A 230,686-nucleotide genomic window follows, 5' to 3' on the forward strand; every position below is an offset into this window, starting at 1 on the left:
CCTTCGGCTCGCTGGGCGCGCTCGGCCTCGCGGGCGGCGCGCTCCTGCTCCACCGCTTCGCGACGGGCGCGCTCCTCCTCGGCCTTTTTGCGCTCGGCCTCGGCGCGCTCTTCGGCCAGCTTCCTGGCCTCCTCGTCCTCCAACTGCCCGGCGCGCTGCTTGATCTCGGGCTCCAGGTTCTTGCGGATCTTGTCGACGTAGGCGTCCGCGAGCATGCTCGCATGGCTCTTCGCGGGGATCTTCATCTGCTGCAGCTTGTCGAGCAGCTCTTTGCTCGACATATCGAATTCCTTCGCCAACTCATGTACTCGCATGCTGGCCATATACCACTCCTCTACTTCTGTCTCGCTTCGCGCGCAGCCGAAGCGACGTCGGCGGCGATCCTGTCGTACTCATCGCTGCCGAGCGTCGCCTTGAGCGCCCGGTCGAGCTTTTTCTTCTTGCATGCGGCGGCGAAGCACTCCTCGGAGCAGACGTACGCCCCCCTGCCCGGCGCACGGCCGGTCTTGTCGAACGACACGGCGCCGGACGGGTCGCGCACGATGCGCATGAGCTCGGCCTTGCCGGCCAGCTTCCCGCATGCGATGCAGCTGCGCTGGCGCACCGTCCTCGTCGTCGTCATTCCTGGCCGCCCTCTCTCGCTACCCTTGCCTTATGCTTCGTCGAGGTCGGCGTGCACGCCGCAATAGCGGCTGCCCGGACGGGCATGGTTGCGGCAGCGCACCCCGTCCTCGCCCACGTAGGCGCACAGACCGGCTTCGTCGTCCGCGGCCTCGTCCTCGTCGATCAGCATGTTGTCCATCGGAGCCAGCGACTCGCCCGTGAAGCTGGCGCTCTTGATATCGATATGCCAGCCGGTCAGGCGCGCAGCCAGACGGGCGTTCTGGCCCTCCTTGCCGATGGCCAGCGACAGCTGGTCGTCGGGCACCACGACGGTGGCGTAGTGGTTGTCCTCGTCGATGACGACGCGGGTCACCTTCGCAGGCGACAGCGCGTTGGCCACGTACACCGCCGGATCCTCCGCCCACTGGATCACGTCGACGCGCTCGTTGCGCAGCTCTTCCACCACCATGCGAACGCGGCTGCCCTTCGGGCCGACGCAGGCGCCCACGGGATCGAGGTTCGCCTCGCGCGACGCCACGGCGATCTTGGAGCGGGCGCCGGGCTCGCGGGCGATGGACTTGATCTCCACCATGCCGTCGTAGATCTCCGGCACCTCGATCTCGAACAGGCGGCGGATGAGGTCCGGATGCGTGCGCGACACCACGATGGCCGGGCGCGCCTGCTCGCCGCGCATCTTCGGCGCGTCGGAGTTCGGGTCGCGCACTTCGATGATGAGCACCTTGAGGCGCTGGTTGTGGCGGTAGTGCTCGTTGCTCGGACGCTCGTTGCGCTCGTTGGGGTTGCGCTTCACGTCGTAATGGGGCAGCTCGGCCTCCACGCCGTCGCGAATCTTGATGATGGTGAAGTCCGGCGTGCCCTGCAGCACCGTGCCCGTCACGAGGTCGCCCACGCGGTCCGAGAACTCTTCGTAGATGGACTGACGGCCGGCTTCGCGCACGATGGACGCGATGACGCCCTTGGCGTTCTGCGCGGCGATGCGGCTGACATCGTCGGGGGTGACGTCGCGCTCCTCGAACTCGCTGTACTCGCCGGTCTCCTCGTCGGGCTCGCCCACCGGCACCAGCTCGTACACGTAGATGTGGCCCGTCTGGCGGTCGATGGTCACGCGGGCGTCCCACTCGAGATCGAGGATGTGCTGGTAGCTCTTGGCGAGCGATGCCTCGAGGCGTTCGATGAGGTAGAACTCGTCGATCTTGCGCTCATGCGCCAGCGCCTGCAACGCCTCAATCAGTTCTGAACTTGCCACGTCTTCGCTTCCTTTCCTCAGATGCTCGTCTGCGAGCCGAAATCGATCGTGCCCTTCAGATGGGCGCGTTTGATGGTGTCCATAGGGATGCGCGCCTCGGCGCCGTCCACGTCGAGCACGACCACGTCGCCCTCCACCGATGCGATGGCGCCGGTCCAGCTGCCGCGACCGTCCACGGGCTGCGTCTTGAGCACCGCCGTATCGCCGACGAACCGCGCGAAGTGCTCCGCGGTGCGCAGCGGCCGGTCGATGCCGGGCGACGACACTTCCAGCGTGTACGCCCCGGGGAACGGGTCGAGCTCGTCCATGAGGTCGTTGATCCACGCCTGCGCGGAGGACAGCTCGTCGAAGCTCACGCCGTCGGGCGTGTCTATGTACACGCGAATCGTCGGGGCCTTCTTCGCGCCCGCGACCTCCACCGTGACGATCTCGACGCCCTCCTGCTCCGCCCGGGGAGCTAACGCGTCGAGCAGCTGCTGTTCCTTCTTGCTGAGCACGCGCCTCCTCCTTCCCGTTTGGTTTCGCTTCGCCGCCCCATGCTCTCACGCCGCGGAGCGGCGAGCCCTTACAAACAAAGAAAGCGGGAACAAGCCCACTTTCTCGTGTGTCGAAAGTATGGTGCGCGAAAACGCGCTTGCTTCTTTGTCGTGCCGTGTATTTATACCATATCGGCAACGCTTTGCCTAGGCCGCTCACCAGGCAGCGCGCAAGTTCACCACATTTTCCGCGCCTCGGCGGGCGCCCCTTGCGCGACGGGAGCCGAAACCTTGCGAGCACATGCGCATCATCGGCCGAAAGACACGGAAATCGGCTGGAAAACGTGTTTTTCGGCCGATGATGCGTCGCTCAGCCGTCCAAGCGAATGACGATGCGCACGACGGCGACTCCGCCCTCGACGTCGGCGTAGAGCGCGCCGCCGTGGCGTTCGACGATCTGGCGCATGGCGGGCAGGCCCAGACCGTGGCGGGACGCGTCGGCCTTGGACGTGCGCGAGAACGACGCGCCGGGGACGGCCGCGTTCTCGCATCGCACGGCCAACCGTCCGTCCTGCGCGCGCATGGAAAGCGAGACGAAAGGCCGGCCGGCGCCCTCGGCTCGCACGCGCTCGCACGCCTCGACGGCGTTCGACAACAGGTTCGACAGCAGCACGGACAGCTCGGTGTCGCGCAGGGGAAGCTCCGCGGGCACGCGCGCCTCGCAGCGCACCTCGATCCCCGCCGCCTGGGCCGGAGCCAAATACGCTGCCATGACCGCGTTCGCCACCAAGTTGTCGGCGTAGCGCAGAGGGGCTTCGGCCTCCTGCTGGCCGGACAGCTCGACCAGATACGCTCTACAGCGCTCCTGCTCCCCCGCGTCGATCAGGCGGCTCAGCGCGGCCGCATGATGACGCAGGTCGTGGCGCGCCGCCCTCGTAGCCTCTTCGCCCGACCGCAGATGGCGCAGCCCCGCCTCGGCCGCACGCACCTGCACCTCCAGATCGCGCACCTGCTCGGCGGCGAGGCGCAGGCGGCGCACCCGCTCCACCAGCATCCAGGCGAACACGCCCACGAGCAGCAGCCCCGCGTACTCGCTCTGCCACAGGCCGTACATAGGCTCGTACGCGTTGTTGTCGAGAAGGTTCGCCACGAGCGCGGCGCCCAGCACCGCGCAGCCGCACAGCACGAAGCGCGCCTCGTCGGTGCGATCGCGCAGCCCGACGGCGGCGCATACGGCGAACAGCGCCCAGCAACCGACGCGCACGGCGGTCTGGTACAGGCCGTACGCCTCGATGCCGCCCGGCAGCGCCGGGATGGACAGCGCCCAGGCCAGCGTGACGACCGGCAGCGCCCACAGCGCGCGGGCCGTCCGGCGAACGAGGGGGCGGGCATCGCGCGTCCACGCCAAACCCGCGGCTCGGGCGGCTACCGACACGGCTGAGACGAGCACGCACGTCCAGGCCGCGTCCTCTACGGCATACCACCAGGCTCCTGCTGCGCCCAGATGCCAGACCAGGCCATGCGCGCCCGCCACGGCGAAGGCGGCGCACAGCACGCCGAAGTCGCGCGCAAGCGCATCGCCGTCGCGCTTGCGGCGCACCGCGAACGCGAACAGCGCCGCGGCCAGCGGCCCCAGCACCAGCACGCAGGCGGACAGCGCGTTCGCGAACGAGACGTTCGCCATCTGCTGCGCGGTGCCCAGCACGGGCGGGTAGACCAGCCCGCTGTAGTAGTGCTCGTCGTTGCGCACCTCAAGGCGCAGACGCGTGTCGCGGTCCGCCACGATGCCGACCTGCGCCCCGTCTCCGCCGGCCGCAGCAACGACCCCGTTTACGTACAACGTGAAATCACCGTACACCTCGGGAACCAGCAGCACGAGGGCGCGTTCTCGTTGCGCGCCGACATAGCTAAGCGTCAGCTCGTACACGGCGGAGCCGAAAGCCGACGTGCCGCCGGGAGCATAGGAGAAGTTGGAGTACTGGCCGATGAAGGTTTCGGTCCGCGGCGCCCCGTCCACGGAGAGCATCCAACCGTCCACGAGCGGGACGAGACGGTCGAGATCGTCATCGGACACCTCGATAACGCCGTCGGAGCCGTAGGGCGGCCCGAACAGGTATTTGTTATCATAGTGGTACGCGATCGCGAACACGCATCCCGCCAACAGGAATGCGACCGCGGCGTGAACCGCGAAGCGATGCACAGGGCGATGCGGCATGAACCGCCTTTCAGGACGACGAGGAGCTTGCATGGAGCATGGTAGCAGAAAACGCCTCGTGCGAGCATTGGCGTGCACGACCATGATCGCGCTGGCGCTGTCGCCGGGTCTGCCGGGCGTCGCGGCTCACGCCGACGTCCGCGAAGGCGACGCGCGCATGATGGCGGGCGGCGGCTCCGTAGGCGGGGGCCCGGGCGCCATCGACCACGTCGACAAGCCGTTCGGCCAGATCATCCGCATCATCCCCGATCACGGCATGTCGGCTTTGCTGTACCTGCCAGCCCTGCCGGTGGATCCGTACCACAGCGACGAGGAAACCGGACATCCCGCATTGCAGACGATTCGGGTCGACCGCGCCTATGCGGACGACCCGGACTCCTGGGAAGCCTGGGGCACCTTCGAATGGGACGCGGATTGGCAGGAGTACGCCTGGGGCCTCGACAGCGTCCAACCCGCGTACGACGACAACTACGCCGATCCCAGCATCCTGTACTGCACGGTCAGCTACTCGTCCGAGACCGTCGACTATCGCGACTTCTACCTCCGCGCGACCGCGGTGGTCCTCGAGGATGGCGTGCAAACCACTATCGAGTTCGAGCCGGCGCTGTTCGAATACGCCGAGGAGTGGCTTCCCGAACCCGTCGAGCCGGTCGACCCGGTCGAGCCCGAAAACCCTGCAGAGCCCGAGAAACCCCAAGAACCGCAGAAGGAGCCGCCGACCGTCGTGAACCCGCCCGACGTGAACGGCGGCGACAGCGGAGGGAACCGCGGAGGCGTGGGCCAGGGGGAAAGCGAGCGGAACGAGGCGAGCGAAGAACGGCCGAAGAAAGACGGCTTCCCCGCCGGCGGCAACCCTGTCTCAACGGCCTCGATCCTGCCGCTGCCGCGCAACGAGGAGCCGGCCGCCGGAACGCAGGACGGCGACGGGACGCAAGAAAACGCGCCCGACGAGCAAGCCGGGCGCGCAGGGGAAAGCGATGCTGCAAGCAAGGAATCGATGCCGGGAAAGGCCTTCGCCGATTCTTCGACAAGCCGCGATTCGGCGGCGACCTCCGCGGGCTCGACCTCGTCGGGAACCGCGCACCGTATGCCCGGCTTCGCCCTGGCCATCGGAGGCACGATCGGCGCCATGGCTTTGATCAGCGGCATCGCTGCCTTCGCAAGAGCACGTAGAAAGCGCTAGCGACGGCGGGAGCGCAGCGCTACGACCAACACAACGGCTCCGGCGACGAGGGCGACAGCTACGCAACCCGCCACGAGGGGGAACAAGCCGTCGCCGGTTGTCACCAGCGCTTTATCCGAGCCGGAGGGAGCCCCGGGGCTTACGTTCGTGCCGCTCGGAAGCTTCTCGGGGCTCGGCTTGGCGTTCGATCCGCCGGTCCCTTCACCGGAGTTTTCTCCCGGATTCTGCCCGGAGCCTTCCGAGCCGTCCCCGGGGTTGCCGCCAGACCCGTCGCCCGAACCGTCGTCAGGGCTCCCGCCCGGCGTGCCGCCGGGGTCGCCCGGCTCATCGGGCCCGACCGAAGAGCCGGAAGCGACCTTGACGGACAACGGAGCCGGCAGCTCCATGCCCAGCTGCTTCTCGTCCATCTCCACATGCGAGGAGCTTACGACCTCGAGGCTGCTCACGGACACTTCCGCAACGGAATCGCTCGAAGACGACAACGCGAGGGTTCCCAGATCGAGACGGTCGCCCGAGAACAGGTTCCCGTCCTTGACGGCCACGTAGAGGTTCACGCGCTGGCCACCGTCCACCGGCTTGAAGCGCACCTGCGCCACCGCGGCGCCCTCGACCGCCTTCGAGAAGCCGAACCCGGCCTCCAGCGCCTCGCCGCCCTCGCCCTTCACCGTCAACGACAGCTTGAGCGCCCGAACCTCGTCGCCTCCCTTGGGGACGACCAGGCTCACGTCGACCGAACCGTTCGAGGCACCCTCGTCCAGGACCACGCCAGGCGCCTCCCCCGCCCAGGCGATTCCCGGGGCAAGGGCCAGGCAGAGCGCGCATGCCGCCAACGCGCATGCCGTCATCTTCTTCATCTTCGCAAACATATCTTCAACCGTTCCTCTCGGCTTCAGGCTAATCGGCTGCGACGGTCGCGTTGCCGCCGAGCTCGACGTCGGGCAGATTGTCGGGAACATCGCCCGGAAGCGAGTCGCTCACCAGGCGCTGTCCCTCGTTCGTCAACGCGTTGTCCACGCGGTACAGCTCGGCGCGCACCTGCTTGGGCAGCTTCATGCTCGCAAGGTCGCCGGGCTCGATCCAGTAGACCCAGCTTCCTTCGGACACGTCGCCCAGCATGGCGTCGCCGGGCTCAGGCGCCATGATGATCTGGCTGGCAACCGTGCTGCCGTCGGCGTTCACGCCGCCCACCACGTTGCCGTTCTCGTCGTAGAGCACCACCACGTTGTACGCCGGGTTGCCCTTGTACGAGCCGGTGAACACGAGCGAGCCCTTCGGAATGAACTGCTTGTCCAGGTTCTCGTCGGCCTTCTGGTACACGAAGTCGCTCTTCAGGATGCCTGCCGCGCCGCCGTTCGCGTCGAGGAAGAACACGTCGTCGCCCGAGGGCCCGAACACGTCGAGCTCGGCCACCGACAGCTGCCTGCCCGCCTGGCCGACGGCCGTGATGCGCAGGTAGCGCGCGTCGTAGGTGCAGATCCAGGGATCTTTGCCGTTGTCGAAGTACAGCGATGCCCTGCCGTCCTTGTCAAGCGACAGCGCGCCCTCCTTGATGAGGGTGTAGTTCTCGCCGTCGAGGCTGGTCTCGATGCGGTAGTCCCCGATGGCCGAGCCCTCGGCGCCGGCGCCCAGCGTATAGCGCAGCGAGGTGACCTCGGTGGGCTTGCCCATGTCGAGCGTGATGACGGGGTCTTCGCCGTCCGACGCGCCCGTGTACACCGTGTCGGCCTTGCCGTCGACCATCAGCTCGGACGCGGGCTTCGGCGCGGGGGCGTCGGGATCGCCGTCGTCGGCAGGCGGAACCGAGTCCTGCGCGGAGGACATGTTCGTGGACACGGTCCAGCCGCTCTTGTCCTGCAGGCCGTTGCCCGTGAGCTTGATCGGATCGAGCACGAGCGCCTTCGAGCGATTCAAGAACTTGTCGACGACCGTCACCTCGTAGGACACCACGCGGTTGCCCAGCGAGGAGGCGTTGTCGACGTACGAGGCCGTACCGTCCGCCGCAGCCTGCGCGAAGCCCACGACCTGGCGCTGCTGCGCGCCGTCGACCGTGGTGAGGCGCGCGATCTCGTAGCCCAGCACGGAATCGCCCGCCGACGCGTCGGCGCCGAGGGAGAGCGCCACCTCGCTGCCGTTCGCCTCCGCCGCCGCCTGTGCGACGTCCTTGTCCAGGACCGCGCCCGCTTCCTCGTGGGAGCGGGCGTAGGCCCGGGCATCATCGTTGGCGTAGCACAGCGCGCGGTCCTCGGCCGGGAACTGGCTGACGTAGGCCTTCGTGGCCTCGTCGGCCGTGAAGCCCCAACGCTGGAAGAAGTCGGTCAGGTCGCGCTCGGCCGCGGCGCTGGCCAGGCGGATGATGTTCTGCTTCTCGCCGCCGCCCAGGACAAGCTCGGTCCCCTCAGGCGCGGGCGCCGTCTTCGGAGCGCGGGCGTAGCTGTCCACGCGCGCGAAGAAGCGGTTGTCGAAGGCCTGCTGGTACGTGTCGTACAGCTGGTACGCGCCTCCGGCGTCGTAGGCCAGACGCAGCTGCCAGTACATGGCCAGCTGCGTGAACACGCTGCCGGTGCGGCCCTCGTCGCCCGAGGTCACGCGATCATACACCTCGTCGTAGCTGAACCGGGCCGAAGCGCTCGTGCCGTCGGTCTGCGACAGCTGCGCGAAGTAGTTGTTCGTCACCTCGGAGTAGGCGTACTGGGCCTGGTTGATGTTGTGCCCGATCTCGTGCGCGATGCCCCATCCGAAGTACGACCCGGAAGCCTTCTCGCCGTCGCCGTCCACCGCGACCGGAGAACCCTTGCCGAGCCCCGGGACCGAATCCCACTCGATGCCGATGTGGTTGCCCGCCGCGTACATGAACGCGCCCGCGAACATGCGCGTGTAGCGGATGTTGAGATGCTGCGAGGGCAGCAGGTTGCTCTTGATCACGGCCGCGTCGGTTCCCGCGTCGAAGGAATCGGCCAGGCCCTTGTGCTGGTAGAACAGCTCCATCATCTGGTCCATGGCGTCGAACGAGGCGAGCAGCCGAGCCGCGCGCTCGTCGGCGGTGCCCGAACCCGCCCCGGCCAGCATCTGCTGGGCCGGTACCGAGTACATCATCTGGTCGAGCATGACGTCGGTGGCGTTCAGGACGCAGTTCTTGGGATCGTAGCCGTAGCGCACCGCCGCGTTTCCGCCGGCTCCGTGCAGCTTGCCGTGGCTCTCCTCCAAGGCCGGCACGTAGGCCTCCAGCGCCTGGACGTAGGCCGTGGTGCGCGCGAGGCGCTCGGCCGGGTCGTCCACCTGGTACAGATCCAGCACGGGCACCGCCTGGGCCCCGCTGACGCGCACGCCCCAATCGGCGGCATCGTTATCGCCCGTGTACTCCACGTACAGCTGGCCGCCGTGTTCGACGTCGAGCGACGACAGGCTGGGGATCGTTATCTCGTTGCGGCCCACCTTGAGCGTGGCGATGGTCTTGGACACGTTGCTGGACTCCGGATGCTGCTGCGACACCACGAGGCGCAGCGGCGCCTCCTTGCCGGTGACCGCTCCCTTCGCGCCCGTGTACACCACGATCTGGTCGCCCTCGGCCACCACGGCGCCCAAGGGCTGCCAGGCGTTCAGGCCGCTGATACCCAGGCTGCGGTTGTCGCGCGCCGAGGAGATGCCGTTGTGCACGCGCACCGTTCCCTCGAGGCCCTGGGTTGCCAGCAGCTTGCGGGCGTTGTCAAGCTCCACCTGCAGCTCCACGCGGTACGGGTTGAACTCGCCGCTTGCCGGGTCGGGCGTGTCCAGGCGCTGCTGCAGCTCGTCCACCGCCGCGGAGGTCACGTCGTCTTTCAGCTCGAGGTGCAGGTCGTCGGCGTACAGCGCCATGATGTCGCTCTCCAGGCTGTCGTAGGCATGGAAGCGCATCTCGGCGACCACGACGTTGCCCGAGGACCAGGAATGGCCCATGCCGATCCTCACCTTGGACGAGGTCACGGGCTGAGGCAGCTTCGCCAGCACGTACTTGCGCCCGTTCTCGCCCGTGCGCATCTGCACGTTCGCCTGGACGGTCTGCCAAGCGCCAGCGTCGTCGACGTAAGAGACGCTGACCCTGCCGTAAGGAACGCCGTCCTGAACGTCGGCGAACGAAACCATGCCGAGCGTCTGGGGCTGGTCGAACGTCACCGTGACGCCCTTGCCGAGCGCGGGGTAAAAGCCGCCCTCGTCCCAGTCGGCCACTTTGAGATACGACGCGTAGTCGTCGTCGAACAAGCCGTAGGCGCTTTTTGCCTCGCCCGACGTTTCGTCCAGCGGGCTGTCGATCATGGAGCCGCGCCCGTAGGTTGCCGAGACGATGCGGTTCAGGTAGTCGCCATCCGCGTTCTCGGTGTTAACCAGGCGGTAAGCCGGCAGCTGCGCCGGCTTGACGTTCGCCGTGCGCACGACGGCCATGACCGAAGGCGCGCTCTCGCCGATCTCGTTCGCACCGGTCAGATACACCTGGTACTCGGTATCGTCCTTCAAACCGTCAACGGAGCAGGACGTCTTCGTCAGGTCGGGCACCTTCGTGAAATCGCCGCCCTCGTCGGCCTTCTCACGATAGAACAGGTTGTACGAATCGGTGTCCTCCATGTTCTTCCAGCTGGCCTTGAACCCTCGATAGGCGCCGGACAGCGAGATGCCCTCGGGCGCGTCGGGAACCTTCTCGGCCTTCGGCGTGACCTGGACGCTGCCGGACCAGTCGCTGCGCCAGGCGCCGTTCGTGGAGCGAACCTTGAGGGTGAACACGGTGCCGTTCTTGATCTTCTGCTCGTCGAACTGCGTGACGGAAAGCGAGGTGCCCGTGGCGCGCTTGACCTCTTCCCTGCCGTTCGCGCTGATGGAGAGCTCGTAGCCCGTCACGTTGGTCTCCGCCTTCCATGAAACGGAGAACTGCTTGCTGCCCGCGACGGCGGAAAGCTCGCCGGGAATGTTCAGCTCGGGTTCGGGGATGCGCTCCTCCATGTTGTTGAGGAACTCCACCTTGGACACCTCGGCGAGGTTCGTGCCGCCCTGCGTTTTGGTGATGACGAGCGTGACCTTCTTGACAGCGATCTGGCCGCCGAAGTCCACCACCACCGTGCCGTTCTCGTCGATCACGGCCGTGGGCGCGCTGGAGCGGAAGAAGGCCGCGCGAGCCTCGGCTCGGGAGATGCCGATCTCGCGGACGGTGCCGTCCGTCAGCTCGACCAAGAGGCGGCCCGCCTCGGAGGCATGGTCGCCGCTGGCGGGCACGTTGATCACCATGCCGCCCAGCTTCGGGGCCTGTTCGGAATCTTTCGCCAGGTCGAAGGACACTTCCACCGGATGCTCGTCGGAAATGGCCTCCGAGGCCCTGAGCGAGACGGGCTTCGCGTCGGCGCCTACCACCTCGTCGAGGCTGCCGGACGCCACCTCGGTGCCCTCGCCCGGCGCCGCCTCGACCGCCGCGGGGGGCAGCGAGCGCGCCACGGTGGCCTCCACCGCGACGCGATCGAAGCTGGACACGGCCGTCTCGAGATCCGCGAGCGACACCGTGCCGTCGCCGTTCGCGTCGCAGGCGGGGCTTGCCGCGCCCGCCTCTATGTCGTCGATGATGGCGGAGGCGTCCGCATCGTCGACCGTGCCGTCGCCGTTGACATCGCCGGGCACGAGCACGCCGATGCGCGCCGGAGCCTGCGGGTCGGCGGCCAGGTCGCCCACGTACAGCTCAACGGCGGAGGAATCGCCCTTGACGTCGATCTTCTGGGAGTACGGCGCGATGCCGGGCGCGCGCACGCTCAGCGTGTAGGAACCGTCGGCCAGACCGTCGAATCGCGCGACCGACCAGGAGTCGCCTTCAAGGGAAAGGTTCAGCTGCTGCGCGCCGACCTGCACGCCGTCGGAGTCGGCGAGAGCCACCTCGTAGGCGGTGCCGGCCGTCGCCGCCGGACGGCCCTCGGTCAGCGTCACGCGCAGCTCGCCTGCCGGCGGGGCAACGGCGCTGCGCGAAGCGTTTTCAGCTTGCAGGGGCGAAGCCGTAGGCTCCGTTGCGTTTTCGGTTCGGGTTTGAGATTTGGATCCGGAAGCCTCGGCGGTGCCGGATGCGTCCGGAACCTCGTTTCCAGGCCCGTGATCGGCTTCGGGGCTCTGATTCGGCGCCGTCTCGTCCGCCTGGACCCGTCCGGGAGGGGCGGGTTCCGCATCGCTTTCGACGGCGTATGCCGGGATGGTGCACAACGAAGACGCCAAGACGACGGCAAGCGCCGCCGACAAGGCACGGTGGGTGCGTTTCATGTTCGTTTCCGTTTCTCGCCAGCCATTACGTAGGTTGCGGGAACACGCCCGCAAATATGCGACGAGAATAATAACATACGGTGACGGAGACGGTGGCCGAATTGCCGGCGAAAGCGGGGAGAATATCGAGAACGAGGCGAAAGTGGGACTGGGAGATGGAGCTGACGACTCGTTTGGCCGCAAAGCGAGTCTTCAGCCCCGTCCCCCTGCCTCATTCGGGAGGGCCGCACCGGAATACGCGCCCTCCCCTAAAAAGAACGGCTTGCTACTTGCCTGCTCGCACCAGCTCTTCGGCCATTTCGCGCAGCTTGAACTTCTGCACCTTCATGGACGGGGTCATAGGGAAATCGTCCACGAAGAACACGCGCTTGGGCACCTTGTAGCGAGCGATGCGCGGAATGGCGAAGGCGCGCACATCGTCCTCGGTCATATCCTCGTAACCGGGGCGCACGCGGACGAACGCGCCCACGAGCTCGCCCAGCTTCGGATCAGGAATGCCCACCACCTGGGCGTCCAGCACGCCGGGCATGGTCAAGAGGAAGTTCTCCACCTCCAAGGGGTACACGTTCTCGCCTCCGCGGATGATCATGTCCTTGATGCGCCCGGTAACGCGGTAGTAGCCGTCCTCGTCCACCGTGCCGAGGTCGCCCGAATGCAGGTAGCCGTCCGCGTCGATGGCACGCGCCGTCTCCTCGGGCATCTTGTAGTAGCCCTTCATCACGTTGTAGCCCTTGCAGCACAGCTCGCCAGGCTCACCAGGTCCGCAGATGCGGCCGTCGGCGGGGTCGATCACGCGCACGTCCACCGGAGGATGCTTGCGCCCCACCGTCTCGCACTTGTGCTCGATGTCGTCGTCGGCGCTGGTCTGCGTGAACACGGGGCTCGTCTCGGTGAGGCCGTAGCAGATGGTGATCTCCTTCATGTACATGCGGTCCATGACCTCGCGCATGGTCTCGGGCGGGCAGGGGCTGCCGGCCATGATGCCTGTGCGCAGGCTGGACAGATCGAACGTATCGAAGTCGGGGTGGTTGAGTTCGGCGATGAACATGGTGGGCACGCCGTAGACGCTGGTGGCGCGCTCCTTATGTACGGCCTGCAGCACGAGCCCCGCGTCGAACTCCTCCACGATGATCATGGTGGAGCGGTGCGTAAGGTTCGCCATGACGCCCAGCACGCAACCGAAGCAGTGGAAGAACGGAACGGGCAGCGTCACGCGGTCGTCGGGTCCGAGCTTCTGGCCTTCGCCGATATAGAAGCCGTTGTTCAGGATGTTGCGGTGCGTGAGCATGACGCCCTTCGGAAAGCCCGTGGTGCCGGACGTGTACTGCATCATCACCACGTCGTTGTTGTCGAAATGGGTTTCCGCCTCTGCCAACGCCTCTTCGGGCACATGGCTTCCCAGCAGCACGAGCTCCGGCACGCTATAGCAGCCGCGATGCTTTTCGGGACCCATGTAGATGATGTTCTTGAGGAAGGGGTAGTTCTCGGACTCCAGGTAGCCGCGCTGCTGCGTGAGCGTCTCGGGCACGAGATCTCGGATGATCTTCAGATAGTCCACGTCGCGATAGGCGTCGATGACGCACAGCGCCTTCATGTCCGACTGCTTCAGCACGTAGTCAAGCTCGTGGCTCTTGTACACGGGGTTCACCGTGACCATGACCACGCCGATCTTGGCCGTGGCGTACATGAACGTCAGCCAGTCGGGGATGTTGCGCGCCCACACGCCGAGGTGATCGCCTGGGCGCATGCCGATGGCGAGCAAGCCGCGCGCCAGGTTGTCGGTGCGCTCGTCGAACTCCTTGTACGTCCAACGCAACGCGCGGTCGGGATACACGACGAACTCGTGATCGGGATCTACAGCCACCTGATCGCGGAAGTAGCGGCCGATGGTCTTCTCGGAGTGCAGCGGGTAGTCTGGATCGCCCGGGACGGGGGCGGTGATGGCTTCGGTCGTCATGTTCCCTCCCCTAGATCGGCGTGTACACGACGGCCAGGAACTTCGCCTTCTGGCCGTCATGGGCACGCACCTGATGAGGCACGATGGAGTCGTAGTAGATGCTCTCGCCGGGATGCAGCACGTACAGCTCCTTGCCGTACTCGATCTCGATGCAGCCCTCCATGCCGTAGAGCCACTCCTCTCCTTCGTGCCCCACCAGCTCGTGATCGGCTTCGCCGGAGGGATCCACCGTGATGACGAACGGATCCATGTGACGCGAAGGGCGCCCGGCTGCAAGGCTGAAGTAGCTCAAGTCGCCGCCCGAAGTCGTTTCGAGGCTCTTCGTGCGCTCGACCTCCTCCATCTGATCGCGGTCGATGTACGCGGGGCCCAGATTCTCGTCGTCGTCCATGAGCGTGCCAAGACGCACGCCCAACGCTCGGGTGATCTTGATGAGCGGCGCGAGAGATGCCGGCAGCTCGCCGCGCTCCAAGCCCTCGATGACCGAGACGTCGCATCCGCAACGATCCGCCAGATCCCGGCTCGACAGATGGTGGGCGGTCCGCAGGGTGACGATCTTCTCTCCGAGCCTGTTGTCATCCGCCATAGTGCGCTCCCCTTTTCTCTCGTCGCAACAATGCATCCGGATAATTATCCCCCGTTCGCGTGCCGTCGCAACGAAAAAGCGCCGAACGGCCATCTTTCGCTTGGTCAAACGCTTGCGAGAAGGCTTGGAAACGCCCGGAAAACTCGCGAAGCGTCCCGCATGCGACCGAAGGCCCTTCCATCCTCGCTCTCACAGGATGGAAGGGCCTCTGGACCGACCCGGGGCGATGCCTTTGGGCGGACGGAAGCTAGTTCTTGAAAAGCTCGTGTTTGAGCTCTTCCTCGTCCTTGATGGACAGCGAGGTTTGCAGCACGTCGCCGCCGAACGGTCGGATGGCGTCGATGAACTTGTCGGTGGTCATCTCGTCGACCACCATGAACACGGCGGCGCTGTCGTCGGTGCTCAGCAGGTTGCGCACGCGATCCTGGAAGTCCTTGTCCACGCCGTGCTTGACGATGGCGCCCGTCAGCGCGCCGATGCCCGCGCCCAGCGCCGCGCCGACGATGGGCACGAAGAACAGCAGGCCGAACAGCACGCCCCAGAACAGACCCCACACCGCGGAGGTTCCCACCTTGGAGCCGGGCGTCACCACGTCGTACTTGCCGTCGGCGCGCCGCGCCACGACTGCGACGGACTGCAGGCTGACGATGAGGTTCTTGTCGAGATCGAGGATCTTCTGGTAGGCGGACTTCGCTTCCGCTTCGCTCGGGTAACCGAGCACGATGAGCGTACTCATATGATGGAGCTCCTTTCGATGCGTTCGAATACGGCTCCACTCTAAGCCTCCGCAAGCCCCTACGGCGAGAAGTGTTGCCGTTCGCCATCGGTTCGATACCGTCGCGTAAGCCGGCCGCTGGCCGCATGGGAAGGCATGAGGCCGAGACGCGCTTGCACGGCGGCATGAAAACGGCCCCGACGATCTTTCGATCATCGGGGTCGCGAACATCTTGCAAACGATTCCGTCAGGACGTGCGGTTCCTACCCGAACCGGTACTCCACGCCCATCGTGGGCCGGGGGTTCTCCCACTTCTTGACGATGGTGCCCTCGCAGGCGATGCGGCAGGTGCCGCACTCCAGGCAGCCCGCGTAGTCGAAGGACTTCTTGCCGTCCTCGTCGATCTTGTAGAGCGCCGCCGGGCACACGCGCACGAGCTTCAGGAACTCCTCGATGTCGGGGTCGTCCACGAGCTCGATGTGCGCGCTCTCCTCGTCCACCTCGTACTTGTCGAGCGCCAGGTACTCGTCGACGTTGACCGTGATCTCCTTGACCTCGCTCACAGCGACTTCACCGCCTTCCGAACCTCGCCGGCCAGCTTGAACAGGCCGCGCTGCTTGACTATGGGCATCATGCGCTTCATCAGCGGCTTCTGGGGTTTTCCGTCCACGCTGAACATGGCGTTGAAGACGTCGCGCGCCATGGCCGGGTACTCGGTGAACATGCGGTCCCAGCCCTCCATGACGTGCGGCCACTTGGAGAAGGTGCGCAGGTCCTGGATGACGAAGGAGCCCTCCATCGCCTCCTTGTAGGAGGCGAGCCCCGCCTCGCTCGTGTCGCCCGCGTCGAGCGCGCGCACGGCCGCCTGGCCCGCCATCTGGCCGGAGGCCACGGCGAAGTCCATGCCTCGCACCTGGTAGCCCATGTTCATGCAAAGGCCGGCCGACTCGCCGGCCACCAGGCAGCCGTCGAACACGTACTTCGGGACCATGCCGTAGCCGCCCTCGGGCACCATGTGGCCGGAGTGCTCGACGAGCTTCGCGCCGCGGATGACGGGCGCCACGGCCGGATGGTTCTTGAAATCCTCGAGCATCTGGTACACCGGGTAGGGGTTCGAGGCGTCCATGGCCGTGGAGACGGTTGCCACGAGGCCGAGCGAGATGGAGTCCCTGTTCGTGTACAGGAAGCCTCCGCCGACGTTTCCGTGCGTGCAGTCGCCGACGAACAGCATCGCCGCGCCCTCGCCCTCGGGCACGAGGAAGCGGTCCTCGATCTGGGAGGCCGGCAGCTCGAACACCTGCTTGATCCCGACCGCCATCTGGGAGGGCTTCGGGCGGGGGTTGCCCAGGCTGCGCTCGCAGAGCAGGCTGTTCACGCCCTCGGCGACGATCGTCGCCTCGGCGGTGATCTCGTCCTCGCCGGCGCGCACGCCGACGACCCTGCCGAACCCGTCCTTCAGGAGCTCCTCGACGGCGATGCCGCAGATGTACTCGGCGCCGGCGTCCTCGGCCTTGGAGGCCAGCCACTGGTCGAAGGGCGCGCGCAGGACCGAGTAGGAGTCCTTGCCCTCCTCCGCGAGCTCCGGGCTCGTGAAGTCGACCGCCGTCTGCGAGGCCGGGTCCATGAGCGCGATGCGCTCGTGCGTGATCTTGCGCTCGAGCGGCGCCTCGGATTCGAAGTCGGGGAACACCTTTTTCAGCGAGTGCGAGTAGATGCGCCCGCCGGTCATGTTCTTCGCGCCGGCGAAGTTGCCGCGCTCGACCACGAGGGTCGACTTGCCGGCCTTCGCGAGCTCGTAGGCCGCCACGGCGCCCGCACACCCGGAGCCCACGACGATCGCGTCGAAATCAGCCATGTCCTGTCCTTTCCTATCGTTGCGTTTCCGTTTTCTTGCCGTCCTGCAAACCGTCGCGCCCCGAACGAACACGATCCCGGTTCGGAGCATCCCGCGGTTGCGTTTCCTCAGCCCTGCCGAACGCGACGATTGTCGCGAACCGTTGAGGCCGCCGTCCCGAGCGCGCGAGGTGGGCGCGGAGCGTCGAGGCCGCGACGAGCTGGCGAAGGTCTCGTCGGGAGGCGAAGGGAGGATGCATCCGCCCCGCTTCCACCTGCGGCGCTCGGGACGGCGGCCTGACCGGCTGCCCGGATCCGCGAAAAACGCGGATCCGGGCAGCTTGCCGCCTTCGGCTTACAGTGCCGCCGCCAGCTTCGGCAGGACGTCCTTGATGTCGCCCACGATGCCGTAGTCGCACTGCTTGAACACCGGAGCGTTCTTGTCCTTGTTGATAGCAAACATCGTGCCAGCGCGGTTGCAGCCCACCATGTGCTGCATCTGGCCGGAGATGCCGCAGGCGACGTACGCCTTCGGGGACAGCATGAGGCCGGACACGCCCACGTACAGCTCGGTGGGAAGCCAGTTCACGCCCTCGGTAAGGGGACGCGAGCAGGCAAGGCCTGCGCCCAGCTTGTCGCACAGCTCGCGCGCCAGGTCGAGCTCGGACTCCTCGGCGAAGCCGCGGCCGGCGGCCACGACGACGTCGGCCTTGTTCAAGTCCACGCCGCTCTTCTCGATGGGCTTGGAGGAGACCAGCTTCACGGGCGTCGCCGGAGCGACCCAGGCGACGTCCTCGACGGCGTTCGCACCGGAGGCCTCGGCGCCCTCGAACGCGCCCGCGCCCACCGTGTAGATGGCCACGTCGCCTGCGGCCTTCTGCACGCGCTCGGCCACGCCGCCGAAGTACAGGCTGACGGCGCCGTTCTCGAAGGACATGACGTCGGTGATGACGGAGGCGTTCGCATGGGCGGCCAGCTTGCCGGCGATCGTCTTCATGTGGCGCGTGGGCTCCACGAGCACCACGGCCGGAGCCTCGGCGTCGAACACCGAGATCACGGTGTCGGCGGCGTCGTCGAGGACGGTCCCTTCCGGCACGGAGATGCGGGCGATCTTATCGGCGACGGCCTCGGGGGCCTCGCCGAAGGAGACGAGCACGACTTCGTCGGCCATGGTGCGAGCGCCAGCGCAAAGCTCCCGAGCGGCATCCGTGCGTTCAGCGATAACGAGTACTTTCATGAATATCAACTCTGCCTTTCTATTGCATAAGGGGATGGTCGAGGGAACTTACAGCGCGGCCTTGAGGGCGGCGGCGAACTGCTCGATGGCGCCGTCGGCCGAGGCTTCAAGGATCTCGCGCTTGCGATCAGCCTGCTTGGGGGCGAGGCAGGACGCGACCTCGATGGAGCTCTCGTACGCGCCGTCGGCGCCCGCCACGTTCATCGGCTTCTTGCCGGCGGCGAGGATGTCCTTCATGCCGGGGATGCGGGGCAGCGCGATGTCCGGCGCGACGGACACGACGGCCGGAAGCGGCACCTCGACGACCTCCACCACGTCTTCCAGCGTGCGCTCGACCTCGAGCGCGCCGTCCTTGGCGGTAATCTTCGTGGCGGCGGTGACCACGGGCAGACCCAGCTTGGCAGCCAGCTGCACGTCCACCTGCTGCGCGTAGTTGTCGGCGGAGCCGTCGCCGCAGAGGACGACGTCGAAGTCGCCCACCTTGGAAACGAGTTCGGCGAGCGCGACGGCGGTGGCGCGGGCGTCAAGTCCCTTGCATGCGTCGTCGGCGGTCATGTACAGCTCGTCCACGCCGCGGGCGAGCACGTTCTTCTTCAACTTGGAGTCGTCGATGTCGGCGCCTCCCACGGTAACGGCGACCACGTTCGAGCCCTCGTTGGCGGCGGCCAGCTGAGCGGCGGCCTCGATGGCGTTCAGGTCGTAGGCGGACACGGTGTTCTTCGCCTTGGAGTAGTCGAGCGTTCCGTCTGCCGACACCTGGATATCCTGATCGTCGGGAACCACCTTGAAAGCAGCAACGATGTTCATCCTGTACCTTTCCCTTCTCGTTTGCCTTACTTTTGCATGCAAGTCGTTGGCCGGGCGCGCCTCGGCGCCTTCCTCCGATGCTTCGGAAGGCCCGGGGCCCTTCCCGGCGCGTTGATGACAGTTTGCCGCCCTGTCATCGCCCCGTCATCGCAAAATCGCTGTGAAACCCTCATTACTCAACTTTTGACTATGCCTGCGCGGGCTCTGCGGACGGGGGCGCCGGAGCCGTCCGGCGGCGGCGCGGGCCAGGCGGCGCGGCGAGCCCTTTCCACTTGGTCGCTACCCCGGTTTACTCGGGGCTACTGCTTTTTTTGCGATGCCCCGCTTGCGCAGTATCGTCGAATTACTGCGCTGCTTGCGATGCGGCCGATACCTGACGATCCCTATGATGGAACCAGATTTCAGGCGCGTCGAGCCTCCCGCTGCGCCGTGCTGCACATGCCGCAGCGGGAGGCGAGACCGCTTGGGAAACAGGCGTGAGATCGCAACAATCCAAGGAGGAGCAATGGCAGATTACTATGGCACCGACACCGTCGTATCCGAACTTCGCGAGGACGGCCTGCTGATCATCCGCATCAACCGTCCCGACGTGGCGAACGCCCTCAACGGCGTCACCTCCAAGGCCATGGAGAACATCATGAACAACGCCGAGACCGATCCCGCGGTGCGCGCGATCATCGTCACCGGCACCGGCAAGGTGTTCTGCGCGGGCGAGGATCTCTCCGAGCTCAGCGAAGGCGGAGAGTGCCAGACCGTGACCGAGCACGGCTTCGGCGGCCTGACCGCGCGCCTGTGCTCCAAGCCCGTGATCGCCGCCTGCAACGGCTCCGCGGCCGGCGGCGGCATGGAGATCGCCCTGTCCTGCGACATGGTGGTGGCCTCCGAGCGCGCCAAGTTCGGCTGCACCGAGGTGGGTCTGGGCATCATCGCCTCCACCGGCGGCCTCGTGCGCCTCGCCCGCGACATCAACCGCAAGGACTGCATGGAGCTTCTGCTCACCGGCAAGAAGATCAAGGCCGATGAGGCCAAGGCGCTGGGCCTCATCAACTACGTCGTGCCGGCCGAGGAAGTCATGGACAAGGCCATCGAGCTGGCCGAAGAGTGCCTGAAGAACGCGCCTCTGGCCCTGAAGTGGACGAAGTACATCGTGCACGCCGCCGACCAGATGTCCGAAGAGGACGCCATGCGCTACAGCGACGCCGCCTACCGCTTCCTGGAGAAGACCGCCGACGGCATCGAGGGCCCGGCCGCCTTCGTCGAGAAGCGCACGCCGAACTGGCAGGGCAAGTAGCTCCTTCTTGGCTTTCGTCCTTGAAACCCCCGGACGCGCGTCCGGGGGTTTTCGCTTTTTCCAGCGCGGCAGAGGCGTGCGATCGGCGCGGACGGGTCGCATCCATCGCGAATCGGCGCGGACGGGTCGCGCGAGATGCGCATCCCTCCTCGCGTCAAAAAAGCGAGGCGATGGGACGGGGCCAACGTCTCATTACTCCAACTCCCCCGTCAGACGTTCCTTCCAGGTGAGCTTGCGTGGCGCGAAGGGGCTTGGCAGGGGCACGTCGTGGCCGATGGAGCGCAAGGCGATGTCCCACAGCGTGCGGCGCCCGCCGAAGAACAGGTAGCGCTTCTCGAGCTCGGGAAGGGCCTCCTCGTCCGCCGCGCCGCTTTGGGCGAAGCCGTCGAGGATCGCGTCGCTCTCGCGCTTCGCCTTCGCCCGACGGTACGCCACCACGGCGTTCGCCACGAACACCCCCACGGTATAGGGCAGAACGAAGGCCTTCACGAGCGCCACCAGGTCGTCGGTGCGATAGTCGGCCAGCGCCCGAGCCTTGTCGCCCACAAGGTCGGGGTCGACGACGTGCGCGAGCTGCCCGCTTTCGCCCTGCGCCGCCCAGCGCTGCACGTCCACCAGCCACGCGCCCGCGAACACGATGGCTGCACCGGAGAACGCCACCGCCGCAAGGCCGAGCCCTTTGAACCAGCGCGCAACGCTGCTCATCCAGTAGTACGGTACCGTATAGGCGTACAGCAGCAGGAGCACGGCGGCGAACACCACCGAACCGCCGATGATCACGGCGTCCTGGCGCACGAAGTAGTCCGTCGCCGATCCGAGCACGCGCTGGACGTCGTAGACCCAGGAGAACCCGTCAGCGACGGCCGCCTCGGCAGGCCGGCCGATGGAGCCCGCGAGCGTCGAGATCCATGAGAGCGCCATGCCGAGAACCGCGACGATGACGAAGAACGCCGGCAGGGTGACCGCGATGCTGGCCAGGCCGCGCGCGAGCCCGTTGTCGAAGCGCAGCGCCACGTAGTAGAGCAGCAGAAAGCCTCCCAGCAGCACGGCGGCGAATCCCAGGTACAGCGCGATGGAACCCGACAGCTCCGCACCCGGCAGAAGCGCGAGCGCAGCGCGCGAGACGAGCAACGCCGCCGACAGACCCACGAGCGCGATGCAGCCGAGCACCCAGGCGCGCTGCAGCCGATCGGTCTCGGTGTCGAGGCGCGCCGTGCCGTTCTCGTCGACGAGCCGCACGAAGTCCAGGCGGTGGATGCGCTGCGATACGCGCACCGCCTTCACGGCGAGCGCGAGCGCAGGCGGCAGGAACAGCGCGAGCCCCGCGCCCGCCGGCAGCGCAAGGCAGAGCCCCGCGTAAAGCGCGAGCGGCAGACCCCAGCGGTACCCCGTGTCGAAAGGCCGGCGCGTCCAGGCGCCCAACCGCCGGGCGGCCGAACGAACGGCCTGCTTGCTGTCGGGAAGGCTTCTCATCATGCATCCAGTGTACGATCGCCCCGCCCGCCGGACAAGCAACGGCTGCGCAACCCCGCGCGAGAGGAGCAAGGAAGCCGTTCGATATAACGGGAATTCCACGCGGCTCCAACGCGGATCACCCACGGATCCAACGCCGTTTCCACGTGGATCACCTACGGATCCAACGTCGTTCCAACGCGGATTCCACGTGCCATAACACCTGGTAAACAGCTGGTCTGCACGCTCGTAACACATCGAAGCCCCATGCTACCCTCACGTCATGAACAGATATCTCAGTCATACTTCCGCATTGGAATGGCTTGCATACGCGAAGGCCGATCCGCTCGCGCCGGCCGCAGCCGATCGTCGGGAACGGCTTCCTCGACACGACGGAACCCCGCTTCCGCCTGCCGGTAAGACGACGCGCGCGGACGTCGACGGGCTCGCCAGCTTCGGCCTCGGGTACCTCGCGAAGCCCGTGCACCTTCTCGTGCCGAGCAGCGAGTGCAGGATACGATGCGCCGACGCCCGTTGCCACGTGCGATCAGGCCCGTTCCCCGCCCGTTCGTTCCTGCCGATCGACGAAGGGACGTTCTCGTCCTCCCCGGAGCTCGCCTTCGTTCAGATGGCGGAAGTCCTGGACTGCCCCCGGCTTGTCAAGCTGGGGGACGAGCTGTGCGGCATCTACGGCATAGAAACCGTCGGCATCGTCGACTTCGACCGAACGAGCCCTTTCACCACCGTCAAGCGGCTAGGGCGGTTCCTGCTCAAGGCAGAGTGCATGCCCGGCCTGGTGAAAGCCCGGAAAGCAGTGCGACACATCGCGCCGGGTTCGGCTTCGCCCATGGAAACGGCCATCGTCCTGCTGCTCTGCCTGCCCCCGCGGCTCGGCGGGTACGGCTTGCCGCGCCCCGTAATGAACGGAAGGGCGAGCCTCAAGAAGCAAGCCTGCCGCAAGCCCTCCGACCGACGCTACCGTTGCGACCTCTTGTGGCCGGCCGCCGACATCGCCGTGGAATACGACAGCTTCCTGCATCACGGCAGCCGCGCGAAGATGGCCGACGACGCAAGAAGAAGGAACGACCTGCTGGCGCGAGGCACCACGGTGGTATCGATCACGGGCAGAACAGTGTGGAACCTCATCGAACTCGACGAGATCGCACGGCTTCTTGCAAGGCGCATGGGCAAGCGGCTTTCCACGAACGGAGTCGGCTGGCGAAAAGCCCAGCACGAGCTTCACGGGATGCTGACGGGGTCTTTCTTCGATGAACGATGAGCTTTCCGCTCGTATAATCGGCTTCCCAACATGCGCAGCAGGGCTTCGCGCACGTTTCCGCGTCGCGATGTGCAGCAAAAACGAGGTTTTGGCAGTCCTGACCACAAGGAATGCGAAACGGAGAAGTCGCGACCAGGGGTTTCGCCTGGTTGCGTTCGCTCCGACGGCGTCCAACCGCTTCCGAAACGTCGAAAGACTGCCAAAACCTCGTTTTTGCTGCACATCAATGAGATCGAACGTGCGCGGAGGCCGCGAGGAGCGCGCGCGAAGCGAGGGCGGCACGAGGGTGGCGAGGCGAGGACGGCGCTGGCGGTCGGGCGCATGTGGGGATCGCAAAGAGCAAGCGACGCGGACGGGCGCGAAGGTCGCAAGGCGAGGGCGGCGCGATGATCGCGTGACGAAGGAAGTCGAACGGGCACTGGGACCGCGAGGTGCGGACGCGCACGGAGGTCGCAGGATGCGGGCGACGCGGGCGCACGGGGCGTGCGAGATGCCGTCGCGCGCCCGGGCGGTTGCCGGGCGCGCGAGGTTATGGCACGGCGCCTCCCCTACGCCCCGCGCGGGTGCGCGTCCCCCTCGTCGAGCGAGCTCGTCTCCAGAAGCGACTTGCCCTTCGTCTCGGGCGCCATGAACGCCGACAGCACGAGGCCCAGGATCACGAGGCCCGCCGCGATCAGCATGGTGGGGCCGATGCCGTAGGCGGCCAGGAACAGCGGCGTGCCGTACGTGGCGATGATAGTGCCGATGCGCGAGAACGCGATGGCGATGCCCACCGCCGAGGCGCGCACCTCGGTGGGAAACAGCTCGTTGGGGTACAGCCATTGCAGGATGCCCGGGCCGCCGCTGAAGAACGCGTACAGGCCGAACCCCAGGATGATCACGTAGATGGGGGCGTCCGGGAACACGCCCAGGATGACCAGGCCCACCGCCATGAGGGCGAGCGAGCGGATGAGCAGCGGACGGCGGCCCATCGAGTTCAGCCAGAACATGGCCGGGATGGAACCGATCAGGAAGAACAGGCTGACCACGCTCTCGCCCAGGATGGCCTCGTGGCCCTCCCCCAGCCCGAAGGCCGTCATGATCTCGGGGCCGAACGTGTAGATGGCGTACATCGGCACCACCTGGCACAGCGTCAGGATGCCCAAGAACACGATGCGCTTGGCGTAGCCGCCCGCGAACACCTTGCGCAGGCTGGTCTTCTCGCCCGGATCCTCCAGCTCGAGCTCCACGCCTTCGCCGAACACGCGCCGCATGACGGCGTCGGCCTCCTCGGTGCGGCCTTTCTGAGCCAGCCACATGGGCGACTCGGGGATGTCGTGCCGCCCGACCAGCAGGATGATGCAGGGGATGACGGCCGAGCCGAGCATCCACTGCCATCCGTTGGGCACGCTGTACAGGAAGTACCCCACGAACGCCGCCACCGTGGCGCCGAGGTACCAGGCGGCCGACACCATGCCCATGGAGATGGAGCGGTGCTGCTTGGGCGTGAACTCGGCGATGAGCGAGGTGGCTATCGGGTAGTCGGCGCCTACGAACACGCCGATGAAGAAGCGCGCCGCCACGAGCTGGAGCGGGTCGGCGCAGAACACGCTCAGGATGGAGAAGGTTCCGATGGCCACGATGTCGACGATGAACATCTTCTTGCGCCCGATGCGGTCGGTGAGGTAGCCGCCCGCGATCGTGCCCACGAAGATGCCCAGCAAAACCGACGCCCCGATGGCCGCGCTCCACGCCTCGTCGAGGTTGAACAGCGGTGTGATCTGCGTGAGCGCCACGCCGATGAGCGAGAGCACGTACCCGTCCAAAAACGAGCCGCCGCTCGAGAAGAACGTGATCTTGCGCAAGAAGGGCGTCATGGCCACGTCGTCCATGGTCTTCTTGGCCGACTTCTTCACCTTGTGGACCACGTCCCCGCCGATCTGCTTGGCGCCGTCGGCGACCTCGCCCATGGGAGGGCTCGTTACCTGGGTCATATGCTTTACGTTGCTCATGCTCTCATCTCCTTCTGTGCTATGCGTTCCTCTTGCGATACATCCTGAGCGGAGCGAAAGCTCCTCTTACCGTCACCCCGAGCGAGCGCAAGCGAGTCGAAGGTCCCGGCGGCACCAGCCGTGACGTTTCCCGCTTGCGCCGCACGGGATCCTTCGACTCCGGCCTGCGACCGGCGCTCAGGATGGCAACCTGCGGCTTACTCCCACTCGCAGATGCCGAAGTTCAGGTGCGGCTTGGCGCCGGTCTCGTCGGCGTCGGCATCGACCAGCTGGAAGCGGATCTCGTTGTCGCCCACCTTCCACATGCGGGTCTGCAGCGTGGTGCCCGGCAGCACCGGCGAGGTGATGCGGGTCTTGAACCGCTTCATGCGCTCCGGCTCGCCCGGGAAGAACGAGCTGATGATGTGGCGCATCGTGAAGCCGCCCAAGCTCACGCCGTGGGCGATGGGACGAGCAAGCCCCGTCTGCTCGGTGTAGGCGAAGTCGATGTGCTGCTGGTGCCAGTCGCCCATGAGACGGTAGATCAGCGGCATGTTGAGCGGCATCGTCTCCTCCACCACGGCGTCGGGCGCGCGGTCGGGCATCTCCACGATGTCCTTCGGGGGCTTGGGGCCTCCCCAACCGCCGTCGTAGATGCACACGTCCCAGGTCTCGGTCTCGCACAGAAGCGTGCCGTCGGAGGAGTAGGAGCGTCCGGTCTGCTTCGAGAGGCACCCGCGGCCCTCGCCGCGGTCGTACAGCGCGTCCTGGGTGACGAACGTCTCGATGCGGTCGTTCATCTTGAAGGGCGCGTGCAGCTTGATCTCGAAGCCGTAGTGCAGCGAGCCGTCGTAGTCGTAGCCGTAGTCCAGCGTGCGCGTCATCTCCTCGTGCACGGTCAGCGGCGCGCCGAAGATGGGCAGCACCTTGAGATCGGGGTTCGCGGCGTCCCCCTCGTTCACGTACTCGAGGTCCGTCTTCCCGTCGTAGCCCGCGTTGCAGCCCAGCGCGCAGATCTCCAGGTCCTTGAATGTGTACTCCCTTACGAACGGCCCGAACTCCTTACCCACGATCTCAGTGCTGATAGCCATAGTCCCTCTCCTTATCTCCCAAGTCCCCAAAAAGGGTACTCATTCACCAGGTTCACTCGTACGTGCCACGGTCGAATCCCCCGCTGCGCTTGCCGTAGGGTCGCAAACGAAAAGAGGCGAGGTCGAGGGCATCGGGCGGCACCCACCAAGCGAGTTTCCCCTTCGGGGACTTGCTCCGCTTCGCTCCGCGGCGCCGCAGCGCAGCGAGGACTGTCTGAGCGACTGGGCGCTGCCCGATGCCCTCGACCGTCCCGCAGGTCATTTCAACAATTTCTTCTCGATTTTCATGGAGCACGTGCGGGGGAAGCTGTCGACGATCTCCACGTACGAGGGGACCTTGAACCCCGCCATGTGCTCCTCGCAGTACGCGAGCACCTCCTCCTCGGTGATCCGCGCGCCTGCGGCCGGCAGCACGAAGGCCTTCACGGCCTGGTCGCGGATGGGATCGGGCACGCCGATGACCGCGGCCTCGGCGATGCGCGGGTGGCCTGCCAGCACGTTCTCCAGCTCGGTGGTGGAGATGTTCTCCCCCGCCCGCTTGATCATGTTCACCTTGCGGTCGACGAAGAAGAACCAGCCGTCCTCGTCCACGTACCCCTTGTCGCCGGTCTTCAGCCAGCCGTCCTCGGTGAACGTGCGCGCCGTGGCCTCGGGGTCGTTGAAGTACTCCTTCATGATGGTGCGGCCGCGCACGCCCCTCACCTGGATTTCGCCTACCTCGCCCGGGTCGGCCTGCGTGCCGTCCTCGCGCGTGATGCGCACCTCGTAGCCAAGTCCCGCGCGTCCCACGGAAGGCCACCGGCGCGCGCCGGTGGGCGGGTCGGTGAGCACCCAGCCGATGGACTCGGTGGAGCCGTACGTGTTCATGAGCGACACGCCGAAGCGCTGCTCGAACGCCTCCTTCTCGGCGTCGGACACCGGCAGGAAGTAGAGGATCTCGCGCAGCTCGTGGTTGCGGTCGTCGGGCGAGGCGGGCTGCAGCATGAGCGTGCGCAGCATCATGGCCACGCACTGCGTGACGGTTGCCTTGAACTCGCGGATCTGCGACCAGAAGCGGCTGGCGCTGTACTTCTCCACCACGATGAGCGTGGCGCCCACGGTGAGCACCGGCATGAGCGCGGCCAGCTGGAAGTTGGAATGGCAGGCGGGCATGGTGGTGAGCAGGCGGTCGTTCTTCGTCAGCGCGACCTCCCAGTCGCCATACAAGCCGCTGAACAGGATGTTCGCATGCGTGAGCACCACGCCCTTCGGGCGCGAGGTGGTGCCGGACGTGAAGATGATCTCGGCCGGGTCGTCGGCGCTCAGCGGGCGCACCTCGTCGAGCTCGGCCGCCGCCTCGGCGCGCAGCCGCGAGAAGTCGTGCAGGGACCCGTCGCGCTCGAGGGCGGCGCGCGCTTCTTCGACGCCCTCGACCTTGTCGTCGTGCGTGCGCGCCACCAGCACGCCCTTGGGGCAATACGGGCCGCTGTCGCGCACGGCGCGGTACAGGCCGAGGAACTTCGGCTCAACCACCGCGCACGAGGCCTCGGTACGCTCGAGCACGAACGCGGCTTCCTCCACCAGGTACTGCTCGTTCATGGGCACCATGACGGCGCCGATCTTCGCCAACCCGAACAGGCACATCATGAACTCGGGGCACGTGCACAGCTGCACGGCCACGCGCTCGCCAGCCGCGACCCCCATCGAGAGGAACACGTTGGCCGCCCGGTCGATCTCCTCGTTGAACGCGCGATACGTGTACGTGCTGGTCGAACCCGTGCGATCGCGGAAGAGGAGGAACTCGCGCTCGCCGCACGCGGCCACGAGGCCGTCCCACAGGCTGCGCACCGTTTCGTTTCCCACGATGTCGGTCAATCGTCTCACCTTTTCCATCCGTCGATCCCCTGGTAATCCGCACGATGCCGTCGTCGAGGGCCCTCGCCCGCAAGGGCGGCATCGTGCGGATGCGCGGCGAGTTCTGCCGGCCGCGCATCCGACGTGGCGCCCGGGAAGCGATTCCCGGACGCGAGGTACCGCGTTAGCCGATCTTCACGACGCCGGCCGCGGCCAGCTCGTCGATCTGCTCCTGCGTGTAGCCCAGCTTCGTCATGACGTCGACGGTGTCGCCGCCCTGATGCGGCATCGGACGCCAGATCTGACCCGGGTTGTTCTTGAACTTCGGGAACACGCCGAGGCCGTGGAAGGTCTCGCCGTCGACCGTCTCCCAGTCGACCCACGTGTTGCGCAAGCGCAGGTGCTCTTCTTCCACGAGGTCTTCCATGTCGTTGACCACCTGCACGGCAATGCGGTGCGCGGCGAAGTCCTCTTCGATGTCGTACTTCGAGTTGGCCAGGCAGTACTCTTCGAACGCCTTCTGGATCTCGTCGGCGTGCGGGTTGGACAGCCACAGGCCGCTCGTGTCCTCGGGGATGTCCTCGGTGCCCCAGAGATGCCCCAGGCCGATGGTCTCGAGGAAGTACTTGTTCTGGTCGACGCCGTACAGGCACACGCCCAGGAAGCCGTCCTTGCACTTGAACTCGCCGATGCCGCAGAGGTTCTGGTTGCGGGCGCCCGGACGAGGCCACTTGATGCCCTCGTTAAGGTAGTCGACCAGGTAGTACTGGCCGATGGCCAGAAGCGTCTCGTACATGGCCAAATCGATGCTCTCGCCCTTGCCGGACTTCTCGGCCTTGTACAGGGCCGCCAGCGCCGAGGAGGCGATCATCAGCGTGTTGAAGTAGTCGCCCGCGTAGGGTCCGGGGAGCATGGGCTGCTCCTCCGTGCCGTTCTGCATGATGATGCCGGAGTAGGCCATCACCGTCAGGTCGTAGGCGGCGCGCTTCACCATCTTGGGGTCGCCCTCCTGGCCGAAGCCGGAGACGTGTACGATGACCATCTTGGGGTTGAGCTCCCACAGCACGTCGTCGGTGATGCCCTTGCGAGCCCACGTGCCGCCCTTGGAGGCCTCCATGAAGATGTCGGCGTCCTTCACGAGGTCGAAGAACACCTTCTTGCCCTCTTCGGAGAAGTAGTTCAGGGCCACGGAGCGCTGGTTGCGGCGCTCGGCCTGCTTCACGTACGCGGTGTCGCGGATAGTGTCGCCCGCGCCCGTGTTCTCGAGCCAGACGACGTCGGCACCCCAGTCGGCCATGAGGTCGGCGGCCTTCGGGCAGGCCAGCTCCACTGCCGCGTACACGACCTTGACGCCGTCGAGCGGGCCGTACGAGGGCTTTTCGGTAGGAATTGCCATAGTTGAATCCTCCTTGAATGGTGACGGCTTGCCGTGGCGGCCGGCTAGCGGTTCAGAACCCGAAGTCATTCGGACACGGCCGATAGGCCGCTTACCTCATTGACCTCGGAACCTTCACCGCTATCCGACTCGCCACGACAGCCCTGTCCAATACTGACTAAACGGAGCTCCTGCTTACTTCTGCTTGTACTTGATGGAGGCGCCCTTGGAGGTGGCGAGGATCATCATCTCGTCGGTGCCGCCGGAGACGCGGTCGACGCGCAGGTCGCGCCAGATGCGGTTGATGCGATGCTCAGAAGCCACGGCGATGCCGCCCATGATCTGCATGGCGTCATCGGTCACTTCGAAGGAGGCGTTGGCGCAGTAGTACTTGCACATGGCGGCAGCGGCCGGGTCGAAGTTGCCGTCGTTGTTGTCGGCGTTCCAGGCGGCCTCATACAGCATGTTCTTCATGTTCGTCAGCTTGATGCACATATCGGTGATCTTGATCTGGTTGAGCTGGAAGCGGCTGATGGGCTTCCCGAAGGCGATGCGGCTGTTCGCGTGCGCCATAGCATCCTCGAAGGCGCAGATGGCGGTGCCGTAGTCGCAGGCGCCCACGAGCCAGCGCTCGAAGTTGAAGTCGGACACGCCGCGCATGAAGCCGTTGCCCTCTTTGCCGAAGATGTCCTTCTCCTCAAGCTCCACGTTGTCCATGTAGACCTCGCAGCAGCTGTCCATGCGCAGGCCCAGCTTGGTCAGCGGGGACAGCTTCACGCCCGGCTTGGACATATCGAGGAAGAACTCGGTGAACATGGTCGGGTCGTCGGCGTTCTTCGCCATGATGACGAGGTACTTCACACCGGCCGAGGAGGTGATGAAGGTCTTGGTGCCGTTGAGGTAGATCTTGCCGTTCTCGCGCTTGTAGGTGGTGGCCAGCGCGCCCACGTCGGAACCGGCGCCCGGCTCGGTGCAGGCCGAGTTCCAGATCTGCTCGCCGGAGCCCAGCGTGCTCATGACGGCCTCGATCTGCTCTTCGGTGCCCTCGCGGATGATGGTCTCGAAGCCGGGCAGCTGGTACAGCACGTAGGTGGGGGCGCCGTACTTGCCCAGGATCTCGTACACGGCCATCAGCGTCACGCAGGGCTGCTCCAGGCCCAGGCCGCCGTGGCTCTCGGGGAGCATGATCTGGTCGAAGCCCAGCTCGCAGAGGCCCTTCACCCAGCGCAGCGGGTACTCGTGCTTCTCGTCGCACTCGTGGAAGTAAGTCTCCCAATTCTCGCTCTCCATGTACTCGCGGTAGCTATCGACGATAAGCTCCTGCTCGTCCGTCAACTTGAAATCCATGACGATCCTCCTTTTAGTGTTTGTGCAACGGGGCTGATCCCCCGCTGTAGCCTTGATTGGTCTTCCGGCCGCGGCGCCTACAGCCCCAGCTGCTCGCGGTAGAAGGTCGCGCCGTGCTCGAGGGCGTCGTTTGCCGCATCGAGCATCTTGGTGTAGTGCAGAAACGCGTGGATGACGCCTTCGAACACCTCGTAGCGGACGGGCGTGCCGTACTGCTCGCAGATGGCTGCCAGCGTGGCGCTGTCGTCGCGCAGCGGGTCGTACTCGGCCGCCGCGATGTAGCAGGCCGGCATGTCGCGCTCCAGGTCGTTCAGGAACAGGTTCGCGTAGGGGCTGGCCGCCAGCTCGGCGGGGTCGTTCGCGTACATCTGCATGTAGAACTGCCAGTCGGCCTCGGTAAGCCCGTCCCACGGACCGCCCAGAAGGCGCATCGAAGACGAGTCGGTCAGGCCGAACCAGCCGTAGTACAGAAGGCAGCACTTCACGAAGTCGCTTGCGCCTTTCTCCTCGCGCAGGTACATCGTGGCCGCAAGGCCCAGATGCGCGCCGCCGGAGTCTCCGGCGAAGGACAGGCGCTCGCCGTCGATGCCGTGACGGGCGCCCTGCTCGTGCAGGTAGGAGGCCACGGCGGCCACCTCCTCCACCGCGCTGGGGAACTTGGCCTCGGGCGACAGACGGTAGTCGACGGCCACCACCGGCACGCCGGCATGGCTTGCCAGGACGCGGCACACGCGGTCGTGCGTGTCGAGGTTGCCCAGCACGAACCCGCCGCCGTGCACGTACACGATGGCCGGCATGGCGGGCTTCCCTGCCGCACGGCCAGCAGCGGCTGCAGCCGTGGGATAGTAGTAGCGCACCGGAATGGCGCCGTAGGGGCCGTCCACCTCGGCATCGAGCTTCTCGGCCATGACCGGTCCGCCCTCGCACCAGAACGCGCGGCCGGCCACGTAGTTCTCGCGCATTTTCTCGAAGCCCACGCTGGTATCGTTCGCGTCGCCCGCCAGCTCGTCCTCTTTGGCGAGCACGGCCTTCATCTGCGGGTTGATCTTCGAGAGCACGTCGAGCTTGTTCATTGCAACCTTCTTTCGCGAACCGATCGATGCGGGATGGTGGATCCGGTGGAACAACGGGATCGAGACGCGGGGACGCTGCTTGCAGCGGCGCGCCCCCGCGCTCGCTGGCGGCGCGTTACGCCTTGGCGGACTCGCCGTCCTCTGCGGCCGCGACCGCGTCGGAGGCGCCGAAGTGCTTCTTGATGGAGCGGAGCAGCATGACCAGCGCGATGCAGCCGATGACGCCGAACATGATCTCGAAGCCGAAGATGCTGGAGAACGCTGCCGTACCCTGGGCGTCGATCATGCCGCCGTACCAGGTGTGGATGAACACGTCAGGCAGGAAGCCGATGACGGACAGCAGGCCGGAGGCGGTGCCGAAGATGGCCATGGGGATCTTGACCTCGGACAGCGGCGAGGAGCCGATGGAGAAGGCGCCGTAGGTGGTGAAGCCGAACACGACCACGAGGATGGAGGCGACCATGGCGCCGGAGGGATCCTGCGGGAACAGGATGAAGCCGACGAGTACCGCGATGGACAGGATGAAGCCGCCCAGGATGGTCTTCGAGGGGCTCTTGATCTTCGTGGCGATGAAGCCGACAATGGGGCCGGCGATGAGGCCGATGCCGTAGGTGCGGATGAGGCCGACGATGTTCACGAGGTTGCCGTCGGCGTTGAAGCACTGCGTGAGGTACGGCGTGGTGTAGGTAGCGCCCTGGTACACGGCGTAGCAGGCGAAGTACGCGACGCAGGCCCAGATGACGCCGGGGTGCTTGATGGCCTGGATGGCCTCCTTGACGCTGAACAGCTTGGCGTCCTTATTGATCTCGCCCTTGAAGTCGGGGATGATGAAGAAGGAGACGACGCCCAGGACGGCGATGACGACGCCCAGGAAGATGAGCATGGCCTGCACGCCCGCGGAGCCGGAGATGGCCGCGATGATGCCGGCGTTGATGAGGCCGATGACGAGGCCGGTGACGCCGTAGATGGAGTAGCTGATGCCGATCTTGGAGGCGTACTCGTTCTCCTCGCAGCACAGGCGGATGACCTTGAAGCGCGTGCCCCACCACACGAGGATGGAGGTGACGCCCATGAGCACGAACAGGATCAGGCAGATCTGCACGGAAGGCAGCATGGCGTACACGAACACGAGCACGGCGGTGGCGATGAAGCCGACCCATGCCAGCGTGCGCATGCGGAACTTGTCGGCCACGATGCCGGAGGGCAGGTAGCAGATCATGGCGGCGATGCCGTAGGCCGACACCATGAGGCCGAGGTCGGCGTTGGTGGCGCCGAGCGCTTGCATCAGCGGATCGTAGAAGACGTTCTTCAGATACATCGGCGCGTAGATGATCGACGAGCCCATGGAGATGAGCACGACGAGCGCCCACTTGTGCAGGGTGGAGAGCTCCTTGTAGGTAACCTCTCCCTTGCTCTTGGCAAGCAATGACATCCTTACTTCCTTTCTCCTTGTCTGCGCCCAGTCTCTCAGTCGGTCGCCGGCACGTTCATGGCGGCGACCGGCGGTGAACCGAGCCGTTGGGTGCATTCTGTTCGCAGACTGTGGTTTTGCCATCGCAAAATCCCCACTAATTGGCCTAATACTTACTTTCTTGCGAGGCGTTACCGAAGAATTAGTGATAGATTCTCGCCGTGATGAATAAGGCGGAGGCATTGGGAGCCACCCTGCGAAAGGGCAGCTCAACGGCATCATCATCCATCGCTAACGGGAGATAGGAAGGGTGGTCGGCTTTATGACGCTCCAATCGGCAGCACCGTCGGACCGGAAAACGGGAAAAGAGGGGTACTTGACGGATCTTGCGACTCGTCCTGCGCTGAAATACGTGGGATTCGCGTTGCTTTTAGCATGGCACTACGCTCTATGGTTCGTCCCGCACATGTTCACGCAGACCGAACTGCTGGACGAGCGCGTCACCATCTCCTGGCTGGTGAACTTGGGCGCCACCGTGGTCTCGCTGCTGCTCATCGCGTTCATGCTGGGGCGCAAACGTCACCTTTCGGCCTACCGTTGGCTCTACGTGGCCGCGCCGGCGCTCACCTGCCTTGCAACGTTGGCGATATGCCTGATTCCTCAAGTGTTCACGGTGCCCGGCCTCGCCTACGCGCTGTCCTTCTTTCTCGGCATCACCGAATCGGTCATGTGGATCCTCTGGGGCGAGCGCTACGCCTGCGTGAAGGCGAACTTCACCCTCCGCCACATCGGCACGACGTTCGGGCTGACGCTGCTCGGAACCATCATCCTGGCGTGGGTGCTGCCCTCGTACGTGACGACGGCGTTCGTCTCACTGCTGCCCATCGCCTCCGGCATGCTGCTGGTGGCCGCTCGCCGCGACGGCTCGCGGGCGTTTCCGGTGCTGTTGCCGAAGAGCGCGGCTCAGGACGGTCTCAAGAACATGGTCGCGGTGAGCATCATCACCTTCCTGGCCAGCGTCGCGTGCTACTTCCTCGTGGCCATCATCCCCTGGGAGGTGCTGCCCACCGGAGACGTCAGCTTCACGTTGGGCATCCTCGGAGGGGCGGCCATCATGCTGGGCATCGCCGGCATCAGCATCGCGTCGAAGGACAAGGCCAGCATATTCAAGATGTTCCCCTGGCTGCTGGTGCTGCTGATCGCGGCGTTCGCGCTGTTCCTGGCCGACGAGGTGGCGTTCTTCCCCGCCTTCATCATGGCGACCGGCATCTCGTCGCTGCTGGAAATCCTGCTCATCATGTACTTCGGCATCCTCACCTCGAAAGGCTACGTGACGCCGGCCGTAGCGTTCGCCTTCTCCGGCGCGTTCGTGCGCGCGGGCATCGCCGTAGGCAATACGTGGGCCGTAGGCTACGAGCACGCCCCCGAGCTGGCCTTCGCCATCACGCCCGAGACGTGCCTGGGGCTCATGTGCGTGCTGGCCGTGCTGCTGGTGCCGCTGGTGCGCCAGGAGTTCAACATCGTGGCGCTGACGGCCGCGCCGCCCACGAAGGCCGAGATCGACGAGATCTGCTCCGAGGTGGCCAAGGAGTTCAGCCTGTCGGGGCGCGAGGCCGAGATCCTCGTGCTCATCGCGCGCGGCTACACCACGAACAACATGGCCGAGAAGCTGGTGATATCGCCGTACACCGTGAACACCCACGTGCGGCACATCTACGAGAAGATGCAGATCCACAAGCGCAGCGAGCTGCTGAACTACCTCAACATGCAGCGCAGCGATTTCTAGAAAGCTCTGCATGCAGAAGCGCCCCGATCGGGGCGCTTCGCGTTCGTCATGCTCCCCCGCCTGCTTCTAGATGCAGGGGATCTTTACTCCGCAGGGTAGAAGCCGCTCGGCTCTTCGCCCAGGTTGATCATGATGTTCTTCGTCTGGGTGTAGTGCTCGAGCATAATCTTGTGCGTCTCGCGGCCGATGCCGGACTCCTTATAGCCTCCGAACGGCGCTCCGGACGGGATCTGGTTGTAGGTGTTCACCCACATGCGCCCGGTCTTGACGCCCTGCGCGACGCGGAAGGCGCGGTTGATGTCGCGCGTCCAGACGGCGCCGCCCAGGCCGTACACGGAATCGTTGGCCAGGTCGATGACCTCTTGCTCGTCTTTGAACTTGATGACCACGGCCACCGGCCCGAAAATCTCTTCCTGGGCCACGCGGCAGGAGTTGTTCGGCACCTCGATGAGCGTCGGCTTCAAGAAGGCGCCCTTGGCAAGCTCGCCTTCGGTCGCGCGCTCCCCGCCGCAGAGGACGCGACCGCCCTCCTGCTTGGCGATCTCCACGTACTCGAGGATCTTGTTCATCTGATTCTGGTCGATCTGGCTGCCCATCTGGGTGTCGTCCTCCCAAGGCATGCCCACCTTCACCTTGCTGAACGCCTCGCACGCGTCCTCGACGAACTTGTCGTAGATATCCTCGTGCACGAAGATGCGGCTGCCGGCGCAGCACACCTGACCCTGGTTGAACAGGATGCCCAGCTGGATGCCGTCGAGCATCATGTCCCACTTGGCATCGGGGAAGATGATGTTCGCCGACTTGCCGCCCAGCTCCAGCGTGGCCGGGATGAGGCGCTCGGCCGCCGCGCGAGCCACGTCGCGACCGACTTCGGTCGACCCGGTGAAGGCAAGCTTGCTGATCTTGGGATTGTCGAGGATGTACTGACCCGACTTCGAGCCGCGGCCCGTGACCACGTTGAATACGCCGGCCGGAATGACGCCTTCGGTGAGCTTGGCAAGCTCGAGCACCGTGAGCGAGGTCGTGGACGAGGGCTTGAACACCGTGCAGTCGCCGGCGGCCAGCACGGGAGCCAGCTTCCAAGCGGCCATGAGGAACGGGAAGTTCCACGGCACGATCTGGCCGACGACGCCGATAGGCTCGTGCAGCACGAGCGACATCATGTTGCCCGGAAGCAGGTCGGCCTCTCCCGTGTCGGCCAGCAGCACGCCGGCGAAGTAGCGGAAATGGTCGACCGAGTACGCCACGTCGATGGCGCGCGTCTCGCGGATAGGCTTGCCGTTGTCCAGCGATTCGAGCAGCGCGAACCTCTCGGCGTTCTCCTCGATGAGGTCGGCCACCTTGTTCAGGATGATGGCGCGCTCGGCCTTCGACGTCTTGCTCCAGGTTTCGAACGCCTTCCATGCGGCGTCGACCGCGCGGTCGACGTCTTCCTTCGTGGCGTCGGCGATGGTGGAAAGCTGCTCGCCGTTGGCCGGGCAGTACACGTCGAGCGTGCCGCCGTCGGACGCGTCGACCCACTTGCCGTCGATATAGAGCTGGTATGATTTCTGAGCAGGGTTGTTCATGAGTGCTCCTTTCAGATAAGGTCGCATGCCGCTTCCCCGCCGCTGCGTCCGCACCGTCTCTCAACGCGCGATCCGCGGATCCGGCGGGCAGCCCGCATGCCCGCTGAGCGACCTCAAGGCCGTTGCGGCCAAGATACACCCTCGCATGCGATGCGGCGGCCTCCGTTACCAACTGTTAACACGAGCGGTACTATTTCCTCGATTGATGCACGATACGTAACAATTAGGGAACGGCGGGCGTTCGCGAACGGTTCTTTTCGGTCGCGAACGGCCGAGCACGAGAACGGCCTCGGCGCGATGCCGAGGCCGTTCTTCGTCAAGGGGAAAGCGGGAAGCGATATCCGGAAGCGCCCTAGAGGGCCGTGCCGGCGATCCAATCGCCGTACTCCACGTGGCCGTCGTGCTTGTCCACGCCGCGCGCGATGGTGATGCGCTGCACGGTGGGAGCGCCCTCTTCCAACCACATGGCGCGGCAGTCGCGGTACAGGCGCTCGGTCGGGCCGTACGGCGAATCCTCGAAGTAGCCGTCGCCGCCGAAGATCTCCAGCATCTCGTCGGACACCATCTTCACCGTGTCGATGGAGAACAGCTTGCACATGGCGGCCTTCTCGTCGACGAACTCGTTGTGCGGATCCTTGTCGTAGTCGTCGGCGAAGTCCATGACCATGCAGCGCAGTGCGTGGATGTTCGTGGCCATGTTCGCCAGCTTCATCTTGATGGCCTGGCGCTGGATGATCGGCTTGCCGAAGGTGACGCGGTCGCGAGCGCGGGCGATGGACATCTCCAGCATGCGCTGGGCCATGCCGAGGTTCGAGTCGGCGATGTGCACGCGGGAGATGGCGAGCGAGTGCATGGCCACTTCCATGCCCTGGCCCTCCTCGCCCAGCAGGTACTTCGGGTCGAGCACGACGTCGGTCATCTTGAAGCCGGCGTGGCCCGCGCCGCGGCAGCCCATCATGTGCGGCATGGGAACCAGTTCGAATCCCGGCGTGTCCATGGGCACGAAGAAGGCGGACAGGCGCTCGTCGCCCTGCTTCTCAGGGTCGGTCACCGCGATGACGTAGGCGTACTGCGAGCAGTCGGTGTGGGAGATGAGCCACTTCTCGCCGTTGAGCACGTAGTTGCCGTTCTCGTCCTTGAGCGCGGTGGTATGCAGATCGGCGCCGGTGCCGCCCGTCTGCTCGGTCAGCGCGAAGTTCGTGAAGATGGTCTTGTCCTGGAACTTGTCCATGAACTCGGCCTTGAGCTCCGGCTTGCCGTAGTCGTCGAGGATGCGCCAGTTCAGGTCGGCGGCGTAGTGCAGGTGCATGCGCATGCCGCCCGGTCCGCGGGAGAACTCCTCCTGCACCTGCAGGATCTCCTTCTCGGACAGGCCCCATCCACCGTACTCCTCGGGCAGCGCGTAGCGGTACAGGTTGTTCTCGATGGCCAGGTCGTAGAATTCCTGCGGGAACTTGTTGGTGACCTCCACCTCCTTCTGCATCTCCTCGAACGGACCCTCGGCGAGCGCACGCACCGTCTTGAGGTACTCGCGGAACTCCTCTGGGGTAAGCTTGCTCATACATCCTCCTTCAACGTCTTGCCAGACTGTCGGTTTCGCGCTGCTTCCCCGTCGTGTCGGCGAGTGGCAACCGCGTTGGCCTCAGTTTGCACCCTAAACGAATATTTTGTCCAATAGGTAATCGATGATGATTCATTTGCCAAAGGATAGGTTTTGGCTATGGTTCCCCTTCTGCCGTCGATTCCCCCTGGATCAACTGTTTCTTCATCCTGCTGCAATATTGCATATTTTACCAGTTCATACACCCTCTATGCCACCAGCATACCAACGGCTTTGTCCGGTTGCATGGCGCTATCGATAGGAGGAACCTATGAATCGGCCGTCGATTCACTGAAAAGAACCTATTGGACACCAACGCGAATATGGGTGCAAACTGTACGAAGCGACAGCTCGAACGAAACGGGCGCGGCACCCCCTCTCCCGTTTCGCGGGGACACGGACGGACGGGGTCGTGCGCGCAGGACGAGCGCTGCGGACGATCTGCACAGAGAAGGAGCGTTGACTATGGATTTCAGCCTGACCGTCGATCAGGAACTGCTGATCGAGAGCATCCAGGAATTCGCCGAGAGGTACTTCGACGAGGACACCGTGAACGCCATGTACGAGAACCACGGCATCCCCGACGAGATCGGCGAGGCGTACCGCGACGCCGGGTTCGCCTTCATGGGCCTGCCCGAGGAATGCGGCGGCATCCCGTGCGACAAGCTCACGCTGGGCCTCATGACCGAAACGCTGTACCACCGCACCGGCTGCATGACGCCGTTCATGACCGCCATGCTGGCCACGGCCGACGTCGCCGAGTTCGGCACGCCCGAGCAGGTGTCGCTGGTCGTCGACCAGTACAACAAGTCGGGCAAGCCCATCGCATCGCTCGCGCTTTCCGAGCCGGGCGCGGGCTCCGACAACAAGGCCATGAGCACCTACACGAAGCGCCAAGACGACGGCACCTACATCATGAACGGCCAGAAGACCTGGGTCACGAACGGCGGCAACACGCCCTACATGCTGGTGGTGTCCAAGGACGAGCACCCGGCGCACGCCAACGAGAGCATGTCGCTGTGGCTCATCCCCACCGACGCGCCCGGCCTGTCCACCGCCCCGCTCGACAAGATCGGCCAGCAGATCATCCCGTTCGTCGACGTGTTCTTCGACGAGGTCAGGCTCACCGAGGACATGCGCCTGGGCAAGGAGGGCGAGGGCTTTCTGCTGCTCATGAAGAACTTCGAGATCGAGCGCTGCCTCGTGGCGGCCCAGTCCCTGGGCCTTGCGCAGGCCTGCATGGACGACGCGGCGGCCTACGCCAACGAGCGCTACGCCTTCGGCAAGCCCATCGGGTGGAACCCCATGATCCAGGACATGCTTGCCGAGATGGAAACCATCCTGGAGAACTCGCGCAACATGCTGTACAAGACGCTGTGGCAGCTGGATCAGGGAGAATCGGTGCGCACCGAGGCGGCCCTGCTCAAGCGCTACGCCACGGTGGGCTGCACGAAAGTGGCCGACATGGCGCTGGAGATATTCGCGGCGCTGGGCTACACCACGGCCTCCCGCGTCGGCCGCATCTGGACCGACCTGCGCGGCAACCAGCTGGCCGGCGGCACCGTGGAGATCATGAGCTACATCGCCGGACGACAGATCCTCAAGCGCTACGCGAAGTGACGCGCCGCGCAGACACGAAGCAAGCACCCATCGAACGAAAGGAATCCGCATGAACATTGCCGTAGCAGTGAAAGTGGTGCCCGACGACCAGGACATCGCCGTCGCGGCCGACCGCACCCTCGACTACTCCAAGGCCCACCAGGTGGTGAGCGAGTACGACCTCAACGCCATCGAGGCGGCCGCCCTGCTGGCCGAGGATGCCGGCGCCACCCTGTACGCCGTCAGCGCCAGCAACGCGAAGGCCGACGACCTCAAGGTGAAGAAGAGCATCCTGTCGCGCGGCCCCGCCGAGCTGTGCATGATCGCCGACGACGCGTTCGCCTTCGCCGACGCCCGCGTGACGGCGCGCGCCCTGGCGACGCTCGTCCGGGGCATCGGCGAGGTCGATCTCGTGGTGTGCGGCGACGGCTCGGCCGACATGTACGCCGGCCAGGTGGACGTGCAGCTGGCCGCCGAGCTGGGCATGCCGGTGGTCAACGCCGTCACCTCCATCAAGCTGGAAGACGGCGTCGCAGTGGTGGAGCGCACGCTTCCCGACGTCGTGGAGGAGATCGAGGTGCCGCTGCCCGCCGTGGTGGCCGTCACGCCCGAATGCGCCTACCCGCGCATCGCCGGCATGCGCGAGATCCTCACGGCGGGCAAGAAGCCGGCGACGGTGACCTCGGCCGCCGACGCCGGCGTGGACGTGAGCGCTGCGGTGGAGATCGCCAGCGTCACGGCCCCCGAGCAGGCCGCGCGCAAGCGCCAGGTGTTCGACATGAAAAACGACGGCGACTTCGACGCGTTCGCGTCGGCGGTTGCCGCAGCCGTCCGCGCGTAGCCGCAGTACGAAAGAGAGGCATGCATCATGAAAGCATTCGTCATAGCTGAAACCGCCGACGCCCAGAAGGAGCTGTGCGCCGGGGCGCGCACGCTCGCCGATGAGGTCCTGCTCGTCTCCATCGGCAGCGCGCCCCGCACGGGCGTGGCCGACAAGGCCTACGCCGTGGAGCTGCCGCAAGGCGAGCTGGTGGAGAACGCCTACGACGCCGTGGCCGCCCTGTACGACGAGGTCGCTCCGAACACGGTGCTGTTCGAGCCCACCCCGCGCCTCAAGATCGTGGGCGGCCGCCTGGCCGCGCATGCGGACGCGAGTGTGATGTGCGACGTCACCGCGCTCGACGGAGCCGAGGCCGAGAGCCTCTACTTCGGCGGCCTCGCGACGAAGAGGCAGCGCGCCGTCGGGCCCGTGGCCTTCTACTCCTGCAGCGGCACCGCCTTCGACGGCATCGAGGCCTCGGGCACCGACGTCGTGGAAGAGCGCGCGTTCGTCGCCCCGCAAAAACCCCTCAAGCTACGCGGCACGCATGAAGTTCCGCACGCGGGCACCGACCTGAGCCGCGCGTCCGTCATCGTGGGGGCCGGCCGCGGTTTCGCCCACGAGGAGGACTTGGAGCTGGCGCGCAGCCTGGCCTCGGCCGTCCACGGCGAGCTGGCCTGCTCGCGCCCGCTCGCGGAGAACGAGAAGTGGCTGCCCAAGAACACCTACCTGGGCGTTTCGGGCCGCATGGTGTCGCCGAAGGTGTACTTCGCCGTCGGCATCTCGGGCCAGATGCAGCATATGATAGGCGTGCACAACGCCGATGTCGTCGTAGCCGTGAACAAGGATCAAAACGCGCCGGTGTTCGCCCAGGCAGACTACGGCCTCGTGGCCGATCTGCACGAAGCGCTGCCGGCCCTCGTCGAGAAGCTCTCCTAAGCGACCCGACCGACTGAAAGGCTGATTCCATGTCCGATGATCAGTTCGACGCGATCGTCGTCGGCGCCGGGTGCGCCGGCGCGGTCGCAGCCTACCGGCTGGCCTCCGCGGGCCGTTCCGTTCTCGTAGTGGAACGCGGCAACTACGCCGGCGCCAAGAACATGACCGGCGGGCGCATCTACACGCATGCGCTCGCCCGCGTGTTCCCCGACTTCGAGGGAAGCGCTCCCCTGCAACGGCGCATCACGCACGAGAAGATATCGATGGCCGCCCCCGATGCCCTGTTCACCATGGACTTCACGGCCGACGAGCTGCGCGAGTCGGGCAAGGACTCCTACGCGGTGCTGCGCGGACCCTTCGACCAGTGGCTGGCCGAGCGGGCCGAGGAGGCGGGAGCCGACTTCATCTACGGCATCGCCGTGGAGGACCTCATCGTGCGCGACGGGCGGGTATGCGGCGTCGTCGCAGGCGGCGACGAGGTGGAAGCGCGCATCACCGTCTTGGCAGACGGAGCGAACTCCCTGCTCGCCCAGAAGGCGGGACTCGCCGACGACGTCCCCCTTCCCTGCCAGATGGCCGTGGGCGCGAAGGAGACCATCGCGCTTCCGCCGTCGGTCATCGAAGACCGGTTCCTGTGCGCGCCGGGCGAAGGCGCAGCATGGATGTTCGCCGGCGACTGCACGAAAGGGCGCGTGGGAGGCGGGTTCCTGTACACGAACGACGACTCGATCTCGCTCGGCCTCGTGGCAACGCTGTCGGATCTGGCCGCGGGCGACGTGCCCATCTACCAGATGCTGGAGGACTTCAAGCAGCGCGCCGACATCGCCCCGCTGGTCAAGGGCGGCGAGCTGGTGGAGTACTCCGGGCACCTCGTGCCCGAAGGCGGCCTCGCCATGGTTCCGCGCCTGTACGGCGACGGCGTGCTGGTGTGCGGCGACGCGGCCATGCTGTGCATGAACCTGGGGTACTCGGTGCGCGGCATGGACTTCGCCGTCAGCTCGGGCGACCTCGCGGCCGACGCCGTCATGCGCGCGCTCGAGGCCGACGACGTGTCGGCCGCGCAGCTGGCCGCCTACGAGCAGCTGCTCGACGGCTGCTACGTCCTGCAGGACCTCAAGCGCTTCCGCCGCTTCCCGCGCTATATGGAAGAGACGACGCGCATCTTCAACGAGTACCCGGCCATGGCCCGCGACATCATGCTCAACCTGTTCAAGGTGGACGGGCATCCTCAGGCGCGCATCAAAGACAAACTTCTGGGCCCGCTCAAGCGCGTGGGGCTGTGGCGGGTGGCGCAGGACGGCAGGAAGGGGATGAAGGCCTTATGAACGATCCGGTCATCAGCGTGAACGTGGACGCCAAGCTGGCGCTCAACAAGTACAACGTGGACGAGGGGCACGCGCACATCGCGCTTTCGGACGATGCGGACCGCGCGGAGTTCCGCAAGCTCGTGCTGGCCTGCCCCGCCGCGCTGTACAAGATCGACGAGGACGGCGGCCTGTCGTTCGACTATGCCGGCTGCCTCGAGTGCGGCACCTGCCGCATCCTGTGCAGCAGAACCATCGTCGAGCGATGGGAGTACCCCCAGCCCACCATGGGCGTGGAATATCGGTACGGGTGAAGACGCCCCCTGTCGCCATGCCGGCCAGCACGCGGGGCGGCATGGCGGGGCAATACCCTCACATCCTCCTTTTTGTGTAACGGCGCGCGCTTCATTCCCCCGTATAATAGAAGCGGTGTTCGACGCGGCGCACGATCCCAGGGGGCTACCGATGAACCTTTCGCAGCTGTACTACTTCCGCAAGCTCGCAGAGCTGCAGCATTACGCCAAGGCAGCGAAAGAGCTCTACATCACGCAGCCTTCCCTGTCGAACGCCATCAGCTCGCTCGAACAGGAGCTGGGCGTGTCGCTGTTCCAGAAGACGGGACGCAACATCCATCTCACGAAGTACGGCGCCGAGTTCCTCGCCTACGTGAACAAGGGCCTCGAGCAGATAGACAAGGGCATCGCCATCATGAAGAACTACGCCGGCACGGGCGACGGCGGCAAGATCGACCTCGGCTGCATCATCACCGTGCAGACCGACTTCATCCCCAAGCTGCTCAACGGCTACAAGGCCGCTGCCGGAGGCGTCGCGTTCAACGTGCGCGAGGACACCTCGATACCCCTCGTGAAGGATCTGCTGAGCGGCTGCTACGACGTGGTGTTCTGCGCCAAGGGCAACGAGGATCCCGACCTCGCCTACGTGCCCGTGCTCACGCAGAAGGTGGTCGTGGCCATGAGCTCCGATTGCCCGCTGGTGGAGAAAGAGTTCGTCACCCCGACCGACCTGCTGGAGCAGCACCTCATCACGTACGTCGACACCATCCCGCTGGGACGCGCCGTCAGGCGTATGCTCGACGAGTGCGGCATCAAGAACGTGGAGTACAGCTACCTCGACGAGTCCATCCTGGCCGGATTCGCGGCCAACGGCGTGGAGGCGGCCGTCATGCTGGACACCTTCCTGCTGCGCAGCGTGGACGACGTGGTGGTGAGGCCCTTCTACCCGAGCGCCCTCGATCGGCGCAGCTGCCACCACCGCGTGTACATGGCCTACAGCACGAAGAACTACCACCCGTACCGCGTCGACCACTTCATCCAGCACGTCATCGAGACGAAGGCGCTCAAGCCCGATCCGAACGCCTGCTACATCGACTGATCCCGACCCCTTTGGAGGATTGCCATGGCAGCCGCAGACCCCGCCGCCTTAAGCCCCACGCGCACGCGCGCCACCTGGAAGCCCGGCGTGTCAGACGAGCCGCTGCCCTTCTACGGCTGCGACGGATGCTCGGCGGCGTTCATCGGCATCGACGGCGGCGAGGGCCCGCGGCTCTCGGGCGGCGGGAGGCGGCCCACCATCGAGCTGCCCTACGCACCGGCGCCCGATCCTGCCGCTTGCGGCGGTTTCCTCGAGCGCCTCCCGGCGGCCAGCGCTGCGGACTGCGCCGATTCGATCGAACTTTCCTACGACGTGGTGGGAGGCTTCGACGCGAACGCGCTCAGGGTGTTCTGGAAGGTGCGCGAAGCCGGCTGCGAACCGCGCTGGTTCGCGCTCAAGGCGTTCACGGGAATGCAGCTGAAGTACGTGCTGCCAGGCAAGCGGGCGCCTATCGTGTTCGCGCTGGGCGACGAGGACGCTTACGCCTACTGCGACGAGGATCCCTGCGTCGGCTGCACGTTCCGCTGCAAGCGCGGCTTCGAGCTGTACGCCTACGTCGAAAAGATCGGGCTCGTCGCGCAGAGCGTGCACCGCGAGGCCGTCACGCGCTAAGCGACACCCCCTCCGCCCGATCAGGCCGGAAACCCAGGTCGATCCCAGCGCCTTCGGCGTCGAATCCCTTCACGAAGTCGATGAACGACTGCACGGCCGCGGTCTTGGCGTGCTTCGCGTTGACGGCCAGGTACACCCAGTAGAAGTCGGGGCGCACGCCCTCGAGCGGCACCGTCGTTATGTTCGAGAACACCTTGAGGCCGATGGAGTTCAGCATGAGCGCGGCCAAGCCGCCGTCCACCGACAGGGCGGACGCCATGGTGATGTCGTCGTCGTAGAGCGCCTCGACGCCCTCGAGCGGGCTCTGCTCCAAGATGCGCTGCACCGCCTCCCCGATGGGAGTGCCCCGCCGGTACGTGATCAGGCGCTGGCCGCACAGCTCTTCCAGCGCGATCGAAGAGCGGCCCGCCAGCGGATGGTCCGCGCGCACGCCCAGCTCCAAACTGCGGTTCAGCACGGGGAAGTACTCGATGTCGGGCTCGCGGTCGCGCCGTCCGCAGAAGGCGACGTCGAGCGTCTCGTTGTGCAGGCTCTGCGTGAGGTAGTTCGTGAACGCCTGGTACGTCTCGATGCGAACCTCGTCGCCGACGTGCTCGCGATAGGCTTTGAGCAGCGTGGGCAGGTAGTCGTCCTGCACGGTGAACGTAGCGCCCAGGCTCACGGTGCCGCCCAGCTGCGTTTTTCGGCGGTTCATCGCGTCGATGCCGTCGTCGAGGGAGCGCAGGCTGTCGCTCACGTAGCGGTAGAACTCGCTGCCGTTCGACGTCAGCTTGACGCTGCGCCCATCGCGGCAGAACAGCGCGACGCCCAGCTCCTTCTCCAGCGAGCTGATCGCGTCGGAGAGCGTCGGCTGGGCGATGTAGAGCTCTTTCGCCGCGCGCGTGTAGTGCTGCAGCTCGGCGAGCTTCTTGAAGTAGTAGAGCTGGGACAGGTTCATAGCGATGCTCCCCCGCGATCCCGACCGGTTGAAGAAGACGCTCGTCGGGGGCTCGCCGCAGCGAGCCCCCGATCAAGCCGAAGAGCTGTTCTAGCAGAGTATAGAGCCTATTCGGTCCACTGGCTCTTGAACTTCTTGGCGTTCGCGAACGTGTAGAAGCCGAGCAGAAGGATGAGGACCAGCAGCACCAAGCCGACGATGAACACGGCGTTGAAGCCGAAGCTGGAACCGATCCAAGCCCAGATCATCGATGCGAAAGCGGCGATCAGGTTGAACACGGTGCTCACGCGGGAGTAGATCACGGAGTAGTCGCGCGAACCGAACGACTGGCGCACGATGACCGGCACCAGCACGACGGCCGTGGCGTAGAACGCGCCGAAGATGAATGCGCCGCTGTACAGGATGTACTCGGAAGCAATGCCGAACCAGCAGAGCAGCACGCCGGCGACGCCGCAGACGAACGCGAACACCAAAGCGCCCTTGGCGTTGCGGTCGGCGACCACGCCCAGGATGAGCTTGAACAGCGCCTGGCCCACCATCATGACCGTGGTCATGACGCCGCCGACCACCAGCACGTCGAACGCGACGTCGGTGAGGGACTTCGTGTAGGTGGGGAACTGCATGGCGATGAGGACGGCGATGTTGATGAGGCCCGCGAACACGCACACGGAGTAGAACGCCGGGGTCTTCATGGCGGCCGCAGCGGACAGGCCGGTGGGCTTGGCCGGAGCCTGGCCGGCAACCACGGAGGCGCCGTACGGGGCCAGACCACAGTCCTCGGGCTTGCTGCGCACGCAGAACAGCGTGAACGGCAGCGAGGTGACCAAGGCGATGACGGCCCAGATCAGGTAGATGGTGTGGAAATCCATGCCGCCGGCGCGCAGGCCCGTGAACACGGCGGACCACACGGCGCCGCCGATGCCGGTGAACGCCATGCACAGACCGATGAACGTGCCCGCCTTGTCGGCGAACCAGCGGTTGATCAGCGTGGGGATGGCCAGCCACAGGATGGAGATCTCGCCCAGGCCCAGCAGCACGGCGGCCAGGTAGAACATCCAGATCTCGTTCGAAACGCTCATGAGCAGGAACGCGCCGCCCACCAAGCAGGCCGAAACGGACAGGATGATGCGGATGTCCACGGTCTGCAGCAGCTTGCCCATGAACGGCGAGGCGACGGTCATCGTCAGGTACATCACCGTGACGTACATGGCGAACGCCGTGGTCTCGACGCCCAGGCCCTCGGCGACGACCGGCTGGAACAGGCCCCACGTGGAAAAGCACAGGGCCGAGCACCCGAAGGTGATCATGATGCCCGTGAGAACGACGAGCATATGGCGCACGCTCATCTTCTCTTTCTTAGCTACGGTACTCAATTTGTCCTCCTAATTTTTCCGTCGTCCCCCTTCGTGGAATTGAGCGCGCACGAAAGGGAACGGCACCCCTGACACGGTCTGCTTAGAGCAGGCTCTCTAGCAGTCATTATTCCGCGCTGCTTGGCATGCGAGAATGGTCATAAAACCGGAACTGACCCGTAAACAGGTGACGCAATGGATAATATCGGACAATTGAGTAATAGTTTTGAGCAGATGCGCAGGACTATCTGGCAGGCCTGTCACCCAAACCACGAAAAAAGAGGGATGCCTGCCGACGTATGCGGCAGGCATCCCTGCAAACCTCGCTTGCGCGTTCGGCGAGGCGGCGTCAGTACTTCTCCATGATGAGCGGCGAGGCGATGTACACCATGATCTGGTCGGTGCCCTCCGCGATCTGGTTGCCGCGGCAATCCTGCCACAGCTGGCTCACCCGCGCGCCCTCCGTGTATCCCATGCCGCCGAGTATCTGCATGGCGCTCGATGCCACCTCGGTGGCGGCGTCGGGCACGTAGCGCTTCATGAGCGCCACCGACAGGCGCTCGTCGGGGCCGCCGTTGTCCACCGCCAACGCAGCCCGGTACAGCATGGAGCTCATATTGTAGATGCTCACTTCCATGTCGGTGAGCATCTGCTCGATCTGCTGGAAGCGGCCGATCTGCACGCCGAACGCCTTGCGGCTGCGCGCGTGCGCCACGGCGTCCTCCATGGCTGCGCGCGCCATGCCCAGCGACGACGCGCAGGTGAACACGCGGCCGAATTCCAGCAGGCGGAACAGCTGGCGGAAGCCTTCCTGACGTCCGTTCAGGCGATAGGCCGGCGACAGCTCCACGTTGTCGAACACGAGCGTGGCGAACGGCAGCATCGACTGGCCGATCTTGTTGATGGGGTACGCGCTCACACCCTTGAGGTCGCGCGGCAGCAGCCAGAACGTCATGGGCGGGTACTTCCCCGGCGCCTCGCAGTCGCGGTCGATGGCCGCCACCATGATATAAGGGGCGTACTCGCCGTTGTTCACGTAGGTCTTGCGCCCGTTCAGGATGAGGTGCTCGTCCACCGTGCGCGTGTACGTCTGCATGTTCATGGCGTCCGAGCCCGCCTCCGGCTCCGAGATGGCCAGCGCGAACAGCAGCCGGCCCGTCTCGCGGTAGTCCTTCAGCACGTCGGCGAACTCGCCTTCGTCGGCGAACTGCCGCACGATGGAGAGGTTGAACAGGTCGTTCTGAAACGGCAGCGTGGCGCCGGCGCACCTCGACAGCTCCTCGATGATGAGCGCCTGCGAGCACAGGCTGAACGTGCCGTCACCGTCCTCCAGCTCTTCGAGCCCGAAGTACAGATCCACGAACCCCTTCGCCACCTCGTCGGGAAGACCCTGGTCGCGACGCCATTGGTGCACGTGCTCGGGGGTGAACGTCTCCTCGCCGAAGGCGCGGAACGCTTGCACGAGCTTGCGCTGCTTGTCAGTCAATTCGAAATCCACGTGGTGCCTTCTTTCCTCCGAAACGCCCCAGCGCCCGCGTGCGTTCCCGCAGACCCTGCAGCGCTGCAATCAGGGATTACTTGTTACCAGTATACTGAGACAGCCCTACCGCATCACCCCCAAATCGGCCGAATTAACCAAAAGCATGGACGGAACCGTCGATTTGCACCCACACTGCCCGGCATATGGCCAACAAATCGGTGAACCTGTGAGTGAAACCCTCTGGGCATGACAAAAATAGTGAGCGACCATCAAGTATAAATAATTGTCCATGGCAACAAATATTAGAGTATGTGAGTATAACGACAGGAGAAAACCACCCACCATAAAGGAAAGGAGAACCGTCGTATGACCGTCACTGAGAAACTCAATGGCTACGGCCCGCTTGCGGGCATCAAAGTGGTCGAGATGTGCACGTACGTCGCAGCTCCCGCAACCGTCAGAGTATTGTCCGAAATGGGCGCCGAAGTTCTGAAGATCGAATCGTTCGACGGCGATATCCAGCGCACGCAAGGTCCGGGCTTCGGCTGCGATCTGACCGACACCGAGGATCCGACCATCGACCTCAACAACACCAACAAGAACTGGATCTCCCTCAACTTGAAATCCGAGGAAGGTCTGGCCATCGCGAAGAAGATGATCGGCGAAGCAGACATCTTCATGAACAACATGCGCACGGCCGCCCTGGAGAAGCTGGGCCTCGACTACCCCACGCTGTCCGCCGAGTTCCCCGGTCTTATCTGGGCTCAGATGCGCGGCTACGGCGAGTTCGGCGAGTTCGCACACTCCCCCGGCTACGACGCTGTGTGCTGGGCTGCCCGCGGCGGCGTCGCGGGTACCTTCTGCGAGAAGGGCACGTCGCCGGCCATTCCTCCCCAAGCGTTCGGCGATTACAACACCGCGACCATGATGGCCGCCGGCATCTTGGGGGCGCTGGTGAACAAGCTGCGCACGGGCAGGGGCGACAAAGTCGTCGTCAACCTGTACCACTCCGCCATCTGGGGCGGCAGCATCGCCGTGTGCGCGCAGCAGTTCGGCGCCGACTACCCGAAGACGCGCAAGGACGTGCCGAACCCGTTCAACAACACGTACAAAACCGCGGACGACAAGTGGATCTACATCTGCCAGCCGCAGCATAACCGCTATTACAACGACATGATGAAGATCATCGGCCGCGACGACCTGGTCGACGATCCGCGCTACGCCACGGTTGAGAACCTCAAGGAAAAGCACCTGCAGCCGGAGCTCATCGAGATCCTCGAAGGCGGATTCGTCCAGAAAACGCTCGACGAGTGGCTGCCCATCCTGGCCGAATGGCAGGTGCCCAGCCAGAAGGTCTTCCGTTACACCGACATCGTCAAGGACGAGGAGGCGTACGTCAACGACGCTATCCGCAAGGTGAACTACCAGGCCTTCGGCGAGCGCGCGCTGCCCACCACCCCGATCCGCTACGCGAACTTCGGCGATCCCCCGGTGGTGCTGTCCAAGCCCATCGGCTACCACACCGCCGAGTACCTGCACAAGTACGGCTACACCGATGAGCAGATCGCCGAGATGGAAGCCGCCGGTGCCGTCAAGTGCTATCACGGCGAGGAAGTGCCGGACGTCATCTTCAAGTCCGAGCGCCAGCTCGCCGGCGAGGCTCCCTGCAACTGGTAGACCTCCGACCGCCAAAAGAACCGCAGCGGATTGCTGCGGTTCTTTTTTTGCGCCGGGCCCCGTCGCCCGCTTTGGCTGAAGCGCCTGCGGCTACCCCAGGCGCTTCAGCAGCTCGACCATGTCCTCGCCCAGCTGGCGGGCGTAGGCGAACGCCGTCGCGTCGTCCTGGACGCGGCGCCAGCGGATGCGGCCCTCCTCGTCCAAACCGGCGAACTGGGACGCAGCCGTGCCGTTTGCCTTCACGGGCCCCTTCGGACGCGGATGAACGACCAGCATCTCATGAGTGGCGAAGAAGCGGTCCAGCACGCCGAGCGTCTCCTCGGCACCGCAGTCGACGAGCCCCGACGTGGTCACTGCCCCGCCCGCCTTGCCCTTGAGCGCGTTGGCGACCATATGCAGCGGGCGCGTGCGGTCGATGAACGTCTTGGTGCGTGCCGACACGTTCGCAAAGTAGTCCGGCGAGCCCACGATAATGCCGTCGGCCGCCTTCATCTTCGCCACGAGGCCGTCCATGTCGTCCGACAGCGTGCAGGCCGGCTTCGCCAAGCAGGCGTTGCACCCGATGCAGTAGCCGATGTCCAGCCGGGCGAGCTCCACGAGCTCGGTCTCGGCCCCCGCTCCCTGCGCCGCGTCGAGCGCCGCTTGCAGCAGGGCGGCCGTCCCCTTGCCCGGCCGGTGGCTTCCGTTGATGGCCAGAATGCGCATGTTCTCGTCCTCTCTCTAAATGCGAAGCGCCCCCGACCCGCAGAGCGGTCCGGGAGCGCCAAAACGCGGGCGCGTGCGCGCGCCGTGCGCCTTACAGGTTGTGGAACTGGTACTTCTCCGGGTTGTCCTTCACGTCCTGCTTGTTCTTCGGGTTCATCTTGCCGACGCCCATCTGACCGTCGTTCGTGTTGGAGGCCAGAACCTGGTTGCGGTTCTCCATCTTGACGACGTTCTCGAAGCTGGTGCCGTCGAGGGAGGCCTGCAGGCACTCCTTCGTGAGGCGCAGACCGAACGGGGCGGTGGCGTCGCACATCTGCTGAGCGAATGCCACGGCCTCTTCGACCACGTCGTCGTCGGCGACAACCTTGTTGGCGAAGCCCCACTCCAGCAGCTTCTCGGCACCGAAGCGGTTGGGGTTCATGAGGATCTCGCAGGCGCGGGCGTAGCCGACGATCTTCGGCAGGAAGAACGCGCCGCCCATGTCGGTGCCGGTGTAGCCGATGGACAGGTAGCCGGCGTTCATCTTGAACGACTCGCCCAGCACGCGCATGTCGCACGCGCAGGAGATGGACAGGCCGCCGCCCACGGCGTAGCCCTTGAGGGCGCCGATGATGGGCTGCTCGCAACGGCGCATGTTGATGATCTGGTCGGAGCACATGCGCTGCATGATGTAGAAGTCGCGCTGGATGCGGCCCATGTCCTCGGGCGGATCGAGCGCCAGGTCGTTCAGGTTGAAGCCGGCGCAGAAGGACTTGCCCTCGCCCGTCAGCACGATGACGCGGCAATCCTTGTCCATGCGCACCTTGATGAGGAAGTCGTTGAACTCGGCCATCTGGGCGTACGACATGGCGTTGAGGTTCGCGGCATCGTTGAAGCTGCACACGTACACCGGGCCGCGACGGTCGATGATGAGCTTCTCATAGTCGTACTCGAACTCCGGCAGATGGTAATCCTCTTGATACACGCTCATTGGCACTACCCCTTTCCCTGTGGTTTCATATCATTCGCTTCTTAGGCGCCGCGTCGGGGACGAGCGCTCGGCGAGGCCGTGTTCACGACCCTTCTTTATGATCGCCCCAACAACGCGATTAATCTACGGACAATAGACTGATACTGTCTAAGATATGAAATGCTCAGCCAACATATCCTTAATTTTGTCCTATTAATTGCAGAAAACGGGAACGAGAACCTTTGAGACTCATGTTCCGATCAAAAAGATAACCTCATCCAGTCCTGCGCTGTCCATAATGAAATATATTCTATGATCAGGCTTTTTTTCTATCGATAGACTTTGGCTATCGACGCATAGGAAGTTCCTATCGGTATACCCACAAATACCGATCATCGACCATCATCTTCGGGTTTACAATAAATGGCACGAACCACGACGTGCGAGCATAGAGCATGTCGCCCGGCGCATCGCGTCAACGCGCTGAGCCGGACACGAGGGGGCCCGTCGAAGCGGGCAGCAGATCGAGTTCATGCGGAACATCCGGCGGGGGACGTCGGGTGAGAGAAGCGAGCTGTCATCAAGAGAGGACTCAGGGGCGATGATTACCGATCTCAAAATCAATGCGGAGAGAAAGCAATTCTACTACGAGAAAGGATACTGGACCGAGAAGACCCTCGGCGACGTATGGGCCGACCGCGTCGCCTCCCATCCGGAGCGCACGTACGTCAGCGACGACCAGGGATCGTCCTACACGTACGGCGAGATAGACGACAAGGCGGCGCGCCTGGCAGCATGGCTCGTCGAGCAAGGGGTGGCCCCCGGGGACGTGGTCACGTTCCAAATGCCTACGTGGGCGGAGTTCTGCATCGTCTATGTGGCAGCCCTCAAGGCCGGCGCGGTCATGCACCCTCTTCCGCGCAACTTCAACGACGCCGACCTCGTCTACGGCATGAACCTCGTGGGCTCGAGGGCGTTCATCTGCCCCACCAAAGTGGCGAAGGTCGACTTCGAGAGCCAGATTTTGAGCATCGTCGACCAGATACCGACGCTGGGACCTGTGGCGCTCGTGGACAAGGCGGCGCCGAAGCACTCCGAGCTGCCCACGGTCGCGGAGATATGCGCGCGCTATGAGCCAATTGAATACCCCCCCCCCATCACGTCTGACGACGTAGCCTGCATCCTGTCCACGTCCGGCACCACGGGCAAGCCCAAAGCGGTGCTGTTCACGCATAACAACCTCATCTTCTCCGAGCGGTCGTTCGTAAAGGGTACCGAGCGAACGGCGGACGACGTCATGTTCATGGCATCCCCGCTCAACCACGCCACCGGGTTCTTCCACGGCCTCATCTCCCCCATGATCCTGGGCGGGCGCACGGTGCTGCAGCAGGACTTCCGTCCCGCGCAAGCCATCGAGCAGATGAACCGCGAGGGCTGCACCTGGTCGATGGGTGCGACGCCGTTCATCTACGACATGCTCAAGTGCATCGAGTTCGAGGACGGCCCGCGGTTCGAAACACTGCAGCTGTTCCTCTGCGGCGGCGCACCGGTGCCCGGCAACCTCGTGCAGTGCGCGCACGGCCACGGGGTCATGCTCGCCGAGATATACGGGTCGACGGAAAGCTGCCCCCACATCTTCGTGCCCCCCGCGAAATGCCTCGAATGGAACGGAGCCTGGTCGGGCATCCCCTTCCCCGGCATCGAGGTGCGCATCGTGGACGGCGACCGCAACGACGTGCCGCGCGGCGAGCAGGGCGAGGAGATCTCGCGCGGGCCGCACCAGTTCGTGGGCTACCTCAACGCCAAGGAGCGCACCGATCGCGCGCTCGACGACGACGGCTGGTTCTACAGCGGCGACCTCGGCTACATGGACGAAGAGGGGCGCATCCGCATCAACGGGCGCAAGAAGGAGATCATCATCCGCGGCGGCGAGAACATCTGCGCGCGCGAGATCGACGACGATCTGATGGGGTGCCCCGGCGTGGGCGAGACGGCCACCATCGGCATGCCCGACGAGCGCCTGGGCGAGCGCATCTGCACCTTCGCGGTGCCCGTCGACGAGCGTCGCCCCACCGTGGAGGACGTGACGGCCTACCTGGCCGAGAAGCACGTGGCCAAGCGCCTGTGGCCCGAGCGCATGGAGTACATCGACGAGATCCCGAAGACGGCCACCGGCAAGGTGAAGCGCTTCGAGCTGGCCAAGGAGCTGGCGAAGCGCATGGAGAACGAGTAGGGAAACAGAGAAACCGCAGACGATCCGAAGAAGGCCGGGGCAAGCGCCCCGGCCTTCTCGCATGCAGAGGCATCGACAGGGTGTCATCCTGAGCGGAGCGCGAGCGAATCGAAGGATGACACCCTGTCGCGCCTCCTGCGCTCAGGACGGCAGCTTGCCGGACTGCGCGAGGTATTCCAGCTGGGCTTGGATGTTGATGCGCGCGGCCGGATCGAGGCGCGCGTCCACGTCCTGGTACACGGCCTCGATGATGCGGTCGACGTCGAGCCCGGCGCCCGCCTCCGAGGCGGCGCGCACGCGCTCCAAGCGATCGAGGCGATGACGGTAGACCCGGTCGATGGCTTCGAGCGGATGATCGATAAGCGGCCCATGGGCCGTCAGCAGGCGCGCGACGTTGCGCTCGACGACCGTGGCGCGCAGACGCTCGAGGCTTTCCAGGTACGCCGCCAGGCTGCCATCGGGCCAGCAGATGAGCGTGGAGCTTTGCTTGAACAGCATATCCCCCGTCATGACGGACGCGTCGGAGGGCATGAGGAAGCCCACGAGATCGCTCGCATGCCCCGGCAACGGAACCGCTTCGAGGCGCGGCGCGCCGGCACCGAGATCGAGCGGCCCGTCGGGCAGCGTGCCGCTCCGGCGCGACAGCACCGGCGCTCCCGTCATCGCCGCGAAGCGCTCGGCGCCTTCCGCATGGTCGGCATGGTCGTGCGTCAGCAGGACGGCGGCCACCTCGTGCCCGTCCTCGGCGCAGGCGCGCTGCACGGCGCGCAGATGCGGCGCGCTGTCAGGGCCGGGATCCACCACGACGCACGCGGGCGAGCCCGGATCGGCCAGGATCCAGGTGTTCGTGCCGAGGTACGTGAGAGGCGACGGGTTGTCGGCGAGGATCACGCGCGCATGAGCCGACACGCGCCGGCTTCCCCACGAAGCCCGACCCGTCGCGACGACGGGGCGCTGCATCACGGCAGCCTGCATGTCAGCACCGCCCTTCCCCCTTCGCGCACGGCGGGTTCCAGCATCACGCGGCCCGTCTCCTCCACGCCTGCCGCGAACGACTCCACGCCGGGCGCATGCAGGAGGTGCGCCAGGTTGTAGGCCGTCGGCGGCACGAGGCGCACTAAACCCTGCGCGGCGCGGTCGAACATGGCCTGCGGATCCACCCATCCGGCACGATCGGCCTCGCTGGTGCGGCTGTCGGGCTCCTGCCCTGTGGGCGCGAGCGCGGCGAAAAAGTAGGTGTCGTAGCGGCGCGGCTCGAACTCCGGCGTCAGCCAATGCGAACGCAAGCCCAGCAGATCGGCGCGCAAGGCGAGGCCGTGGCGCTTCAGCACGTCGGCGAGCGAGGTCTCGTGGGATACGAGCCGGCGGCGCTCCTCGGCCCATGCGGGCTCGGAGGCGTCCAGCGAGCAGACGCCGCGCTCGTCGCCGGCCAGCAGCACGCCGCACTCCTCGAACAGCTCGCGGGCGGCCGCCGTCACCACGCGGCGCGCCACGTCGGCGCTGGTGCCCATGCGACGCGCCCAAACCTCCTCGTCGGGGCCGATCCACGAGCACCGCGCGCCGTCGTCGGCGGGATCCACGCCCCCGCCCGGGAACACCACGGCCTCCGGCACGAACGCCATCGTCGCCGCCCGGCGCAGCATGAACACCTCGCGCGGGCTGCGCACCAGCATTACCGTGGCCGCCAGCCGCGGCACGGCCGGAGCCGTCCCTGCGGCGCAGAACCCCTCGTAGGCGCGGGCCAGCTGCTCGCTCATCGGCACTTCGAGCATCTCGCCCGACCTCCACGCGTTCATAGCCCCGCCTCCTTGCGCATGCATACCATCCAGCTCGGTTCGCCCCTTCCGCGCGACGCGCGGAAGGAGTTTTCCTCATGGTATCACCGCGACAGAGCCAGCGCGTCGGACAACAGCTCGGCGATGTCCCGTACCGGCAGGGCATCGTCCTGGGACGCCAGGCCGTCTTCCAGCATGGACAGGCAGAACGGGCAGGCGGTGGCCACGGCGTCCGCACCGGTGTCGCGCGCCTGCTCGGCGCGCAGGACGTTCATGCGCCGCCCCTCGCGCTCCTCGAGCCACATGCGCCCGCCGCCCGCGCCGCAGCAGAAGCTCTTCTCGCGCGTCCGCTCCATCTCCACCACCTGGGCGCCGCACGCCTTCACCACCGCACGCGGCTCGTCGTACACGTCGGCGTAGCGTCCCAGGTAGCACGAGTCGTGGTACGTGACGCGCTCGAACGCCGCCTGCGCGCCCGCCCGCTCCGCGCCCGGCAGCCTCCCTTCGGCCACGAGCCTCTCGAGCAGCTGCGCGTGCCGCACCACTTCGAACCGGCCGCCAAGCTGCGGGTAATCGCGCTCCAGCGCCTGGGCGCAGTGCGGGCACTGCACGATGATCTTCTTCGCGCCGTAGGCGTTCAGCGTCTCGATGTTCTCGGTGGCAAGCTGGTAGTACAGAAACTCGTTGCCCATGCGCCGCGCCGCGTCGCCGCAGCACTTCTCCTCCGGGCCGATGACGGCGAAGTCCACGCCCGCATGCCTCAGCAGCGCCACGAGGGCGCGCGACACCTTGCGGTTGCGCGCGTCGTACGCTCCCGAGCAGCCAGGCCAGTACACGTACTCCGCCTGCGGACGGTCGGCCAGCGTGGGCACGTCGAGCCCCTCCGCCCATGCCATGCGGCTCTGCCACCCCAAGCCCCACGGGTTGCCGTTCGTCTCGAGGTTGCGGAAGGCCGCCTTAGCCTCCGACGGGAACGCGCTTTCCATCGACACCTGGTAGGTGCGCATGCCCACCACCTTCGGCACGTGCTCCAGCAGCGCCGGGCACGCCTCCATGCACGCGCCGCACGTAGTGCACGACCACAGCGCCTCGGGCGCGACCACGTCGCCCACGAGCGCCTTGTCCAGCACGGCCCGCTGCTCCTCGGTCGGCTCGAACGCTTCGCCCGCCGCTTCGGCCCGACGCTCGGCGCGCACGAGCGGCCCGCGCTCCCCCAGATGGGCGTCGAGCGCCTGCATCAGGTCCTTCGGCGACAGCGGCTTGCCGCTTCCGTGCGCAGGGCACACCGTTTCGCAGCGGCCGCAGCGCACGCACGCCTCGGCGTCCAGCAGGTCCTTCCATGTGAAGTCCTCCAGCTTTCCCACGCCGAACTCTTCCAGCTCCTCGTCCTCGAGGTCGACGTAGGACAGCGTCCCCTTCGGCTCAAGCGGACGGCAGTACACGGTGGCCGGGACCAGCAGCACGTGCACGAGCTTCGAGTACATCCAGTACGCCAGGATCCCGAAGGCGATGGCCATATGGAACCACCATAGAACCTGGTGCGCCGTCGACACCTGGGCGGCGCTCAAGCCTGCGAACAGCGGCGCGAACAGATTGCCGATGGGCGACCACGCGGCCCACGGATCGTTCGTACCCACGATGCGCAGCCCCTCCACGACGAAGCCCGTGACGCCGATGACCAGCAGCCATGCCAGCACAACGATGTCGGCCGGCTTCGTCTCGAGCGACGGGTTCCTGCCGGCCGCCCGCCGCACGATGCAGGCGACCATCGCGATGCAGAACGCCAACCCCGCGATATCGGTGCCGAGCGCCAGCACGTACAGGTAGTAGTCGCCCTTGGCGATGTCGAGCCCCAGGTCCACCTGCACCGCATAGCTCGCCGTGGCCACCACCATGACGGCCATGCCCACGTACATCCCGAGGTGCGCGATGCCGACGCCCCGCTCCTTCACGACGGTGACCTGCAAGAGCGCGTCCACGAACGCGCCCTTCAAGCGCTCGAGCGGGCGATCGCCGCGCTCAAGCGGTCGGCCGATCTTCCACAGGCGGTAGCGCCGCCAGAAGAAGTACGCGGCGACGACCAGCACCAACAGGAAGCAGGGGTACACGAGCCACGACCCCTCGATGTTCCACAGCGCCTCGCGCGAAGGCGTCGCCGCATCCATGCTAGGACGCCTTGCCCGCGCGGAAGGCCTCGGTCAGAAGAGGCACCGCCTCGAACAGGTCGGCCACGATGCCGTAGTCGGCCACCTTGAAGATGTCGGCCTGCGGGTCGTTGTTCACGGCCACGATGCACTTCGACGCCGCCGCGCCCGCCATATGCTGGATGGAGCCCGAGATGCCGCAGGCTATGTAGAGCGAAGGCGCGACGGTCTTGCCCGTCTGTCCCACTTGGAACTGGATATCGGTCCAGCCCTCGTCCACCGCGGGGCGCGAAGCGCCTACGGCGGCGCCCAGCACGTCGGCCAGCTCCTCCACGAGCGCGAATCCCTCCGCGCCCTTCGTGCCGCGCCCGCCCGACACCACGATGTCGGCCTCGGTCAGCTCCACGCGGCCCGACGCCCGGCGCACCACGTCGGCCACCGTCTGGCGCACGTCGCCGAACCCGTCGACGTGCTGCATGAGCACCGGAGCCGTGCGACCCTCGACGGGCGCGTCCGGTTCGAACGCCTTCGGGCGCACGGTGACCACCATTGGCCGCGCATCGGCGGCGAACGCCACGTCCGCGAGCACCTTGCCCGAGTACGGCTCGCGCGTGAACACGAAGCCTTCCTGCGCGTCGGCCTCGATGCCCACCACGTCGGCGACGAAGCCGGTGCCCAGGCGCTGCGCGAGCACGGGAGCCACGTCGAGCCCGGTGGCTCCGTCGGCGAGCAGCAGCGCCTCGGGCTGCCGTTGCGTGATCAGCGTCTCCAGCGCTGCGGCGTAGGCGTCGGTGGTGTAGGGATCCAGCGCCGGATCGTCCAGCACGAGCACGGCGTCGGCTCCCGCCGCGCCGAGCGGGTCGAGATCGACCTCGCCCAGCCCGCTGCCCAGCACGACGGCCGACACGTCCCCTCCGGCCTCTTCCGCCATTCGGCGGGCGGCAGCCAACATCTCGAACGTCACGCGCGGAAACGTCCCGTGCTTCGGCTCCGCGTATACCCATACTTCTGCCATGGATGCTCTCCCTTCCCGTCCTACCAGACCTTGGCTTCGGTTTCCAGCAGCTCCACCGTGGCGGCCACCGCTTCGGCGACCGTCTCGCCTTCCACGATGCGACCGCCCTGGCGCGCGGGCTTGGGGCGGTAGCGCACCACGCGCGTGCGGCGCGCCCGAGGATCGACGAGCGCGTCCTCTATGCCGAGGTCGGCCAACGTCCATACGGTGACGGGCTTCTTCTTCGACTGCATGATGGCGCGCACATTGGGATAGCGAGGCTCGGCCAGCCCCTGCTGCGCCGTGATCACGGCCGGCAATGCAACGTCCACCACGGCCACCCCGTCGTCGATCTCGCGGGTGGCGTGCGCGACGCCCGCCGCAGGGTCGACGTCGAGCGCCGTGACCACCTGCACGCACGGCAGGCCGCGCAGTTCCGACAAGCGCGGCATCGTCTGCGCGCCCGCCGTGTCGGCCGACTTGCAGCCGCCCAGCACGAGATCGGCCGGCACGCGTTCCAGCGCGGCGGCCAGCACGCGCGCCTTGACGGCAGCGTCCGCCTCGGCGAGCGCCGCGTCGTCGACCAGGTAACCCGCCGACGCCCCCATCGACAGCGCATGGCGCACCGCCGGCACGGCCTCGTCGCCGCCGACGCACACGACGGACACGTCGCCGCCGTGCTCCTCCGCCAGCTGCACGGCCCGCTCCACGGCGAACTCGCTGTACGGGTCGATGACGAGCGTCTGCCCCTCCGTGAGCGCCCGCCCTTCGGCGTCGACGCCCACCTCCGCTTCGGTGTCGACGGTTTGCTTGATGCAGACTGCGATGTCCATAGCCGCTGCCCTCCTCGCTTTCGCGTGCGCCGCCCTGCGACGCCGCACTCCTCCTAGTATTCCTTCAGCACCGATTTCGCGATAAGCGAGCGCTGCACCTGGCTCGTGCCCTCGACGATGGTGAACGACTTCGCGTCGCGGTAGTAGCGCTCCACCGGATAATCCTTGCACAGGCCGTAGCCGCCGAATATCTGCACGGCCGTCTCAGCCGCTTTCACCGCCGCCTCCGAGCAGTACACCTTCGCCACCGACGCCGTCTTCATCATCGTCTGGATGTCGCCGCCGAACGCCGATGCCGCCTGGTCCAACAGCAAGCGGGACGCTTCCAGCGTGATCTCCATATCGGCCAGCATGAAGCGGATGGCCTGCAAGTCCGCGATATGCTTTCCGAACTGGATGCGCTCCTTCGCATAGGCGGCCGCGGCCGCGAGCGAGGCGGCCGTCACGCCGGTGGCCAGCGCCGCCACGGCCAAGCGGCCGCGGTTCAGCGTGTGGTGCGCGATGGCGAACCCGTCGCCCACCTCGCCCACCACGGCTTCGGGTCCCACGTGCATGTTCTCGAAGTACAGCTGGGAGGTCACTGAGCCGCGCAAGCCCATCTTGTCCTCCTTGCGGCCGATCACGAGGCCGGGCGTGTAGCGGTGCACGATGAAGCACGACGGCTTCGACTGCCCGTCCTCCACCACGCGCGCGAACACGGTGAACCAGTCGCCCACCGCTCCGTTCGTGATGAATATCTTGCCGCCGTTGATGGTGTAGCCATCGCCGTCGGGCAACGCCGTCGTGGAGATGGCGGAGATGTCCGAGCCGGCGTTCGGCTCGGTCAGCGCGAAGCAGATCTTCGCCTCGCCAGCCGCCAGCGCGGGAAGGATGGCACGTTGCTGCTCGGCGGATCCCGAGAACACGAGCGCGTCGGACCCGATGGCCGATATGAGGATCATGAGCGCCACGGCCGGCGATTCGCGCGCGATGCGCTCGATCACCTGCACCCAGCAGTGCATGCTCACTTCCACGCCGCCGTGCTCCTCGCCGTAGGCGAGCGCGAACAGCCCCTGCTCCACGAACAGCTCGTAGATGTCCTGGGGAAACTCGTCCTCTTCGTCGATGGCAGCCGCACGCTCGGCCACCACGTCGACGCACAGGTCGTCCACCATAGAAAGGATCATGCGTTCCTCTTGCGTCAGCTCGTACATGCAGCCCCTTCCCCGCGCGAAACGGCCGCCGCACCCGGAAGGGGCGGCGATCCATTCCTATTTCCTATTGATTCCCCTTTAAATAATAGGTTCCGTCTATCGCTTGCCTACGGTCAAAACGACCTCCCTGGGCATATAGACTGGTCAAACGAGTTTGTTTGTTGGCCTTCATGTCATCCAACTCGTCGATTTCGCAAGAACTCGACGGTTCATCACACCTGCGGAATTCAAAACCGCACACTCGCGGCAAAATAGCCGGTCAATCCGCGCCGACGCTGCTCTATGATCTTTACAGCAAGAAACCCCGCGCGAAGGAGCATCCCATGGCCGGATCGGTACGGCAGATCATAGAAGTCCCCTGCACCGTCGAGGCGCTCGAGCGCTCGGAGGCGCTTTCGCAGCTCGCACCCGAAGCGTTGACCGCGCTCGGCGCGGAATCGATCGACGGCGACGCCCTCGGCGTCGAGGCGGCGGCCCGCGTGGACGCCGCAATCGAGGCGTGCCTGGCGGCCTACGACCCTCGGGGCGTGTACAAGCTGTTCAACCCCGCCATCTGCACGCTGCCGCCCGAGTACTCGGAGCCGGCCATCAAGCTGGTGGGCACCATGATGATGTTCCACGGCCAAAGCGTCTACGAGCGCCTGCGCCGCGCTGCGCACTGCGCGCTCATGGCCGTGACCATCGGCCCCGACAACCCCGCCGCGCTGCCCGCCGACGCCGACGAGCTCGACCGCGCGCTGGCCGACGCCTGCGCCCGAGCGCTCGTGGAAAGCGCGGCCGACCACGTGAACGCCGCCATCGTGGCCGCGGCTATGGAAGAGGGCCTCTACACCGACGATCGCCTGAGCCCCGGCATGGGCGACTTCCCGCTGGACACGCGCTCGCAGTTCGTGTTCTACACGCAATCCGAGAAGCGCCTGGGTCTGAAGCTGGGCAAGGACGGCGTCTTCGAGCCGCGCTACAGCACGGTGGGCGTCATCGGGCTCTACGACCCGTCGCACAAGGGCCGCAAGCGCGCCTGCGGGCGCTGCAAGTACCGCTCGTACTGCTCCATCCGCGCCATCGGCATGACTTGCCACGGCGGCAAGGGCTCGTTCAAGTAGAACCTGCCGGCCCAGCCCGATATCCCGAGCGGGCGCTCCGCTCGGGACGACACGCAAAACGCCCCGGCCGAAGCCGGGGCGTTCTTTCTTGCTTGTTGCAGCGTCGGGTTAGATCGTGTACAGGTAATCGGGATCCTCGACGACCTTCGCGTACTCCTTGAGGATGCCGCGACCGGAGATGTGCACCATGATCTCCACCGTGCCGCCGCCGATCTGGAAGCCGCGGCAGTCCAGCATGAGGCGGGACACGCGGGTCTCGTCGGTGAAGCCGAGGCCGCCCATGAGCTGCAGCGCGCGCGAGCAGCAGTCGGTGAGCGCCGGAGCGCCGTAGCGCTTGAGCATGGCGGCGTCGTTGTTCACCGGGATGCCGTTGTCCATCTTCCAGCAGGTGCGATACAGGAAGTTACGCGTGTTCGAGAGCTCGATCTGCATCTCGACGATGTGCTCCTGCACGAGCTGGTAGGTCTTGATGCCCTTGCCGAACTGCATGCGCTCGTTGGTCCAGGCGCACGCGTCCTCCATGGCGGCCTGCGCCTCGCCGAGCAGCTCGGCCAGAAGCACGCAGCGCTCCCACTCGAAGTTCTTCATGAGCTGGTAGAAGCCCTTGCCCTGGATGCCCAGGAGGTCGGTCTCGTCGATGACCACGTCGTCGAAGTGGATCATCGCGAAGGGCATGATCTGCATGCCGATCTTGTTGAGCGGCTCGATGGTGACGCCCGGCGCGTTCGCCGGCACCAGGTACATGGACATGTTCTTGTTCTCGCGAGACGGATCCTCGTCCTTGCACACCACGATGAAGCCGTCAACGTGCTCGCCCTGGGTCACCCAGGTCTTCACGCCGTTGATGTGCACCTTGCCGTCGCCCGTGCGGGTGGCCAAGCACTCCATGCCCTGGTTGTCAGAGCCCGCTTCGGGCTCGGAGATGGCCAGGCAGTACGGCGGGTAGCCGTTCTCCTTGTAGTAGTCCATCGCGAACTTGATCTGCTCCGGCGTGCCGAATTCGCACACGTCGAACATGATGAGCAGGTTGGGAGCCATGGGGATGTTGCCGCCGGCATGGTTGAGCTCTTCGATGATCATGGCCATCGTCTGATGGTCGACGGGCTTTCCACCGTGTTCCTCGGGCAGGCCGTACATGCCCCAACCCGAATCGACCCACGCCTTCGCCACTTCGGGAGCGATGCCGCGGTTCTTGTAGCCGGCCGCGATGACCTCCTCCGTCAGGTTCTCCTTGGCCCACTCGCGGATGCCCTTCTTGATGCGGAGCTGTTCCTCGGTGTATGCGAAATCCATGCTTCCTCCTTAACGTTTTCCCTATATTCGAAACACGCAAGCGTGTTTGAACCCTTATGCGGGATGCCGACCTTGCAGCGATGCGGCATCTCCGCTTCGATCCGGGAGCACGCGGTCAAGCGCGCTCCCGGCAGTGCCCGATCGTTCGCGCCTACAGCGCCATCGAAGCCTGGTAGCCGCCCTTGACGGCCTCAAGAGTGCGGTAGACCTTGCCGGCCGGCGTGGTCGCGTCGCCGATGAGCTTGGCGTTCGGGAACGCCTTCGCGATCTCGTCGTAGAGCTTGGTGTTCTGCTCGACGCCCAGCGACGTGAGCACGGTGTCGCACTCGATGAGCTGCTCTTCGCCGGTCTCCACGTTCTGAACCTTCGCGCCCTTCTTCGTGACCTCGACGAGCTTGGTCAGCGGCATGAGTTTCACGCCCTTGGACTTCACCAGGTTGATGGTGGGGTTCTTGTCGATGATGCCGATGCCGTTGCCCATCTTCTTGGCCTCTTCGATGACCGTGATCTCACGGTTCTCGCACATGGCCTCGGCAACTTCCAAGCCGGCGAAGCCGCCGCCCACGACCACGACGCGCTTGCCCACGATGGCGGTGGGGCCGGATGCCATGTTCAGGCCCATGCGCATGAAGCCGACGGTGCCGCCCTGCGCCTTGATGGCCGCCACGGCCGCCTTCCACAGCATGCCCTTGCCCTCGGGCACCTTGCCCGCGCACATCTCCTTGATGTCCTCGGACTTCACCACGTTCTTGCCGTCGATGCCGGGCACGTCCAGCGAGATGATGCCGCCGCCGGGCGAGACGATGACCTCGTCGGGGTTGAGCGCCTTCACCGTGTCGACGTCGACGTAGGTGTTCAGCTTCAGCTCGATGTTCGGGTGCAGCTTCATCTCCTCGTTCCAGTAGGACACGAGCGGCTCGATCTTGGCGTTCAGCACCTGCGCCATGCCCAGCAGGCCGGCGACGCGGTCGGACTTGTCGAGCACGGTCACCTTGTGGCCGCGCACGGCTGCGACGCGAGCGGCTTCCAGGCCGCCGGGGCCGGCGCCCACCACCACGACGTGCTTTTTCGCCTCGGCCGGCTTGTCCTCGGGCAGACCCACCTCGACGCCTTCCCACACGTTGGCGTTGACGGAGCACTGGCAGGGCTTGCCGATGAAGATGTTGTCCAGGCAGCGGCTGCACACGATGCAGGGGCGAACCTGCTCGGGATGGCCCGCGGCCACCTTGGCGGCCGTGTCGGGATCGGCGATGAACTGGCGAGCCATGCCCACCGCGTCGCCGTAACCCTGGGTGACCACCTTGTCGCACATGTCGAGCGTGTTGATGCGGGTTCCGGGGAACACCGGTTTGTCGGTGACGGTCTTCACCTGCTTGGCGAGGTCGATGAACTCGCCTTCGGGAACGATCTGGTTCGCCACGGGACGCGGAGCCTCGTGGAAGCCGGCCTGCACGCTCCAAGCGTCCACGCCGTGCTTCTCGACGATCGGGATGATCTCGAGGGTGTCCTCGATGCGGTTGCCGTTCGGCATGAGGTCGTCGGCGGAGATGCGCACCAGGATGGGCATGTCGTCGCCGCAGGTCTTGTGGATCTCGTCGACGATCTCGCACAGGAAGCGGGCGCGGTTCTCGGCGCTTCCGCCGTACTCGTCGGTGCGATGGTTGGAGTACTTGGACAGGAAGCGCATCACCATGTAGCCGATGCCGGCATGGATCTCGATGATGTCGATGCCGCTGTCCTTGGCGCGCTTGGCCGCTTCGCCGTACTGCTTCACCACGACGGCGATCTCTTCTTTGGTGTATTCGCGCTCGGGCATGCCCACGAACGGGCCGCTGGGAACGTCTTTGGACGGAGCGTAGGACAGCAGCGGGTCGGAGCCGCTCGCACGCCACTCGTAGCACAGCTGCAGCTGCGCGGCCACCTTCGCGCCATGCTTATGGCACGCCTCGGCGACGCGCTGCCAACCCGGGTTGAACTCGTCGGACCAAATGCCGCAGGCTCCGGTGGTGGTGTGATACTTCGGCTCGGTATCGAAGCAATCGCAGATGTACGCGCTGCCGACCTCGATCAGGCCCACGCCGCCCTTGGCGCGCTGCTCGTAGAAGTCCACCAAGTCGTCCGAAATATGATAGTTGTCGACCTTCTCGATCGTCATGGGCAGCATGACGAACCGGTTCCTGATCTCCACCCCGCCGATGCTGAACGGTTCCAGCAGCTTCTGATACTTTGCCACGATGCAAACCCCTTTCCGCTTTTGAACAGTGCCAAGCGTCTCTCTGCGCGATTGGCGCGAGGTCGATCCGTGCGAACTATCCCTCTCGAAGAGCACGGTTTCCTCGTTGCCATCATTGTAGGCTCCGCAAAAGGACGATACGATGGACAGAATTTCCATATTGGTAAGTCATCGTGAAAAAAGTCTCCCAATATTGCTTAGGATGAGTCTCTTTTTACCAGGAATATCCCCAAATCGCCCCTTCTCGACCGGAAGAGTCGAAGTTTATCACTGCACATATTTTGAAGTTTGTCCTAGAAATGTACGAAAACGCGACGTATAATAGCCGTGGCACAATCATCATTACCGAGAGCGAGGCCCGACTCCATGAACGCGCTCAGCACGATGCTCCTCATCGCCGACACCTTCGTCGCGCTATGCGACGAGATGCCGCTCAAGAAGGTGTCCATCAGCGACATCATCGAGCGAACGGGAAAGAACCGCAAGACGTTCTACTACCACTTCGAGAACAAGGACTGCCTTATCACGTGGATCTTCCGCTACGACCTCGGTCAGGAGCTCAAACGCCGCTTCCCCGAAAGCACGCTCGTGTACGAGACCGGTGCGACCGACTCCTCCGCGCAGTTCCCCTTCTACATCCTGCAGAAGTCGGGCGTGCGCTCGCTCGATCACGCCGAGTTCTTCGACTGCTTCGCCCATGTGCTGGAAGCGAAGCGCAACTTCTACACCCAGGCTCTCGCCGACACGAACCCCTACTCGCTGCGCAACTACCTGTACCACCTGTACCTGCCCGCGCTGCGCAACGACATCGACCTCATCTTGGCGAACCGCTACCTGCCCCAGGAGAACATCCAGTTCTTGGCCGAGTTCTACACCTGCGCGTTTCTGTACTACTTCATCCGCAAGTGCGACCAGCCCGGCGCCGATCGGCTGACCGGGCAGGCCGGCCCCTTCGCCAACATCATCCACAGCTCCCTCGAGGCGCAGATCAAGGAAGCCCAGCTTCGCCGCAACCTGTAATTCATTCGCACCCTGCCATCCTGAGCGGCGCTAGCGGGAAGACTCGCGGCTAGCGCCGCACGAGCTCCTTCGGCTCCGCACCTTCGGTGCTGCGCTCAGGATGGCAGGGTGCGGCGCGCATTCAGGCGAGGAACTTCGGCGGCAGCGCGCCCGCTCCCAGCTCGCGCACGGCAGCGCTCATCGGCTGCAGGTGCGCCCCCACGAGCATCTTCGACGTCGCGTGCGCCAAGAGCCTGCCTTCGGCGTCGCGCAGCTCCGCTTCACATAGGCACATGGTGCGCCCGCGCTTGACGACCCGACCCTCCACGACGACCAGTCCCGGCCCCGACGCACGCAGGTTGGACGCGTTCAAATCGACTGTGGTAAAGCCTTCGTCCTCGTCGAGCGAGCAGTACAGCGCCCAGTACGCAGCGCAATCGAGAAGCGACGCGTACGCGCCGCCGTGCGCGCCGCCGAACGCGTTGAGGTGCTTGCGCTCCAACACGGCCTCGACCGTGCACGCCCCCTCCGAGAGCGCCGTCAACCTGATGCCCAGCAGCTCGAAGTACGGCGAACGGTTGATCAGCTCCATCACCGCATCCACGTGCCTCGGATTCACCTGCGCCATATCACGTCCTTCCCTCGACGCCCTGCGTCGCTGCGCTTGCGCGGACTTTCTTTCATGGTAGCAAGCGAGAAGATGCAGCGACATGGGCAAACCCCGCCGTTCGAGTCGTTGTCGAACGCCCGCGGATCGCAGCACCTCGGGCGCGCCGGCCTGCCCCCTCCCGAAAACGACGGCGGCCCGTCCGAAGACGGGCCGCCGCTGCCGGTTCGCTTCGCGCGCTAGCGACGATGCTCCTGCTTATCGTTGAGCAGGCGGTTCAGCGCGTTGAGGTAGGCCTTCGTGGACGAGACGATGATGTCGTTGTCCGCGCCGCGGCCCGTGTACACGCCGCCGTCGGGCGCGGTCACGCGGATGGTCACCTCGCCCAGCGCGTCGATGCCGCGCGTGACGGACTGCACCGAGAACTCGGTCAGCTCGTTGTCCACCTGCACGATCTTGTTCACGGCCTTGTACACCGCGTCGATCGGACCCGTGCCGTACTCGCAGGCAGTGACCACCTGGTCGGCCGCGTTGCGCAGCGTGACCGTGGCCGTCGGGGTCAGCGGGAAGCCCGTGCTCACCTGCACGCCCTCAAGCGCGTAGAGGGCGCTCTCGTTGCGGTCGCGCTCGTTCACGAGGCTCTCGAGGTCCTCGTCGTACACTTCCTTCTTCTTGTCGGCCAGGTTGAGGAACGCCTCGTACACCTGGTCGAGCGCCTCGCCCTCCAGCTCGTAGCCCAGCTCCTCCAGACGGTGCTTCAAGGCCGCATGCCCCGAGCGCGCCGTGAGCACGATCTGGCTCGTGCCCGCGCCCACGTCGGCCGGGTCGATGATCTCGTAGGTGTCGCGCTTCTTCAGCACGCCGTCCTGATGGATGCCGGAGGAGTGCGCGAAGGCGTTCGCGCCCACGATGGCCTTGTTGGCCTGCACGTTCATGCCGGTGATGGACGACACGAGGCGGCTCGCCTTAATGAACTCGCGCGTGTTGATCTCGGTGCAGGCGTCCAGCTCGTCGCCGTGCATCTTGATGCCCATGACCACTTCTTCCATGGCCGTATTGCCCGCGCGCTCGCCCAAGCCGTTGATAGTGCATTCCACTTGGGTTGCACCGTTCTTCACGCCAGCCAGCGACAGCGCGGTGGCCATGCCGAGGTCGTTGTGGCAGTGCACCGACACCGTGGCCTTCTCGATGCCGTCCACGTGGTCCATGAGGTACTTGATGCGCGCGCCGAACTCCTCGGGCAGCGAGTAGCCCGTGGTGTCGGGGATGTTCACCACCGTGGCGCCGGCCTTGATGACGGCTTCGATGACGCGCACGAGGAAGTCGTAGTCGGAGCGGCCCGCGTCCTCGGCGTAGAACTGCACGTCCTCGACGAAGTTGCGGGCGTACTTCACGCACTTGACCGCACGCTCGACGCACTCGTCCTCGGTAATGCGCAGCTTGTCGCGCAGGTGGCTCGGGCTCACGCCGATGCCGGTATGGATGCGCGGACGCTTGGCGTACTTGAGCGCGTCGGCCGCGGCGTCGATGTCCTTCTCCACCGCGCGCGTGAGGCCGCACACCGTTGCCTGGTCGCCTGCGAGCTCCGCGATGCGGCGGACGGACTCGAAGTCGCCGGGGCTCGAGATGGGGAAGCCCGCCTCGATGACGTCCACGTTGAGCCGGAGAAGTTGACGCGCCACGACCAGCTTCTCCTCGGTGTTCATGGAGGCGCCCGGCGACTGCTCGCCGTCGCGAAGCGTCGTATCGAAGATGTTGATCTTGCGCGTCATATGCGTGTTCCTTCCTTCTCGGCTCGATATAGTTTGACTATCATAGCAAATATCCCAAGCGCTCTTCTCGGAATTCGCCCCGAACGCACCAACAAAAGCGGGAAAACGACGGGAAGACGCCTGACCCGAAAAAGGCTCGGCAAGCGCGGGGATCGCTTGCCGAGCCGTGATGCCGCAGCGTGCTCGGAGAGGAGGTCGCGCACGCTAGCAGGAGGGTGAGCTCGCTTTCGCGTCGGCCACGCCGTGGGCAGCCGCGTCGGCGTCGATGAGGTCGGTCGGCTTCGCCTTCATGATGAAGCGCTCGACGAGGATGAGGAAGGCCAGCGCGCCCAGCGCGATGACGCCGAGAAGCACCGCATACTCCACCCAGGAGGGCGCGTACCAGCTGGTCGCCGCCCACACGTCCATGCCGGAGGTAGCGGCCGACGTGCCGTCGATGAGACCCGGGCCGCCGAAGGTGTTCGGCGTGATGAACGAGCTGAACAGCAGCCACACGCGCTTGCAGAACACGCCCACCACCACGCACGCCGAGGAGAACACGATGAGGCCGGTCTTCTGGCGGTTCTTCGCGAACACGAGGATGGTGAACGGGATGAGCACGCCCACGATGATCTCGATCCAGAAGTACGGGGCCGTGGCGCCGAAGAACATCTGGGACAGCACGTGCCAGCCGCCCTCGGAACCGGGATAGCCCGTGGTCAGAAGCTCGCAACCCACCATGTAGCCGTCGACGGCGATGCAGGTGGCCAGAAGGCCCGCCAGCATGCCCATGAGCTTCTTCGACGTCTCCCAGATGCCGCGGCGGTTCATCCACGCCAGCGCGATGAGCAGAAGCGCCAGGCCGGAATCCATGGTCGAGGCCACGAACAAGGGGCCCATGATGGCCGAATGCCAGCCCTCGCGGGCGATCTGCAGGCCGAATATCCACGCCGTCACCGTGTGCACGAGGATGGCGATGGGCAGGGCGAAACGCGACACGATGGCGATCTTGGACTTGTCGGCTCTCTTCGAGGTCATGAAGTACAGGTAGACCAGGTTGATGACCAGGTAGCACGAGATGACGCAGATGTCCCAGAACAGAGGCGAGATGAAGTTCGGGGAAATGATCAGGTTGAAGATGCGCGCCACGCCGCCGAGGTCGAGGATGACCAGCAGGCCCGCGCAGCAGATGCACACCGTGGACACGCACACGGCCGGCAGCGCCACCTTCTTGAACTCGGTGACGTGGAAGATCGATGCCGATGAGGCCACGATCAAACCGCCGGCGGACAAGCCGACGAAGAACATGAACGCGGCGATGTACAGGCCCCAGGAGGTGCCGTTGTTCATGCCGGTCACGCCCAAACCGAACATGGTCTGGTAGATCCAGGCGGCCGCCCCCGCGGCGGCGATCACGGCCAGAACCACCATGACCGGACGGGAGATTCGCTTCGTTTCCATCTGGGCCCCCTTACGCGTTGTAGTAGCGGAGCTGCGGGCGGGTACCGAACTCCTCGAGAAGCTGATAGGCCTTGTTCTCGCGCACGACCTTCGAGATCTCGGACTCGGGATCGTCCAGGTCGCCGTAGACGCGGGCGCGGCCCGGGCACACGCGCACGCACATCGGGATGTCGCCGCGATCGGTGCGCTCCTTGCACAGCGTGCACTTCTCGGCCACGCCCTTCGGGCGCACCGGCACGTCCTTGTCGCCGTAGTTCCAGTTGGGGTCGCGCTCGGGCTCGTTCCAGTTGAACACGCGGGCGTTGTAGGGGCAAGCGGCCATGCAGATGCGGCAGCCGATGCACTTGTCGTAGTGGATTTCCACGCGACCCATATCGTCTTTGTACGTGGCGCCCACGGGGCACACCTTCAGACAGGCGGGGTTTTCGCAGTGCTGGCACGCCACGGGGATGTAGGTGCGGCTGAGGTCGGGGTACGTCCCCTGCGCGCCGTCGGCGGTATCCACGCCGTCGGTCTCCACGCGGATGTACAGCATGTTCATGGGTATGTTGTTCTGCATCTTGCAGGCGTTCGCGCAGGTGTTGCACCCGACGCAACGCTCAAGGTTGATGGCGATGCCAAGCTTGGTCATGATCGCTCACCTACGCTTTCTTGATTTCGACGAGGGTATCGGAGAACGGGATGACCGGGCCGCACATGAGCTCGGCGCCTCGCTCGACGTAGCCGTCGTTCGTGACGTTCTGGACGTTGCCTTCGATGAGGAAGTCGGCCGTCTGCCCCTCGAACATGCGCGCGCTGCCGGGGCGGATGGACTCGTTGGCCTTCACGCGGCACTTGAAGGAGCCGCGGTCGTTGAACACTTCCACCGCATCTCCCGTGGCCAGGCCGCGCTTCTCCATTTCAGAGGGGTTCAGCTCGATGCGCGGCTCGGCGAACTGCTGGATCCACTTGGCATCGTTGAACTGGTTGTGGATGCGGTAGCGCGTGCGCACGTTCGCCAGCTGCAGCGGGTAGGTTTCGGCCAGCTTGTTGCCGGCGTGCGCCTCAAGCGGCGGCTCGTAGGCGGGAAGCGCCTGACCGTATTCCACAAGAGCGTCGTAGTAGACGTCCATGCGCGTGGAGGGGGTGGCGAACACGCGGTCCATGAACTCTCGGCGCGGCTCCTCGATGCCCTCGAGGGGATACACGCCGTTCGCAGCGTTGATCTTGTCGATGGTGAGCGCGGAGACGTACGGGTCCTCGGAGGAGGACAGCACCTTCGCCACCCATTCCTCGGACGTGGCGGGCAGGTACTGGTCTTTGCCGAAACGCTTGGCGATTTCCTTGCCGATCCAGAAGTCGGTGCGAGCCTCGAACAACGGCTCGATGATCTTGTTCTGCAGCACGATGTTGCTGTAGCCGATCTTCACGCTCCCCACCTCCGCGTCGTTCTCGAAGCGCGTGGTGGCGGGCAGGATGACGTCGGCCCACTTCGCGCCCTCGGTGAAGTACGGGTCGATGGTGACGATGAAGTCGAGGCCGCGCGCGAACTCGGTGGTCTTGTTCATGTTGCCGATGTGCTGCTGGAGCACATCGCCGCAGAAGATGCAGGCGCGCACCTTGGCGTTACCCTCGCGGGCATCGTACAGCGGCATCTCCAGCGTGCCGGCCGTCATGTCCTCGGGAAGCTCCCAGGCGCCCAGCGTGCCCGCATGGCCGTTGTAGCTGCCGCCCACGAACACGCCCACGCCGGCGCCCACCTTGCCCACGTTGCCCGTGAGGGCCACGAGCGTTGCGGCAGCGTGGCCGGCGATGTCGGCGTTGCCCATCTTGTCGTTGCCGCCCCAGCCCAGCGCCAGGCAGGCAGGACCCTCGGCGTACTCGCGGGCAAGTTGGCGGATGGTGGCGGCGGGCACGCCGCTTACGCTTTCAGCCCACTCGGGAGTGTACTCGACCTGCTTCTGCTTGAGGAGCGAGAACACCGTGGTGCAGGATGCGCCGTCCACGTCGAAGGTGCCCTCGAGAGCGGGCTTCACGGCCGCGACGTCGTAGGCCGCCTTCGCGTTCGTCGCCGTGTCCCACACGAAGAAGGGGTTCTGCTCGCCGGTCTCGGGCTCTTCGGCGTCAGGATCCTCCGCGTGGTCGCGCACGAGCTTGCCCGTCGCGACGTCCACGAGGAACGGAAGCGAGGTGTGGTTCAGCACGAAGTCCTCGTCGTAGAGCTGCTCGTCGAGGATGACGCTGGCCATGCCGAGGAAGAATGCGGCATCGGTGCCCGGCGTGATGGGCACCCACTGATCCGATTTGCCGGCCGTCGTGGAGAAGTGGGGATCCACCGTCACCATGCGGGTGCCAGCTTCCTTCGCCTCGAAGAACAGGCGCACGTTGGGCAGGCTGGACTCCAGGAAGTTGCTGCCCACGTTGAGCACGAGCTTGGAATTCACCCAGTCGCGAGCCTCGCAGGTGGCCATCGCGTAGCCGCCGCCGAAACCGATGGCAGGATCCAAACCGTTGCCGATGCCCACGTCGATGCCGGAGCTGGCATCCACCTGCGCGCCCAGCACGGCGGCCAGCCACGGGAAGTTCGCTTCGGCGCCCGTCGAGATGACCACGCAGTCGTTTCCGTACTTGCCCTGGAGCTCCTTGAGCTTGTCGCACACCTCGTCGAGCGCTTCGTCCCACGAGATAGGCTCGAACTCGCCCGCGCCGCGCTCTCCGGTGCGTCGAAGCGGGGTCTGCACGCGATGGTCGCCGTAGATGTGCTGGACCTCGGAAATGCCCTTCACGCAGATGGTTTCGTACCGGTCGTCGCAGCAGTGGTTCGGCTGAACCGACACCATGCGCCCGTCGCGCACCGTGCACGCCAGCGGGCACATGCCGCCGCAGTGGGACTGGTGGTAGGTGAACGCCGTGTACTCCTCGGCGGTCTCGGCATGCGCCGGAACCAGCCATCCGTCAGCGGAGGTCATCGCCCCCGCCGCGCCCAACATCGCCAGGCCGGCGCCCGCGACGGCGGTTCCCTTGACGAAACCCCGACGCGTCACGCTCATCTCGTCTGTGGTCATTGCATCCCCTTTCTCAGTGACTCATGACCGTTTCCTCGACCTCTAATTAACTGTTTTCATAGTAATATAGTTAAATAGGAAATTGAATATGTTCATTTCAAGAATAATTTAGACGTCTGCGAACGGTGCGGAAAACGCGGCGAAGGTCGCGAGAGCGGGATGCCCTTGCGACCTTCGCCTTGCGGGAGCAACGCCTTGTCGACATCGTATGCCCATGTCAGTTATCATATATTACCTTTTGGAAAATGTTTTACCGAGCGCAGCCGCGCCGTCATTGGAAGCGTCCGCTCCCCTATCGCACCATAGCAGAATCCGCCGTCGCGTAGTTGGCCTTTCCGATCCCGCAACCAACCGTTCGCGAACGAGCGGCCGACGGTGTCGGACAGGCGAAGACGCTCGATCGGGCTATCGGCGAGATACGGATTCAGGAGAGCGGCGGCGCCTGCGGCGGGCAGAGCCGGACCGTCAGCAAGCCGGCGACCCGCATCCGACGGCCCTGATGTTTCACGTGAAACATTTGTACGTTTACGGGCACTGCCGAGAGGATGGCGCCCTTGCTTGCCGCAGAAGGGGCTACTTCTTCCCCTTGAGGGCGGAGGCTATGTCGCCTGTGAAGCCCTGGGCGTAGGGGCTCGGCACCACCACCATGTTGCCGCCCTCCTTCACGCTCTCGTTCACGAGGCTCATCATGCGCAGCTGCAGCGCCAGGTCGTCCTCGCGGTAGGCATGCGCGGCCTCGATGAACATGTCGGAGATGTCCTTCTCAACCTCGGCCAGCACGACGCGGGCGTTGCGCTCCTGCTGCGCCTGGGCCTCGGCGCTCATGGCGTTCTGCAGCTCCTGGGGCATGCGGATGTCGCGGATCTCCACGTCGTTGATGGTGACGCCCCACTGCTCAGTCTTCTCCTCGATGCTCTTCTTCAGTTGGTGGTCGATATGCGCGCGCTGCATGGACAGCTCGGCGATCTCCACCTGGCCGATGGCGTCGCGCAGCGCCGTCTGCGCCACGAGCGACGCCGAGTGCTCGTAGTCTTCCACAGCCAGGCACGCCTTCTTCGGATCCCACACCATCCAGAACACGACGGCGTCGAGATCCACCGGCACGAGATCGGCCGTGAGCACCTGCTCGGCCGAACACGAGATGGACGAGATGCGCTGGTCGATGACGATGGTCACCGAATCCACCACGGGGACGGTGACGTACAGACCCGGCCCGGCGAGGCGGTGGAACCGGCCGAAGCGCAGCACCACAGCACGCTCCCATTCGTAGGCGATGTGCACGCTGCCTGCCAGCGCCAGGCCGGCGACCACGGCGAGCGCCACGGTGAACGCCGAGCGGAAGGGGAACGTCGCAGCCAGGACAAGGGCGAACGCAACGAGGAACAGCGTCACGGCCAGCACCACCGCACCGCGGCGCGATGCCTTGCGCCTGCCGGAGACGCTCTCCTCCCCGCCTGACAGCACGTCGTTCGCACGCTCGTTGCCGCGTTTGCCGAACTTGACCATAGCTCGCTCCTATCCCATCCGGGAAATCTTGTCCTGAAGGCGACCCGCTATCTCTTCGCGCGTCATGCCCAGCTCCTCGCACTGGCGGATGAAATCGCCCATCATCGCATCGATGGTTGACTCCAGGGAATCCTCGTCGTCGAACGCGGGATTCTCGGCGACGAAGGTTCCGCGCCCGCGCTTCGACATGATGAGACCCGACGTCTCCATGCTGCGGTACACCTTGTTCACGGTGTTGTAGTTGATGTTGAGGTTGACGGCCATCTCGTGCACGGTGGGAAGCTGGTCGCCGGGCTGGTAGCGCCCGGTCTGGATAAGGTAGACGAGGCGGTTGCGAAGCTGCACCCAGATGGGCACGCCGCTGCGTTCGTCTATGCTGAAATTCTCCATGCCCCGAGCTTCCTCGCGCCGTCGTCGGCTGGCGCGGATTTTCCTACATCTCTAGCCAAATACAACCGTGTATATTCTAGCGCGCTTCGTCGGCATCGCCGGCGAGAATCGCGCATTCGCAAGCACGAAACGACGACAGGGCGAGACGACGAGACGAGGGAGCGAGACGAGGGGACGAGGTTGTTGCCTCATTCTGCGATCGAAGCGGGACACCGACCCCGCCCCTTCGTCTCACAGGTACGACGCGATGTCCATGAAGGGAGCCGTGCACAGGCAGTACCGCAGGAAGAAGCCGCCTATCAGCACCAGCACGCCGATGCAGGCGCAGGCGCGCGCGTCGGGACGCCGCAGCGCCGCCTCCAGCGCGAAGGGGGCCGCGATGCCCACCGCCGCGAGCGCGCCCCAGAACGCGGGCGCCATATCGCCCGTCAGCAGGCGCTGCGCGGCCGCGCTCGACAGCACGTCACCGGCCGCCGCAACCATGAAGGCCGTCAGCACGACGGCCTCGAGCGCCAGCAGCGCGCCGTCGATGCGGGAGAGCCGCGCGAACAACGGCTGCGGATCGGCGTCGCACAGAAGCGGCAGCACGAGCATCACCGCCGCGCCGCACGACAGCGACGAGCAGGTGAACAGCACCGGCACGAGCGGCGACGCCAGAAGCGGCAGCGTCCAGATGGTGGAGAGGAACAGCCCCGAGTACACCATCACCACGAGCGCGCTCGCGCAGCCGAGAGCCTGCACGGCCAGCACGGCGCCGCGGCCGAGCCCGAGCACGCGCAGGTTGCACGCGAGGAGCGCCGCCACGGCGGCCATGAACGCCACGAGCGCCCACGCCCCGACCGACAGCACGCTGCCAGCCGGGTTCGCCAACACGTCGAGCGCGAGCTCGGGCCGCCCCAGGTCCAGCATGAGGCACGCGGCGCCCACTGCGACCATGCCGCACGAGATGACGAGCGACGGCAAGGCCACCCGCCCGAGCGAGCGCCTCAGCGCAGCGGACGAGCGCGCCCGCTGCGACAGGTACACGGCCGCGACGAACGTGCCGCAGCCCGCGCCCGCCAAGAACAGGTAGATGACGATGAGCGGGCCGAACATCGCGCCGCCGCTACAGCTTCACGTACCAGAGGTTTTTGAGGTCGCCCAGCCCCGCGCGCAGCTTGGACAGCACGTCGTCGTCGACGTCGCCCTCCACGTTCATGTACACGAGCGCGCATTGCTCGCCGGGCAACGTGGCGATCTGCATCGTGGTGATGTTGATGCCCGCCTCCCCCAGGATGGTGCCGATGGTGCCCACGCGCCCCGGCGCGTCCACGTACTCGAACACGAGCGACTGACCGGCCGGAGCGATGTCCAGCTGGTAGCCGAACAGCGACACGAGGCGCGCAGCCTGCGCTTCGCCCGCCAGCGTGCAGGCCACTTCGGTGCCGTCGGCCACCACCGACACGGTGGAAGCGTAGCCCCCGGCGTCGGGCGACGAAAGCGTCTCCACCTTGATGCCGTGGCGCTTCGCCACCGCGTCGGCGTTCACCGGCGTCACCGTGGCCGTGCTCTGGTAGGACAGGATGCCCTTGAGCGTGCCGGCAACGAGGATGGACGCGTCGGCGTGCGCCAGCGCACCGGCCGTCGTCAGCTTCAGGAACTGGGGGATCTCGCCGTCGATCTGCGCGAGCATGCTGCCCATCATCTGGCAAGCGGGCACGTACGGTCCCACCGCGTCCATCACCTCGGGCGGCACGGGCGCCATGTTCAAGGCCGTGGGCACGATGGATCCCTCGAGACCCGCCGCCACGTACTCGGCCGTCTGCACGCCGGCTCGCAGCTGCGCCTCCTGCGTGGACGCCGCGATATGCGGCGTGAGGATGGCGTTGTCGAACTCGCGCAGGGGGCTGTCCGTGCAGGGCTCGCTTTCGTGCACGTCGATGCCGACCGCGCCGATCTTGCCGGCGGCCAGGAAGTCGGCGAGCGACTTCTCGTCGAAGATGCCGCCGCGCGCGGCGTTCACCAGGATCACGCCGTCCTTCATTCGCGCGTACTGGTCGGGCCCGAACATCCCGATGGTCTCCTTCGTCTTGGGAAGGTGGACGGTGATGAAGTCGGCCAACGGCACAAGGGCGTCCACGTCGTCGTACAGCGTCACGCCCAGCTGCTCGGCGCGCTCGGGGCTGCAGTACGGGTCGTAGCCGATCAGTTTCATGCCGAAGGCGCGTGCCCGCTCGGCCACGAGGCCGCCGATGCGGCCGAGGCCGAAGATGGCGAGCGTCTTCTCGTACAGCTCCACGCCGGTGTACTTCCCGCGCTCCCAGACGCCCTCGTGCATGGACGCGTTCGCCTGCGGAACCTTGCGCGCGCAGGCAAGCATGAGGCCGATGGCGTGCTCGGCGGCGGACACGATGTTGGACGTGGGCGCGTTGCACACGATGATGCCGTGCTCGGTGGCCGCTTCGACGTCCACGTTGTCCACGCCCACGCCGGCGCGCCCGATGATGCGCAGGCGATCGGCGGCTTCGACGACCTCGGCCGTGACCTTCGTGGCCGAGCGCACGATGAGCGCATCGTAGCCGGGAACGGTCTCGATCAGCTCCTCGGGCGTCATCTTCAGCTTGACGTCGACCTCGCAACCCTTGTCGCGGAGCACTGCGAGACCCGCCTCGGCCAGCCTCTCGGTAACCAGCACCTTCTTCGTCATAACGAAAACCACCTCTTGCCTTATGGATGTCAGGGAAACAGTCCCGCCCGGCGCCGGCCGCACGCGTTCACGCCGATCGAGCAAACGTCCTTATGATACGGAAAAACCCCATGGATAGATGCACGGGCTGCGAAATTCCCGATGAATTGCGAAAACGCGCGTCCGACTCGGCAAGCACGGCGAAAAGCGACCGCGCGGCTGCTTTGGTGCGGTATTGTAGACGTTCTCGCACCTCCCGTCGGGTATCCTATTCCGACGTACCGAAAAGAGAAGGGAACGCCATGCAGAAGACCACCTCGCAGAAAGCCCTCAAGGTCATCTCCATCATCATGATCGTGTTCGCGGCGCTCACGCTGCTCCTCGGCATCGGCGGCATCGTCACCGGCGGAGCCCTCGGCATCCTGGGCGCGGGCAGCGGCGACGCCGGAAGCGCCGCCCTCGTCGGAGGCGTGGCAGCCGTCGCCGGCTTCGTCATCCTCCTCGGAGGCGCCATCAACCTGGCCATCGGCATCTTCGGCCTGCGCGGCGCCAACGACCCGCGCAAGATCGGCGCGTTCTACGTGCTGGCCATCATCGGGCTCGCGTTCGCCGTGCTGAGCGCGCTCGGCACCTTCTTCGGCGGCAGCGCGGACGGCGGCGACATCGCCAGCGCCCTCTTCGGCCTCGTCCTGCCCCTCGTCTGCGTGCTTTTGGCCTACAACATCAAGAAGGAGAACCACCTGTAGCGGCCCGCAGGTTCGTTCCCGCACGTGAAAGAAGGGGCCCGACGTCGGGCCCCTTCTTTGTGCGAAGCCGTCTCCGGCGAATCGAACCCGTCTGCCCGCGCTTCTCCGTCTGCGCGGGCGACGGACCGCAGTCCTACCTCCTCACGAAGCTGAACATCGAGCGGATGCTGGCGCCCACTTCCTCGATCTGGGCGTTGCCGTGCTCCATGCGCTGCTCCTTCAGCCACGCCTGGCCGTTCTTGGAGTCCTCCATGAACTCGTGGGCGAAGCTGCCGTCCTGGATGCGCTCGAGGATGGTCTTCATCGCGGCCTTCGCGTCGTCGGTGATCACCTGGGGGCCGGCGTAGTAGTCGCCGTACTCGGCCGTGTTCGAGATGGAGTAGCGCATGTTCGACATGCCGCCTTCGTACATGAGGTCCACGATGAGCTTCATCTCGTGGAAGCACTCGAAGTAGGCCATCTCGGGCGGGTAGCCCGCCTCGACGAGCGTCTCGAACCCGGCGTTGATGAGGGCCGTCACGCCGCCGCACAGCACGGCCTGCTCGCCGAACAGGTCGGTTTCCGTCTCGTTCTTGAACGTGGTCTCGATGACGCCGGCGCGCGCGCCGCCGATGCCCCACGCGTAGGACAGCGCCACGTCCTTAGCCCGGCCCGACGCGTCCTGCTGGACGCAGATGAGACACGGCACGCCCGCGCCCTCGGTGAATACGCGGCGCACCATGTGGCCCGGGCCCTTCGGCGCGATCATGACGACGTCCACGTCCTCGGGCGGCGTGATGTAGCCGAAGTGGATGTTGAAGCCGTGCGCGAACGCGAGGGTGTCGCCGGGCTTGAGATGCGGGGCGATCTCGGCCTCGTAGGTTGCGGCCTGCGTCTCGTCGGGCGTGAGGATCATGATGAAGTCGGCTTCCTCGGCGGCGTCGGCGACGCTCATCACCTTGAGGCCCGCCTCCTCGGCCTTGACCCGCGACTTCGAGTCCTCGCGCAGGCCCACGCGCACGTCGACCCCCGAGTCTTTCAGGTTGAGCGCATGGGCGTGGCCCTGGCTGCCGTACCCGATGATGGCCACTTTCTTGTCCTGGATGAGCTGGGGGTTCGCGTCGTTCTCATGATAGATCGTAACAGCCATGGTTGGTTTCCTTTCTTGAGGCTGGTTGTACCTGATGCGGCGTGCGTCCGCGCGCCTTACACGTCCTTGCTGTTGCGGGACATGGCGATCTTGCCGGTGCGGGTGATCTCCTTGATGCCATAGGCGCGGAAGAGGTCCTCCATGCCCTTGAGCTTGCTCTCGTCGCCCGTGGCCTCGATGGTCAGCGAGCTTCTGCCCACGTCCACGATCTTCGCGCGGAACACGTTGGCGATCTCGATGATCTCGTTGCGGCGGTCGGGCTGGGCGTTCACCTTGAACAGCACGAGCTCGCGCTCGATGGCGGCGTCGTTGGTGAGGTCGGTGATCTTGTGCACGCTGATCAGCTTGTGCAGCTGCTTCGTGATCTGCTCGTAGGCCACGTCGTCGGCCTTCACGATGGCCGTGACGCGCGACATGGTGGGGTCTTCGGTGGGGCCCACCGACAGCGACTCGATGTTGAAGCCGCGCCGCGAGATGAGGCCGGTCACGCGCGACAGCACGCCGGGCTTGTTCTCCACCAGGACGGACAGGATGTGCTTCATCGCGCGCCCCCCTTCTCGTCGTTCTCGTCGACCTCGTCGGCCGCATCGATCTCGTCGCCTTCGGGCACGTCGGTGCGCACGGCGCCCACGGCCACGTCGATGGCGCCGATCACCTCGTCGAGCGCGCGGCCCGGCGCCACCATGGGATACACGTTCTGATCGCGCGAGATGGCCACGTCCAGCAGGTACGGGCCGTCGCTGGCCAGCATGCGCTCGAGCGCGGCCTCCACGTCGGCGGGCTTCTCCACGCGCTCGGCCTGCCAGCCGTACGCGTCGGCCAGCTTCACGAAGTCGGGGTTCGCGTCGAGCAGCGTCGAGGAATAGCGCTCGTCGTAGAACAACTTCTGCCACTGATGCACCATGCCGAGGCAGCGGTTGTCCAGGATGAGCACCTTCACCGGCACGCGGTGGATGCCCGCCGTGGCCATCTCCTGGCTGTTCATCTGGAACGACCCGTCGCCCGCCACGCACACCACCTGCTTGTCGGGGCACCCGATGGCGGCGCCGATGGCGGCCGGGAAGCCGAAGCCCATCGTGCCGAGGCCGCCCGAGGAGATGAAGCTGCGCGGCGCCTCGCGGTCCACGCTCTGGGCGGCCCACATCTGGTGCTGCCCCACCTCGGTCACGACGACGCTCTTCTGCGGGTCGAGCAGCTCGGAGAGCTTCTTCAGCACCACTTCGGGCACGATCTCGTCCGGATCGTCGCCCACGCCGGGATGGTAGAACGGGTAGCGCGTGCGCCACGCGGATATCTGCGCCACCCAGTCGCCCGTGTTCGGACGGGCGCCCTCCTTCCGGAGGCTCGCCACGATGCCGCCGAGCACGCCCTTGAGGTCGCCGACGATGGGCACCTGCACCTCGCGCACCTTGCCGATCTCGGCCGGGTCGATGTCGATGTGGATGACGTCGGCGTGCGGCGCGAACTCGTCGAGCTTGCCCGTCACGCGGTCGGAGAAGCGCGCGCCCGCCGCGATGAGGAGGTCGCTCTCGGTCATGGCGAGGTTCGCGTACTTCGAGCCGTGCATGCCCACGGGTCCCAGGTTCAGCTGGTGCGACGCGGGGAACGCGCCCTTGCCCATGAGCGTGGTGACCACGGGGATCTGCATGAGCTCGGCGAGCTCCCTCAGCTCCTCGGACGCGCCCGACGACACGGTGCCGCCGCCCACGTACAGCACGGGGCGCTCGGCCCGGGCGATGCGCGCGACGGCCTGCTTGATCTGCTTGGCGTTGCCGCGGTAGGTGGGCTTGTACGACGGCAGGTTCACGTCGTCGGGGTAGTCGAACACCATGCGTTCGCTGGCCAGGTCGGACGGGATGTCGATGAGCACGGGGCCGGGGCGCCCGGTCTTGGCGATGTGGAACGCCTCGCGGAACGTCCGTGTGAGCTCGTCGGTCGATTGCAGCAGGTAGCTGTGCTTGACCACCGGCATGGTGATGCCCACGATGTCGGACTCCTGGAACGAGTCGGTGCCGATGACGCCGCGCGGCACCTGGCCCGTGATCACCACGAGCGGCACGCTGTCCATGTAGGCCGTCGCGATGCCCGTCACCGTGTTCGTGGCGCCCGGGCCGCTCGTGACGATGGCCACGCCCACGTTGCCCGTGGCGCGCGCATAGCCGTCGGCCTCGTGCACGGCGCCCTGCTCGTGGCGCGCCAGCACGTGCTTGATCTGGGCGGAGTCGTACAGCGCGTCGTATATCTTGATGGCTTGGCCGCCCGGGTAGCCGAACACGAGGTCGACGCCCTCGGCCTCGAGCGAGGCCACGACGGCCTCGGCGCCGATCATGGTAGCGCCTTGCTTGGGCGTCCTGCTGCCCAGGCCGCGCGACGCGCCGGCGGCCGTGGCGTTGGCCTGCGTCGGACGCGGCGCGGCGTCGTCGGTTGAGGTGCTGCGTGCGTTGGTCATGACACATACGCCCCCTTGTCTGCGGATGAGACGAGCTTCGCGTACTTCGCGAGCACGCCGTGGTCGTGCTTCGGCGCCGGCGGCGTCCATGCCGCGCGGCGGCGTTCGAGCTCGGCATCGTCCACGCCCAGCGTGAGCGCGCCGCCCTCGATGTCCACCGTCACCGTGTCACCTTCCTCGATGAGCGCGATGGGGCCGCCCGCGGCCGCCTCGGGGCTCACGTGCCCCACGGCCGGGCCCTTCGTGGCGCCCGAGAAGCGCCCGTCGGTGATGAGCGCGACGCTCGTGGACAGGCCCATCCCCACGATGGACGACGTGGGCGTGAGCATCTCGCGCATGCCCGGGCCGCCCTTGGGGCCCTCGTAGCGGATGACCACCACGTCGCCCGCCTCGACCCGCCCGCCGTTGATGGCGGCGCAGGCCTCCTCCTCGCTGTCGAAGCAGCGCGCGGGGCCCGTGTGGGTGAGCATCGAGGGGTCGACGGCCGACTTCTTCACGATGGCGCCGTCGGGCGCGATGTTGCCGTGCAGCACCTTGAGCGCGCCCACCGGGGAGAACGGGTTGTCGTGCGTGCGGCATACCTCGCCGTCGGCCGGCTTCGTGCACGTCCGCAGGTACTCGTCGAGCGGGCCCATGCAGGTGATCGCGCGCCGGTCGAGCAGGTCGAGCTCGGCCAGCTCGTGCATGACCACGGGCACGCCGCCCACCTCGTACAGGTCGGACAGCGGGCGCGGGCCCGAGGGCTGCAGCTTCACGAGGTGCGGCGTGCGCGCGCTCGCGGCGTCCCAGTCGTCCATCGTGATGGGATGGCCCGCCTCGCGGGCGACGGCCGTGAGGTGCAGCACCGTGTTCGTGGAGCCGCCGAAGGCCATGTCGCATTCCATGGCGTTGTGGATGGCGGCCTCGCTCACGATGTCGCGCGCGCAGATCCCCTGCTCCAGCAGCTCCATCACCTTCATGCCCGCGTGCTTCGCCAGGCGGATGCGCTCGGAGTACACCGCGGGGACGGTGCCGTTGCCGGGAAGCGCGATGCCGAGGGCCTCGCACAGGCAGTTCATCGAGTTCGCCGTGAACATGCCCGAGCAGCTGCCGCAGGTGGGGCACGCGGTGTCCTCGTAGTACTTGAGCTCGGCCTCGGACATGTCGCCGTTCATCACCTGCGCCGCGCCGTCGAACAGCGTGTTGAGGTCGGTGGTGGGCCCGCACCCGCCCGGCTGCTTGCCGGGAAGCATGGGGCCGCCCGACACGAACACCGTGGGGATGTTCACGCGCAGCGCGCCCAGCAGCATGCCCGGCACGATCTTGTCGCAGTTCGGGATGCACACGAGCGCGTCGAAGGCATGGCCCTGCACCGCGCATTCCAGCGAGTCGGCGATGGCTTCGCGCGACACGAGCGAGTAGTGCATGCCGTCGTGGTTCATGGCGATGCCGTCGCACACGCCGATGGTGGATATCTCGAACGGCACGCCGCCGGCCATGTAGATGCCCGCCTTCACGGCTTCGGCGATCTTGTCGAGGTTGTTGTGGCCGGGGATGATGTCGTTGCGGGAGTTGAAGACGGCGACGAGCGGCCGCTCCATCTCCTCGTCGGTGATGCCGTCGGCCTTGAGCAGGCTGCGGTGCGGGGCGCGCGCCGTGCCGCACCGCACGGCATCGCTGCGTAGCTGCATGTCCGATCCCTTCCTTCCTGGCGTTGCCGGTTTCGTGGCATAAAAAAATCCCGTTGCAAGCAAGCTGCACCAGGACCTCAGAAGGAAGGGAGATGCGCCCGGCTGCACGCATCCCTGCGCGCCGCGGTCGCTCTCGATCGGACTGATAACGGAGTCGCCGGTTCAGCCTACTTGCCCCGGCTGCACGCGGAGGTCGTCCGCTGCGTGCCGTCGCGTTCGAGCCGAACTGCTCGGAGGTGGCGTTCAGGCCGCCCACCGCCGGCTCGCAGCATCCGCCGGCTCTCTGAAGATGGGTTCGTCCCTACTGTCCTCGTCAACGCATTTCGTCTATGAACTTGTTGCGGGTAAGTATACTCCAGCTTCACGACGTCGCAAGTAAAACTTTGACGATCGAAGCGATTGCGCGGTAAATCCACATGGAGGCGGTGGGGATTGAGGAGACGGGGGTTCGGGGCGCCGGAGGAGCTGCGAGGCGCCGCGAGGTGCCGGAGGCTCCCGCTAGGCGAGGTGCTGGTAGCCCCTCCCCGCGGAGCGGTTGGGCGAAACGTCGCGGAGCGCCGGAAACCCCTCCTCGCGACAGCTCCAGCTCCTGGCGGCTGCCGTCCCCGTAGGTCGCGTCGTTTCGGGCCTGCACCTGCCACCAGCCGGTGATGCCGGGCTTCGCGGAGAGGAGCTCGCCCGCATCGTCGCCGTAGGCCGCGAGCTCCTCCTCGACGACAGGGCGCGGGCCGATCACGCTCATCTGGCCGGCGAGTACGTTCAGAAACTGAGGGAGCTCGTCGAGGGAGGTCTTGCGCAGAAAGCGCCCGACACGCGTGACGCGGGGGTCGTCGTCCACCTTGCGCTCGCGCTCCCATTGCGTTAGCTGCTCGGGACTCAGGTGCTTCTCCACGTCGTCGGAGTCGGCCACCATGGTGCGCAGCTTGAGGATGCGAAGCGGCTTGCCGCGATAGCCGACGCGCTCTTGGAGGTATATTGGGGAGCCGGGGGATTCCAGGCGGATAACCAGGCAAAGAAGAGCGACCGGAATCAACCCTACGATCGTCGCGCACGCCGAGAACACGATATCGAACGCCCGCTTCACGAAGTGGTACCCCAGCCGCCCCTCGACAGCCAGCGGTTCGTACTCGCGTACGCTTTCGGCCGGCGCCGCTCGGGATCCTTCGACTTCGCTCCCTACGGTCGCTTCGCTCAGGATGACAGCCTGGCGGACCCCTCCGGTCGCTTTTTTAGGATGACCGGGGGCGGCAGCTCCACGCTCAGGGCAGCAGCCGTCGTCCAGGGCAACCGCTCCCCCGGCGTCCACTGCCGTTATTCCGTTTTCAAGTTCGTTTTCTGACAATTCCCAATCCGATTTTCGTTTGGATGGTTCGCCCGAACATATCGATCTCCAGATACGCGGTGCGCTTGCGACGGTTGATCTTCCTGATCCAGCCCTCGCGGCCCACCAGCGGGCCCTTCAGCACGATGATCCGGTCGCCCTCGATCACACCCTCGGACACGCCCACCGTCCGATGCCCCTTCTCGGTGAACGCGTCGATCCACGCCACCTCGTCGCGCTCCAAAGGAACGAAACCCCCGTCGTTGCTCAGCACCCAGGCGAACGCCGGCACGCGCCGAAGCTGCGATTCCAGCTCGTCCACGCGGTCGGTCACCACGATCAGGTAGCCGGGGAACAGCGTGGCCGTACAGGTGCGCCACTGGCCGCGGAACTGCTTTTGCACCTCGTAGCGCGGCACGAAGCACTCCTGCAGCACATCGTCCTCGACCAAGCTCTCTATCAGGCGGCATACGGCGAACTCGCGCCCTGCCACCGTCTGCACCACGTACCACATGCACGGCTCCTCAACGCGCGACGGCATGGCTTCGCCCTTCGGCTGCGCCGCCGACGCGCACGTATGACGGGGGTATTCATCCCTTCGAAGCTGGCGAAACGCACACGCGGCATCGTTTTCGCGCATCGAAGTATGTTCGGTCGCGCCCGTAAAGGCGCATGCAGTTTCCTGCGGGGAGATCGAAGGAGGGGTTTCGCCGTCGGCGCCTATCCGTCGAGCTCCTCGCAGCAAGCTGGTTCAAGCTGCGAAGGGCGAGGTCAGGTTTTGCGCACGATCTCAAGTCCCACCCTCACCTGCTTCTGATCGAGCAGGCCGATGTCCAGGTAGGCGATGCGCTTGTGACGGTCGATCTTCTTGATGCGGTCGACGTGACCGCGTAGCGGCCCTTCGTCGATGATGGTGCGGCCGTTGTCTATCGTGCCGCGGGAAAAGCCCACCACGTGGCTCGGCCCGCCGAAATCATGCACGAACGAGGCCTCCTCGGGCCGCAGCGCGAAAGCGCGCCGCTCGGCGCCCAGAAGGCGCGCGAACGCAGTGGAACGTTTGATGGTTTTCTCGAAAGCCTCGATGTCGTCGGAAGCTACGAACAGGTAACCCGGGAACATGGTCTCCGTGAGCAGACGCCAAACGCCCTGGTTCTTCTTGAGGATGCAGTAGCTCAGCGCGAAGCAGTCGCGCACCAGCTCCGGACCGGCAAGCGCCTTGACGCGCTCGGCCACGGCGCGCTCCCTGCCCGGCACCACCTGCAGCACATAGCGAGCCCGACCGCGCGAAGGCACGGGCGGCTCGATCGATTCAGTTGGAGAGATCCTGATGACGCGGGGTTCTCGAACGACGCATCCGACGGACGCGGCGCGAGCGACGCCGCCTATTCGATGCGGCTCGCGACAGTCTTTCTCAGACTGCCCCCCCCCCGGACGGTTTTTGGGTCAGCATGTCATCGCAGATTGCAGAAGCAGGGCGAGCCAGGGCGCACTGCTCCGTCGACGAGCTTGCATGCTCATCGATGAAGCGATATGTTGAAGCCGGAAAGCCCATAAACTTGTACCCTAACCGTTACTCGTTTGTAAAGCGCGCTCTATTTAACCATAGGCTCACGTCATTGCAAGACGCCTCGACACAAAAGACCGGTAACATGTAACAAAAACCCGTTCGGCGCGCAGCGTTGTTTTACAAGATGATAACGGCAGAGCGCCGGAAGTGCAACAGTGAACAGCCCCCCCCCCCCCCGAGTTCTCCATAATTTATAAGCTTCTCCATCATCTCAATCTTGACGGACGCCGCGAGGTCTCGATGTCGCTTTGCAAGGCATGCGGCCAGCCGCTCGTCTTTCCGACGCATCTCGCTCAGACGGAAAAGGCGTTCGTGCGCCCGAAACGAGCGTTCATGGCCATTTGAAAGATGAGCGGCGATTTTCCGTCACACGATGACGATTCGGATGATAAATTGGTATCTGCAAATATCCGAAAACAAAGCAGGAGCGATTATGAACCCGGCACCGGCGCATAGCAAAACGACCTCGACGCAGCGGCCCCGACGCTCCCCCGTCCGCATAGCGATATCGACGCTGCTATGGGCGGTCACGGCATGCGTTGTCGTCATCATGGCCGCACGCTTCGCACCTTCAGCCCTGAGCAACGGCAGGCTCATCCCGGAGGCGGCAGCATTCATCCCGTGGCTGGCCCTTCTCAGCGTCCTCGTTCTCATAATCGCAGCGTTGACCAGGCGGAAAGTACTTTCCGCCGTCACCGTTCTCTGCCTTGTCTGCCAGATCGTGTGGCATGTCGGCTTCTTCTTGCCCGCGCCCCGCATCGCCGAGGAGGCGGTCGAAGCCGTCCCGGAGCAGACCACCCCGCGAGACACCGTCATGCGCGTGATGACGCTCAACACGAAGAACGGAAACGCCGATGCCGAGCAGATCGTCTCGATCGTCCGCGACCAGCACGTGGAAGTACTCGCCATGCAAGAGGTCAGCGGCTCGCTGATCGAACGGCTTTCCGCCGCCGGACTGGACGAGCTTTTGCCCTCGCGCGTCATCGGCTTGGCAGGAGCGGGCGACAACGGCGGCGTCAACGTCATCTACACGCTCGCGCCCATGCGCAACGCTTCGGAAAGCATCTTGCCCCTCACCGGATCTGCCGTGCCGGCCTGCACGATAACCGCCGGATCCCACGAGGTGCGCCTCGTCAGCGCGCATCCCACATCGCCCAAGACGGGCACGCTCGGCTTCTGGAACGAGAGCCTCACCAACTTGGGAACCTTGCGCCGATACAGCGATGAATACCTGATCATGGGAGACTTCAACTCCACCTGGGATCACTCCCGCTACCGCAAGATGCTGGGAGACACGCTGGTGGACGCCTCCGAGCAAGCGGGCGAAGGCTTCCACATGACGTATCCGTCGGAACCCCACTATGCCATGGTTCCCGTGCCGCCCATGATCGAGATCGACCACATCGTGTACTCGAAGAACAGCGGTATGTCCGTCGGCGATCTCGAGACCGTCAACGTGCAGGGCTCGGACCACTTCGCCCTCCTCGGAACCTGGGTGATCGAGTAACCGAAGCCGGAAACTCGTCCTCCCCGGCGCACCTCCATCATTTCGAATACCTTTGCATCCCAGCCGATAACTTGTCGGATTGCTGACCGATCGCCCATAGAGGGGAAACGATCGTCCCAGCTCGCACGAGAAACCCCATACGGCGACTAGACTCGCCTCACGCGAACGAACCCGAGAACCGCTTCCCGCCGAGCGCGAGGAGCGGTTCGACCTATCTTCACCCCTCTATCCGAAAGGAGGCGTTCATGCCGTATCGAGGCTTACTCTATTTCGTTTCCCAAAGCGCCAGCTCCGATTACCGCTCCGACCCGTACGCGACGGAACGCCGCAGCCTCCCGAACCGCACGCACGGCATCCGCTACGCATCCGCGCCGAAACGTTCCACCTGCATCAGGACCTACGCTCCCTCCGAGACGGTGCGCCCCGTATGCGCAAGCTCAACCACCGCCGCCAGCCAAGCAAGCCGAAGCGTCGAGCCGCAGCGCATGCTCAAAGCGGTGTTCGCCATGGTGCTCGTCGCCGTCCTGTCTGCGTTTCTCGGAATCTTCGCCGCGCACGCCCTGTCCGCCGCGATCGACGACGGAGCCTTTCCCCTCATAGGATCGGCCGACGCCGCCACCGCCGAAGACGGCTTCAGCACCCCTCGATCGTCATGGGAACAAGGCGTCGTGCCCACCCTGTATCAGGACGACCCGCAATGGGCCGATCGCCCCTACGGATCGAGGACCGTCGGCGATGCGGGCGCCGCCCCGCTGTGCCTGGCCATGGTGCGCATCGAAGCCACCGGGGACGCCAGCATGGGGCCCGTCGAAGTGGCCTCCCTCTCGCAGAGCAGCGGCTATGCCGACACCGTTGAAGCCACCGGGCTCCTGACCGACGGCGCAGCCCAACTAGGGCTCGCATCGCGAGAGATCGATGCGAACGAGTTGGCCATGCGACGCGAGCTCGTGGGAGACCGTCCCATCATCGCCTCCATGAAAGCAGGCTCGTTCGGATCGTCGGACACCTACATCGTGGTCACCGGCATCGACGAGCACGGCGAACTGGCGGTGGTCGATCCGCTCAGCCGCGATCGGACAAGCCGCCATTGGACGTTCGACGAGATCATCTCGCAAGCCACCGGCCTCTGGTCCTACACGGCGGCCGCGTAAAGTCCGCCGCTCTCCCCGCCATTCAGCGCGCCCGATGGGCGCGCTTTTCTTTTATGGAAAGCATGCTTTACATTGCTGGCGCAGGGGTCTATACTTGATGGAAAGCTAGCTTTACATATTCGCATCGGAGAGGAGCGCCATGGAGAACCGGTTGGAGGAGATCCGCAAGGCGCGCGGCATCAAGCAAGAGGATCTCGCGTTGGAGCTGGGCGTGTCGCGCCAGACCATCAGCTCGCTCGAGAAGGGGCGCTACAACCCTTCCATCCTGCTCGCGTTCAAAATAGCCCGCCGCTTCGGCTTGCAGATCGAAGACGTGTTCATCTACCAGGAGGAAGACCATGAATAGGAAGTCCGCTGTCCTCACGCTGTCCATCGGAATCGCCTGCGCGATCGTCGCCGTCGCGCTGGCTCTCGACCTCGGCGGGATCTCCTCGGTCCTGCCCATCGCCGCGAAGGGCGTGTGGGGCTTCGCCGGATGCGCGGCCGCGCTGCTCGTTTGCGGCGCCTTCGCGCTGGCCCACAAGCCCACGCCGCAGCAGATCATCGAGCAGGGCGACGAGCGCAATGCGGCCATCAACGGGAAAGCGGGACTGTGCGCCTTCGAGGCGTTCTCCATGCTTGCGCCTTTGGCGGCGCTCGCGCTGTACGCCTTCGAGCAGATCAGCACGGCCGGCGTGCTCACGATCATCGCCGTCGAGGTCGTAGCCTCGATCGTCTATTTCGCGCAGATCGCCCGCATGCAGCGGATCATGTAGCGCTGGCTCAGGATCCGGCCCTCCTGTCATCCTGAGCGGAGCGCGCCTCAGCGCGCGCTCACCAGCATGGTCTGATACGCGACCTGCACCGTTGCCGGATGCCCGGCGCGCCGAACCACGGCGGTCAGCGCCTCGCCTGGCAGACGGTACGTGTTGTTGTTCTGCGAGATATGCATGGCCACCACCTGCTCGAGCGCGTCGCTCAACAGCGCCTCCAGCTCGTCTGCGGCCTGCACGTTCGACAAGTGGCCCGTATCCGAGCCCACGCGCCGCTTCACCGGATACGGGTAGGGCCCGTCTTTGAGCATCTGCACATCGTGGTTGCTCTCCAGTGCGAGGATGCGCACATCGCGCAACGCCTCGTCGGCCTCGCCGGTGACGATACCCGTGTCGGTCATGAACCCTACCGCGTCTCCGTCGGCCTCGACCCGGAACCCGCACGACGATGCCGCGTCGTGAGACGTGCGGAAGGCGTGCACCTGCATGCCCGCCAGCGACAGCGCGTCGCCCGAGGAGAACGCCCGTAGGTCGCATGCGCCCTCCAGCACGATGATCTCCTTGCTGGCCGCGCGCACGGCGTCGTCGGCGAACACCGCGGGCTCGATGCCCAGCTTCGCCAGGCCGCGCAGCACCACGCCGAGGCCCTTCGTATGGTCGGTATGGTCGTGCGTGATGAGGACGGCCTCGAGGTTCGCCGGATCGAACCCGGCCTCGTCGCAACGCGCGAAGAAATCGCGCTTGCAGATGCCGCAATCCACGAGCACGCCCTTGCCCGTGGCGGTATCCTCGACTACGGCCGCGTTGCCGCGGCTTCCGCTGGCCAGCACGTGCAATGCAAGTCGTTGGTTCATAGGGTTCGCTTCCCGCATCTCTTCTCGGTGTCTCAGTCGGCCTCCGATTGTACCCGAATGCGCGCCCCTCGCGCCCCGCATCCCCAAACGCTCAAAAGGGCGTCCCGAATGGCACGGTTCCTGCCCGGGTTTTTCCTTTCAAAACGCGCCGCGCGCGGGCGGAATTGCCGCCGATCGGGAATCAACGGTTCCCCGCGCCGCCCGTTTCGCCTACTATGGTTCCTCATACGAACATGCAGGTCGAACCAAGGGGGACGGGGTATCATGGCATCAACTGTCGCAGCGTTTCTAGAGCGCAAGGATATCGAGGTCACTTTCCAACGCTACGCCATCGACGCGTTGTCGGCCATGGCGCAGGGTCTGTTCGCTTCGCTTCTCATCGGCACCATCCTGAGCACCGTGGGCGATCTTTCGGGCTTGGCGTTCTTCAACCAAATCGGCACGTTCGCCAAAAGCGTGGCGGGGCCGGCCATGGCCATCGCCATCGGATACGCGCTGCACACCCCGCCGCTCGTGCTGTTCTCGCTGGCCGCTGTGGGCTTCGCCGCCAACGACGCAGGCGGCGCGGGCGGCCCCTTGGCCGTGCTGGTCGTCGCCGTGGTCGCCTCCGAGCTGGGCAAGGCCGTGTCCAAGGAGACGAAAGTGGACATCATCGTCACGCCCGCCGTCACCATCCTAGGAGGCTGCGGGCTGGCTCTGATGGCTGCACCGTGGATCGGCGCGCTGGCCTCGTCGGTGGGCGGGTTCATCATGTGGGCCACCGAGCTGCAGCCCTTCTTCATGGGCGTCATCGTGTCGGTTGTCATCGGCATCGCGCTGACGCTGCCCATCTCGTCGGCGGCCATCTGCGCCGCTCTCGGGCTGACGGGGCTCGCGGGCGGCGCGGCGCTGGCAGGGTGCTGTGCCCAGATGGTGGGCTTCGCCGTGCTGAGCTTCCGCGAGAATCGCTGGGGCGGCCTGCTGTCGCAGGGTCTGGGAACCTCCATGCTGCAGATGGGAAACATCGTGAAGAAGCCGCTGATCTGGGTGCCGGCCATCGTCGCCTCGGCCGTCACCGGGCCGGTGGCCACGTGCGTGTTCCAGCTGAGCCAGAACGGACCCGCCGTGGCATCGGGCATGGGAACGTGCGGGCTCGTAGGCCCCATCGGCGTGTACACCGGCTGGATATCGGGCATGGAGGCCGGGGCGGCCGCGCCCGGCGCGTTCGACTGGATCGGCCTCGCGCTGGTCTGCTTCGTTCTGCCGGCGCTTATCGCCTGGGCCGTGGGCGCGCTCATGCGCAAGGCCGGCCTCATCGCCGAAGGGGATCTACTGCTGGAGGCGTAAGGCGCCAGCACGGAGCGCCGGCGCATGCGCAGCCGCTCGCGCCGGCGCTCCCTTCACAGCCGCTTCCTTCGCAGCGGCTCCCCCTCTCCTACTACAGCTGCTCGACGATGCCCGTGATCAGGCGCGAGAAATCGCCCTCGCGCGTCTTCGCCACGTCCAGCACCTCGAGTCCCGTGGGGCTTGCGCCCTCGATGCCGCAGCCCATGTTCGACACCAGCGAGATGCCCAGCACGCGCATCCCCACGTGCCGCGCGGCGATGACTTCCTCGCACACGCTCATCGCCACCGTATCGGCGCCCCACGAACGGAACATGCGGATCTCGGCCGGCGTCTCGAAGCTGGGTCCGAGCGCGCCCAGGTACACGCCCTCTCGCACCCGCACGCCGCGCTCGGCCGCCACGTCGTGGGCGATGGCGCGCAGCTCGGGGTCGAACGCGTCCAGCATGGAGAAGAAGCGGTCCGACAAGTTCGCCGGGTCGGGCGCGGCGATGGGATTGCGCCCCGTGAAATTGATCTGATCGGCCATGATACAGAAATCGCCCACCTCGTAGTTCGGGTTGAGCGCACCGGCCGCGTTCGTGGTGATAAGCGTGCGCACGCCCAGGCGCTCCATGAGCCACACCGGGTAGGCCACCTCCTGGGCGCTGTTCCCCTCGTAGGCGTGCAGACGACCCTGCATGGCCAGCACGCACTTGCCGCCCAGCGTGCCGCAGACGAAGCGGCCCACATGGCTTTCGGCCGTACTCGTCTTCATGCGCGGCACCTCCGCGTAGGGGATGCTCGCCGCATCGGCGATCTCGTTCGCCAGCGGATTCAGGCCCGAGCCCAGCACGAGGCCGATCGTCGGTTCGCGGCCCTCCAGCCGCTGGCGCAGCACGTAGGCCGAAAGCGTCAGGTTGTCGTCGAGGATGTTGCGTTCAAGCATGGAAGCCCTCCGTTCGTAGGTTCCGTCCTATTATAGCCGTCCACGCGCGAGCGTCCGGGACGGACGGACGCTCGCAGCAGCGATCTCGGCGGGTTCGGCGCGGGTTCGGCAGGCTCGGCGGGTTCCACGAGCGCCGATCTTGCGCGGAGGCGGCGCTGACGGGCCTCGCGCACCGTTTCGCTGGGGTCACGTGCGGCAAAATCGAGGTTTTGGCACCGACGACCCGCTCGGGCACCGCGTTTTGCAGGGATCGCGAACCGCGACCTGGGGTTTCGCTTCGGCATCCTTCGAAGAAGGAGCTGGGAACCGGCCGATGACTGCCAAAACCTCGTTTTTGCCGCACATCCGAGAGCGAAACCGTGCAACCGGCAGCGCATAAGCCTGTCCCGCCCGCGCGGGATGCCGCGTCCTGCCGGAAGCGCCGGGGCTCGCACGGAAACCGCGCCGCCCCGAAGATCCGTCCTACACGGCGCGCTTTCGGGCGGTGAGAACGCGGGGGCGCCCGGCGAGATCGGCCGTGACGCGAACATCGGAGAAGCCGGCCTCTTCGGCAAGGCGGGCGGCCTCGTCCAGGCAGGTCTCGTGCAGCTCGAAGGCGAAGCCGCCGCCCTCCTTGAGGGCTCGGCGGCACCAGGGAAGCAGGCGGCGCAGCACGTCAAGCCCGTCGGCGCCGCCGTCGAGCGCGAGCGCGGGCTCGAATTCGGCCACCTCGCGGGGGATATCGTCCATGACGGCCGTGGGCACGTACGGCGGGTTGGACACCACGAGGTCGAACGCGCCCATGAGCGTAGGATCGACGCCCTCGCCCAGATCGCACGACAGCACCTCGACGCGGTCGCCCAGCTCGAGGGCAGCCACGTTGTCGCGAGCGAGCGCGACGGCCTCGGGCACGATGTCGGTCGCCACCACGCGCGCGAGCGGATGCTCGTAGGCGACGGAGCAGGCGATGCAGCCGGAACCGGTGCAGAGGTCGGCCACGAGCAGCTCGGGGGGCTCGGGAGCGGGTTCACCCGAGGCGACGGCCGGCGTCGATTCATCCTCGGCGACGCCCTGGTCGGCCGTTCGCTCGGGGCGTTGCTCCCCGGCTTCGCCTTCCGGCCAAGGGACAGGGGGAAGGTCGTCTTCCGGCCATGCATGCTGCGCCACCCGCTTCGGCGCCGCCGGCAGCAGCGCCAAGGCTTCACTGACCAGCACCTCGGTCTCGGGGCGCGGGATCAGCACGCCGGGGCGAACCTTCACCGTGATATGGCGAAATCCGACCTCGCCCGTGATGTACTGCAGAGGCTCGCCCTTGCCGCGGCGCGTGACGTAGGCGCGCAGCACATCGCGCTCCTCCATCGACAGCGGCTGCTCGAAATTCGCGTACAGCTCGATGCGGGAAAGGCCGGTCGCTTCGGACAGCAGCCACTGCGCGGACAGCCGCGGGTTCTCGTCGCCCTTGCGCTCGAGGTAGCCCACCGTCCAATCAAGGGCGGCCTGAATGGTCCAGATGTCGTTCAATCTAGACCGCGGCTTCCAGCTTCTGCGCGCGGTCGGCGGCCTGCAGAGCGGTGATCACGTCTCCCAGGCCGTCGCCCAGAAGCACGCCGTTGTACGTGCCGTTGAAGCCGATGCGGTGGTCGGTCACGCGGTCCTGCGGGCCGTTGTACGTGCGGATCTTCTCGGAGCGGTCGCCCGATCCGATCTGCGCGAGGCGCTTCGCGCCCTCGGCGGCCTGCTGCTCGGCCAACATCTTCTCGTACAGACGGGCGCGCAGCACGGCCATGGCCGCGATCTTGTTCTGCAGCTGCGACTTCTGATCCTGCGACTGCACCACGAGGCCCGAAGGCAGGTGCGTGATGCGCACGGCCGAGTCGGTGGTGTTCACGCACTGGCCGCCCGGGCCGCCGGCGCGGTACACGTCGATGCGCAGATCGTTCTCGTTGATCTCGACCTCCACCTCGTCGGCCTCGGGCAGCACGGCCACGGTGGCCGTGGAGGTGTGGATGCGGCCCTGGCTCTCGGTCTTCGGAACGCGTTGCACGCGGTGCACGCCGCTCTCGAACTTCATGACCGAGTACACGTGGTCGCCTTTGACCTTGAACTGGATCTCCTTGAAGCCGCCGGCTTCGGAGGCCGACATGTCCATCGTCTCGGTCTTCCAGCCTTGCGCGCTCGCGAACCGCTCGTACATCTTGTACAGCTCGCCCGCGAAGATGGCCGCCTCGTCGCCGCCGGCAGCTGCGCGGATCTCTACGATGATGTCCTTGTCGTCGGCCGGGTCGGCCGGGATCAGCATGAACTTGATATCCTCTTCGAGCGCCGGCAGCTTCGCCTCGATGCCGGCGATTTCCTCCAACGCGAATTCCTTCATGTCCGGATCGGCCAGCATCTCCCTGGCTTCGGCCAGATCGTCGGCCGCCTGCACGTACTCGCGCGCCTTCTTCGCCAGAGGACCCTGGTTGGCGTACTCTTTGGCCAGGCGGTTGTATTCCTTCTGATCTGCGAGGACTGCCGGATCGCCCATCTTCGCCTGCACATCCTCGTAGGCTTCGATGATCTTCGTCAGCTTCTCGCGCATATCGTTATCCTGCATGATGGGTGCTGTCCTTTTCGACGTGGTTCCCGTGCTCGCGCGCCCCGCGCGCCAAGAACGCCCGCTCCAAGCATGCGGAGCGGGCGCCTATGCTGTAACTGGTTTATGATAGCAGATCGACCGTCGATCCGCATCTTATCCTAGATCGCCAGATACTCTGCGGCCTCTTCGGCGCAGACGGCGCCGTCGGACACGGCGGTCACCACCTGGTGCAGGAACTTCGTGCGCACGTCGCCCGCGGCGAACACGCCGGGCACCTCGGTCGCGCACGACTCATCGGCCACGATGTATCCCGTTTCGTCGCACTGCAGCGCGCCGCCCAGAAACTCGGTGTTGGGCTCGGTGCCAACGGCCACGAACAGGCCGTCCACGGCGATGTCGCGCTCCTCGCCCGTCTCGAGCATCTCGAGGCGCACGCCGGCCAGCTTGCCCTCGTCGGCCACGAGCTTGCGGGGCACGGCGTTCCACACGAACTCGAGGTTCGGCAGGTCCTCCAGGCGCTTGTGGTAGATGGCCGTGGCGCGCAGCTTGTCGCGCCGGTGCACGAGGTACACTTTCTTGCAAATGCGCGACAGATAGATGGCGTCGCCCGCGGCCGTGTTGCCGCCGCCCACCACCATGACCTCCTTGTCGCGGAAGAAGTTGCCGTCGCACGTGGCGCAGTACGACACGCCGCGCCCTTGCAGGTCCTCCTCCAGCTCGAGTCCCAGCTTGCGCGGGCGCGCGCCCGTGGCGATGATCACGCTCTTGGCGCGGTACTCGTTGAACGCGGTGGTCAGAACCTTCGGGTTCTGGGTGAAGTCGACCGACACCACCTCTTCGCCGACGTTGCTCGCGCCGAAACGATCGGCCTGCTGCTTCATGGCGAAGGCCAGTTCGAAGCCTCCCGTTCCCTCGGGAAAGCCCGGGTAGTTCTCCATGTGCTCGGTCTGAGCAAGCTGTCCGCCCGGCGAGATGCGCTCGAACAGCACCACGTTCAAGCCTGCGCGCGCGGCGTACAGTCCCGCCGTGAGCCCGGCCGGACCGGCTCCGATGACGGCGACGTCGATGACGTCGTTCGTCGATGCCGCCTTGCACGCGGCAGATGTTTCGTTGCTCGCGGTTTCCTCGGTCATGCATGCCTCCTGGTTTCGCGTGTATCCGTGTTTTCCGAGTGTAAGTATAAGGTACGTCGCCTAAATGTCACAAACTTGGCACCAATATGCGCTAAAACGGCAGGAACGGAGCGCGACCGGCAACGCATGCGTGACGGATTCCAGCATGCGCCCCGCGTCCGCCCCCTCCGCACTACCATGAATGCGATCGCTATCGAAAGGACCGGGCATGAATCACGCGAGCAACATGACGAACGCGGATTCGGCAGGGAGCGAAACCCCCGCCGAGCTACGCACCCTGTATCTTGCCGGAGGATGCTTCTGGGGGCTCGAAGCCTATCTGAAACGACTGCCGGGCGTTCGCGGAACCGTCGTCGGCTACGCGAACGGTTCCACCGAGAACCCCAGCTATCACGACGTATGTCGCTGGAACACGGGTCACGCCGAAACCGTGGCCGTAACCTACGACCCGCGCGTGCTGCCCACCGACGTGCTGCTGGACGCCTTCTTCGAGGCCATCGACCCCACGTCGGTTGACCGTCAGGGAAACGACCGCGGCACCCAGTACCGCTCGGGCATCTATTGGACCGACGAGGCCGACCTGCCCGCCATCGAGGCGTCGCTGCTGCGCCAGCAGGCGCGCTATACGAGCCCCATCGTCACCGAGGTGGAGCCGCTCGACGGCTTCTACCCCGCCGAGGAGTACCACCAGAACTACCTCGAGAAGAACCCGGGCGGCTACTGCCACATCGACGTTCGCAGCGCCGACGCGTTCGCCGAGCGCATGGGACTCGAGGAAGGCCGGGCCTGCGTGCAGGTGGACGGGCTGTGCGAACCGCTCGCGTTGGGCGAGGGCGCCGCGACGGCGGGCGCGGTCGAGCGCGAGGACATCCCCGCGCCGTCCGTGTCGCGTCGCGCAGACGGGCCGCGCAACGAAGACGGCCTTGCAGATGCGGACGTGGACGCGCTCATCCGCGAGGCGGGCTACGCCGCCCCCTCCGACGACGAGCTGCGCCGCATGCTGTCGGCCGACCAGTACCGCGTTACGCGCATGAACGCTACCGAGCCGCCCTTCCGCAACGCCTACGACCGCACGTTCGAACCGGGCATCTACGTGGACGTGACCAGCGGCGAGCCGCTGTTCGCCTCGTCCGACAAGTTCGATGCCGGATGCGGCTGGCCCGCCTTCTCGCGCCCCATCGCGCGCGAGGTGGTCACCGAGCGCCTCGACCGGACGCTGGGCACCTATCGAACCGAGGTCCGCAGCCGTGCGGGCGATGCTCATCTCGGCCACGTGTTCACCGACGGCCCGGCCGAGACGGGCGGGTTGCGCTACTGCATCAACAGCGCAGCGCTGCGCTTCGTGCCCTACGCGCGCATGGACGCCGAAGGCTACGGCTACCTCAAGCCCCTCGTCGAGCAAGAGCTCGACCCCGCATCATCCTGAGCGAAGCAGCGGAAGCCGCGAAGTCGAAGGATCCCGTGCGGCGCCAGCGGGGAATCTCACGGCTGGCGCCGCACGGGATCCTTCGCGTCCCCGCTGCGCGGGGCCTCCCTGCGCTCGCTCAGGATGACAGGGCGCCCGCTAGCAGGCCTCGCTTGCCGCGGGCTCTGCCGCGCGATCGGGCCGACGCGCGCGATGACGGTAGCGCAGCAGAGCGGCGGCCGCCACGGACAGCACCATCTGCACGGCGGTCACCGACAGCCAGATGCCGTCGAGCCCGAACAGGCGCGCCGCGCCGAACACGATGAGGACGACCAGCAGCGCCTCGCCGTACACGATGGCGCTCGACGCCTTCGCGTCGTCCACCGCGTAGAAATACGAAGTGGACGCATGGGTGAACCCGTAGAACACGTACGCGGTGGAGAAGACGGGCAGCGCGTACGCGATGAGCCCTGCCGTCTCGTCGGACGCCCCGAACAGCAGCGGCACCTGATTCCGCAGCAGGTACATGGCCGCCAACCCCAACACGCCCAGGCTGATGGTGATCAGGTAGTTCGTGTTGCGGAAGCGGCGCACGCCGTCGGCGTCGCCCGCGCCGTAGTGCTTGGAGATGAGCGGCTGCGAGCCGTCGCCCACGCCCTGGATGAGCATCTGGATGACGCAGGCGGTGTACGACACCACTGCGTAGGCCGCCAGCGCCTGCTCGCCGCCGTACATCGACAGGTTCACGTTGATGGCCACCACCGTGGCCTCGGGCAAAAGGGTCAGCCCGAACGGCGCCAGCCCCAACCGCAGCGCATGCAGCGCGATATGCCGGTCGGGACGCAAGTCGGCCACGGCGATGCGGTTCTCCCTTTTCAGGAAAAAGCCCAGCACCAGCAGAAACGCCGAAACCTGCGAGACCACGGTGGCCGCCGCCGCACCGGCGGTGCCCATGCCCAGCAAGATGACGAACACGTAGTCAAGCGCCACGTTCATCAAGCCGGCGAACACCTGCACGGCCATCGCGTAGGCCACTTTCCCCTGGTTGCGGATAAGCGGCGTGCAGCCGGTCACGAGGATCTGGAACGGGACGCCCCAGGCGATGACGCCCGTGTACGCCGCCGCCTGCGCCAGCGTCTCGCCCTGGCCTCCTAAAAGCTCGCAAATGGGCGTCGCCAGCGTGAACAGCAGCGCCATGATGGGCACGGCGGACAGCGCGAGCATCGTGAGCGTGGTGCCCATGGCGCGCCGCGCCTTCGCCTCGTTTCCGGCGCCGCGCGCGATGGACGAGATCACGCCGCCGCCCATGCCGACGCCCGTGCCCACGGCCATGATGAACGCCACCAGCGGGAAGGCTACGTTGATGCCGGCCAGGCCCGCGTCTCCTACCGCGTGTCCCACGAACACGCCGTCGATGATGCTGTACACGCCGCCCAGCGTGAACGTGATCATCGTGGGGACGATGTATTTCAAATACTCTTTGAGCATGCCTCTAGTAATCATGTCATGTCGCTCCGATATGCAATTTGCTGAGATTTTTTCCGCATGGTACTCTAAACCTTAAAGCTGCTTTAAGGTAAAGCCCGCAATGTGCGGGATTCGCCGAATCTTCAGACCATCGATAAGGAACGCGCCCATGACCTTGCCCCGCCTCTACGACATCAAAGAAGCAGCCCGCTACCTGGGCGTCGCCTCCTCCACGCTGCGCTATTGGGAAAGCGAGGGCCTCGTGCAGGCCGGACGGGGCGAAGCGAACGGCTACCGCCAGTATTCGCTGCACGATCTCATCGAGGCCAGCGAGATCGCGTTCTACCGCAAACTGGGCGTGCCGGTCAAGGAGCTGCGGGGGTACCGAGCGCTTTCGGCGCGCAGCCTGGACGAGGCCCTCGCGCGCACCGAGGACGGCGTCGAGCAGCGCATCGCCGAGCTGGAAGCCACGAAGGCGCGCCTCGCCCGCCAGCGCGCGCTCAACGCGAAAGCCGAGGAGCTGCGACGGGCGGGCATGCAGCCCGGCTCCCCGGCCATCGGCAGCCTGAGCGCCATCGACTACGATGCCGCGGCTCCCTGGAAGCTGCTCGTGGAGGAGCCCTGGCGCTACGGGGTGGTCGTCTTTGCGGACAAGCCTGACGAGGTTTACGAGTCGGCCGTGGACGCAGGCGCGCAGGACGGTGCCGTGCTTTGGCGCCGATCGAGCGCTCACGACGAGACGACCTGCCGGGAGTGCCTGCTCAAAGTGTCCCCCACTGCCGACGCCAGCAACGCCGCCGCGCTGTTCGCCGAAGCCTCCCGCCAAGGCATCGAGCCTCAGGCGGTGGTGGGAAACTACCTTCTGACGGCATCGGACGAAACAGGACGCTGGGACTGCCATCGCGCCTGGGTGGTGGGGGAAACGCCGCGCGATCCCGCAGACGACCGGTAAGCCCGGGCGACATCCGGCATGCGGGCGCAAAAAAGCCCCCTCCGAGCGGAGAGGGCTTCGCCGCCTCAGGCCGAGGAAGAAGCTAGCCGATCATCGAGAGGATGTTCTGCTTGGGCTGCACGCCCACGGCCTGGTTCTTCACCTGGCCGTTTTCGAACACCATGAGAGTGGGCACGCTCATGACGCCGTACTTCTGCGCGATGTCGGGGCTCTGGTCGATGTCGAGCTTGTAGACGGCTGCCTTGCCGGCCGTCTCGGCGGCAACCTCGTCGAGCGTGGGCGCGAGCATCTTGCACGGACCGCACCACGTGGCGAAGAAGTCCACGAGAACGGGACCCTGCGCATCAAGCACCTTGGACTGGAAATCGGAAGAAGAAACGACCTCGCTCATGTTAAAGCCTCCTTTGTAGGGGCCGCGCGCATCTCTCACCCGCGGCAATTCTTGTTCGCATCGTATTGTAAACGCGTTTGCTCAACTGTGCATCAAATTGTTACGGTTCGGAGCATGAATCTCGACATTCCCGACATTTTCGCCCGGTGAACGGTCGTCGAGGACGGTCTCCTCCATCGTTGCTCCACAGACGGCGGCCTTGTTGCACGTCTTGCCTGCGAATGCTCGAGGGGCGGGCGCGCTGAGATATAATCGGAGACGACCCACAGAAAGGAACCCGCATGAGCGAAACGACCGAGCACGCCTCCGCAGCACCCGCCTCCTCGCCCGCATCGTCGCACGTGCCCGCTTGGCGCGGACACGGCACCGTCCCGGTGAACCTCGTGCTGGAAGGCGGCGCCATGCGCGGCCAGTTCACGGCCGGCGTGCTGGACTTCTTCATGGATCAGAAGCTGTTCTGCGAGCGCGTCATCGGCGTGTCGGCGGGTGCGCTGTGCGGCTACAACTACGTGGCCGGCGAAGACGGCCGCACGTGCTACCTCAACACGAAGTACTGCGACGACTGGCGTTATCTGTCCATGAAGAGCTTCGTGCGCACCGGCAACGCCTGCGGGCGCGAGTTCGCCTTCGACGAGATCCCCAACCGCCTGGAGCCGTTCGACTACGCCGGGTTCGACCAGTCGCCCATGCAGCTGATCGCCGTTTCCAGCGACCTCGTCACCGGCGAGGCGGACTACCACCCCTTCGCCGACTCGCTGGCCGACCTGCCCTACCTCATCGCGTCGTCGTCCATGCCGCTGGTCAGCCAGATCGTGGACGTCGACGGCAAGCTGCTGCTGGACGGCGGCACCTGCGACAGCGTGCCCATTATGTACTCGATGCTGACGGGCGCGCGCAAGCACATCGTGGTGCTCACGCAGGCGGCCGACTACGTGAAAGGACCGAACAAGCTCATGGCCATCCTGCGCCAGCGCTATGGACTGTACCCCCACTACCTCGAGCGCCTGCAGCACCGCCACTACGAGTACAACCGCACGTACCGCGCGCTGCCTCGCCTGCACGATGCCGGAAAGCTGTTCCTCATCAGGCCTCCCGAGCCGGTTACCGTGGGCAGCATGGAGCGCGACGCCGACAAGCTGTTCGCGCTCTACGAGCAGGGCTACGCCGAAGCGGCCCGTCGCTGGCCCGCGCTCCAGGCGTACCTGGAGGCGTAAAGGCCGGCTCAGCGCACCCGCATCGCAAGGCGTCCCGTTCGCACGAACGGCCTGCGCATGTGGCCCTCTTCCCGCGCAGTTGTCCGGCGCACAGCGGCGCGCCCGCGCCGAAGCCGCAGGACGTCGCGCCACGCTCTCGCCCGCATCGAAGCCGCAGGGCGTCGCGCCGCTCACGCACCCGTGTAGAAGCCGCAGGACGTCGCGTCGCGCTCGCGCCCGTGTAGAACCGCGCCCGCGCCCCCACCGCACCACGGATGCGCAGAACCGGCGGAGCCCGCGCGGGCGACGCGATCCGGCTCCGACCCCTCCTCGCCTCGAGGCACCCTGATGCGCTCAAATGTTTCACGTGAAACAATCTGGTGCTTGAGAACAGATGTTTCACGTGAAACACTCGGATCCTTCGCCGTTTCTAGCGGTTCGCCAAGGGCGGCTCGATCCCGGTGCCCCCTCTTTCGCGGCATGCGGGGGCGGGACTCGCGGGCGGAGCGCGAGGCGCGCGGGACGGGCAGGCAAAGCGCAGGGCGCGCGGGACTCGCGGGCGGAGCGCGGGGCGCGCGGGGCGGGAGGGCAAGCCGTCGCGTCCGACGCGAATGGGCTCGCTTCAGCATCGGCCTGACGACGGGCTGGCAAGCGGGATGGCAGAGATTGCACGCTATGCACGATTATTTGGGTCCGTCGTCAAAGGCGTAGGAAGAAAACCCAGGTCGGAAGAAACGGCGATGGCGGCGAATCGTGCATAGCGTGCAATCTCTGCCATGCAGAGGCATGCAGAGGCGACGCGAGCGGGGGCACGGGCGACCCGCCGTAGAGCCTATGCCAACACGGGCTCCACCCTGCACCCCGCTTCGACGCGCCCGATTATTTCACGTGAAGCAATCGGGCGCTTGAGAGCAAATGTTTCACGCGAAGCATCTTGGCCGCGCGCAGGTGCCGCGTGCCGAAAAATCACACGCGGACGGACCAGGCGCGCGGGGACCAGGCGCGCGGGTGCGGCGCTCCAGAGGGCCTGACGGGAACGCAGGCTCCCTAGGCGTCGCGGTCCGCTTCCCCGCCTTCGGCCGGCCCGCCTTCCGCAGCGCGCTCGTCGAAGCCTCCTTGCAACGCGTCGGCATCGAGCCGGTCGCGCGCATCCTGAGCCCGGAACTCGGACACGAACCCAGCTGAGAAGATGCCGGCCGGAATGGCCACCACGCCGATTGACAGGAGCATCGTGCAGAAGCCGACGAGGCGCCCGGCGGCCGTGACGGGCACGAGGTCGCCGTAGCCCGTGGTGGTGATGGTGGTCATCGCCCAGTACATGCCCGTGAACACGCTGTCGAACTTCTCGGGCTGCACGGGATGCTCGATTTCGTACATGAGCACGCTGGCCGTTACGGTGAGCAGGGCGAGCACCATGAATGCCGCCACGATCTCCGGGCGGCGCTTTCGGAACACGCACGCGATGGAGCGCAGACCGCGCATGTAGCGCGACAGCTTGATAAGGCGCACGAGGCGGACGATGCGAGCCGCGTTCAGCATGGGGGACGACACGGGCACGAACAGCACGAGCAAACCGGGCGCGAAGGCCAGCAGGTCGATGATCCCCATCGGCGACAGCGCGTAGCGCATGCGTGCGCGAGCGGGCGATGCGTCGGGATGGACGAGGTCGGCAGTCCACAGGCGCGCAGCGTACTCCAAGCCGAAGCACACGCTGGACGCCAGCCCGAAGGCCAGAAGCGCCGCCGACACCCCGGCCGGGATGCCGGGCTGCGTCTCGGCGAACACGAGGATCGCGTTCGCGACGATGAGCGCGAACAGCGCGATGCCCACGATGCGCGCGACGGCGTTGCCGCGCCGCACGTCCTCGAGCGCAAAGTACGCCTGCCGCTTGAACGCCGAGGGGGCGCGGCGGGGCGCGCGCTTCGCATCCCGCGCACCCCCCGCGTGCCCTGCGTTTCGCCTCGCTGCGCCCATCGCGTCGGCCCCTTACGCCTGCTCGAGGGTCACGGCGGTGCCGGAGGCGGTCACCATAAGCATGTTGCCTTGACCCAGCACCTCGTAATCCATGTCCACGCCCACCACGGCGTGCGCGCCCATGGAGGCCGCACGCTGCTCCAGCTCCTGCAGAGCCTCGTTGCGGGTCTGCAGAAGCTCCTGCTCGTAGCCCTCGCTGCGGCCGCCCACGATGTTGCGGATGCCCGCGCCGAAATCGCGCAGGAAGTTGATGCCGGTGATAACCTCGCCGAACACGATGCCGTAGTAGCCGGTGATGCGGTAGCCTTCGACGGAGGGGGTAGTGGTCACGATCATGGGCGTTCCTTTCAACGGACGAGCGAACCGATGCGCTTTGCGTGTCCGTTAGCATACCACGATCAGCGCGGAGCCGAGGGTGTACAATAGCAACGTTTACCTGCACCTATGCCAAACATGCACGAAAGGCAACCTATGACCGTCGACCTCGTTTCGCTCGCCATCATCGCGCTCGTCGCGGCAGCCTGCCCGATCGTCGCCAAACTCATCCCCAACAAGCTGGTTCCCGAGACGGTGTTCCTGCTCATCGCCGGAGCGTTGCTGGGGCCGAACATGACGGGCGCCATCGTGCTCACCGACGCGGTAGGGCTGCTGTCCGACCTCGGCCTGGCGTTTTTGTTCCTGCTAGCCGGCTACGAGATCAATCCGAAGAGCCTCACCGGGAGCCAGGGCAAGCGCGGGCTGGCAACCTGGTGCGTATCCATCGTCCTGGCGTTCCTCTTCGTGCATTTCGCCAGCGGCCTGTTTTCCAACGAGCTCGAGTCGGTTGCCATCGCCATCGCGTTGACCACGACGGCGTTGGGCACGCTCATGCCCATCCTGAAGGAGCGCGGGCTCATGGGAACGCAGGTGGGCGAATCCGTCCTCGCTTACGGCACCTGGGGCGAGCTGGGCCCGGTGCTGGCCATGGCGCTGCTCTTGTCCACGCGCGCGGAATGGAAGACCGTTCTCATCCTGCTCGCGTTCGTCGCCTTGTGCGTGGTGGCGGCCGTCGTTCCCGCGAAGGCGAAGAAGGCCGGGCACAAGCTGTTCAACTTCCTCACCGAGAACGCGGAAGGCACCTCCCAGACCATGATGCGCGTCACCGTGCTGCTGCTGGTGGGGCTGGTGGCGCTCTCCGCGGCGTTCGACCTCGACATCGTGCTGGGCGCGTTCGCCGCCGGGTTCGTGCTGCGCTACATCATTCCCGAGGGCGATCACGCGCTGGAGCATAAGCTGGACGGCGTGGCGTACGGCTTCCTCATTCCCGTGTTCTTCGTCGCCTCGGGCGCGAAGATCGACCTCATGGCCGTGTTCCAACAGCCTGTGATGCTGGTCGGGTTCATCGTGCTGCTCCTGCTCATCCGCACCGTGCCCATATTCGTCGCACTCGCCACCGGCAAGGACACGCGCAGCATCTCCACGCACAACCGCTTGACCATCGCCCTGTACTGCACCACGGCGCTGCCCATCATCGTGGCAGTGACCTCGGTAGCCGTGAGCGCAAACGCCATGTCGCAGGAGACGGCCAGCGTGCTGGTGGCCGCCGGAGCCATCACCGTGTTCCTCATGCCGCTGATGGGCATGCTCACTTATCGCGTGGCCGACGCGAAGCCCATCGAGGCCGTGAAGGAGATCAGCCGCAACCCGCGCGACATCGGCGACATCCTGCGCGAGCACTGGGAGCTGGAGCGCATGCTGGCACGCAAGGAGGCGCTCGAGCGGCTGGCGGCACGGCGCGAGGAGCGCGGCCGAGACGGCGAGTCCTGGGAGGAGCAAGCGGCGCTGCTGCAACGTCGCTCGGCCCGCAAGCGCGCCATCGACGAGGCGCTCGACCTGGCCGCGCAGGAGATAGCGCGTCGCGAGCTGGCACCCGATGCCCGTCCCGACGGAGACGACCCGCTGCTGGCGCAGGCTCTGCAGCATCGCGAAGAGCGGCGGCGTCGCATGGCCGAGCGCGTTGTGCGCGAGTACCGTCGGCGCATGGACGAGATGGGTCGTGCGGCAGAGCGGATGGGACTGAGCGAAGACGACGTCAGGCAGATGTTCGAGGACGCGCGACAACGTCGCGACGAGCACCCCGACGAACGCGACGGCCGGCGGCGCTAGCCCGCGCGGCGGGCCGAGGACCCGTTCGCAGCCTCCGCGCCGCTGTCGCAATCAGGGAAGAACACCTCCATGCGGCTGGCCGGCGCCTGCTTGCCGGCCAGCGAGCCTGCGACCATGCACACGCCAGCCACGACGATGCCTATGACGATCTGATGCAGATCGGCCACTTTGAAGCCGAGCGCCATCGTTGCGCAATACGCCAGCGTACCGCCCGCCATCGACCACAGCGCACCCGTCCGGTTCGCCCGCCTCCAGAACAGGCCGCACACCATCACCCAGAAAAACGCCGTCTCAAGGCCGCCGAAGGCGAACATGTTGATCTTCCATATGACGTCGGGCGGCACGACGGCCAGCACGAACACCACCGCGCCCAGCCCCAGCGTAACCGCCTGGCTCGACACGGACAGCGCACGCTCCCCCATGCGGCGGCCGCGCGCTTCGGCGTAATGCATCCACACGTCCTTGACCAGCGCCGAGGATGACGAGATAAGCAGCGAGGACACGGTGGAGATGGAGGCGGCCACCGGCCCTATGATGGCGATGCCCGCCAGCACCGGCGGCAACGTCCGCGAGATGGCCAGCGGGATGATGTTGTCCACGCTGCCGCCGTAGGCCGCCAGATCCTCGGTGAGCACGCCGGCGGCCAACACGCCGAGCGCCGTGACGCCGATCATCATGGCGCCGATGATGACGGTGCCCACGATCATGGCGCGGTGGAGCGATTTCACGTCCTTGTACCCCATCGTGCGCACCACCGACTGCGGCAGGACGAACGTGAACACGCCCACGAGTAGCCACTGGGTAAGGTACAGCGACGGCGGCATGTTGCCGCCGGACGTGGGCTCCAGCATCTCGGGGTGATTCTGCGCGATCGAGCCCATGATGGCCTCGTAGCCGCCGCCGGCGTCCAGGATGCCCGCGGCCAGGACCACGATGCCCACGAGCATGGCGATGCCGCAGAGCGCATCGGTCAGCGCCACGCCGCGGAAGCCGCCGATGGTGGTGAACAGGATCACGGCAACGCCGAAGAGCACGAGGCCGAACACGTAGGAGTAGCCGGTCACGGCCTCGAACAGCTTCGCACCGCCCACGAACTGCGCGATCATGGTGGCGCCGAAGAACACGACGACGATGGCGGCCGACAAGTTCGCGAGCGCGTTCGATCCGTAGCGAGCCCGGATGACGTCGGCCACCGTGATCGCATCGAGCTTGCGCGCGATGAGCGCCATCTTCTTGCCCACGATGCCGTACAGCAGAACGAGCGCCGTCACCTGCACCACGGCCATGTACACCCAGCCGAAGCCGATGCTCCACGCCTGGCCCGGACCGCCCACGAACGAGCTCACCGACCCGTACGTGGCGATGGTGGTCATGGCCAGCACGAAGCCGCCCAGGCCGCGGTTGCCGATGAAGTACTCCTTCACGAAGCCGCCGTCGTCCGACGCGCTCTGCGTGCGGTGGCGCACGACCACGCTGAGCCCTACGGCGAACGCGAGGAACAGCGCGACGGGGACGAGCGCGGCGAGGTTACCCATCGAGGCCCTCCTCGTCGTCCAGCGGGAAGTCGGCGAACACGAACCGCGCCAGCACGATGGCGGCGATGACCGCGGCGACCCATGTGCCCATGCACCCCGCGATTATCCACAAAGGCGTGCCGAACAGCTGGACGTCGAAGCCTGCGAGCCCGAACCCGCCCACGAGCCACACCGCCACGATGACGGCCAGCGCTGCCGCCGTGGCCTTCGCCTCCCTGTTCGTCTGAGCGAGCTTATCCCGATAGCTCGCAAGTTCCCTCTGCGCCATGCGCGCACCTCCCCGCCGTCGCCGCGCCGTTTCGTCCAACGTATGGTACACCAAGCGCAGCCGTCCCGCGCGCCCCAGTTGGGGCTAGATGGCCGATGACACCTTTTCCAGCAAATCGGCTTTGCCGTTGACGCCCATCTTCGCGTAGATGCGGCGCACGTGGCTCTTCACCGTGTTGAGCGACACCACCAACTCGTCGGCGGCCTCGGCGAACGTGCGGCCCTCCATGAGCAGGCGCAGCACGTCCTCCTCGCGGCGCGTCAGGTCGTAGGAGCGCGCGAGGCGCGCGCAAGTGGCGTCGAGGCCGGTGCCCCATTCCGACCCCGGCGCGGCAGCCGGCGTTGCAGGTCGGGGAGCCGGCCGATGGAGCTGCAGATAAGCCACGGCAGCGGCCATGTCGCGGTTGCGCCAGCGGCGCTCGAGCAGCAGGCACGACGGGAACGACAAGAGACACGCGCAGGCGGCGAACGTCGCGGCCGCATCGACGCCCCGCGTATCGAGCGCCATAAGCGATCCGACAAGGGTCACGCCGAAGCAGGCAGCCCACGCGCCCGCCGCCCGATACGCCGTGCGGTTGACGCGCGTGCGGAAAAACGCCCGCACCACCGCCGCGCAGAACGCGGCGTACACGACGCACGTCAGCGCCAGCACCGCCACCGTCAACCACGAAACCATCGCCGCCCCTTCCCTTTTGCCGCTTGGATCGTCCCAGCATAGCGCAAGCCGCCCGGCGCGGCCGGCAGAACCGGTGATGAAAAACTTCATCATTGCCGCATCGCCGAGGGTCGTGCTAGGTTGGATGCAGAAGAACACGAAGAAGGAGAGCCTTATGAGCGCAGCACGCAGCAGAATCGCACGGACCCTGATCGGCGCCGCCTGCATCGGGGCGGCCACCTGCGCGTTCGTCTGGTTCGCCTTCCAGTTCGCCCCCGGCGAGCCGCGCGAGCTGACCGTCGGAGACGAGAGCTACGCGTCGTCCATCGAAGCCAGCGGAAACAGCCGATACGTCGCAGAAGGGATTGTCGACATCCCCTTCGGGCAAACTTACAAAACCGATGGATTGACCTGGGGTAAATGGTTCAGCGTCAGCGAGGATGAACGGAGCTCCTGGTCCGACGAGGAGCGCGAGCAACGCCTCGCGTCTGAATCGTACCTCTACGACTCCAGCGGCATCGAGTTCGCCGCACAGGGACTCAAGACGGTCTCGCTGGAGGCTTTCGCGGAGTGGTACCCTCATTATGCGGAGACGACGGGCTACACCGAGGCACGCAAGCACGCATGCAAGGTACTGCTCGTCGATATCGCGATGACGAACACAAGCGATCATGCCCAAACGCTCCCCCGTTTCGTTCTATGGAGCGAGGACGCCAACGGAGCGAACGACACGCTGGAAAATGGGATGGGCAGCGACAAATACCTGTTCGAAGAAATGTACGGCGAATCCTCCGACCGCGGCCTCGTGGAAAAGCACCTACCCGATGGCTGGAACGTGCTCGAGCCCGGAGAAACGCGCAGTTGGACCGTACCGTCCCTCATCTACGAGAACACGTTCCGCGATCCGGCGGCCTACGAGAACATCGACCCGTCCCGCTTCTGCGTAGCTTTGGCCGACTACGACCCGCCCACCATCTATCGCCTCTGGCTGGGCTGAACCAGCGCCCCCTTCGTCATCCTGAGCGAGCGCAGCATTTGACAGTCCAGCGGACTGTCAAGCTCCCGAGCACGCGAAGCGAGCGCAGGGAGGCCCCGCGCAGCGGGGACGCGAAGGATCCCATGCGGCGCCAGCCGTGGCGCTTTCCGCTGTCGCCGCATGGGATCCTTCGACTCCGCGCCTTGCAGCGCTGCGCTCAGGATGACAACCTAGGGCGTAGTTACTCGCGCACGGCGCGCTCGCGCTTCAACCGGCGAAGCTTGCGGGCGATGCGGACGAACCCGCACGCCATGAGGATCATGATCGCCGCCCACAGCACGGCGATCGGCAGCATTTCCGGCAGGAAACTGTCTCTATGCAGCAGGCTCGCCGCTGTCGTCACCTGGACGAGGAGCACGGCCAGCACCAGCACCTCGATGCGGCGCAGATGCGCGATCTTGGAGTCGATGTCGGAGAACAGGTCGAAGGGCGCGCCATCGCGCGGGCGGCGCAGGTACGCCCAGCGGCCGTACGTTCCGACGCACTCGATGTCCAGATCGCGCAGGAAGTCCAGATAACAGCGGCCCTCGGAGCTGCCCGCCGTATGCTCCAGCAGCTCCAGACGGTACTCGTACTCCCCCGGCGCTCCCTCCTCGAACACGTAGCGGATCCCGCATACGTCGACGAGGGCCAGCCCGCGCGCGGCCCAGGCGTTCAGCCAGTCCTCCTCGCGGTCGAAATCCCATGCCCAGAACAGCCGGTGCATGACCCGCTTCATGCCGACCACCTCCCCACGATCTCCTCGCCGTTTCCCACCAGCTCGCGCAGCCGGTCGAGCTCGACCCGCACCGCATCGCGGCCGGCGCCCGTCAACCGGTACTCCTTCTTGCGCCCCGACCCTGCGCCGGGCGCCGGCTCGATCCAGCGCCGTTTCTGCAGCGTGTCGAGCGCGCCGTACAGGGTGCCCGCCGCCAGGCGCACGCGGCCGTTGCTCAGGCGCTCGGCGTTTTGCATGATGCCGTAGCCGTGCAGCGGCTCGTCGAGCGAGAGCAGGATGTAGAACACCGCCTCGGTCAGCGCGATCGATTCCACGGTTCCCTCCGTTCCAAAACTATATCGGCTTCCGATATAGTCAGTATATCGGAAGCCGATATAGTACGCAACCGTGAAAAAGAAAGCGACCCCGGCACGCTGCCGAGGTCGCTGTCACGCGGAGGATGGGGAGCAAGCGTCTACAGCGCGGCCTCGCGCAGCTTCTCCACCAGCTGCTCGACCGGCCACGCGCCGAGGTCGCCCTCGTGGCGCTCGCGCACGCTGACCGTGCCGTTCTCGATCTCCTTGTCGCCCAGCACCACCATGTACGGGATCTTCTGGCTTTGCGCCTTCGCGATCTTCACGCGCATGGGCTCGTTCTGGTCGTACACCTCGATGCGGCCGCCCGCGGCCTTCAGCTGCTTCGCCAGCTCGGCCGCGGCCTCGTTGTGACGGTCGGCCAGCGGCAGCACGGCCACCTGCACGGGGGCCAGCCACAGCGGCAGCGCCCCGGCGTAGTGCTCGATGAGGATGCCGAGGAAGCGCTCGATGGAGCCGAAGATGGCGCGATGGAGCATCCAGGGGCGCTCCTCGGTGTTGTCCTCGGTGCGGTAGGTCAGTTCGAAGCGCTCGGGCATGTTGAAGTCCACCTGCACGGTGGAGCACTGCCAGGTGCGCCCGATGGCGTCCTTCACCTTGATGTCGATCTTCGGGCCGTAGAACGCGCCGTCGCCCTCGTTGATGTCGTAGGCCAGCTCGTGGCGCGCGCAGGCTTCCTTGAGCGCGTTGGTGGCGTGCTCCCACATGTCGTCGGTTCCGATGCTCTTCTCCGGGCGCGTGGAGATCTCGGCCTCGTACTGGAACCCGAACGTGGACATGATGTGGTCCACGAGGTCGAGGATGGCCACCACCTCGTCCACTACCTGGTCGCGCGTGCAGAACACGTGCGCGTCGTCCTGAGTGAAGCCGCGGGCGCGCAGCAGGCCGTGCACGACGCCGCTCATCTCGTGGCGGTACACGGTGCCGAACTCGAAGTAGCGCAGCGGCAGGTCGCGGTAGGAATGCAGCTCGCTCTTGTACAGCATCACGTGGCCCGGGCAGTTCATGGGCTTCACGGCGTACTCGGTGAGGCGCGGATCCTCGTCGGTGCCCTCGTTGATGTTGAAGAAGTACATGTTCTCTTTGTAGAAGCCGTAGTGGCCCGAGGTCTTCCACACGTCGGCGTTGTACACGTGCGGCGTGATGACCTCCTCGTAGCCGCGCTCGTACAGGTCGCGGCGCAGCCACTCCTGCATGGTGCGGATCACGCGCGCGCCCTTGGGCAGGTACATGGGCAGACCCACGCCGGCCAGCGGGTCCATGGTGTAGATCCCCAGTTCACGGCCCAGCTTGCGATGGTCGCGCTTCTCGGCCTCCTCCAGGTTGCGCAGGTGCTCGTCCAGCTCCTTCTGCTTGAAGAAGGCGGTGCCGTAGATGCGGGTGAGCATCTCGCGCTCGGCATCGCCGCGCCAGTACGCGCCGGCCAGCTTGGTCAACTTGAACGCGCCCAGCTTGCCGGTAGAGGGCAGGTGCGGGCCGCGGCACAGGTCGGTGAACTTGCCGATGGTGTACGTGGTGATGACGGCGTCCTCCGGCAGCTCGGCGATGAGCTCCAGCTTGAACGGCTGGCTCGCGAAGATCTCCTCGGCCTCGGCGCGCGTGACCACGCGGCGCTCGAAGGCTTCGTCGGCCTTCACGATCTCGGCCATGCGGGCCTCGATGGCGGCAAAGTCGTCCGGCGACAGCGCGCGGTCGAGCTTCACGTCGTAGTAGAAACCGTCCTCGATGGCCGGCCCCACACCGAACTGCACGTCGCCGTAGAGGTCGACGAGCGCGGCGGCCATGACGTGCGCGGTGGAGTGGCGCAGAAGCTCCAGCCCCTCGTCGCTCTTGGCCGTGACGATGGCAACCGAGTCGCCTTCGGCCACGGGAGCCGAGAGATCGACCGGCTGGTCGTTCACGATGCCCGCGAGCGCGGCCTTCGCCAGGCCGGCGCCGATGGACGCGGCCACGTCGGCGACGGTGGAGCCGTCTGCGAGCCCCTTGTTCGAGCCGTCGGGAAGTACGATGTTCATATCTGTTCCTTTCCTGTGCCGGGCGCGCACAAAGCGCCTGCACGATCGGTTCGCAGCGAGCGCGCCTTGCGCCCGCCTTTGCGACAAAACAACGAAGCCGCCCCGTTGTTCGCGAGGCGGCTTCGATTGCATTGCGAAGTGGTTACTGCACGCCGTGCTCGGACTGAGCGGGGCGCGCCTGCCTCGTCTGCTGCTGGGTCGCCGCCTGCTGCGGCTGCTGCGTTCGAGCGCCGCGCTGCTGCGGGGCACGACGCGTGCGCGGACCACCGGCAACGGGCGTGGCGCAGTACGGGCACACGGTCCAGGTGGGGTCGAGCGCGTGGTTGCAGGTGCCGCAAAGGTTCTTGAGACGCTGGTGGCAGTTCGGGCACAGCACGAAGTCGGCTTCCACCGGGTAGCCGCAGTTCGCGCACTCGCCGTACTTCATGAGCTCGCGCTGCTTCAGCGCGATCTCCAGCTCCTGCTCGTCGCGGTCGATCTGCAGCAGCGGCGGGCGCAGCAAGCAGTACGCGATGATGCCGAGCAACGGGACGAGCGCCACGATAGCCCACACGTACCAGTAGGAACCGCGCAGGTACGCATCGCGCACCACCCAGACGATGGACAGCACATACAGGATGACCAGCAGCACCACAACCACGGTGAACGCGGCTTGCAGTTCAGGAGTCCACAGCTGGTTAAGCAGTTCGCTCATTTCAACCTCGTTTTCTTGTATATTCAGCGACTGGTGCACAGGTATGGAAAACGCGCAATACATGCACACGATCAGTCATTATAGCAAAGTTGCCGAAAAACAAGCTCACGTGCAGGTAATTTCCGCAAGCTGTTGAATTCGAGGGCTGGTTCGAGAGCCGCCCCCTACCAGACTCTGAAGCTAAGCCCGGGCGCACGGAAGCGCGGCCGAGCCGAGCCGATGAGCGGGTTCGCGGTCGAGCCGGGCCGACGCACGGTTTCGGAGTGCCTGCGTGCAGCAAAATCGCCGGTTTGGCACGCCAGACCCGCCCGGATGCCATATTCCCAGGAGGCCGCCGAACACGATCTGGGGTTTCGCTTCGGCCTTTTTCGGGAAACGAGGCCGAAGTTCGTCGAGATGTGCCAAACCGACGATTTTGCTGCACCTCGACAAGCGAAACCGTGCGGAGGCGGACGCGAATCAACTTCCATGACAATGTTAGCCTCGTCAACCGTGCCGAAAACGGTTCCCAAATCGCACGATCTGGAAAAACGCCGGACGAAATACCGCGCGATGCCGAACAAGACAAGAGAACGGGGTCAGCGCCCCATCCATCCCCCGTCGTCCTGAGCGAGTGCGGCAAGTCGAAGGATAGCGATAGTGACGGACGCAACTCACAAAGAAAGCATTGAAGGTGGGTAGCGAACTTCTAGGATTGATCCTCGTCGGGGACGTACTCCATGATGTCGCCCGGCTGCACGTCGAATCGCTCGCAGATGCGAAGGATGGTGTCCGTGGTGACGGACTCCCCTTTGGAGAGCTTGGCGATGGTAGTTGACGAAAGCCCTATCTCTGTTTTGAGATCGGTCTTTTTATACCCCATCCGCGCAAGCATATCGAAAAGCTTGAAAAACCTAATGGAAGCCATCATTGTTCCTCCTCGCTGCTGACAGACTACCAGCAAACCGCAGCGTCGAAAAGCCGAGGATTAAAAGCACTATTTCCTTTTCATCAGCTCTGGATTAGAATATCCGAATATACAGATTTATTTCATTAGATTCGGATTTGAGGTTAAGATGTTCCGACAGTTACCGATCATCGAAACTATAGCCGATGCCGTCGACGAACTCACCGACGTGCGCATGACGCTCAGCGGCCTAGCCTCTTTAACCCTGGCGCTTGCGAACAGCGGCATGCACGAGCCCGACACCATAAGGCTGATCTCCTGCCTGCTAGACTACTGCGCGCTCACGACCGAAGCCGCCTCCGATAAATTCGACGAAGCTCCCCGTGATACGACTCGACCAGATCGCCTTTCATAACCGAGAAAAAAGCTATCGAAGCATCACGCCTGCGTGATATCTCCATGAGTTCACCTCGTTATCAGACGCGATCCAACCCTTTTTTCCTGCTCTTTGTCGAAAAATCAAAAGAACCGACCTTGTGCTTTCAGAGCTTCGTAATGATCCATATCTCGCATCTTGAACATTTTGGCAGGATGACCTCCGGCAACAGCACCCTTTGGAACATGATCGACGACGACACTCCCAGCCTGTATAACAGCGCCCTCTCCGATATGAGCCCCTCCAAGAACGATGACTTGATCCCCAAGCCATACGTTGTCTTCAATCACCACATCTTTATCAATCTTCGCCATACCATACGGAACGGCATCACCGTAGTCGAAGTCATGAAACGAACCAATTATCGAACACCCTCTTCCCGAATGAAAATTGCTCCCGATCCGAATTTCTCCTTCGCCAACAATTCTCATACCGTTAAAGTTAACGTTGTCTCCCAGAACGACGCTTTTCGATACCCATGAATAGCGATTCACTTTGAGACCTTTGCCCACCGTACGCGCACGGGTTCTCACGACCGCACCGAAAAGCACCTGCTTTACTTTCGAAATCAACCGTTTCACTCAGCATCCTCTCTCAAATCTATTGGTCACTCGCACCGTTCAAATAACGAGAATCCGAGAGCATTGTCATGTCTATCAAGACATCCGCAGGAATATCCACGCGAGCAACCCTTCCCACGACTTCCCCCACCAACGAGGGCGAGATGCCCGTGCCCGGTCTCTTAAACGTGAGCATCCCCTTATCTATCACGCTTCCAGCGGGTATATCCGCCGCCGCGACAAGAGACCGACGAGCATTGGCCCTTGCAGCAGTTTCCGATTCGCTATGTCGTAACGAGGAATCGCCAAGTAGTGTTTCAACGAAGCACACGCCTTCGAGGATCGTTCGGGCATCAGAGGGATCCATGGCGTGGTAATGGTCATTTCCTGGAAGCGTCTTATCGAGCGTGAAGTGCTTCTCCACAATGCGAGCTCCAAGCACGTAAGCCGTCTTGACAACCTCGGCAGAGGGGTCGGGCTTACAATGGTCCGAATACCCCACAATTACGTCTGGAAATTCCCGGGTGATCGATGCAATCCTGCTCAAATTAGCATGCTCGTACGGCGTTGGATATTCGAGCACGCAATGCAGCAGAGCGAGCGGACTGTCGTTCACGGCGCGTACCGCCTGAACGGCAGAACGCATCTCGGTCAAGTCGCCAGCCCCAACCGAAAGAATCATAGGCTTGCCTTTTCGAGCCTGATGCTCGATGAAAGGGATGTTCGTCAGGTCGGATGAAGACACTTTGTATACCCCCATCAGGGGTTCTAGATAATCAGCCGACTCGAAATCAAAGGGGGTCGAGCAGAAACCTATCCCGATCGAGTCGCAATAGACGGAAAGTTCTCGATACTCCCTCTCTCCAAACGAGTCGTATCGCTTGAAAAGCTCGTATTGGCTCGTTGAGGATTCCTCGCTCGTATCCCAATACGAAGGAGAATGTCGGGAAGCGAGCGATTCGGCCTTGTACGTCTGAAATTTCACCGCATGAACGCCAGCTTCGCTCGCTTCTTTGCACATGAGCTTTGCCGCCTCCATAGGGCTGATGCCACGCTGCCGAGCGATATCGTAATAATTGACGCCGATCTCAGCTATGAGTGTAAACGCCCCGCTTGCAATCCTATCCTCTAAGTTCATAGTACGTCTCCCAAAACGATCCTCTTTACTCTTCGTATCCCTAATCTCAAATCGTTCTCAAGCATCAGCTTGCGCATCTCTCGCCGTACGGACCTCGCCCCCGCAAGCCACGCTATTGTTGAAGCGAGGTCTTCGTCGGAAACCTCGCTTCCGAGCCCCAGGTTGATGAACCCGTTATCCATTTGAGCAAACGTGTGGAGCTGCTCGCGTTCGTTCTCCGCGAGAACAATTGTAGGCACGCCCATGCAGGCAAGCTCGAACGTGGTGCGCCCTTGGGAGGAAAGAGCCATGTCGGCCTTACGCATATGGTCGCTCATGCGCAACACGTTGCGACTCACCTCTATCCCGCACTCAGGAACGCTTTGCACCGCAGGATTGTCGTATCCCGAGCCGAGAACGAAATCAAACGTCACGTCCACTGCCTCTGCATTATGCCTTTTTGCCAGTTCGTACACCCGCGCCGTCAAATCGAGCGGATCCGTTCCTCCAAACGTGACGAGAATCCGGCGCACCTCATCCGAATCTTCCGAAGGCTGCGTTATAAGGAACTCGTCCCGCAAGCAGACGTACCCCTTACCCGAATACACGTTTCCATGCGGAGACGCCCCTTCGTAAATGGCGTTGACAACAGCATCGGCCAACCTTGCGCCTTCACCCAAATCCTCGAACGTCACCAAGCGCTTAACATACCTCTTCACATCAGCCATAAGACTGGCATCGCTATCAAGGCAATCGTATACGAATACATCGGGACGGCGCTCCTCCAGCCATCGGAGCATCTCTTCGTCGTCCTCCACCTCTAAAACCGGCATATTCGCCGATTTCAACTTGGCGATTCCTTCTCTATGACGTGCATTGCATACGAATACGACGTCATGCTCTATCAGTTCGTACCCAAGCGTTAATGCACGGTACACATGCCCAAGGCCAAGCTCCTTATGCCCGTCGACCCGAAACACGATGAGCCTTCGAGAGAGCATGGCTTCGCACACGATCCAATCTTGCATCGTGTCGATGTCGACCGCTTCGTCAGCAGGGACCTCAAAAACCGTAACGTTGTCCCCTATGCGAGACGAAGGCCCGATACACGAACGCTTCGAAACCAAAAATGCACCGGTTTCAACATAGTTCGGCGGAAGCTCCTGTCGATTGAGACGTCGTTCGTAATTCGGAACAAAACGATTCCGACCGTCTTTGCCCCAGCTCAAATGAGGAGCGTTTGTCGCACTCACCATCGTATCCGAATCGGAATTCAAAAACCGCTCAATCGCCGTATCGAGAGTGCGCACTGTTAGCAAAGGCGAGGTAGGCTGCATCGTGATGACGATGTCGTATCGCACACCCCGCAACGCTTCCACACGAACCACTGCGTCATTCACTACCGGATCGAGCGTAATATCGTCTCCGGAAAGTTCCGGGCTGCGCTCAAGAGCAACAACGCCATCGATCTGTTCTACGAAATCCAGTATCTCTCTCGAATCAGTGCTAACGGCAACATCGGTGATACAGCTGCTCTCTGCTGCACATGAAATCGCATAGTCAATCAACGGCCTGCCGTGCATAAGGCGCATATTCTTTCGTGGTATCCCTTTCGAGCCTCCTCGAGCAGGAATGACAGCGAGCACGTTCCTCTCCACATTCATCAAATGAAGGCACCTTTCCTGGAGACGACACGTCGACGAACAACCCTTTGATTCGGCGACTTTTCCAACTTCTTCGCAGCCCTACTCGCATCCGCACAACAAAAACCTTGATCATGTGCCGACGTGGCTAGAACGAACACAAAGAACAGCAAGTAATGACTCGTCATGGTCGAATGCATCACCATGCCGACAAGAAAAAACGGAACCCAAACGCCAGCCGTCTCTTTTCTGGCATAAGGGGCGATGACAATGCTGAACACAGCAAAGTAAAAAATTGTATAGAGAACCCCGTGCTTAAGAAGCAAGTTGATGACCGCGTGGTGCGGCTGCACAACCCTGTACCCATGCAACGAAGCACTCGCGAGCAAAGTGTCTTTATCGCCAAAAGGGTTTCCAATGTTCATGACGCGCCGGATGTCGATATCGTATCCACGAAAAATCAAAAGCGGATCCTTGGAAATCTGCTCGATAGCATAAAGATTGGAATTGAACCTGATAGCATTAGAGGTATCATTCAAACCTCGCGATGCTAAAGAGGCCGAAACGGTATCGCCTCCGACGACAGCCGTACTCCACCACCAGCTAAACGTCACGATTGAAAAGAACATGAGAGCGAAGAGCAAAAACAACACGACAGGATGCACGGATCTCGAAGGCTGAGAAACCGACCCCTTTCGTCGCGCTCTGATCCATATCACAGCATTTATTAAAGCAAAGCATAGAAGCATCATTTGATATCCCCTGCTGTTGAGGACGAGAGCCGCAACTACACATACCGCTACGCCAAGCTTTCGCTTCTCGTACCAGCACCAGCAGAAAAACAGGAACAGCACCACGCCAAAATAGTTCTTGTCGTACGAACCAAAAACATAATAAGGAGTTTCCGCGTCGCGGCGAAAAACGGAAACCAGCACAACCGCAAGGGCAAGGCAATAAAAGACGCGTTTCATGAAGGGACTAATCTCGAACGAGGACGGTCGTATGCAATAGAAGAAAAGAACCGTTAGCAGGAGAAAACTCGTGTCGATGAACAAATCCCGCATGGAATAGGGAGAAATCGCCATCGTGAGGAGAATCGAACCAGCAAGGCCGAAAAGGCAAAGGATCATCGGCAACGACATCTTTGTCTCGTCCAGCTCTTCTCTTCCAAAGAGACCGGTCGCAATCACCAATACTGCGGTAAGAACCACCGATGCATAAACTTTGTTTGCCGGCGACAAGAGAAAAAGAACAAGCAGCAAAAGAACCATCAAGATTGAGTACACAATGCCAATGTGACTTTTTCTCGCGCTCGGCGCTGTAGTATCAGTTTTTTGCGCAATCACGAATTTGCTCCTGTACGAACCATAGCTCCTGAACGTTTCATATAGAAAAGCCCCACTGAATACGTGAATAGGTAGGACACCGCGTTAGAAATGAGCATGAGAAGGCAAAGCACCCAAAGACTACCGACCCAAGAAGAGAAAGCAATCGAAGCGGCATACAAAACCAAACGGAACAGCGACGAAACAACCTGAAGGCGGGGCGGGGCAACTTTAAGAACTACGACCATATTGAACGAGTTGACAACCGCAAATATCGATGCTGCATTTCCCAACGGCATCAACGACAAGGCCTGGTCATAAAGCGTAGGATAGAGAATCATCGCGAACAGCGGCCCAATGAAGAAGGCAATCGCATACATGAAAAGCCCCACTGCGAGTATGAACAGATTCACTAAGTGATACCTGCGGACGGTTATCTTGACTACGCCGTCGCTCATGTAACTGAGCATGATGGAACTGATCGGTGAGGAGAAAAACGAGAACGTCTTGCCGAAAAAGGTTGCAACGTAATAGGTCGACACAGCCGAAGGCCCTAAGGCCGGATACAGCAGCAACCGATCAACGTACACCGACGAATAGGTGATGAGATTGCTCGCTATAAGAGACACATAGGTGCGCAGCGACGACCCAAAAAGCCTTGTTTTGCCATACGGTTCTGAAAACACGTTTGAGCATCGTGCAAAACATGCGAGGGCAAATGCTTCTCCAAGTATGAACACGAAAGGCCAGAATCCGCTTGCGAAAGCAACGCCCATACCTACCACATAACCCAAAGCAGTTAAGAGGTTGACTAGCAACAGCTTCTTGGAATTGAAATGAAGCCTGAACGCGACGAGACAATACGCCTTCACGATACTCATACCCGTAAGGATCCCAACAGCTAACGCCATCAATAGATCCATCGATAGAAGTTGCCAGCACACTATCGCAGTCGCCACTGCCAGTACGGGGGCAGAAATGGATAGGAGGTATTTGAAGTCTCCCGGTCCTATTCCGGCTTTCTCATAGCGTTCGTTGCGAATAATCCTCGTATTGCACAAGGTGCTCCCGAACGACGGCTCAAGCGCGTTGACGATCCCTATCGCCACCAGGAACAAACCGTATCGATCGCCGTCAAGCTTCCACGCCAAAAACGGATACACGAGAAGCTGCAGCGTCCCTACGAGAACCACGGTCGCACCGATAGTGAGAGCGAAATCGGTCGATGCTTTTTTCAAGAAGTCTTTTTTCATGGTTTCACGATCATCGAATAACCGTTTTGCCCCGATCAGGACTCAAGAAAGCCTCTAACGAGCCGTTCCGTATTCTCGAGCGCAGCCTCGTGCCAGACGTAGGATTTCAAGCTGTCAGAAACGGATTCGACCTCTACGCTCATGCGCCCCACAAATTCAGATGCGTCCTTCACAAGCTCGGCCGCACCTGACCTCATCAGCGGTTGAGCAATTTCACTGTCAACCGTATCCAGGATGAACACGCGCTTTCTATAGGCTATAGCCTCGAAAAGCACCGTGCTCGATATCCCTACGACAACTGTCGCCCTTTGCAGATACCAATCGATATCCCCGGTCTCCGCGATCTCAACCCTGGTGCCGACCTCCGTCAATTCAGGATGGACGACCCTCCACGAGTTTCTTTCGGAAGGATGCAGTTTCACGACAATGCGGTATTCGTTCGCACGCGGATCCCGAGCAAGATCGCACACGAACGAGGAAACCGCACCGTTGTCATAACCCTGAGACACCACCAAGACGAAAGGAACGTGCTCGTCTACCTGTTCTTTTTCGATGTCGAAAGACGCTTTCAACCCTCGCTCAAGCGGAATGGATCCTACGGCGATCATCCGTCGATCCCTATCCGGCACAACGCATTCGTCAATCCAATACTGACCGAATGCGGCGATACGGTCAGGAAGGTATCTTCCGCAGTCCGGCGCATCAAGATTGTACGCAATATGACCAGGCCCTATTTGCCCATGCTGGAGTTCGATTACCGGTATGTCCAGCTCATGAAGAACTTCGTTGCAGACGAGACAGAACACCGAGTAATGCTCGACCTCGACGACGCATTCAGGTTGCCATCTTGAGAAGATTTCACGAAACGATTTCGAAAGCGCGTAATAGCCAGTCACCACGTAAGAGGTTCTTTTAGCCAGAGCCTCCCGATCAATCTCGACATCGAATTCACACTCGAGCAGCCCCACCAATTCCGCAAGGTCGGACAAAACGCAACGAGACGCTTTCTCCCACTTTCTTGTTGCAAGAGCAACAAGCCATCTAGCCTCTAGGATATCCGTGTATATCGTAAGATCTTCAAGGGAGTCTTTTACATGGGCAAGCTTATGGGGACGCTCCAGAATCGAGCAGTCGTCTGCAAGGTCTCGAGCCAGATCCTCGAGGAACACGTTGCAAACGCCGTTCGAACCAGCGGTTTTCTTCCAATTGCCTAAAAAGACAACCTTCTTGCCTTCCCTTACCCCCGTCTCGATACCGCTCCGCGATTCACCCAGCTGCATGAGGAGACGAGGCAGGCTTCTTGCGATATTAGCCTTTGAAAACTGCGCATGAAAATCAGGATGCCCACCGAATTCGAAACGTCGAACCTGCTTGCATACCGAGTCGAACAGCCACTTCCTCAGAAGATGCCAATAGTGCATGCCATCGACATTTCGACTGAAAACATCATGGCGATTCTCAAATGCAAGAAACGCTTGCACGAGAAGCACCCTGTTCCCGTAATCCACTCCAGCCACGCCCGGTTCGTTCAAATCCGTAAACAAACTCATAGCCGCCAAAAGCTTCCATAAGACGAGAAGCGCTTCGCGTCCAATATTCCTTTAACATCCAAAAGCACCTTGCTTTCGTCGGGCTTGTCTCCGAAGAAAGCATCAATACGCTCGAAGCCCAGCTCTTTGAACTCATCATGGGCAACCGCGACAATCAGGCAATCTGCGTTCGCAATATCACCCGACTCGCGTAGCTGCATGCCGTAAACCTGCTTCACCTCGTCTCCCGAAGCCCAAGGATCCACCACCGACGGCTCGACTCCATATTCCTTTAGCCTCATGACAATGTCGTACACCTTGGAATTTCGAACATCGGGACAGTTCTCTTTGAAGGTAATGCCCAAGACGACCACGTTCGAGGACTTGGGAGCAAGCCCAACTCGCACCATCTCCCTGATGGCCGTCTCGGCAACAAACCCTCCCATGGCATCGTTCACTCTTCTGCCCGAAAGAATGATCTGAGAGTGGTAACCGAGCTTCTCGGCCTCGTAGGTAAAGTAATACGGATCAACGCCGATGCAATGCCCACCAACCAGTCCTGGTTTAAAGCCGAGCGCATTCCACTTCGTGTTCATGCCCTCCACGACTTCGCTCGTATCGATACCCATGCGGTCGAAGACCATGGCAAGCTCGTTCATGAAGGCAATATTGATATCGCGCTGGGAGTTCTCCACTACCTTAATTGCTTCAGCTGTTTTGATCGAGGAGACCGGATAGGTGCCTGCCTCTATCACGATGTCGTACACGCGTTTGATTTCTTCAAGGGACTCATCATCCATGCCCGAAACGATTTTTCGGATAGTGGTCAAGGTATGGACTTTGTCCCCGGGGTTGATTCGCTCAGGACTGTAACCCACTTTGAAATCAACGCCGCACCGCAATCCGGATTCCCTCTCAAGGATAGGAACGCATACGTCCTCCGTGACCCCAGGATAGACGGTAGATTCGAAAACCACGATCGAACCCCATTCAAGGTGACGGCCAAGCATGGTCGACGCCCCAACAACCGGCGACAGATCGGGGGTCTTGTCCTGATTGATCGGAGTAGGAACAGCAACTATATGAAAACGCGCTTCCCGTAAACGTTCGGGATTCGACGTGAAGTCGACGCCTGTGGAGCTGATCGCCTCGTCGCCTACTTCTTTCGTCGGATCGACCCCCTTTCGGTACAAGCGGATTTTCTCTTCGTTGACATCGAATCCGACAACTTCGATATGCTTAGCGAACTCAACCGCTATCGGCATGCCAACATATCCCAGTCCGATAAGGGATAGCTTCGTCTTCCGCTCGACCAAATCTTGGTACACGCTCACTTTACCGTTTTCCTATTCTCTTCAGAACTGCATGAAACATCTGCCAAAACAGGCAGTAGCCTGCATATGGCTTGCTCAAACCTTCAATCTCCGTATACAGGAACCATGTTCCCTTCACTGCCGAAACCTTATTCGCGCTGAGCGAATCGCTTCGCTTCCTATTCGCCGCCAACACTTCATCGAACCCATGAAGACATCCGTACAGCTTTATAACCTGGAGCCACGTTGCGGCATCCTGCCTTTTTCGTATATCCGGCATGACGAGAGCTTTTTTATCGACGAGCTCGGTATCGAACATGATCGTGTGCGAGCAGGTGGGAGGTTTTTTCAGAAATTTTTTATAGTCGAGACGCTCATCGATATGAACGATGTTGCGAAAGCTTCCGTCTTCGTTCACCGTCTCGTACGACGTCATGCATGCTCCGAAACGGTTCTCGGTCATGAAGGTGATCTGCCTCTCCAACTTCTCTTTCTTCCAGTAGTCGTCGGAATCCAAATAGGCAATAAACCTGCCGCACGCAGCCGCTAAAGCCCTGTTCCTAGAAAAAGCCGCTCCCCTGTTGCAATCGTTTCTCAATACGACGAAACGATGATCCCGCTCCGAAAACTGAAGGGCTATCTCAAGCGATCCATCCGAACTGCAGTCGTCAACCAGAATCGCCTCCCAGGAAGACAGGCTTTGAGATACGATCGAATCCAATGTTTCAGCCAGATATCGCTCGCAGTTGTAAAGAGGAATGATGATGCTCACGAGTGGGGCGTCGGCCTCGCCGAATTCCCAAAACTCGATCAGATGCTCGTCAGCGCCGGCGTGTATGGAGCAGAACTTTCGCACTTCGAAGGCGCGCGTCTTATCGTCGCGTAAAGACTCCACTTCAGAAGACAACGCTCATACCCCCGTCTTGTTGATGATGGATTTGAATGTTTCGAGAAATACAACCACGTCCAGTTTGAGATTCGCGTTCCGCACGTAGTACAGCTCAAGTTGTTGGCGACTGCCGTCTTCGTAGGTTGCATCGTTTCTTGCTTGAACCTGCCACCAGCCGGTGATGCCGGGCTTCATGCTCAGGAAAGCGTCCACATCCGTACCGTACGCAGGCAGCTCGTCGGCCACCACGGGACGCGGGCCCACGATGCTCATAGAGCCAGCAAGCACGTTGAGGAACTGGGGCAGCTCGTCGAGGGAGGTCCTGCGCAGGAAGCGCCCGACTCGCGTGACGCGGGGATCGTCCTCCACCTTGCGCTCGCTTCTCCACTGCGCCAGCTGCTCAGGGCTCAGATGCTTCTCGACATCGTCGGAGTCGGCCACCATGGTGCGCAGCTTGAAGATGCGTAACGGTTGGCCGCGATAGCCGATGCGCTCTTGGCGGTATATCGGCGAACCGGGGGATTCGAGGCGAATGATCAGTAAGAGCAGCGCGATCGGCGCCAAGCCAACAACGACCACGCACAGCGAGAACGCTATATCGAAAGCGCGTTTAACAAAGCGGTAGACCAGACCGTTCCCGGCGGTCTCAGCGACGTGCTCCTCCTCAGAAACAGCGAACGCGCTTTCCCCGGCTTCCGCCGCTAGCGTGCCGCCTTCGAGTAAATCTTCTGTTGTCGTTTGAGTTTCAACCACCAGCACACGACCCTTGCGGTCAGCACCCCCCCCCCCGTTGAGCGATTCAGCCTCATGCGGACTTCCTCACGATTTCCAGACCGACGCTGGCGGGGACGGTACGACCGAACAGGCTGACGTCGATGTAGGCGCGACGCTTGTGGCGGTCGATCTTGCGGATGTCGCCCTCGAAGCCCATGAGCGGACCGCGCGTGACGGTGATCTTGTCACCGCTTATGTAGCCCTCGCTCATGCGCACGGTATGGTTGCCGTCCATGAACGACAGGAACCAGTCGCGTTCCTTACCAGTGAGCGGGAAGAACGAGTTCTCCTCGTTGCCCAGCAGACGAATGGGCATGGGCACGCGCGACAGCTCCCTATTGAGAGCCTCGGGGTCATCGGTCACGAAGAACAGGTACCCCGGGAACAGCAGCCGCTTCACCAGGCGCCATTCGCCGCGGATCTTCCACATGACCTCGTATTCGGGCATGAAGCAGTCCTCCATGACGGAGGGCGGTACCAAACGGCGGCACATCTCGAGCGTCGAGGACTCACGACCCGCTTGCACTTGCGCCACGTACCACATGCCTGCTCCTTTCCCTCGCACATGTCGAACCGCTCCGTCAAAAGAAAAGAGGATGAATAGCTGCGCCCCGCCGCCGCCCTCAGGCAACGGCCGCTCATGCAGAGCCGGCTGCGCATCTATTCATCCTCTTGTCGATCGACGGAACGCGCTTTGCGACGATTTCGCCTTCTCAAGATATGTAACGAGCCTTGCGACTCCCGTATTTGTTGCTCAAATACAACAATCACGGCGAAAGAAAAAGGCGACGAGCGCCCTTCCCTCCCTTAACGATCATGCAATGTTGTATATAGTCCGTTGTTATATACACAACATCCACGATACGCTGCGACGATGCGAAACATACTTCAAATAAAAGTCGGTCTGCGCATCAAGGATCTGCGAGCCGTCCACGATGTCAGCCAAGAGCGGTTCGCCAACAAAATCGGCATGGACCGCACCTATCTGGCCTCCATCGAGGTCGGGCAGCGCAACGTCACCCTGCAGAACCTCGCGAAAATCGCGAACGGGTTCGACATGACGCTTTCCGAGTTCTTCGAGGGTATTCCCCGCGTCGACCCAAATACCTGACCATTTCGATCAGCGGTTCGTTCGTCGCGGTCTTTATTATACCTACATGTTGTATAAACACAACAAAAAGGTAACGAATGACGCTAAATCCGCAACGAGCGGCATTGCCATACCAACGCCGTCCCGCAGCGCAACGGAATCGCGAGGCTCCGTCGCTGGTCGAGACGATCCCCTCCGTCAGTCCGCCGCCAAGGCGCACGCCTCTTGCTTGAAGAGCGGATGATCGGTACCCAGACCCTGAAGCTCTAACGAGACACCGGGAAGTTTGGCCGTGATCTCGAGGGTGCCGCCCAGGCTGGTGATGTAGCGCCGCAGCGTCTCCACCTGCATGACGTCGATGCTGCCGTTCTCCAGGTCGGAGATGCGCTTCTGGCTGACGCCCATCTTGGCGGCGACCTCCTTCTGCGTCATGCCGCACGCCTTGCGCGCCTGCTGCAGCTCATAGCCCTTGATCTTCGCCTCGACGAGAAGACGGCCTTCCTCCAACATTTCAGGAGTGATGTCAGGACGCGTTTCAAGAAATTCTTCGATGGAAAGGCTCTTCTTCATTTCTCATCCTCCAACTCGCTCAAATGCTGTCGGTAAAGCCTATCGGCTCTCGGAATAGCCCGCGCATACCAACGATTCCATCGCTCGCGGGTTCCGCCAGCCGATTTGTCGCCCGCCAGCAGCGTCACCGCACGCCGCTTCGGGTCGAACGCGAACAATATCCTGATCTCGCTTCTGCCGGAAGAAGGAGGTCTAAGCTCTTTCATGTTCTTGAACGACGAACCTTTCACCGTGTCCACAAGCGGCCTTCCCAGTCCTGGGCCCACATCGCGAAGCTCGTTCAGCGCCACCGTCACACCGATGATCGTCTCCTTATCCTGCTCCTTAAGCCATGGAGCTATCAGGCTCAGGTCAACTTCCCAGTTCCCCATAATATACCTCACACGTTATTTTATGTCCAGCATTCCTCCTCGTTCAATGATAGCGACGCGATCTCACGCGCAGATGGCAGGGATCTAGCGCGGGTTCCCCCTGAATCCAGCGCCTTTCCCACGCCGCCCCAACGCGGTTTCCACGCGCGGCACCTACGAATCCAACGCGGATTACACGCGGTTCACCGACAAATCCAACGCGGTTTCTATACGATTCAAAAGAGCCGTCGCCCCTGCAACACGAAAACGCCCCCTGTGCATCTTCGGGATGCACAGGGGGCGCAAGTAAAGCTGACTACATGAGTCCGCGATGCTTCCACCTTTGAAGCGCTCGTTGATCGCCTCCATGATGGCACCGTCCTGCGGTCGTTTCGCTCAGGATGGCAACGTGCGGAGCCCTGGCGGCTTCGTCCAGAACGACGAATCGCACGGGTTCCTTCGACAAGTGGCTCGATGGCCGAACGCCGGATCGCAAAATCAACCGCGCACCTCGACGGCGCTCCGCACGCCCTAGCGCTCAACCCACCTTCGGCCGCTTTCCTTCGCCCGGTACATGGCAACGTCAGCGCGATCCAGCAGCGAGCGAACGGTGTCATCCGGCCGCACGAAGCACACGCCGCAACTTGCCGCAAGCGAGAACGACCCCGCCTCAGCCTGGAACGCATGGCGCTCGATCGCGTCGATCTCAGCGAACAGACGCTCCAGATCGCCTTCCGAAAGTCCTTTCGGCGCGCACAGCACGAACTCATCGCCGCCGAAACGTCCGACCCACCCGTCGAAAGAGCGTGAGAAACTGCGCATCTTGCTCGCGAAGTACTGCAAGGCGTCGTCGCCGGCAATATGCCCGTACGTATCGTTGATCTGCTTGAATCCATCGATGTCGAGCAGAACCACGGCGGCCTCTCCCGCCGGCGATCCGCCACGTGCAGCCTGAACGAGAGATTCCAGCTCGTTGTTGATGAAGGTCTTGTTGTACAGCTTCGTGAACCCGTCGCGCACGGCGAGTTCGTTGAACTTCGTGATCATTTGGGTGATCTCGATGTTGTCGCGCACCTCGATGTCGGCCACCAGCAGGCTGTCCGTCACATCCTTGATCAGCTCGAGCACAAGCTCGGCGCCCTCTATGTCCATCGGCACGCTGGTTACGTGAAGCACGCGACCGTCGAGGTACTCGATCTTGAACACGGCGTCCTGCATCGTCAGGCAAGCGCGCGACGAGCAGTTGAGACACGGATCGTCCTGGTTCCACAGCTGGTAGCAGGGACCGTCGACCTCGATCAGACGATCCCCATCGCGGTCGTACGCGAACACCCGGTGGTCGCGCGGATCGACCAACCGGTAATAATCGAATCTCAGCAGGTCGGTCGCGGCGCTCGCAACCTCAGGATGGATGCTCGCGTACGGGAACACAGGCTACCCCAGCTCCGCCAGCTGCGCTTCCACGCGAGCCAGCTTGTCGGTCATCTCGGCATGCTTGGCGCGATCCTTCTCCACGATCTCGGGCGCGGCCTTCGCCAAAAAGCCCGGGTTCGACAGCTTCTTGCCCAGCTTCGCGGCGTCGGCGGCCAGCTTCACGCGCTCCTTCTCCAGGCGGGCGCGCTCGGCTTCAAAGTCCACCAGGCCCGACAGCACGATGTACACCTCGAGGCCCGGCGCCAGCGTCACGCTGGACTCGGCCGGCTTCTCCACGTCGGCGGCCATCTGAAGCGAGGCCACATTGCCCATGCCCTCGATCAGCCCGCGCTGCGCCTCCAAGCGCGCGATGTCGTCCTCCCCCGCTTTCACGGCCACGGCCAGCTGCGTCTTCGGCGAGATGCCGTAGCGGGCGCGCGTGCTGCGGATGGCCGATACCGTCTCGCACACCATGTCGATGGCACGCTCGGCATCCGCGTCCACGTACTGCGCCAGCGCATCGGCATCGGGCCATGCGGCCACGATGAGGTACGGCGCCTCCGTGCGGTCGATAGGCAGCTGCTGATAGATCTCTTCCGTCACGAACGGCATGATGGGGTGCAGCAGGCGCAGCGCCTGGTCGAGCACGAACACGAGGTTACGCTGGCACGCCGCGCGATCCTCAGGCGAGCCGTTCAGGCGCGCCTTCGAAAACTCGATGTACCAGTCGCAGAACTCGTTCCAGAAGAACGAGAACAGCTCGCGCGTGATCTCGCCGAACTCGAAGTTCCCGTACGCCTCGTCGACGCGGGCCACGAGCCCCGCCAGGCGCGAGAATATCCAACGGTCGGCCGGCGTCACGGGCTCGGGCGCGCCCGGCACGTAGTCGTCGAGGTTCATCGTCACGAAGCGCGCCGCGTTGCGGATCTTGTTCGCGAAATTGCGCGAGCTTTCCAGCTTCGCCTCGTTGAACTTGAGGTCCTGCGCACCCGTCACCTGCATGAGCAGGCCGAAGCGCATGCCGTCGGCTCCGTAGTCCTCCATGAGGCGCAGCGGGTCCACGCCGTTGCCGCGGCTCTTCGACATGGGCTTGCCGTCGGCGGCCATCACCGTGGGATGGATGATGACGTGCTCGAACGGGATGCGATCGGTGCAGTACATGGATGCCATCACCATGCGCGCCACCCACAAGCCCATGATGTCGCGAGCCGTGGACAGCACCTGGGTGGGATACGCCTGCTTCATCTGCGGCGCGTCCATGCCCTCCTCGGTCCAGCCCATCGTGGCGAACGGCCACAGCTGCGACGAGAACCACGTGTCCAGCACGTCCTCGTCCTGGCGCACGGGCTTCCCGCACACGGGGCACGTCTCGACGTCCTCCACCGACGCGTCCTCCCAGCCGCACTCGTCGCAGTAGAACATGGGGATGCGGTGGCCCCACCACAGCTGGCGCGAGATGCACCAGTCCTTGAGGTTGTCCAGCCAGTCGAGGTACACCTGCTTCCAGCGCTCGGGGTGGAACTGGATGGAGCCGTCCTCCACCACGCGCGCCGCGTCCTGCTTGAGGCCGTCCACGGCCACGAACCACTGCTCGGACTCCCAGGGCTCGAGCTTCGTGTGGCAGCGGTAGCACGTCATGACGGAGTGGTCGTGGTCCTCCACCTTCTCCAGCAAGCCCAGCTCGTCGAACGCGGCCACGACGGCTTCGCGGGCCTCGTCGCGGTCCATGCCGCTGAACGCGCCGAAGCCGTCCACCACGTGCGCGGTCTCGTCGAAGATATTGATGCGCTCGAGGCCGTTGCGCTCGCCCATCGCCCAGTCGTTCGGGTCGTGCGCGGGCGTGGTCTTCACGCAGCCGGTACCGAACTCCCTGTCCACGTGCCAGTCGGCGAAGATGGGGATCTCGCGGTCGACGAGCGGCAGTTTCACCGTCTTGCCCACGAGGTGCTTGAAGCGCTCGTCCTTCGGGTTCACCGCCACGCCCGTGTCGCCGAGCATCGTCTCGGGGCGCGTCGTGGCCACCACGAGGTACTCCAGGCCGTCCTCGGGCTCGGTCAGCGGGTAGCGCAGGTACCACAGGTGCCCCGCCTCGTCCACGTACTCGGCCTCGTCGTCGGAGATGGACGTCGTGCAGTGGGGGCACCAGTTCACGATGCGCTTGCCCTTGTAGATGAGGTCGTCGTGGTACCAGTCCACGAACAGCTTGCGCACGGCCTTCACGTAGGCCGGCTCCAGCGTGAAGTGCTCGTCGGCGTAGTCGCACGAGCAGCCCATGCCCTTGATCTGGTTCACGATGGTGGTGCCGTACTCCTTGTACCAGTCGTAGCACGCCTCGATGAACGCCTCGCGGCCGATTTCCAAACGGCTGATGCCCTGGTCGGCCAGCTTCTTGTCCACCTTGGTCTGCGTGGAGATGCCGGCGTGGTCGGTGCCGAGGATCCAGCGCGTGGGACGGCCCTGCATGCGGGCGCGGCGGATGCACGTGTCCTGGATGGTGTCGTTGAGGGCGTGGCCCATGTGCAGCACGCCCGTGATGTTCGGCGGCGGGATGACGATGGTGTAGGGCTGCCCCGTGCCCGCGCCCAGCTCGGGCGTGCGCTGGAAGTAGCCCGCGTCCATCCACGCGTCGAAAAGCGGGCGCTCGTGGGCGGCGAAGTCGTAGTCGATCTTCTTGCCGCTCTTGTCGTTCGTGTTATCGGCCATGATCTGCTCTTTCGTCCTCAAAGTCTCTCAAACCGAAAAGCGGGCGCGCCGCTCGTCCGCGATCCGCCCGCTCGTTTACCGTATCCTGCGCCCGCGCTACGCGCTTTGCAGGCTTGCCGCATCGCCCGCCGGAAGAGCTTCCGCCCCGTCCGTCGGCTCGATGTCGGGCTTTGTCTCCCCCGTGATGTCCGTCGCACGGATGGTCACCGTCGACGGGCCTTTCTGCTCGGGCAGGTCGTACATCACGTCCTGCAGCACGCGCTCGCAGATGGAGCGCAGACCGCGGGCGCCCGTGCCGTGCTCCACCGCTTCGTGAGCGATGGCTTTCAAGGCTTCCGGCTCGAACGTCAGCACGGAATCCTCGAACTCGAACATCTTGGTGTACTGCTTCACCAGAGCGTTCTTCGGCTCGGTGAGGATGCGCACGAGATCTTCCTCGGAAAGCTCGTTGAGCGACGTCACCACGGGGATGCGCCCCACGAACTCGGGGATCATGCCGTACTTGTTCAGATCCTCCGGCAGCACGCGCGCCAAAAGCTCGGCCTCGGCGTGCTTCTTGCTCTCGGGCAGCTCGGCGTTGAAGCCCAGGCCCTTCTTGCCCACGCGGTCGGCGATGATGTCGGCAAGCCCGACAAACGCGCCGCCCAGGATGAACAGGATGTTCGTGGTGTCGATATGGATGAGCTCCTGCTGCGGGTGCTTGCGGCCGCCCTGCGGCGGCACGCTGGCCTCCGTGCCCTCCACGATCTTCAGCAGCGCCTGCTGCACGCCCTCGCCCGACACGTCGCGCGTGATGGACAGGTTCTCGGCCTTGCGGGCCACCTTGTCGATCTCGTCGATGTAGATGATGCCGATCTCGGCGCGCGGGATATCGAAGTCGGCCGCGGTCATGAGCTTGAGCAGGATGTTCTCCACATCCTCGCCCACGTAGCCCGCCTCGGTGAGGGTGGTGGCGTCGGCGATGGCGAACGGCACGCGCAACGTGCGGGCCAGCGTCTGCGCAAGCAGCGTCTTGCCCGAGCCCGTGGGACCCAGAAGCATGATGTTGCTCTTCGCCAGCTCCACGTCGCCGTCTACGGCGTCCGCGCCCAGGCTGATGCGCTTGTAGTGGTTGTACACCGCCACCGACAGCGCGCGCTTCGCCTGCTCCTGACCCACCACGTGCTCGGAGAGCTCGGCGTACAGCTCGTGGGGCGTGGGCAGGTCGGCCAGCACGTCCTCCGGCGCCGGATCGGCGACCGAAGCCGTCACGACCCCGTCGCCCACCCGCGCGTGACGGCCCTCCTCGGCGTGGGAGAAGCCCTCCGCCATTGCTGCCTCGTCGTGGCCCGGAACGCTCAGCCCCAGGTCGCGCATCATGGCATCGGCGCACACGGAGATGCACTCGTCGCAGATGTAGATGCCGTTCGGCCCCGATATCATGGCCGCCACCTGATGCGGCTGCTTGCCGCAGAAGGCGCAGGCGATATCGGCGTCTCGGCCTTCGAATTCGTCGTCGCGTCTGTCGTTCATGTATCCTGTTCGCTTCTCTACTCGTCGGTGCTCGGCGCAACCGCGCGCGAGGTGGTGATGCGGTCGACCAGGCCGTAGGCGACGGCCTCTTCGGCGGTCATGTAGTTGTCGCGCTCGGTGTCGTTCTGGATGGTCTCCAGCGTCTGGCCCGTGTTGTCCGCGAGGATCTTGTTCAGGCGGTTGCGGGTCTTCAGCATAAAGTCGGCCACGATGGCGATCTCGGTCTGCTGGCCCTGCGCGCCGCCGGACGGCTGGTGGATGAGCACCATGGAGTTCGGCAGGCACAGGCGCTTGCCCTTGGCGCCGTTGGACAGCAGCACGGCGGCCATAGAGGCGCACTCGCCCAGGCAGATGGTGGACACATCGCACTTGATGAAGTCCATCGTGTCAAGGATGGCAAGACCCGCGGTCACCGAGCCGCCCGGCGAGTTGATGTACAGGGAGATGTCCTTGTCCGGATCGGCGCTCTCGAGGTGCAGCAGCTGCGCCACCACAGAGTTGGCCACGTTGTCGTCGATCTGCTCGCCCAGGAAGATAACGCGATCGTTGAGCAGGCGGGAGTAGATGTCGTAGCTGCGCTCGCCGCGCGGGGACTGCTCGATAACGTAGGGAATCAGTGCTGATTTGGGATCAAAGCTCATAAGGTTGCCTCGCTTGTCTCTTGCGGCCGCTCGGCGGCCTGCTTGCGTTTATGCCATAGTGAGGTTTATCGCTGCGCTGTGCAAGGCCGGGGTACCGTTTCGTTACCTCGAGCCGCCCGACGACGCGCGGATGCGCGGCCGGACGGCTCGATGTGCTCACGGTGCTATTCTGCGTCGTCGGCCTTGGCCTCGACGTCCTCGTCCTTCTTCGCAGCCTTCTTCGGAGCGGCCTTCTTGGCGGGCTTCTTCGCGGGCTCGTCGCCTGCGGCCTCGTCCTTCTTGGCCGTCTTCTTGGCCGCAGCCTTCTTGGCCGGCTTCTTTTCCTCGTCCTTCTTCTTCGAGAGGTCGAGCTCGGTCACGACGGCCTTGTCCATGATGTCCTTCACGGCCTTCGTGCGGATCACGCCCTGGCGCACCATGTGCAGCTGGCCGTTCGAGCGCCACTCGGCCTCCAGAGCCGCGGGATCCTCGACGCCGCTCTTCACGAACTCCTCGGTGACCTCCTCGGCCGTAGCCTCCATGCCGAAGTGGCGGGCCCACGCGTCAAGCGCGAGATCCTGCTTGGACATGTCCTCGGCCTGCTTCTTCACGTCCTCCTTGAACTGGTCGGGCGTGATGCCTTGCTGGGCGAGGTACACGTCGAAGGTCATGCCCTGGCTCTGCAGCTGCTGGAAGAAGTCCTGGATCAAGCTGGCCTCCGCGTCCTCCAGCATGGCCTCGGGGACGTCGCCCTCCACGCGCTCGGCGAGCGCGTACAGGCAGGCGTTCTCCTTCAGGCGCGGCATCATGTCGGCCTTCTGGCTGGTGACGGACTCGGCGATGCGCGCACGCAGGTCCTCGACGCTTTCGAAGCCCATCTGCTCCTTGGCCCACTCGTCGTTGACCTCGGGAACGATCTTCTTCTTGACGACCTTGACCTCGACCTCGAAGTTAATCTTCTCGGTCTTGCCGGCCAGCGCGGACAGCATGATGGGCGGATCGGCGGGCATGTCCAGCGTGAACGTAGCGGTCTGGCCCTTCTTCAGGCCCACCAGCTGCTCGTCGAACTCGGCCGGGAACAGGTTCGCGCCCAAGCCGTAGGGACGGTTCTCGGTCGTGAGCGACGGAATCTCCTCGCCCTTGTCGTCGGTGGCCTTCATGGCCAGGTCGATATAGCTGTCTTCCTTCACCTTCGTGGCGGCGGAAGCGTCCTCGAACGAGTAGTAGTGCTCGCGCAGGGCGTCGATCTGCTCGTCGATCTCGGCGTCGGTCGTGCCTTCGGCGGGCAGCTCGATCTCGACGGGCTCGTAGCTGGAGATCTCGATCTCGGGCTTCACCGTGACGGTGAACGAGAAGGTGTAGGGCTTGCCGGCCTCGACGAGGTCCGTCTCGTCGAATTCAGGCTTGGCGATGGGGTACAGGTCGCAATCGTCGATGGCGAGAGGATAGGTGCCGTTGACCACGTCGTCGGTGACCGTCGCGCGCACGGCTTCGGCGCCCAGGGCGTTGTCGATGATCGGGCGCGGGGCCTTGCCCTTGCGGAACCCGGGGAAGTTGTACTTGTTGGCGAAGTCCTTGTAGGTCTTCTTGATGCGGGCATCGATGTCCGCGGCATCGACGGTAACGGTCACTTTCGTGCGGTTATCTTCCAATGCCTCAACTTTTGTTTCCACGTAACTATCCTCCATCATTCATATGTCGCCTTGCGGCATCGTTCGGTGCGACTGCCTTGGCCTTCCCTTGCAGCGATGCGTTACGACCTGCAAAGCAAGCCAAGCACACCGAGACGGAATTATCGCACATATGCGCCCAGCCGGGAAGTAAAGATGAGGCAGGTTCACGAAGAACCGACGAAACCGGGACGCAACCAGGGTGCAACGGAAACGAAACCGGAGAACCGCCCGTTGAAAATTCCGCCAGCATCGAAAGTCATGCTACCATGAGACGACTTTCGACAAGGACGCAAGGAGCCCCTTATGCCCCAGGACCGCACCCTCAAAGCCATCAAATCCCGCAGCCGCAGCGAGCAGGTGTCGGTGGTCTCGCTGCTGCTCCTGCCGCTTTTGGGGATGTGCTGCCTGCTGATCCCCGACACCGTCACCGACGCGCTGCCGTATCTGCTGGGAGGCCTCATGGCGGTATCGGGCGCGGCGGGCCTCGTGTACGCGGTTGCGCACGCGAGCGGCGCGCGAGCCGACGCGCGCCGCCTCGCCGAGGAGCCGGCCGTGCTGGGACGGGCCGTGGTCATGTGCGTGCTCGGCGGCGTCATCCTCGTGCAGGGACATGCCTCCATCAGCTTCGTCGGCGTGATGTGGGGCCTCCTGGGCCTGTACAAGGCCGCCGACGAGATCGACGAGGTGGTGCACGCGCTCAAGGGAAGGAGGCCCTTCGCGTTGAAGCTGGCATTCACCGTGTTCGAGATGGTGCTGGCCGTGCTGCTTATCATCAGCCCGTTCGCGAACATCGAGCACCACGTGCTGTTGCTGGGCCTGGAACTGATCGCCTACCCCTTCCGGATCGAGTCGGGCGATTCTGGCAAGCTCACCGTCGAAACGGAAGCGTAGCGCCATTGGACGGCAAGGAAGACGCCTCTTACCCGAATCTCGAAGGTTACAAATCGATTTTGCCCTCCCGCTAATCGCCCGATCACGGTATCATGAAGCCGAAAGCGAAACGCACCCGAAACGCAGCAGCCGGAGGCTTCCATGCCCACCATCGATCTCAACATATTGCAGGAACGCGAGCTGGCGCGCTTGCTGGACTACGAGCGCGCAACGTGCACCGTCGACGGCGACCTCGTGTATCACTGCGCCTTCCCCTATCGCCCCGACGACGACCTGCAGGTAGAGCTCATCGCGCACGGCGCGCTCATGCAGAAAATCGACGACCGCCGCGGCACCGTGGTCACCATCACGTCGGACGGCTACTCCTACTTTCCCATGCTCAAACAGGAGGAAGAGGAGCGCAAGCGCCGCGAGCGTCGCGAAACGCGCCTCGTGGGCACCGCCGCTTTGTTCGCCGCCCTCAGCGTAGTCATAGGCTTTCTGTTGGGAAAGTTCTTCGCCTAGCTCGCCCGAACGCCGAAGCTGCGAGCCTTTTTCTGCTCATGCACGCTTTTGTCAAGCGTATGCGGGTCCAACGATGCGTTTAGCTTGACAAAAGCGTGCATGGGGAACGGATGCGCAGCCTTCGCTTCCCGCATTGGTCGAAGCGCGCCGCGACGTATCTTGATGGTGCGGGCGAAAGGACTTGAACCTTCACGAGTTTCCCCACCAGAACCTAAATCTGGCGCGTCTGCCAATTCCGCCACGCCCGCACGCGTTGCATCGCGCCCGAAAGCGCGCAGCGACCATGATACCAAAAACGGCGGGAAAGAAAACCGTCGTCCGAACGCTTTTCGTGCGCGCGCCCTCTTTCTGCTACTATGATGCGACTCAACGGGAAAGGAACGCATCATGGGAATCAAGAAGGTCGTCCAGGCGTGGAACTCGGTCAGCCTGGTGAAGCGCATCGTCATCGGACTGGTGATCGGCGGCGTGCTGGGCGTGGCGGTGCCGAACATCGAGGTCGTCGAGCTGCTGGGCACGCTGTTCGTGTCGGCGCTGAAAGGCGTCGCGCCGATTCTGGTGTTCTTCCTGGTTATCAGCGCGCTTGCGAACGCTCGTGCCGCCGGATCGATGAAAACCGTCGTGCTCCTGTACGTGGTGAGCACGTTCGTCGCGGCGCTCGTGGCCGTGGTGGCCAGCTTCCTGTTCCCCATCGAGCTCACGCTGAGCGCTCCGGCGGCCGACCAGAGCTCGCCGTCGGGCATCGGGGAGGTGCTGGGCGCGCTCGTGATGAACGTGGTGTCGAACCCGGTGGACGCGCTTATGAACGCGAACTACATCGGCATCCTGGCTTGGGCCGTGGTGCTGGGCATCGCGCTGCGCGCCGCGTCGCAGAGCACGAAGGACGTGTTCGCCAGCGTGTCCGACGCCGTGTCGCAGGTGGTGCGCTGGGTGATCTCGCTGGCGCCCTTCGGCATCTTGGGCCTCGTGTACACCACGGTGAGCGCGAACGGCCTGGAGATATTCACCGAGTACGGCCAGCTTCTGCTGGTGCTGGTGGGCTGCATGCTGTTCATCGCGTTCGTCACGAACCCGCTGCTGGTGTTCTGGGGCATCCGCAAGAACCCCTACCCCCTCGTGCTGCGCTGCCTGAAGGACAGCGGCATCACGGCGTTCTTCACGCGCAGCTCGGCGGCGAACATCCCGGTGAACATGGAGCTGTGCCGCAAGCTGGGGCTGGACAAGGACAACTACTCAGTGTCCATCCCGCTGGGAGCCACCATAAACATGGCGGGCGCTGCGGTGACCATCTCGGTCATGGCCATGGCGGCCGCCCACACCATGGGCGTGTCCATCGATCTGCCCACCGCCGTCATCCTCAGCGCGCTGGCAGCGGTGTCCGCCTGCGGCGCGTCGGGCGTGGCAGGAGGGTCGCTGCTGCTCATCCCGCTGGCATGTTCGCTGTTCGGCATCGGCAACGACGTGGCCATGCAGGTGGTGGCCATCGGCTTCATCATCGGCGTGGTTCAGGATTCGTGCGAGACGGCGCTCAACTCGTCGTCCGACGTGCTGTTCACCGCCACGTCGGAGTACCGCGAGTGGCGCAAAGCCGGCAAGGAGATCACGTTCGGCGAGGATGCGTTCAGCGAGAACGAGCTGGCGTAAGGGGAACGGTTCCTCTGCAAGAAGAAGGGCGGCTCCAGGGCCGCCCTTCTTCTTGCACGCGTTGCTATTGGTCGACCACCGTCACCGTATAGGCGTTGTCGCCGACGGTGAAGGGCTTCAACAGGTTCTCGACCAGCGTATGCGCCTGAGCCTTGGCTTGCTCCAGCATGTTGGCCTGGTTCACCTTGCCCTCGGCATCTTGCTGCGCCACCTTCAGCGCCTCGGCCGTGTCTTGCTTGTTCTCCCAGTTGAACAGCGCGAACGATGAATCGTAGAACTCGAGGGAGTTCGGGTCGATCTCGATGCCCAGAAGCTGCGGCGCCGGCAGGCTCACCGTGATGGCGTTGCCGCTGACCTCGACGCGGGCCTGCGCCAGATCCACGCCTGCGCGCACCTCGGCATCGTAGACCATGGTGAAGGCCTTCTTCGTGATGAAGTCGATGTCGCCGTTCTCGTAGCGCACGAGGCCGCGGTAGTCCAGCTTGGCCGTGGCAAGCTCGCTGCAATCGGACAGCTGCTCCTGGATGGACGTGGACGACAGCGAGATGCTGGGCTCGAACGTGCGCTGCACGGCGAGCGTTCCGAACACACCGGCCGCGATCAGCGCGACGGCGACGATAACCATGACTATCTTCTTCATGCCTCTCCTACCTCGTCAGCTTTCACGCTACAAGGATATCATGGGAGAAGAACCCGAAAACGCCGCCTCACGACTTCAACGAACGGTTGTTGCCCGACCGTCACGAGCCGGGATGCGCCGCCGCGTTCGTCCATTTCCGCGCCCGCGAGTTCGCACGGCATCGGGCAGGGAGTCCAAGTCCTCGACTTATGCGCGCCTCTGCCAAGAGGGCGCGGTATTCCGCTCGACGCCCCGAGCGCAGACCACGAGCCGTAATCGGGCGGCTCCCTGCGGCGCCGATGGGAAGCCTCCCTGTCGGCACCGCACGAGAAACCCCTCGCGGGCAATTCGCGCTTATCGGTCGAGGCGGGCGTAGGATTGGCCGTCGCGCTGCTCCACCTTGATGCCGTCCAGGTCGTCGAGATAGGGCCTGAACTGCGCGTAGCCCAGATCGCGCAGCTTGAACGTGCGGAACTTGCCGCGCACGCGCTTGCCCAGCACGGACAGCGCGATCCCCTCCGGCTCGGCGGCGGCCACGGTCTGGCGGATGAACGCCTCGGGGTCGGACGGGGCAGCGGCGCCTTCGGCGACAGCCTTCGCAGTCGCTTTGGCTGGACGCTTCGGTGCGCGCTTCGCGGGCGCTTCGGACTCCCGCTTCGGCGCTTCCCCGACGGGCTCCTCCTGCGTCGCCGTAGCCTCGGCGACCGGCTGCTCGGCCTTGGGGGCCTTCGCCCTCGCGGGCTTGCGCTTCGGCTTCGCAGCGGGCTTCTGCTCCTCGGTTGGCGCGGCGGCCTGGGCAGGCACCTCGCCGTCCGAGCGCTCACCCTTCTCGGTCTGCTTCTTCCCCGCCTGCTTGCGCCCTTCCGAGCCTCTCGAGCGAGAAGCAGCCGCGCGCATGCGGGCGGCACGTCCGGGACGGTTGTCCGAGGGAGGCTGCTCGGCAGGCTCGGCTTCGACGACAGGTTCGGCCAGACGATCATGCTGCTCGCCTGCGGGCTCCGCTGAGAGTTCCGGTTCCTGAACCGGCTTCTCCTCGGTAGCCTCGGATCCCTGCTGCGCCGCGACCTGATCCTTGCGACGACGCGGCTGACGGCGCGACGCGGGCTTCTTCTCGACCGGCTTCGCCTCAGCGGCGCCCTGTGCGTCCGTCGATCCTTCAGATTCTGCAACCGGCGCGTCTTTCACGTCGTCGGCCTGCTTGGTCTCGGGTGCCTGCTCTGCCTCCGGGGAAGCGTCCTTCGGAGCGTTCGCACCCTCAGCCAGCACCACGGCCACCGAGCTGCCGTCCTTGATGATCTGCACGCTGGCGAACTCGTCGAGCAGCTTCGACAGCAGGTTCGTGCCGTAGCTGCGCACGTCGAAGTCGGGGTAGCGCTTCAGCAGACGGCTGCCCACCTCTCCGAGCCCCGTCGACTTGCCGTTGTTCTGGTTGTCCGTGATGATGTTCACCACGGCCTGCTCGATCTCGTCCTTGCTCATGGTGGTGGTTCCAGCGCCCTGGCCGTTCGACGACGAGCCCTGGTCGTGACGGTTCCTGTTGCGTCCGCCCGACTTGCCGCCCGTGTCGCCCAGCAGAAGCTCCAGCGTGGTGAAAATGTCGCATGCCTTTCTGAACGGCGTGGGCGTCTTCTTCTCGCCCATGCCGATGACCGTGAGGCCGCTTTCGCGGATACGGCTGGCCAGACGCGTGAAATCGCTGTCGCTCGACACGATGCAGAAGCCCTCCACCGAGCGCGTGTACAGGATGTCCATGGCGTCGATGATCATGGCCGAGTCGGTGGCATTCTTGCCTTGAGTGTAGCCGAACTGCTGGATGGGCGTGATGGAGTTCTCCAGCAGCGCGTCTTTCCACTTGGCATGGAGCGTGAGCGTCCAGTCGCCGTAGATGCGCTTGTAGGTGACGGTGCCGTACTTCGACAGCTCGTCGGTGATGGGCTTTATATATTTCGCCGACACGTTGTCGGCATCGATCAAAAGTGCGAACCGCTTTTCAGACGATTGCTTGATATCCACGTAGTGCTCCTCATTCCGATTGCGGGAGGGCCGGATGCCCTGCCCCTCGGGCGTCGACTCTTCTTCGGGCGCCGCGCTAGGCAGCCGTTTTCGACGTCTTGGATGATTCTATACTACTTGAAAGCAAGCGATCGACAGGCGTTTGCAAAATGGTTGATACATTTTGCTCATATTCCTCTTGCACTCCCGGTAGAAAATCCGTATACTACCACCTTGCGCCTTGGTGGGTGTAGTTCAGTCGGCTAGAACGCCAGATTGTGGCTCTGGAGGTCGTGGGTTCGAGTCCCATCATCCACCCCAGCGCGAGTTTGAAAAAAGTACTTGCAATTGCTGGAAACATGCTTTAAAATAATCCAGCGCTTTGCGCACTTGGAACTTTGACATAGGCGTTATTTCTGGACTGTTAGCTTAGTTGGTAGAGCAGGGGACTCTTAATCCCAAGGTCCGGGGTTCGAGTCCCCGACAGTCCACCATTTGAATTCTAAAGGTCAGACATCATGTCTGGCCTTTTTCATTTTCCCCCTTCTCCTCTGAATTGTGGGCACCTTGTGTATGATGGCGGAAGCATCTGCGACAAAACGCTCCTTCGCGCGTGTTGGTAGCGGAAAGGAGATGGGATATGGATGTAGGTTGCGAGGCTCTGGGAGCCGGAACGTCCCGGAGCGACCGTCCGCTTGCTGCAGCGAACGGACGAAAACCGCACGCTGGCCAGCCGAGCGGAACCGTGCACGTCCTCGACGCCGTGGCGCTCGAAAGCGCCATGGAGCGCTGGGGCGACACCGTGCTTCGCTTGGCTACCAGCCGCATGGGCAGCGTCGCCGACGCTGAGGACGTGTTTCAAACCGTGTTCATGCGCCTGCTGCAATCGAGAGAGCGGTTCACCGACGACGAGCATCTGAAGGCGTGGCTTCTGCGCGTGACGATCAACTGCTGCAACGACGTGCACCGCAGCCCCTGGAGCAAGCGCCGCGCCGAGCTTGACGATGCCACGCTGTCCACGTTGCGCGCCTCCGAGCTGGACGAGCCGGGACGCGAAGCGCCCGACGACGCTTTCGGCAACCGCAACCTCGAGCCCGGCGACTTGGCCGCGGCTCTCGCCCGCCTCACGCCCCAGCAGCGCACCGCCGTGCACCTGTTCTACTTCGAAGGATATGCAACCGACGAGATAGCGCAGATCACCGGCGAGCGCTCAGGCACCGTCCGATCCCACCTCCACCGCGCGCGCAAGGCCCTCAAGATCAATCTAGGAGCGCACTCATGAACGAAAACGATTTCCGCAAGGAGTACGAGCGCATGCAGCACCAGGTGCGCGCGTCGTCCGATCTCAAAGAACGCACGCTAGCCGCCGCCGAGCGGGCAGCCGACCGCTTCGCCTCCTCCGCTCAGCCGGTCGCGACCGCGTCAGCCAAGCGCCCACATCGGCGCGCCGGATCGCGCAGCGGCGGCGTCGCAGTTGCGCGTCGCTGGGGTCTGCCCGCCGCAGCCTGCCTCGTCGCCGCGGCCATCGTCGCCGGCGGCGTGCCCATGGTCATGGGCGCGATGGACGCGGACGGCCATACGGCCATCTCCCTGAGCGACGCCCAACAGGCAAGCGGCTTCGCCGTGCGCGCCTACGCCTCCGACGGCAGCGCGCCGCTCGCGCCCGGCGAGGGGGGCACCGTTGCGTTCGACCGCGACTTGGGCTACCGCTTCTCAGGAGGCGACGACTACAAAGTGAGCGGCTTCTTCACCGGCTGCCTCTTCCACGTTGAGGGCGAGGGCATCTCCCGCGTGCAGGCGAACCTGACGGGCGGAGCCCTGTACCGCGTGACGTTCGAAGACGGACCGACCGACCCCGACGACCCGCGCATGGGCGAGCTGGCAAGCTGGAAGCCCACGGCGCGCGGTACCGGCGAGTACTACGGCGGCTACGATTTCGTCGGAAGCTCCATGCGGAACGGAGAGAGTAAGCTGAGCCTCGCGAAGCTCATGGGTTCCACCATCGACGTCTCCGCAAGCGACGACCCCGGCATCGCGGACGGCACGACGAGTTTCGGCCTCTGGACGAACGAGGGCGAGCCTCCTGAAAACATCATGGGCGACCTGCAATCCCCCGTCATCGACCTGTTCGAAGGACAGACGCTCACCGTCACCGTGACGTTCGAGGACGGGCGCACGTCCACCCAGGCCATCGAGCTGCACGCGGCCAACTTCGAGACCGAAATGGTCGACGGCACCCCCCGCCTGACCACCCGTCTCGCCGCAGACGACGCCGAAGCCCCCTCGGCAGCGAAATCGCTCTACGGCATCGTGGTGAAAGCGGGAAGCGGCCCGTTCCCCTTCCCGCTCGACGACGCGAACGACCGCGCCGACGAAGTGCTGCCCGCGTCGACCATCGAGCGCCAGGACGATACCTGGCGGGCAACCGTCGAGGAGAACGGCGCGCGCGTCGACGCGACCCTGCCCGAAAACGCGCTCACACCGTCCGACGGCGAAGTCGCGTTCGACTTCGGATACGAAAGCACCGGCTCCTCTCACCCAGACTCCGAAAGCTCGCAACAGCCGACCGCGCGCTTGGCCATGAGCTCCCCTTCCATCTCGCTCTCCGACACTCTTCCGGGCGGAAAGGCGCTCGACGACTGCCTCTTTGTCGTGGACGGATGGCTGGGCAACGCGCGCTACATGGACAAATGCTCGCGCGAGGTGTGGGGCTACGGCTACAACGACGACGGCACGCTTACGAGCGACGACTACCGTTACGCGTCCACGACGGTGACGCTGCGCAACCTTGAAGATACGGCCGTCCCCGTTTGGACGCCCGTGCTCTACGATTTCGCCCTGCGCAACGATGACGGAACGCTCGACATGGTGCGGACGGGTTACGATCTGGACTTCGAGGCAACGGGCGACACCGTGCCCTCCGACGACCCCCAGCACGTCGTCATCGCGCCGGGCGGCACAGTGCAGCTGACCGTGGTGCGCGTCCTGCCCACGTACGTCCTGGAGAGCGGAAACCTGGTGCTCGTGCCGACCGACGACGGCAGCCCGTTCTCCCAGGCCTTCTCCCTCGGCGGGCAGATCTAGCTGCCCCGCCGCTTCATCGCGGAGCCCCCGCAGACTCGGCCTGCGGGGGCTCCTTCGCTCCCCCCCCTATTCGCGCACGAGCTTCCGGGCGCCGACGTACGTCACCGCGAAGTAGGCGCCGTACACCGCCAGGAACGCGCCGGCGCAGGCCAACGCCATCGACGTGATGTCGAGGTGCCCGAACACGGCCACGACGTCGGTGACCACCACGAGCGCGCACGCGGCGTGCGCGACGGCCAGCAGCAGCGGGAACAGGAAGTACACGAGCACCTGAACGAACAGCGCGCTGCTGATCATGCCCTCGGGAGCCCCCAGCTTTCGCAGCAGCCCGTAGCGCTGCGCGTTATCGGAAGCGTCGGACAGCTGCTGGATGGCGAGTATGGCCGCACAGGCGATGACCAGCACGAAGCCCAGGTAGATGGCCAGGTACGCCACAATGGTGGACAGGCTGATGCTCTGGTCGATCACCTCGGCGCGCGTCATGGACAGCGTGATCGGCCAGGTGTCGGGGTTGTCGGTGTCCGCCACGGCGTCCATCATCTCGCCGAACGCGGCCTCGTCCTCGTCGCTTGCGCACTGCACGTCGAGGACGGACTGGAGGATCGCCGATCCTGCCGGCACCGCCTCGTCGGGCACCACGAGCGTGCCCGTGTTCATCGGAAACGGCGTGGTCTGCAGGCTCTCGCCCCGGAATTCGGCCACGCGCAGGTCGCGCCCGCCCACGGACAGCACGGTGCCGCGATCCACCGCGTCGCGGTAGAACCCGCTCGTGATGTCGGAGTCGCTGAAAACCGCGCACTCCCCCGCGCCCAGCTCGAGCGCCGGTCGACCCGCCAGCTCGAGCGCGGCGTTCACCTGCGACAGCTTCGCCAGGTACACGGGGTACGCGCCGTAACCGCTGTTGACGGACGCGCCCGCGTAGTCGGACAGCTTGAGGCCGCTCGCGCGCTCCACGTCGTCCATCACGAGGCCGTCGGCCGGATCGACCAAAAAGTCGATCTGCGCCGTGCGGGACGCCGCCGCATCGAAGTCGCCCGCGCCCACGGCCGCCACGCTCGCGCGCAGCCCCGCGGCCATATCGTAGCCCTGCCGCTCGGCGAAGGCCCCGAATTCACCCAGTTCGGCAGGCTGATAGCCCGCCTCGGCGTTGTACGAGCCGAACGACGTGGACACGCTGGCGCTGTAGCCGGTGCTCTTGTCCAGCGAGCCGTCGATGGCGTTGCGGATGCCGATGCCGCCGCACACGCTGGTGATGGCCAGGAACAGCACGAGGCACACCACCGACAGCGACGCGAACGCGGTGTTCACCTTCGCGTTCAGCTGCCGCAGCGCGAACATGTTAAGCCCGCGCAGGTACAGCGGCTTGATCAGCTGTACCAGCTTCAACAGGAAGCCCGACAGCGCGTAGAAGAACAGCACCGTGCCTGCGCACACGAGCAACGTGGCCGCCGCGAATTCGGGCGAGGGCTCCATCAGCCCGTTGTCGATGAGCAGCTTGTACGACACGCCTATCAGCACGAGCGACGCCGCGAACAGCGCGAGCGACAGCGGCAAGCTGGTCAGCCGCATCTCCTCGTTCTTACGCTGCGCGTGCAGAAGGTCGATAAGCTTCGCCCGCGCCACCGTGCGCGCGTTCAACAGCGCGGCCGTCAGGAAGATGGCCGCGAACACGATGGCGGTCTTCGCCAACGCGTCGGCCGAGAACACGAACGCGAAGCCGCCCGCCTCGGCCACGTCGGCCTGGAACAGCGCGCTCGTCAGCTGCAAGAGAAGCTGCGACAGCCCGATGCCCACGACGAGCCCCGCCGCAAGCGAGGCCGCGCCCGCGATCAGCGATTCCAGCGCCACGATCTTCACCACGTCGCCCGTGCTCATGCCCAAGGCGAGGTACACCCCGAACTCGCGCTTGCGCCGCTTGATGAGGAAACTGTTCGCGTACACCACGAGGAACACGAGCACGAACGCAATGAACACCGACACGCCGCCGATGACCATGCCCAGCAGATCGAACATCTTGCTTTGCGTCTCGGAGAACGCGAGCACGCCCTGCTGGGCCGTCATGGAGTTGAACGCGTAGAACACCGCCACGCCCAGCATGACCGTGAGGAAGTAGATGCCGAAGTCCGCCAGCGACTTGCGCACGTTGCCGAGCGCGAGCCTAGCAAGCATGGCGCGTCACCTCGTCCGCGGCATCGTCCTCGCCCGCGCCGCCCATGCTGGAGACCACGTCCACGATGCGGCGGTAGAACGCCGAACGCTCCGTGCCGTTACGGCGCAGCTCGCCGTACAGGCCGCCATCCTTGATGAACACGATGCGGTTGCAGTAGCTGGCCGAGAACGAGTCGTGCGTGACCATGAGGATGGTGGATCCCCGCTCGTTGAGGTGCGCAAGCGATTCGAGCAGCTGGCGCGCCGATTTCGAATCGAGCGCGCCGGTGGGCTCGTCGGCCAGCACAAGATGCGGGCGGGTCACCGTGGCGCGCGCCGCGGCCACGCGCTGCTTCTGGCCGCCGGACATCTGGTAGGGGTACTTCTGCAGCACATCCTCGATGCCCAGCGTGCGCGCCGCCTCACGCACGCGCGGGTCGATCTCGCGCACGGGCGCCTTCTGGATGGTCAGCGCCAGCGCGATGTTCTCGTACGCCGTGAGCGTGTCCAGCAGGTTCGAGTCCTGGAAGATGAAGCCCAGGTCCTCGCGCCGGAACTTCGCCAGCTCCTTGCCAGCGAGCGCGGTCACGTCGCGCCCGCCGACGACGATGGTGCCGCTCGACGGCTTGTCGATGGTGGCCAGGCAGTTCAGTAGCGTCGATTTGCCCGACCCGCTGGGCCCCATGATGCCGGTGAACTCGCCGCACGCCACCGCGAAGCTCACGCGGTCGAGCGCCTGCGTCACGCTGCCGTCGTGCTTGCGCCCCTCGGCGCCGTAGCGCTTGCTGAGAGCGCGCACCTCCACCACCGTCGACGCGCCGACGTCCCTTGCATCCATATTCAGCTCCTTCTTCTCGTTTTGCTCCTGCTCCCAGGTTACGAGCCGCTCCTTACAGCGCCTTGCAGCGCGCCTTGCGGCTTCCTTACCGCACCTTGCGGCTGCCTTACGATACGAAGAAGCGGATTACCGCGCTCGGCCGCATGTGTCATACTGGCAAGCACGAAAGAGAAAGGGGTTCGACGATGACCGGCGCATTCGGCATGGTGGAGACGCACTTGCGCGGCAAGCGCATCCTGCTGGTGGACGACGAGCGCGAGCTGGCCGACATGGTGGCCACCATCTTGCACGGCGCGGGGTTCGCCTCCGTCGACATCGCGAATTCCAGCGCCGAAGCGCTCTCCTCGATCGCGGCGCGCAGCGCCTCCCCCGAGCACGCGTACCAGCTGTTCGTGCTCGACGTGATGATGCCCGGCATGGACGGCTTCGAGCTGCTCGGACGCATCCGTCAGCTGCCCGCGCACACCTCGACGCCCGCGCTGTTCCTCACGGCGAAAGACGAGCCTTTCGATCGCGTGTCGGGACTCACGTTGGGCGCCGACGATTACATCGCGAAGCCGTTTCTGCCCCAAGAGCTGGTGCTGCGCATCGCCGCCGTGCTGCGCCGCTGCTATGCCGCCGAGAACCCGCTGTTGGAGCTGGCTGCGAGCCGCGTGAACTTCGCCACCGCCGAGGTGGAGCGCGCCGACGGGCAGACGGTGCCGCTCACCGCCAAAGAACACGAGATCCTGAGCGTGCTCGCGCGCAACGCCGGGCGCATCGTCACCATCGATTCCCTGTGCGAGGCGTGCTGGGGCACGTCGTTCGGCTACGAGAACTCGCTCATGGCGCACATCCGTCGCCTGCGCGAGAAGATCGAGGCAGACCCGTCGGCGCCGGTTTCGCTCGTCACGGCGCGCGGACTGGGCTACAAGCTGGTCGAGCGCGGCTAGCTCATGGGCCGCGCCCCTCGCACATCTGCTCGAGACCGTCGCACAAGGCGACCGGCGGGCTTCGCGCGCTTCTTCACCAAGCAGCTGCTGCTGTTCGTGGCGCTGGCGCTGCTCATCGTGGTCATCGACTTCTTCCTGTACGCCGTCATCGCCTACCGGGAATCGAACTCGAACTTCAACGACGGCACGCCCGCGTCCACGACGCGCGCAGTCGACCAAGCTCTCGAGCAGGATGCCGACGGCTCATGGACGCTTGGGGAGAACGGCCTGGAGGCGCTCGGCCAGCAGGACGCCTGGGCGCTCGTCATCGGGACGGACGGCGCGGTGGCCTGGTCGCAGGACAAGCCGGAGGACGTGCCCGACCGGTTCAGCGTGAACGACGTGGCGATGGCAGCGCATTATGCGGCCGTCGCCGACTATCCGGCGTTTTTCTGGGATCGGGACGACGGCCTGCTGGTCGTGGGTTTCCCGAAGAACGAGTTCTGGACGATGACGCTCACCTACCCCGCGTCGACCGTGCGCAACTTCCCGCTGTACGTGCTGCTGATATTCGCAGTCGACCTCGGGATCTTGTACACCATCTACGCGGTGTCGCGTCGCCGGACGCAAAACGCCGTGGCTCCCATCGCCGAAGCGCTCGACGCGCTGTCTGACGGGCGCGCGGCCGAGCTGCACCTCAAAGGGGATCTGCGCGACATCGGCGACCAGATCACCGAGACGAGCGCCGTCATCGAGCAGAAGGACGCCGCGCGCGCAAGCTGGATTCGCGGCATCTCCCACGACATCCGCACGCCGCTGTCGATGATTCTCGGCTACGCCGACGCGCTCGTGCAGGACGAGGGCGCAGCCGAAGAGGCGCGCGCAAGCGCGCGGGTCATCAGAGCGCAGGGGCTCAAGATCAAGGACCTCGTCACCGATCTCAACACCGCCTCGCAGCTGGACTACGACATGCAGCCGATGCGCCTGGAACGCGTGCATGCGGCGCGCCTGCTGCGCACCGTGGCGGCCGCGCATGCGAACAGCGGGCTGGACGAAGCGCATCCTATCGAGCTCGACATCGCAGAGGACGCGCTGAACGCGGTGGTGCTGGGGGACGAGAGGCTGCTCACGCGCGCGGTGGAGAACGCCATCTCCAACGCGCGGCTGCACAACGAGCAGGGATGCACGATCAGCGTCGAACTGGCGCTGCGAGACAACGCGTACTGCACGATCCGCGTGAGCGACGACGGTGCTGGAATCGCGGCTGCCGACCTCGCCGCGCTCGAAGCGCGCCTCGCGCGCTCGCGCACGGCGCGCAGCGCGGCTGGGTCGTTCAACCGCGATCACGGCCTGGGGCTCGTTCTGGTCGACCGCATCGCCCGCGCGCACGAGGGATCGCTCTCCCTCGACGGCGCGCCGGGCGAAGGCTTCTCCGTGACCCTCGCCCTCCCGCTGGCGTAGCGACGGAAGGGTTTACGCTCCGCAGACGCCGATGCCGATGAGGCCGGGGCCGGTATGCACCACGAGCACGGGGCTGATCTGCCCTTCGTACCAGGCGTCCACGTTGTGCACGCGCTGCTCCAGCTCGTGCTTTACTTCGGCCGCCTCCGCAGCGGCATCGCCGTTCACCACGGCCATCGTGCAACGCGGATACCGCGCCGCTGCCTCCTCGGCGCAGCGCATGGCCTTCTTCAGCGATTGACGGCGACCCTTGGCCTTCGCCACGGTGCAGTACACGCCCTTCTCGTTGCAGGTGATCACCGGGCGCATGTCCAGCAGACTGCCCACCGCGTACGTCACGTTGCCTATGCGGCCGCCCTTATGCAGGTATTCCAGCGTGTCCACGCAGAAGAACACCTTCGTGCTCTCCACGATGCGCTCGCTGTCGCGTCGCAGGTCGTCGAGCGTGGCGCCGTCGGCCAGCCTGCGCGCCACCGCAAGCGCGACCAAGCCCGCGCCCATGCCGATGTTCTTCGTGTCCACGATGCAGCAGTCCAGCTCGGGCATCCCGACGGTGATCGATCGCATGAGCTCGCATGTGGCCGACAGGCCGCTCGAGATAGTGACGATGACGGCCTGCTCGTAACCGTCGTCCACGACGCGCTGCAGCACCTCGCGCGCAATCGCAGGAGTCGGCGTGGACGTAGTGGGGATCTCCTCGGAGAAGCGGTCGTATACCTGTTGCGGCGTGATGGTCACTTTATCGAGAAAGCTCTCGCGTTCGTAGTTCACCTGCAACGGCACGACGTACATGCCGTACCGCTCGACGTCCGCCGGCGGCACGTCGGTGCACGAGTCGATGACGAGAGCGATGCGAGAGGTGTCCATGCGACCTGCTTTCGTTCGTCCGGGCATCGCCCGGGTTACTATCTAGTATCAATAACTAGATTATTGGTTGAAACGTACTATGTCAAGCAGTTCTAAAGATTGACTCCAAACGGTCGCCTTGCTATGCTCGTTTTGTTTCCTCCGCACGCGCGCGAAAGGCTCCTTCATGAACGACGCATCCGTCAGCACATCGACCTATGCCGAGCATCTCGTCTCCCTGCACCTCCCTCGCTACGACGAGATACCCTCCATCGACCTGTACATGGACCAACTGGTGGGTTTTCTCGAAGACACGCTGGCTCCGCTGTACCAGCCCGGCGAGAAGATCATCACGCGTTCCATGGTGAACAACTACGTGAAGCAGGGCGTGCTGGCATCGGCCGCAGGCAAGAAGTACACGCGCTCCCACATCGCATACCTCATCGTCATCTGCACCCTTAAGCAGACGTTCTCCATAGCGGAAATCGACCGGCTCATCCGCATGCAAATCGCCAGCTTCGACACGCGCGTGGCCTACGACTACTACTGCGATGCGTTCGAAGCCGCGCTGCGAGCGTTGTTCGCAGCCCTTCCAACCAGCCCGAAAGGCCTGATGAGCGGAGAAAATGAGGGGGATTTCGAGCGGGATCTGGTGCTGGCTTCCACGGCGGCTGTCGCCTACACGCTCTACATCAAAGCGAGCATCGCCGTAGCGGGCGGGCGGCCCAAATAACGCCTTCCGCTCATTTCGTGCGCAAAGCCGAGCGGATGCGACCGGCTCGGTTACAATAAAAGGGTTGATCCCATCCCAACGAATGGAGGAGCCCTTGGAAGCGCTCATGCTCGCCCTGCTCTTGCTGGCGGCCGTCCTCGTCTCGTCGGTCATCGACCAGCTGGTGCCCAAGATCTCCTCGCCCCTCATACAGATCCTGCTTGGCCTCGGCATCGCGCTTCTCGCTTCCTCGCAAATCAAGATCGAACTCGATGACAAGCTGTTCCTCGTGCTGTTCATCGCTCCTTTGCTCTACGACGAGGCCAAGAACATCGACAAGGCATCGCTGTGGCGCAACCGCAAGCCCGTGCTGTCGCTGGCCATCGGACTGGTGCTTGCCACGGCGCTCGTCGTGGGGTTCGCCGTCCACTGGCTCGTGCCGTCCATCAGCTTGTTCGCCGCTTTCGCGCTGGGCGCGGCGCTCGGCCCGACCGATGCCGTGGCGGTAGCGTCGCTTTCCAAGGAAACGAGCATCTCCTCACGTTCCAAGAGCATTCTCGAAGGCGAGTCGCTCATCAACGACGCCTCGGGCATCGTGGCGTTCCAATTCGCCATCGCAGCCGCCGTCACCGGCACGTTCTCCCTCGTCGACGCCACAGCCGACTTCCTGTTCAGCTTCTTCGGCGGTATCCTCATGGGCATCGCCCTGGGCTACCTGGGCAACTTCCTAGTGCGCAAGGTTCGCTCGTGGGGCCTGGAGAACACGACCTTCCACGTGTTGTTCGAGGTGTTCACGCCGTTCATCGTGTACCTTGTGGCCAACGCGCTGCACACGAGCGGCATCCTGGCCGTGGTGGCGGCAGGTCTCGTGAACGTCATCTCGCCGCGCATCATCGGGCCGTCCATCTCGCGCATGAACATCGTCTCGACAAGCGTCTGGCGGGTGCTGTCCTTCGCGCTCAACGGCGTGGTGTTCGTGTTGCTGGGCACGCAGCTGCCGCTCGCCTTTCAAGGAACATGGGAAAGCACGGCCGTTTCGAACGACAAGCTCATCGCGTACGTGCTGGGTCTCGCCTTCATCGTGATCTTCGCACGATTCGTTTGGGTGATGGCCATGGAATGGGTGCACAGCCGCGCCGAACGCGCAGATCGCCCGTTCGGGTTGGAGAACGTGCGCACGGCTGCCGTCATGACCCTGGGCGGCCCGAAAGGAGCCATCACGCTGGCCGTGGCGTTCACCATATCCTACGCGGTGCCGCAGCGCGACCTCATGATATTCATGGCCTGCGGCGTGATCGTAGTAACCCTGCTTCTGGCCACGTTCGTCGTGCCCCTGCTGGCACCGAAGAAGCCGCCCACCGACGAGGACCTGCGCTGCGACGAGACCGAGGTGAGCATCGAGATACTGCGCACCGTCATCGAGGACTTGGCCGCGCGCCAGACCGCCGAGAACCGTGCGGCCACGCAGATGGTGATCCGCTCCTACAACGACCGCATCGCGCGCATCAAAAGCCGCAACGACATCGAGGACGAGCCGAACACGGCCCTGCGCCTGCAAGCGGTGCGCTGGGAGCAGGAGCTCGCGCTCAAGCTCATCGACGACGAGGAGATCTACCCCATCATCGGCTACCAGTACCTCAGCCGCCTCGCCCGCATCGAGAACATGCTGAAGCATCATCGAGGCCGCTGGTCGGCTCAGAACTTCATGCTGCGCCTGCGAGCCATAGCGCGCTCGGGATGGCACCGCATCGTCGCCGGACTGCCCGGCATCAACGTCACGGAACGCGTGCAGGCCATCCGCGATCTGCAGATGCAATGCGCCGAGCACGTGGTGGAGCGCCTGCAGCAGAAGCTGGCCTCCCCCGAATCGGACGAACCGGCCGAGGACGTCAGCACGCTCTTGCTGGAATACCAGCGTTCCATCACGGCCTTGCGCAATGCCAACCCGTCCATCACCGCCCTCACGAACACGGCAAGCAAGGCCCAAGACATCGAACGCTACGGCTTGCGCCTCGAGCTCGAGCAGATCCAAGCGCGCTACGAAGACGGCGACCTGTGCCGATCCTCGTACAAGCGCCTGCGCGAGAATGTCGCCCTGATGCAGGTCGACCTGGAGGACAACGTATAAAAAAGGCCGCCCATCGGGCGGCCTTCCTTCGAACGAAACCTACATCTTGGCCGGAGCGGAAACGCCCAGCAGGTCCAGCGTCTTGGCCAGCACGATGCGCGTGGCGTCCACGAGGGCAAGACGCGCGTTCGTCACAGCCTCCTCCTCGCCGATGACGTGGCAGTTCGTGTAGAACGAATGGAACAGCGAGGCCAGATCCTGAGCGTAGTGCGTCAAACGGAACGCCGCGCGGTCGCGAGCCGCCTGAGCCACGAGCGGGCCGAAGTCGTCCATCTTGCGCATCAGCGCCAGCTCGGACTCGTGCGTGAGCGGCGAGAGGTCCACGTTCGCCGGGATCACCTTCGAGGCCAGCTCGTCCATCGACATGTCGCCGTTCGCGGCCGCTTCGGCATCGGCCGGGTCGGCCGCCTTGCGCAGGATCGAGCAGATGCGCGCGTGCGCGTACTGCACGTAGTACACCGGGTTCGACGCGTCCTTCTTCTTCGCCACCTCGATGTCGAAGTCGATGGGCTGGTCGGAGGACTTCGCCAGCATGAGGTAGCGGGTGGCGTCCACGCCCACCTCGTCGATGAGCTCCTCGAACGTGATCATCTCGCCCGTGCGCTTCGACATGCGCACGGCCTCGCCGTCGCGGAACAGGTTCACCAGCTGGCCGAGCATGATCTCGAGCGCGCCGGGCCAGCCCCACGCGGCCAGCATGGCCTCGCAGCGGGCGATGTAGCCGTGGTGGTCGGCGCCCCAGATGTTGATGAGGTGGTCGAAGCCGCGCTCCATCTTGTTGTAGTGGTACGCCACGTCGCTCATGAAGTACGTCATCTCGCCGTTGGCCTTGATGAGCACGCGATCCTTCTCGTCGTCGAACGCGCTGGACCTGAACCAGGTGGCGCCGTCCTCGACGTAGATGTAGCCCTTCTCGTCCATGGCCTTGAGGCTGCGGTCCACCGCGCTCAAGCCGTCCTCATCGGGCACGTACAGCGAGCGCTCGGAGAACCAGCATCCGAAGGTGGTGCCGAACCGCTCGGTGACGCGGTGCTGCTCGGCCAACTCGTAGGCATAGGCGCGCTCGCGGAAGTTCTCCATGCGCTCCTTCGGGTCGGCATCGAGCCACTTGTCGCCGTCCTCATCGATGATGGTCTGCGCGATATCCTTCACGTAAGAGCCTGCATAGCACGCCTCGGGCATCTCCACGTCGCGGCCCAGCAGCTGCTGGTAGCGCACGGCCACCGACTCGCCGAAGTTGTCCATCTGCGTGCCGGCATCGTTGATGTAGAACTCTTCGAACACGTCGTAGCCCGCATGGCGCATGACGCGCGCCGTGGCATCGCCCAGCGCGGCCCAGCGGCCATGGCCCACGTGCAAGGGGCCGGTGGGGTTCGCCGAGATGTACTCCAGGTTGATCTTGCGCTCGCCCTCGGGAATCTCGCCCTTGCCGAAGTCGTCCTTCTCGGCGCGAGCCGCCGCCACAACGCCCTGCAGGACGGCGTTCGCCAGACGAATGTTGATGAAGCCGGGGCCGGCGATGTCGACGGAAGCGATCATGTCGTTCTCGGGCAGGTGGTCGACGATGATCTGAGCGATCTCGCGAGGATTCTTCTTGGCAAGCTTTGCCGAACGCATGGCGACGGTGGACGCCCAGTCGCCGTTGCTCTCGTCGCGCGGGCGCTCGAGAGCCGCCTCGGGAGCCTGCTCGAGCGTGAGCGTTCCGTCCTCGCACGCGGCCGCGACGGCCGCGTCGATCAGCTGTTCAAGTTGTTCGCGAATTTGCATGGTACGCATCTTTCCTTAGCGGATGGGTCTTTCGTTTACACGTCTCACGATTCTACCATGTTCCCGAGCGTTTGGGGCACGCAGCCCCCACGCGTTTCACTCGAACGCCCGTTATGCAGAAAACATACACACGACCTCGGATAATCTCCGTTTCGTTGCGCACATATGGTACAGTGACCCAGCAACCGACGAGAGAAAGGACCGGCATGGAATTGCGATTCGAGCATGGGAACTTCGATGACGCGCGCATCGTACGCACACGCGTGTTCATGGAGGAACAGGGTTTCCAGGACGAGTTCGACGACATCGACGACGATCCGCGCACCATCCACGTAACGCTTTACGACGCAAACGCCCTTGTCGGCTGCGCACGCACCTTCCCCGATCCCGACCGCCCCGATCAGCCGGGTCGCTGGGTGTTCGGCCGCCTGGCCGTGCTTCCCGAGGCGCGCCGCGGCGGCTTCGGGGCCGCGCTGCTGGCCGAGTCCGAGCGCCTGGCGCGCGAGGCCGGCGCGACCGAAATGCACCTGCACGCCCAATGCCGCGTCACGCCGTTCTACGGGCGTATGGGCTACGCGCAGTACGGTCCCGTCGAGCTGGACGAGCACGTCGAGCACATCTGGATGGAGAAACTCCTGGATGAGACAGGGGGACGAGGTTAGTGCCTCATTCCGCAAGCATACCGCATCCGTATCGACAGGGAATGAGGCATTAGCCCCGTCCCCCTGTCTCATCCCCCCCCCCGTCTCATTCCCGCACGCGAAAAAGGATCCCCCGCCGAAGCAGGGGATCCTCGAAACGCGTCGGTTCATTGCGGCTATGCCGCGGGTTGCACGCTTACGCGGTGCCCGGGATAACCATCATCGCAACCGTCAAGATGATCACGCAGGCGACGCCCAGCACCACGAACAGCTTGCCGCCGAACTTCAGCCATGTGGAGTATTCCACCTTGGCCAGCGCCAAACCGCCCATGATAGCACCGCTCGTCGGGGTGAACAGGTTCACCAGGCCGTTGCCGGCGCTGAAGATCATGATCATGACGTCGGTCGAGAAGCCCAGCGAGTTCGCCAGCGGGCCCATGATGGGCATGGACACCGTGGCCATGCCGGACGACGACGGGATCAAGAACGACAGCACGATGTACAGCAAGAACGACATCGGCGCGAAGATGACCGCCGACAAACCGTTCAGAGCGTTCGCCGCGTTGTTCAGGATCCACATGTCGAGACCGGTCTCGCCCATAAGCACGGTGATAGAACGAGCCATGGCGATGATCAGCACGACGCTCATCATATCGGCGGTGCCGTTGATGAATGCCTTGACGAAACGGCTCTCGGACACGCCACCCACGATACCGATGATGATAGCCATGATGAGGAACCAGGTGGAAGCCTCATCGAAGTACCATTGACCCAACGGCAGACCCGTCAGGAACGCGGACCAACCCTGGGAGATCTCTTCTTCGGCCGTGACCGTGCCGGTCACATCGCCGTCGAACGTAATCTCGCCACCAACCTTCTTGTCGGTCCAAGCCGCGGAGATGTCGTCGCCGCTAACCTGCGTGGTGACCTCTTCCGTCGCCGCACCGGCATCGAACACCTCGACGCCGAAGTCGCCCCAAGGGATGAAGCCGACGATCATGACTACGAACGTCAGGGCGAACACGATGAGCGTCCACTTCTGACGACCCGTCATAAGCTTCTCGTTCGGGTTCGCCTCAGCGGTTTCAGCTTCCTGCTGAGCCTCGCCGAACTCGGCCTTCATGGTTTCCTGTTCCTGCAAGGACAGGATGGTGGAACCCTTGTTGGCCTTGACCTTCTTCGCGTAGCGCATGACGAAGACGATGGAGATCGCCAGCGTCACGAGCCACAGCACCACGCCCAGCAGGATGATGGTGCCCTGGTTGATCACGATGCCGGAAGAGCTCAAAGAGTCCACGGCAGCACCGACGGCAAACGGGTTGACCGTCGAACCGAGCACGCCGCAACCGGCACCCAACAGCACGACCGCGGCACCGACAACGCTGTCGAAGCCTGCGGCGACCATGGTGGCCGCGAGCAGCAGGTAGAACGGAACCGTTTCCTCGCACATACCGTACGTCGTACCGCCGATGGAGAAGATGAACATCAGAATGGGAATGAGGATGAGCTCATTGCCCTTGAGCTTCTTCACCAGCGCTGCGATACCGGCGTCCAGCGCGCCCGTTTCCGTGACGATACCCAGGAAACCGCCCAGGATCAACACGAACAGACAAACAGGCAGGGCGTCGGTAAAGCCCTTGACGGGAGCCGTGGCCACATTGGCGACCGTGGCGCCTTGGACCCCTTCCACACCGGCCAGCGACATCACTACCGTGACCAGCGCCAGCACGATCAGGATGATCAGCAGGATGGTAAACGATGATATAGATCGCTTTTTCTTGCTCTTTTCTTTTGCCTTCTCGGTCATAACAACCCCTCCTAATTATGAGGATCGAGTCGGATATTTTGGCGAACGAGAAATTTTCAAGCGGATCAGTGGAAGCGTAACCGCAGACCGCTGTACCCCTGTTGCGGTGGCATGCGCCGAAACGCATGCCACCGCCCATCGTGCGGAAGCTGGGGGAAGCCTTCCGCTCACACGCAAAAAAGCTTTACGCCGTGATGACGGTGCCCGTCTTGCCTTCGATACCGGCAGCGGCGCACTCGAGCGACGTGATGAGAGCCTTGCCCTCGGGGAACGCGCGCACGTACTCGATGCACGCCTCCACCTTCGGGAGCATGGAGCCGGGGGCGAACTGGCCCTGGGCGATGAACTCCTCAGCCTCGGCAATGGTCATCGTGTCGATCTCGGCCTGGTCGGGCTTGCCGAAGTTCACGCAAACCTTCTCGACAGCCGTCAGGATGACCAGCATGTCGGCGCCGAAGTCGGCGGCCAACTTGGCCGAGGAGCGGTCCTTGTCGATGACCGCCGGGACGCCCTCGTACAGGCCCTCCTTCTCGAACACCGGCACCCCGCCGCCGCCCGTGGACACCACGATGTAGCCGGCGTCCATGAGGTCCTTCACCGCGTCGAACTCCACGATGCGCACCGGCTTCGGGGAGGCGACGACCTGGCGCCAGCCGCGGCCCGCGTCCTCCTTGAAGGTCCAGCCGGTCTCGGCGGCCTTGGCCTTGGCCTCCTCCTCGGAGAGGAAGGCGCCGACGGGCTTGGTGGGGTTCTGGAACGCCGGGTCGGCCGGGTCTACCACGGTCTGCGTCACGACGCAGGCCGTCGAGCGGTCGATGCCGCGCAGCTTCATGTCGTTCAGGATGGCCTGGGACAGCTGGTAGCCGATGTAGCCCTGGCTCATGGCGCCGGCCTCGGGGAACGGCATCTCGGGCGTCTTGCCGTCGTTGGCGGACGCGTACGCGAACGCGTTGTTGATCATGCCGACCTGGGGGCCGTTGCCGTGGGAGACCACGACGTTGATGCCCTCTTCGACCATGTCGACGATGTTCTTCGCCGTCGCCTTCACGAGCTCGAGCTGCTCCTGGGGCGTGTTGCCCAGAGCGTTGCCGCCGAGCGCGATGACAACCGACTTACCTTCACCCTTCTGATAAGGCATGTTTGTTCACCTAGTCTTTCTGAGTTAGGAGAGCGTCGCGTACATGACGGCCTTGATGGTGTGCATGCGGTTCTCGGCCTCGTCGAACACCTTGGACTGCTTGGACTCGAACACGCCGTCGGTGACTTCCATCTCCGTGACGCCGAAGCGCTCGGCGATGTCGGCACCGGTGGTGGTGTTGGTGTCGTGGAACGACGGCAGGCAGTGCAGGAAGATGGCGTCCTTGCTGGCCATGGCCATGACTTCCTCCGTCACGCGGTAAGGCTCGAGGAGCTTGATGCGCTCGGCCCACACCTCGTCGGGCTCGCCCATGGACACCCACACGTCGGTGTAGATGACGTCGGCGCCCGTGCAGGCATCCTTCACGTCTTCGGTCAGCTTGATCGTGCAGCCGTTCTCGGCGGCGATGGCCTCGCAGGTCTCCACGAGGTCGGCGGCCGGCATGTTCTCCTTGGGGCCGCAGGCGACGAAGTTCAGGCCCAGCTTGGCGCACACGACCATGAGCGAACGAGCCACGTTGTTGGCAGCATCGCCCATGAACACCAGCGTCTTGCCCTTGATGTCGTAGTTGAAGTTCTCCTGAACCGTCAGGATGTCAGCGAGCATCTGGGTGGGATGCCACTCGGTGGTCAGGCCGTTCCACACCGGCACGGAAGCGCCGGCAGCCAGCTCTTCCACGTCGGACTGCGCGAAGCCGCGGAATTCGATGCCGTCGTAGAAACGGTCGAGCACGCGGGCGGTGTCCTCGATGGACTCCTTCTTGCCCATCTGGGAGCTGCCCGGATCGAGGTAGGTCACGCCCATGCCGAGATCCATGGCGCCGACCTCGAACGCGCAGCGCGTGCGGGTGGACGTCTTCTGGAACAGCAGGACGATGTTCTTGCCCTCGAGGTAACGATGGGGGGTACCGGTCAATTTCAGGTTCTTGAATTCGCGGGACAACTTCAGCAGGTACTCGATTTCCTCGGTGGTGAAGTCGAGGAGGCGCAGGAAGTCGCGACCGCTCAGGCTAGTAGGCATAGATCATTCCTTTCAACGTTGCTTACAGAACAAAACAAAATACGCACCGGCGGATAGAGCCAAGTTTCCGTCCGCCCCTTTTCGAACGCCAGGGCCGCGTTGCACGGCCCCGGCAATCCGGAAAAGGCAAGGGTAGCTCTCATAGCACTCGTGCGCATGCAGCTGCGCACGAGCTTGGTACCTTAGTCCTCGCGCACAAGCGGCATGCTCATGCAGCGCGGGCCGCCACGGCCGCGAGACAGCTCGGCGGAGGGCATCTCGAGAACCTTGAGGCCCTTCTCCTTGAGCAGCGCGTTCGTCACGTCGTTGCGCTCGTACACCACGATGGTGCCCGGCGCGATGCACAGCGTGTTCGAGCCGTCGTTCCACTGCTCGCGCTCGGCCGCGATGCGGTCGCCGCCGCCGCAGGGAATGAGCTCCACGGGGTTGCCGACGTACTTCTCGAGGATGTCCTCGAGCTTGCCGCTCATCTCCTTGACCTTGATACCGTCGCCCTCGGCGGTGATCTCGAAGACGGTCAGCGGGCCCATGATGCCGGGATGGATGGTGAACTTGTCGACGTCGATCTGGGTGAACACCGTGTCAAGGTGCATCATCGCGCGGTTGTTCGGGATGTTGAACGCCAGGATGGTCTCGACCGGGCTGGTCTCGTCCTCGAAGATGTTCTTCGCGATGGCGTCGATGGCGTCGGGCTCGGTGCGCTGGGAAATGCCGATGGCCAGCACCTTGTCGTTGATGTTGAGGATGTCGCCGCCCTCGATGTGGAACGTGTTGTAGCGGCTGTAGTACTCGGGAACATCCGCGAAGTCCGGATGGTTTCCGAAGATGTACTCGGCGTAGATCGTCTCGCGGTTGCGCGTGACGGAGTACATGCGGTTGATGGACACGCCGTTGCCGATGGACGCGAACGGATCGCGGGTGAAGTACAGGTTCGGCATGGGGGCGATGACCATCTTGGAGGACTCGCTGACGAGATCGACCAGGGAGTTCGACTTGTCGGTGTGAAGCTCGGTGAGGTTGATGCCCTCCATCGTCTTCATGACCAGGTCGAGGTTATCGGGGTAGTTCTCCTGCATATAGTCGAAGATGATCTTCTGGTAGCGGTCGGTGCGGATACCGGCCTCTTCGATCCACTGCTTGAGGAACTTCTCGCGCAGTTCGGGTTTCTGATCGAGGACCTCGGCCATGAGCTTCTCGAGGTACACGACCTCCACGCCGTTGTCGCGCAGAATCTGCGCGAAAGCGTCGTGCTCCTCCTGAGCGACCTTCAGAAACGGGATGTCGTCGAACAGCAGCTCTTCGAGCGTGTTCGGCGTCAGGTTCAGAAGCTCTCGACCAGGGCGGTGGAGAAGAACTTTTTTCAAGGGCTTGATCTCGCTCTTGACGTTCAAACCAGCCATAGCAACCCTCCTTTTCCTTTATGCATTTTCCAGATTTTAGGCTTGCGGAAGCGCCCGTTGCGCACCGGGCGTCCGTTCACCTCGCCAAAATCTCATGGTTCGGATCAAATTGCAACCACAAAAACGAAACAAAACGGTACCCCTCGTCATACCTCGTGGTTTTTCGGCGAATGGTCATCACCTAGCCGAGTACTATTCACAGTTTCTTCATATTTGCTTTATTGCGATAAAGTGTTGAAGTGGTTGCTGAAGCTGGTTTTCAGGGCTGGAACGCCCCATCGACGGACGTTGGGAGTGCATATTTGATTAACTCGAATGCATAAACATTCAAAAAGATGCATTTAGGATGCAATCGTTTCGCCACATGCCGATCGGATGCTGAGAGCACGAGGCGCCCCGAGCCGATACTCTTGCAGCTTTCGAGCGCAAAACGCCAGATATATGGCTAATTTTCAGCCATCGCTCCCCCGCCGGTGCGCTCTACGCATCCATCGGTTGCAGGAGGGAGTTTTACGGTATAATACCGGTGCTCGCTGAAACGCGCCCGTGGCTCAATGGATAGAGCAACGGACTTCTAATCCGTCGGTTGCAGGTTCGAGTCCTGCCGGGCGCGCCATCTTCTGCTTGCGTCGGCGCTTCGTTCGTACCTGCCTTTTTTGGCAATTTGAATAAAATTTAATTATTATCTCAAACTTTTTTCTAAAATACAATAGGAAGTTCTAAGTTAGTCACAAGGCGATGACGGACAGCTCTGTTTTCGGACGCAGGATGCGGCGTTGTCAACCGATTGGCAACATCCTTCGCAAGCTAACTCGATCTTCTTATTCGATGGCGTACTATTGAAAGCTCTATAACCTCCTAGCTCATGACTATTCTTAGATCGCACATCGAGAGGAGCTGCGCATGCCGTACATGGAGAACCATACGTTGTACTACAAGAAGCAGTGCCCGTTCTGTCAAAAGGTTCTACGCTTCATGGACGACAACAAGATCACGATGGACACGCGAGACACCTTGCAACCCGGCAACCAGAACGACCTCGTTCGCATCGGGGGAAAGAAGCAGGTTCCCTGCCTCGTCATCAACGGCAAACCCCTCTACGAATCAGACGACATCATCGCCTACCTGCGCTCGACGAACGCTTAGCGCCGCTTTCATAGCACCTGCGCCATCGACCGTCCGCACTCGCTGCGGGCGGTTTTTTTTCATGCCGAAGCCTTTTGCAGCTCGTCCCTCCCCCGATCCACCGGGAGCACACGCGTCGACGAGACGCCGAACAGGCGGTAACGATGCGCAATCAAGTCGGGCGCGACGCCGGCCGGCAAAGAAAAGGCCGTGCACACTGGGTGCACGGCCTGCAAATTCGTGGAGCGGGTGACGGGAATCGAACCCGCGTCATGAGCTTGGAAGGCTCAGGTTCTACCATTGAACCACACCCGCGTTTTGCGCGGCGACTATTGTACCGCAAGTTCGCCCGATGCGAGCGAAATTATCCGAGAAGAACCACGAGGTGCCCATGACCTCCCCTTTGGACGACTACAACCGCAAGCGCAACTTCGACCGGACGGCCGAGCCGCCCGGCACCGCAGCGCCGCGCGACGACGGCGCCGCCGGCGGGTGCGACGGGCGCCTGCGCTTCGCGGTGCAGCACCACCTGGCCTCGCGCGACCACTACGACCTGCGCCTCGAATGGAACGGGACGCTGCTGAGCTGGGCCGTTCCCAAAGGTCCTTCGTACAACCCCCGCGATAAGAGGCTGGCCGTGCGCGTGGAGGACCATCCGCTGGACTACCGCACCTTCGAGGGCACCATCCCGCAGGGCGAATACGGCGGCGGCACCGTCATGCTGTGGGACGAAGGCTGGTGGGAGCCGCTTGTGGACGTGGAGCAGGGGTTGCGCGAGGGCGACCTGAAATTCGCGCTGCACGGGCATCGCCTGAAAGGAGCCTGGGTGCTCGTGCATATGAAGCCGAAGAAGGGCGAGCGCGACGTGAACTGGCTGCTCATCAAGGAGAAGGACGACTACGTGCGCGCGGATGCCGGCATCGATGGGTTCGAAACGTCCGTGCGAACCGGGCGCACCATGGACGAGATCGCGCGCGGGGAAGACGAGGCGTTCGCCGCGAACCCCTTCGACCACGTGGACGTCGAGCTGGCCAAGCTGGTGAGCTCGACGCCGCCCGGCGACAACTGGCTGTTCGAGGTGAAGTACGACGGCTACCGCATCGTCGCATACGTCGAAGGCGGCCGGGCGCGCCTCGTCACGCGCAACGGCAACGACTACACCCGCCACTTTCCCGCCATCGCGCGCTCCCTGGAAGACTGGGCGGCGGGACGAGCGATGGTGCTCGACGGCGAGCTCGTGGTAACCGACGAGGCCGGAAAGACCGATTTCCAGGCGCTGCAGAACTTCCTGCGCGACCCTTCGGGCAAGCACCCCGCCTACGTGGCGTTCGACCTGCTGGCGTTCGAGGGAGACGATCTGCGCGACCGGCCGCTCGCCGAGCGCAAGGAGCTGCTGGAGTCGCTGATGAGCGACGCGCCCGACAACCTGCGCTACAGCGTGCACGTGCGCGGCAACGGTGCGGACAGCTTCCGCGCCGCCTGCAAGCAGCATCTCGAAGGCGTGGTGGGCAAGCGGGCCGATTCGCCGTACCGCGGCGTTCGCAACGGAGACTGGATCAAGCTGAAATGCGGAAACGAGCGGGAATTCGTCGTCGGCGGATACACGCAGTCCGCCAAGCGCGTGCGCGGGATCAGCTCGCTCTTGCTGGGGCAGTACGAGGACGGCCGGCTCGCGTACGTCGGACGCGTGGGCTCGGGATTGAGCGAAGCGACCTCGCGCGAGCTGCTGGCCGCGTTCGAAGGCCTCGAGCGACCGGACGCGCCTTTCGCCGACGCGCCGAAGCCGCGCCCGGGCGAGCGCGTCGTATGGCTGGACCCCCAAACGATCGTGCAGGTGAAATTCGCCGAATGGACCGAGGACGGCCTGCTGCGACACCCCAGCTACCAGGGCATCCGCACCGACAAAGACCCGCGCGACGTGCAACGGGAACCCGCATCGGAACCTGACGAGCAAACCCCCGACCGATTGGAGCGCCCCATGAATTCCGACAACGAGAAGAACGGCGAGCTGCGCATCGACGGCGTTCGCATCACGAACCCCGGCAAGCTGTTGTTCGAAGACCCACCCATCACGAAGGAGGACGTGGTGCGCTACTACGCCAGCATGGCCGACCGCATGCTGCCCTACGCGTCCGGCCGCATCCTCAGCATCGTGCGATGCCCGCGCGGCGCGGATTCGGCCTGCTTCTTCAAGAAGCATCCCGGGCCTTCCACCCCGGGCGTGCGCACCGTGGACATCCCCACGAGCAGCGGCGACGAGGAGCCGTACTTCTACGTGGAGGATGCCGTCGGGCTCGTGTCGGAAGCGCAGATGGACACGTTGGAGTTCCATCTCTGGGGCAGCCGGGTGGACACGCTCGAACAGCCCGACATGATGGTATTCGACCTCGACCCCGACAAGGGGCTCGGCCTCGAGCAGGTGCGGCGCGGCGTGCGAGACCTGAAGGGCATCCTCGACGAGCTGGGGCTGAAGTCGTTTCTCAAGACGAGCGGCGGCAAGGGCTACCATGTGGTGCTACCGTTTCAGCCGGCAGCTTCCTGGGACGCGTTCCACGACTTCGCGCGGCGCACAGCCCAGGTGATGGCCGAGAAGTGGCCCGACCGCTACACGAGCAACGTGCGCCTGGCGAAGCGCACCGGCAAGGTGTTCATCGACTGGATGCGCAACGGGCGCGGCGCCACGAGCATCGCCCCGTACTCCCTGCGCGCCCGCAGCGGCGCGCGCGTATCGATGCCGCTCAGCTGGGAAGAGCTGGACGAGGCGGCGCCCGACGCCTTCACGATGCACGACGCGCTCGCGCGCATCGAGGGCGACGACCCGTGGGACGGCTACTTCGACGTCGACCAGGCACTCGAGTAGCGAGGGGCTACACGCGCAGCGAGCCGCGGAAGCCGCGCGAAGCGTAGTAGGACTCGGCGCCGTTGTGGAAGGTGAACACGCGGTTGAAGCGGCGATCGCAGAACAGCGCGCCGCCCAGCGCGCGCACCTCGACGGGCGTTTCGATCCAGCTCGACGTCTTGACGTCGAACTCCCCCAGTTCCTGCAGCGCGCGATACTGCGCCTCGGTCAAAAGCGCGATGCCCATCGCGGCAGCCGCGTCGACGGCGTTGCCCTCGGGCTTGTTGCGCTTGCGCGCCTCCCAAGCCGCACGGTCGTAGCACAGGTTCCTGCGGCCTGCCGGGCTTTCGGGAGCGCAATCGTAGAACACGTAGGCATCTGCCGCGTGATCGTAGGCGACCACATCGGGCTGTCCTCCCGTCTTCTCCATCGCGAAGAGCGAGCGCAGCTTGCCGTCGTCCGCTTCCAGCTTCGCCCGCACGTTCTCCCAGGCGATACCCGGATGAAGGCGCTCGTTGCGTTCGAAGCGCGCTTGCAGCGTGTCCAACAACGCGGTGCGTTGCTGGACGGTGAGAGTGTTCGCGGTTTCCATGGCAGATCCTTCGATCGCGGGCGAGTGTTTCCGCCAATAGTAGAGCGACAGCCCACTTCCGGAAGCACAGCGTGTGCAATGCGCAGCAAGCCGTTACCGGACGGCCATCCCGCCTACATGGGCTTGAGGTCCCTCAAGGCGGTCGAGTATCCATGCGAGGCAGCTGGCGCGGCCGGCATCCTGGCACCGAAGTACGGCGGAGATCAGGTTGCCCGCGCATGATTCGGAGATGTTCTTCGGCTGAGTTCTGCTATACTAACTCCTGCCGTTTTCGCGTCGGGATGTGGCGCAGTTTGGTAGCGCGCCTGCTTTGGGAGCAGGATGTCGCAGGTTCGAATCCTGTCATCCCGACCATTTTCCCTCATGCACGCTTTTGACAAGCGAAATCGCTTCTATTGGTTGCAGATGGTTGACAAAAGCGTGCATCAAGCAGCAATTCACGCAACTTCTTCAAACGTTCGCCCCGCTTTCACCTGCAACGCGGGACGCGAGCCGCTTCGAGGATCGAACGCAAGCGCTCGGGCCGCATGAGATCGTCCCAGCCGATGCGCACGAACCGAAACCCGAGATTCCCTATGGCATTTTGCCGCTGTCGCTCTCTTTCCAAAATTTCGGCATAATCCTGCCGGTACTTCAGCTTGCCGTCGAAGTCGATGACGATGGAGCCGTTGTCTCCAAGCCGCCTGCATTGGAGAAAGCGCCCGAACCTGCTATCGCTTCGATAGAGGCTCTTCTGTACGGCTTCAGAAGGCCAAAGCCCGTCGACGCGACCAAGATGCCTCCCGTTCGAAGGGTCGAGAATGTTGACCTGCAGATAGGGAATTTCGAAGCCAAGTTCGACGCAACGGGCGATCAGAAACGACTCGGCCGGCGATTCGACCTGGTCGGTAAAGTACAGCCCCGCCTTCAACGCGCTGCGTATTCCGCGTTTTCCTCCATTGGCGAAGCAGAGCTGCGCGAAGGCGAGCCACAGAAGCTCGGCTTCCGGCGAAACGAATCCGGTCACGCGCGCAGCGCTGTAGTTAGCAAGGAATTCAGGTTCTTCCATGTCGAGCATGCGGGTATCGAACGCAGAGCGGATGCTCGCTTCCCCGCTCCCAGAGGTTGCAGGCTCCCATACGAGCGCTTCGGTCGTACTCTCGTCAATATCCCTGCATGCCACAAGACCGCCCTGCGCTTTCGCGGAAGAACGACGCAACAGATAATTCGCAGCCAAAAGCGCATCCGGCAAAGGAGAGGTCGAGGCGCACTCGAAAAGCGTTTGCGCTACCGGGTTCGATGGCGTCTCAAGCGAAGCCTCGTGAAAAGCGCAGCCGTCCTGCTTGCTCTTGGCGTGGCTTCGCGCGCCGCCGAAATGCAAAGGCGCTCCGCCGAGGACCGGCGCGCCCTCAAGAGCGGCTGCGGTGATCCCCCACGCTCGAAGCTTCGCATGCGTCGCAAGAAACGCCTGGGCACGAGCCCGGTATCTTCCAGAGATATCGAGCGCCGCGTACTCCTGCGCGTCCATGTACGCGCCACGGAACAGGCGCACGAGACGATGCTTTTCCGCCTGCTGTCGAAGAGCTTGCCTGCTCATGCTCGAATTCGAATGCGTGATGATACCGGGCACGTTGCCTCTTCTCGTAGTGGCGAAAGCTGATCATGCAGCTGATGCACGCTTTTGACAAGCAATCACGCGCTTTTCAGGCGGTTTCGCTTGTCAAAAGCGTGCATCAACGTAACATTGCCGACGCAGCCTCACCGCTCGCCCTGCGCGAGCTTCGCGCGCAGCTGACGGAGGGCGTTGCCGCGATGGGACACGGCGTTCTTCTCTTCGGGCAAGGCCTCGGCCAGGGTGCGGCCGTCTTCGAACATGTCAGGAAGGAACAGCGGGTCGTATCCGAAGCCGTGACGCCCTCGCTCCTCGCGGCCGATGCGTCCCTCTATCGTGCCGCGCGCGACCGTTTCGGTTCCGTCCTCGTCGATGAACACGAGCGTGCACACGAAGCGACCCGTGCGCTTCTCGTCGGGTACGTCGGCCAATTCAGCAAGCAGCTTGGCGTTGTTCGCCGCGTCGTCGCACGGCTCGCCCGCGTAGCGCGCCGAGTGCACGCCGGGCGCTCCGTCGAGCGCGTCCACGGCAAGCCCCGAGTCGTCCGCGAGCACGGCCAAGCCGCCGCTGGCCGCACGGGCGGCCTGCGCCTTGATGCGCGCGTTGCCCTCGAACGAATCGGCGTCCTCGGCCGGATCAGAGTCCAGCCCCAGCTCGCGCAGCGTGCGGAACTCCCAACCGGGGAACGCGAGCGCCGTGGCGATCTCCTCGGCCTTGTGCGCGTTGTTGCTGGCGATGACGATGGTCTTCATACGGTGAAGCTCCTTCTCCTTGAACGGTTGCGCTACGAAGGGAACGCGACGCGTCCCACCCGGTCGATGTCGGTACGGAACACGCGCGCGCCGAAGCTGCGGAATTCCTCCACGTCCTCCCCCGTCGTGTAGAAGTCGTAGCTCGGCTCGTGATCTTCCGAGGCCAGCGCGCCGCGGCGCGAAAGGATGTGCGCCACGTCGTGAGCCGCCTCCTGCGCCGACGAGATCAGCGTGACATCGCGTCCCACCACGCCGCCGATGAGCGCCTTGAGCAGCGGGAAGTGCGTGCACCCCAGCACGAGCGTGTCGATGTCGCAGCGGCGCAGCGGCTCGAGGTACTCGCGGGCGATCTCCTGGAACGCCGGACGGATGTACACGGTGGACACGAGGGAGGTGAAATCCTCGATGGGGCCCTCGGCCATGCGCAGGCCCTGCTCGGCTATCTCCACGAAACGCGGCGTGGCCGTGGAGAACACGGTGATGCCGGCATCGAGATGGCGGATGGCCTTGGTATAGGCGTCCGACTCCACCGTGGCCTTCGTGGCGATCACGCCCACGCGGCGGTTCTTCGTGGCATGGGCCGCAGCGCGGGCGCCCGGCTCCACCACGCCGATGACCGGCACGGGAAACGTCCGCTGCGCATGCGACAGGCCGGCCGCCGTGGCCGTGTTGCACGCGATGACGACGAGCTTCACCCCGCGCTCGACCAGCCACGCGCCGATCTGCTGCACGAAGCCGTCGACCTCGTCCAAGCTGCGCGGCCCGTAGGGGCAGCGTGCCGAATCTCCCAGGTAGACGATGGATTCGCGCGGTAGCTCCTTGGCGATCTCGCGCGCCACGGTAAGGCCGCCGAACCCCGAGTCGAACACGCCGATGGGCGCGTTGTCGAAGCGCGGCGCATCCGCGCCTTCGAGCGGCTCTATCGTTGTCTCGTTGGTATCCATCGCCCCAGTATACCGCAGGGTTCGTTCGTTGTTTGCAATCGATACCGGCCGGTCATAGTTTCTGCTAACCTGGTTCACGAGCGAAAGAAGCAAGACGAGAAACGAGGCGAGGCTCATGAAAGTTCTGCTGGTCAACGGGAGTCCGAACGAGAAGCGCTGCACCTACACCGCGCTGTCCGAAGTAGCCGGCGCGCTGGAAGCACAAGGCGTCGACACCGAGATCGCCTGGATCGGGCGCGACCCCGTTCGCGGCTGCCTGGGCTGCGGCGGTTGCTCCAAGCGCGGCGACAACCGCTGCATCTTCGACGACGACGTGGCGAACGGGCTCATCGAGAAGGCAGTGGAAGCCGACGGCCTCGTCGTCGGCACGCCGGTGTTCTACGCGGGAGCGAACGGTGCCCTGCTGGCCGTGCTCGACCGCCTGTTCTACGCCGCCTCGGCACGGCTGCGCTTCAAGCCCGCTGCCGCCGTCGCCTCCGCGCGCCGCGCCGGCACTACGCCCGCCATCGACCAGATCAACAAGTATTTTCAGATCAACTGCATGCCGGTGGTATCGTCCAACTACTGGCCCATGGTGCACGGCCGAAGCGTCGAAGACGTACGGCAGGATGCCGAGGGTCTGCAGATCATGCGCGTGCTGGGCACGAACATGGCCTGGATGTTGCAGGCGACGTCCGCTGTGCCTGCGCCGAACGTCGAGCAGAAGATCACGACGAGCTTCATCCGCTAGCGCGAACGCGAGAAAGCCATGTCCAAAGAACACGACCGCAAGACGAACGCCATGCGCGTGCTCGATGCGGCGGGAACGCCGTACGAAGCGCGCTTCTTCGACTGCCCCGAGGCCGTCTCGGGCGTGGAAGTGGCGCGCATACTGGAACTCGATCCGGACACCGTGTTCAAGACGCTGGTCACGCGCGGCAAATCGGGCGAGCATTACGTGTTCATGATCCCCGTAGCCTGCGAGCTGGATCTCAAGAAGGCGGCGGCCGTCGTGGGCGAGAAAGCGGTGGCCATGATCCGCTCGCGCGAGCTGCTGGGGCTGACCGGCTATGTGCACGGGGGCTGCTCGCCGCTGGCCATGCTGAAGCCCTTCCCCACCGCCATCGACGAGACGTGCCGGCTGCACGAGCGCATCGCGTTCTCGGGCGGGCGCATCGGCTGCCAGATCGAGATGGCGCCCGACGACCTGGCGCGCGCAGTGCCCCTCGCCGTGGCCGATCTCACCGTGGTGTGAAAACGCCTGAACGAGAACCTTCCCCGTTCGCGACGAAAAACGGGCCCGCTCGATGCGGGCCCGTTGCACAATCGGGATAGGGACGATCGCGTCATGCTACCAGTGCGACACCACCGTGTCGCCCGACGACAGCATGCCGTAGAGCTCGGCGGCCTTCGACGGCGGCAGGTTCACGCAACCATGGCTGCCCGCGCCGTCGGCGTACAGCGTGCCCCCGAACGCAGACTGCCAATCGGCATCGTGGAACCCGATGTAATTGCCCACGAACGGCATCCAGTACTGCACCTCGGTCTCGTAGATCTTCTCGTTGCCGTTGTAGCCGATCAGCTTCGACGGGCTCTCCTTGGCGTTCACCATATAGACGCCCGTGGGCGTGTCGTGCTCGCCGTCGGGCTTGCCGGTGATGATGTCGGACTCCCAGATGATGGCGCCCGACGCATCGTAGAAGCGCGCATGCTGCTCGGACAGGTCGACGTCCATGTAGCGGGGGCCCCAATCCTGGCTGCCCGCGCCGTTGTACGCGTCGCCCGTCTGCGTGCACGGGATGTCCACCGTGTCCGCCGTGCCGTTCGCCACGCCGTCCTTCACCAGAGCGAGCAGGGAGTCCTTGTCCACTTCCCACCCGTACGTGCCGCCGACCACCGTGACCGACTTGCCGTCGGGACGGGTGTAGGTGCGCTGCGTGCCGATGGTGTTGCAGGCGGCCGCCAACTCGTCGACCCAGGCCGTCAGCGCGCCCTCGTCCAGCGTGACCGCCAGGTCGTCGTCGAGCGTCACCCATTGGGAGATCAGGCTCGCGTCCACCGTTCCGGCGACCGTGCCGGCCATGAGCAGCTCGAGATCGGCCTTGATCATGGTGTTCGCCGAGTCGGCCGCCGAGGTGAGCTTCGGGTCGGTGGACAGCACCGTCGGCTTCAACAGCTGCTCGGAGGTCAGCTTCACCTGCGGGTCGAGGTCGGCCACCGCTTCATCGGCGGCCTTGATCACCGCGTCGGCATCGAGCGCCGTGCCCACGGCTTCGGGCTTGACGACGAAGGCGGCCTGCGCTTCGTCGAAGCCGATGGCCGCGTTCGCAGGCTGCGTGGCATCCTCGTTGAACGCCGCCACCGCGGAGCGGATGGCGTCTTCCAAGCCGGTGCCGTTGTACGTGGCCACGAGCTTGGCCGTTTCGTCGTGGCCTTTCTGCAGCTCGAACGGCCATGCCCACGGGTTCATGTCGGACAGCATGTCGTGGACGACCTTGCCCTCGTCGATGGACAGGCCCGCGTCGCTGGCCGTGAGCTTGAGCGAGAAGCCCTGGCCGTCGATGGACAAGGCGTAGTCCTTGATGGAATCGGCCAGCACTTTCTCGGCATCGCCCGCGCTCATGAGCGACACGTTGATGTCGCCGATGTTGGAGTTCGGCATGAAGCGGTCGGTGAAGTACAGCGCCACGCCCGCATACGCGATCAGAAGCAGCGCGACGATCACGCCGAACGTGATGCCGAGGATCTTCAAGGGCTTGTGCTTGCGATCGATGGCGAACGCCTGGGCCGTATCGACCGGGCGCATGGGGTCGAGCGGCTTGAACACCTGGTCGGTCGCATAGCGCATCGGAGGCACCTGCCCCGAGGCGGGTCGCGGCGGCGAAGCGGTCGGCGGCATGGCGGCCGTGGGCTGCACGGGAGGGACGACCGGTTGCGGTTGCGGCTGCGGAAGGGGCCCGCTGCTCGCGCTATGGTGAGCGCCGGCGGCGTGACGGCCGCGCGACGGCTTGTCAGACTTGTTTTCGCTCATATTCACTCTCAAACGTCTCGGTCTTCCGTTCATTGTAGCAAGTCGAGGGTAATTCTCCTGTAACAAAACGATTCGCTTCCCGGCTGGGCTGCGATTGTCACAATTTCGACATGGGGCGCGCATGAGACGTCCGCAAGTTCGCCAACCGGAGCTTGAGCGTCGGTTGGACTACGGCGCTTCCACGCCGCAGCGATCGTCCTTGACAAACGACGGTCTGCGGATAGAATGGATGTTCGCGGCAAAGCCGCGGGTACATTGACAAGGTGGGCCTTCGACCCCGCACTTCTTCTGGGGGCGACTGGTTTCGACATGGTACGTTTGAAATGAGGAGCAGGTCGTGGTCTCCTCGCCACGTTAAACAGGGGTACCGTCAATTTAATTGGCAAGAACAACACTCAGAGCGCTCCGGCGCTCGCCATGGCTGCTTAATAGCGCCTGGCTGTCGGCCTTGGGACTTCCCCGCCCCTCGGTCCGGCATCAACCTAGGGGAATGCGCTTGAGCACGTAGCCGGTATGGCTCAGGCAAAGATCGAACCGGCTAGGGTGCGTCTCGCTTGTCCGCGGGCCGGCCGCATCCGAATCCCGACCACGGACTAAGCTTGTAGAGCCTCATGGAGAAGGTAGTATGGACCGGAGTTCGATTCTCCGCGCCTCCACCACACTTTTTCCAGACGAACCCAATCTACTGTTACGCAGGAGGATTCGCGGTAAACGTCTGGCTATGAAGAAAAAGACGGTCAATCTTCGGATTGGCCGTCTTTTTTTTGCCTACATCCCTTTGAACATTTCTTCTAATCCGATTCCCATGCCGTCGGCGATCTTCTTCAACATGACGATTGACACGCCGTGCCGCCCTTGCTCGATGTGCGCGTAATAGGCTCTGTCAACGCCTATCGAGTACGCGAACTTCTCTTGGCTTAGCCCGGTCTTCTCTTTGCGCAGGGCTTTGAGCCGCACGCCCACTTGCTTTTGAACGAAGCGGTTTCGCATGTTACATTGTTATTTGAACCCTAGCTTGGATAATGTTGATCACAGAAAAGGCATTTGGGAATGAGCGAGCATATCGTTATCACAAATCATTGGCGGTTTAACGAATTAGGTAAGGCAAACTTGTCTGACTTACGCTTCGGATTCATGGGGTCAAGACCCATGGATACAATTGTTGTAACGGATATAATTCCGAACCAAGAGCAGTTTGAAGCCGTCTTTGAAATTGGGAAAATATGCGGTAAATATCATCAGGTCAAGTGGCTATACAGCTCCGCGCGAGAAAACATCGATAGCCTTATGGAGGCATACAATTTGCGAGAAGACGGACTCATCAGCATGCCTTCAAACCCGGTTGACTGTTATAGGTATTTTAATCGAGCAGATGCTTTGTTTCATGCAATTATCGCTTCAGCAAAATGCTTTATTGATAAGGCTGAACTTCTTCTTAAATCACGCTTCGGTGAATCATCTGAATCCTTTTCACGATGGAAGAGCATTACCTCAAAATCGTATGACAGTAGCCTGGTTTACGCACTACTTTACGATCTGAGAAATCATGTCGAGCATGATTTTTGGACTATCAGCCTCGTTAACCACAATGTAACAACCCGGGAAGCCGGCCTGGCAATAAACATAGACAACGATCTATTTGGCTTAAAGCTTAAGAAACCTTTGCGTACCAGGCTTTGTGAATGGTCTGAGAAACGCGCAAAAAGCGGAGAAACAGCCTGGTTATCACTCGGAAAATGTGCTTCAACCTATCGAGAAATGTTAACGGTACTTTATGTCATTTTTCTCTCTGATTACACTGACAGCGCAACTCAATGCGTAGAACGTTGCAGAAAAGAGCTAGATGCCATTCCCGGCAATCTTCTGATCTGGGATGGAAAAGAAGCCTGCGCATATTCAGCGACCGGACAACGACGAGCTTACCACATAGCAGAGACGAGTTTTCCAAGCTCACTCAAAAAAGAATTGGATCTGCTTGAAGACTACTTGAAGACTTTCATGCGACCAGACGAAAAACGAAATCACATTGTTAAATAGCAATTCATACTTCTTGCATTCATACTTTATGCAGAAGTTTCAGAGTAAAACACGTCCTCGCTATCGCCTTGGATCTGTTGTTTAAAGCCCTCCGCAAGTGGCAAAAAGCAATCATTTGCCGCATCATATAACCAACATGGCCATCTATCTCCATTCCGATGGGTGACACGCCATAATGAAAAATTCCCTACACCGCAGCACCGAACATCCGGTACTTCCTTTGTCAGATCGATATCGCAGGGTGCTTCAATAGCTTTAATTATTCTACCTGAATCCTTTTCTTTCTTTGACAATTCAAGCATCGAGCGAATCAGCTCGTCATAATTTACATATTCGCTATTAACTCCGGCATTACAGTTTGCCTTAATAATTAAATCGCAATCCGCTACTTCGATAACGGCATCGGCAAAACATGCAGCCTGCAAACCCTCGCCTGAAATCGCTCCTTTGATTTTTACGACAAGCCCTTTTAGAGCAGCACTGATCAACCCCGCCGCAATGTCTTCTGCAACAGCCGCCACGACGTTAAAAGCCAAACCTACGCCACACGCTACGGAACGTTCCCCTCGAACGACAATGCTGCAATTGCACGAGTTTAGTTCGTTTCTTATTGCCTGCTCTTGGTAAAAACGATACTCGCTACCCACTAAATCTACTCGAATGTAATTCACGATCTTTAAAGCATCATCTGTCTGCAAAACAAATAGCACCTCCGCAACCAGTATTATAGGCTGATATTTCTCTACAATGTTGTACACATTTCTGCAATACCAAGCATCCTGAATTCTAAATATTTATTTCGGATAGAACAATTTATTAACGAATACACGCATCCGCACAATAGTCGCAAACCTCATAGGCTCGATAATTGCCATTTGAACAAGTTCGCAGTTGCTCACTAGCTCGTACAAATCATTTAGCTCGGTAAGGCTACATTCCAATCTACATACTGCTGTTCCACCACCGATGACAGGAGCCCCGTCGGCAATCACGCTGGCGGGGCTCCTTTGCGTTCGACTACCCTTATGTGCTACAATGTCTTACAACAAGCAAAGGAGGAAAGAGATGCCCAGCTCGACGATGACTATACGGCTCGACCAGAACGAGAAAAACCTCATAGCCGACTACGCTCAGGCCTTCGGCACGTCGGTATCCGAATTCATGCGGAAAGCAGCGCTCGAACGCATCGAGGACGACATCGACCTGAAAACGTGGTACGCCGCTAAAGCGGAATTCGACGAGAATCCCGTCGCCCACTCCAACGACGAAGTCATGCGCGAGTTCGGATTACGATGAGCTGGGCGCTCGCGTACTCCGAAAGGGCGAGACGCCAACTGCGCAAGATGGATCCAGGCCAGCGTGCCATCGTCTTATCCTGGATGGACAAGAACATCGACGGCTGCGACGATCCGCGCGCACATGGCAAGGGTTTGACGGCAAACCGTTCCGGCCAATGGCGCTATCGCATAGGCGACTATCGGGTGCTCTGCGATATCGTCGACGAAAAACTGACCGTGCTCGCTATCGAGATCGGACACCGCAGCAAGATATACGAACGGTAGCAAATCTTTCCGCGCCTCCACCACCGATGACGGGAGCCCCGTCGGCGCGCAGCCGCGGGGCTCCTTTGCGTTTCCTAGGCTGCGTCAGGCTACTTCTTCAAAAAAGACGTGAAGTCGAGCGCGCTCTTGATGTCGTCGAAGGCGCCCTTGAGCTCGGCCGCCACGGCGATGCCGTCCTTGTAGATGGCGTTCATATCGTTCGTGGCCTCGGCCACACCTTCCTTCGTGATGCCCAGATCGTAGGGGTTGTCCTCTTCTTCGGCTTCTTCCTCGTCCTCTTCGACGTAGTAGTACTCCGCCTCTTCGCCGTCCTCCATGAGCACGAAGCCGATGACGTCGCCGTCCTCGTCCTCGATGTAGCGCACGATGTCGTCATCGTCGAGCTCGAGCTCCACCAGTTCGTAGCCGTCGTCCTCGGCGCTCGGCTCGATGATGACCACGTCCTGCACGTCGTCGTCTTGGCCGTCCTCCAGCTCTTCGAGGGCGTTCGCCTCGTCGACCTCAGGCACGGAGCCGGCGGTCGCGTCGCCGTCCTCGTTCAGCGCATCGGCATCGTAGCTGTCGAGCGAGCCGTTCTCGTAGAGCTGCGCCTCCTCGTCGGCCTCGTCGCCGTCGACGATATGGAAGCCCTCCTCGGACAGGTCGATGCCCGCCGCCTGCGACGCGACGGCCGCCAGGCCCCCGTCCTCGCCGTCGAGCGACGTCTCGCCCTCTCCGTCGGGGCCTTCCTCGGCGAAGAAGCCCTCGTAGGCTTCCTCGAGGTCGGTCTCGTCGTCGGAAGGATCGAACTCCTCGTCGTTTTGGAACTCTTCGACGTCCTCGAGTTCGGTCTCCTGGTCGATCTGCTCGGCTTCCGTCTCGGCGCCGTCCTCGATGGTTTCCAGTTCCTCGTCCAAGCCCATGATGGCCTCCTTCGCGTGGTTCGCACGTCGGCGCAAAGCGCGGCGTGGTTCGTCGTTGCAGCTTAGTAGCGGCTGCGTTCCTTCAGCGCGCGCTCCACCTCGCGGCGGGAATCGCGCGCCGCCATGGTGGCGCGCTTGTCGTAGAGCTTCTTGCCGCGCGCCACGGCCAGCTCCACCTTCACGAGCGAGTTGTCCTTGAAGTACATCTTCACGGGCACGAGCGCCATGCCCTTCTCCTTGACCTGCTCCTGCAGCTGGCGGATCTGCTTCTTGTGCAGCAGCAGCTTGCGCTTGCGGTCGGGATCGGGATTGGCGATGTTGCCGTTGAGGTACGGCGGGATGTGCACGTTGTGCAGCCACACCTCGCCGTCTCGGATGAGTGCGAAGCAGTCGGTGAGCTGGCAGTGGTTGTCGCGCAGCGAGCGCACCTCGGTGCCCGTCAGCTCGATGCCCGCCTCCAGCGTCTCGAGGATCTCGTACTCGTGAAACGCCTTCTTGTTCTTGGCGATGGTCTTCTCTTCGCGTTTCACGGCCGTACCTACTCCACGCCCGTCTCGTCGAACTGCATCTGCGCAGCGGACTCGGCGCCAGCGCCGTCGCCCTCGGTCACCGCGTCGCCCATGCCCGGCACGAAGCAGGCGTCCTCGTCCAGGTCGCGCGCGAAACGGGCGAGCAGCTTCACCGTTGCGTCGAGGTCGTCGAGGCTGACCACCTCGGTGGGCGTATGCATGTAGCGCAGGGGCACCGACACGAGGCCGGTGGGGACGCCGCCGCGGGAGATCTGGATGGAACGGGCGTCGGTGCCGGTGACGCCGGGCTCGGCCTCGATCTGGTACGGCAGACCCTCGGCCTCGGCCGCCGCCACGAGGCGCTCGAACACAGCCGGGTTGATGTTGGGGCCGCGCGCGATAACGGGACCCTCGCCGCAGACGATCTTTCCGTACTTCGTCTTGTCGATGCCGGGATAGTCGGTGGCGTGCGTCACGTCGAACGCGATGGCCACATCGGGGTCCAGGCCGTACGCGGACGTAATGGCGCCGCGCGTGCCGATCTCCTCCTGAACGGTGGCGGCCACGATGAAGTCGCCGGGCGCGCGGCCCTCCTTAGCGAGCGTCTCCAGCACGCGCACAGCGACCCACACGCCCGCCTTGTCGTCGAAGGCGCGCGAGACAGCCATGTTCTTGCCGAAGCGCTCGAAGCCCACGCCGAAGGTGATGACGTCGCCCACCATGACGAGCTTCTTCACACGCTTCGCCGGCATGCCGAGGTCGATGACCAGCTTGTCGATGGGCGTGACGTTCTTGCGCTCGTCGGGCTCGATGAGGTGGATGGGCTTGCGGCCCACCACGCCGCGCAGCGGCTCGAAGGAGTTCGACGCGTGCACGTCCACGCGCATGCCCGGGAGGATGGCCGCGTCCACGCCGCCGACGGACGACACGGACAGGAAGCCCTCGTCGGAGATGTACGTGACCATGAGGCCGATCTCGTCCATGTGGGCCGACAGCATGAGCGACGGGGCCACGCCCGTGCCCGACAGGCGGGCATGGACCGAGCCCATGACGTCGGTCTGGATCTCGTCGGCCGTGCCGGCCAGGCGCTCGCGCACCAGTTCGGCCACGGCGATCTCGGTGCCGGTGGCCGACGGGGTCTCGAGCAGTTGCTTGAGGAATTTCACCTGCTTGTTCTTCATAAATGCTCCCTGTTCTGGGCGAGGCCGCGCGCAGGCGCGGCGCGTTCGTTCGGTATGGGAACCAGTATAGCCCTTGCATCGTCCGAGCAGCCACCTCATCGCGGTGATGAAGCGAGGCCGTCACCGGAGTACCATGAAGCGTCCGGCGCCGACGGCGGGCGTTGCGGGCCTACCAGTACTCTTTCTTCTTCGCGCGCTTGCGCTCGGGCTTCGGCGGGCGGAAGTCCAGCGCCAGTTGTCCGTCCTGCGAGGCGACGGACGCTTTCTTCCGCTCCACGCTGTCGATGGTCCACGACACGGCGTCCTTGCCGTACAGCTCCAGCATCTTGAGGCGCGCGTCGCGCAGGTTCCCCTTCGTGTTGGCGCGCGAGTCGCTTTCGAACTCGAAGAGCCCCGTGCCTCGCACGTCAGCAGCCGCGGGAGAGATGTAATGGGCGATGTAGGTCTGCATATCCTTCCTTCGACGGTCGTGGTTTTCGCACTGTTCGCATGATACCCCAAGGCGACGGCCGCCGCTGCGCAACGCGCGAGAAAAAGGCGCGTTCACGGCCGCCTGACGGCAGCGAAACAAGGGCGCAACCGCTTCGGGGAAGCGGCGGCGCCTTCCCTACAATGGCAGAAAAGACAGCAAAGGTGGACTTCCATGCCAAACACTCACAGCACCGCGGCGACCCTTCTGCGCGACACGCCGCTCCCCTTACCCCTCGCGCGCATCGACCGCCCCCGGGAAGAGAGCGCGGCAGCTCGGCGCGCGCAGCATGACGCGCGCAGCGTCGTCGCGCCCGAGGCCGGGCGGCTGATCATCGTGTCGAACCGGCTGCCCTACCGTTTCGAAGACGACGGCGAAGGCGGCTTCGAGCTCGAGCGCAGCGTGGGCGGCCTGGCCACGGGCCTGGGCCCCTTGCACGAGCAGGACGGCAACCTCTGGATCGGCTGGGCCGACGCGGATGCGGGCATGGACGACGACGAGCGCGCCCGGCTGGCCGCGGCGTTCGACGAGCGCGATTGCCGCGCGGTGTTCTTGGACGACCGCGACGCCGAAGCCTACTACGAGGGCTTCTCCAACTCGGCCATCTGGCCGCTGTTCCACGGGTTCCCCCAGTTCACCCGCTTCGACGAGGAAGAATGGGAGGCATACCGGCGCGTGAACGAACGGTTCTGCGAGGCAGCACTGGCAGAAGCGCGCCCGGGCGACACGCTGTGGATCCAGGACTACCACCTCATGCTGCTGCCGTCGATGCTGCGAGAGGCACTGCCGGATGCGTCCATCGGGTTCTTCCTGCACATCCCCTTCCCCGACTACGAGACGTTCCGCACGCTGCCGTGGCGCGACGAGATCGTCCGCGGCGTGCTGGGAGCCGACCTCATCGGCTTCCATGCCTACGACTACGTGCGCCATTTCCTGTCCAGCTGCCGGCGCGTGGCGGGCATCGAGAACACGAGCGGCACGCTCACGGTTGACGGACGCGTGGTGCAGGTGGACGCCTTCCCGCTCGGCATCGACTACGCGCGCTTCCGCGACGCCGCACGCACACCGGAAGTGCAAGCAGCAGTGGAAACGCTCGCGGCCGAGAAGGGACACGAAGGTTGCAAGGTGATGCTGTCGGTGGAACGGCTGGACTACTCGAAGGGCATTCCCGAGCGGCTGGACGCCTTCGACGCGTTCCTCGACAAGCACCCCGAGTGGAAGGGTCGCGTGGTGCTCATGCTGGTCACCGTGCCGTCGCGCGAGAACGTGGCGTCGTACCGCGCGCTCAAGAAGCGCATCGACGAGCTGGTGGGCCAGGTGAACGGCAAACACTCAACGATGGACTGGACGCCTGTGGACTACTACTACCGCTCGTTGCCGTTCGAGCAGCTGGTCAGCCTGTACGCCGCGAGCGACGTGATGCTGGTCACCCCGCTGCGCGACGGCATGAACCTCGTATGCAAGGAGTACCTGGCCTGCCACGACGGCGACGGAGGCGTGCTGGTGCTGTCGGAGATGGCCGGCGCGTCCTACGAGCTGCACGAGGCTCTGTGCGTGAACCCGTTCGACCGCGCGGGCATCGCCCGTGCCATGCAGGAGGCGCTCACCATGCCACCCGACGAGCAGCGCAAGCGCAACGCACCCATGCAACAGCGCCTGGCACGCTACACGTCGAAGAAGTGGGCGCGCGAGTTCCTCGATGCCGTGGCCGACGTGAAGCGCCGCCAGGCGGGCATGAGCGCGCATCTGCTGGGCCCCACGTCGGCCGGCCGGCTGCTGGAGGCGTACCGCCGCGCGGATCGGCGCGCGCTGCTGCTGGACTACGACGGCACGCTCATGCCCTTCTCGGACGACCCCGCGCGCGTCGCGCCCGACGAACGGCTGCTGGACGTGCTGGCGCGCCTGGGCGGCAGCGCGGACAACGACGTGGTGGTGGTGTCGGGGCGCGACCACGCCACGCTCGAGGCATGGCTGGGCCGGCTGCCCGTCGACCTCGTGGCCGAGCACGGCGTTTGGTTCGCCGCGCAAGCGGACGGAGGCACGGCGAGCGGGCGGGCATGGACGCTGCAGGAACCGCTCGACAACAGCTGGAAGGACGCCATCCGCCCCGTGCTGGCCGACTTCGTCGACCGCACGCCCGGATCGCTGCTGGAAGAGAAGGACTACTCGCTGGTGTGGCATTACCGCATGTGCAGCCAAGAGCTGGCCGAACGGCGCGTCATCGAGATCAGATGCGCACTGGGAGACGGCCTGGCCGACCGCGGCATCGCGCTCATGGACGGCAATAAGGTGATCGAGGTGAAGCCGCGCGGCGTCGACAAGGGGCACGCGGCCCACCGCTGGTTCCGCGACCCCGCCTACGGCTTCTTGCTGGCGGCCGGCGACGACCGCACCGACGAGGACGTGTTCGAAGCCGCGCCCGACGACGCGTGGACCGTCAAGATAGGCGGCGGCCCCACCCGCGCCCGCTTCGCGCTCAAGAACAGCGCCGAGATGCGCCAGCTGCTGGAAGCGATGGCCGAAGCCGAGCCGGTCCGCTAGAACGCGCAAGAGGAGCCGCGAAGCGGGCCGACGGCCGTCGTTTCCGCCTCGACGGACGCATCGTCGCCGGTCAAAAACGCGAGCACGCGGCTCAACAGCGCTTCCAGATCGTCTTCGGAAAGCGTGCGGGAGAAGCCGCTATCGACGAGGTTCTCGAAGGCGGCGGCGTTGCGATAGCGGATGCCGTCGAGGAAGAACGCCTTGCGCCGGTCGGCACGGTCGCGCAACACGACGACGGTCTGCGACGGCAGCGCCTCGTAGGCGCGCTCGTCGAGCCCGAGCTTCTTCCCGTACCAGTCGGGCACGTTGCGCACGCCCTCGTCGGCGAAGAACGCGCGGATCTCCCCGCACCCCGCCAACGGGTACGGCGGCAGGTCGTAGCCCCGATGGCGCGCGTACGCGAATATGTAGCGGGACGCATCGCCCACCTGGGCGCGGTCGCCCAGCACGAACGACAGCAGCTCGAGCGCCCGATGAGGCCGCCACCGGTCGCCTTCGAGCTCCAACAAGCGCGCGATCCGGGAAACGACGTCGTCGCCGGCGCTTCGCAGGCTCATCGCGCCTCCCCTCCGACATCAACACCTTCCGTGTCTTCGCGCACACCCGCCGCGGGCATGAGGTCGCTCAGAACCTGCTCGAACGGCTCGCGCGCGGCACGGCGCACGAGCCGTTCTTTCTGACGGCGCATGAGGCGCTTGAAGCGGTACTCGGCGCTCATGGCCTCGTGCTTCGTCGCGTAAGCCGCCTGCGCGAGCAGGCGCACGGGAAGGCGGCTGCGCGTGTACTTCGCGCCCGCGCCGGCGTTATGCGCGCGCACGCGTTCGGCGACGTCCACGGTGTAGCCCGTGTACCATGTGCCGTCGGCGCATTCGAGCACGTACAGGTAGAACGACGGATCGTTTTCTGCCCGGGGATCCATGCGCGCTACACGAGCACCTTGACGACGATCTTGCGCACGCAGCATGGGGCGTCGAGCGCGCATCCCGGCTTGTGGGCGTCTTCGGGTGCGAGCACGGCCACGTCGCCCGCACGCAGCACGATGGAGCTGGGACGCTCGGGTGTGCAGTACAGCCCGAAATCGGCGTCTTCGTCAAAGGGCTGTACTTTCGCGAGGCCTTCGAGCGGCGCATACTGCATGACCTCCTCGCCCGACACGACGAACTGCACGTCGTAGTAGCGGCGGTGCGCCTCCAGCTGCTTCTCCTCGGCGGGAACCGTGTCGTATTCCTGCACGTTGGCGAACACGGCGTCCCCGTCGATGTCGACGCGGCCGAGCGGGAGCGACCCGAGGTCATCCCTGTTCAAAAAAGCATACGCCTTCTGAAAACGCGCGGCGAGGTAATCGTTGCCAGCGGCATGGTCGAGGGTGGTAACCAGCATGATCGGTCCTTTCGGTACGGGTGCACGGCGCGCAAAGCGACTCGCAGTATACACCCGAGGACGTCAGCGCGGACGCAACAGAACGTTTGCGCATTCCGCTTGAAGTCTAGAAAGGGATCGTGGACGGCAGCTTGAGCAAGGCAGATAATGACCGTATCGACCCTGCGCCGAAGAGACGGCGCCGTTCATCGAAGGAGCGAGGCATGATCAACAAGTTCTGCAAGAAGCCGCTGTGGGAATGCTCGAAAACCCTGTCCGCCGTCGCCCAGGGGCTCGCGCCCGCCGAGACGGTGATCAAGGGCGCGAAGCTCGTGAACGTGTGCACGGCCGAGATCCAGGAGGACGTGGACGTGGCCATCGCCGAGGGCCGCATCGCCTACCTCGGCCGGGCAGACCACTGCATCGGCGAGGACACGCAGGTCATCGATGCGAAGGGGCAGTACATCGCGCCAGGGTTCCTCGACGGGCACATCCACGTGGAATCGTCCATGATGGGCGTGGGCGAATACGCGCGCGCCGTCGTGCCGCACGGCACCACGGGCATCTACATGGACCCGCACGAGATCTGCAACGTGCTAGGCCTCGACGGCGTGAAGGTGATGGAGGAGGACGCGCGGCGCACGCCGCTCAAGACGATGATCACCACCCCGTCGTGCGTGCCCGCCGTGCCCGGCTTCGAGGACACCGGTTCGTCCATCGGCCCGGACGACGTGGCCGAGACGATGGCATGGCCGAGCGTCGTGGGGCTCGGCGAGATGATGAACTTCCCGGGCATCCTAGGAAGCACGGACCACGCGCATGGCGAAGTGGGTGCCACGCTGGAGGCAGGCAAGATCGTGACCGGCCATTACTCCATGCCCGAGACCGACCGGGGCCTGAACGCCTACATCGCCTCGGGCGTGCGCTGCTGCCACGAGTCAACGCGCCCCGAGGACGTGTTGGCGAAGATGCGCCTCGGCATGTACGCCCAGCTGCGCTACGGCTCGGCATGGAAGGACCTGCCGGTGCTGGCCGAAGCCGTGCTGGCGAACGACATCGACACGCGCTTCGCGACGCTGGTCAGCGACGACACGCACCCGCACACGCTGGTGGCCGACGGGCACCTCGACCACATCGTGCGGGTGGCCGTCGGGCTGGGGATCGACGCGGTGACCGCCATCCAGATGGTCACCATCAACTGCGCTCAGTGCTTCCAGATGGACCACGACCTGGGCTCCATCGCGCCGGGCAAGTGCGCCGACATCGTGTTCTTGGACGATCTGGAGGACCTGAGGGTCACCCGCGTGCTGATCGACGGCGACGTGGTGGCGGAAGACGGCCGCGCCCTGTTCGACCTGCCGCCGTTCCAATTCCCCGACTGGGTTACGCACTCGATGCACCTGGGTCGCGAGCTGACGCCCGCATCGTTCGAGGTGCCCGCACCCGAAGGCGTTGCCGACGGAACCGTGCGGGTGCGCGCGATCGAGATCATCCCCGCCAAGGTCGGCACGTTCGAGGCGCATGTGGACCTGCCGGTCGTGGACGGGCGGCTTGAGTCCGACCTTCAGCAGGACGTGCTGAAGACGTTCGTGTTCGAACGCCATCACGAGACGGGCACGTGCGGCTGCGGCTTCGTGAAGGGCTTCGGCATCAAGCGCGGCGCGATGGCGTCCACCGTGGCGCACGACGCGCACAATTTGCTGGTGGTGGGCACGAACGACGAGGACATGGCCCTGGCCGCGAACACGCTGGCCGCCTGCGGCGGCGGCATGGCGGTGGTCGCCGACGGGGAGATCCTGGGGTTGGTGGAGCTTCCTATCGCCGGTTTGATGGACTCGCTCGACGCCGTAACGATGAGCGAGAAGGTACATGCTTTGGAGGGCGCATGGGCCGAGATCGGCTGCACCATGCCGTCGCCGTTCATGACGATGGCCCTGATCCCGCTAGCATGCCTGCCCGAACTGCGCCTGACGAACCGCGGCCTGGTTGACTGCACGACGTTTGAGTTCGTTGATTTGGTGGTGGAGTAGCGATCCGAAGGACGTCTGCGCCTTTCGCAACTCGGCGCAGACGTCCGACGAGCAAAACTCGGAATCAGCGAATCAATCCGCGTTCTCGATAGGAAGCGACGGCAAGGATCGGTCGCCCCTTCGTTAGGGAGCGACAGAACCTGCCGAAACGCTGCTCGATTTCAACCCGGATACCCTGCTTCTACCCGCGCGCCCGCGAGTGGTACGACCGACCACGCCTCGGCCGTACCACGACAGCTGCGCGCGACTTCAACCCGCGCGCCCGCAAGCTGAACGATGACGTGTCAGCGTTCAGCTTGCCAGCCAACCCGAACAGTTTCAACCCGCACTCCCATGCGGGGAGTGACCCGCGCGTTCTCGAGCACGGAGTACACCGCGGTGCCATTTCACCCCGCACTCCCCATGCGGGAAGTGATCTACATCCGTTTCAACGAATCGCGTATATTCCTCATTTCAACCCGCACTCCCCATGCGGGAAGTGACCCCGTGAATGCATAGGACGCCATGGCATCGTAGATTTCAACCCGCACTCCCCATGCGGGGAGTAACTGGCCGAGGCCAACGACAAGGCCGTCAACGCCTACCTGATTTCAACCCGCACTCCCCATGCGGGGAGTGACCGCCTACATGGGTTCGCGCCTTTTCCCCGACATATTTCAACCCGCACTCCCCGTGCGGGGAGTGACCAGGTACTCGACGTTCTGGGTGATCGCGGTGGGATTTCAACCCGCACTCCCCATGCGGGGAGTGACGTTTGCAGCCTTGACGCTTTCGTTCACGTCAGTGCCATTTCAACCCGCACTCCCCATGCGGGGAGTGACTAACGGCATCACGGTCGGCACGCCGGTGCAGCTTTTCATTTCAACCCGCACTCCCCATGCGGGGAGTGACTTGAGCCAGCCGAGACCCTGCGAGAGGCTGCCAATTTCAACCCGCACTCCCCATGCGGGGAGTGACGGTTATCAAAATGCGTCTGTTCAAGTTCGTTTAATTTCAACCCGCACTCCCCATGCGGGGAGTGACCAGCTCGACGAACGCGACGAGCGAAAAGAGGCTATTTCAACCCGCACTCCCCATGCGGGGAGTGACTCGTGGGTGCGGTTGTAGCCGTCCAGCACGTCGGCAAATTTCAACCCGCACTCCCCATGCGGGGAGTGACACGGCCTCAGCTCCTCGGTACTGTAAACATAGTAATTTCAACCCGCACTCCCCATGCGGGGAGTGACGCGGCGCTGACTTTTCTTTGGGTCGTCAGCCCATTTCAACCCGCACTCCCCATGCGGGGAGTGACCCATCATGGGCGCTATCGTCGTGGTCGGCATCGATTTCAACCCGCACTCCCCATGCGGGGAGTGACGCCGAGGTGGCTGCCGCGAGGAACGGCGACAACAAATTTCAACCCGCACTCCCCATGCGGGGAGTGACCGGCCACAGGGTATGCATGCATGAGAGCGTATCCATTTCAACCCGCACTCCCCATGCGGGGAGTGACCGCAATATTATGCGCAAAATTTACTGCCTCGATCAACATATAGCGCCAATAGACAAACAAGGTACACGCAACAAGCGCGTCAGGCATCTTTATGTCACACTATTTGGTGCGAACCTCACGTATGTCATATGCGAGCTTCGTGCTCGCACCATGGTCCTACAATGCCAAGAACCCTTCAGCTTCGTACGTTGGCTTCGCACCTACATGCTCAATCTTCGTCTCATATTTGCTTCCAAGACTGTAGAATCGCAAACTATCTTTCTCCGGATCGATCAGCTCGACGAGCTCGCTCTTGATACGAACCATCGTCGCAGCATCGGCAACGCATTCGAACACTGAGTTCTGGACACGCTGACCGTAATTGACGCAATGTCGCGCCACTTTTCGCAAGCGACGTCGGCCTGCCGGATCCTCGGTATTCACGTCGTAGGTAATCACTGTCAGCATGCCAACCATCTCACTTCCATAGAAACGGCGGGTAGCCGTCTAGATCGCCGCGCAAGCAACGAGCGAGCAACAGCGCCTGCACATGCGGCACAAGCCCCCGGGGAATCTTCTCCTTCAAAAAGGGATGGGTGATCGTCTCCTTCTTTCGCTCTTGCCAAGCGCCGAACAAAGCCCGTCTCCCTTCATCGCCCAACCGAACCTCACCCGATTCCCGCTTCTCAAAATCCTTCGAACTCACCACCCGGTTGTTCAAGGCGGAAAGCACGAACCGATCGACGAACACCGGCCGCAGCTCCTCCATTAAGTCCAAAGCAAGCGAGCGTCGACCAGGCCTATCCGCATGCATGAAACCCACGAACGGATCAAGCCCAACACCCTCAAGCGCAGACGCGCAATCGAAAGCCAGAACCGTGTAGAACAGAGACAGCATGGCGTTCATCGCATCGGTCGGAGGACGCCGCGCTCTACCTGTAAAACGAAACGTCTCCTTATCTCGCAACACCAGCTCATCGAACACGCCGAAATACTCTGCAGCCGCGTCGCCCTCAATCCCTCGCAAGGAATCCATCGTTTCGCACTCAGCCGCACTGCGAAGCGAACCGTCAAGCCTCATGCTGGCTGCCTTCACCGATCCCGTATCAATACGCAACCCATGGTCGCGCACCGCCCGTTCGAGCACCCAACGACCGTTGTAGAGCTTTCCCACAATGAAATTCCGAGCGATAGCAAGGCTCTTTTCGGTTTCTTCAGACCATGCATACTGCGTTTTTCGCAGCAGCACGTTTCCGCGTTGCTCGCCGTATGCGCCTGCAAGGAAACGACCCTTCCGATCGAAGAAAGACAGGCCGACGCCCCGTTCGACGCAGGCGCCCATAAGGGCAGGACTTGCACCTCGGTACGAGAAGCAGAGGATACCCTCAAGCGTATGGAGCGGCACTCGTCCAAGCTCTGCGCCATCGCGACGTACAACCACGTTCTCCCCATCGAGCATGAGATACGCGTCTTCCGTGAACACGTAAAGCGTGTTGAGCAAATGTCTCATAGCTCCTCCTCGAAAAGCCTTTTGGCCACATACTCCCCGACCGTCGCCCGATTGATGGCGCGCGGCAGGCAGAGGTCATTCAACGAGCACGACCGACAGGCCGAAAAGGGCTTCACCCGTGGAGTATGACGGCGTCGATACAAAGCATGCATCTCCTCCACCATCGAGCCAACCAAAGCGCACAACGACTCGTCGAACTCCACCTTTTCGCGCGAACGCGTTTCGCCGTAGTAAAGGAACCCAATGGGCACATCCGCCCCAAGCATCTCCTCCAAGCACAACGCCTGTGCGCACAATTGCAGTCGGTCGGCATCGTTCGCCTTGCTCGAACCGCGCTTGTACTCCACCGGCACAGCGCGCCAAAGGCCATCCTCTCCTGTGAGAGTATGGCCATGCGAGTTCTTGCGGAATTCGACGACGTCGCACTTCCCTGACAAGCCGAGCGCACGCGAATGCACCGACAAGCCGCGAACGACGAGGGTATCACCTCGCCGTTCGCGCAGCTCTTCATCATGGGCGCGTTTGTGCATGAGCTCGCCTTGGGCTGTCAACACGTTGTCGGCCCACGCTTGCTCGATATGGATGAGCGCCCACTGTCGTCGACAGAACGCGAAGTGCTGGATACCAGACAGCGCGAGGAACTCGTCCTCGTCGTACACCGCTACACCATCCTCAGAACCGTGACTCCCTCGGGCACGGCGCCCTCGTCAACGGTGATCTCCTCGTAGTCGTCGATGGAACGCGGAGCCTCCACGCCGGCTTTCTTCTGGGTTGAAACAGCGTCGAACAGCTTGTACGACGGCGCATTGCCAAGCTCGCTGTCATGCTTGAACACCACGAGCGCACGAACCGCCATCTTGCCGCGCGCAGCCGAGTGATCGTGCTCGAACATGTTGACGATAGCATCCCACAGAAGGGCGAGGTCGTCCTCCGAGAATCCCGTCGATTTGCGCGCCAAGTTCGCCGAAACGTAGCCCTCCCCGCGATAGAGCGCATAGGGAACCACGTACTTGCGACCCATCTCGGTGCCCTTCTTCTCGGCATCGGCTTCGGTGGTGATGGCTACGCGCGTGATGGTGACCTCCTGCGGAATGATAGGATCGACGCTGCGCGCGAACGTCAGCTGCACCGGCCCGCGCACCTGCCCGCAGTTGAGCGCGCCTTTGACGAACGTGGTCATCACCGCACCGAACGTGCGCACATCATAGAATGTCTCGCACATGAAATCGCGAATCTTCTCGTCGAGCGCAGGATCGTCTTTCTTGAGTTTTTTGATGGCTTTATCATCGGTTCCCACGCCGAACTCGTCGAGCGCCCGTCGGTCGCTCGCATTGAGCGGCACGCCGTCCTTGATGTATATCTCGAAACCCCGCTCGCCTTCCTTCACCGTCTCCACGTAGTTGCGGATCTTGCGCTTCAAGCACACGTCAGTCACGATGCCGAGGCTCGTCTCGGGATCGATGCGCGGCATGTTGCCGGCATCGGGATCGCCGTTGGGGTTACCGTTCTCCACATCGAAGTACACGACGAAGTCGTAACGGTTCTTGATCGTATCGCTCATGATTTAACCCTCCTGATCGTTTTTCTTCTCGTAACGTTTCTGCGTTTGATGGTAGTATCCCAGGATAAAGCCACCCTGTTCCGACAGCGAAAGACGTTTGGGAAACCCTTGGATTCCGTTGCATAACTCCTGTATCTGCTTTTCGTAGAACACCGCGAGTCCTTTTCGGTCGCCCGCGATCTTATTCAGATGGTTCTGGCCAAGCTTCATGATGACCGGGAACACCACACTCGGCATCGCGTTCGCCGAATCGAAGTACCGGTTCTTGATTGTAGTTTTTATGCCCGGATTGGCCTCTTCCTGCACGCGTTCCAGCACGGAGAACAATCGTCCCAGCATATAGGGGGTATCTCTTTTCGTTTCGTCGAGTGACACCGTCACCGCCTCCTTGTTTAGATTCTTGATTAGATACGCTTTAATGATCGCCACACGTCCGCGCGTCACCTTGCGCGTGCGGCGGTCATCGTCGTCCTGCGTCGCTCGCACTCGCAACAGCACGTTCGAGTACAGCGCTTCGGGATACGGCGCATCGGCCAAGATCGAACGCATGAGAGCGCCTGCGAGCACCGACGTAGCGGCCGCTTGCTTGGCATTCGGGTTCGCCGTCTCCGCAAGCAGGAAATACGGCGAGAGGTATTTCTTCTCGTACGGCGCGCGGGTGATATCGATACGGTCGTAATGCTTCCGCAGATTGTCCAGCATAGAGCCGAACATGCCAGACATGAAGAACCTTACCGACAGCCTTGCCGCATTCGGGGCAAGCCCTAACACGTGGAATGTCGCATCGAGCTTTGCGCTTTCCACCTGCCGTCCCGCCGCCAAGGCACCCATGATCGCGTCGAGCTTTTCATCAGGGTCGTCTTCGCCCTCAGCTCGTTCTCCAAAGTTCGGGTTGATGGCTTGCGAGAACAAGGCTGCACAATCTTCATCATCGCTATCGGCCCAGTACACGATCGTCGTATCACCAAGGCGAATATGATGATTGCGATCAGACAGTAGATAGTTCAGGGCAGTCGTGTAAGCGAACGTCACCCGTTCGCTTACTGGGGCATTCAACCCCTGCTCTTCATCGTGCCCGTACGACTCAAACGCACGCGCGTTAAAGCCCACGAGCGATGCCCCCATCGACTGCGCCCCCATCACGCCTTTGATGGCAGGATGCAGTCGAGCGATAGGAGCCTTCTCGCCAGTGACCAGGCATGTCGTTACCTCTTCGTCTTTGCCGGATCGTTCGCAGCGTCGATCCCATGCCGCGCAGATGTCGCGATCGGCGAGGGCTTCGCAACCCTGAACGAAGAACACGAGATTGCCTCCCGCAAGCAGCCCCTCGCCAGCATCCACCACACGAGGGTGCTCCGACGCCTCCTCCACATTCCACGTTTCAAAGTAAGACCGGATCGCGGTTGCAACCGGCGAATCGACATCAGCGAGCAGCTCGAGATGCTTCCGCCGTGCATCGTCGAAGCACCGACGGGCGCGCTCTGGTTTGCCTTTGGCATCGAGACCTAGCAGATAGGTCGCGTTATCGCACAAGAGATTGGCCGTCACGCCCACAGTGCGCTTCGCTTGCTCGGGCACCTCCCTCGTCCAGCCCCGCTTCTCCTCGGCAGGAATCACGTTGACCAACTCGCCATCGGGCGAAAGCTCCAGCATGAAAGCCACCTGGCGCGAACACCATCCCGGTCGCGCGATCCTTTCGGGATGTTCTCTAGACAGCTGCTCATAGTAGTCGGCAAGCGCTTGCAGGATCATCGGAACACCTCGCTTCCCGCCACGTCGATCACGCCATTGCGCATAACAGCTCGAAAAAACATCGGCATAATGTTCTGCGGATCGACGTAATCCATGTCGTAAAGCATTAAGCCGAGATCGCGCTCGCCGGAATCTGCATAGCACCCCTGGGGAGCGTCTCCGTCACATGCCTTGAAGTGAGCTGCGAACTCACGAGTTCCGAAGTACGGGGTTGAGTAGCATTGCCCTCGATCAAGCCTCCGCCTTATGATATCCTTGAATTTGCCGGGGTTGTCTTCGGGCTTCGCTCGGTCGGTCAATTCGAAATGCGCTTCTATCACATAGCGCACGTCGGTGAGGATCAGTGAGGCTCGTTGCTGGATATCCTCTTTCGTGTTTATGTAGGGCAACTCGCCTCCGTGCGTCATGACGCTTCTTATGGAGCTGGCGAGCGCTTTCGATTTAACCTCGTTGCGCCGCACGTTGGTGAAGCGAATGGGATTGAGCACGTGTATTCGATCGATCGTATATCGCATACCCGGATGCCAGTATATCGATTCGATCAGACCACGAGCCGCCGAAGGCGTGATCACATCGTACGAAACGCGTTCCACCGACAGCTCCGGCCTCGTGAAGAGCGCCCGCTCGCCCCAAACCTCGATTTGGATTCCATATGCCATATGATACCTCCTTTCATTTTTTTCATTCTTATAAAGGTTTAGGTTAAAATCTACTGCATTCGTTATACCATCAGAAATTGCAACCGTCAATGTCACCATATGCTTATATTTGATTTTCAAGGTGCTTTAGTTCACAATGTCCACGTCATTGCGTTGCAATGGGGGTTGAAACATTCTCATAAACAGTTAAGCGGTAACGGCACAGGGGCGCTCCAAGCGCCCCTGTGCCGTTACAGGAATATCCCCTTTCCTTCTTCGTTTTTCAGATCCAATCCGCGTTGATCCGAGTAGCATGTTCCATCGACCAGCACGAACAAGTCCTCGGCAAGAGTCTCTATCTTGCCGCTCCGCAGTAAAGCCTTGATATCCCCATCGTAAACGCCGACGGCGTAGCGCGAGAGCCTGCGTATGGTCGAGCGATTCGCGAAACCGGTTTTCACCGCGAGGATATCGGATTCGATTTCCGGATCGGGTATCACCACCGTGCGCGAGCCTTCCTCGATCATGCGGAAATCGTCGGCCGCGCGCTTGAAGGGTATGTTGAGGGATTTTAGGCTGAACCCTTCGAGATCGCGCAGCACTCCCGATGCGTCGAGCGCTCCTTCGCGCACGGCGTACAGCCTTGCAAAGTATGCGTCGATCGCCTCGAGAGCCCCGATATCGCACGACTCGCATGCCGCTCCCTCCATCTCGCTTATGACGCTTCGTGCTATCGCCACTTTCTGCGCGACATCGGAAGGCAGAGCGTAGTCGTCGGCGGGCTCGAACACGTGCACGATGCTTTCCTCGGCCGACTGCCGGCCTTCTCGATTGCATCGCCCAGCCGCTTGCACCATGCTGTCCACACCAGCGAGCGCGCGGTAGACCACAGGGAAATCAACGTCGACGCCCGCTTCTATCAGGCTCGTCGCCACAACCCGGCAAGTCCGGCCCTCGCGCAGACGTTGCCGGATCTCGTTCAGCACGCGCTCACGATGTACAGGGTGCATGAGGGTTGTCAGATGGTACGAGTCTTCCCCGTCGAGCAGCTCATGCAGCCGCCTCGCCTGCTTGCGGCTGTTCACGATGCAAAGCGACTGGTCGCGATCTGCCAAACGTGCTGCAAGATCGTCATCACCGAGCACGCCGTCGAAACGATACGAGACGCGTTTAAGCTTTTTGAACAATTCCGACGGCGCAGGTGCGATCTCGCGCACGGCGAACCCCTTTCGTCCAAGCATCCCGTTGAAGGCCGGCTGCGTCGCCGTGCACAGTACCACCGAACAACCGTAGTTCGCCACGAGCTCTATAAGCGCGCGCAGACAAGGAAGCAGCTGCTTGGTGGGAACCATCTGCGCCTCGTCAAGCACGATCACGCTGTTCGCGATATTGTGCAGCTTGCGGCAGCGCGATGTCCGATTAGCGTAGAGCGACTCGAAGAACTGTACGTTCGTCGTCACCACGATGGGCGCGTCCCAATTCTCGGACGCTCGGCGAAGCGCCTTCTTCGCGTCGCCTGACTTGTACGACTCCACCTCTTCGTCGAAATCGAAATCGAAGTTCGCGTGATGCTCCAAAACGCTGCGCTCTCCCAGCACATCGCGAAAGACGCGGGCGTTCTGCTCGATGATCGACGTATAGGGCACGGCGTATACTACGCGACGTGCATCGCGCTTAACCGCATGCTCGAGCGCGAATAGCAGCGACGCGTACGTTTTTCCACCTCCGGTGGGAACCGTTAGCGAGAAGAAACCGGGGTGGTTCGAAGCAGCTCTGATGCATGCATCCAGCACCTGGCAGCGCGTTTCGTTGAGCGCGCTCGTCGGCGGGTAGAAGCGAGCTACCTCTTCTTTCAAGCAACCCAGGAGATCGACAAGGGATTGCTCCGAAAGAGGATCGCGTCCTTCGCCCTGCATGAATCTCTCGGTGCAAAGGAAGTCCGCATCCACCAAACAGGAGAATACCATGCGCGTCAAAAACGAAAGCGAATAGGCTCCGTCCTCCCGATCGCGAGAAACAGGCAGAACGGAAGGGCCTTTCGGAACGTTAAGCTCGACTTCGCGCGCATAGGCGGCGCAATCGGGGATGCTACCGTGTTGTGCCCGCAGCAGTCGACCGCGCAGAGTCGGACAGTCTTCGACATCTGCCGTAGTGCCCCCGTCGGGAAGCCCTGCATGATGGCCGGCAACGCAGTAAGCGAGCAATTTCAAACCCAACTGATCAAGCAGAGCAGCCCCCGCCGTGGAGTGATCGACTTTATGCCCGTCGCATAGGATGCGGTTCTGGAATTCCGTGGAATACTTGCCGATGTCGTGCGCCATTCCTGCGGCATAGGCCCACGATTCGGCCCCGAACGGCCGCGCGAACTCGGCCGCCATCTCGGCCACCTCCCGCAGGTGGTCGGCCACTTCTTCGATGCGCCCGTCTTCGGCAACATGGGATACGTGCATGAATACCTCCCGTCAGTTAGCGCAATCGCGCGCCGTTCAGCTATAAAATATAACTCATCTTGACATGCATAAGCTCTCTAATCATTTTTATAGCTCTCGATGATACTCTGGAAACTGTTTTCGCATGTCCCCCAAGCGGGACTTGCAGAAAAGCGTTTTCGTTTATCATTGAAAGAATGTCTAATCCAAAAAACAGGTGCATGAAGCATGCCCGAAGAACAACCGGGTTGTACAATACTCCCCATGTCCCTCGCTACCGACATACGCTCCTACCAACCCTTCAACCAGCAGGAGGCATCCGATCGCGAGGTTATCCTCCGGCAGTTGGAAACCGACCCGCACGTGTTCGACCGCGACTCGCTCGCGCATATGACGTGCTCGATCTGGACGGTCGATCCGACCGTCACCCAGACGCTCACGGTGTTCCACAACACGTACGGATCGTGGAGCTGGATCGGCGGGCACGCCGACGGAGAGCGTGACCTGGAGCGGGTGGCGCTGCGCGAATTGGAGGAGGAGACCGGAGTCGCCGACGCGCGCATCGTGCCATGCGGGCCGGGGAACATCTTCTCGCTCGAGGTGCTCACCGTGGACGGGCACGAGAAACGCGGGCGCTACGTCAGCTCGCATGTACACCTCAACGTGACGTATCTGGCCGTCGCGTCGCCCGACGACCCGCTGCGCGTCAAGCCCGACGAGAACAGCGGCGTGCGCTGGATGGACTTCGACGAGGCGCTGGCCGCATCGACGGAACCGTGGATGCGCGACCGGATCTACCGCAAGCTCGTCGACAAGCTGGCCGCGGTCGACCTCGAAATGAGACGTTAGCCCCGTCCCTTCGCCTCATCCCAAAGCTCGCGGGGAAGATAGTACGATTCGAAGTCCTGCATGAGGCCGTCGGGGGTTGCTTCGGCGCCGTGGATGGTGCCCTCGTGGACGAAGCCCGCCTTCTCGATCACGCGGCGCGAACGATCGTTGAACGTGTAGTGCGTGCACGTGATCAGGCCAAGCCCCAGCTCCTCGAAGCCGTAGCGCAGCATCTCGTCCGCCGCCTCGGTCATGCAGCCCCGCCCCCATGCCGTGCGCGCGAGCGCATAGCCCAGCATGAGGCAGTCGACGTTGCGCCGCTGCGGATCGCGGATGAGGCCGATCGACCCGATGCACGGCCCCGTGGCTCCCGTCCCCGCGCCCGTCTTCTCGAAGATGCCGAACACATGAGGCTCGCTCGCGATCACCTCCACGAACATGCGCGAGTCCTCGCGCGTGCGGTGCGGGGCCCATCCGGCATCGGGCCCGACGGCGGGGTCGCTGCAGTAGGCGTACACGTCGTCGATATCGTCGGAAACGAACGGGCGCAGCACGAGGCGCTCGGTCTCGAGCGCAGGGCACTCCCCCGACGTCACCGCCAGAATCGCCGGCGGACAACCGGGATGCCGCGCCTCGCCGGCCCGAACGCAAGCCGCGAACCGCACCTCGTCGAGCACCCGCACGCCCGCCTCGCGCAAGGCGCGCGCCGCCACGCCGTAACCGGGCACGAGCTCGCCGGCGAACGCGCCGTCGTACACGAGGCCGCATCCGCACGAAGGGCTCTTCGCCTTGAGCACGGCCAGCTTGCACCCCTGCTCCTGCGCCAGCTCCACCGTCTTGGCGGCTCCGGCCAAAAACGCGTCCGTGACGTCGACCCCGTCCGCGTCCGTCACGCGCAGCGCGCGCTCGGCGGCGGCGATCTCGCAGGGGGCATGCGGCACAGGCAGCCCGCCCAGCACCTCGGGGCACACGGGAACCATCTCGCAAGCGTCGTGCAGCTTCAGCACGTCCTCGCAGGGACGCGACTTCCCATCGTAGCGGCACGGCTCCCCCAGCAGGCATGCGCTCACGGCTATCGGCATCGCTCGTCCTCGTTTCGTCGAAAAAACCCAGTATAGCAAAGCCCGCGACTCCGCTGCGTTAGCGCGTGCGCGCGAACACTAGAACCGTGGCGACGGCCGCGAACATGGCCAGCGCCGCAAGCACGCCCACGAGCGTCGTCGCGCCCACGAGCGCGCCCATCATCCCGCTAAGAACCGCCGATCCCGTGTAGCCGATGAGATTGATGGTCGACACCACCGTCGCCGTGCTGCGCATGTCGGCCCGCGCGAACAAGAGGCGCAGGCTGCCCGACAGGCACATGCCCGTGGACAGGCCGAACAACGCCACCAGCACGAGGAAAGCGCCCAAAGCCCCGGCCGCCATCGCTACGCACATCGCGCACGTGAACACGAGGAGCGCCGCCATCGAAACACGCAACGACACGCCCGACGGCATGCGCGCCTCAAGCGGCGCCCCCAACGCGCTGGGCGCCATCGACAGCGCGAGGATAGCCGATGCCATGAACGGGTCGCTCGAACCGAAGCATTCCGCCGCCACCGGCGAGCTGAACGATTGGAAGAACGTGCCCACGCCCCACGACGCGACGTAGGCGCACGCGGCGATGGGCAGCACACCACGCAGCTTCGCATCCACGCCGATCACCGGCTTGCAGGCGGTTCGCAGCGGCACGCGGCTGACGACCGTTTCGGGAGCCGCGGGAATGAGGATCGCGCCCAGCGCCAGCAACGCGATCATGATCCAATAGATCAGCGCGTGCTGTTGGGTGACCAAGGACAAGAACCCCACGGCCAGCGAGCCCGCCATCACGCCCAGCAGCGCGCCGCAACCGGCCACCGCCAGCCCGAACCCCTCGTAGCGCCCCACGGCGGAATCGACGACCAGCGCCGAAACGGCGCTCATGGCCAAGCCGCACGACACGCCCTGCACGGCTCGCGCAACCAGCACGATCGTCGGATCGGCCGCTCTCAAGAACAGGAAACAACCGAGCATGGCAAGCAGCAGCGACGCCGCCGCCAAGGGGCGCCGTCCCGCCGCATCGGACAGCGATCCCGACAAGAACAGCGTCAGCACGACGCCGAACAGGTACATGAGCATGGTGGCGGAGATGTCGGCGTCGGTGAGCCCGATCGCCCCTTTGTACTCGGAGTACAAAGGGATAGGCACAGCCGAAGCGGCGAACACGGTGACGAAGGCGAACGTGGCGATGACGAGGCCTCGCACCCCTTGCCGAGGCTGCGAGGATTCCGACGCGTCGACTGCATGCGCGAGCATGGCACCATCCGTTCGTTCACCGCGAATTACACCCGCGCTCTTCCCTGCGAGGAGCGATTGCGGACAGCATAGCATTCCGAACGGACGCAGGGAACACCCGCGTTCGCCCAACGCGGCGCGCACGGTTCTGGATTTCTGGTACCATTGTACGGATGTTCTGCAATGCTTTCGAGGGAGGGCCGCCGCACCGCATGCTATCCGAAGACGACATCAGCAGGCACTGCCATGCGCGCACGTTGCAACGGGCACGGTCCATCGCAGCCTCCGACCGCAACATCCTCACAAAGCAGGTCCGCTACAACCCTCCCGAGACCACGCTGTCCGCGTTCGTTGCCAGCAGCAGCGGCTGGAACGACCGTTACCGCACCTCCGTCACCTTCGACGAGGACGAAGGCGACCTGGTCGACTACGCCTGCACCTGCCCCGCCTACCGCGAGTATGACGGCATGTGCAAGCACTGCGTGGCTCTGGCGTTGACGTATCTGGACGCGCCTGAGAAGTTCATGGGCTACCGAGCCCATCGCGCGCCGACCACGTCTTCATGCCTGCTCGAGCTCATGGAGCGCAGCAAAGCCGCTGCAGAAGCTGAGGAACAGGGCGGCATCGATCTGGAAGCAACCGTCGTGTACGGCTATCGGTCGTGGTCGGCGCACTTCAAGGTCGTCGGCCCCCAGGGCTCCTACGTCATGAAGAGCATCTCGGACTTCGTCGGCCGCATGCGGCGCGGCGAGCGGTTCTCCTACGGCAAGAAGCTCGCGTTCACGCACGTCCCGGCGATGCTCGCCGAGTCGGCGCGCCCCATCGCCCGGTTCCTCGACCGCGCCGTGGCGCTGCGCGAGCAGGCCACCGGCAGCGCGTTTTGGCGCTACCGCGGACGCGACGAGATCGGACGCGACCTCGACCTGTCGGACTACGAGCTCATCGAGCTGTTGGATCTGCTGGACGGCCGCCCCTTCACCGTCGAAGGCACCGACTACGGAACGCGCTCCCTCACCCGCGCGCATGTCGTCAGCGCCGACCCCGATGTCGAGGTCTCGGTGCGGCGCACCGACGACGGCGGCTACGCCATCGAAGCCGACGAGCTGCCTTTCGTGGCGCAGGGCGACCGCATGTACCTGTGGCAGGGCGAGACGTTCTTCCGCTGCTCGGCCGACTTCGCGCGCACGGCGGGCTTCCTGCGCACCGTGTACGAGAACGACGATGCCCGCCTGTTCGTCAGCCTCGCCGACATGCCCCTGTTCTGCGCCACCGTGCTGCCCGCCATCGAGAAGCGCCTCCATGTGGAAACGCCGACCGAGATCGGGCTGTTCCGCCCCGTGCCGTGCAAGCTGGAGTTCTACTTCGACAAGACCGACCGCGACGTCACCTGCGACGCGCAAGCCGTGTACGGCGAACGCCGCTATCCGCTGCTCGACTCCCCCGCTCGCGACGAGGCGGGCCCCCTGCGCGACGAGAAGCTGGAGGGTCGCGCGAGGCGGCTGGTCAAGCAGTATTTCGACACATTAGAAGCTCCCCCATCCATCATGCTGAGCGACGAGACGGCGGTGGCCGACCTCGTGTTCGGCGGCCTTGTCCAGTTCCAGGCGCTGGGCCAGGCGTTCACCACGCCCGCGTTCGACCGGCTGCTCGTAGACAAGAAGCCACGCATCTCGGTGGGCATCTCGCTGGCGGGCAACCTCATCAACCTGGCCGTGTCCACCGACGACCTGCCCCCGGCCGAGGTGGCGGCGCTGCTGGCGAGCTACCGGCGGCGCAAGCGCTTCCACCGTCTGAAGAGCGGTGCGTACCTCGATCTGACGGAGTACGACCTCGCTCAGCTCGACCACCTTGCGGAGGACTTCGGCTTCACGCCCAAACAGCTGGCCGCAGGCGCGGTGGAGCTTCCCGCCTACCACGCGTTCTACCTCGACGAGCAGTTCAAGGGCGCAGAGCGCAACCGCTCGTTCATGCGCTACCTGGAAAGCTTCCGGGCATCGGCCGGCGAGCCGTGCCCGGTGCCCGACCAGCTGGCCGCCACGCTGCGCCCCTACCAGGCGGAAGGGCTGCGCTGGATGAGCGCGTTGGCCGACCGCGATCTCGGCGGCATCCTGGCCGACGAGATGGGCCTGGGCAAGTCGGTGCAGCTCATCGCGTTTCTGCTGGCACGCCAGAGCGAGGCGCGCGCCGTTGGGCCCAGCCTCATCGTGTGCCCCGCCTCCCTCGTGTACAACTGGATGGCCGAGTTCGAGCGCTTCGCCCCGACCCTAGACGTGCGCGCCGCGGTGGGCGCCAAGCGCGAGCGCATGCGCATCCGCGCCGAGGCGTGCGAGAGAGACGCACGCGAAAGCGAGCTTGCCCGCGACGGGCGCTGCTGCGACGTGCTGATCACCTCCTACGACCTGCTGCGCATCGACGCGGAGGACTTCGCCCGGCGCGAATTCTACTGCTGCGCGCTCGACGAGGCGCAGTACGTGAAGAACCACGCCACCAAGACGGCGCGCGCCGCGAAGCGCGTGCGGGCGCGCCACCGCTTCGCGCTGACCGGAACGCCGATGGAGAACCGTCTGAGCGAGCTGTGGAGCATCTTCGACTTCCTCATGCCCGGGCTTCTGGGATCCTACATGCGCTTCCGCGAGCACTTCGAGCTGGACATCACCGGAGGCGACGAGGACGCCGCCCGCCGTCTGCGCTCCCTCGTGGCACCGTTCATGCTGCGCCGCTTGAAGGCCGACGTGCTGCAAGACTTGCCCGACAAGCTGGAATCGGTGGTGTACGTCCCCATGGAGGCCGAGCAGCAGCGCCTGTACGCCGCCCACGAGCAGCAGCTGCGCGACGCGCTGACCCTGCAGAAGAACAACCGCAACAACAAGCAGTTCCACGAGCGCAAAGTGGAGGTGCTCGCCGAGCTGACGAAGCTGCGCCAGCTGTGCTGCGACCCGCGCCTTCTGTACGAGAACTACGCCGGGCACGCGGCAAAGCTGGACGCCATCGCAGAGATCGTGGAATCGGCCATGGACGCCGGCGAGAAGACGCTTGTGTTCTCCCAGTTCACAAGCTTCCTTTCGCTGATCGCCGAAGTGCTGGACGCGCACGGCGTGCCCTACTTCACCATCACGGGAACCACGCCGAAGAAGCGCCGGCTCGATCTGGTGAACGCGTTCAACGACGACGACACGCCCGTGTTCCTCGTGTCGCTCAAAGCGGGTGGCACCGGGCTCAACCTCACCGGCGCGTCGGTGGTGGTGCACGCCGACCCCTGGTGGAACGCCGCTGCGCAGAACCAGGCCACCGACCGCGCGCACCGCATCGGCCAGACGCAGGTGGTGAGCGTCCACAAGGTCATCGCGAAGGACACCGTCGAAGAGCGCATCCTGCATTTGCAGGATGCGAAGACCGACCTCGCCGACCAGGTGATCGGCGCCGGCGGCGTGTCGCTGGCGAGCCTGAGCCAGGAGGAGCTGCTCGATTTGCTGGACGGATGAGGCGCGGCTTAGAACTTGCCGAAGCGTTCGTAGCGGGCTCGCAGCAGCTCGTCGGTCGGCGTTGCGCATAGCTCGTCAAGCGTGGCGCACACGTAGGAGCGCACGCCCTCGGCCGCCTGCTCGGGGTTCTCATGCGCAGGGCCCGCTCCTTCGGACAGCACGGCGTCCACGATACCCATCTCGCAGGCTTCGGCCGCGCTCATCTTCATGACGGCGGCCGCCTCGGCGGCGCGCGTGCGATCCTTCCACAGGATGGACGCGAAGCCCTCCGGCGACAGCACCGAGTACACCGCGTGCTCCTGCATGGCCACGCGATCGGCCAGCGCCAGCGCCAGCGCGCCGCCCGAGCCGCCCTCGCCCAACAGCACGCTCACCACGGGCACGCGCAGGCCCGCGAGCGCCAGCAGGTTGTCGGCGATGGCGTTGCCCTGCCCGCGCTCCTCGGCCTCCATGCCGCAGAACGCGCCTTGCGTGTCCACGAGGCACACCACGGGGCGGCCGAACTTCTCGGCCTGACGCATGAGGCGCAAAGATTTGCGGTAGCCCTCCGGCTGCGGGCAGCCGAAGTTGCGCGCGATGCGCTCTTTGAGGTCGCGTCCTTTCTCTTGCGCGATCACCGTCACCGCGCGACCCCCGATCCAGCCGAGGCCGCACACCACGGCGCCGTCGTCGCCGAACATGCGATCGCCGTGCAGCTCGATGAACCCGTCCACGAACGAGTCGATGTAGGCGAGCGCCGTGGGACGATGCACGTTGCGCGCCAACTGAACGCTCTCCCATGCGCGGTTCGACGTGGGCGCAGTGGCCTCGCGCGCCGCAGCGGACGCGTCCTCCAAAGACACGCCGGCCTCCGCATCGAAACCGCCCGTGCTGAGCGCCTTCTCCAAACGCTTGCGCATGGAGGAGCCGCGGCGGTCGAAGCGCTCGGTGACGGCCGCCATGCGCCCGCGCAGCTTGGCGCGCGCCGAGTCCACCCCTCCGGCGAAAGGCAAGCCGCCGCCCACGGTCAAATCGCCGTACGTCACCGTGTTGTACGTATCGGTGCCGCTGGCCAGGTTCTCGCGCACCGCCTCGTAGCTGACGAGGATATCGCGATCGCCCGGCTCGTGCTCCTGCTCGCCGCGCACAGCCGATGCCGTGGCAAGGTGCAACGCCAGCAAGTGAGCCAGCACGCTGCGCAGCTCGCCGCGCTCCACGATGGCGTCGATCAGCCCGTGATCCAGCGCGAACTCGGCCGTCTGGAAGCCTTCGGGCAGCTCCTGCTTGATGGTGTCCTTGATGACGCGCTGGCCCGCGAAGCCGATCAGCGCGCGCGGCTCGGCCAGGATCACGTCGCCCTGCATGGCGAACGACGCGGTCACGCCGCCCGTCGTGGGATCGGTGAGCACCGAGATGTAGGGGAGCTTCGCCGCAGCATGGCGCTCCAGCGCGCACGACACCTTCGCCATCTGCATGAGTGACACGAGACCCTCCTGCATGCGCGCGCCGCCCGACGCGGTGAACACCACCACGGGCAGACGCTCGTCGGTCGCGCGCTCCACGAGCCGCGCCACCTTCTCGCCCACGACCGAGCCCATCGAGCCCATGAAGAACTGCGACTCCATGATGCCGATGGCCACGCGCAAGCCCGCGATACGTCCGACGCCGGTGCGCACGCCCTCCTCCAGACCCGTCTTCTCGCGCTGAGCCTCGAGCTTGCCCAGGTAGCCGGGGAACTCGAGCGGGTCGGTTTCGGGAACCGTGCGGTTCCATTCCACGAAGCTGTCCGCATCCAGCAAGTCGTCGATGCGCTCGCTCGACGACATGCGCAGGTAACCGCCGCAAGCGGGGCACACGTAATGGCCGGCGGCCAGGCTGGGGCCGTCGAACTTGAGGCCGCAGTGCGGGCACGCGCGCCACGAATCGCCGTCGATAGCGGGTTTGTCGGTAGTGCACAGCACCCAGCCCAGAAGCGGCGCGTCATTGCTGAGCGGGCGGAACACCCGCACGCCGCGAGCCGCCGTGCGAGCGAGAAAGCTGTCCACCTCGGCCAGCGGCAGCGCCTCGTCGCACAGCAGAACCACCGAAGCCCCGCAGGAGTCGATGGCCGTCAGCACGGCATGGCCGTTGCAGAACAGCGCGTCGGAGTACTTCTCGCCCAGGCTCACCGCGCTTTGGGCGAGCTTGATGTGGCTATCGCCCCGATGATCCTGCGTGTACACTGCGCAGGCGGCGAAACCCGCATCGCCCACGGCCTGCATCAGGCGCTTCGCGGTTTTCGGGCGCGCCATGACGAGCGCGACGGGCTTGGAGCCCGCATCGATCCCCCCGGCGCCTTTCGGCGTGCGCGGGGCGGCGGTGGCCAACGCCCGCGGCACGGCGGTGTAGTCGGCCGCGTCGGCAGCATCGTGCGCGTTCGGCGCTATGGGAAGCGAAGCGGCGGCCTCCTCGGCCATGCGCGCAAGGCGGTAGGCCACGTCGGCCGATTCGCCGATAGGCTCGGCCGCCTTGCGCGGCTTGCCCTGGGGCAGCACCGTTCCGTCGGATCCGATGGTGATGTAGTTCTGCTTGGCACTCTTCATCGAACGGCCTCTCGCTCTTTTAAGCTTCCGCTTTCGCCAGCACGTACTTCTGCGTCGCCGACGCGCACACCGCGCCGTCGACGCTCGCCTCCACCTCTGCGACGCACAGACGCGACGAGGACTTCACGATGCGCCCTTTCAGCGTGAGCGTCTCGCCCGGCTCCACCTGGCGGCGGAACTTCGCGCCGTCGATGCCGGTGAGGAACCCGATGGAGCCCTCGGCTCCGCGCTCGACGAGGATGCAGAACGATGCCGCCTGCGCGAGCGCCTCCATGATGATGACGCCCGGCAAAACGGGATGCCCCGGGAAATGCCCCGCGAACAGCGCCAGCTCCGGGTCGACGTCGAGCTCGGCCGTCACCTCCACGCCCGGCTCACACGCGACGATGCGGCTCACCCAGCAGAACGGGTCGCGATGCGGCAGCACCGCCTCGACGACGTCCTTGCCGCAAGGGTATTCGATGTCCATGGTTCGGCTCCTCCCAACCTATGCGCGATACGGCGAAACGGCCAAGCTCGCGTTATGGCCGCCGAATCCGAGCGAGTTCGACAGCGCCACCTTCTGAGGATAGCCCGTCTTCGCCTCGATGACGACGCTGACCGGGCATTCCGGATCGGCCTCGGCGAAGCCGGCCGTGGGCGGCACGCAGTCGTTCATCACGGACAAAGCCGTGACGATGGCCTCGATAGCGCCCGCGGCGCCCAGCGTGTGGCCCGTCGTGCCCTTCACCGACGTCACCGGGATCCGGCTTCCCGCCTCTTCGCCGCACAGCGCCAGCAGCGCCTTGGACTCGGTGGCGTCGTTCGCCGGCGTGCCGGTGCCGTGGGCGTTCAGATGCCCCAGGTCGTCCGGCGTGAAGCCGCCCTCCTCCAGCGCCTGGCGCATCGCGCGCGCCACGCCCTCGCCGCTGGGCTCGGGAGCCGTCATATGGTAGGCGTCGCCCGTGGAGCCGAAGCCCGTGATCTCGGCCAGCACCGTGGCGCCGCGCTCGAGCGCATGCTCCAGCGACTCCAACACCACCGCGCCCGCGCCCTCGCCCGCCACGAATCCCGCGCGGCGCACGTCGAACGGCAGGGAGGCCTGCGTCGGATCCTCGGCCTTCGACAGCGCGCCGAGGTTCGAGAACCCGGCCAGGCAGATGGGCGACACGGACTCTTCCGAGCCGCCGGCCAGCGCCGCGTCGATGTAGCCGTGGCGGATGTCGCGCACGGCCGCGCCGATGGAGTGCGCGCCGGTGGCGCAGGCGGTGACCACGTTCAGGCATTCGCCGCGCAGCCCGTAGCGGATGGAGAGGTTGCCCGCCGCGATGTTGCCGATCATCGTGGGGATGAACAGCGGGCTCACGCGCTTCGGACCCTTCTCGGCCAAGGTGAAGAAGCCGCTTTGCAGCTCGTCGATGCCGCCGATGCCGGTGCCGAACACGCACGCGATGCGCGCGGTGTCCTCGGCCTCGAGGTTCAGGCCCGACTGCGCCAGCGCCTCGTCGGAAGCGACGATGGCGTACTGCACGAAGCGCTCGAACCGGCGCGCCTCCTTCTTCGTGATGCCGTGCTCGGCAGCGTCGAAATCGCGCACCTCGGCGGCGATGTGCACGTCGTAGTCGGCCGTGTCGAAGCGCGTGACCGGGCCGATGCAGCAGGCGCGGCCCATGACCGCGTCCCACAGCGCCTGCACGCCCACGCCGGCCGGCGACACCGCGCCCATGCCGGTGATGACCACGCGGTGCGTGCCGTCGGGGCGGCGCGTGCTCGCCGCGTTCGCAATGTTCTCGCTCATAGCGACATACCTCCGTCGATGCAGACAACCTGTCCGGTGATGTAGCCCGCGTCCTCGCTGGCCAAGAAGCGCACGAGCTTCGCCACGTCCTCGGGCTCCCCGAGGCGCTTGGACGCGATGCGCCCCACGATGGCCTCGCGCTGCTTCTCGGACAGCGCGTCAGTCATGTCGGTGGCGATGAAGCCCGGGGCCACGGCGTTGGCCGTGACGTTGCGGGCCGCCAGCTCGCGGGCGATGGACTTCGTGAGCCCGATGACGCCGGCCTTCGAGGCCGCATAGTTCGCCTGGCCCGCGTTGCCCGCCACGCCCACGACGCTCGACATGTTGACGATGCGTCCGTAGCGCTGCTTCATCATGCGCTGCGCCGCGGCCTTGCAGCAGTTGAACGTGCCCTTGAGGTTCACGTCGATCACCGCGTCGAAGTCCTCGTCCTTCATGCGCGCCAGCAGCCCGTCGCGCGTGATGCCGGCGTTGTTCACCAGCACGTCCACGCGGCCGAACGCTTCCTGGGCGGCGTCGACGAGCGCAGCGGCCTCGGCGGCGTCCGCCACGTTGGCGGCCACCGCGATGGCGCGCACGCCGCAGTCGGCCTCCAGGGCTGCGGCGAACGCCCGCGCCTCGTCCAGCCCGCGCTCGCTCGAGCAGTTCACGCACACGTCGAAGCCCGCGCGCGCCAGCTCCTCGGCCACCGCGCGGCCGATGCCGCGGTTCGAGCCGGTGACGACCGCGCTTCGACGCGGAGTTTCGGTTTCGTTGGTCATGGGAGTAGAAGCTCCTATTCGGAATCGGTTGCGGAAGCGACGGCCAGACAGCCGTCGAAGCTCGCGCGGTCCTGCACGCAGGCGCGCGTCGCGGTCTTGTCGATGCGTTTCACGAGGTTCGCCAGAACGCCGCCGAAGCCGACTTCGACGAACATGTCCGCCCCTGCGGCGGTCAACGCAGCCACGCTCGCATCGAAGCGCACGGGGCTCGTGAGGTGGCGCACGAGGTTCTCGCGCGCGTCGGCGGCGGACAGCGGCGCGGCAGTGACGTTGCAGACGAGCGGGATGCGCGCCTCCGAGAACTCGACGTTATCCAAGTAAGCTGCGAGCCCCGCCGCCGCATCGGCCATGAGCGGGCTATGGAACGCGCCCGAGGTGGCCAAACGCGACGAGCGCTTCCCCGCCTCGGCCCATGCCGCCTCGGCGCGCTCGACGGCCGCGGGCGCACCGGCGATGACGATCTGCCCCGGGCAGTTGAAGTTCGCGGGCACCAGCACCTCGCCCTCGGCGCACTGCTCGCAGAGCGCAGCCACGCCGTCCTCGTCGGCCTTCAGCAGCGCGCTCATGACGCCGGGGTGCGCCGCAGCGGCCTCGGCCATAAGCTCGGAGCGCGCTTTCACCAGCGCGAACGTCGCCTCGTCGCTCAGCATGCCCGACACGGCCAGCGCGCTCACCTGCCCCAGCGAGAAGCCCAGCACCGCCGCAGGCTGCACGCCGCGCGCCATGAGCGCGCGGGCGATGCCCACCGACAGCACGCACAGCGCCGGCTGGGCGTTGCGCGTGTCGTTGAGCTCGTCGGGATCGGCATTGAGCACGAGATCGGCCACGTCGTACCCCAGCACGTCGGACGCGCAGGAAAACGTTCCCTTCACCTCGGGAATATCGAGCAGGTCCGCGCCCATGCCGGGCTTCTGCGCCCCTTGCCCCGAGAACATGAAGACGGGCGCGCGCGCGAGGAGGGGCGGCAACGTCCAGTCGCTCAAACAGTCCTCGCTTCGCTGCGGAACTCGCTTGGTGGACGCCGCCGCCCCTCCTCGCTCCACACCCACAGGCTTCCGAAGCCCTTTTTCCTCATCCATCAAGAGCCCCCTAGATCGCACGCCCGCGCCGGGCGCTCAGCGCAGCCAGTGCTTCCAAGTCGAGACCGCCCAGAGCCTCGGCTTCTTCGATCATCCGAGCGATAGCCTCGGCCGCCGTGGCGCGCTCGTGCACGAGCGCGGCCGACTGGCCCGCCATCATGGTGCCGTTGTCCACGTCGCCCTCCACGGCGCGGCGCAGGGAACCCACGTACATAGCCTCCAGCTCGTCGCCGTTGGCGGCGACGTCGCCTTCGAGCTTGCGCACGGTACGGGCGAACTTGTTCTTGAGGCAGCGCACGGGATGCCCGCTGCCGCGGCCTGTGACGATGGTGTCGGCGTCCTTGGCGGCGATCACGCGCTCTTTGTACGCGTCGGCGATGGTGCACTCGTCCACCGTGAGGAAGCGGGTGCCCGCCTGCACGCCCTCGGCGCCCAGCGCGAAGGCGGCGGCCATGCCGCGCCCGTCGGCGATGCCGCCTGCGGCGATCACGGGGATGGACACGGCGTCGCATACTGCGGGGATGAGCGCCATCGTGGTCAGCTCGCCGATATGGCCGCCGGCCTCGGTGCCCTCGGCCACCACGGCGTCGGCTCCGAGGCGCTCCATGCGCGCGGCCAGCGCGCTGGAGGCCACCACGGGCACCACCTTGATGCCGGCGTCCTTCCACAGCTGCATGTAGTTCGCGGGAGAACCCGCGCCCGTCGTGATGACGTCAACACGCAGCTTCGCCAGAAGCTCGGCCGTCTCGCCCGCGTTCGGATCCATGAGCATGACGTTCGCGCCGATGGGCTTGTCGGTAATCGAGCGGGCGATGCGCACCTGCTCCTCGACCCAGTCGAGCGGCGCGCCGCCGCATGCGATGATGCCGAGGCCGCCGGCCTCGCTCACCGCGCCGGCCAGGCTCGCATCCGCGATGCGCGCCATCGCGCCCTGCACGACGGGCACCTCGATGCCCAGCAGTTCCGTTACCCGCGTCTTCATGCTCATGCTCTCTCTTCCTCGAACCCACGGCCCCGTTCGGGCCCCGTCATACAAGCGGGCCCCGTACGGGGCCCGATCAACGCGCGTTACAGCGAATCGATGTGCGCGACCAGCTGACCCACCGTCTCGATTCCCTCGGGCTCGCCGAACTCGACGTCGCACTTCTCCTCGAGGTCGCAGATGAGCTCGACCATGTCCAGCGAGTCGATGCCGAGCGACTCCAGCGTGGCCTCCTCGGTGATCTTCTCGGCCTCGAGATCGAGGTTCTCGACGAGGACTTCCTTCACGGTGTCGATGGTAGCCATGGTGCGTTCCTTTCGCTTCATGCAATTTAGTTTGATAGTCAAAGTATTTCTCCGGAAGTAATGGTATGGTGACGGGACTCCGATTGCAAGAGCCGCCATGCGCCCTCCACGATTTCTGCGCCCTTCCTCTTATTCCCACCGCCCCGTTCCAGGCGCACCCAAGACAGGCCCCCTCGACGCATCCAGCCGAATAGCCCAACCGCGAACAGGGCGTGAGCGGTCATGCAGTGCGACGAGCAATCGCTGCGTGTGCGAGGAGAGCTGCGTGACCGCTCACGCCTGCCCCGCAGGTCGCAAACTCCTCACGCCTGCGCGTCGAAGAAGCCCTTCACCTTCTTGAGCGCCCCGGCGAACACGCGCTCCTCCTCCTCGGTAAGATCGGCCAACGCCTCGTCGATCATCTGATGGTGGAACAGGTTGTGCGCGCGCAGCACCTGCCTGCCTTTCTTGGTGAGCGAGACCAGCACCTTGCGACGATCGTCCTCGGCGCGCGTACGTTCCACGAAGCCCTTGTTCGCCAGTTTGTTCACCGCCGTGGTCAGCGTAGCCAAGGTCACGTTCAGGCGCGCGGCTATCACGTTCATCGGATTGCGCTCGTGCAGGCCGATAGCCACGATGGTGTGGACCTCGGTTATGGTGAGCCCGTGCGTCAGGCGGTTGTCCAGCGACTGCTCCTCGATGCGCAGGATGGAGTTGAACGTGCCGGACAGCAGGTCGTCGATTTCCTCGCGCCGTCTTTGAGAAGCGCTCGCCGTCTCGTTCGAACCGTCCACGATCCCCGCCTCCTCGTCCGTCGTTTCACATCGGCCGCATCATACCGTATGTAGTTAGATAGTCAAAGTTTCGACATCGTCGGGCGGTGCGGGGGTGGGCACGAAACGTCGCACGAACCGGCCCTCGCCCTTGCTTTTGAGGTAGCGGTACCCGATGACCGAGAACACAAGCGCTCCGACGAAGTTCACGAACAGGTCTCCCATGGTATCGCGCAGCCCGATGTCCAGATATCCGCCGACACCTAGCTCCTGCCCGTTGACCTCGACGGATTCGATACGGTCTATACGTTGCGGATGCTGCGAGCCCGACGGATCGAGCAGCGTGCTGGAGATGCCGGTCATCACCGTGTCCTTCTGCATGTCGAGTCCGAACATCTCGTCCATGCCGAACTCGAAGAACTCCCACAGCACGCCGATGGTCATGGAAAAGCAGAACGCCACCACCACGCAGAAGAACGGCGACAGAGAGAACGCGATGCGATCCGAGCGGTTAAGGATGGACACGAGGGCAAGGCCTATAGCGGCAGCCAGAAACCCGTTGAACGTATGCAGCAGCGCATCCCAGAACGGGAAGATGGTGTAGAAGTGGAGCAGCTCCCCCAGTATCTCGGCCGCGAAGATGAACAGCGCGATGACCACCTCGAGCGTCTCGGGGATGGAGATGCTGAAGTTCACCTCTATGAACGTGGGGACGAGAAACAGCACGAGCGTGAGCAGGCACAGGAAGAACGCCTCGTAGTTGTCGAAGGCGAGCGAGCCGACCGCGCATGCCAACACGATAAGGCGCAGCACCACGTATACCGCAAACGACCCTTTGTTCTTGCGCATCTCGCGACCCATGGCCGCGAAGACCTCGCGCACCCGTCCCATGCCGGCGCCCTATCGCTCGTCGCGGGCAGGACGAAAGTCCAAGCGCCGAGCACGCGGATCGGCAGAGACGAGCACGACGGCGAGCCGCTGCGCCAGGCGATACGACGCGCCCGTGTCCTGCCCGGTCAGACGATGCTGCACAGGATCGAGCGCGAAGTACTCCGAACCAAGGTTCTTGCACGGGATCAAACCTTCGGCCGTGTTGTCGAGGCGCACGTACGCGCCGTACGTCGCCACCCCCGACACCGTCGCCGAGAACGTCTGCCCCACGAACCGCTCGAGATACTCGATGAGCTTGACCTCCTGCGACTCGCGCGCAGCCTTCTCGGCTATGCGCTCCATGTCGGAGGAGTGCTCGGCGATCCATGGCAGCGCCGATTTTTCCTGGTCGAACTTCTCCGGGCGTCCGCCGATGAGGGCCTTGAGCATACGATGCACCACAAGGTCGGGATAGCGCCTGATGGGAGACGTGAAATGCGTGTAGGCCCCGCTGGCCAGGCCGTAGTGCGCAGCGCAGTCGGGACGGTACACCGCCCGCTTCATCGACCGCAGCAGGAGCGTCGACACGAGCTCGCCCTCGGGACGCTCCGCGCTCGCCTCCAGCACGCGCTGGACGACGTGCGCATCGCCCGCGATGAAGTCGGCTTGATCGATGTCGCGGAACCACGCGAAGTCCTGGAACACGGGCACGAGCGCCGCCAAGCTGTCGGCCGAAGGCTGCTCGTGGACGCGGTACAGGCTGGGGAACTTCGCATCGCGCAGGTGCTTGGCGACGGTCTCGTTCGCAAGGATCATGGCCTCTTCGATGAGCGAGGTCGCGTCGGTCTTGACGCGCAAGTCGATACCCGTCGGACTCCCCTCCTCATCGAGAACCACGCGCGCCTCGACCGAGTCGAAGTCGAGGCCGCCCGCCCTCTCGCGGGAGGCGAACCGCTGCTTCGCCAGGCGCGACAGCGCGGCGAGGCGGTCGGAAAGCCCGTCGCCCGGCGCGCAAGCGCCGTCGCGCCGCACGAGATCCTTCGACTCCGCGCCTTCGGCGCTCCGCTCAGGATGACAACGGTCCAGCAGCGCCTGCGCTTCCTCGTACGACAGGCGCGCATGCGAGCGGATGAGCGCCGGATACAGATCGTAGGCCACGAGCCGCGCCCGATCGTCGAGGTAGAGGTCGGCCGTCATCGTACGACGCACTTCGTCGGGCTTGAGCGAGCACAGATCGCCCGACAACTCGTCGGGCAGCATGGGAATCACACGGTCGACGAGGTACACGCTGGTCGCCCGCCTGCGCGCATCGAGGTCGAGCGAGGAATTCCACGGCACGTAGTGCGCCACGTCGGCGATATGCACGCCCAACCGCCAACGCGCCACCCCGAGCCCGCGCTCGTCCACCACGCGGATGCCGGTTCCAACCCCGCAGGTCGAAACGGGCTCCAGGCTGACCGCATCGTCGAAGTCCCTCGCATCGGCCGGATCGATGGTGAACGTGAAACGCTCCCTCAAGTCGCGGTACCCCGACGCCAACGCGCCGTCCTCGTCGAGCACCGCGCTTCGCGCCTCCGAAAGCGCCCCTTCGGAGAACACCGTCTCCAGCTTGTGACGGGCGATCACCACGTCTACGGCCGCGTGCTCGTCGTCGGCGAGCCCGAGCACCTCCTCGATAACGCCGGTGGCCGCCGTGTTGCGCGAAGGAAACGTCGTGATGCGCACGCGCACGAGCGATCCGTCTTCGATGTCGGGCCGGTCGGCACGCATGGTGAATATGTCATAGGGGATGTTCGCATCTTCGGGCACGACCACGCCGAAAGGTTCGGCCACCTCGTAGCGCCCCACGAGCGTGTCGTGCGCACGGTCGACGACCCGCAGCACGCGCGCCGCCGGCTTCTCTCCTGCGCGAAGATCTGCTTTGCGTTCATGTGGCTGCTTCTTGCGGCCGCTCTGCACGGGCAGCGGCGCCACTTCCACGAGATCGCCGTCGAACGCACCCGCCATCTTGGATTCCGGAACGAAGAACTCGCCCTCCGCCGTCTGCACGAAGCCGAAGCCGCCTCCGCGCACGCTCAGCACGCCCCGCGGGTTGCTACGGGGATGCCGGCGCGTATGGGAACGCGTCCGCCCCACGGCTAGCCCTTCACGAGGGACTGGGCGGTTTCGAGCGCGAGAGCCTTCTGGTTATCCTCGCCCTCCGCCAAACCCACCATCACGTCGGGGGTGACGCCCACGCCTTCGATGTCGTGTCCGAGCGGGCTCTTGTAGAACGCGGCGGTGTAGCGCAGCGCTCCGCCGAAACTCAAATCGCGCGTCACCTGCACCGAGCCCTTGCCCAACGTCGTGGATCCCACGAGCGTGGCGCGCTGGTTGTCCTTGAGCGACGCGGCCAGCACCTCGGCGGAAGCGGAGGTCTTGCCGTTCACGAGCAAGACCAGCGGCTTCTCCGTCACGTAGGGGCGCGAGGTGGTCTTGGACGTCTCCTCGGCCTTCGTCTGGATCTTCACAATGGTGCCGCTCTTCACGAACAGGCTGGCGATATCCACCGACTGCGTGAGGAAACCGCCGGGGTTGTCGCGGATATCGAGCACGAACGATGTGGCGCCTTGCGACTCGAGGTCGGCGACCGCGTTCTTCACGAGGTCTGCCGCGTTCTGCGTGATCTGCTTGAGCTTGATGTAGCCCACCGTGTCGGAAAGCTCGGTCTCCACGTTCTTCACCGCGTAGTTCGAGCACACGAGCGTCGTAGTGAACTCCTCGCCGCCCTCGTCGTCGAGCGAGCTGGCGCGCCGCCACGTGATGACGACGTTCTCGCCCTCCTCGCGCTTGAGCGCGGAGGTCACCTCGTTCGTGGTCCACTCGTGTCCGCGGTCGCCGTCGATGGCCACCACGAAATCGCCGCTGCGCACGTCGGCCATCTGGGCGGCCGAACCCTCGAACACGTCGGCCGCGTAAGCGCGCCCTTTGTATTCGGAGAACAGCACGCCGATGCCCGCCGACTGCTCGGCGCTGTCCTGCATGAGCGCGGCGTAGCGCGCAGGATCGTAATAGCGCAGATACGCGTCTTCCGTCGTGTCCGAAAGCGCGTTCAGCACGTTGGTCGTGGCCATGTTCAAATCGTAGGAGTCCAAGCTGTCGTTGTCGATGATGCCCTCGACCTCCTCCACGCGCGCCCCGAGGGAGTCGTAGGTGTCGCCCGACGTGGTGGATCCCGGATTGCGGTCGACGTCCACCACAAGCGACGTGAAGCCGAGCGACTCGAGAAGAGAAGCGTCGCCTCGCGCAGTAAAGCCCGCGACGAAAGCGACGCTCACGACGATGACGACGATGCAGGCCTTGATAAGGCGCATGTTGCGCGCCCGCGCTCGACGGGCGGACGCCGCAACATGCGAAGTGTCAGTATGCTTGGCCATGGCCGTTCAACCGGTTACACCTTGAGGTAGCGGCGCATGGCGAACGCCGAACCCAGCAGGCCGATGAGCAGGCCCGCGCCCACCAGCACGGCGTAGATGAACAGGAAGGTGTTCAGGCTCAGGTCGAAGTTGAGGAACATGAGCGCGCTCTGCAGCTTCGGCAGCGCGAGCGTGCGCAGAAGCTCAAGGCAGCCCACCGCCAAAAGCGAGCCGATGATGGCGTGCAGCGCGCCTTCCATGAGGAAGGGCCCGCGGATGAAGCCGTTCGACGCGCCCACGAGGCGCATGATGGCGATTTCCTTGCGGCGCGCCAGAATGGCCAGGCGGATGGTGTTGTTGATGAACACCATGGCGATGAAGATGAGCAGAGCCACCAGCGCGATGCCGATGTAGCGCACGTAGTTCGTGAGCGTGAACAGGCGGTCGACCGTCTGCTGGCCGTACTTGAGCGACTGCTCGGGCGTGTCGTACCCGATGATCTGCTGGTAGGTGGAGTTGCCGCGGATCGCATCGGCCACCTGCTCGACCAGCTGCGGGTCGGACAGCTCGACGTCGATCGAGCGCGGCAGCGGGTTCTGCCCGTCCAGCGTGTCGATGATGTCGGACGTCGTGGAGGAGCGGAACTTCTCGAGCGCCTGCTCCTTGTTCGTGAAGCCCACCGATGCCACGCCGTCGAGCCCCTCGATGAAGTTCTCGACCGACTGGATATCGGCATCGGAGGCATCGTCGGACACGTAGGCCGTGATGGACACCTCGCTCTCCACCGACGAGACGAGCTTCTCGACGACGAAGCCGCCGACGAGGAACACGCCGATGATCAGCAGCGACAGGAAGATGGTCACGATGGATCCCAGCGCCGTCGACAGGTTGCGCGTGAAGCCCTTGAGGGACTCCTTGATAAAGTAGAAGAAACTAGACATCGAAACCGTACACCCCCCGATCCTGGTCGCGGGTGAGGTGTCCGCGGTCGAGCGCGATGACGCGTCGGCGCATGTTGTCCACCATCTCGCGGTCGTGCGTCGCCACGAGCACCGTGGTGCCCGTGCGGTTGATGCGCTCGAGCAGATCCATGATGCCGCGCGACGTCTGCGGGTCGAGGTTGCCGGTAGGCTCGTCACACACCAGAAGCGGCGGGCGGTTCACGATGGCGCGCGCGATGGACACGCGCTGCTGTTCGCCGCCGGACAGCTGGTCGGGGCGCTTGTTGAGCTTGTCCTGCAGACCGACGAGGCGCAGCACCTCGGGTACCTGCGTCTTGATGACGTGGCGGCTCTTGCCGATTACCTCGAGCGCGAACGCGACGTTCTCGAACACGGTCTTGTTCGGCAGCAGCTTGAAGTCCTGGAACACGCAGCCGATGTTGCGGCGCAGGTAGGGCACGCGCCAGTTGCGCATGGTGGTCAGGTCCTCGTCCGCGACGTAGATGTGGCCCTGCGAGGGCTTCACCTCTCGGATGAGCATGCGGATGAACGTGGACTTGCCGGAGCCGGAATGGCCCACGAGGAAGATGAACTCGCCCGCGTAGATCTGCAGGGATATATCGTTAAGCGCCGGCTTGTTCGGCTGAGCCGGGTACACCTTCGTCACATGGTCGAACGTGATGACCGGCGTGCCTGTTTGCTGGGGAATGTCATCGACTTCCAGCACCGGCAGCGACGCAGAAAGCTGCGACGTGGTCTGCCGCGCGGGCGCCGCGTGGGCGCCGCCGCGTCGTGCGGGACGCGCGGGAACCCCTTGGCTTATGTCGTTCGTCACAGAGTGCTCCGTTCGAATAGTAGGGTACTGAGACGGGTTGATTCTAGCAGAAGCACTATCGGGCCATGACCTTCTTCACAGCTTCGACAATCGCCCTGGAACCCAGGTCGAAGTAGTCGAGCAGCTCCTCGAATTCGCCCGATTTGCCGAACTGGTCGCGCATGCCCACGAACTCGACCGGAGCCGGATTCGAGCGCGCGAGCGTCTCGGCCACGGCCGACCCGAGGCCGCCGTACACGCTGTGCTCCTCGGCGACCACGGCGCGCCCCGTCTTCCCCACCGACGCGAGAACGGTGTCCTCGTCGAGGGGCTTCACGCTGAACGCGTCGATGACCTCGACCTCGACGCCCTCGGCGGCCAGCATCTGGGCAGCCTTCAGCGCCTGCTCCACCTCGACGCCGCAGGCGACGATGGTGGCGTCCGAGCCTTCGCGCAGCACGTAGGCGCGCCCGAGCTCCAGCTCCACCCCGTCGGCATAGACGGCCGGCACCGATGCGCGGCCCATGCGCACGTACACAGGGCCTGGCGTTTCAGCAGCCAGTCGGATGGCCGCGCGAGCCGCGGCGTAGTCCGCCGGCACGAGCACGCGCATGTTCGGAAGCCCGCGCATGAGCGAAACGTCCTCGAGCATCTGATGGCTGCCGCCGTCGGGGCCGACGGAGATGCCGGCGTGCGTGGGGGCGATCTTCACGTCGAGGTTGCTGTAGCACACGGTGTTGCGGATCTGGTCGTAGGCGCGACCCGTTCCGAACACGGCGAACGAGCCGGTGTAGGCGATATGGCCGGTGGCCGCGAGGCCGGCGGCCACATCCACCATGTTCTGCTCGGCGATGCCGCAGTTGAACAGACGGTCGGCGAAGCCCGCGTCGGCCAGCTTCTTCGTGGTGGTGGAGCCCGTCAGATCGGCGTCCACGGCCACCACAGGCAAACCCTCGTTCGCCAGCTCGGCCAACGTGGCGCCGTATGCGGCGCGCGTGGCACGTTTGACCTGGGACTGCTCTTCGTTCGCCAGCTTAACCACGGCTGGACTCCTCTCCGCTCGGCGCCGCCAGCTCGGCCAGCGCGGTCTCCATCTGCTCGGCGTTCGGCGCCTTGCCGTGCCAACCCGCCTGGTTCTCCATGAACGACACGCCCTTGCCCTTCACCGTGCGCGCGATCAGCGCATGGGGCTTGCCCGCGCGATCGGCCTTCGCCGCAGCGAGCGCCTCCACGAGCGCGGCCATGTCGTGGCCGTCCACTTCGCGCGCATCCCAGCCGAAGGCCTGGAACTTCGCTGCGAGATCGCCCGGATCGCACACATCGGCCGTGTCGCCGTCGATCTGCAGGCAGTTGCGGTCCACGACGGCCACCAGGTTGTCGAGGTTGCGATGCGCCGCGAACATGGCAGCCTCCCATACCTGCCCTTCCTGGCATTCGCCGTCGCCGAGCAAGGCGAACACGCTCTGCGGCTTGCCGTCCAGCTTGAGACCGGCCGCGGCGCCCGCCGCGACGGACAGGCCCTGGCCGAGCGAGCCCGTGGACACCTCGACGCCCGGCACGAGGTTCGAGTCGGGATGGCCCTGCAGTCGCGTGCCCAGCTTGCGCAGCGTGAGCAGCTCCTCGCGGGGGAAGTAGCCCGCCTGGGCGAGCACGGCGTACAAAGCCGGAGCCGCATGGCCCTTCGCCAGGATGAAGCGGTCGCGCTCTTCCCAATCGGGTCGCTCGGGATCATGATCGAGCACTCCGCCGAAGTACAGCGCCGCAAGGATGTCGGCGCACGACAGCGACCCGCCGGGATGCCCGCTGCCCGCCTCCGCGATCATGCGCACGATGTCGGAGCGCATCTCGTTCGCCCGTCGTTCAAGTTCGGTCATGCCTGTTCCTTTCTAGAACTCAACAATGTAAACAACAGGTTGGCTGTGGTGGTGCAGGTTGCCTTGAAGGTTCCGCGCGGCTGAGCTAAGCGGCCTGATGGGCCGTGTGCGAAGCCGCGCGGGTTCTGAAAGGCAAGATGCGCCGCCACAGCCGGCCGTCATCCAGCAACCGTCATTGAGATACTCGCCAACGGTGGTAGCCTATTACGAACTCATCCAACTCCCCATCCAGCACGGCGTCGACGTTGCCGGTCTCGATGCCGCTGCGCACGTCCTTCACCATCTGGTAGGGGTACAGCACGTAGTTGCGGATCTGGCTGCCGAAGGTGTTGTCCATGCGGTCGCCGCGCAGCTCGGCCAGCTCCTCTTGGCGCTTCTGCTCCTCGCGCTCGTAGAGCTTCGCCTTGAGCACGCGGAACGCCGCTTCCTTGTTCTGCAGCTGGGACTTCTCGTTCTGGCACGTCACCACGATGTTCGTGGGGATGTGCGTAAGGCGCACGGCCGAGTCGGTGGTGTTGACGCACTGGCCGCCGGGGCCGCTGGAGCGGTACACGTCCACGCGCACGTCGGCGGGGTTGAGATCCACCTCGATGTCGTCGGGCAGCACCGGCAGCACCTCCACGCCCGCGAACGTGGTGTGACGGCGCTTCTTGTCGTCGGTGGGGCTGATGCGCACGAGGCGGTGCACGCCGCTCTCGCTTTTCAGCATGCCGAAGGCGTTGCGTCCTTCGATCTGGATGGTGGCCTTGTCCAGCCCGATGCCCTCGCCCGGGACCACGTCGAGCACGGTGACCTTCCAGTCCTTCTTCTCGGCGTAGCGCACGTACATGCGGTAGAGCATGTCGGTCCAGTCCTGGGCCTCGAGGCCGCCGGAGCCGGGGTTCACCGTCAGGATGGCGTCGCCGCCGTCGAAGCGCTCCGAGAACCACGAGCTGATCTCGAGCGCGTCCAGCAGCTCGTCGAGCTTGTCGAGAGCCGCGGAGGCCTCCTCGGCGAACAGCTCGTCCTCCGATGCCAAGTCGAACGCGGCGCGCGCATCGTCCAACAACGCTGCGGCCTCGTCGTACTCTGCGATGGTGTCGCGCAGCACGCTGGCCTGCTTCGACACGCTCTGGGCATGCGAGGCGTCGTCCCAGAAGCCGGGCTGCGCGATCTCCTCGTCGAGCTTCGCCAGCTCCGCCGCGCGCTCGTCGATGTGCAGGTAGCCGTGCGCCGCCTCGACGCGCTGGGCTACCTTCTCCAAGTCTTTTTCGTCTCTATCAGCCATGATTCCTTATTGATCTCGTCCGTGACACTTCTTGTACTTGAGGCCCGAGCCGCAGGGGCACGGCTCGTTGCGCCCGACGTTGGCGAAGGGATCGTCCTTGTCCTTCGTGTACGTCTGGGGCTTCGCCGCCGCGGGCTTGGGCGGAGCCGCCGGGGCGCCGCTCGGCGACGCGGCCGCCTGCTTGCGCGCGGCGCCCACGCCCGTCTGCTCGAGAGCCTGCTCGGGAGACGAGTAGCTCACCTTTCCGTCGAGCGGGCTCTTGTCCTCCGCCAACGCCGGCTGCTCCTGCTTCACAGCCACCTGGAGCCGCAACAGCGTGCGCAGATAATCCTCGTACATGCCCGCAGTCAGGTTCTGGAACGCGTTGTACGCCTCGTTCTTGTACTCCACCAGCGGGTCGCGCTGGCCGAACGCGCGCAGGCCGATACCGGCCTTGAGATAATCCATCTCCTGGAGGTGCGCCATCCAGCGCGTGTCGATCATGCGCAGCATGACCTGGCCCTCCAGCATCTTCATCACCGGCTCGCCCAGCTGCTCGGACTTGCTCGCGAACACGTCCTCCAAGTACGCTTCCAACGCTTCGGACAGCACGGCGGGGTCGTCGTCGTGGTCGACCTCGGCCACGCTGAAGTCGTCGCGACCCGTCATGTTGGCGGCCCACAGCTCCACGGCCTTGGCATCCCAGTCGTCGCTGGGCACCTTGGCCGGGCAGTTCTCCGCGACGACGGCTTCCACCGCGTCGCCGATGATCTCGGGGATGCGCTCGTCCATGTCTTTGCCGTCGAGGATGGCGTTGCGCTCACTGTAGATGGCCACGCGCTGCAGGTTCATGACGTCGTCGTACTCGAGGACGTTCTTACGGGCGGCGAAGTGCATGCTCTCCACCTGGCGCTGGGCGCCTTCGATGGCCTTCGACACCATGCCGGCCTGGATGGGCATGTCCTCGGGCATGTCGGTCTTCTCCATCATGCGGGCGATGGAGTCCATGCGGTTGCCGCCGAACAGGCGCATGAGGTCGTCTTCGAGCGACAGGTAGAACTGCGTCACGCCGGGGTCGCCCTGACGGCCGGCACGGCCGCGCAGCTGATTGTCGATACGGCGCGACTCGTGGCGCTCGGTGCCGATGACGGTGAGGCCGCCGGCCGCGATGACCTGGTCGTGCTCCTCGGCGCACACGCGCTTCGCCTCGGCCAGCGCGTCCGCGCGCTGCTCGTCGGTGGGAAGGGCCGGGTTCGGCTCGCCGTCCTCGGTCAAAGGTTCGGCGTCCGGATCGAGCCCGCGCTCGCGCAGCACGTCGTCGGCCAGCACGTCGGGGTTGCCGCCCAACAGGATGTCGGTGCCTCGGCCGGCCATGTTCGTGGCGATGGTCACGGCGCCCACGCGGCCCGCCTGCGCGATGATGTGTGCCTCGCGCTCGTGGTTCTTCGCGTTCAAGGTCTCGTGCTTGATGCCGCGCTTGTCCAGCAGGCGCGACAACTTCTCGGAGCTCTCGATGGACACGGTGCCGATGAGGCAGGGCTGGCCCGCCTTGTTGCGCTCGGCCACGTCGTCGGCCACGGCGTTGAACTTCGCCTCCACCGTGCGGTAGATGAGGTCGTCCTCGTCCTTTCGGGCGACTGGGCGGTTCGGCGGGATGGCCACGACCGGCAGCTTGTAGATCTCGCGGAACTCGGCGTCCTCGGTCATGGCCGTGCCGGTCATGCCGGAGAGCTTCTCGTACAGGCGGAAGTAGTTCTGCAGCGTGATGGTGGCCAGCGTCTGGTTCTCCTCGCGCACGAGCACGCGCTCTTTCGCCTCGAGCGCCTGGTGCAGGCCCTCGGAGTAGCGGCGGCCTTCCATGATGCGGCCGGTGAACTCGTCGACGATCTTCACCTCGCCGTTCACCACGACGTAGTCCACGTCGCGGTGGAACAGGAACTGGGCCTTGAGCGCCTGCTGCAAGTGGTTCGGCAGCTGGCCGGACGGGTCGGCGTAGATGTCGTCGATGCCGAGCATGGCCTCGATCTTCTCCAGGCCGCTCTCGGTGGCGTTGATGGTCTTCTTCGCCTCGTCCATGTCGAAGTCGGCCTCGGGCACGAGGCCGACCATGACGCGCGCGAACTTATTGTACGTCTCGGCCGCCTGCGTGCCCGCTCCCGAGATGATGAGCGGCGTGCGGGCTTCGTCGATGAGGATGGAGTCCACCTCGTCGACGATGGCGAAGTGGTGGCCGCGCTGCACGCGGGCCTCTGCGCGCGTCACCATGTTGTCGCGCAGGTAGTCGAAGCCGAACTCGCTGTTCGTGCCGTAAGTGACATCCGCCTTGTAGGCGGGTATCTTCTTGTCGGGGCGCATGCCGTTCTGGATGAGGCCCACCTCCATGCCGAGGAAGCGGTACACCTGCCCCATCCACTCGCTGTCGCGACGGGCCAGGTAGTCGTTGACGGTGACCACGTGCACGTTGTTGCCGGGCAGGGCGTTCAGGTAGCCGGCCAGCGTGGAGACGAGCGTCTTGCCCTCGCCGGTCTTCATCTCGGCGATCTGGCCGTCGTTCAAAGCCATGCCGCCGATGAGCTGCACGTCGAAGTGACGCAGCCCCAGCGTGCGCACCGAGGCCTCGCGCACGGCGGCGAACGCTTCGGGCAGAAGGCTCTTGAGATCCTCTCCGTTCTGGGCGCGTTCGCGGAACGCGGCGGTGAGCGCGCGAAGCTCCTGGTCAGAGCGCGCCTGCATCTCGGATTCGAGGCCGTTGATCTTGGCCGCGGTGGCTTCGTAGTGCTTGAGCTGCTTGCCCTCGCCAAGCGTCAGGAGCTTGGAAAGAAATCCTGCCATGTATGCGCCATCCTTTTCGTGGCTTGCAGCGCGGCGATGCGCGCCTGTTCACTTGAATACAGCACTTGCTACTCTAGCATATCGCGCCTGACCTCAAAGGAAATTCACAGGGCACGCAAGGCGCGGCGCGAGGCGCAGCGGCGGATCGGGAACGCAAGCGCCGCCGATCCGCCGCGCATGCCGCAGCCCGCCGGCTCAAGCGCTGCGGCGCGCCTCCTCGTCGAGACGTTCGGCGAGCCACATCTTGATCACGGCCTGCCGCCCGATGCCCACGCGCTTCGCTTCCTTGTCGAGCGCCTCCACCATCCAGATGGGCATGTCGACGTTGACGCGCTTCGTCTCGGTTCTCCCCTCGACCACCACCGCGGAATCGAAATCGAAGAACCCGGTCACGTCGCAGCCTTCGTCGAACAGCTCTTCGAGATTCTCAGAGGTTATCTTTTCGTTGCTCATAGCGAATCCTCTCTTGTTCCGTCGCTCGCCTTACCGAGATGATTCGAATGCGGTCGCCCCTATCGGTCGCGATCGCCGTCCAATGGACTCCGCGCAGGACGCCGACCACCGCATATCGTCGCTCTCCTCTTTTCCGCGCAGGAGCCTTGATGTAGATGCCCTCCCAAAGCTGCTGCGCCTCATCGAAGTCGATACCGTGCTTCTGAAGGTTCGCCACGCTCTTCTTCGGATCGCATTCGAACGTCAGTATTGAACCTAAAGATATAGTAATTATATCCATAATATACCTTTTTCGCAATCTATGCTCGTTATTCCGTTCCCCGTCCGTCACTCGAAATCGGTTTCGGTTTCGATGATGCTGCGATAGAGGCGCATCGTTTCGAGGGAGGGGTCGATACCCAGCTCGTCGGTGAGGAAGCGGCGGCAGGCAAAGTAGGTCTCGAGAGCGGCCGTACGCTGCCCCGCGGCCAGCTGGGCCTGCATGAGGCAGATGTAGGCGTCTTCGCGCGAGCGGTCGCGCTGGAGCGCCGCACGGGCGAACCAGAGTCCCTCCTGGGCCTCGCCTGCAGCGACGAGGCGCGTCGAGGCGGCCACCAGCGCGTCCACGAGGCGGTTGCGGTAGTCCACGCGCAGCGACGCGAGGGCGTCGTTGCCGTTCTCGCTGGGCAGAAGATCGTCCGAGAAGCGATCGTTGACCTGCGAGTACACCTGCGCCCAGCCGCCGTATCCGGGCCGCTCGAACAGCAGCGTGCGGCACACGTCCTCGAGCTGCGCCACATCGCTCGTCAGCAGGCTCGCGTCAAGTCTCAACCCCTGCTGCTGGCGAATGAGATAGGGGCACTCGCCCGACGGCAGCGTCAGCGCGCGGCGCAGCATCGCCCAAATGCCGTAGAAGTTCTTGCGCCCGTGCATGATCTCGCTGTCGGGCCACAGAAGACCCACCAGCTTGTCGCGCGAGAACTCGCGGCCGTTGTGCAGCACGAGCAGGGCGAGCAGCGTCTTGACCTTCTGGCGGCTGAACAGCGACGGATCCACCCGCTCATCCCCCATCAGCACGTCGAGGCCCCCGAACAGGTTGACGGTGAGCGCGGGCACGGAGGACGGCAGCTTCGGCAGGCGAGTCGCGCGACCCTCTTCACGGTATGCGTCGGGATGGGTGGCGACGAATACGCGCTCGCGTTCCAATCGCTCCAGCTCCAGCCGCTCGCACGCGTTGCGCTGGGAGAACAGGCGCATCTCTATGCGCCTGACGGCGAGGGCCGCCTGCGCGTCGAGCGCGGGAACGGCGATCGCCCCGCGCTCGCAGGCCCGCTCGTAGGCGATGCCGGCCAAAGCGTCGCCGAGCCCGAGCGTGCCGCGGCTCGCCTGGGACACCTCCTTGCGCACGAAGGCGCCCAAACGGTCGAGCTCGATCGATCGGGCCTCGCCGGCTCCCGACGCCGCAGCTTGACGCAGCACTTCGGCGGCCGACTGCTTGAGGAAGCTCCCGCGCGCGCCGTCGTCGTGCCAATCGAGCCATACCCGAGCAGCCTCGGGGCAGCCCGCTTTCCGCAGCTGCGCATGCACGCATCCCGCAGCGAGCCATCCCCGATCTTCCGGCGCCTTCGCGCAGACGGCCTCACGGGGCGCTTCGGCCGCATCCGCGATGCCCGCGGCCGCGAGCAGCGACACGACGAGCTTGTCGGCGCGCCGCCGCTCGTCCGCTTCCGCGCATTGCGCGAGCACCAACGCGCCCGTCATCCGCACGGAGGACGGCGCGTTCCTGTCGCGCACCGCCTTGCGCGCGGCAACGCAGGCCGCTTGTCGATCCCCCAAAAGCGCGCGGCGAACCGCCTCGTGGGCGCTGAGCAGAGCGCCCTTCCCCGCCGTCTCGCCCGATAAGGAGCGGTGCACCTCGCAGGCCGGCACGAGGCAAGCGGCTTCGAGCAACGCCGCCCCGTGTTTCGCGAGCCAGGACGCTCGCGGGGCGCGCGACGCCAGCAAACGTACGAAATCGCAGGCCCGTTCGTGCTCGCCGCGCATCGCGAGCGCATCGCCCAAGCGCACGACGAGCGTGCTCGCATCGGAGAACAACGACCGATCGGCCAACGCGCCCAGCTTGCGCGCAAACGCGCCGGCGAGGGCTTCGACCTCGAACGGCGCGGCCTCGAACCGGCCGCTGCGGGAGTCGATGCCGAGATAGGGGTACTGCTCGGCGAGCAGCGCGTCCTGATCGGGGCCGAACGGGCCGAACGCCGCCACGTCCTCGAACGTCCCCTTCCCCAGCGACGCCATCACGAACAGCGGCAGCAGCAGGTCGGCCGGAAGCTCCTCGCCAAGCACGGCGGACAAGAACCCCGCGCGCTCCTCGTCCGACCCCCATACGAACGTGGCGACGCGGCACGCGGGCGCAATCGTCGATGCGGGATCGCTCGAGCGCTCCCCCGGTGTGCGGAGCAGGTCCACTTCCTCATCGGTGAGCAGCAGGTCGACGGCCGTGAGCTTGATGCGGTCGCGATGACGCGCGAAGGCGTCGCGCGATGGCATGCAGGCCACCATCACCTCGCAATCGCGGTCGAGCAGCAGATCGAGCTCGTCGGATAACAGCTCGGCGCGCTCAGGATCGAGCAGCGGCACATCGTCTATGACGACGAGGAACGGCTGCGGGTCGCCCTCCAAAAGCGTGCGCGCTATGATGCCGCGATCGAGATCGCGCAAGAAGCACGGGCTGCGGCCGTCGAGCCAGACCACATGCTCGAACGAGAACACCGTATCGGCGTATTCCATCGCAAGACCCGTCTTGCCGAAGCCGTCGGGCGCGACGATGAACCGCGCGACGTGCCGCTCGCGCAAAAGCTTAGCGATGAGGTTGGGGCGAGGTATCTGGCGCCGCGGGACGAGATGCAGCGGACGACGGCCTCGGCACGACGCCTTCTTGAGGAATTCCGGCATATGATCCACTCCCTTCTTCGAGGGGAGTGCGTAGCGAGAGAGGAATCGACCTTACTACCGAAACCAGCTTCGCGCAAGCCGACATCGGTTCGACTCCGCTGCGATCCGCGGTGTACAATAAGCGAATCGATCCGCCCCGTCGCTAGGGAGAACGCCATGCTGCAACCCGCAACGCTCGCCGATTTGCCCGCATTCCTCTGCGCGCACGCCGAGGACGCCCGCGCGGGCACCGGCTGCACCGTCTTCATAGCTCCTGACGGGGCCACCTGCGGCGTCGACGTGCGCGGCGGCGGTCCTGCCACGCGAGAGACCGATCTGCTCAAGCCCGAGAACATGATCCAGGCCGTGCACGGCGTGGTCCTGTCGGGCGGCAGCGCCTTCGGGCTGGCCGCCGCGACCGGCGTCATGGACGAGCTGGCCGCACGCGGCATCGGCTTTCCCGTGGAGAGCGCCCGCGTGCCCATCGTCGTGGGAGCCTGCCTGTTCGATCTGCTGGTCGGGCAGAACGCCCATCCCGATGCCGCCATGGGGCGCGCTGCTGCGAGGGCGGCGTTCGAGCGCGAGGCGGCGGAACCGCTGGCCGAAGGCAACGTGGGCGCCGGATGCGGCGCATCGGTGGGCAAGCTCCTCGGCGGCGAGCGCGCCATGAAAGCCGGGCTCGGAATCTGCGGATTGCGCCTGGGCGAGCTCACGGCGTGCGCCGTCGTGGCGGTGAACGCGCTCGGCAACGTGCGCAGCGCGGACGGTGCCTGGATCGCCGGCTGCCGCGACGGAGAAGGGCGCGTCATGGATCCCCTCGAGGCGTTCGGCGTCCTCGCGCAGCAGGCGGCCGCGCATGCGGAGCAGGAAGCCGACCCCGCCGCAGGTCCGTGCGCCAACACCACCATCGGCGTCGTGCTGACGAACGCGCGTCTGACGAAGGCGCAGGCGACGAAGGCTTCTTCGACCGTCCACGACGCCTACGCGCGCGCCATCAAGCCCGTGCACACTTCCGGCGACGGCGACACCGTGTTCACGTTCGCATCCGGCGAGGTGGAAGCCGACTACGATACGTTCGCCATCCTTGCCACCGAGGCCATGCAGGGAGCCGTCGTGCGTGCGGTCGAGCAGGCCGAGGGCGCCTACGGGTTGCCCGCCGCCCGCGACCTCGTCTCCTGTTAGGAAGAGGGCGACATGAAAGGGGCTCAGCTTGCCAACCGAACGCTGTTCGTCGCTTCGGTGATCGTGACCGGCGCCATCGCCGGCGCGTTCGTGTGGCTGCTCTTGTTCGCCATGAACCTGGGCATCACGTTCATCTGGGACCGGCTGCCCGCGCATTTCGGCCCGTACTTCCCCTTGGCCGCCTGCCTGGTGGGCGGCCTGGTCATCGGGCTGTTCGCCAAGAAGTTCGGATCGTATCCCGAAGACTTGAACCAGGTGATGGCGAAGGTGAAGCGCGACGGCCGCTACGACTACGACAAGCTGGGCGTCATGTCCGTTTCCGCGCTGCTGCCCCTGTTCTTCGGCGGGTCGGTAGGCCCCGAGGCGGGCCTCACCGGGGCGGTCGCGGGCATCTGCACGTGGGTGGGCGATCGCATGAAGCGCTTCGGCTCGGACTTCCAGCAGCTCACGTCGGTCGGCACCATGGCGGCGCTGTCGGCCATCTTCACCGCGCCCCTCTTCGGGTTCGCCGCGCCGCTGTACGACGACGGCGACGAGGCGAAGGGCGCGCAGGCAGCCATCACGCTGCCGAAGTCGTCGAAGATCGTCGTGTACCTGTGCGCCATCGCTGGTGCGCTGGCGGCTTTCCTCGGACTGGGCGCGCTGTTCGGCGGCGGGCTGTCGCTGCCTCGTTTCACCGACATCCACGTGGGAGCGACCGAGCTTCTGTGGCTCGTGCCGCTCGCGCTGGTGGGCGCGGCAGGCGGTTGGCTGTTCTGTGCGTTCGACGGCCTGTTCGAGCGCCTGTCCGAACGCATGGGAGAGCGTCCCGTGGCAAAGGCGCTCATCGCCGGGCTCGTGCTGGCGCTCATGGGCATCGCCTTGCCGTTCACGATGTTCGCCGGCGAGACGCAGGCCGAGCAGCTGGGAGAGGTCTGGGGCACCATGACGGCGTTCGCGCTTTTGGCCACGGGCTTCGGCAAGGTGCTCGTCACGCCTTTGTGCATCCGCTTCGGCTGGCGCGGCGGCCACTTCTTCCCCGTCATCTTCGCCGGCATCTCCATCGGCTACGGCATGGCCATGCTCACCGGCGCCGACCCCGTGTTCTGCCTGTGCGCAAGCACGGCCGCGCTCGTGGGAGGCGTCATGCGCCAGCCGCTCATGACCGTGCTGCTGCTGTTCCTCTGCTTCCCCGTGAAGGGCATCGTCGTCATGCTGGCCGCCGCGGCCCTCGGCGCCGCCGTCCCGCTGCCGAAAGCCTTGCGCGCCGAGCAAGCGGAAGGTTGACGAAACAAAAAAACGCCGCCGCGGAAGGCGGCGGCGCAGGACGCATCAAAGCGGCGATGCGCGAAAGCTACTCCTTGCCCAGCATCTTGGCGATGCGGTCGGAGTACTCGATGTCGGTAAGGCCCGCTTCGGCGGCGAGGTCGATGACGGGCGCGTCGTTCCACAGCGCCTCGAGGCGATAGTACTCGCGCGTCTCGGGCTGGAACACGTGCACGACGAAGCTGCCGTAGTCCAGAAGCGACCACGTGCCGTCCTGCGTGCCCTCGCGATGCAGGGGCTTCATCTGCGCCTTCGTGCGCACCGCATCCTCGATCTCGTCGATGATGGCCTCCACCTGACGGTTGTTGGAGGCCGTGGCGATGACGAAGTAGTCCGTCACGCCGATGAGGTCGCGCACCTCCTGCACCATGATGTCGGTGGCCTTCTTCTCGTCGGCCGCGCAGGCCGCGATGAGGGCGCATTCCCTCGAAGTCTTCTCGGTCGTCGTTGTGCTCACGCTGTTCCTTTCTCGGCCTTCGCGTCGCGCGATCGGGCCACGTAATGGTTCCACACCTCGACGGTTGCCGGGTGCAGGCGTCGCCGGCGCTCCACGAGCGTCAGCAGGATATGGTTGAACGTCATCATGAAGAGCTCTTCGAGCGGCACCGCGCCGATGGCGGCGCGCAGCTCGTCGAGGCCGTCGAAGTCGCGGCTGGGCTCGATGGCGTCGGCGATGTATATGATCATGTCCAGATCGCTCATGCCCACCGCCGCGGCCGTGTGCCGAGCGATGGCCTGGACCACGTCGGCGGACAGGTCGGGGTACGCGCGCACGAGCTCGGCCGCGGCCGTGGGGCCGTGCAGCAGACGCGGCATCGTGTCCAGCACGTACGGGTCCACGTCCACGCCCAGCGCGCGAGCGCGCTCGCGGATCTCGTCGTCGCCGTACTCCTTGTCCCAATCGTGCAGCAGGCCGGCCAAGCGCGCCTTGCGCACGTCGACGCCGTACGTCTCGGCCAACGACGCGGCCGTCTTCGACACGCCTCGCGCATGCTCGAACCGCTTGGGCTTCAACCGTTTCTTCAGATCGCGCTCGCGCGCATCGAAGAACGCATCCGAAAGCACGTCCTCGCTCATCGCACGCCTCCTTCGTGATGGGGATCGGCTCGGTACAGGCCTCGCTCTTGAATATAGTCGAGCACGCCCTGCATCGTCAAATAACGGATCGACTTCCCCGCCGCTACGCGTCGGCGCAGGTCGCTGGACGAGATGGCCAGCGCCGTCACCTCGAGGTAGTCGATGGCGAAGTTGCCGTGCTCGGCGATGAACGCCCGCCGCTCCTCCGACAGCGCGTAGCCGGGGCGCGTGACCGCGATGAGGCGGGCGAGGTCGGCGATGGCCGCGCTCTCGCGCCACTGCACGATATGGTACACGGCGTCGGCGCCCGTAATGAAGCGCAGCTCCACGTTATCGGGGTAATGCGCGCGCAGCTGGCGTAGCGTGTCCACGGTGTAGGTGTCGCCGCCGCGCTCGATCTCGATGGCGCTCACGTCGAACGCCGGGTTGCTGCGCGTGGCGATGCGGCACATCTCCAGACGCTCGGCAGCCGGCGTGACGGGGCGGTCCTTCTTGAACACGGGGTTGCCGGCGGGCACGAACACCACGCCGTCGAGGTCGTAGGCCTCGCGCGCTTGCTCGGCGCACGCGAGGTGCCCGATATGGATGGGGTCGAACGTGCCGCCCATGATGCCGAGGCGCGCGCGTCCGCCGTCCCGTCCCAGGTCGTCGAAATGATCGCAGATGCGTCCCACTACGCGCGCACCTGCCCGGATCCGCGCAGCACGTACTTGTACGAGGTGAGCGCATCGAGCGCGAACGGGCCGCGCGCATGCAGCTTCTGCGTCGAGATGCCGATCTCGGCGCCCAGACCGAACTCGGCTCCGTCGGTGAACGCCGTCGACGCGTTCGCGTACACGGCGGCCGCGTCGACGCGCGCGAGGAACGCCTCGACAGCGGCCTCGTCCTCGGCGACGATCGCCTCGGAATGCTTGGTGCCGTAGCGGTTCACGTGGCCGATGGCCTCGTCGACGCCGCCGACCACGCGCACGGCCAGGTCGGCCGCAAGGTACTCGGTCTCCCAGTCGGCTTCCCCGGCGGGCACCGTGGGCGTGCCGCCGGCCGCGGCAACGGCGGCCGCGCGCTCGTCGGCGTGCAGCGTCACGCCGCGCGCGGCCAGCTCGGCGAGCGCCGCGGGCAGGAAGCCCTCGGCGGCGGCCTCGTCCACGAGCAGCGTCTCGGCGGCGTTGCACACGCCGAGGCGGCGGCATTTCGCGTTCACGATGATGGCGCGCGCCTTATCGTAGTCGGCGCTCTCGTGCACGTACACGTGGCAGTTGCCCGTGCCCGTCTCGATGACCGGCACCTTCGACGTCTCCACGCAGTGGCGGATGAGGCCCGCTCCGCCGCGCGGTATGAGCACGTCCACCACGCCGTGCAGCTGCATGAGCTCGTCGGCCGCCGCGCGGTCGGCCAATGTGACGGCGCCGATGCAGCCGCGGGGCATGCCCGCCTCCACCGCCGCCTCGTGCAGCACGCGTGCGATCACCTCGTTCGAGGCCGCCGCCATGCTGCCGCCGCGCAGCACCGCCGCGTTGCCCGACTTCAGGCAGATGCCGGCCGCATCGGCCGTCACGTTCGGGCGCGCCTCGTACACGACGGCCACCACCCCCAGAGGCACGCTCACGCGCTGAAGCTCGATGCCGCTTTCCAACGTGCGCTTTTGCTGCACCGCCCCCAACGGGTCGGGAAGAGCGACGAGGTCCTCGAGCGCGGCCGCCATGGCTTCGACGCGGTCCTCGTCGAGCATGAGGCGGTCGAGGAGGCCTTCTTTCGTGCCGGCCTTGCGCGCCGCGTCCATGTCGCAGCCGTTCGCCTCGACGATGGCGGCCGCATGCGAGCGCAACGCCGCCGCCATGGAGGCCAGCGCGCCGTTGCGCTCGTCTGCGCTCGTCTGCGCGAGCGCCCCGCTCGCCGCGCGCGCCTCCTCGGCGATGCGCCGCACCTGGTCCCGCACCGTTTCCCGTTCCATGGTTCCCCCCTATTCGAAGACGACCAACTCGTCGCGATGGACGAGCGGCTTGTCGGCCAAGCTTGCCAGCAGGCGGTTCGCCTGCAGCTCCGCGCGGGTGCGCCCGATGGCCAACGCCGCCTCGTCGCTAGCGAACGCCACCTTGCCGCGCGCGAACAGATGCCCCGTCGCATCCTTGATGTCGACGATGTCGTTCGCCTCGAAGCGCCCTTCCACCGAGCGCACGCCCACCGACAGAAGCGAGCTGCCGCGCTCGATGAGCGCCGCCTTCGCGCCGTCGTCCACAGCGAGCGCGCCGCGCGCGGCATCGCCGAGCGCGATCCACAGCTTCTTGGGCGTGATCTCGTGCGGCTTCTTCGCAGCCACGAACAGTGTGCCCACGTCCTCGCCCGCCGCCGCGTCCACGATGGCCTCCGCACGATGACCGTCGCACACCACGAGCGGGATGCCGGCCACCATGAGCACGCGCGCGGCCTTGATCTTCGTGATCATGCCGCCCGAGCCCACCGTGGTGCCGGCTTCGCCCGCCACGGCCATGATCTCGGGGCCAATGGCCTCAACGCGGCCGATGAGGTTCGCGTCGGGATGGTGATGCGGGTTGGCATCGTAGAGCCCCTCGATGTCCGAGAGGATGACCATGAGGTCGGCTTCCACGAGGCATGCCACGAGCGCTGCCAGCGTATCGTTGTCGCCGAAGCGGATCTGCTCGACCGAGATGGTGTCGTTCTCGTTCACGATGGGCACCACCCCCAGCTCCAGCAGGCGGTCGAACGTGTCGCGCGCGTGCAGGTACGCCCGGCGGTCGGCCGTGTCGCGGCGCGTCAGCAGCACCGTGGACGTCACGATGCCGTGGCGCGCGAACGCCTCGGCGTACGCCGTGGAAAGCGCGCTCTGC

At 64.4% G+C, this 230,686-nt stretch carries 196 protein-coding genes, 6 tRNA genes, 1 other RNA gene and 1 CRISPR repeat array (2 of these 204 cut by a window edge); of the genes, 55 read left to right on the forward strand and 148 right to left on the reverse strand.

Going from position 1 to position 230,686, the window contains the following annotated elements:
- The 5 genes from infB to ELEN_RS09090 form a co-directional block, all read right to left on the reverse strand.
- Positions 1-323, reverse strand: the beginning of a protein-coding gene (gene infB, locus ELEN_RS09070; protein ID WP_009609275.1) for a translation initiation factor IF-2. 2,440 nt of this gene lie to the left of the window's left edge; 323 of the gene's 2,763 nt are visible here — the first part of the coding sequence; it begins with the start codon at positions 321-323; its stop codon lies beyond the left edge, outside the window.
- 11 nt (positions 324-334) lie between these two features.
- Entirely contained in the window at positions 335-622 is a 288-nt protein-coding gene (gene rnpM / locus ELEN_RS09075; RefSeq protein WP_009307208.1) for an RNase P modulator RnpM, read from the reverse strand.
- A 30-nt stretch (positions 623-652) separates the two neighbouring features.
- Positions 653-1,870: a transcription termination factor NusA gene (gene nusA / locus ELEN_RS09080; protein ID WP_009307209.1), complete on the reverse strand. Its 1,218-nt coding sequence runs from the start codon at positions 1,868-1,870 to the stop codon at positions 653-655.
- 17 nt (positions 1,871-1,887) lie between these two features.
- A complete protein-coding gene (locus ELEN_RS09085; protein WP_009609237.1) occupies positions 1,888-2,367 on the reverse strand; it encodes a ribosome maturation factor RimP in 480 nt (159 codons plus the stop codon).
- Positions 2,368-2,716: 349 nt separating this feature from the next.
- A complete protein-coding gene (locus ELEN_RS09090; protein WP_009609290.1) occupies positions 2,717-4,561 on the reverse strand; it encodes an ATP-binding protein in 1,845 nt (614 codons plus the stop codon).
- A gap of 31 nt (positions 4,562-4,592) precedes the next feature.
- Here ELEN_RS09090 and ELEN_RS09095 point away from each other — a divergent pair, with 31 nt between their 5' ends.
- Positions 4,593-5,744, forward strand: coding sequence for a hypothetical protein (locus tag ELEN_RS09095; protein ID WP_009609267.1), 1,152 nt, complete (start codon positions 4,593-4,595; stop codon positions 5,742-5,744).
- On the opposite strand, the gene ELEN_RS09100 is transcribed toward ELEN_RS09095, so the two are convergent.
- The 9 genes from ELEN_RS09100 to fixA form a co-directional block, all read right to left on the reverse strand.
- Positions 5,741-6,610 (reverse strand): hypothetical protein, encoded by an 870-nt coding sequence (locus tag ELEN_RS09100; RefSeq protein WP_009307213.1) that lies wholly within the window; start codon positions 6,608-6,610, stop codon positions 5,741-5,743. The genes ELEN_RS09095 and ELEN_RS09100 overlap by 4 nt on opposite strands.
- Before the next feature lie 28 nt (positions 6,611-6,638).
- Entirely contained in the window at positions 6,639-12,002 is a 5,364-nt protein-coding gene (locus tag ELEN_RS09105; protein WP_015760799.1) for a discoidin domain-containing protein, read from the reverse strand.
- A gap of 265 nt (positions 12,003-12,267) precedes the next feature.
- Positions 12,268-13,959, reverse strand: a complete 1,692-nt coding sequence (locus tag ELEN_RS09110) for an AMP-binding protein (RefSeq protein WP_009304369.1) — start codon at positions 13,957-13,959, stop codon at positions 12,268-12,270.
- Positions 13,960-13,969: 10 nt separating this feature from the next.
- Positions 13,970-14,545, reverse strand: a complete 576-nt coding sequence (locus ELEN_RS09115; protein WP_009304368.1) for a helix-turn-helix domain-containing protein — start codon at positions 14,543-14,545, stop codon at positions 13,970-13,972.
- A 247-nt stretch (positions 14,546-14,792) separates the two neighbouring features.
- The gene (locus ELEN_RS09120) at positions 14,793-15,281 is read right to left on the reverse strand and encodes a DUF1269 domain-containing protein (RefSeq protein ID WP_009304367.1); all 489 of its coding nucleotides are present in this window, start codon (positions 15,279-15,281) and stop codon (positions 14,793-14,795) included.
- Positions 15,282-15,523: 242 nt separating this feature from the next.
- Positions 15,524-15,823: a ferredoxin family protein gene (locus tag ELEN_RS09125; RefSeq protein WP_009304366.1), complete on the reverse strand. Its 300-nt coding sequence runs from the start codon at positions 15,821-15,823 to the stop codon at positions 15,524-15,526.
- The gene (locus tag ELEN_RS09130) at positions 15,820-17,115 is read right to left on the reverse strand and encodes an FAD-dependent oxidoreductase (RefSeq protein WP_015760800.1); all 1,296 of its coding nucleotides are present in this window, start codon (positions 17,113-17,115) and stop codon (positions 15,820-15,822) included. Before ELEN_RS09130 ends, ELEN_RS09125 begins: the two co-directional genes overlap by 4 nt.
- Before the next feature lie 333 nt (positions 17,116-17,448).
- Positions 17,449-18,330, reverse strand: coding sequence for an electron transfer flavoprotein subunit alpha/FixB family protein (locus ELEN_RS09135; RefSeq protein ID WP_015760801.1), 882 nt, complete (start codon positions 18,328-18,330; stop codon positions 17,449-17,451).
- Positions 18,331-18,378: 48 nt separating this feature from the next.
- Positions 18,379-19,137: a putative electron transfer flavoprotein FixA gene (fixA, locus tag ELEN_RS09140; RefSeq protein WP_009304363.1), complete on the reverse strand. Its 759-nt coding sequence runs from the start codon at positions 19,135-19,137 to the stop codon at positions 18,379-18,381.
- A gap of 505 nt (positions 19,138-19,642) precedes the next feature.
- Here fixA and ELEN_RS09145 point away from each other — a divergent pair.
- Complete coding sequence (locus ELEN_RS09145) at positions 19,643-20,428, forward strand: enoyl-CoA hydratase/isomerase family protein (RefSeq protein WP_009304362.1); 786 nt, start codon at positions 19,643-19,645, stop codon at positions 20,426-20,428.
- Positions 20,429-20,620: 192 nt separating this feature from the next.
- Here the strand turns inward: ELEN_RS09145 and ELEN_RS09150 are convergent, their stop codons facing one another.
- Entirely contained in the window at positions 20,621-21,904 is a 1,284-nt protein-coding gene (locus ELEN_RS09150; protein WP_041691641.1) for a hypothetical protein, read from the reverse strand.
- A gap of 604 nt (positions 21,905-22,508) precedes the next feature.
- Between ELEN_RS09150 and ELEN_RS09155 the strand changes: the two genes are divergently transcribed.
- Positions 22,509-23,159, forward strand: a complete 651-nt coding sequence (locus ELEN_RS09155; protein ID WP_227111454.1) for a hypothetical protein — start codon at positions 22,509-22,511, stop codon at positions 23,157-23,159.
- Positions 23,160-23,707: 548 nt separating this feature from the next.
- Here the strand turns inward: ELEN_RS09155 and ELEN_RS09160 are convergent.
- The 7 genes from ELEN_RS09160 to ELEN_RS09195 form a co-directional block, all read right to left on the reverse strand.
- On the reverse strand, positions 23,708-25,150 hold the full coding sequence (locus ELEN_RS09160) for an MFS transporter (protein ID WP_015760804.1): 1,443 nt from the start codon (positions 25,148-25,150) through the stop codon (positions 23,708-23,710).
- A gap of 197 nt (positions 25,151-25,347) precedes the next feature.
- Complete coding sequence (locus ELEN_RS09165) at positions 25,348-26,220, reverse strand: MaoC/PaaZ C-terminal domain-containing protein (protein ID WP_015760805.1); 873 nt, start codon at positions 26,218-26,220, stop codon at positions 25,348-25,350.
- Between the two features lie 258 nt (positions 26,221-26,478).
- Positions 26,479-28,092 (reverse strand): crotonobetaine/carnitine-CoA ligase, encoded by a 1,614-nt coding sequence (caiC, locus tag ELEN_RS09175; protein WP_015760806.1) that lies wholly within the window; start codon positions 28,090-28,092, stop codon positions 26,479-26,481.
- Positions 28,093-28,237: 145 nt separating this feature from the next.
- Positions 28,238-29,449, reverse strand: coding sequence for an L-carnitine CoA-transferase (gene caiB / locus ELEN_RS09180; RefSeq protein WP_015760807.1), 1,212 nt, complete (start codon positions 29,447-29,449; stop codon positions 28,238-28,240).
- A 174-nt stretch (positions 29,450-29,623) separates the two neighbouring features.
- Positions 29,624-30,775: a crotonobetainyl-CoA dehydrogenase gene (gene caiA, locus ELEN_RS09185; RefSeq protein WP_009304354.1), complete on the reverse strand. Its 1,152-nt coding sequence runs from the start codon at positions 30,773-30,775 to the stop codon at positions 29,624-29,626.
- A gap of 77 nt (positions 30,776-30,852) precedes the next feature.
- Positions 30,853-31,848, reverse strand: a complete 996-nt coding sequence (gene aes / locus ELEN_RS09190) for an acetyl esterase (protein WP_009304353.1) — start codon at positions 31,846-31,848, stop codon at positions 30,853-30,855.
- A gap of 115 nt (positions 31,849-31,963) precedes the next feature.
- Positions 31,964-33,280 carry an MFS transporter gene (locus tag ELEN_RS09195; protein WP_009304352.1) on the reverse strand — a complete coding sequence of 439 codons (1,317 nt, stop codon included), beginning with the start codon at positions 33,278-33,280 and terminating at the stop codon, positions 31,964-31,966.
- 355 nt (positions 33,281-33,635) lie between these two features.
- Here ELEN_RS09195 and ELEN_RS09200 point away from each other — a divergent pair, with 355 nt between their 5' ends.
- Positions 33,636-35,045, forward strand: a complete 1,410-nt coding sequence (locus ELEN_RS09200; RefSeq protein ID WP_233946815.1) for a helix-turn-helix transcriptional regulator — start codon at positions 33,636-33,638, stop codon at positions 35,043-35,045.
- 83 nt (positions 35,046-35,128) lie between these two features.
- On the opposite strand, the gene ELEN_RS09205 is transcribed toward ELEN_RS09200, so the two are convergent.
- A complete protein-coding gene (locus ELEN_RS09205; RefSeq protein WP_015760809.1) occupies positions 35,129-36,613 on the reverse strand; it encodes an aldehyde dehydrogenase family protein in 1,485 nt (494 codons plus the stop codon).
- A 352-nt stretch (positions 36,614-36,965) separates the two neighbouring features.
- The gene (locus ELEN_RS09210) at positions 36,966-38,174 is read right to left on the reverse strand and encodes an acyl-CoA dehydrogenase family protein (protein ID WP_009304348.1); all 1,209 of its coding nucleotides are present in this window, start codon (positions 38,172-38,174) and stop codon (positions 36,966-36,968) included.
- 504 nt (positions 38,175-38,678) lie between these two features.
- On the opposite strand from ELEN_RS09210, the gene ELEN_RS09215 reads away from it, so the two are divergent.
- The 7 genes from ELEN_RS09215 to ELEN_RS09245 all read left to right on the forward strand — a co-directional run bounded on the left by ELEN_RS09215 (position 38,679) and on the right by ELEN_RS09245 (position 44,879).
- Positions 38,679-39,833: an acyl-CoA dehydrogenase family protein gene (locus tag ELEN_RS09215; RefSeq protein WP_009304347.1), complete on the forward strand. Its 1,155-nt coding sequence runs from the start codon at positions 38,679-38,681 to the stop codon at positions 39,831-39,833.
- Positions 39,834-39,882: 49 nt separating this feature from the next.
- Entirely contained in the window at positions 39,883-40,653 is a 771-nt protein-coding gene (locus ELEN_RS09220; protein ID WP_009304346.1) for an adenine nucleotide alpha hydrolase family protein, read from the forward strand.
- 27 nt (positions 40,654-40,680) lie between these two features.
- Positions 40,681-41,571 (forward strand): electron transfer flavoprotein subunit alpha/FixB family protein, encoded by an 891-nt coding sequence (locus ELEN_RS09225; RefSeq protein WP_009304345.1) that lies wholly within the window; start codon positions 40,681-40,683, stop codon positions 41,569-41,571.
- 29 nt (positions 41,572-41,600) lie between these two features.
- Positions 41,601-42,896 carry an FAD-dependent oxidoreductase gene (locus tag ELEN_RS09230; protein WP_009304344.1) on the forward strand — a complete coding sequence of 432 codons (1,296 nt, stop codon included), beginning with the start codon at positions 41,601-41,603 and terminating at the stop codon, positions 42,894-42,896.
- A complete protein-coding gene (locus ELEN_RS09235) occupies positions 42,893-43,189 on the forward strand; it encodes a ferredoxin family protein (protein ID WP_009304343.1) in 297 nt (98 codons plus the stop codon). The genes ELEN_RS09230 and ELEN_RS09235 overlap by 4 nt, the downstream gene beginning before the upstream one ends.
- A gap of 151 nt (positions 43,190-43,340) precedes the next feature.
- The gene (locus ELEN_RS09240; protein WP_009304342.1) at positions 43,341-44,267 is read left to right on the forward strand and encodes a LysR family transcriptional regulator; all 927 of its coding nucleotides are present in this window, start codon (positions 43,341-43,343) and stop codon (positions 44,265-44,267) included.
- A 24-nt stretch (positions 44,268-44,291) separates the two neighbouring features.
- Positions 44,292-44,879, forward strand: a complete 588-nt coding sequence (locus tag ELEN_RS09245; RefSeq protein ID WP_009304341.1) for a hypothetical protein — start codon at positions 44,292-44,294, stop codon at positions 44,877-44,879.
- Here ELEN_RS09245 and ELEN_RS09250 read toward each other — a convergent pair.
- From ELEN_RS09250 to ELEN_RS09260, 3 genes are all read right to left on the reverse strand, one after another.
- Positions 44,869-45,816 (reverse strand): LysR family transcriptional regulator, encoded by a 948-nt coding sequence (locus ELEN_RS09250; RefSeq protein ID WP_009304340.1) that lies wholly within the window; start codon positions 45,814-45,816, stop codon positions 44,869-44,871. The two genes, ELEN_RS09245 and ELEN_RS09250, sit on opposite strands and share 11 nt — an antisense overlap.
- A gap of 107 nt (positions 45,817-45,923) precedes the next feature.
- Entirely contained in the window at positions 45,924-47,189 is a 1,266-nt protein-coding gene (locus ELEN_RS09255) for an MFS transporter (RefSeq protein WP_015760810.1), read from the reverse strand.
- 328 nt (positions 47,190-47,517) lie between these two features.
- Positions 47,518-48,666 carry an acyl-CoA dehydrogenase family protein gene (locus ELEN_RS09260; protein ID WP_009304338.1) on the reverse strand — a complete coding sequence of 383 codons (1,149 nt, stop codon included), beginning with the start codon at positions 48,664-48,666 and terminating at the stop codon, positions 47,518-47,520.
- 348 nt (positions 48,667-49,014) lie between these two features.
- Between ELEN_RS09260 and ELEN_RS09265 the strand changes: the two genes are divergently transcribed.
- Entirely contained in the window at positions 49,015-50,325 is a 1,311-nt protein-coding gene (locus ELEN_RS09265) for a CaiB/BaiF CoA transferase family protein (protein WP_009304337.1), read from the forward strand.
- Between the two features lie 90 nt (positions 50,326-50,415).
- Here ELEN_RS09265 and ELEN_RS09270 read toward each other — a convergent pair whose 3' ends face one another.
- Together ELEN_RS09270 and ELEN_RS09275 are read right to left on the reverse strand one after the other, a co-directional pair.
- Positions 50,416-51,030 (reverse strand): flavodoxin family protein, encoded by a 615-nt coding sequence (locus tag ELEN_RS09270; RefSeq protein ID WP_009304336.1) that lies wholly within the window; start codon positions 51,028-51,030, stop codon positions 50,416-50,418.
- A 91-nt stretch (positions 51,031-51,121) separates the two neighbouring features.
- Positions 51,122-52,000, reverse strand: a complete 879-nt coding sequence (locus tag ELEN_RS09275) for an enoyl-CoA hydratase/isomerase family protein (protein WP_009304335.1) — start codon at positions 51,998-52,000, stop codon at positions 51,122-51,124.
- A gap of 580 nt (positions 52,001-52,580) precedes the next feature.
- Here ELEN_RS09275 and fadK point away from each other — a divergent pair.
- Positions 52,581-54,212 carry a medium-chain fatty-acid--CoA ligase gene (fadK, locus tag ELEN_RS09280; RefSeq protein ID WP_015760811.1) on the forward strand — a complete coding sequence of 544 codons (1,632 nt, stop codon included), beginning with the start codon at positions 52,581-52,583 and terminating at the stop codon, positions 54,210-54,212.
- A 141-nt stretch (positions 54,213-54,353) separates the two neighbouring features.
- Here fadK and ELEN_RS09285 read toward each other — a convergent pair whose 3' ends face one another.
- The 6 genes from ELEN_RS09285 to ELEN_RS09310 form a co-directional block, all read right to left on the reverse strand.
- Positions 54,354-55,187 carry an MBL fold metallo-hydrolase gene (locus ELEN_RS09285; RefSeq protein ID WP_009304332.1) on the reverse strand — a complete coding sequence of 278 codons (834 nt, stop codon included), beginning with the start codon at positions 55,185-55,187 and terminating at the stop codon, positions 54,354-54,356.
- The gene (locus tag ELEN_RS09290) at positions 55,172-56,008 is read right to left on the reverse strand and encodes an NUDIX hydrolase (protein WP_015760813.1); all 837 of its coding nucleotides are present in this window, start codon (positions 56,006-56,008) and stop codon (positions 55,172-55,174) included. The genes ELEN_RS09285 and ELEN_RS09290 overlap by 16 nt, the downstream gene beginning before the upstream one ends.
- An 83-nt stretch (positions 56,009-56,091) precedes the next feature.
- A complete protein-coding gene (locus ELEN_RS09295) occupies positions 56,092-58,152 on the reverse strand; it encodes a heterodisulfide reductase-related iron-sulfur binding cluster (RefSeq protein WP_009304329.1) in 2,061 nt (686 codons plus the stop codon).
- A gap of 1 nt (position 58,153) precedes the next feature.
- Positions 58,154-59,146 (reverse strand): electron transfer flavoprotein subunit alpha/FixB family protein, encoded by a 993-nt coding sequence (locus ELEN_RS09300; RefSeq protein ID WP_009304328.1) that lies wholly within the window; start codon positions 59,144-59,146, stop codon positions 58,154-58,156.
- Positions 59,147-59,166: 20 nt separating this feature from the next.
- Positions 59,167-59,958 carry an electron transfer flavoprotein subunit beta/FixA family protein gene (locus ELEN_RS09305; RefSeq protein WP_009304327.1) on the reverse strand — a complete coding sequence of 264 codons (792 nt, stop codon included), beginning with the start codon at positions 59,956-59,958 and terminating at the stop codon, positions 59,167-59,169.
- Between the two features lie 53 nt (positions 59,959-60,011).
- Positions 60,012-61,151 carry an acyl-CoA dehydrogenase family protein gene (locus tag ELEN_RS09310; RefSeq protein ID WP_015760814.1) on the reverse strand — a complete coding sequence of 380 codons (1,140 nt, stop codon included), beginning with the start codon at positions 61,149-61,151 and terminating at the stop codon, positions 60,012-60,014.
- Positions 61,152-61,474: 323 nt separating this feature from the next.
- On the opposite strand from ELEN_RS09310, the gene ELEN_RS09315 reads away from it, so the two are divergent.
- Positions 61,475-62,254: a phage tail protein gene (locus ELEN_RS09315; protein WP_009304325.1), complete on the forward strand. Its 780-nt coding sequence runs from the start codon at positions 61,475-61,477 to the stop codon at positions 62,252-62,254.
- Between the two features lie 108 nt (positions 62,255-62,362).
- Here ELEN_RS09315 and ELEN_RS09320 read toward each other — a convergent pair whose 3' ends face one another.
- Together ELEN_RS09320 and ELEN_RS09325 are read right to left on the reverse strand one after the other, a co-directional pair.
- Entirely contained in the window at positions 62,363-63,547 is a 1,185-nt protein-coding gene (locus ELEN_RS09320) for an acyl-CoA dehydrogenase family protein (RefSeq protein ID WP_009304324.1), read from the reverse strand.
- Positions 63,548-63,698: 151 nt separating this feature from the next.
- Complete coding sequence (locus ELEN_RS09325; RefSeq protein ID WP_009304323.1) at positions 63,699-65,780, reverse strand: oxidoreductase; 2,082 nt, start codon at positions 65,778-65,780, stop codon at positions 63,699-63,701.
- 366 nt (positions 65,781-66,146) lie between these two features.
- Between ELEN_RS09325 and ELEN_RS09330 the strand changes: the two genes are divergently transcribed.
- A complete protein-coding gene (locus tag ELEN_RS09330) occupies positions 66,147-66,800 on the forward strand; it encodes a TetR/AcrR family transcriptional regulator C-terminal domain-containing protein (protein WP_009304322.1) in 654 nt (217 codons plus the stop codon).
- Between the two features lie 121 nt (positions 66,801-66,921).
- On the opposite strand, the gene ELEN_RS09335 is transcribed toward ELEN_RS09330, so the two are convergent.
- The 9 genes from ELEN_RS09335 to serA all read right to left on the reverse strand — a co-directional run bounded on the left by ELEN_RS09335 (position 66,922) and on the right by serA (position 78,224).
- Positions 66,922-67,407, reverse strand: a complete 486-nt coding sequence (locus ELEN_RS09335) for a PaaI family thioesterase (protein WP_009304321.1) — start codon at positions 67,405-67,407, stop codon at positions 66,922-66,924.
- Between the two features lie 218 nt (positions 67,408-67,625).
- Positions 67,626-69,158 (reverse strand): 2-isopropylmalate synthase, encoded by a 1,533-nt coding sequence (locus ELEN_RS09340; protein WP_009304320.1) that lies wholly within the window; start codon positions 69,156-69,158, stop codon positions 67,626-67,628.
- Between the two features lie 204 nt (positions 69,159-69,362).
- A complete protein-coding gene (gene nrfD / locus ELEN_RS09345; protein ID WP_015760816.1) occupies positions 69,363-70,598 on the reverse strand; it encodes an NrfD/PsrC family molybdoenzyme membrane anchor subunit in 1,236 nt (411 codons plus the stop codon).
- A gap of 10 nt (positions 70,599-70,608) precedes the next feature.
- A complete protein-coding gene (locus ELEN_RS09350) occupies positions 70,609-71,229 on the reverse strand; it encodes a 4Fe-4S dicluster domain-containing protein (protein ID WP_015760817.1) in 621 nt (206 codons plus the stop codon).
- A gap of 10 nt (positions 71,230-71,239) precedes the next feature.
- Positions 71,240-73,642 (reverse strand): molybdopterin-dependent oxidoreductase, encoded by a 2,403-nt coding sequence (locus ELEN_RS09355; RefSeq protein ID WP_015760818.1) that lies wholly within the window; start codon positions 73,640-73,642, stop codon positions 71,240-71,242.
- A gap of 573 nt (positions 73,643-74,215) precedes the next feature.
- Complete coding sequence (locus ELEN_RS09360; RefSeq protein ID WP_009304316.1) at positions 74,216-75,148, reverse strand: SPFH domain-containing protein; 933 nt, start codon at positions 75,146-75,148, stop codon at positions 74,216-74,218.
- Between the two features lie 9 nt (positions 75,149-75,157).
- On the reverse strand, positions 75,158-75,538 hold the full coding sequence (locus tag ELEN_RS09365; protein WP_009304315.1) for a GntR family transcriptional regulator: 381 nt from the start codon (positions 75,536-75,538) through the stop codon (positions 75,158-75,160).
- Between the two features lie 231 nt (positions 75,539-75,769).
- Entirely contained in the window at positions 75,770-76,633 is an 864-nt protein-coding gene (gene nrfD / locus ELEN_RS09370) for an NrfD/PsrC family molybdoenzyme membrane anchor subunit (RefSeq protein WP_015760819.1), read from the reverse strand.
- Between the two features lie 10 nt (positions 76,634-76,643).
- Positions 76,644-78,224 (reverse strand): phosphoglycerate dehydrogenase, encoded by a 1,581-nt coding sequence (gene serA, locus ELEN_RS09375; protein WP_009304313.1) that lies wholly within the window; start codon positions 78,222-78,224, stop codon positions 76,644-76,646.
- Positions 78,225-78,505: 281 nt separating this feature from the next.
- On the opposite strand from serA, the gene ELEN_RS09380 reads away from it, so the two are divergent.
- Positions 78,506-78,949 (forward strand): hypothetical protein, encoded by a 444-nt coding sequence (locus ELEN_RS09380; protein ID WP_015760820.1) that lies wholly within the window; start codon positions 78,506-78,508, stop codon positions 78,947-78,949.
- A 133-nt stretch (positions 78,950-79,082) separates the two neighbouring features.
- On the opposite strand, the gene ilvC is transcribed toward ELEN_RS09380, so the two are convergent.
- The 7 genes from ilvC to ELEN_RS09415 all read right to left on the reverse strand — a co-directional run bounded on the left by ilvC (position 79,083) and on the right by ELEN_RS09415 (position 86,811).
- Complete coding sequence (gene ilvC, locus ELEN_RS09385) at positions 79,083-80,078, reverse strand: ketol-acid reductoisomerase (RefSeq protein ID WP_015760821.1); 996 nt, start codon at positions 80,076-80,078, stop codon at positions 79,083-79,085.
- 56 nt (positions 80,079-80,134) lie between these two features.
- The gene (ilvN, locus tag ELEN_RS09390) at positions 80,135-80,620 is read right to left on the reverse strand and encodes an acetolactate synthase small subunit (protein ID WP_009304310.1); all 486 of its coding nucleotides are present in this window, start codon (positions 80,618-80,620) and stop codon (positions 80,135-80,137) included.
- Positions 80,617-82,527: a biosynthetic-type acetolactate synthase large subunit gene (gene ilvB / locus ELEN_RS09395; RefSeq protein ID WP_015760822.1), complete on the reverse strand. Its 1,911-nt coding sequence runs from the start codon at positions 82,525-82,527 to the stop codon at positions 80,617-80,619. Before ilvB ends, ilvN begins: the two co-directional genes overlap by 4 nt.
- Entirely contained in the window at positions 82,524-84,197 is a 1,674-nt protein-coding gene (gene ilvD, locus ELEN_RS09400) for a dihydroxy-acid dehydratase (RefSeq protein WP_015760823.1), read from the reverse strand. Before ilvD ends, ilvB begins: the two co-directional genes overlap by 4 nt.
- A gap of 361 nt (positions 84,198-84,558) precedes the next feature.
- The gene (locus ELEN_RS09405) at positions 84,559-85,503 is read right to left on the reverse strand and encodes a sugar transferase (protein ID WP_015760824.1); all 945 of its coding nucleotides are present in this window, start codon (positions 85,501-85,503) and stop codon (positions 84,559-84,561) included.
- 16 nt (positions 85,504-85,519) lie between these two features.
- Positions 85,520-86,032 carry an antiterminator LoaP gene (gene loaP / locus ELEN_RS09410; RefSeq protein WP_015760825.1) on the reverse strand — a complete coding sequence of 171 codons (513 nt, stop codon included), beginning with the start codon at positions 86,030-86,032 and terminating at the stop codon, positions 85,520-85,522.
- A gap of 257 nt (positions 86,033-86,289) precedes the next feature.
- Positions 86,290-86,811 carry a transcription termination/antitermination NusG family protein gene (locus ELEN_RS09415; protein WP_015760826.1) on the reverse strand — a complete coding sequence of 174 codons (522 nt, stop codon included), beginning with the start codon at positions 86,809-86,811 and terminating at the stop codon, positions 86,290-86,292.
- Between the two features lie 707 nt (positions 86,812-87,518).
- Here ELEN_RS09415 and ELEN_RS09420 point away from each other — a divergent pair.
- The 4 genes from ELEN_RS09420 (at position 87,519) to ELEN_RS09435 (ending at position 90,498) form a co-directional block, all read left to right on the forward strand.
- A complete protein-coding gene (locus tag ELEN_RS09420) occupies positions 87,519-88,592 on the forward strand; it encodes an endonuclease/exonuclease/phosphatase family protein (RefSeq protein ID WP_015760828.1) in 1,074 nt (357 codons plus the stop codon).
- 245 nt (positions 88,593-88,837) lie between these two features.
- The gene (locus ELEN_RS09425) at positions 88,838-89,743 is read left to right on the forward strand and encodes a cysteine peptidase family C39 domain-containing protein (RefSeq protein ID WP_009304259.1); all 906 of its coding nucleotides are present in this window, start codon (positions 88,838-88,840) and stop codon (positions 89,741-89,743) included.
- A 139-nt stretch (positions 89,744-89,882) separates the two neighbouring features.
- Complete coding sequence (locus ELEN_RS09430) at positions 89,883-90,089, forward strand: helix-turn-helix transcriptional regulator (RefSeq protein WP_009304258.1); 207 nt, start codon at positions 89,883-89,885, stop codon at positions 90,087-90,089.
- Positions 90,082-90,498, forward strand: a complete 417-nt coding sequence (locus ELEN_RS09435; protein WP_015760829.1) for a hypothetical protein — start codon at positions 90,082-90,084, stop codon at positions 90,496-90,498. The genes ELEN_RS09430 and ELEN_RS09435 overlap by 8 nt, the downstream gene beginning before the upstream one ends.
- Positions 90,499-90,545: 47 nt before the next feature.
- Here ELEN_RS09435 and ELEN_RS09440 read toward each other — a convergent pair whose 3' ends face one another.
- Entirely contained in the window at positions 90,546-91,349 is an 804-nt protein-coding gene (locus ELEN_RS09440; protein WP_035585138.1) for an MBL fold metallo-hydrolase, read from the reverse strand.
- A gap of 264 nt (positions 91,350-91,613) precedes the next feature.
- Between ELEN_RS09440 and ELEN_RS09445 the strand changes: the two genes are divergently transcribed.
- Positions 91,614-92,675, forward strand: a complete 1,062-nt coding sequence (locus ELEN_RS09445; RefSeq protein WP_015760831.1) for a PTS sugar transporter subunit IIC — start codon at positions 91,614-91,616, stop codon at positions 92,673-92,675.
- Between the two features lie 91 nt (positions 92,676-92,766).
- On the opposite strand, the gene ELEN_RS09450 is transcribed toward ELEN_RS09445, so the two are convergent.
- From ELEN_RS09450 to trxB, 4 genes are all read right to left on the reverse strand, one after another.
- Positions 92,767-93,600, reverse strand: coding sequence for a purine-nucleoside phosphorylase (locus ELEN_RS09450; protein ID WP_009304254.1), 834 nt, complete (start codon positions 93,598-93,600; stop codon positions 92,767-92,769).
- Positions 93,601-94,062: 462 nt separating this feature from the next.
- Positions 94,063-95,100 carry a N5-glutamine methyltransferase family protein gene (locus ELEN_RS09455; protein WP_015760832.1) on the reverse strand — a complete coding sequence of 346 codons (1,038 nt, stop codon included), beginning with the start codon at positions 95,098-95,100 and terminating at the stop codon, positions 94,063-94,065.
- A 1-nt stretch (position 95,101) separates the two neighbouring features.
- A complete protein-coding gene (gene prfA, locus ELEN_RS09460) occupies positions 95,102-96,175 on the reverse strand; it encodes a peptide chain release factor 1 (protein ID WP_009304252.1) in 1,074 nt (357 codons plus the stop codon).
- Between the two features lie 140 nt (positions 96,176-96,315).
- Positions 96,316-97,290 (reverse strand): thioredoxin-disulfide reductase, encoded by a 975-nt coding sequence (trxB, locus tag ELEN_RS09465; protein WP_009304251.1) that lies wholly within the window; start codon positions 97,288-97,290, stop codon positions 96,316-96,318.
- 208 nt (positions 97,291-97,498) lie between these two features.
- On the opposite strand from trxB, the gene msrA reads away from it, so the two are divergent.
- On the forward strand, positions 97,499-98,716 hold the full coding sequence (gene msrA / locus ELEN_RS09470) for a peptide-methionine (S)-S-oxide reductase MsrA (protein WP_015760834.1): 1,218 nt from the start codon (positions 97,499-97,501) through the stop codon (positions 98,714-98,716).
- 138 nt (positions 98,717-98,854) lie between these two features.
- Here the strand turns inward: msrA and ELEN_RS09475 are convergent, their stop codons facing one another.
- On the reverse strand, positions 98,855-100,198 hold the full coding sequence (locus tag ELEN_RS09475) for an MATE family efflux transporter (protein ID WP_009304249.1): 1,344 nt from the start codon (positions 100,196-100,198) through the stop codon (positions 98,855-98,857).
- 133 nt (positions 100,199-100,331) lie between these two features.
- Between ELEN_RS09475 and ELEN_RS09480 the strand changes: the two genes are divergently transcribed.
- Positions 100,332-101,114 carry a MerR family transcriptional regulator gene (locus ELEN_RS09480; RefSeq protein WP_009608283.1) on the forward strand — a complete coding sequence of 261 codons (783 nt, stop codon included), beginning with the start codon at positions 100,332-100,334 and terminating at the stop codon, positions 101,112-101,114.
- Positions 101,115-101,196: 82 nt separating this feature from the next.
- On the opposite strand, the gene trxA is transcribed toward ELEN_RS09480, so the two are convergent.
- Positions 101,197-101,505, reverse strand: a complete 309-nt coding sequence (gene trxA, locus ELEN_RS09485) for a thioredoxin (protein ID WP_009304247.1) — start codon at positions 101,503-101,505, stop codon at positions 101,197-101,199.
- Positions 101,506-101,786: 281 nt separating this feature from the next.
- On the opposite strand from trxA, the gene ELEN_RS09490 reads away from it, so the two are divergent.
- On the forward strand, positions 101,787-102,719 hold the full coding sequence (locus ELEN_RS09490; protein WP_009304245.1) for a patatin-like phospholipase family protein: 933 nt from the start codon (positions 101,787-101,789) through the stop codon (positions 102,717-102,719).
- Positions 102,720-103,745: 1,026 nt separating this feature from the next.
- Here the strand turns inward: ELEN_RS09490 and ELEN_RS09495 are convergent.
- Complete coding sequence (locus ELEN_RS09495) at positions 103,746-104,672, reverse strand: ion transporter (RefSeq protein ID WP_009608260.1); 927 nt, start codon at positions 104,670-104,672, stop codon at positions 103,746-103,748.
- A gap of 12 nt (positions 104,673-104,684) precedes the next feature.
- Entirely contained in the window at positions 104,685-105,008 is a 324-nt protein-coding gene (locus tag ELEN_RS09500) for a heavy metal-binding domain-containing protein (RefSeq protein ID WP_009608252.1), read from the reverse strand.
- A gap of 135 nt (positions 105,009-105,143) precedes the next feature.
- Between ELEN_RS09500 and ELEN_RS09505 the strand changes: the two genes are divergently transcribed.
- Positions 105,144-106,817 (forward strand): cation:proton antiporter, encoded by a 1,674-nt coding sequence (locus tag ELEN_RS09505; RefSeq protein ID WP_015760836.1) that lies wholly within the window; start codon positions 105,144-105,146, stop codon positions 106,815-106,817.
- Here the strand turns inward: ELEN_RS09505 and panF are convergent.
- From panF to ELEN_RS09520, 3 genes are all read right to left on the reverse strand, one after another.
- Complete coding sequence (panF, locus tag ELEN_RS09510; protein WP_015760837.1) at positions 106,814-108,352, reverse strand: sodium/pantothenate symporter; 1,539 nt, start codon at positions 108,350-108,352, stop codon at positions 106,814-106,816. The two genes, ELEN_RS09505 and panF, sit on opposite strands and share 4 nt — an antisense overlap.
- Positions 108,345-108,620, reverse strand: coding sequence for a YhdT family protein (locus ELEN_RS09515; RefSeq protein ID WP_015760838.1), 276 nt, complete (start codon positions 108,618-108,620; stop codon positions 108,345-108,347). Before ELEN_RS09515 ends, panF begins: the two co-directional genes overlap by 8 nt.
- An 84-nt stretch (positions 108,621-108,704) precedes the next feature.
- Positions 108,705-109,295, reverse strand: a complete 591-nt coding sequence (locus ELEN_RS09520) for a response regulator transcription factor (RefSeq protein WP_015760839.1) — start codon at positions 109,293-109,295, stop codon at positions 108,705-108,707.
- A gap of 154 nt (positions 109,296-109,449) precedes the next feature.
- Here ELEN_RS09520 and ELEN_RS09525 point away from each other — a divergent pair, with 154 nt between their 5' ends.
- Complete coding sequence (locus ELEN_RS09525) at positions 109,450-110,271, forward strand: hypothetical protein (RefSeq protein WP_015760840.1); 822 nt, start codon at positions 109,450-109,452, stop codon at positions 110,269-110,271.
- A 220-nt stretch (positions 110,272-110,491) separates the two neighbouring features.
- Here ELEN_RS09525 and ELEN_RS09530 read toward each other — a convergent pair whose 3' ends face one another.
- From ELEN_RS09530 to loaP (ELEN_RS09605), 15 genes are all read right to left on the reverse strand, one after another.
- Positions 110,492-111,028: a DUF2812 domain-containing protein gene (locus ELEN_RS09530; protein WP_015760841.1), complete on the reverse strand. Its 537-nt coding sequence runs from the start codon at positions 111,026-111,028 to the stop codon at positions 110,492-110,494.
- On the reverse strand, positions 111,025-111,342 hold the full coding sequence (locus tag ELEN_RS09535; RefSeq protein WP_015760842.1) for a PadR family transcriptional regulator: 318 nt from the start codon (positions 111,340-111,342) through the stop codon (positions 111,025-111,027). Before ELEN_RS09535 ends, ELEN_RS09530 begins: the two co-directional genes overlap by 4 nt.
- Positions 111,343-111,482: 140 nt before the next feature.
- Positions 111,483-113,396, reverse strand: a complete 1,914-nt coding sequence (gene thrS, locus ELEN_RS09540; RefSeq protein WP_015760843.1) for a threonine--tRNA ligase — start codon at positions 113,394-113,396, stop codon at positions 111,483-111,485.
- A gap of 142 nt (positions 113,397-113,538) precedes the next feature.
- Entirely contained in the window at positions 113,539-114,090 is a 552-nt protein-coding gene (locus ELEN_RS09545) for a zinc ribbon domain-containing protein (protein ID WP_009304230.1), read from the reverse strand.
- Positions 114,091-114,778: 688 nt separating this feature from the next.
- Positions 114,779-115,000: a helix-turn-helix domain-containing protein gene (locus tag ELEN_RS09550; protein WP_009608286.1), complete on the reverse strand. Its 222-nt coding sequence runs from the start codon at positions 114,998-115,000 to the stop codon at positions 114,779-114,781.
- A 495-nt stretch (positions 115,001-115,495) separates the two neighbouring features.
- Positions 115,496-115,993, reverse strand: a complete 498-nt coding sequence (locus tag ELEN_RS15930) for an acyltransferase (protein WP_081434197.1) — start codon at positions 115,991-115,993, stop codon at positions 115,496-115,498.
- A gap of 19 nt (positions 115,994-116,012) precedes the next feature.
- Complete coding sequence (locus ELEN_RS09565) at positions 116,013-117,110, reverse strand: N-acetylneuraminate synthase family protein (RefSeq protein ID WP_009304227.1); 1,098 nt, start codon at positions 117,108-117,110, stop codon at positions 116,013-116,015.
- Positions 117,107-118,753: a cytidylyltransferase domain-containing protein gene (locus ELEN_RS09570; RefSeq protein WP_015760845.1), complete on the reverse strand. Its 1,647-nt coding sequence runs from the start codon at positions 118,751-118,753 to the stop codon at positions 117,107-117,109. The genes ELEN_RS09565 and ELEN_RS09570 overlap by 4 nt, the downstream gene beginning before the upstream one ends.
- A complete protein-coding gene (locus ELEN_RS09575) occupies positions 118,753-120,078 on the reverse strand; it encodes a hypothetical protein (RefSeq protein ID WP_009304225.1) in 1,326 nt (441 codons plus the stop codon). The genes ELEN_RS09570 and ELEN_RS09575 overlap by 1 nt, the downstream gene beginning before the upstream one ends.
- On the reverse strand, positions 120,075-121,310 hold the full coding sequence (locus tag ELEN_RS09580) for a polysaccharide biosynthesis protein (RefSeq protein ID WP_009304224.1): 1,236 nt from the start codon (positions 121,308-121,310) through the stop codon (positions 120,075-120,077). The genes ELEN_RS09575 and ELEN_RS09580 overlap by 4 nt, the downstream gene beginning before the upstream one ends.
- Positions 121,311-121,345: 35 nt before the next feature.
- A complete protein-coding gene (locus ELEN_RS09585) occupies positions 121,346-122,827 on the reverse strand; it encodes a capsular biosynthesis protein (protein ID WP_226844374.1) in 1,482 nt (493 codons plus the stop codon).
- Positions 122,828-122,856: 29 nt separating this feature from the next.
- Positions 122,857-124,173 carry a nucleotide sugar dehydrogenase gene (locus ELEN_RS09590; RefSeq protein ID WP_009304222.1) on the reverse strand — a complete coding sequence of 439 codons (1,317 nt, stop codon included), beginning with the start codon at positions 124,171-124,173 and terminating at the stop codon, positions 122,857-122,859.
- Position 124,174: 1 nt separating this feature from the next.
- The gene (locus ELEN_RS09595) at positions 124,175-125,059 is read right to left on the reverse strand and encodes a glycosyltransferase family 2 protein (protein ID WP_009304221.1); all 885 of its coding nucleotides are present in this window, start codon (positions 125,057-125,059) and stop codon (positions 124,175-124,177) included.
- A gap of 3 nt (positions 125,060-125,062) precedes the next feature.
- Positions 125,063-125,794, reverse strand: coding sequence for a sugar transferase (locus ELEN_RS09600; RefSeq protein ID WP_009304220.1), 732 nt, complete (start codon positions 125,792-125,794; stop codon positions 125,063-125,065).
- 52 nt (positions 125,795-125,846) lie between these two features.
- Entirely contained in the window at positions 125,847-126,359 is a 513-nt protein-coding gene (gene loaP / locus ELEN_RS09605) for an antiterminator LoaP (protein ID WP_009304219.1), read from the reverse strand.
- 330 nt (positions 126,360-126,689) lie between these two features.
- Here loaP (ELEN_RS09605) and ELEN_RS09610 point away from each other — a divergent pair, with 330 nt between their 5' ends.
- On the forward strand, positions 126,690-126,926 hold the full coding sequence (locus ELEN_RS09610; protein ID WP_009304218.1) for a helix-turn-helix domain-containing protein: 237 nt from the start codon (positions 126,690-126,692) through the stop codon (positions 126,924-126,926).
- A gap of 177 nt (positions 126,927-127,103) precedes the next feature.
- Here the strand turns inward: ELEN_RS09610 and ELEN_RS09615 are convergent, their stop codons facing one another.
- The 8 genes from ELEN_RS09615 to tig all read right to left on the reverse strand — a co-directional run bounded on the left by ELEN_RS09615 (position 127,104) and on the right by tig (position 135,746).
- Entirely contained in the window at positions 127,104-127,475 is a 372-nt protein-coding gene (locus tag ELEN_RS09615) for a helix-turn-helix domain-containing protein (protein WP_009304217.1), read from the reverse strand.
- Positions 127,472-127,846, reverse strand: a complete 375-nt coding sequence (locus ELEN_RS09620) for a type II toxin-antitoxin system RelE/ParE family toxin (RefSeq protein WP_015760848.1) — start codon at positions 127,844-127,846, stop codon at positions 127,472-127,474. The genes ELEN_RS09615 and ELEN_RS09620 overlap by 4 nt, the downstream gene beginning before the upstream one ends.
- A gap of 171 nt (positions 127,847-128,017) precedes the next feature.
- Positions 128,018-128,194 carry a hypothetical protein gene (locus ELEN_RS16320; protein WP_015760849.1) on the reverse strand — a complete coding sequence of 59 codons (177 nt, stop codon included), beginning with the start codon at positions 128,192-128,194 and terminating at the stop codon, positions 128,018-128,020.
- A gap of 162 nt (positions 128,195-128,356) precedes the next feature.
- Entirely contained in the window at positions 128,357-129,256 is a 900-nt protein-coding gene (locus tag ELEN_RS09625; RefSeq protein ID WP_009608261.1) for a GGDEF domain-containing protein, read from the reverse strand.
- Positions 129,257-129,259: 3 nt separating this feature from the next.
- Positions 129,260-131,941: a valine--tRNA ligase gene (locus ELEN_RS09630; RefSeq protein ID WP_009304214.1), complete on the reverse strand. Its 2,682-nt coding sequence runs from the start codon at positions 131,939-131,941 to the stop codon at positions 129,260-129,262.
- Between the two features lie 96 nt (positions 131,942-132,037).
- Positions 132,038-133,453 (reverse strand): ATP-dependent Clp protease ATP-binding subunit ClpX, encoded by a 1,416-nt coding sequence (clpX, locus tag ELEN_RS09635; protein ID WP_015760850.1) that lies wholly within the window; start codon positions 133,451-133,453, stop codon positions 132,038-132,040.
- A 17-nt stretch (positions 133,454-133,470) separates the two neighbouring features.
- The gene (locus ELEN_RS09640) at positions 133,471-134,094 is read right to left on the reverse strand and encodes an ATP-dependent Clp protease proteolytic subunit (RefSeq protein WP_009304212.1); all 624 of its coding nucleotides are present in this window, start codon (positions 134,092-134,094) and stop codon (positions 133,471-133,473) included.
- A gap of 164 nt (positions 134,095-134,258) precedes the next feature.
- Complete coding sequence (tig, locus tag ELEN_RS09645) at positions 134,259-135,746, reverse strand: trigger factor (protein WP_009304211.1); 1,488 nt, start codon at positions 135,744-135,746, stop codon at positions 134,259-134,261.
- 303 nt (positions 135,747-136,049) lie between these two features.
- On the opposite strand from tig, the gene ELEN_RS09650 reads away from it, so the two are divergent.
- Positions 136,050-136,637, forward strand: coding sequence for a DUF308 domain-containing protein (locus tag ELEN_RS09650; RefSeq protein ID WP_015760851.1), 588 nt, complete (start codon positions 136,050-136,052; stop codon positions 136,635-136,637).
- A 141-nt stretch (positions 136,638-136,778) separates the two neighbouring features.
- The gene (locus tag ELEN_RS09655) at positions 136,779-137,141 is read left to right on the forward strand and encodes a hypothetical protein (RefSeq protein WP_009304209.1); all 363 of its coding nucleotides are present in this window, start codon (positions 136,779-136,781) and stop codon (positions 137,139-137,141) included.
- A 163-nt stretch (positions 137,142-137,304) separates the two neighbouring features.
- Here ELEN_RS09655 and ELEN_RS09660 read toward each other — a convergent pair.
- Positions 137,305-137,389, reverse strand: a tRNA-Leu gene (locus ELEN_RS09660).
- A 139-nt stretch (positions 137,390-137,528) separates the two neighbouring features.
- Here ELEN_RS09660 and sstT point away from each other — a divergent pair.
- Positions 137,529-138,785, forward strand: coding sequence for a serine/threonine transporter SstT (gene sstT / locus ELEN_RS09665; protein WP_009304208.1), 1,257 nt, complete (start codon positions 137,529-137,531; stop codon positions 138,783-138,785).
- A gap of 64 nt (positions 138,786-138,849) precedes the next feature.
- Here sstT and ELEN_RS09670 read toward each other — a convergent pair whose 3' ends face one another.
- Positions 138,850-139,425, reverse strand: a complete 576-nt coding sequence (locus ELEN_RS09670; protein ID WP_009304207.1) for a DUF4230 domain-containing protein — start codon at positions 139,423-139,425, stop codon at positions 138,850-138,852.
- Positions 139,426-139,758: 333 nt separating this feature from the next.
- On the reverse strand, positions 139,759-141,417 hold the full coding sequence (locus tag ELEN_RS09675; protein WP_009304206.1) for an NYN domain-containing protein: 1,659 nt from the start codon (positions 141,415-141,417) through the stop codon (positions 139,759-139,761).
- A 223-nt stretch (positions 141,418-141,640) separates the two neighbouring features.
- On the opposite strand from ELEN_RS09675, the gene ELEN_RS09680 reads away from it, so the two are divergent.
- The 4 genes from ELEN_RS09680 (at position 141,641) to ELEN_RS09695 (ending at position 144,480) form a co-directional block, all read left to right on the forward strand.
- A tRNA-His gene (locus ELEN_RS09680) sits at positions 141,641-141,717 on the forward strand.
- A gap of 97 nt (positions 141,718-141,814) precedes the next feature.
- Positions 141,815-141,890 (forward strand) — tRNA-Lys (locus tag ELEN_RS09685).
- A gap of 146 nt (positions 141,891-142,036) precedes the next feature.
- Positions 142,037-142,678 (forward strand): RNA polymerase sigma factor, encoded by a 642-nt coding sequence (locus tag ELEN_RS09690; protein ID WP_009608270.1) that lies wholly within the window; start codon positions 142,037-142,039, stop codon positions 142,676-142,678.
- Positions 142,675-144,480, forward strand: coding sequence for a hypothetical protein (locus tag ELEN_RS09695; protein WP_009608276.1), 1,806 nt, complete (start codon positions 142,675-142,677; stop codon positions 144,478-144,480). The genes ELEN_RS09690 and ELEN_RS09695 overlap by 4 nt, the downstream gene beginning before the upstream one ends.
- 66 nt (positions 144,481-144,546) lie before the next feature.
- Here the strand turns inward: ELEN_RS09695 and ELEN_RS09700 are convergent, their stop codons facing one another.
- Together ELEN_RS09700 and ELEN_RS09705 are read right to left on the reverse strand one after the other, a co-directional pair.
- A complete protein-coding gene (locus ELEN_RS09700) occupies positions 144,547-146,649 on the reverse strand; it encodes an FtsX-like permease family protein (RefSeq protein WP_009304202.1) in 2,103 nt (700 codons plus the stop codon).
- Positions 146,639-147,466: an ABC transporter ATP-binding protein gene (locus ELEN_RS09705; protein ID WP_009304201.1), complete on the reverse strand. Its 828-nt coding sequence runs from the start codon at positions 147,464-147,466 to the stop codon at positions 146,639-146,641. The genes ELEN_RS09700 and ELEN_RS09705 overlap by 11 nt, the downstream gene beginning before the upstream one ends.
- 185 nt (positions 147,467-147,651) lie before the next feature.
- Between ELEN_RS09705 and ELEN_RS09710 the strand changes: the two genes are divergently transcribed.
- Together ELEN_RS09710 and ELEN_RS09715 are read left to right on the forward strand one after the other, a co-directional pair.
- Positions 147,652-148,398: a response regulator transcription factor gene (locus ELEN_RS09710; RefSeq protein ID WP_009304200.1), complete on the forward strand. Its 747-nt coding sequence runs from the start codon at positions 147,652-147,654 to the stop codon at positions 148,396-148,398.
- A 3-nt stretch (positions 148,399-148,401) separates the two neighbouring features.
- Positions 148,402-149,838 carry a sensor histidine kinase gene (locus ELEN_RS09715; RefSeq protein ID WP_009304199.1) on the forward strand — a complete coding sequence of 479 codons (1,437 nt, stop codon included), beginning with the start codon at positions 148,402-148,404 and terminating at the stop codon, positions 149,836-149,838.
- A 12-nt stretch (positions 149,839-149,850) separates the two neighbouring features.
- Here the strand turns inward: ELEN_RS09715 and ELEN_RS09720 are convergent, their stop codons facing one another.
- Positions 149,851-150,705, reverse strand: coding sequence for a DegV family protein (locus ELEN_RS09720; RefSeq protein WP_009304198.1), 855 nt, complete (start codon positions 150,703-150,705; stop codon positions 149,851-149,853).
- Between the two features lie 166 nt (positions 150,706-150,871).
- Between ELEN_RS09720 and ELEN_RS09725 the strand changes: the two genes are divergently transcribed.
- Together ELEN_RS09725 and ELEN_RS09730 are read left to right on the forward strand one after the other, a co-directional pair.
- A complete protein-coding gene (locus ELEN_RS09725; protein WP_015760852.1) occupies positions 150,872-151,417 on the forward strand; it encodes a DUF1836 domain-containing protein in 546 nt (181 codons plus the stop codon).
- Between the two features lie 82 nt (positions 151,418-151,499).
- Complete coding sequence (locus ELEN_RS09730; protein WP_258773783.1) at positions 151,500-153,524, forward strand: cation:proton antiporter; 2,025 nt, start codon at positions 151,500-151,502, stop codon at positions 153,522-153,524.
- A 39-nt stretch (positions 153,525-153,563) separates the two neighbouring features.
- Here the strand turns inward: ELEN_RS09730 and argS are convergent, their stop codons facing one another.
- Positions 153,564-155,291 carry an arginine--tRNA ligase gene (argS, locus tag ELEN_RS09735; RefSeq protein ID WP_015760854.1) on the reverse strand — a complete coding sequence of 576 codons (1,728 nt, stop codon included), beginning with the start codon at positions 155,289-155,291 and terminating at the stop codon, positions 153,564-153,566.
- A gap of 206 nt (positions 155,292-155,497) precedes the next feature.
- Between argS and ELEN_RS09740 the strand changes: the two genes are divergently transcribed.
- Positions 155,498-155,953, forward strand: coding sequence for a GNAT family N-acetyltransferase (locus ELEN_RS09740; protein WP_015760855.1), 456 nt, complete (start codon positions 155,498-155,500; stop codon positions 155,951-155,953).
- 175 nt (positions 155,954-156,128) lie between these two features.
- Here the strand turns inward: ELEN_RS09740 and ELEN_RS09745 are convergent, their stop codons facing one another.
- The 4 genes from ELEN_RS09745 to arcA all read right to left on the reverse strand — a co-directional run bounded on the left by ELEN_RS09745 (position 156,129) and on the right by arcA (position 161,297).
- The gene (locus ELEN_RS09745; protein ID WP_009304190.1) at positions 156,129-157,739 is read right to left on the reverse strand and encodes a YfcC family protein; all 1,611 of its coding nucleotides are present in this window, start codon (positions 157,737-157,739) and stop codon (positions 156,129-156,131) included.
- 184 nt (positions 157,740-157,923) lie between these two features.
- Positions 157,924-158,877 carry a carbamate kinase gene (arcC, locus tag ELEN_RS09750; RefSeq protein WP_015760856.1) on the reverse strand — a complete coding sequence of 318 codons (954 nt, stop codon included), beginning with the start codon at positions 158,875-158,877 and terminating at the stop codon, positions 157,924-157,926.
- A 24-nt stretch (positions 158,878-158,901) separates the two neighbouring features.
- Complete coding sequence (gene argF / locus ELEN_RS09755) at positions 158,902-159,897, reverse strand: ornithine carbamoyltransferase (RefSeq protein WP_009304188.1); 996 nt, start codon at positions 159,895-159,897, stop codon at positions 158,902-158,904.
- 182 nt (positions 159,898-160,079) lie between these two features.
- Positions 160,080-161,297 carry an arginine deiminase gene (gene arcA, locus ELEN_RS09760; protein ID WP_009304187.1) on the reverse strand — a complete coding sequence of 406 codons (1,218 nt, stop codon included), beginning with the start codon at positions 161,295-161,297 and terminating at the stop codon, positions 160,080-160,082.
- Between the two features lie 540 nt (positions 161,298-161,837).
- Between arcA and ELEN_RS09765 the strand changes: the two genes are divergently transcribed.
- Together ELEN_RS09765 and ELEN_RS09770 are read left to right on the forward strand one after the other, a co-directional pair.
- Positions 161,838-161,913: transfer RNA gene (locus ELEN_RS09765), tRNA-Arg, on the forward strand.
- A 287-nt stretch (positions 161,914-162,200) separates the two neighbouring features.
- A complete protein-coding gene (locus tag ELEN_RS09770; protein ID WP_009304186.1) occupies positions 162,201-162,443 on the forward strand; it encodes a glutaredoxin family protein in 243 nt (80 codons plus the stop codon).
- 220 nt (positions 162,444-162,663) lie between these two features.
- Here the strand turns inward: ELEN_RS09770 and ELEN_RS09775 are convergent.
- A tRNA-Gly gene (locus tag ELEN_RS09775) sits at positions 162,664-162,737 on the reverse strand.
- A 37-nt stretch (positions 162,738-162,774) separates the two neighbouring features.
- Between ELEN_RS09775 and ligD the strand changes: the two genes are divergently transcribed.
- On the forward strand, positions 162,775-165,282 hold the full coding sequence (gene ligD, locus ELEN_RS09780) for a DNA ligase D (protein WP_197054149.1): 2,508 nt from the start codon (positions 162,775-162,777) through the stop codon (positions 165,280-165,282).
- A 7-nt stretch (positions 165,283-165,289) separates the two neighbouring features.
- On the opposite strand, the gene ELEN_RS09785 is transcribed toward ligD, so the two are convergent.
- Positions 165,290-165,853, reverse strand: a complete 564-nt coding sequence (locus ELEN_RS09785) for a DUF4256 domain-containing protein (RefSeq protein WP_015760858.1) — start codon at positions 165,851-165,853, stop codon at positions 165,290-165,292.
- A 277-nt stretch (positions 165,854-166,130) separates the two neighbouring features.
- Between ELEN_RS09785 and ELEN_RS09790 the strand changes: the two genes are divergently transcribed.
- A tRNA-Pro gene (locus tag ELEN_RS09790) sits at positions 166,131-166,207 on the forward strand.
- A gap of 115 nt (positions 166,208-166,322) precedes the next feature.
- Here ELEN_RS09790 and ELEN_RS09795 read toward each other — a convergent pair.
- The 3 genes from ELEN_RS09795 to murI form a co-directional block, all read right to left on the reverse strand.
- Positions 166,323-167,462: a hypothetical protein gene (locus tag ELEN_RS09795; RefSeq protein ID WP_015760859.1), complete on the reverse strand. Its 1,140-nt coding sequence runs from the start codon at positions 167,460-167,462 to the stop codon at positions 166,323-166,325.
- A gap of 128 nt (positions 167,463-167,590) precedes the next feature.
- A complete protein-coding gene (gene rdgB, locus ELEN_RS09800; RefSeq protein WP_015760860.1) occupies positions 167,591-168,196 on the reverse strand; it encodes an RdgB/HAM1 family non-canonical purine NTP pyrophosphatase in 606 nt (201 codons plus the stop codon).
- 32 nt (positions 168,197-168,228) lie between these two features.
- Positions 168,229-169,140 (reverse strand): glutamate racemase, encoded by a 912-nt coding sequence (gene murI, locus ELEN_RS09805; RefSeq protein WP_015760861.1) that lies wholly within the window; start codon positions 169,138-169,140, stop codon positions 168,229-168,231.
- 115 nt (positions 169,141-169,255) lie between these two features.
- Here murI and ELEN_RS09810 point away from each other — a divergent pair, with 115 nt between their 5' ends.
- Together ELEN_RS09810 and ELEN_RS09815 are read left to right on the forward strand one after the other, a co-directional pair.
- Complete coding sequence (locus ELEN_RS09810; protein ID WP_015760862.1) at positions 169,256-169,870, forward strand: flavodoxin family protein; 615 nt, start codon at positions 169,256-169,258, stop codon at positions 169,868-169,870.
- Between the two features lie 18 nt (positions 169,871-169,888).
- Positions 169,889-170,374 carry an aminoacyl-tRNA deacylase gene (locus ELEN_RS09815; protein ID WP_015760863.1) on the forward strand — a complete coding sequence of 162 codons (486 nt, stop codon included), beginning with the start codon at positions 169,889-169,891 and terminating at the stop codon, positions 170,372-170,374.
- Between the two features lie 96 nt (positions 170,375-170,470).
- Here the strand turns inward: ELEN_RS09815 and ELEN_RS09820 are convergent, their stop codons facing one another.
- Positions 170,471-171,967 (reverse strand): L,D-transpeptidase family protein, encoded by a 1,497-nt coding sequence (locus ELEN_RS09820; RefSeq protein WP_015760864.1) that lies wholly within the window; start codon positions 171,965-171,967, stop codon positions 170,471-170,473.
- Between the two features lie 473 nt (positions 171,968-172,440).
- Between ELEN_RS09820 and ssrA the strand changes: the two genes are divergently transcribed.
- Positions 172,441-172,809: a transfer-messenger RNA gene (gene ssrA / locus ELEN_RS15935) on the forward strand.
- A gap of 109 nt (positions 172,810-172,918) precedes the next feature.
- Here the strand turns inward: ssrA and ELEN_RS09825 are convergent.
- Positions 172,919-173,140, reverse strand: a complete 222-nt coding sequence (locus ELEN_RS09825) for a helix-turn-helix domain-containing protein (RefSeq protein WP_015760865.1) — start codon at positions 173,138-173,140, stop codon at positions 172,919-172,921.
- A gap of 60 nt (positions 173,141-173,200) precedes the next feature.
- Here ELEN_RS09825 and ELEN_RS16180 point away from each other — a divergent pair, with 60 nt between their 5' ends.
- Positions 173,201-174,187 carry a hypothetical protein gene (locus tag ELEN_RS16180; protein WP_015760866.1) on the forward strand — a complete coding sequence of 329 codons (987 nt, stop codon included), beginning with the start codon at positions 173,201-173,203 and terminating at the stop codon, positions 174,185-174,187.
- A gap of 26 nt (positions 174,188-174,213) precedes the next feature.
- On the opposite strand, the gene ELEN_RS16185 is transcribed toward ELEN_RS16180, so the two are convergent.
- Complete coding sequence (locus ELEN_RS16185) at positions 174,214-174,945, reverse strand: hypothetical protein (protein WP_143924743.1); 732 nt, start codon at positions 174,943-174,945, stop codon at positions 174,214-174,216.
- Between the two features lie 307 nt (positions 174,946-175,252).
- Between ELEN_RS16185 and relB the strand changes: the two genes are divergently transcribed.
- Complete coding sequence (gene relB / locus ELEN_RS09830; protein ID WP_015760868.1) at positions 175,253-175,483, forward strand: type II toxin-antitoxin system RelB family antitoxin; 231 nt, start codon at positions 175,253-175,255, stop codon at positions 175,481-175,483.
- Positions 175,480-175,749, forward strand: a complete 270-nt coding sequence (locus ELEN_RS09835; protein ID WP_015760869.1) for a type II toxin-antitoxin system RelE family toxin — start codon at positions 175,480-175,482, stop codon at positions 175,747-175,749. The genes relB and ELEN_RS09835 overlap by 4 nt, the downstream gene beginning before the upstream one ends.
- An 89-nt stretch (positions 175,750-175,838) precedes the next feature.
- On the opposite strand, the gene ELEN_RS09840 is transcribed toward ELEN_RS09835, so the two are convergent.
- The 4 genes from ELEN_RS09840 to ELEN_RS09855 form a co-directional block, all read right to left on the reverse strand.
- The gene (locus tag ELEN_RS09840) at positions 175,839-176,651 is read right to left on the reverse strand and encodes a hypothetical protein (protein WP_009304172.1); all 813 of its coding nucleotides are present in this window, start codon (positions 176,649-176,651) and stop codon (positions 175,839-175,841) included.
- 62 nt (positions 176,652-176,713) lie between these two features.
- Entirely contained in the window at positions 176,714-177,181 is a 468-nt protein-coding gene (gene smpB / locus ELEN_RS09845; protein WP_009304171.1) for an SsrA-binding protein SmpB, read from the reverse strand.
- An 8-nt stretch (positions 177,182-177,189) separates the two neighbouring features.
- Complete coding sequence (locus ELEN_RS09850; protein WP_009304170.1) at positions 177,190-178,341, reverse strand: M42 family metallopeptidase; 1,152 nt, start codon at positions 178,339-178,341, stop codon at positions 177,190-177,192.
- 169 nt (positions 178,342-178,510) lie between these two features.
- Positions 178,511-178,792: a hypothetical protein gene (locus ELEN_RS09855; protein WP_009304169.1), complete on the reverse strand. Its 282-nt coding sequence runs from the start codon at positions 178,790-178,792 to the stop codon at positions 178,511-178,513.
- Between the two features lie 192 nt (positions 178,793-178,984).
- Between ELEN_RS09855 and ELEN_RS09860 the strand changes: the two genes are divergently transcribed.
- Positions 178,985-181,351 carry a bifunctional alpha,alpha-trehalose-phosphate synthase (UDP-forming)/trehalose-phosphatase gene (locus ELEN_RS09860; RefSeq protein ID WP_009304168.1) on the forward strand — a complete coding sequence of 789 codons (2,367 nt, stop codon included), beginning with the start codon at positions 178,985-178,987 and terminating at the stop codon, positions 181,349-181,351.
- Here ELEN_RS09860 and ELEN_RS09865 read toward each other — a convergent pair.
- The 3 genes from ELEN_RS09865 to ELEN_RS09875 are packed head-to-tail and all read right to left on the reverse strand — an operon-like array spanning position 181,348 to position 182,731.
- Positions 181,348-181,908 (reverse strand): hypothetical protein, encoded by a 561-nt coding sequence (locus ELEN_RS09865; protein WP_009304167.1) that lies wholly within the window; start codon positions 181,906-181,908, stop codon positions 181,348-181,350. The genes ELEN_RS09860 and ELEN_RS09865 overlap by 4 nt on opposite strands.
- Complete coding sequence (locus ELEN_RS09870) at positions 181,905-182,270, reverse strand: GIY-YIG nuclease family protein (protein ID WP_015760870.1); 366 nt, start codon at positions 182,268-182,270, stop codon at positions 181,905-181,907. The genes ELEN_RS09865 and ELEN_RS09870 overlap by 4 nt, the downstream gene beginning before the upstream one ends.
- Positions 182,271-182,275: 5 nt before the next feature.
- Positions 182,276-182,731 (reverse strand): NanQ anomerase/TabA/YiaL family protein, encoded by a 456-nt coding sequence (locus ELEN_RS09875; protein ID WP_009304165.1) that lies wholly within the window; start codon positions 182,729-182,731, stop codon positions 182,276-182,278.
- Between the two features lie 203 nt (positions 182,732-182,934).
- On the opposite strand from ELEN_RS09875, the gene ade reads away from it, so the two are divergent.
- Positions 182,935-184,740, forward strand: coding sequence for an adenine deaminase (gene ade, locus ELEN_RS09880; protein WP_009304164.1), 1,806 nt, complete (start codon positions 182,935-182,937; stop codon positions 184,738-184,740).
- Positions 184,741-185,123: 383 nt separating this feature from the next.
- Positions 185,124-186,232: direct repeats of the CRISPR family, unit length 33 nt; unit sequence ATTTCAACCCGCACTCCCCATGCGGGGAGTGAC.
- A gap of 156 nt (positions 186,233-186,388) precedes the next feature.
- On the opposite strand, the gene cas2 is transcribed toward ade, so the two are convergent.
- The 7 genes from cas2 to ELEN_RS09915 form a co-directional block, all read right to left on the reverse strand.
- Positions 186,389-186,688, reverse strand: a complete 300-nt coding sequence (gene cas2, locus ELEN_RS09885; RefSeq protein WP_009304162.1) for a CRISPR-associated endonuclease Cas2 — start codon at positions 186,686-186,688, stop codon at positions 186,389-186,391.
- Between the two features lies 1 nt (position 186,689).
- Positions 186,690-187,721, reverse strand: coding sequence for a type I-C CRISPR-associated endonuclease Cas1c (gene cas1c, locus ELEN_RS09890; RefSeq protein WP_015760871.1), 1,032 nt, complete (start codon positions 187,719-187,721; stop codon positions 186,690-186,692).
- Entirely contained in the window at positions 187,718-188,380 is a 663-nt protein-coding gene (cas4, locus tag ELEN_RS09895; protein ID WP_015760872.1) for a CRISPR-associated protein Cas4, read from the reverse strand. Before cas4 ends, cas1c begins: the two co-directional genes overlap by 4 nt.
- Positions 188,381-188,382: 2 nt before the next feature.
- On the reverse strand, positions 188,383-189,282 hold the full coding sequence (gene cas7c / locus ELEN_RS09900) for a type I-C CRISPR-associated protein Cas7/Csd2 (RefSeq protein ID WP_015760873.1): 900 nt from the start codon (positions 189,280-189,282) through the stop codon (positions 188,383-188,385).
- Positions 189,283-189,285: 3 nt separating this feature from the next.
- Complete coding sequence (gene cas8c / locus ELEN_RS09905; RefSeq protein ID WP_015760874.1) at positions 189,286-191,034, reverse strand: type I-C CRISPR-associated protein Cas8c/Csd1; 1,749 nt, start codon at positions 191,032-191,034, stop codon at positions 189,286-189,288.
- Positions 191,031-191,693 (reverse strand): type I-C CRISPR-associated protein Cas5c, encoded by a 663-nt coding sequence (gene cas5c, locus ELEN_RS09910; protein ID WP_015760875.1) that lies wholly within the window; start codon positions 191,691-191,693, stop codon positions 191,031-191,033. Before cas5c ends, cas8c begins: the two co-directional genes overlap by 4 nt.
- 230 nt (positions 191,694-191,923) lie before the next feature.
- The gene (locus ELEN_RS09915) at positions 191,924-194,122 is read right to left on the reverse strand and encodes a CRISPR-associated helicase/endonuclease Cas3 (protein WP_015760876.1); all 2,199 of its coding nucleotides are present in this window, start codon (positions 194,120-194,122) and stop codon (positions 191,924-191,926) included.
- Between the two features lie 243 nt (positions 194,123-194,365).
- Between ELEN_RS09915 and ELEN_RS09920 the strand changes: the two genes are divergently transcribed.
- Positions 194,366-194,950, forward strand: coding sequence for an NUDIX hydrolase (locus ELEN_RS09920; protein ID WP_015760877.1), 585 nt, complete (start codon positions 194,366-194,368; stop codon positions 194,948-194,950).
- Here the strand turns inward: ELEN_RS09920 and ELEN_RS09925 are convergent.
- Entirely contained in the window at positions 194,947-196,011 is a 1,065-nt protein-coding gene (locus ELEN_RS09925; RefSeq protein ID WP_015760878.1) for a GNAT family N-acetyltransferase, read from the reverse strand. The two genes, ELEN_RS09920 and ELEN_RS09925, sit on opposite strands and share 4 nt — an antisense overlap.
- Positions 196,012-196,069: 58 nt before the next feature.
- Complete coding sequence (locus ELEN_RS09930; RefSeq protein WP_009304153.1) at positions 196,070-197,263, reverse strand: MFS transporter; 1,194 nt, start codon at positions 197,261-197,263, stop codon at positions 196,070-196,072.
- Positions 197,264-197,454: 191 nt separating this feature from the next.
- Here ELEN_RS09930 and ELEN_RS09935 point away from each other — a divergent pair, with 191 nt between their 5' ends.
- Positions 197,455-200,724 carry a DEAD/DEAH box helicase gene (locus ELEN_RS09935; protein WP_009304152.1) on the forward strand — a complete coding sequence of 1,090 codons (3,270 nt, stop codon included), beginning with the start codon at positions 197,455-197,457 and terminating at the stop codon, positions 200,722-200,724.
- Positions 200,725-200,732: 8 nt separating this feature from the next.
- On the opposite strand, the gene ELEN_RS09940 is transcribed toward ELEN_RS09935, so the two are convergent.
- The 20 genes from ELEN_RS09940 to ELEN_RS10035 form a co-directional block, all read right to left on the reverse strand.
- Positions 200,733-203,285 carry an acetyl-CoA carboxylase carboxyl transferase subunit gene (locus tag ELEN_RS09940; RefSeq protein ID WP_009304151.1) on the reverse strand — a complete coding sequence of 851 codons (2,553 nt, stop codon included), beginning with the start codon at positions 203,283-203,285 and terminating at the stop codon, positions 200,733-200,735.
- A 19-nt stretch (positions 203,286-203,304) separates the two neighbouring features.
- Positions 203,305-203,754, reverse strand: a complete 450-nt coding sequence (gene fabZ / locus ELEN_RS09945; protein WP_009304150.1) for a 3-hydroxyacyl-ACP dehydratase FabZ — start codon at positions 203,752-203,754, stop codon at positions 203,305-203,307.
- An 18-nt stretch (positions 203,755-203,772) separates the two neighbouring features.
- On the reverse strand, positions 203,773-205,062 hold the full coding sequence (gene fabF, locus ELEN_RS09950) for a beta-ketoacyl-ACP synthase II (protein ID WP_009304149.1): 1,290 nt from the start codon (positions 205,060-205,062) through the stop codon (positions 203,773-203,775).
- Positions 205,059-205,823 (reverse strand): 3-oxoacyl-[acyl-carrier-protein] reductase, encoded by a 765-nt coding sequence (gene fabG / locus ELEN_RS09955; RefSeq protein ID WP_009304148.1) that lies wholly within the window; start codon positions 205,821-205,823, stop codon positions 205,059-205,061. The genes fabF and fabG overlap by 4 nt, the downstream gene beginning before the upstream one ends.
- Positions 205,824-205,837: 14 nt before the next feature.
- Positions 205,838-206,902 carry an ACP S-malonyltransferase gene (locus ELEN_RS09960; protein ID WP_009608784.1) on the reverse strand — a complete coding sequence of 355 codons (1,065 nt, stop codon included), beginning with the start codon at positions 206,900-206,902 and terminating at the stop codon, positions 205,838-205,840.
- 10 nt (positions 206,903-206,912) lie between these two features.
- Positions 206,913-207,890 carry a nitronate monooxygenase gene (locus ELEN_RS09965; RefSeq protein WP_009608782.1) on the reverse strand — a complete coding sequence of 326 codons (978 nt, stop codon included), beginning with the start codon at positions 207,888-207,890 and terminating at the stop codon, positions 206,913-206,915.
- 80 nt (positions 207,891-207,970) lie between these two features.
- On the reverse strand, positions 207,971-208,189 hold the full coding sequence (locus tag ELEN_RS09970) for an acyl carrier protein (RefSeq protein ID WP_009304145.1): 219 nt from the start codon (positions 208,187-208,189) through the stop codon (positions 207,971-207,973).
- A gap of 302 nt (positions 208,190-208,491) precedes the next feature.
- Positions 208,492-208,962 carry a MarR family winged helix-turn-helix transcriptional regulator gene (locus ELEN_RS09975; protein WP_009304144.1) on the reverse strand — a complete coding sequence of 157 codons (471 nt, stop codon included), beginning with the start codon at positions 208,960-208,962 and terminating at the stop codon, positions 208,492-208,494.
- A gap of 54 nt (positions 208,963-209,016) precedes the next feature.
- Positions 209,017-209,832 (reverse strand): DUF2238 domain-containing protein, encoded by an 816-nt coding sequence (locus ELEN_RS09980; RefSeq protein WP_015760881.1) that lies wholly within the window; start codon positions 209,830-209,832, stop codon positions 209,017-209,019.
- A 9-nt stretch (positions 209,833-209,841) separates the two neighbouring features.
- Positions 209,842-211,947 (reverse strand): ribonuclease R family protein, encoded by a 2,106-nt coding sequence (locus tag ELEN_RS09985; protein WP_009304142.1) that lies wholly within the window; start codon positions 211,945-211,947, stop codon positions 209,842-209,844.
- Positions 211,948-211,949: 2 nt separating this feature from the next.
- Positions 211,950-213,227, reverse strand: coding sequence for a S41 family peptidase (locus ELEN_RS09990; protein ID WP_009304141.1), 1,278 nt, complete (start codon positions 213,225-213,227; stop codon positions 211,950-211,952).
- Between the two features lie 14 nt (positions 213,228-213,241).
- Complete coding sequence (gene ftsX / locus ELEN_RS09995) at positions 213,242-214,147, reverse strand: permease-like cell division protein FtsX (protein ID WP_009304140.1); 906 nt, start codon at positions 214,145-214,147, stop codon at positions 213,242-213,244.
- Positions 214,140-214,982, reverse strand: a complete 843-nt coding sequence (gene ftsE / locus ELEN_RS10000; RefSeq protein ID WP_009304139.1) for a cell division ATP-binding protein FtsE — start codon at positions 214,980-214,982, stop codon at positions 214,140-214,142. Before ftsE ends, ftsX begins: the two co-directional genes overlap by 8 nt.
- A gap of 55 nt (positions 214,983-215,037) precedes the next feature.
- Complete coding sequence (locus ELEN_RS10005) at positions 215,038-216,003, reverse strand: transketolase family protein (RefSeq protein ID WP_009304138.1); 966 nt, start codon at positions 216,001-216,003, stop codon at positions 215,038-215,040.
- Entirely contained in the window at positions 215,996-216,835 is an 840-nt protein-coding gene (locus tag ELEN_RS10010) for a transketolase (protein ID WP_009304137.1), read from the reverse strand. The genes ELEN_RS10005 and ELEN_RS10010 overlap by 8 nt, the downstream gene beginning before the upstream one ends.
- A gap of 172 nt (positions 216,836-217,007) precedes the next feature.
- Positions 217,008-218,102, reverse strand: coding sequence for a peptide chain release factor 2 (prfB, locus tag ELEN_RS10015; protein ID WP_009304136.1), 1,095 nt, complete (start codon positions 218,100-218,102; stop codon positions 217,008-217,010).
- 6 nt (positions 218,103-218,108) lie between these two features.
- On the reverse strand, positions 218,109-220,913 hold the full coding sequence (gene secA, locus ELEN_RS10020) for a preprotein translocase subunit SecA (RefSeq protein ID WP_015760884.1): 2,805 nt from the start codon (positions 220,911-220,913) through the stop codon (positions 218,109-218,111).
- A gap of 195 nt (positions 220,914-221,108) precedes the next feature.
- Entirely contained in the window at positions 221,109-221,366 is a 258-nt protein-coding gene (gene brnA, locus ELEN_RS10025) for a type II toxin-antitoxin system BrnA family antitoxin (protein ID WP_009304134.1), read from the reverse strand.
- Complete coding sequence (locus tag ELEN_RS10030; protein WP_009304133.1) at positions 221,341-221,646, reverse strand: BrnT family toxin; 306 nt, start codon at positions 221,644-221,646, stop codon at positions 221,341-221,343. The genes brnA and ELEN_RS10030 overlap by 26 nt, the downstream gene beginning before the upstream one ends.
- Before the next feature lie 47 nt (positions 221,647-221,693).
- Positions 221,694-224,297 (reverse strand): AfsR/SARP family transcriptional regulator, encoded by a 2,604-nt coding sequence (locus ELEN_RS10035; protein ID WP_015760885.1) that lies wholly within the window; start codon positions 224,295-224,297, stop codon positions 221,694-221,696.
- 156 nt (positions 224,298-224,453) lie between these two features.
- Between ELEN_RS10035 and ELEN_RS10040 the strand changes: the two genes are divergently transcribed.
- Together ELEN_RS10040 and ELEN_RS10045 are read left to right on the forward strand one after the other, a co-directional pair.
- Positions 224,454-225,458, forward strand: a complete 1,005-nt coding sequence (locus tag ELEN_RS10040) for a P1 family peptidase (protein ID WP_009304131.1) — start codon at positions 224,454-224,456, stop codon at positions 225,456-225,458.
- A 12-nt stretch (positions 225,459-225,470) separates the two neighbouring features.
- Positions 225,471-226,724, forward strand: a complete 1,254-nt coding sequence (locus ELEN_RS10045; protein WP_009304130.1) for a chloride channel protein — start codon at positions 225,471-225,473, stop codon at positions 226,722-226,724.
- Between the two features lie 67 nt (positions 226,725-226,791).
- On the opposite strand, the gene rsfS is transcribed toward ELEN_RS10045, so the two are convergent.
- The 5 genes in view from rsfS to proB are tightly spaced (at most 9 nt apart) and all read right to left on the reverse strand, a layout consistent with a single transcriptional unit that may run on beyond the window.
- Positions 226,792-227,220 (reverse strand): ribosome silencing factor, encoded by a 429-nt coding sequence (gene rsfS / locus ELEN_RS10050; protein WP_009304129.1) that lies wholly within the window; start codon positions 227,218-227,220, stop codon positions 226,792-226,794.
- Positions 227,217-227,840 (reverse strand): bis(5'-nucleosyl)-tetraphosphatase (symmetrical) YqeK, encoded by a 624-nt coding sequence (yqeK, locus tag ELEN_RS10055; protein WP_009304128.1) that lies wholly within the window; start codon positions 227,838-227,840, stop codon positions 227,217-227,219. The genes rsfS and yqeK overlap by 4 nt, the downstream gene beginning before the upstream one ends.
- On the reverse strand, positions 227,837-228,514 hold the full coding sequence (nadD, locus tag ELEN_RS10060; RefSeq protein ID WP_009304127.1) for a nicotinate-nucleotide adenylyltransferase: 678 nt from the start codon (positions 228,512-228,514) through the stop codon (positions 227,837-227,839). Before nadD ends, yqeK begins: the two co-directional genes overlap by 4 nt.
- Positions 228,514-229,791, reverse strand: a complete 1,278-nt coding sequence (locus ELEN_RS10065; protein WP_009608781.1) for a glutamate-5-semialdehyde dehydrogenase — start codon at positions 229,789-229,791, stop codon at positions 228,514-228,516. The genes nadD and ELEN_RS10065 overlap by 1 nt, the downstream gene beginning before the upstream one ends.
- 9 nt (positions 229,792-229,800) lie before the next feature.
- Positions 229,801-230,686, reverse strand: the 3' portion of a protein-coding gene (gene proB / locus ELEN_RS10070; protein ID WP_009304122.1) for a glutamate 5-kinase. Its footprint extends 263 nt past the window's final position; the window shows 886 of its 1,149 coding nt (coding positions 264-1,149); its start codon lies off the right edge, out of view; its stop codon occupies positions 229,801-229,803.

Origin of the sequence: Eggerthella lenta DSM 2243, from assembly GCF_000024265.1 — a bacterium.
GTDB classification, from domain to species: Bacteria; Actinomycetota; Coriobacteriia; order Coriobacteriales; family Eggerthellaceae; genus Eggerthella; species Eggerthella lenta.

Bases quoted from the DNA above. Each gene is read 5' to 3' on its own strand.
- rnpM (WP_009307208.1), bottom strand. From the start codon at position 622: ATGACGACGACGAGGACGGTGCGCCAGCGCAGCTGCATCGCATGCGGG.
- ELEN_RS09090 (WP_009609290.1), bottom strand. From the start codon at position 4,561: ATGCCGCATCGCCCTGTGCATCGCTTCGCGGTTCACGCCGCGGTCGCA.
- ELEN_RS09095 (WP_009609267.1), top strand. From the start codon at position 4,593: ATGGAGCATGGTAGCAGAAAACGCCTCGTGCGAGCATTGGCGTGCACG.
- ELEN_RS09100 (WP_009307213.1), bottom strand. From the start codon at position 6,610: ATGTTTGCGAAGATGAAGAAGATGACGGCATGCGCGTTGGCGGCATGC.
- ELEN_RS09105 (WP_015760799.1), bottom strand. From the start codon at position 12,002: ATGAAACGCACCCACCGTGCCTTGTCGGCGGCGCTTGCCGTCGTCTTG.
- ELEN_RS09110 (WP_009304369.1), bottom strand. From the start codon at position 13,959: ATGACGACCGAAGCCATCACCGCCCCCGTCCCGGGCGATCCAGACTAC.
- ELEN_RS09115 (WP_009304368.1), bottom strand. From the start codon at position 14,545: ATGGCGGATGACAACAGGCTCGGAGAGAAGATCGTCACCCTGCGGACC.
- ELEN_RS09120 (WP_009304367.1), bottom strand. From the start codon at position 15,281: ATGAGTACGCTCATCGTGCTCGGTTACCCGAGCGAAGCGGAAGCGAAG.
- ELEN_RS09130 (WP_015760800.1), bottom strand. From the start codon at position 17,115: ATGGCTGATTTCGACGCGATCGTCGTGGGCTCCGGGTGTGCGGGCGCC.
- ELEN_RS09135 (WP_015760801.1), bottom strand. From the start codon at position 18,330: ATGAAAGTACTCGTTATCGCTGAACGCACGGATGCCGCTCGGGAGCTT.
- fixA (WP_009304363.1), bottom strand. From the start codon at position 19,137: ATGAACATCGTTGCTGCTTTCAAGGTGGTTCCCGACGATCAGGATATC.
- ELEN_RS09145 (WP_009304362.1), top strand. From the start codon at position 19,643: ATGGCAGATTACTATGGCACCGACACCGTCGTATCCGAACTTCGCGAG.
- ELEN_RS09150 (WP_041691641.1), bottom strand. From the start codon at position 21,904: ATGATGAGAAGCCTTCCCGACAGCAAGCAGGCCGTTCGTTCGGCCGCC.
- ELEN_RS09155 (WP_227111454.1), top strand. From the start codon at position 22,509: ATGGCGGAAGTCCTGGACTGCCCCCGGCTTGTCAAGCTGGGGGACGAG.
- ELEN_RS09160 (WP_015760804.1), bottom strand. From the start codon at position 25,150: ATGAGCAACGTAAAGCATATGACCCAGGTAACGAGCCCTCCCATGGGC.
- ELEN_RS09165 (WP_015760805.1), bottom strand. From the start codon at position 26,220: ATGGCTATCAGCACTGAGATCGTGGGTAAGGAGTTCGGGCCGTTCGTA.
- caiC (WP_015760806.1), bottom strand. From the start codon at position 28,092: ATGGAAAAGGTGAGACGATTGACCGACATCGTGGGAAACGAAACGGTG.
- caiB (WP_015760807.1), bottom strand. From the start codon at position 29,449: ATGGCAATTCCTACCGAAAAGCCCTCGTACGGCCCGCTCGACGGCGTC.
- caiA (WP_009304354.1), bottom strand. From the start codon at position 30,775: ATGGATTTCAAGTTGACGGACGAGCAGGAGCTTATCGTCGATAGCTAC.
- aes (WP_009304353.1), bottom strand. From the start codon at position 31,848: ATGAACAAGCTCGACGTGCTCTCGAAGATCAACCCGCAGATGAAGGCC.
- ELEN_RS09195 (WP_009304352.1), bottom strand. From the start codon at position 33,280: ATGTCATTGCTTGCCAAGAGCAAGGGAGAGGTTACCTACAAGGAGCTC.
- ELEN_RS09205 (WP_015760809.1), bottom strand. From the start codon at position 36,613: ATGAACAACCCTGCTCAGAAATCATACCAGCTCTATATCGACGGCAAG.
- ELEN_RS09210 (WP_009304348.1), bottom strand. From the start codon at position 38,174: ATGAGCAAGCTTACCCCAGAGGAGTTCCGCGAGTACCTCAAGACGGTG.
- ELEN_RS09215 (WP_009304347.1), top strand. From the start codon at position 38,679: ATGGATTTCAGCCTGACCGTCGATCAGGAACTGCTGATCGAGAGCATC.
- ELEN_RS09220 (WP_009304346.1), top strand. From the start codon at position 39,883: ATGAACATTGCCGTAGCAGTGAAAGTGGTGCCCGACGACCAGGACATC.
- ELEN_RS09225 (WP_009304345.1), top strand. From the start codon at position 40,681: ATGAAAGCATTCGTCATAGCTGAAACCGCCGACGCCCAGAAGGAGCTG.
- ELEN_RS09230 (WP_009304344.1), top strand. From the start codon at position 41,601: ATGTCCGATGATCAGTTCGACGCGATCGTCGTCGGCGCCGGGTGCGCC.
- ELEN_RS09235 (WP_009304343.1), top strand. From the start codon at position 42,893: ATGAACGATCCGGTCATCAGCGTGAACGTGGACGCCAAGCTGGCGCTC.
- ELEN_RS09240 (WP_009304342.1), top strand. From the start codon at position 43,341: ATGAACCTTTCGCAGCTGTACTACTTCCGCAAGCTCGCAGAGCTGCAG.
- ELEN_RS09245 (WP_009304341.1), top strand. From the start codon at position 44,292: ATGGCAGCCGCAGACCCCGCCGCCTTAAGCCCCACGCGCACGCGCGCC.
- ELEN_RS09250 (WP_009304340.1), bottom strand. From the start codon at position 45,816: ATGAACCTGTCCCAGCTCTACTACTTCAAGAAGCTCGCCGAGCTGCAG.
- ELEN_RS09265 (WP_009304337.1), top strand. From the start codon at position 49,015: ATGACCGTCACTGAGAAACTCAATGGCTACGGCCCGCTTGCGGGCATC.
- ELEN_RS09270 (WP_009304336.1), bottom strand. From the start codon at position 51,030: ATGCGCATTCTGGCCATCAACGGAAGCCACCGGCCGGGCAAGGGGACG.
- ELEN_RS09275 (WP_009304335.1), bottom strand. From the start codon at position 52,000: ATGAGCGTGTATCAAGAGGATTACCATCTGCCGGAGTTCGAGTACGAC.
- fadK (WP_015760811.1), top strand. From the start codon at position 52,581: ATGATTACCGATCTCAAAATCAATGCGGAGAGAAAGCAATTCTACTAC.
- ELEN_RS09285 (WP_009304332.1), bottom strand. From the start codon at position 55,187: ATGCAGGCTGCCGTGATGCAGCGCCCCGTCGTCGCGACGGGTCGGGCT.
- ELEN_RS09290 (WP_015760813.1), bottom strand. From the start codon at position 56,008: ATGAACGCGTGGAGGTCGGGCGAGATGCTCGAAGTGCCGATGAGCGAG.
- ELEN_RS09295 (WP_009304329.1), bottom strand. From the start codon at position 58,152: ATGGATGCGGCGACGCCTTCGCGCGAGGCGCTGTGGAACATCGAGGGG.
- ELEN_RS09300 (WP_009304328.1), bottom strand. From the start codon at position 59,146: ATGGCAGAAGTATGGGTATACGCGGAGCCGAAGCACGGGACGTTTCCG.
- ELEN_RS09305 (WP_009304327.1), bottom strand. From the start codon at position 59,958: ATGGACATCGCAGTCTGCATCAAGCAAACCGTCGACACCGAAGCGGAG.
- ELEN_RS09310 (WP_015760814.1), bottom strand. From the start codon at position 61,151: ATGTACGAGCTGACGCAAGAGGAACGCATGATCCTTTCTATGGTGGAC.
- ELEN_RS09315 (WP_009304325.1), top strand. From the start codon at position 61,475: ATGGCCGGATCGGTACGGCAGATCATAGAAGTCCCCTGCACCGTCGAG.
- ELEN_RS09320 (WP_009304324.1), bottom strand. From the start codon at position 63,547: ATGGATTTCGCATACACCGAGGAACAGCTCCGCATCAAGAAGGGCATC.
- ELEN_RS09330 (WP_009304322.1), top strand. From the start codon at position 66,147: ATGAACGCGCTCAGCACGATGCTCCTCATCGCCGACACCTTCGTCGCG.
- ELEN_RS09335 (WP_009304321.1), bottom strand. From the start codon at position 67,407: ATGGCGCAGGTGAATCCGAGGCACGTGGATGCGGTGATGGAGCTGATC.
- ELEN_RS09340 (WP_009304320.1), bottom strand. From the start codon at position 69,158: ATGACGCGCAAGATCAACATCTTCGATACGACGCTTCGCGACGGCGAG.
- nrfD (WP_015760816.1), bottom strand. From the start codon at position 70,598: ATGGAAACGAAGCGAATCTCCCGTCCGGTCATGGTGGTTCTGGCCGTG.
- ELEN_RS09350 (WP_015760817.1), bottom strand. From the start codon at position 71,229: ATGACCAAGCTTGGCATCGCCATCAACCTTGAGCGTTGCGTCGGGTGC.
- ELEN_RS09355 (WP_015760818.1), bottom strand. From the start codon at position 73,642: ATGACCACAGACGAGATGAGCGTGACGCGTCGGGGTTTCGTCAAGGGA.
- ELEN_RS09360 (WP_009304316.1), bottom strand. From the start codon at position 75,148: ATGGTCAAGTTCGGCAAACGCGGCAACGAGCGTGCGAACGACGTGCTG.
- ELEN_RS09365 (WP_009304315.1), bottom strand. From the start codon at position 75,538: ATGGAGAATTTCAGCATAGACGAACGCAGCGGCGTGCCCATCTGGGTG.
- nrfD (WP_015760819.1), bottom strand. From the start codon at position 76,633: ATGTTCGGCCCGCTCATCGTCATCTACCTGTTCTTGGCGGGCGCGGGC.
- serA (WP_009304313.1), bottom strand. From the start codon at position 78,224: ATGACGAAGAAGGTGCTGGTTACCGAGAGGCTGGCCGAGGCGGGTCTC.
- ELEN_RS09380 (WP_015760820.1), top strand. From the start codon at position 78,506: ATGCAGAAGACCACCTCGCAGAAAGCCCTCAAGGTCATCTCCATCATC.
- ilvC (WP_015760821.1), bottom strand. From the start codon at position 80,078: ATGGCTGTTACGATCTATCATGAGAACGACGCGAACCCCCAGCTCATC.
- ilvN (WP_009304310.1), bottom strand. From the start codon at position 80,620: ATGAAGCACATCCTGTCCGTCCTGGTGGAGAACAAGCCCGGCGTGCTG.
- ilvB (WP_015760822.1), bottom strand. From the start codon at position 82,527: ATGACCAACGCACGCAGCACCTCAACCGACGACGCCGCGCCGCGTCCG.
- ilvD (WP_015760823.1), bottom strand. From the start codon at position 84,197: ATGCAGCTACGCAGCGATGCCGTGCGGTGCGGCACGGCGCGCGCCCCG.
- loaP (WP_015760825.1), bottom strand. From the start codon at position 86,032: ATGTGGTACGTGGTGCAGACGGTGGCAGGGCGCGAGTTCGCCGTATGC.
- ELEN_RS09420 (WP_015760828.1), top strand. From the start codon at position 87,519: ATGAACCCGGCACCGGCGCATAGCAAAACGACCTCGACGCAGCGGCCC.
- ELEN_RS09425 (WP_009304259.1), top strand. From the start codon at position 88,838: ATGCCGTATCGAGGCTTACTCTATTTCGTTTCCCAAAGCGCCAGCTCC.
- ELEN_RS09430 (WP_009304258.1), top strand. From the start codon at position 89,883: ATGGAGAACCGGTTGGAGGAGATCCGCAAGGCGCGCGGCATCAAGCAA.
- ELEN_RS09435 (WP_015760829.1), top strand. From the start codon at position 90,082: ATGAATAGGAAGTCCGCTGTCCTCACGCTGTCCATCGGAATCGCCTGC.
- ELEN_RS09440 (WP_035585138.1), bottom strand. From the start codon at position 91,349: ATGAACCAACGACTTGCATTGCACGTGCTGGCCAGCGGAAGCCGCGGC.
- ELEN_RS09445 (WP_015760831.1), top strand. From the start codon at position 91,614: ATGGCATCAACTGTCGCAGCGTTTCTAGAGCGCAAGGATATCGAGGTC.
- ELEN_RS09450 (WP_009304254.1), bottom strand. From the start codon at position 93,600: ATGCTTGAACGCAACATCCTCGACGACAACCTGACGCTTTCGGCCTAC.
- prfA (WP_009304252.1), bottom strand. From the start codon at position 96,175: ATGCAGGATAACGATATGCGCGAGAAGCTGACGAAGATCATCGAAGCC.
- trxB (WP_009304251.1), bottom strand. From the start codon at position 97,290: ATGACCGAGGAAACCGCGAGCAACGAAACATCTGCCGCGTGCAAGGCG.
- msrA (WP_015760834.1), top strand. From the start codon at position 97,499: ATGAATCACGCGAGCAACATGACGAACGCGGATTCGGCAGGGAGCGAA.
- ELEN_RS09475 (WP_009304249.1), bottom strand. From the start codon at position 100,198: ATGATTACTAGAGGCATGCTCAAAGAGTATTTGAAATACATCGTCCCC.
- ELEN_RS09480 (WP_009608283.1), top strand. From the start codon at position 100,332: ATGACCTTGCCCCGCCTCTACGACATCAAAGAAGCAGCCCGCTACCTG.
- trxA (WP_009304247.1), bottom strand. From the start codon at position 101,505: ATGAGCGAGGTCGTTTCTTCTTCCGATTTCCAGTCCAAGGTGCTTGAT.
- ELEN_RS09490 (WP_009304245.1), top strand. From the start codon at position 101,787: ATGAGCGAAACGACCGAGCACGCCTCCGCAGCACCCGCCTCCTCGCCC.
- ELEN_RS09495 (WP_009608260.1), bottom strand. From the start codon at position 104,672: ATGGGCGCAGCGAGGCGAAACGCAGGGCACGCGGGGGGTGCGCGGGAT.
- ELEN_RS09500 (WP_009608252.1), bottom strand. From the start codon at position 105,008: ATGATCGTGACCACTACCCCCTCCGTCGAAGGCTACCGCATCACCGGC.
- ELEN_RS09505 (WP_015760836.1), top strand. From the start codon at position 105,144: ATGACCGTCGACCTCGTTTCGCTCGCCATCATCGCGCTCGTCGCGGCA.
- panF (WP_015760837.1), bottom strand. From the start codon at position 108,352: ATGGGTAACCTCGCCGCGCTCGTCCCCGTCGCGCTGTTCCTCGCGTTC.
- ELEN_RS09515 (WP_015760838.1), bottom strand. From the start codon at position 108,620: ATGGCGCAGAGGGAACTTGCGAGCTATCGGGATAAGCTCGCTCAGACG.
- ELEN_RS09520 (WP_015760839.1), bottom strand. From the start codon at position 109,295: ATGGTTTCGTGGTTGACGGTGGCGGTGCTGGCGCTGACGTGCGTCGTG.
- ELEN_RS09525 (WP_015760840.1), top strand. From the start codon at position 109,450: ATGAGCGCAGCACGCAGCAGAATCGCACGGACCCTGATCGGCGCCGCC.
- ELEN_RS09530 (WP_015760841.1), bottom strand. From the start codon at position 111,028: ATGAAGCGGGTCATGCACCGGCTGTTCTGGGCATGGGATTTCGACCGC.
- thrS (WP_015760843.1), bottom strand. From the start codon at position 113,396: ATGAACATCGTACTTCCCGACGGCTCGAACAAGGGGCTCGCAGACGGC.
- ELEN_RS09545 (WP_009304230.1), bottom strand. From the start codon at position 114,090: ATGAGCGAACTGCTTAACCAGCTGTGGACTCCTGAACTGCAAGCCGCG.
- ELEN_RS09550 (WP_009608286.1), bottom strand. From the start codon at position 115,000: ATGATGGCTTCCATTAGGTTTTTCAAGCTTTTCGATATGCTTGCGCGG.
- ELEN_RS09565 (WP_009304227.1), bottom strand. From the start codon at position 117,110: ATGAACTTAGAGGATAGGATTGCAAGCGGGGCGTTTACACTCATAGCT.
- ELEN_RS09570 (WP_015760845.1), bottom strand. From the start codon at position 118,753: ATGAATGTGGAGAGGAACGTGCTCGCTGTCATTCCTGCTCGAGGAGGC.
- ELEN_RS09580 (WP_009304224.1), bottom strand. From the start codon at position 121,310: ATGAAAAAAGACTTCTTGAAAAAAGCATCGACCGATTTCGCTCTCACT.
- loaP (WP_009304219.1), bottom strand. From the start codon at position 126,359: ATGTGGTACGTGGCGCAAGTGCAAGCGGGTCGTGAGTCCTCGACGCTC.
- ELEN_RS09610 (WP_009304218.1), top strand. From the start codon at position 126,690: ATGCGAAACATACTTCAAATAAAAGTCGGTCTGCGCATCAAGGATCTG.
- ELEN_RS09615 (WP_009304217.1), bottom strand. From the start codon at position 127,475: ATGAAGAAGAGCCTTTCCATCGAAGAATTTCTTGAAACGCGTCCTGAC.
- ELEN_RS09620 (WP_015760848.1), bottom strand. From the start codon at position 127,846: ATGGGGAACTGGGAAGTTGACCTGAGCCTGATAGCTCCATGGCTTAAG.
- ELEN_RS16320 (WP_015760849.1), bottom strand. From the start codon at position 128,194: ATGGAGGCGATCAACGAGCGCTTCAAAGGTGGAAGCATCGCGGACTCA.
- ELEN_RS09630 (WP_009304214.1), bottom strand. From the start codon at position 131,941: ATGGCCGATAACACGAACGACAAGAGCGGCAAGAAGATCGACTACGAC.
- clpX (WP_015760850.1), bottom strand. From the start codon at position 133,453: ATGAACGACAGACGCGACGACGAATTCGAAGGCCGAGACGCCGATATC.
- ELEN_RS09640 (WP_009304212.1), bottom strand. From the start codon at position 134,094: ATGAGCTTTGATCCCAAATCAGCACTGATTCCCTACGTTATCGAGCAG.
- ELEN_RS09650 (WP_015760851.1), top strand. From the start codon at position 136,050: ATGCCCCAGGACCGCACCCTCAAAGCCATCAAATCCCGCAGCCGCAGC.
- ELEN_RS09655 (WP_009304209.1), top strand. From the start codon at position 136,779: ATGCCCACCATCGATCTCAACATATTGCAGGAACGCGAGCTGGCGCGC.
- sstT (WP_009304208.1), top strand. From the start codon at position 137,529: ATGGGAATCAAGAAGGTCGTCCAGGCGTGGAACTCGGTCAGCCTGGTG.
- ELEN_RS09670 (WP_009304207.1), bottom strand. From the start codon at position 139,425: ATGAAGAAGATAGTCATGGTTATCGTCGCCGTCGCGCTGATCGCGGCC.
- ELEN_RS09690 (WP_009608270.1), top strand. From the start codon at position 142,037: ATGGATGTAGGTTGCGAGGCTCTGGGAGCCGGAACGTCCCGGAGCGAC.
- ELEN_RS09695 (WP_009608276.1), top strand. From the start codon at position 142,675: ATGAACGAAAACGATTTCCGCAAGGAGTACGAGCGCATGCAGCACCAG.
- ELEN_RS09700 (WP_009304202.1), bottom strand. From the start codon at position 146,649: ATGCTTGCTAGGCTCGCGCTCGGCAACGTGCGCAAGTCGCTGGCGGAC.
- ELEN_RS09705 (WP_009304201.1), bottom strand. From the start codon at position 147,466: ATGGATGCAAGGGACGTCGGCGCGTCGACGGTGGTGGAGGTGCGCGCT.
- ELEN_RS09710 (WP_009304200.1), top strand. From the start codon at position 147,652: ATGACCGGCGCATTCGGCATGGTGGAGACGCACTTGCGCGGCAAGCGC.
- ELEN_RS09715 (WP_009304199.1), top strand. From the start codon at position 148,402: ATGGGCCGCGCCCCTCGCACATCTGCTCGAGACCGTCGCACAAGGCGA.
- ELEN_RS09720 (WP_009304198.1), bottom strand. From the start codon at position 150,705: ATGGACACCTCTCGCATCGCTCTCGTCATCGACTCGTGCACCGACGTG.
- ELEN_RS09725 (WP_015760852.1), top strand. From the start codon at position 150,872: ATGAACGACGCATCCGTCAGCACATCGACCTATGCCGAGCATCTCGTC.
- ELEN_RS09730 (WP_258773783.1), top strand. From the start codon at position 151,500: ATGGAGGAGCCCTTGGAAGCGCTCATGCTCGCCCTGCTCTTGCTGGCG.
- argS (WP_015760854.1), bottom strand. From the start codon at position 155,291: ATGCAAATTCGCGAACAACTTGAACAGCTGATCGACGCGGCCGTCGCG.
- ELEN_RS09740 (WP_015760855.1), top strand. From the start codon at position 155,498: ATGGAATTGCGATTCGAGCATGGGAACTTCGATGACGCGCGCATCGTA.
- ELEN_RS09745 (WP_009304190.1), bottom strand. From the start codon at position 157,739: ATGACCGAGAAGGCAAAAGAAAAGAGCAAGAAAAAGCGATCTATATCA.
- arcC (WP_015760856.1), bottom strand. From the start codon at position 158,877: ATGCCTTATCAGAAGGGTGAAGGTAAGTCGGTTGTCATCGCGCTCGGC.
- argF (WP_009304188.1), bottom strand. From the start codon at position 159,897: ATGCCTACTAGCCTGAGCGGTCGCGACTTCCTGCGCCTCCTCGACTTC.
- arcA (WP_009304187.1), bottom strand. From the start codon at position 161,297: ATGGCTGGTTTGAACGTCAAGAGCGAGATCAAGCCCTTGAAAAAAGTT.
- ELEN_RS09770 (WP_009304186.1), top strand. From the start codon at position 162,201: ATGCCGTACATGGAGAACCATACGTTGTACTACAAGAAGCAGTGCCCG.
- ligD (WP_197054149.1), top strand. From the start codon at position 162,775: ATGCGAGCGAAATTATCCGAGAAGAACCACGAGGTGCCCATGACCTCC.
- ELEN_RS09785 (WP_015760858.1), bottom strand. From the start codon at position 165,853: ATGGAAACCGCGAACACTCTCACCGTCCAGCAACGCACCGCGTTGTTG.
- rdgB (WP_015760860.1), bottom strand. From the start codon at position 168,196: ATGAAGACCATCGTCATCGCCAGCAACAACGCGCACAAGGCCGAGGAG.
- murI (WP_015760861.1), bottom strand. From the start codon at position 169,140: ATGGATACCAACGAGACAACGATAGAGCCGCTCGAAGGCGCGGATGCG.
- ELEN_RS09810 (WP_015760862.1), top strand. From the start codon at position 169,256: ATGAAAGTTCTGCTGGTCAACGGGAGTCCGAACGAGAAGCGCTGCACC.
- ELEN_RS09815 (WP_015760863.1), top strand. From the start codon at position 169,889: ATGTCCAAAGAACACGACCGCAAGACGAACGCCATGCGCGTGCTCGAT.
- ELEN_RS09820 (WP_015760864.1), bottom strand. From the start codon at position 171,967: ATGCGCTATGCGACCGACCAGGTGTTCAAGCCGCTCGACCCCATGCGC.
- ELEN_RS09825 (WP_015760865.1), bottom strand. From the start codon at position 173,140: ATGCGAAACCGCTTCGTTCAAAAGCAAGTGGGCGTGCGGCTCAAAGCC.
- ELEN_RS16180 (WP_015760866.1), top strand. From the start codon at position 173,201: ATGAGCGAGCATATCGTTATCACAAATCATTGGCGGTTTAACGAATTA.
- relB (WP_015760868.1), top strand. From the start codon at position 175,253: ATGCCCAGCTCGACGATGACTATACGGCTCGACCAGAACGAGAAAAAC.
- ELEN_RS09835 (WP_015760869.1), top strand. From the start codon at position 175,480: ATGAGCTGGGCGCTCGCGTACTCCGAAAGGGCGAGACGCCAACTGCGC.
- ELEN_RS09840 (WP_009304172.1), bottom strand. From the start codon at position 176,651: ATGGGCTTGGACGAGGAACTGGAAACCATCGAGGACGGCGCCGAGACG.
- ELEN_RS09850 (WP_009304170.1), bottom strand. From the start codon at position 178,341: ATGAAGAACAAGCAGGTGAAATTCCTCAAGCAACTGCTCGAGACCCCG.
- ELEN_RS09855 (WP_009304169.1), bottom strand. From the start codon at position 178,792: ATGCAGACCTACATCGCCCATTACATCTCTCCCGCGGCTGCTGACGTG.
- ELEN_RS09860 (WP_009304168.1), top strand. From the start codon at position 178,985: ATGCCAAACACTCACAGCACCGCGGCGACCCTTCTGCGCGACACGCCG.
- ELEN_RS09865 (WP_009304167.1), bottom strand. From the start codon at position 181,908: ATGAGCCTGCGAAGCGCCGGCGACGACGTCGTTTCCCGGATCGCGCGC.
- ELEN_RS09870 (WP_015760870.1), bottom strand. From the start codon at position 182,270: ATGGATCCCCGGGCAGAAAACGATCCGTCGTTCTACCTGTACGTGCTC.
- ELEN_RS09875 (WP_009304165.1), bottom strand. From the start codon at position 182,731: ATGCTGGTTACCACCCTCGACCATGCCGCTGGCAACGATTACCTCGCC.
- ade (WP_009304164.1), top strand. From the start codon at position 182,935: ATGATCAACAAGTTCTGCAAGAAGCCGCTGTGGGAATGCTCGAAAACC.
- cas2 (WP_009304162.1), bottom strand. From the start codon at position 186,688: ATGGTTGGCATGCTGACAGTGATTACCTACGACGTGAATACCGAGGAT.
- cas1c (WP_015760871.1), bottom strand. From the start codon at position 187,721: ATGAGACATTTGCTCAACACGCTTTACGTGTTCACGGAAGACGCGTAT.
- cas7c (WP_015760873.1), bottom strand. From the start codon at position 189,282: ATGAGCGATACGATCAAGAACCGTTACGACTTCGTCGTGTACTTCGAT.
- cas8c (WP_015760874.1), bottom strand. From the start codon at position 191,034: ATGATCCTGCAAGCGCTTGCCGACTACTATGAGCAGCTGTCTAGAGAA.
- cas5c (WP_015760875.1), bottom strand. From the start codon at position 191,693: ATGGCATATGGAATCCAAATCGAGGTTTGGGGCGAGCGGGCGCTCTTC.
- ELEN_RS09915 (WP_015760876.1), bottom strand. From the start codon at position 194,122: ATGCACGTATCCCATGTTGCCGAAGACGGGCGCATCGAAGAAGTGGCC.
- ELEN_RS09920 (WP_015760877.1), top strand. From the start codon at position 194,366: ATGTCCCTCGCTACCGACATACGCTCCTACCAACCCTTCAACCAGCAG.
- ELEN_RS09925 (WP_015760878.1), bottom strand. From the start codon at position 196,011: ATGCCGATAGCCGTGAGCGCATGCCTGCTGGGGGAGCCGTGCCGCTAC.
- ELEN_RS09930 (WP_009304153.1), bottom strand. From the start codon at position 197,263: ATGCTCGCGCATGCAGTCGACGCGTCGGAATCCTCGCAGCCTCGGCAA.
- ELEN_RS09935 (WP_009304152.1), top strand. From the start codon at position 197,455: ATGCTATCCGAAGACGACATCAGCAGGCACTGCCATGCGCGCACGTTG.
- ELEN_RS09940 (WP_009304151.1), bottom strand. From the start codon at position 203,285: ATGAAGAGTGCCAAGCAGAACTACATCACCATCGGATCCGACGGAACG.
- fabZ (WP_009304150.1), bottom strand. From the start codon at position 203,754: ATGGACATCGAATACCCTTGCGGCAAGGACGTCGTCGAGGCGGTGCTG.
- fabF (WP_009304149.1), bottom strand. From the start codon at position 205,062: ATGAGCGAGAACATTGCGAACGCGGCGAGCACGCGCCGCCCCGACGGC.
- fabG (WP_009304148.1), bottom strand. From the start codon at position 205,823: ATGACCAACGAAACCGAAACTCCGCGTCGAAGCGCGGTCGTCACCGGC.
- ELEN_RS09960 (WP_009608784.1), bottom strand. From the start codon at position 206,902: ATGGATGAGGAAAAAGGGCTTCGGAAGCCTGTGGGTGTGGAGCGAGGA.
- ELEN_RS09965 (WP_009608782.1), bottom strand. From the start codon at position 207,890: ATGAGCATGAAGACGCGGGTAACGGAACTGCTGGGCATCGAGGTGCCC.
- ELEN_RS09970 (WP_009304145.1), bottom strand. From the start codon at position 208,189: ATGGCTACCATCGACACCGTGAAGGAAGTCCTCGTCGAGAACCTCGAT.
- ELEN_RS09980 (WP_015760881.1), bottom strand. From the start codon at position 209,832: ATGGGACGGGTGCGCGAGGTCTTCGCGGCCATGGGTCGCGAGATGCGC.
- ELEN_RS09990 (WP_009304141.1), bottom strand. From the start codon at position 213,227: ATGGCCAAGCATACTGACACTTCGCATGTTGCGGCGTCCGCCCGTCGA.
- ftsX (WP_009304140.1), bottom strand. From the start codon at position 214,147: ATGTCTAGTTTCTTCTACTTTATCAAGGAGTCCCTCAAGGGCTTCACG.
- ELEN_RS10010 (WP_009304137.1), bottom strand. From the start codon at position 216,835: ATGACCGAACTTGAACGACGGGCGAACGAGATGCGCTCCGACATCGTG.
- prfB (WP_009304136.1), bottom strand. From the start codon at position 218,102: ATGGCTGATAGAGACGAAAAAGACTTGGAGAAGGTAGCCCAGCGCGTC.
- secA (WP_015760884.1), bottom strand. From the start codon at position 220,913: ATGGCAGGATTTCTTTCCAAGCTCCTGACGCTTGGCGAGGGCAAGCAG.
- brnA (WP_009304134.1), bottom strand. From the start codon at position 221,366: ATGAGCAACGAAAAGATAACCTCTGAGAATCTCGAAGAGCTGTTCGAC.
- ELEN_RS10030 (WP_009304133.1), bottom strand. From the start codon at position 221,646: ATGGATATAATTACTATATCTTTAGGTTCAATACTGACGTTCGAATGC.
- ELEN_RS10035 (WP_015760885.1), bottom strand. From the start codon at position 224,297: ATGCCGGAATTCCTCAAGAAGGCGTCGTGCCGAGGCCGTCGTCCGCTG.
- ELEN_RS10040 (WP_009304131.1), top strand. From the start codon at position 224,454: ATGCTGCAACCCGCAACGCTCGCCGATTTGCCCGCATTCCTCTGCGCG.
- ELEN_RS10045 (WP_009304130.1), top strand. From the start codon at position 225,471: ATGAAAGGGGCTCAGCTTGCCAACCGAACGCTGTTCGTCGCTTCGGTG.
- yqeK (WP_009304128.1), bottom strand. From the start codon at position 227,840: ATGAGCGAGGACGTGCTTTCGGATGCGTTCTTCGATGCGCGCGAGCGC.
- ELEN_RS10065 (WP_009608781.1), bottom strand. From the start codon at position 229,791: ATGGAACGGGAAACGGTGCGGGACCAGGTGCGGCGCATCGCCGAGGAG.